Below are 230686 nucleotides of genomic sequence, written 5' to 3'. Positions count from 1 at the left end.
GATCCCTGCGGTTACCTGGAGGGGCGGGTCGCCCCGGGGCTCAAAGCCGCCCTGGCCGGCCGCGGCGGCCTGCGGGCGCGGATCCTCACCACGGGGTGGATCTGCACCGGCGACCCGGTGGTGGCCGCCGGTCCGGAAGACGACCCCGGCCCCCTTCCCGCAGCGTGATCACCTTGATCACCCGAGTCATGCCACACCATAAAGGAGGCGACCGCCCGTGCCCGCAACCGGGCCCGCACCCGGCGAGCTTCCGTTGCCGCACCAGGCCCGCTCCGGCGAGGTTTGGCCCGAAACCCCGGTCAACGCCAGGCCCGAACCCCCGGCCAGCGCCAAGCCGGGCGTTCCGTCCAACGCCAAGCCCTGGGGCGGCCGCTTCACCGCCGCTACCCACCGGGCGGTGGAGGCCTTCACCGCCTCCATCGACGTGGATCGCCGGCTGCTGGAGGTGGACATCCGGGCCAGCCAGGCCCACGCCCGGATGCTGGGGGCCTGCGGTGTCCTGCCGCCGGAAGAAGCCCGGACCCTGGTGGAGGGGCTGGCCGAGGTGCGGCGCCGCCTGGAAGAGGGCACCTTCCGCCTGGACCCCGCCCTGGAGGACGTCCACATGAACGTGGAGCACCTGCTGGGCCGGGTGGTGGGTCCGGTGGCGGGCAAGCTTCACACGGGACGCAGCCGCAACGACCAGGTGGCCACGGACATGCACCTTTACATGAAGGAAGCCCTGGACCGGCTGGAGGCGGCGGTGCGGGAGCTGCAGCAGGCGCTGGTGGAGAAGGCCGAGGCGCACCTGGACGTGATCATGCCCGGCTACACCCACCTGCAGCGGGCCCAGCCGGTGCTCTTCAGCCACCACCTCCTGGCCTATTTCTGGATGCTGGAACGGGACGCGGGCCGGCTGGCCGATGCCCGTCGGCGGGCGGACTGGTGCCCCCTGGGGGCGGCCGCCCTGGCGGGCACGGGCTTTCCCCTCGACCGGGAGCAGGTAGCCCGGGAGCTGGGGTTCGGCCGGATCTACCCCAACAGCATCGACGCCGTCAGCGACCGCGACTACCTGCTGGAGTTCCTGGCGGCGGCCAGCATCCTGATGATGCACCTCTCCCGGCTGTGCGAGGAGTTGGTGCTGTGGTCGTCGGAGGAGTTCGGCTTCATCGAGCTGGACGACGCCTACTGCACGGGCTCCAGCATCATGCCCCAGAAGAAGAACCCCGACGTGGCCGAGCTGATCCGCGGCAAGACCGGCCGGGTCTACGGCGCCCTGGTGGGCCTGCTGACGGTGCTCAAGGGCCTGCCCCTGAGCTACAACCGGGACCTGCAGGAAGACAAGGCCGGCGTCTTCGCTGCCCTGGATACCGTGGAGGCCGCCCTGCCCCTCTGCGCCGGGATGATCCGCACCATGAGGGTGAGGGCAGACCGCATGGCAGCCGCCCTGGAGCGCGACTTCTCCGCCGCCACCGACCTGGCGGACCACCTGGTCGAACGCGGCGTCCCCTTCCGCGAGGCCCACCGCATCGTGGGCGAGCTGGTCCTGCACTGCATCCGGGCCGGCCGCCGGCTGCAGGACCTGACCCTGGACGACCTGCGGGCCCACAGCCCCCTGTTCGGCCCCGAGGCCCCGGGGCGGCTTTCGCCGCGGGCGGTGGTGGAAGCCCGGAAGCTGTACGGCGGCACGGCCCGCCAGGCGGTGGAGCGGCAGCTGGCGGAAGCCCGGGCCATCCTGGCCGCTGCGGCAGAGCAGGCGGCACGGGACGGGTTCACAGGACCGGCGAGTCCAGGACAGGGCCTGGCCGGTGGAGGCGGCGCGGGAGAAGGGGGCCCGGGCGCGGTTGCAGGCGGGGAGGTCTCCCCGGCCCCGTGACGTCGGCCCGATGCCCCTCTATGATGGGGGCACTGGCATTGCGGGGCGCCGGCGGGGCGGCGCGGGCCGCTCCTCCGTGGGGACCGGTCCGGAAGGTCCCACCCGGCGCCGGACCGGGGTGGGCCCATGGAATGGTGGCGGCGTGATCGCCGGCCTCCCCTCCCGTCGGTGGGGGGCGACCCGGCATCGGTGTACGTGGCGTATCGCTTCGGCATGGCCTTCCTTCTCACCACGGCCCACACCGTGGCCGCCCTCTATCGCATCCAGCAGGCCGGTCTGGGGCCCCTGGAACTGGCACTGGTGGGCACCGTCCTGGAGATCACCGTCACCCTCTGCGAGGTGCCCACGGGCGTGGTCGCCGACCTCTACGGGCGCCGAGCCTCGGTCCTCCTGGGCCTGGCCACCATCGGGGCCGGCCTGCTGGTGGAAGGCGCGGTGCCCGCCCTGCCGGCCATCATGCTGGGCCAGGTACTCTGGGGACTGGGCTACACCTTCACGAGCGGCGCCGACGCCGCCTGGATCGCCGACGAGGTGGGGGAGGAACGAGCCCGCTACCTGTACGTGCGCGGTGCCCAGGCCGCCCAGGCGGCCACGCTGCTGGGCATTGGTGCCAGCGTGGCACTGGGCAGCCTGCGGCTGAACCTGCCCCTGCGGGTGGCTGGGGCCGGCATGTGGGTGCTGGCCCTGGTGCTGGCTCTGATGATGTCCGAACGGGGGTACCGGCCCCGGTGGCGACCGGGCGACTCCCTCTGGCAGGGGGTGGGGGGGACCTGGCGGCACGGGTGGCGGGCTGTGCAGGGCCGGCCCGGCCTGCGGCTGCTGCTGGCCATCGGGATCTTCTACGGGCTGGCCAGCGAGGGATTCGACCGTCTCTGGCAACTGCACCTATTGACCCGCTTCCCCCAGCTGGGGGAAGCGGCGGGCGGGGCGGCGGGCCCGGCGGGCACCGGGGCGGTGGTTTGGATCGGCTTGCTGACCGCCGGGGCCATGCTGCTGAGCATGGCTGCTGCGGAGGTCGTCCGCCGGCGGGGGGTGGGCGACCCTGCCAGGGTGGGGCGGATGCTTCTGGCCATCAGCATGCTGCTGGTGCCCAGTGTGGCCGGCTTCGGCCTGGCCGGGTCCCTGGCCGCGGCCACCGGCTTTTACTGGCTCACCGCCCTGCTGCGCGAAACCTACGATCCCCTGCAGGTGGCCTGGGTCAACCAGGGCCTCGATCCCCGGGCCCGGGCCACCGTGCTGTCGATGGTGGAGCAGTTTCACTCCTTCGGCGAGATCATCGGCGGTCCCGTCCTGGGCGGCATCGCGGCAGCCATCGCCGTGGAAGCCGGCCTGGTGGCCAGCGCCGCCTTCCTGTTGCCGGTGGTGGGGATGTACGCGGTGCTGGTGCGGCGGATGGCCGGGGCGGGGTCCCGGCCGGGGGCGGTGGCGGCCCCAGCGGCCCCCCCGGCCGGCACCACCGCGGCCGCTGGAGGGGCCGGAGAGAAGGCGACCGTGCCGCCGGGGACGGCGGATTGGTCTTGAGGCGGGCCGGCGGCGGGATGCCCCTAGGCACCCTCCGGCTCGGGGCCGTAGTCCCAGGCGATGCCGCGTTCTTCCAGAAGGCGGCGCACCTGGTCGACGGGCAGGGCCGGTACCCGGTGGCCGTCGCGTCCCGTGACCGGCCGGGCCGCCACCAGGGCCCGGATCACCGCCTCCTCCGTGACGGCGGCGGCGGCCTCAAAGAAGGGGTTGAGGTAAGCGCCCTCGTCGGGCAGGTAGGGCGGGTAGCCGCGGGCCGTACTGAATGCCAGCACGAAATCGCCGCTGCCGTGCCAGTAGACGGTGCCCGTCCGGGCCAGGCCCGCGGCGGCCCGCCGGGCGATGCGGCCCAGCTGGCGCGAGCTCAAGGGGGCGTCGGTGGCCAGGATCACCACCACCGAGCCCCCCTCGCCGGCCCCAGGCCCGGGTTGCCCGGCGGGCTCCGGCCCCGGGTCGAGCCGGGCAGGGGCCGGCCGGGAAGCCTGGCCGCCCGGCCGGGGCCGGGCGGCCGGTTCGTCGGGGCCGGCCAGCAGCCGGCCCACGGGGACCCCGGCGATGGTGAGATCGCGCCGGCGGCCGAAGTTGGCCAGCACCAGGCCGCCCAGGGTGACCGTCACCTCGCCGGCACCGGGCAAGGCGGCCCGCCACCTCCGGGAGGCGCCGCCGATTCCCCCCTTGAAGCCGTAACAGACCACGCCCGTCCCCGCGCCCACGCTGCCCTCCGCCACCGGGCCGCCGGCGGCCCCCGCCAGCGCCGCCGCCACCTCCGCCGGACCCACATGACGGCCGCGGATGTCGTTCAGCCAGCCGTCATTGCACTCGCCCGCCACCACGTTGACCGTGGGGGCCGTGATGCCGATGTCAGGGTGGGCGGCCAGGATGTGATCCAGCAGGGCGTCGGCGGCCCGCCAGATCGAAAGGGTGCTGGTCAGGAGAATGGGTGTCTCGAGCCGGCCCAGCTCGGTGACCTGGGCCAGGCCCAGGGCCTTGCCGAAGCCGTTGATCACGTGGGCGGCGGCCGTGAACTTGCCGTCGTAGATGGAGCGCAGGTCGCCGGGCGGCAGGATCACGGTGACGCCCGTTCGCACCGGCCCCTGGCCCGCCCGCAAGGGGCCCTCGCCGCGGATCACCGTGGCGTGGCCCACCCGGACGCCGGCCACGTCGGTGATGGCGTTGAACGGGCCGCGCTGCATGGCCCCGGGCGTCATGCGCCTTCCCTCCGGCTCTCGCCCGGCGCGGCCGGGGCGGGGGCTGCCGGCAGGTACCCGCCGTCCACCAGCTCCCGGGCCCGGCGGAAGACGGCATCGAACATGGCTTCCGTCAACCGGCCGGTCTGGGTGTTCTGGCGGCTGGGGTGATAACTGGCCAGCAGCACGGGCAGGGGGAGCGGGGGACGCTCCCCAGGGGTCGCCGGGTCCCCCGGGTCCCCCGAGTCTTCCGCGGTGGGGACCCGGGAAGGCGCCGGCCAGCGGTACTCGCCCCCGTGGCGGAAGCGGGGACGAACCGGCCGGGGCCGGTTCGTCCCGGCCAGGGCACCGGCTCCGGGCGGAACCTCCACAGGCCAGCCCAGGCCCCGATCCCGGACCTGCCGCAGCACGGCATCGAAGGCGATCTGCCCCAGGCACACGATGACCCGGACCCCGGGCCAGAGGACGTCCAGCTCCCGGCGGAGGAAGGCGCTGCAGGCGGCCAGCTCCTCCCGGGAAGGCTTGTTGTCCGGGGGAGCGCAGCGGCAGGCCGCGGTGATATAGGCGCCGTGGAGCCGCAGGCCGTCGTCCCGGTGGGTGGCCGTGGGCTGGCTGGCGAAGCCGGCCCGGTACAGGGCGCGGTAGAGCCAGTCGCCCGAGGAATCGCCGGTGAACATGCGGCCGGTGCGGTTGGCGCCGTGGGCGGCCGGGGCGAGGCCCACCACCAGCAGCCGGGCCTGGGGGTCGCCGAAGCCGGGCACAGGCCGGCCCCAGTAGTCCCAGTCCCGGTAGGCCCGGCGCCGGGTCCGGGCCACCTGGGCCGTGTAGGCCACCAGGCGGGGGCAGCGCCGGCAAGCGACGATGTCCTGGTGGATGCGGGCGATGGCGGCGGCCGCGTCCCCCGCCGCCGCGACGGGATCGCAGGGGGGCACGGCGGCTGCCGCGGGCACCGTCCCGGGTTGCCGCTGGGAACCGTTCATACCGCCATTGTACCAGCCCGCCCGGCGGCCTTGCCCTTTCCCGCGCTCAAGCGCGAGCCCCGCCGCAGGCGAGGGCGACCCGTGACCGCCCGCCCCCGCCCCCGGCCGCCCGCGCTCCCGCAAGGGGCCGACGCAAGGGGCTGACCGGGGACGAGCGCTCGCCGGGGCGCCCGGGGTCCGGCAGGAGTTGGAACCTGTCCGCCGTATTCCATTGCCTAACGGGGGATGCATCGCGGTTCCAGCCACTCGCCAGCACCCATCGTGCCACTTTTCGCCCTTCCACCGGTCTCCGGTCACGGTGGCCGGCGGTGCCAGGCACGGCAGGGGGCCGGTTCGTCCCCGCACCGGCCCGCCCCAAGCCGGGCGGCACGCACCGGCTACCCCGCGAGCCGCACGTGCCGTGGTACGGCACCCATCCCCCAGCTTCGGTCCCGGTTCCCCGTGCCGGTGCCGGGAGCCGGAATGCCATAGCGGGCGCGGGCCCGTGAAAGGAGGTCGGGCGGCGTCATGGCAGCGACCGGCCAGGAAGCGGCCGGCCAGCGGGTGACGGTCACCGTGACGGTCAACGGCCGCACCTACACGCGGGAGGTGGAACCCCGCACCCTCCTGGTCCACTTCCTGCGGGAGGAACTGGGCCTGACCGGCACCCACGTCGGCTGCGACACGTCGAACTGCGGGGCCTGCACGGTCCACCTCAACGGCCAGGCGGTCAAGTCCTGCACCGTGCTGGCGGTGCAGGCCGACGGCGCCGAGGTGGTGACCATCGAAGGCCTGGCTCGGGACGGCCGGCTCCACCCCGTCCAGGAGGGGTTCTGGGAGCAGCACGGCCTGCAGTGCGGCTTCTGCACGCCGGGCATGATCATGGCCGCGGCGCACCTGCTGGAGGTGAACCCCAACCCCACGGAGGAGGAGATCCGCCAGGGGCTCGAGGGCGTCCTCTGCCGCTGCACGGGCTACCAGAACATCGTCCGGGCGGTGCAGTACGCCGCCCGCCGGTTGCAGGAACAGCGCAGTGCGGCCGCCGACTGATCCCGGCCGCCGGCGAGGGGGGTGAAGATGGTGCCGGTTGCAGGCATTGGCGCGCGGCTCAAGCGCAAGGAAGACCCCCGCTTGATCACGGGCTCGGGCACATATACCGACGACATCAAGCTGCCCGGTATGGTCCACGTGGCCGTGGTGCGCAGCCCCCATGCCCATGCCCGGATCCGGGGGATCCATACCGCCGCGGCCCGCTCGGCACCGGGTGTGGTGGCGGTGCTGACGGGCGAGGAGCTGAAGCAGGGCTTGCAGGCGCCCCTGCCCTGTGCGTGGCTGTACGAGGGGCTGAAGAACCCGCCCCACTGGCCCCTGGCCATCGACGTGGTGCGCCACGTGGGCGAGGGGGTGGCCGTGGTGGTGGCGGAGACCCGGGCGGCGGCCCGGGACGCCGCGGCCCTGGTGGAGGTCGACTATGAGCCGCTGCCGGCCGTGGTCGACCCCGAGAGGGCCATGGATCCGGGCGCCCCCCGGGTCCACGCCGAGTTCGACAGCAACGTGGCCTACACCTGGGAGGCGGCCGGCGGCGACGTGGAGGCCGCGTTCCGGGAAGCCGACGTGGTGATCCGCCAGCGGCACCTGCAGCAGCGGCTGGTGCCCATGGCCCTGGAGCCCCGGGCGGTGGTGGCCGACTGCCACCCGGCCACGGGCGAGCTCACCGTCTGGAGCACCACCCAGATCCCGCACCTGCTCAAGATCAACCTCTGCGGGATCCTGGGCGTCCCCGAGCACCAGATGCGGGTGATCGCCCCGGAGGTCGGGGGCGGCTTCGGGGCTAAGCTCAACGTCTACCCGGAGGAGGTCATCGTCCCCTTCCTGGCCCGCCGGCTGCGGCGCCCCGTGAAGTGGGTGGAGGACCGCCGGGAGAACTTCGTCGCCACCATCCACGGGCGGGAGGGCATCATCGACGTGGAGGTGGCCGCCCGGCGCGACGGCGAGATCCTGGGCATGCGGATCAACTGGATCTGCGACCTGGGGGCCTACAACCAGCTGAACACGCCCTACATCCCCATCCTGGGACTCATCGTCTCGCCCGGACCCTACCGCCACAAGCACCACGCCATCAAGATCACCGGAGTCTTCACCAACAAGACGCCCACCGACGCCTACCGGGGCGCCGGCCGGCCCGAGGCCACCCACTTCCTGGAGCGGACCATCGACCGGCTGGCGGACGAACTCGGCCTGGATCCGGCCGAGGTCCGGCGCAAGAACTTCGTGCGCAAGGACGAGTTCCCGTACACCAACCCGGTGGGCATCACCTACGACTCCGGCGACTACCATGCCGCCCTGGACAAGGCGCTGGAGGCCGTAGGGTACGAGGAGCTCAAGCGGGAACAGGCCGAGCGGCGCCGGCGGGGCGACCGGCTGCAGCTGGGCATCGGGATTTCGAGCTACATCGAGGCCTGCGGCCTGGCGCCGTCGGCGGCCCTGGCGGGAACCTTCTACGGGGGCAACCTGTTCGAGTCGGCCCAGGTGCGGGTCCACCACACCGGCAAGGTGACGGTCTACACGGGCTCGTCGGCCCACGGCCAGGGCCACGAGACCGCCTGGTCCCAGATCGTCGCCAGCGAGCTGGGCATCCCGCCGGAAGACGTGGAGGTGCTCCACGGCGACACGGGCCGCGGGCCCATCGGCCTGGGGACCTACGGCAGCCGCTCGGCGGCGGTGGGCGGCATCGCCCTCTACCACGCCCTGCAGAAGGTGAAGAAGAAGGCCGCCCTGATCGCGGCGCACCAGCTGGAGTGCAGCCCCGAGGACCTGGAGTTCGTGGACGGCGAGTTCCGGGTCAAGGGGGCGCCCCAGCGGGCTCTGAAGTTCACCCAGATCGCCGCCGCCGCCAACCTGGCGTCCCACATCAACTTCCCGCCGGGCCTGGAGCCGGGGCTGGAGGAGACGGCCTTCTGGCAGCCGGAGAACTTCACCTTCCCCTTCGGCACCCACGTGTGCGTGGTGGAGGTGGACACCGAGGACGGCCGCACCCGGATCCTGCGGTACGTCTGCGTGGACGACTGCGGCAACGTGATCAACCCGCTGCTGGCCGAGGGCCAGGTCCACGGCGGCATCGCCCAGGGCATCGCCCAGGCGCTGTTCGAGGAGCTGGTCTACGACGAGAACGGCCAGCCCGTCAACGCCTCGCTGATGGAGTACGCCGTGCCGACGGCGGCGGAGCTCCCGTCCTTCGAGTCGCACTTCACCTGCACGCCGTCGCCGGTCAACCCGCTGGGCGTCAAGGGCATCGGGGAGGCGGGCACCATCGCCGCCACGCCGGCGGTGGTCAACGCCATCGTCGACGCCGTCTCGCACCTGGGCGTGCGGCACATCGACATGCCCTGCAAGCCCGAGCGGGTGTGGCGGGCCATCCAGCAGGCCCAGGAAGCGGCGGCGGCCGCGGAAGGGGGGGAGGGGCGGTGATCCCCAGCGCCTTCGCCTATCACCGGCCGGAAAGCCTGGATGAGGTGTTCCGGCTGCTGGCGCAGTACGGCGACGGGGCCAAGCTTTTGGCGGGCGGGCACAGCCTGCTGCCCGCCATGAAGCTGCGCCTGGCCCAGCCCCAGGTCCTGATCGACCTGGGCCGGGTCCGGGAACTGTCCGGGATCTCGGTGGAACCGGACGGCGCCCTGCGCCTGGGGGCCCTGACGACCCACCACCAGGTGACGACGGACGCCACCATCCGCCGGCATGCGCCCTTGCTGTCCGAAGTGGCCGGGGTGATCGGCGACATGCAGGTGCGTTACCGCGGCACCCTGGGCGGCAGCATCGCCCACGCCGACCCTGCGGCCGACTACCCCGCGGCCCTCTTGGCGCTCGAGGCGGAGATCGAAGTGGCCGGGCCCGGCGGGGGGCGGACGATCCCGGCGGGGGAGTTCTTCTTCGGCCCCTTCATCACCGCCTTGCAGCCGGATGAGGTGGTGACGGCCGTCCGCATTCCGGCGGCTGCCGGCGGGGACCGGGGATGGAGCTGGGGGTACCGCTACCTGAAGATGGCCCGCCGGGCTTCCGACTTTGCCCTGGTGGGCGTCGCCGCCGCCGTGGCCCGGGACGGGGAGGGGGCTGCGGCCGCGGTCCGGGTGGCCCTGAACGGGGTGACGGGGGCGGCCTACCGGGCGTCGGCGGTGGAAGAGCACCTCACGGGCCGGGTCCCCACGGCGGAGCTTCTGGCGGAGGCCGCCCAGCGGGCGGTGGAAGGCGTGGACGTGGACGGGGACGCCCTGACCTCCGCCGAGTACCGGGCCCATCTGGCCCGGGTGTACACCCGCCGGGCGCTGGAAGAAGCCTGGCAGCGGGCCGGCGGGGAGGGGGCCATGGCCGCCGACTGAAGATGGGCGGCCGGGCTTGGCACCGGCCCTTCGGGTGCAGGGGGGTACCGGTCGCCGGCGGTGGCCGGTGGTCGGTGCCGTCCGGGGAGGGCGGAAGGCCGCGGGCCGGGGCATCATGCTCCGGCCCGCGGCCTTGCAGGGGGTTGAGGGGCGGCTCCACCGGTGGCCCGCCTGGATGGCCGATGGTGGCTCGCCCGTCAGTCGATCACCTTGACCTCCAGCTTCATCCCGGGCAGCTTGGCCTTGTTCTGGAACAGGTAGTGGGCGACGATCCTGGCGTCCTCGATCACCACATCGGGTGCGGTCATGGACAGCGGGCTGCTGCCGCGCTGCTCGTCGACCGTCTGCTGGTTGAAGGAGATGGAGCCGGCCTCCTGGTAGGTCATGTCCTGCACCAGCCCGCTGATCTCTACCGGCGACGCAGTGATGGAGACCCGCACCGTCTTGCCGCCCACGTTGAGGTCCTTGTACAGGTGCAGGTTGGTGATCACCAGGTGGTCGATCTTGGCCCGGGCCATGGGCACGCCCGCCGCCTTGTCGGTGTCGTTGGTGACGGGCAACATCTGAAAGCCCGTGCCTTCCAGCCGGTCGAACTCCAGCATGACCCCGCCGATTCCCGCCAGCGGGGCCGCCAGGGCGATGCCCTGGGACATCATGACGAACAGCATGGCGCCCAACACGGCCATGGAGATGCCGAAGGTGACCCAGAAACGGCGCCGGGAGAAGGTCCCGGTGGTCACGGCATACGACATGGGTCTTCCCCTCCCTGATGCCACGTACTGATCCGCTCACCCTGCCGTCCAGGCTTCGTCATGCCGGGGCGGGGGGCCGGGCAGGGACGGCTTCCTCTGCCCGGTGCCTCACGGCCCCTTGCGCAGCAGTCCACCCAGCCCCGCCGAGCCCAGAAGACCTCCTAGCAGGGGCAGCAGGCCGCCCTGGCCGTCGCCGGCTGGGGTTCCTGAACCGGTTCCGCTGGTATGGGCGGTCCCGTCCTGACCCGCTGCCTCCGGGCCGGACGAGCCGGTTCCTCCCAGCAGGCTGGTGACCAGGCGATCCAGGTCAGGCCAGTAGCGGCCGCAATCCCGGGCCAGCTGCAGGGTGACCGGACCCAGCTCCTCCGGTTCCACCAGGCGGTGCTCGACCAGGCCGCCCACCAGTTCCGCCGCCGCCAGGGACGGATCGCCGGCCAGGGGCTGGAGGGCACCGGCCGAGAGGTCCAGGGACTGGGCCACACAGGCCAGGGCCGGGGTCAGGTCGGGAAGCTGGGGCTGCACCGGCAGTGAAAGGGCCGGCTTGGAACCCTGCCGGGTCGGGCCCGAACCCGGCGCCCCTGGCGAGCCGGCCTCTGGGGCCGGTTCCTCCCCAAGGCAACCCGCCACGGCCTGGGGATCCAGGTGGCGCAGGGGCTTAAGGGCCGCCGCCAGATCCCCCTGCCGCAGCGCCTCCAGGTCCAGGAGGGACAGCGGATCCCGGTCCAGCGCCTCTTCCAGGCAGTTCACCAGCTCCCGGGTCTCAGGCGGCAGCGGCACGCCGGGCACATCGGGGACGGGAATCCGCGGCCTGGGCAGCGGCAGGTCCGGAAGGGGCGCCGACGGGATCTCGGGTCCGGGCCGTTGGGGCAAGGGCAGGTTCGGCAAAGGTAGCGGCAGGGCGGATCCTGTCCCCGCTTGTTGCCGCTGCCCATCGCGGCGCAGGTCGTCCGGGTTCCGGTACCTGCCGTGCAGCGCCGCCGCCTGCCGCTCCACCCGCTGGATGCGGTCCCGCTGGGCCAGTTCGGCCGGGTCCGTGACGAAGCGCAGGACCGATCCCGGCAGCACGGCGGTGCCGGTGTGCATCCAGGTGGCCCGCATGCCCATGTCGCGCACGCGCAGGGTGACCTGCCCGCCGCTTTCCAGGAGGTCCAGCACGAACCGGATGGGGTCGGCGGACTGGGCAGCCCCCGGGATGGTGCCGATCAGGGACAGGAGGTCGGTGCGCATGGCGGTGCCGGTCACCCGGGCCACCCCCTGGCTGGTGATCTGCAGGTACAGGGGAGAGCCCTGGCTGAGATCCTGGGTTAGCGCCAGGTTGCGGATCTCCGCCGACTCGAACCGCACGATCACCTCGAAGGGCCCGGCGCCGGGTTCCGTCACGGGCATGACGCTGGCCCCCCGCCCGACCATCTCGTCGGCGGTCACGATGAAGTAGCGATCGGGGACGAGAAGGTCTTCCAGGCTGGCGGGCCCGGGGCTGGCGGCACCGGCAGGTCCCGCGGCCACCAGCGCAAGGATCACCAGCAGGAGCGCCAGGGCGGGGAGGGCCGGCTGCCACCGGCGGCGCCACCGGTACCGGGGAACCCGGCGGCCGGGCGCCGTGCCGGGCGAAAGGCCGCCGGCGGTGCCGGCCGTCGGCGACCGGCCGGGAACGCAGGCGGCGCCGGTACCGCCCGGGGCGCCGGGGTTGGGCGGGACGGCGGGCCGGTGGCCCCGGCCGGCGATGCGGGCGTTGTCCACGCTGTCACCCTCCTTTCTCCCGCAGGATGGCCCGCTTCTGGGGGAAAGGACGGGCGACGGGGCGGGCCGCATCCCGGTGGTGCCCTTGCCCCTCGCCGGTCTCGCCTCGAAGGCCTCCGCGGCGGCCCGGCCGGAGGCAGCGGCCGGGCACCGGGGTGCACGGCCGCCGGCCTGAGATGGGTGCAGCCACCCGGCCGGCCGGTTCGACCGACCGGCCGGTCGGGACGGGTGCCCACCGTTGGGTGCCGAGGGTGGTCGCGGTGGCGGTGGGTGGTTGACGCCGTTCCCCCAGAACGGTTCACTAAGCGGATTCGGTCGGGTGACCGGCCTTATGAGGGTCGGGCGGGCGGCGGTGGTGCCGCCGGGCGGTGGCGGGGTGACCGGAGGGGAGGTGGCCGAGGGCGGGCGGGACAGGGTGGGACCGAACGGTCGGCAGGTGGGGGGCCGACGGGGAGTGGGTGGGGTATGAGGCCGGCGGTGGGCGCCGGGTCCGGCGGGCGATGGGCGCCGGTGCCGCCGGCCCCGATGCAGAGGAGACCGAGCGCCGGTTGCCCCTGCTGCCCTTACCGCATGGGGGATGGGGCCAGGCCGGTGTAGGCGGTCACCGCGGCGGCGACCTGGCGGGCGGCGCCCAGGGCCAGGGACAGGCCCTCCAGCCCCAGCCCGGCCAGGACGAAGAGCCCCTCGGCCCCGCCCAGGGGAGCCACGGGGCCGGCAAAGGGCAGGCCGCCGGGACCCCGCAGGTCGATCAGGGTGCGGGTCCGGTCCAGCTCCGCCTCGCCCGGCAGGTCGAAGCGGGTCACCAGATCGTCCACCAGGGCCACCAGCTGGTCGAAGGAGGGGGGCGCCCAGTCGCCTTCCAGGCGGGCAGCGGCCAGGAGGGCGCGGGGCTCGGGCCCCAGGACGAACTGCCAGATGAGGGAGCGCCGGGTGTACACGGCGGGCTCGGCCCGGCTGCCCTCCGGCAGCCGGAAGGGGATCACCACATCTTTCACCCGGACGAACCGGCTGGCGAACCCGCCGGGCAGGCCGTCCATGGCCAGGCTGTCCGGCCGCGGGCCGGGCGCCAGCACCAGGGCGGCGGCCGGGATGGCTTCGCAGGGGCCGCCGGGCCGCTGGACCCGCACCCCCACCACCCGGCCGCCCCGGAGGACCGGTTCCACCACCCGGGCGCGGGTGAGCAGCTGCAGGCCGCTGCGCCGGGCCAAAAGCAGCATGGCGTCGAGGAACAGGAGGTGGTCCAGGAAGGCGGCGCGATCCGGCCGCCCGTTCAGGGCGGCGAAGGTCAGGCGGATGGGGGAGCGGGGGTGGTGGTGCTGGGCCAGGGCGAAATCCCAGGTGGTGCGGGCCCACCCGTCCAGCAGGGGATGACCCGCCACGGCCTTCAGCACCCCCACGGCCGTGCGGGTTTCGCCCAGACCCGGGAACTCGCCGTCGTCGACCAGGAGCACGGGCCCATGGGGCTGCAGGGCGAAGGCCACGGCCGTGCCGGCGATGCCGCCGCCGGCCACCACCACGGGTGCGCGCCCGCCCGCCGGCCGGCGGTTCGTGTCCGGCTCCTGGGGTGATGGGATCGTCGCTTCCTGGGCAGGGGCCGGTGGCGTCCCCGGCGGGGTCCCAAGAGGGTGGAACGGGGCGTCCTGGTCCGGAGTCCTGGGCAAGGGGAAATGCTCCTTTCTCATGCGGAACCGCCCGGGGAGCCGCCGCCCAGGGGGCCTTCCGGGGCCGCCGTCGCTGCCCCAGGGGCCGCCGCACTCCGCCGGGGCGGGCCCGCGGGCACCGCCGGCGCCTGTTCCAGGGAGGCGAGGAACCGCGCCGCCCAGCCGTGCACGTCCAGGGCGGCCACCCGCTCCTTCAAGGCGGCCCGCCGCGCCTCCCAGGTGCGGCGGCCGCGCCCCTCCGCCAGCGACGCCAGAATGCCGTGCAGGGTCTCGGCCAGCCCGTCGACGTCATAGGGATTGACCCGAAGGGCCTCGGGCAATACCGCCGCCGCCCCGGCCAGGTTCGACAGCACCAGTACCCCATTCTCCGTCACCCAGGCGTACTCCTGGGCCACCAGGTTCATGCCGTCCCGCAGGGGCGTGACCAGGGCGACGTCGGCGGCCAGGTAGAAGGCCACCAGCTCCTGGGGCGGGAAGGCCCGGTAGAGGTAGCGGACGGGAAGCCACCCGTCCTGCATGAAGGCCCCGTTGATCCGGCCCACCTGCTCGTCGACCCGCCGCTTCAGCTGGCGGTAGGACTCCAGGCGCGTCCGGCTGGGCACGGCGATCTGGTACAGGGTGGCCTGGCCCCGCCACTGGGGGTGCTGCTCCAGCAGCCGCTCCCAGGCCGCCAGGCGTTCTGGGATGCCCTTGGTGTAATCCAGCCGGTCGACCCCCACGAGGACGAACCGGCCGCCGGCGGCACGGCGAAGGCGGGCGGCCCGCTCCCGGATGCGGGGCTCGGCGGCCCACCGGCGGAACCGGGCGGTGTCGATGCCGATGGGGTGGGCCTCCACCCGCACGGCCCGCCCCTGCCAGAGCACCCGCTGGCCCCGCACCACGGCACCGGGCAGCAGGCGGCAGGTGGCGAGGAAGTTGTCCACGTACTCGGCGGTGTGAAGGCCGACCAGGTCGGCGCCCAGCACGCCGGCCAGCAGCTCCTCCAGCCAGGGCAAGACCTGCCACACCTCGGGCGGCGGCCAGGGGATGTGCCAGAAGAAGCCGATGCGACCCTGGGGCCGGGCGGCGCGCAGCAGGGCGGGGACCAGCATCAGGTGGTAGTCCTGCACCCAGACGGGGATGTGGGGATCGTCCCACAGGGAGAGCACGGCCTCGGCGAAGCGGCGGTTGGTCGACCGGTAGGCGGTGAGAAAGTCGCGGCGGATCTCCACCCGGTCCAGCAGGTAGTGGGCCAGGGGCCACAGGGTGCGGTTGGCCATGCCGTGGTACGAGCCGGCCACTTCCCGCGGCGGCAGGAAGAGCCGGTGCACGGCGAAGCGGGGTGCCGCGGGAGGATAGTGGAGAAGGGGCAGGGAGCCGGCGTCCTTCTCACCCCAGGCGACCCAGGCCCCGCCCCGCCGCTCCAGGACGGGGAGGAGGGCCGTGGCCAGGCCCCCTACGGCCGGGACCCAGCCGTCGCCCTCCCGCCGGAGGGGCTCGCGGTTCGCCACCACCACCAGGGACACCGCCACCACCTCCTCGGGATTCCGGGCCGGCTGCCCTCTGGGGGGTTCAGCTGCCCCGGGACGCGGGCTCGTCCTGGCCAGCGCCCGGTTCTTGCCGGCCAGGGACGCGGGCCGGGGCGGGCCGCCCTCCCCGGCCGCCTCCTCCCGGCCTGGGATCCCGGCCGCCCCGGGCGGTCCCGCCCCATCGTTCGAGCAACTGCCGGGCGTCCCGGTAGCCGATGTCTTCGGTGACGATTCGGGCCAGCTGTTCCCTCGCCCGGCGCAGATCGCCCAGGTCGCGGTAGGCCAGAGCCATCTGGTAGCGGATCGCCTTCAATGCCTCCGGGTCGCGCCGGAAGCGGGTCGCGGTCCTCAGGGTGGCCACCGCCAGGTCAGGGTGGCCGGCTTCCCGGAAGGCCTGGCCCATGATCGCCACCGCCCATAGATAGAGGGCATCGTCCCGGGGGATGTCCTGCAAGAGGGCCACGGCCTGGTGCAGGGCGTCGCCGGCCCCGGCGCCGGGGCCGGCGGCGGCTCCGGCACCGGGGGACGAACCGGCCGGCCCGCTACCCGTGGCCTCGCGGCCCCGGTGCCCTTCCACCAGGATCAGGGCCTTGAGCAGCCGGGCGGCATGAAACCCGGGGTTCAGGGCCAGAGCGCCGTCCAGCTGGGCCAGGGCTTCGGCATGGCGGCCGGTGCGTGCCAGCAGGTACGCCTGCAACAGGTCGACGCCCGGTGCCGACGGCAGCTCGACCCGCAAGGGCCAGGGCCGGAACTCCACCTCCCAGGCGGTGCGGGTGCGCCCGGCCAGCCGTCCCAGGGTGTCGGGGCAGGCGTCGATGCGCAGCAGGGCGCCGGCGGCCTCGGCCTCCTGCCCGGCCTGCCAGAGGATGAGACCCCAGAGCAGCCACAGGTCCGCCTCCTCGGGATGCCGGGACAGCAGGGGTTCCACCAGCCGCCGGCCCTCTTCCCAGCGCCCGGCCTGGCAGGCTGCGGCGGCCTGCTGCCAGGTGCGCACCAGCTGCCCGTCCTTCCAGGACAAGAACAGCGCGGCCGCCAGGGTGCCCACGGCCAGCGGCCAGAGCCACGGTACGCCGGTGGCCACCAGGAGCAGCACCAGGCCGAGGCAGCCCAGGGCGCCGGTGGCCGGCCCGCCGTCCACCCGGCCGTCGGGGAACGACCGCACGGTCGTGGCGGGAGCAGCCTGCGCCGCCTCCCGGTGGCGGCGGCCCCGGCGCCGGGCGGGGGGAGCCAGGGTCTTGCGGTAATAGATCCCGCCGGTGCCGGCGTGGACGTAAGCTCCTCGGGGGCCGACGCCGATGCGGGCGCCCCGGGTGCCCACCGACACCCCCAGACCGGAGCGGGACAGGTTGAGCCGCACTCCAGGGGCCAGGCGGAAGCTCTTGCGCAGGTACCAGCCCATGACCCAGGCCGTGCTCCTTCCTCATGGGAGCCTCACCGGAGGCTGCTCCCGTTACCCTCAGCCCTTCGCCCCGGGATCCGAGGGCTCCTGGTTCTCCGGCCCGGGCCCCGGCGGCCCCCGGGCCGGTGCCTGCGGGCCCGCCTTGCCGCCGCACCAGCTGGCCCGCCGGCCTGCACCGCCGGGTGGAGCCGGGCCCCGGCCGTCCAACCGCCCGCCCGCCGCGTTGGCTGCCGGGGTTCCGTCGCCCGCCGGTCGGGCGTTGCCCGTTTCAGCCGGTGCGGGGCACCTGCCAGCGCCGGGCCAGTCCCTGGGACAGCCGGTCCATCACGATGGCCAGGGCCACGATGGTGAAGCCCGATTCGAACCCCGCGCCGGGGTCGACCCGCTGGATGGCCCGCATCACGGCCTCGCCCACGCCCCCTGCGCCGACCATGCTGGCGATCACCACCATGGCCAGGGCCATCATGGTGGTCTGGTTGATCCCGGCCATGATGCTGGGCAGGGCCAGGGGCAGCCGGACCTGGGCCAGCAGCTGCCAGCGGGTGGCGCCGAAGGCCCGGGCCGCTTCCTGCACGTCGGCGGGTACCTGCCGGATGCCCAGGTCGACCAGCCGCGCCACGGGCGGCAGGGCGTAGACCACCGTGGCCAGCGTCCCGGGGACCGGTCCCAGGGCTTGAAACAGCATCATCACCGGGATCAGGTACACGAAGCTGGGCATGGTCTGCATGGCGTCCAGGACGGGAATCACCAGGGCGTGGACCCGGCACGACTCGGCCATAGCGATGCCCAGGGGCAGGCCGATGGCCACCGCCAGCGCCACGGCCACGATCACCATGGCCAGGGTCTCGATGGCCGCCTCCCAGTAGCCGAAGGCGCCGATGGCCAGCATCAGGGCCGCCAGGGTGAGGGCGGTCAGGGGCCGCCGGGTGATGGCCCAGCCGGCCAGCAGCACCCCGCCGATCCATACCCACCAGGGCACGGCCAGAAGGCCGGCTTCGATGGTGTTCAGCGAGCGGGTGATGGCCACGGAGATGCCGTGGAAGAACCCGCCACCGCGGTCCACCAGCCAGGCCAGGCCGTGCTGGATCCACGGCGCCACGTGGAATTCCAGCGCTTCAGGGAACAAGGTCCGATCCCCTCCGGCCCGGACCCCAGCCGGCCTTTCCTGCCTCCAGGGTGGGCGAGAGCAGGGTGTCCGCCAGGGGTTCCGCCAGCCCGCCCGCGGCCGGTTCGGCTGCCACGGCCCGGAAGGATTCCCCGGCGGCCCACCGCGGCTCGCCGGCGGCCGCGGGAAGGGTATCCGGCACGGCGGCCCGCAGGGGTCCCGCCGCCAGGGCGGCCGCCTCCCGCACGTCCCGGACGAACCGGCGGACGTAGTCGTCGGCAGGAGCCTGGATGATCTCCCGGGGCCTCCCGACCTGGACGATGCGCCCCGCCCGCATGATGGCCAGCCGGTCGCCCAGGCGCAGGGCTTCCTGCAGGTCGTGGGTGATGAAGACGATGGTCTTGTGCAGCTCCTCCTGCAGGCGCAGCAGCTCGTCCTGCAGCTCCCGCCGGATCAGGGGGTCCAGGCCGCTGAACGGTTCGTCCATCAAAAGCAGGTCGGCGTCCCGGGCCAGGGCGCGGGCGATGCCCACCCGCTGGCGCATGCCGCCCGACAGGGCGGCCGGGTAGCGGCCGGCCCACTTCTCCAGGCCCACCCGGGCCAGGGCCTCCCGGGCCCGCTCCACCTGCACCGGGCGGGGCTCGCCCCGCAGGCGCAGGCCGAAGGCCACGTTCTCCAGCACCGTCCGGTGGGGGAGCAGGCCGTAGTGCTGGAAGACCATGGCCACCCGGGTGCGGCGGAAGGCCGTGAGCTGGCGGGCGTACATGGCGGTGACGTCCTCGCCGTCGAAGAGGATGCGGCCCGCCGTGGGCTCGACCAGGCGGAGCAGGCAGCGGACCAGGGTCGACTTCCCGCTGCCGGAGAGACCCATCACCACGAAGATCTCGCCGCGCCGGACGCGAAAGCTGGCTTCCCGCACGGCCACCACCGCGCCCCGCGCCTCCGCCCGGGCCACGGCCTCGGGATCATGGACATCGATGTCCTTGTCCCGGCGGGCGAAGATCTTCCAGAGGTCCTGGACGGCCAGCAGCACGGGGCTCGGGGTGGCGGCTTCATCCCGGCCCGGGCGGCCGCGGCCCCGATGGCCGGTGGTGGCGTCGGGGCGGGCCGGTCCGGGCCCCCGGCCTCCCAACCCGGCATCGGAGCGGGAAGACCCCGGTTCGCGGTTACCGGACCCGCCGCCCGGGCGGGATGGGGCCGGCCCCCGGCCGCCGGGCCCGCCGCCCGCCCGGCCCGTTCCTCCGGTCGGAGATGCCGTCACGTCAGTTCACCTCCTCCAGGGCCTGCTTCACCCGCTGGTGCACCTCCGCGGGCACCCACTGTTCCCAGTCGTGATAGGTCTTGAGGAACCAGTGGGCCGCGCCGGCGGGGTCGCCGCCCTGTTCTTCCATGTAGGCCAGGGCCGCCGCCGTCTGGTCCAGGGTGGTCTCGTACTTCTTGAGGAACTCGACGACGTCCGGCGCCATGTCCTGCAGGCGGCTGTTGGCCGCCACCAGGACCTGGCTGGGCGGGTAGGCACAGGCCTTGCCGGAGTTCCAGCACTCCTCACTGTAGGCCGGTTCTTCCAGCCGGATCAGCTCGTACTTGCCGGTGATCCAGGTGGGCTCCCAGTAGTAGCCCACCCACGGCTTGCCCTGCCGGTAGGCGGTGGTGATGGACGTGTTGAGACCCGCTTCCGAACCGGGGTTGAAGGCGGTGAAGTGGTCGTCCAGGCCGTAGGCCTTGAGCTTCTGGGCGTTGATGTCCGAGCAGACCCAGCCCGTCGGGCAGTTGTAGAACCGGCCCTTGCCGGGCTCGGAGGGATCCTCGAAGAGCTGCCAGTAGCGCTCCAGGTCCTGTACCGAGCGCAGATCCGGCGCCATGGGCTCGATGCCGCGCTCGGGGTCGCCCTTGATGACATACGCGGGCACGTACCAGCCCTGGGGGGACTCGGGGTAGTTCTGGCCCAGGTCCAGCACCTTGCCCGAATCCAGGGCCTTCTGCCAGGCTTCGCGGATGTTGTCCGGCCACATCTCCATGGTGATGTGGACGCTGCCGTCCTGCAGGCCCTGGAGGATCGGGATGGTGTCGCCAAACTTGTAGTCCACGGGGTAGCCGTAGCCGTGCTCGATGATGAAGCCCGCGATGCGGTTGTGCACCTGCACGCTGTCCCAGCTGAAGTCGCCGAAGACCAGGGTGGGTTTGTCGCCGGCAGCGGCACCCCCGCCGTTGCCGTCCCCGGCGGCCGGTGGGGCGTCACCGGTGTTGCCGCTGCCGCGGGCGCCGTTGCCGCACGCTGCAGTGAAGAGAAACAGGACCAGGGTCAACAGGGACAGGGCCCACGTTCGGACCCGCGGGGCGCGCCGGCGGCCGTCCGCCGCCCGCCATGCCGCGGTGTTCACGCAACGACCTCCCTCCGCGGCAGGCCGCGGGGACGCGGGGGAAGGAACACGACGGGTGCTTCCGGGGTGGTGGAACCCCGCCGCAAGGGGGAAAGAGCAGGCAGGATGTGGCGTACATGCCAACGCCCGCGTGCCTACGGGGTTAGCTGGCGGGCTCGGGCCGGGCTGCCCTATCCCGGAGTCGCCGCGGTGGCCCGCGCGGTGGACCCTACCGCCCGCCGCCTGGCGCCGTTCAGCGGGCGCCGTGCCGCTTGGGCAGGGGTTCCAACGCTGGCCGGGCCGCGGCGGCCGGGAATTCGCCCCAAAGACGGTTCCCCCGCGCCCCCGGAGGGGGCTTCGGCCTGCCAGATTGGATTTGTGTTGCCAATATTATAAGAATGCTGCGGTCTTGTGCAAGGTCAAAAATGTCATTCAAAGCGGAGGCGGACAGGCCCGGCGGAGGCAGGGGCACAATCAAACGCGGCGGCGGGGGCGGGAGCAAGCTCGCCGGGGGCGATCTGTTCGGCGCCGCCTGGCAGGAACTGGCTCGGCCGCCCCGAATTGTTCTTGCACCTCTTGTACGTCTTGAGGTGGACGATCCCCGCATCGTCCCCCAGCCCAGCGCGGCCGGGCGGGCGGGTCGGGCCCCATACCGTCCCCGGGAGGGATGTGCATGGAGCGGTGGAGGCGTTACGTGCCCGCGTTGCTGGCAGGGCTCCTGATCCTGGCCCTGGCCGGCAACGTGGCGGCAGGGGTCGCGGCGGATCCCCGTCACGACTTCACGGAGGAGGGCGGGCAGCCGGCGGTTGGCGGCACGGGGTACGCCATCGTGGAGCTGGTCGACCCGCCGGCCGCTTCGTATACGGGCGGCATCGGCAAGCTGAAGGCCACCAAGCCTGCCCCGGGCAAGAAGCTGGACGCCAACAGCCGGGATGTGCAGGCGTATGTGCAATACCTGCGCGACCGGCACGAGCAGATCAAGGCGGCGATGCGGTCGGCCGCCCCCAAGGCCCGGGTGGTGCGGGAGTTCTTCCTGACGGGCAACGCCCTGGTGGTGGAGTTGAACGGCCACAATCCGGGCCAGCTGGCGGGGATCCGGGGCGTCAAGCGGGTGAGCGAGAGCTGGCTCTACCGGCCCGCCATGAACGTCAGCGCCGGGTTGACCGGGGCCGGTGCCCTCTGGACCAAGCTGGGCGACGGCCAGATGGACCAGGGCCGGGCCCGCGCGGGCGAGGGCATCAAGGTGGGGGTCATCGATTCGGGGATCGACCGGACCCACCCCTTCTTCCGGTGCAAGGACTACGACGGCGACGGGGACGTGGACGAGCAGGACATCCCGTCGAAGGTGTACGCCAGCGGCGTCGCGGGCGATCCCTCCCAGGTGCTGGTGAGCGACCACGGCACCCACGTGGCCGGGACCATCGCCGGCTGCGTGACGACCCTGCAGCAGGGGCCGGTTCGGGACACCTTGAGCGGCATCGCACCGGCGGCCCGGCTGTACGACTACAACGTGTTCCCCGGCTTCGGCGCCGGCTGGGTGGCCTACGGGGGCTCGGCCTTCAGCCACGACATCGCCGCCGCCCTGGAAGATGCGGTGCGGGACGGCATGGACGTGGTCAACATGAGCCTGGGCGGCGGGGTCCAGGGGCCCCACGACTACCTGGCCGAGGCGGTCAACGCGGCCGTGGACGCCGGCGTGGTGGTGGTGGTGGCGGCCGGCAACTCGGGGCCGGGCGACATGACGGTGGAATCGCCGGGCAGCGCCGCGCGGGCCATCACCGTGGGGGCGACCACCAACGCCCATTACATCGGCATCCCGGTCAGCGCCGGGGGGCGTGACTTCGGCGCCGCCACGGGCGACTTCTCACCCTTCGGCAGGGTGACCTCGCCCTACGCACTGGCCCGGGACGGCTCGGCACGGCCCGAGGAAGCCTGCTACCCGCTGGTGAACGGGGCGGAGGTGCGGGGCAAGATCGCCCTCGTGAAGCGCGGCAGCTGCACCTTCACCACCAAGGTGCGCAATGCCGAAGCCGCCGGTGCCACGGGGGTGCTGATCATCAACAACGTGGCGGGTGATCCCGTCGCCCCGGGGAGCGACGGGACGGCGCCGGCACCCACCATCCCTGCCGCCATGGTGTCCATGGCCGACGGCCAGTTCCTGATCGACCTGCTGGCTGCCGATCCCCAGGCCACGGTGACCATCGACGGGACGGTGGAGACGGAGATCCGCACCGGCTCTGGCGACATCCTGGCTGGGTTCTCGTCCCGTGGTCCCACGCCCTACACGTACCTGATCAAGCCCGATGTCACGGCGCCGGGGGTCAACATCTACTCGTCGGTCTTCGACGGCCAGTGGGCCATGTTCCAGGGGACCAGCATGGCCACGCCCCATGTGGCGGGTGCGGCCGCCCTGCTGCTCCAGCTGCACCCCGGCTGGTCGCCCGCCGACGTCAAGTCGGCCCTGGTCAACACGGCGGCCCGCGTGGTCAAGGACCCGGTGAAGGCCATGTATGATCCCGGCGTGCTGGCCCGCGGGGGCGGGCGGATCGACCTGACCCGGCATGCCACTCCGCTCACCCTGGACCCGGTCAGCGTGAGCTTCGGCTACTTCAACGGCAACGCACCGGTCAGAGGCCGCCAGGACATCACCCTGCACAACGTCAGCAGCTCCACCCAGACCTGCACGGTCACGGTGGTTCGGGATGCGGCCGACCCGGCCGTCACCGTGTCGGCGGAGCAGGTCACCCTGGCGGCGGGCGCCACCGCGACCCTGACGGTGAGCATGGAGGGTGGCCGCAGCGACCGGCTGCCCAGTGGCGACTATGACGGCGAGCTGGTCCTGGACTGCGGCGGCAAGGTGATGCGGGCACCCTGGTGGCTGCGGGTGAACCGTGAGGCCAAGCCGTAAGGACCGGGACCCCCGCCGGGGCCGTGAAGGCGGCGGACCCGCACTCGGGACGGGGGCGGCACTCCGAGGTCCCCGGGTGGCCGCCGCGAAGGCCTGAGGCTGAGGAGCAAGGAGGCGCCCAATGGGCGCCTCCTTGCTTTCCTGGGTGGCCGGCACGGGGCTTTGCTGGGTGGCCGCCACGGGCCGGCCGGTTCTTCCGTCGTGGGGGGCCGCCAGCACTGGGTTGTGGGGTCCCGGCCGGTTCCTGCCGGGAGAGGTGAGATCAGGGTCCGAGGCCGGGGCCAGGGACGGGCCTTCAGGAATCGCCCTGGGCGCTGGCCGGCTCCCCGCCCTTCCGGCCGGCGGGGCCGGGCCAGTAGACCCAGAAGGTCTCTTCGGTGAAGAGCCGGGCGAAGCGCCGGGCCATCTCCGGGTCCTGTTCCATGCGCTCCTCCCAGCCGTAGGTCTGGGAGCGGTGGGCCCGGAAGGCCGCCTCCTTCTGGGGCCGGACCGCCTCCACCGGGACGGTGACCAGGGGCAGGCCGGGGTCGGCATCGCGCACCGGGCCGCGCACGCACAGCAGGCGCGGCCGTTGGGCCGGGGGGATGCCCATGACGGCCTCCACGGTGGCGGCGCCGGTGGCGTTGTGGTCGGGGTGCCCGCCCAGCTTCGGGTGGAAGGTGATGACGGTGGTCGCGCCCGTTTCCTCGAGAATCCCCCGAATCCGGGCGGCCAGCCGGCTGCGGTCCTGAAACTCCACGGTCTTGTCCCAGACCCCCAGGACCCGGACGTCGCCGACGCCCACGGCGGCCATGGCCTGCCGCAGTTCGCCGATGCGCAGGGGCCCCAGCCCTTCCCGCGTGGCCAGGGGCGGCTGGCCGACCCGGCGGCCCATCTGCCCGGCGGTGACCGAGACCATGGTCACGGGGATGCGCTGCCGCACGGCCAGGGCCATGGTGCCCGCGGCACCGAAGGACTCGTCGTCAGGATGGGCCAGGACCACCACCAGATGCCGGTCCCAGGGGGCCGGGACCGGTGCGGGCACCGGTTCGGCCGGCGGGCCGGCGGCGATGGTGGCACCGCCATCCCTTGCAGACGGTGCCTCCGGTGCGCTCCGGCCCGCAGGGACGGTGCGGCCCGCCGGCACCCCCTCCGGGGCGGTAGGGGAAGCCGGTTCCACCCCCCCTTCACCGGCGGGGACGGCATCCCCGGGGGTGGCCAGGGGGAACGGGCTCCGGCTCAGTTCCAGGACCACCGTCAGCCGTCCCTCGTCGTCGTGCCCCTCCAGGATCAGCCGCCCCGGTTCTTCCTGCCAGTGGGTCAGCCCCTCGGCGTAGACCCACCCGCCGGCCACCCGCAGCCCGGCCCGGAAGGGGCCGGCACCGCGCAGGGCGGCGTCCTCCAACTGGACCTGCACGTTTCGGGCGAAGGCGCCGAATCCGCCCCGGGTGTAGGCCCCGTGGGTCGTCTCCAGGTGCAGGTAGACCGGTGCTCCCACAAAAGCTTGCAAAGCCCGCTGGACGCGGGCCGGTTCGATGGCCTCCATCGCTGCGCCTCCTGGCGTGGTGTGCGCTGGTGTGCGGCCGGCGAGCGTGCACCACCGGCCGGCTTGCGAACCCGTTGCAAACCGCCAAGACATGAATGCAGTCTAATGCAGTTTAACCCTTCGCCAGCAGGCGCGCCTCTCCCTGCGCAGCGGGGCCGGGCACCACGTCCACCGGGGCGCGGCGGCCCACGGCCACCACGGCCGCCACCGCCAGGGCCGCCAGCACCGTGATGCCGCCCACCGGCTCACCCAGGCCCACCCTGGCGGCCAGCAGGGTCAGGAAGGGCTGCAGCAGCTGGAGCTGGCTGGTGCGGGCCACGCCGGCCAGGGCCATGGCCCGGTACCACAGGACGAACCCGGCCAGCTGGGTCACCCCGGTGATGTACATCCACGCCAGCCAGGCGAGGACCGCCTTGTCCCAGGGCACCGGTGCGGGGGAGGGGAGGACCCCGCCGGCGGCTGCAGCCGGACCTGCCGGCGGTCCTGCCGCCGGTCCTGGTACCGGTCCTGCTGGCGGTCCGGCCACCGGCCCTGCGGCGCCGGCGGCGCCGGGGAGGGCGGTCATGACGGCCGTGGCGGCCAGGGTGACGGGCAGGGCCACCCACAACCCCCAGGCGATGGGGAGGAACCCGCCGTGGCGGCGGGCCAGGCGGCCGCCTGCGGCGTGGCCGGCGGCCGCCGCCACGATGGCCGCCAGCATCCAAAGGTCGGCCGGCCGGGGCTTGCCGGCGCCCATGTAGACCGCAAATCCCGTGACCACTCCACTGCCCGCCAGTGCGGCCATCCAGAAGCGGCCCGACGGGCGCTCCCCGGCCCGCCACGTGGCGAAGCCCGAGGTTAGCAGGGGGAGCAGGCCCAGGAGCACGGCGCCGTGGGCGGACGGAAGGCGGGTCAGGGCCAGGGTAGAAAACCATGGAAATACGGTGACGGTGCCGAAGGCCACCAGCAGCACCCCCGGCCAGTCGTCCCGGGGCGGCCACACCGGCCCCCAGGGTTTGCGGCCGCCGGGGCATTGCCGGGCCGTCCCAGGATTCGGGGTGTTCCGGGCCTTCCGCCGGTGGCCGGGACTCCGGCCCGTCAGGATCCCGGCCGCCAGGGCGGCCAGCACCGCGGCGCCCGCGGCCCGGCCGGGTCCCACCAGCCCCGGCGGCAGGACCTCGAGGGCCAGCCGGGTGGCGGGCAGCGTCAGGCTGAAAAGGGCGACGGCCAGAAGGCCGAGGGTTGCTCCGAGCAGGCCCTGGCGCGAGTCCGGCTGCCGGGGCGGGTGGCCGGTCGTGGGGGCGGGAGTCGAGGCCGCGGGCACGGGATCTTCACCCTTCGGGCGGCCGGGGTGCCGGCCGCTACCGCACCATACGCCGGGGCGGCCCGGATGGTGCGGCCACGCTTGCCGGGGCGGCGGGGCCGCCCGAGGCGGGTGCGGCCTGCCTTCCCGGTCCGGGCGGCATGGCGCCCCTTAGCCAAGCGCCCGCAGGTCCCGGACCACGCCGTCCAGGGTCCGGGCAGTGGCGGGGTCGAGCGCCGCCAGGGCCTGCGCCTCCACGTCCATGGCGCTGAGATAGAGCCGGGCCTGCAACGCCTGCCGGGCCCGGCTGCGGGCCGCGCGGGCCAGGGTCAGGGCCCGCCGGTACCGGCCGGCCGCCAGTTCCAGGGAAGCCAGGTCCGTCAGGGCGCTGGCGATCCCGTCGGCCCGCCCCGCCCGCCGGTAGGCCCGCAGGCAGTCGAGCAGCCGCCGGCGGCCTGCCCGGAAGGCCCCTTGCCGGATCTGCACCAGGGCCAGGTCGTGGTGGGCCAGGAGGAGCCGTTCGGGGTCCCGTCCTCGGTACAGGCGGATGGCCCGCTCCAGGTGGTAGGCCGCCAGGTCCAGCCGGCCCAGGGCACAGCAGCAGCAGCCGAGACCGTGATGGCAAGCCGCCACCAGGCTGCGCGGCAGGCCCCGTACCGGTACCGGCACCGGAAGCGCCACCGGCGGCGGGGCGGTCCGTGCAAGAGGGCCGGCCGGTCCGGTCCAGTCCCGCGGCGCGGCGGGCTCCGCGGCACACCCGGCGGGAGCCGCGGTTGCGCCCGCCGGCCCGGTTCCTCCGGCACCGGCCGGCCCCCCGGGCAGGCCCACGGCATAGGCAGCGGCGGCCTCCTCGTACGCCCCCTGGCGGAACAGGGTGCTGCCGAGGGCCACGTGGGCGCGGACCCGGTCGGCCGGGCGGCTGGCCGCCGCCGCGGCCAGCCGGAAGGCCTCCGCGGCCACGGCCAGTTCCTCCCGCTGGAAGGCCAGCTTGCCCCGGGTGTAGTGGAGACGGAAGGCCGTCCCGGGCGGGCAGCGGTCCAGGGGGACGCGGGGCAGCAGCTGGAGGGCGGCAAACAGGTGCTGGCCGGCGTCGTCCGGCCGGTTCCCGGAGGCCAGGGCGTAGGCCAGCTCCACGTGCACCGCCAGAAGGAGTGGCGAGTCGTCCTCGTGCTGGAGCAGTTCGAGGGCCAGGCGATAGGACTCCACGGCCTCGGCGTACCGCCGGCGGCCGGCATACCGGCGGGCCCGCCGGACGTAGTCATGGATCACCCGGCTGCGGGTGAAGGCGTCTTCATCACCCAGGAAGTAGGCCACGGGTTTGCCGAGGCGGCCGGCCAGAAGCTGCAGGGTCGGCAGCGGCGGCACCACCTCGTTGGCCTCGATGCGGCTGATGTACGAGCGGTCGAAGAGTCCGGCGGCCAGCTGTTCCTGGGTCATGCCCAGCTCGCGGCGCCGGGCACGGATACGGTCGCCGATCATGGGCGGCCCTCCCTTCGCGATGCGGCGGCGGCCGGATCGCACCGTGCAGCCCGTGGCGTTCACGCCCGTGAGGGGCCGGCACGCCGTGGACAGGCGGCCCTGCCTCATCATGGACATCGATACTCCCGCTGTGGCGGAGGGTGAGGACATGATCAGGGTTCGGTGGCTGGCGGCGACAACCCTGTTGACATGTCTGACATGGTGGGCGGTGGCCGGAGCCGGCTTGGCGGGCCGGGCGGTCGCTCCAGGTGCCGGGTGGGGCGGCCCGGAGGGACCTGGGGCCGGGCGCGGGCACCGATCCCCCGGTGCGGAACTGCGGGCCGACCTCATGGGGCCCGGCATCCCTGACATGTGGCGGCTGGCCGACCTGATGGGACCCGGGGTTCCGGACATGTGGAGCTAGGTCTGCCCACCCCAAGGCCCCCCTGAGCGGCGGCGGTGCGCTGGCACCGCCGCCGCGGCTTTTAGGCGGGCTCCGGCGCGCATCCTAACGGCAGGCAGGAAAACGGAGGGATGCGCCATGGCCGGTGAAAGGTTGAACGGGCATAGCCGGCCGGGCGGTGCCGGTCGGGCGGGAGCCGAACCCGGCCGCGCGGCGGCCGGCACCCGCGGCACCGGCAAGGCCGAGGGGGAGGAGGAGCCCGCCGGGGTCCCGGACGGCGGTGAGCGCGAAGGGGTGGCATCGGGGGGAGGCGGTGCCGGCGGCGCCGTGTGGAATGCGGTGCAGGCGCCGCTGCATGAGATCGTCGACCTGGCCCGGGACCTGGAACGGCATCTGGAAGGCGCCCACGGGGCGCGGGCCCACCGGTTGCGCCAGCTGGCGGAGGAAGTGGTGGCAAGGCTCCGTCCCGGCGAGGCGTGGGATCCGGCAGGGAGAACAGCGGGCGGGAACCGCCGGCCGGAGAAGGCCCAGAGCCGCGCGGGATCCGGCGTTGCACACAGGGGCTTCGGGGCTGCGGGCCTGCCCGGCGGGACCAGGCCGGTTCGGGGCCGGCGCCGGGCGGGGCCGGCGCGGGGCCGGAGCCGGCGCGGGGCCGGAGCCGGGCGGGGCAGGGGCGGTTCAGGGCCGGGGCGGCTCGGGACTGGTGCGGGCGCCGTTCGGGACCGGGGCCGGGGCGGTTCCCCGCCGGCCCGTTGCCTCAGGTCATCCTGCCTTCTGGCAGCGGCTGCAGTAGCCGTACACCTCGAAGGCGTGCCCGAGCACGCGGAAACCGGGGTCCTGGGACGGCACGGCCTGCAGGGTCGCCGTCGGGCACCACTCCACACAGAAGGAGCGGCCGCAGGCCACGCAGACGAAATGGTGGTGGTGGCGGTCGTCCCCCTGGTACTCGAAGCGGGTGCCGTCCCGCCCCTGCAGGTTGACGGGGCTGATCAAGCCGCAGCGGGTCAGCACGGTCAGGTTGCGGTAGACGGTGTCCACGCTCACCCGGGGGTGGCGGGCGCGAACGGCGTCGGTCACCTCCCGGGCCGTGACGGGACGACCCGCCCGCATCACCGCTTTGAGGATCTCCATCCGCTGGGGCGTCACCTTCAGCCCCCGCTCCCTGAGCCGCTGTACCGCCCGCTGCAGGTTCACGCCGGTTCCCTGCCTTCGCTACCTAAAATGACATGATGGTCAGGCGGCGATCCGGGCCCCTCCCGCCGGGTTTACGGGGCAACACCGGCGGGTATGCCGCCGGGGCTGGACTCTGTCCCGGGGAAGGTGGCCATGGCCGCGTACTGTCCGGAATATTCAGAATAAGCTGATCCTTTCTCCAATCTAACCTGCTACCTTCGTTGTGTCAAAACCGAGGGACAACGGCCTGAGAACATGGGGCCGTGGGCGCGGGTGGGCCACTGCCGGCCGCCACGGCCGGGGGCTCGCCCGCTCGCGGCGCACCGTGCCGTGCCCGGCAGCAGGACCAACCCTTGACAGGCTGCCCGGCGCCCATCTATTACTAGATAGGAATATTCCGATTCAGCTGCGGGGGGCACCCGTAGCGGAAGGCAGGTCCAGGACATGCCGGATACGGAGCGGTCCGCGACACCATGCAAAGGCCTCGGCGGGACGAACCCGGGGGCGGGGGCCGGGCGGGGTGCTTCCGCTCGCGGTGCTGCCGCCCGGACCGGTTCGTCCGCACCGGCGCCGGCCGGCGAGGCGGCCCCGGTGGTGGTGGAACTCGAGGCGATCCATTTCGCCTACGGTACAGAACCTGTGCTGGAGAACGTGTCGCTGGTGGTGCGGCGGGGCGAGTTTCTCGGCCTGGTGGGACCCAACGGTTCGGGGAAGACCACCCTCTTGCGCATCCTGCTGGGCCTTCAGGCGCCCACCCGGGGGCGGGTGCGCCTCTTCGGCGAGGACATCGCCGCCTTTCGCCAGTGGTGGCGGGTGGGCTACGTCCCCCAGCGCCCGGCGGCCCTGGCCGGGGGCTTCCCCGCCACGGTGGAGGAAGTGGTGGCCACCGGGCTAGCGGCGGGTGGCCGTGGCCGGGCCGGCTCCGGCAGGAGCCCCGCCGGACCGCCACCGCCCCGCTCCCCCCGGGAGGCCCTGGCCCTGGTGGGGATGGAGCACCTGGCCCACCGGCCCATCGGCCGGCTGTCCGGCGGGCAGCAGCAGCGGGTCTTCCTGGCCCGGGCCCTGGTCAGCCGCCCGGAGCTTCTGGTGCTGGACGAACCCCTGGAGGGGGTGGATGCGGCCACCCAGGAGCGGTTCTACGGTCTGGTGCGGCGGCTGCGGGAGCAGGAGGGGCTGACGGCCATCATGGTGTCCCATGACATCGGCGTCGTCAGTACCGAGGTCAGCACCCTGGCCTGCCTCAACCGGCGCCTGTTCTTCCACGGGGCGCCGGAAAGGCTGGAACCCGGTGCCATGGCGGAGCTGTACGGCTTCCCGGTGACCACCGTCGACCACCGCCATTAGGCGGTGGCCCAGCGACGGTGGCCCAGGGTCATGGGCCGGCCGGCGCCGCCGGCCGGCGGGCCGCTGGACATCGGCGGCGGCCGGGGCCCAGCGGCCCGGGCCGGCTGCGACGCCCCTAAATGGCGAGCCGGAGCCTCCACGGCGCTCCGGACCCGCGGGTCGGGGCGCTGCCGGCGCTCCGTGCACAACGAGAGGGCAGTGCCGAATCCAGGAGGAGGTGGCCGGGCTGACCGGCCTGGTGGGGATGGTTCAGAGTCTGGCGGCGATGTTTCAGTACGACTTCATGGTCCGCGCCCTGGCGGCCGGGACCCTGGTGGGCCTGCTGGCGCCGGTGGTCGGGCTCTTCCTTGTGCTGCGGCGCCTCTCGCTGATGGGCGATGCCCTGGCCCACGTGGCCCTGGCGGGGCTGGCCGGGGGGCTCTGGCTGGGGGTGTACCCCACCGGCGCGGCCCTGGGCCTGGCGGCCGCGGCCGGCGCGGCCATGGAGGCCTTGCGCGCCCGGTACCGGCGCCACGGCGAGCTGGCCGTGGCCATCACCCTGTCGACGGCGGTCGCCCTGGCGGCCGTGTTCTTCAGCCTGGGAGGGACGGCGGGCCTGGATCTCTTCGCCTACCTGTTCGGCAGCGTGCTGACCGTCGCCCCGGCGGACGTGACGCTGATCGGCGCCCTGACCGTGGTGGTGCTGGCGGTGGTGGCCGCGCTCTACCGGGACCTGCTGGCCGTCACCCTGGACGAGCAACTGGCGCAGGTGGCGGGCCTGCCCGTGGGCGCGCTGAACGCCCTCTTCACCATGATGGCGGCGGCCGGGGTGGCGGCCAGCATGCGGGTGGTGGGCGTGCTGCTGGTCTCGTCCCTAATGGTCCTGCCCGTGGCGGCCAGCCTGCAGGTGGCCCGGAGCTTTCGCGGGGCGCTGGGGCTCGCCGTGGTCTTCGCCCAGGCCGCCGTCTGGGTGGGGCTCAGCACGGCCTACTGGATGAACCTGCCCCCCGGCGCCACGGTGGTGCTGGCGGCGGTGGTGGTGCTGCTGGGCACCCTGGTGGCCAGGCGGGTCTGGCCCGAGCTGGGGCCGGCGTGAAGCGGCAGGTTGCGGTGGAAGGGAGCTGGCCGAAGGGATGAGGGAATGGTTCGACCGGCGAAGGATGGCCAGGCAAGGCCCGGCCCGCCGGCCCCGTCTTCCGGAATGGGAGGAGCCTGCCCGGAGGCGGCGGCCCGCCGGCTCCGGCGGGATCCCGCCTTCCGATCCGGACCGGCCCTCCGGGGCGGCCCGGCGGCCAGGGGAGGTGCCCGCAGCGAGAGGTGCCCGGCGGGGCCGGGGGCAGCGCCTCCTGCTGGCGGCACTTCTCCTGATCCTGGTGGTGGCGGCGGGCTGTGGAAGGCCGCAGGGGCCGGCCGGGTCCCAGGGCGACGGCGGAGAGGCCGGTGCGGCGGGGGACCGGCTGCCGGTGGCGGTGACGTTCTACCCCCTGGAGTTCATGACCCGGTTCATCGGTGGCGACCGGGTGGCGGTCACGCCCCTGATCCCGGCGGGGGCCGACGCCCACCACTGGGAACCGCGGCCGGCCGACGTCCGGGCCGTGGCGGCGGCGCGGGTCTTCATTTACAACGGGGCGGGGCTTGAGCCCTGGGTGCCCCGCCTGCTGGCGGCCGCCGGCCGGTCCGACCTGGTCCGGGTCGAGGCGACGGCGGGGCTTCCCCTGGTGCCTGCCGGAACGGCCACCGCGGTGCTGGACGGCGGCGTTGCCGAACCCGGTGCGGGCGGGGCCGGTGAGGGCGGCCGCGGCGGGGATGCGGGCGGCGAAACCGCCGGCCATGGCGACCATGGTACCCACGAGGAGGGCCGTGCCGCCCCGGGCGACGACCACGGCGACGCCCATGGCCGGCCGGGGGCTGGGGGCGAGCCGTTGCCCGGCGGCGCACCCGACCCCCACGTCTGGCTGGATCCGGCCCTGGCCGCCCAGCAGGCGCAGGCCATCGCCCGGGGCCTGGCCCAGGCCGATCCTCAGCACCGGGCGGAGTACCTGCGGCGGGGCGAGGAACTGGCCGGCCGCCTGAACGATCTGGCCGCCGGTTACCGCCGGCTGGGTACCTGCCCGCGGCGGGAACTGGTGATCACCCACGCCTTCCTGACCTACCCCGCCCATCGCTACGGCTTGGTGCAGGTGCCCCTCTACGGGCTGTCGGCGGAGAGCGAGCCGGGCCCGCGGCAGCTGGCGGCGGTGGCCGCGTTCATCCGGCAGCGGCGGGTGCCTTACATCCTGGTCGAACCCGGCCGCACCGGCGGGGCGGCTGCAACCCTGGCCAGGGAGACCGGGGCCCAGCTGCTGGAGATTCATCCCCTGGAGGCGCTGACGAGCGCCGACCGCCAGGCGGGCCGCGACTTTCTCGACCTGCTGCAGCAAAACCTGGTGAGCCTGCGGCAGGCGCTGGGGTGTGCCGGCAGCTAGCGCCGCGCCGGCCGCCGCCGCGTGCCTGCCGCCAGCGCCGCACCGGCTGCTGCCGCTGCACCGGAGCCAGCGCGGCAACGGCGGTCGGGACCGCACCACCCAGGGGCGGTCCGAAAGCGGGCAGGGCCGGCAGGGAATATCCTTCGGGTCGCGAAGTACCGTCCAACTCGCGGCGCCGCGCCGGTCCCGGCCGTGGCGGGCAGCAGCCCGGCGGCGGGCCCGAAGGTGTTGCAGGGGAGGCGAGGGCATGTTGAAGGGTGCGCTGGGGTATCTGGTGCTCCTGAGCCTTGCCCACCTGGTGACCGACCTGAACCAGGGCGGCATGCCCGCCCTGCTGCCCCAGGTGAAGGAGAGCTACGGCCTCACCTACGCTCAGCTCGGCGTCGTCATGCTGGTGCTCAACATCACCTCCTCGCTCATCCAGCCGGTCTTCGGATACTGGAGCGACAAGCGGCCCCAGGGGTGGCTGGTGGTGGCGGGACCCCTGCTGGCGGCGCTGGGGTTGGGGCTGGTGGGATACGCCCGCAGCTATGAGGGCGTGCTGCTGGCGGCCATCCTGTGCGGTATCGGCATCGCCCTCTTCCACCCCGAGGGGGCGCGGGCGGCCCGGGGCGTGTCGGGAGGCCAGCGCGCCACGGCCATGTCGATCTTTTCCGTGGGCGGCAACCTGGGGTTTGCCCTGGGGCCTGTGGCGGCTGCGATGGTCGTTGGCCTGTGGGGGCCCGAGGGGCTGGGATGGCTGGTCCTGCCGGCCGTGGTGCTGGCTGCGGCCATGGTGGCCGCCCTGCCCGGGATGAAGCGGCTGGAGCAGGAGGCCGCCCTGCACGAGGCGGCCCGGCGGGCGGCAGCCGCGGCGGGACCCGCCGGCAACCGCCATGGGGCGCCCGCCGGAGATCGGCAGGGCCACCCCCAGCCGCCTCAGGACGGACCATCCGTAGCCGGGGAGACCAACTGGCTGGCCGAACTGCTGCTCATCGGGGTGGTCGGCACCCGCTCGTGGCTGCAGTTCGGCGTCCTCACCCTGATGCCGTTCCTGTACCTGGAAAAGGCGGGGCCGGATGGGGTATCCACCGGCGTTCTGCTTTTCGTCTTTCTCGTCGCGGGGGCGGTGGGGACCCTGGTGGGTGGGCCCCTGGCGGACCGCATCGGCACCCGGAGGGTGCTGCTCGGTTCCATGGCCGTGCTGATCCCGCTGCACTGGGGCCTGGTGCACGGGCCGGCGTGGGCCACCCTGCCGCTGCTGGCGGCCACCGGATTCGCCCTGGTGGCCACCTTCAGCATCACCCTGGTGATGAGCCAGGACTTCATGCCGCGCTACGTGGCGGTGGCCTCGGGGCTCAACACCGGCTTCTCCATCGGCCTCGGTGGCATCGGCGCGGCGGCCCTGGGCGCCCTGGCGGACCGGTGGGGCCTAGAGACGACCCTGTCCGCCATGGTGCTGCTGCCGGTCATCGGACTCTTGCTGACCCTCCTGGTGCCGGTGCCCGAGCGGGACCGGCGGCAGCAGTTGGAGGCTGCGGGCCGGCCGCGGCCGGCGGAGACGTAAGGGCCGGCCGGCATCCGGGGCGCGCGAACCGCCGGGAGCCGGCGGAAGCGGCTGGGAGCGGTGTGACCACGAGCGGCCCGGTCGGGACGGTCCGGCGCGGGGCGTCCGGACCGCCTTGCGCCCCTTCCCGGACGGGATTAGACATGATGGTGACGCCTCGCCGTGGCCGGTGCTGCCGGCCACGGCGTCACTCCTCCCACCGCGTGCGCCACACAAGGATGATCGACACGACGAGTGCCAAAATCGCTTCGATAACGCCACGGGAGGCGTGGTAACTCTGACCGCCTGTCCCAAATGGAAACATGTAAACGACGGCTCCGGGTTCGAGCTTTGCAGACACCAAGGCCACGAAGATCAGATGGAAGACAAGGACGAGAATTATGGTCAACGCCCACTTGGGCGACATGATCGCGCCTCCTGTGGTACCCGACGGGGAGGCCATGCGATGATGGCCTCCCCTATGGGTACCTTGAATAGGCTAGCCGCCGTAGTAGTAGAGGATTGTCGATGGATACCTCGTTGTCTTGTAGTACAGTGTCGTGCTTAAGTCATCATAATCCGCGTAGATCGGAACCGTCCACTGCGCCTGGATGTAACGCTGCGATCTCGCCCCGGTACCGTACGCATTCTGAACGATGGCTTGAAAATACATGCCTACATCTGGAAGGTAGCGATCCGTGTACGAATACTGCGCCAGCTTAGTCCATTGATTTGGGTCCTGTTGGCTAAATACGTATACTTCATCAGGCTTTACTGGCTGTGTGCAGCAGAGCGTAAGGCTCCAGGATACAGAGGCAACCATGTAACCAAGTCCGAGCGATATGCTTACGTTACTATCCAACACAGACTTCGGCTTGAAGTAGCCGTTATACCAACCCTTTAGAAGGACGTCGCCCTTGGTGGATCCGTCTCCATAGGCTTTTATTTTGACTTTGACGGGGTCTGCGTATTTGCCAAGGACATACGGAGAATCTTCACTCACATAGAATGCACAATTGGATGCCGTCCACTTTCTCAACACCTCGAGCTTGTGGTTGAAGTCGGAGGCGCCTCGGTAAATGTCAGACGGGCCGTTGGCATAAGCCTGGAACCGGATCCAATACTCCAACCAGCAGCCGGAATTCGGCGGGCCTGTCATATAACGACCCTCGGAGTACGATTGGATGTCGTTGTCCTGTACCGCGGCCATGCCTACGCTGCTAGTCGGGCCGCTGAAGGGCTTGAACAGCTTGGGCTGCCAATAATCGCTGCCAAACTGGCCGCGGTTCAAATGGACCTTAAGCAGGTTAGCCAGTTCCGAGCTCCTGCTCTTACCCGTTAGCTCTGTTTCGAGCAACGTGACTTCACGAGTTCCAGTGCGTTGGAGATATAGGAACAGCATGGGGCCCCTGGCAGTAGTGTTCACCAGCCGTGCGGCAGGATCGGGGTTGTAACGGAGAGCAAGATGTAGAACGGAGAAGTTGCCCGAAAGATCCTGAGCAGTGGCCACCTTGTCGACCGGTTTGCCCAGGCGGGACGCATAGAATTCGCCGCTGAGTTCGAATGGATATGACGTGCCTCCATAGCTGACTGTGCCGGCCACAGTAAAACGGTTGTGGTCAACAGTTAATCGTGAGATGGATACCGTCGAGCGAACTGTTGGGCCTCCCCACATAGTGTCTGGGACATTGAGGTACGTAACGGCCTCCATGATATCGCCTGTAGCACCGGCGGAAGCGGGAGTACCGAGGGTGACCAAGGTTGCTAAGAGGATGAGCGCAATTGACGTGAATCGGCGAAAGCGAACATATCGGTCCACCTACAGCACCTCCTGTGTTTGCTACACCCGACCAGGCGCCTAGCCGTAGTCGGCCATGGACAGACCATACGCTCCAGCGGGGAACCCGGGTGCATGTGGCACACCACTCGCCGACGAAGAGCGCTCGCGAGTAGCTGGAAACCGTAAGGGGCTTCACCTCCCCCCCCTATGGAGGGAAGAGACCGGATGTTGTGACGGCCTTCTACGCCAAAGAAGAAACTCCTTCCTGAAATGGTCCTAAAATGGGTCGACAGGATTCGACAGGAAGTGCGGCTCGTTCCGGCCTCCTTGCGCCAGCTGCCGGCGTCGGTTCACGCGAAGATTCGGGCGGTATGTATCGACCCGAAGGAAGGCTGGCGGTGCGCGGCGGCGCATGTCTTGCCCGGCGTCCGCGCAACGCGAAGAAGGTGGCTCGGGGAATCGATGACGCGTGTGCCCATGGGAGAGCCGGCGCGAGGGCCGGGGCGCCGCCATGGAGGGCGCCCCGGCTGCCCCGATCCCTGCCGGCGCCGGCTCGCGAGGTCAAGGCCGGGGCTTGCGGCGACGCCGGCGCTCGCGAGTGCGACGCCCTCACGCTACGCCTTGGCGACCGGCACGCGCCGCCCGCGCCCCTGGCTCTGCAGCTTCGGGATCTCGACCCGCAGCACGCCGTTCCGGCAGCGGGCCTGCGCCCCCTCGGGGTTGACCCGCTCCGGCAGCGGCACCACCCGGTGGAACCGGCCGAAGCGCCGCTCCATCAGATAGTACCCGTCGCCCTCGTTGCGGGTCTCGCGCCGGGTCTCGGAGCGGATCACCACCCGGTCTTCGTAGACGTCCAGCTGGATGTCCTCCGGCTCGACCCCGGGCATCTCCGCTTCAACGACCACCTTGTCCCCGGTGTCGGTGACGTCGACGGACGGGCGCTGGCCCAAGGCCCAGTCCGCCTCGCCATCCAAAGCGCGCCAGAAGTCCCACGGGCGCCAGAACATCTCACGCCAGCTGCCCAGGCCGCGGCCGGCGGGCGCGGGCCACGACCAGCGGTCCAGGTCGGTGCGCATCCCCACGCGGACCACCTCCTGTCCATCGGTGCAGGCGGGCCGTTCCCGCTAGGAAGTATGTCCGCGGGAGTCCTCGCCAACCGCCGGCCCGCGCACCTCCACCCGCAGGGAACGCAGGCGGTTGATGGCCGCTCCCACCTCGAACAGCCGCGGCAGGGCCAGGTCGCCCGCCGGGGTGGGGAAGGGGGAGACGCGGTCCAGGCCGTGTTCGTCCAGCTCGGCGTACAGGGCCTCCAGAGCCTCCCGCAGGGTGCGCCGGCCGTCCAGGTAGCGGCCTGTCATGTACCGGATCATGGCGCCCACCGCCCGGGTCTGGGAGGGGTCCACCAGCTGCTCGACGGCGCTCAGATCGATCTCCTCGAAGCCGAAGGTGATCTCGTCGGTGCCGTGGGCGCGGATCTTGACCTTGTTGCCCCGGCGCGGATCGAGGCTCGAGGGCAGGGGGACCCGCTCGGGGACGGGCGGGAAGGGGCCGGGGTCTTCCGCGATGCGGCCCGTGGGGAAGCGGGCCGCCACCTCCCGGGCCTCGGCCGTGGCGTCCTGGGCCCGGTAGGCATCCATCCGGATCACCGTGTCGGCCACGTCCAGGTAGTCGCCGGCGCCACCCACCACCAGGATGCTGGAGACGCCCCGGTCGCGGTAGAGCGCCCGCACCCGGTCGATGAAGGGCGTGATGGGTTCGCGGTCCTTGCTGACCAGGGCCTGCATGCGCCGGTCGCGGATCATGAAGTTCGTCGCGCTGGTGTCCTCGTCGATGAGCAGGACCCGGGCGCCCAGCTCCAGGGCCTCCATGATGTTGGCCGCCTGGCTGGTGCTGCCCGAGGCTTCCTCGGTGGAGAAGCGCCGGGTGTCGGCGTCGAAGGGCAGGTTGCGGATGAACGGGCTGATGTCGACCTGCTCGATGCGGCGGCCGTCTTCGGCGCGGATCTTGACCGCGGTCGGGTCCGTCACCACCAGTTCCCGGCCGTCGCCGGGGATGTGGTCGTAGACGCCCCGGGCCAGGGCCCGCAGCAGCGTCGACTTGCCGTGATAGCCCCCGCCCACGATCAGCGTCACGCCCTGGGGGATGCCCAGGCCCCGCACCTTGCCCCGGTGGGGGGTGTCCAGCTCCACGGCCAGGGAATCGGGCGCGGTGAAGGGGATCACCCGCGGCCCGCGCAGGGGGCGGTCGCTGACCCCGCTTTCCCGGGGCAGGATGGAGCCGTCGCCCACGAAGGCGACCAGCCGGCGCTCGGCTAGGGCGGCCCGCAGGGCCGCCTGGTCTTCGGTCACGGCGATGTGGCGCTCCAGGTCCCGCTGGTCGGCGGCTTTCAGCACCAGGGACCCTTCCACCAGCCGGGGGATGTCCACGCAGAGCATCTCCACCGCCTGCCGGCCCAGGATGCGCCGGCCCGCTGCGGGCAGGCCTGCGAAGAAGCGTACCTCCACCCGCCCGGGGAAGACCACGCAGGCGGTGCGGGGCAGGATCTCCTGGCCCGGGCGGTCGACGGTGATGAGGCCGCTCTTGCCGCTGCCGCGGCGGGCAGCGGCCATGCCCGTGGCGCGGTGGAACCGGCGCAGCAGCCAGTCCGCGGTGGCGGTGCGGCGAAGGGCCGTGGTGGCGGCCCAGTCCGGCAGCTGCATGCGCGCCGGCGCCATGATGACGCGAAGCCGCGAGGGGGCGGCGAAAGGGTCGCCCTGTACGTGGTCGATGGCCAGGGTGAAGGCACCGAAGTCGTAGGTTCCGGCGATGTCCTTGTAGACCGGATAGGGCCGGCCGTCGATGCGGGCCAGCAGCTGGCGCAGATCGTCACGGGAGCGGGTTGGGTTCGGGTGCACCGGTGTCAACCTCCGGTCGACGTCGTCGTTCCGTCGGCACGATCATCTCGAGGCTGGGGTTGCCCTCGCCCTGATGATGTTACCCGTTCCAGTGGCCGGGCGGCCAGCCGCATGGCCTGCACTCTGTGCGCCCGCGGCGGGGTGGGTGGGGGCGGCGCTATCGAGATGGCGGGCTGGATCGAGCTCCACGTGGACCTGATTAAGGACGGGATGAACAAATACGGCATACGGCACCCGCTGTTCGAGCCAAGCCCCATCGAGCCCCGGTTCACGCGCTACCTCGTCTTCGAGGGGTATTCGGTGGACGAAGAGGGGGAGCAGTACTATCTCGATCCCCACGTTGCCTATCGCCGAGCGTGCTTAGAAGCGGTCCAGTACTTGAAGGGGTTCGGGTATACCGGCGAAGAGGCCTACACCATCCTGGGTGCCGCGCCGGTTGAAGGACGCATCAGCGCCATCGTCGACATCCCGAACGCTTGCTGCACCTTGTGGCTGCCCACCGACATCTTCGAGTTCGACATCCGGCCCAACGCCCAGGGGCCGGTCCCCCGGGTCCAAGGCGGGCGGCTGGCCCGGGCCCACTGAAGGCGCGGGCCAACTCAAAAAGGTGGTTCAAAGCCCCATCACGCAGGGGTACCGAGGCGGGAACCCGGGCCATCGTCCCCATGGCTCGGGTTCCCGCCCGGCCCTTTTGCCGCCGGTGGTCAAAGGGTTCCGGGATGGGGACGCGAAACCTCCCCGATGGGGCCGTCCCGCGACAGGACGCCCCGTGACGTGGGATGCCCCCGGCCTGCGGCGCTCGACGGCCCTGGCACCCCACGGCAACGCCTGACCGCCGAGGTGACACCATGACAAACGGCACCGATACGGCCAACGGCTTCAGGGTGGACCACCCCCGCGCCCAGGGGGTGGCGAGGGACCGGCAGGAGAGGGAGGCCGGGCGCCGTCCCGTCACCTCCCGGGACCTGCTGGACCTCCGCTTCGCCGGCGACCCGCGCCTGGCGCCCGGCGGGGACCGGGTGGTGTGGGTCGAGCGCTGGATCGACGCCGATCGCAACCAGTACCGGTCGAACCTGTACGCGGCCCCGGCCTCCGGTGACGGCGTGCCGGCACCGCTGACCACCGGTCCGGGCAGCGACCGGGCGCCGCGCTGGTCGCCCGACGGCCGCTGGCTGGCCTTCCTGTCCGACCGGCCCCTGCCGCCCGACGCCCGCCCCCGCCGCCGGGACGAACCGGCCGCGAGCGGCGGGGGGGCGGGCGCGGCGACCCCGGCTGCCCGGCCCGGCCGGGGCGGCGAGGACAAGCCCCGGCCCCAGCTCTACGTGCTGCCATCCGGTGGCGGCGAAGCCCGCCTGCTCACCCTCTTCAAGCAAGGGAGCGGGCCGGCCGTCTGGTCACCCGACGGCCGGTACGTGGCCACCATCGTGCAGGTTCATCCCGAGCGGGGGCTGGAGGCGTCCGGCGATCCTGAACCCGGTGAAGGCGACCCCTACCGGCGGTTCAACCGCGACGTGAAGGTGGTGCGGCGCCTCCGCTACAAGCTGGACGGGGTGGGTTACTTCACCGAGCACCGCCACCATGTGGTGGTCCTGGACCTGGGACCGGATGGCGCCCACCTGGCGGCGCCGGGTGGCTCGGAGCCGCCGGGCGATGGCGGGAACGGAGCCGCCCGCGATGCCGGCACCGGTGGCCCGGGCGGCAAGGGTGCCGCCGCCGCAGCCGCGGTCCCCGGTGCGGAGGCCCACCCCGCGGCCCTGGTCCCCCTGGCCCGCGTCACCGCCGGTGAGTACGACGTGCGGGCCGTGGCCTGGATGCCCTCGGGGCGGGAGCTGGTGGTGGTGACGAACCCGCACCCCGACGCCGACCGCCAGCCTTGGACCGACGTCTACGTGGTGTCCCTGCCGGCGACCGGCCCGGAGGGCGAGGCCGGCGGCGGCTCCCGCGCCGGGGCCGCAGCCGGGGCCGCCACGCGGCTGCCCCTCGACCTCTCCCGCGACCCGCTGCCGGCGGGCGTCCGCAAGCTGACCAGCTCGGATATCGACGTCTACGAAGCCCTGCCGTCCCCCGACGGGCGCTGGATCGCCGTGCGCGGCCAGGACGCCCGCCGCTACCGGGCCTACAGCAACACCCACCTGTATCTGATCGCCGCCGACGGCAGCCAGCGGCGGTGCCTGACCGCCGAGGCCGACCTGACGGTGGGTGACGAGAGCGTCAACGACGTGGTGGGCGAGGCGGGGGCGACCCTGGCCTGGGCTCCCGACGGGTCGGGGCTCTACGCCCTGGTGAGCCGCCGCGGGGAGGTGCAGCTCTACTGGTTCGGCGTCGACGGCACCATCCGGCCCCTGACGGGCGGCCCCCAGGTGCTGCGGGGCATCAGCCTGGACCGGGAGGGGCGGCGCTGCGCCTACCTGCGGCTGACGGCCACCGATCCCGGGGAGATCTGGGTGGCCGATCTCCCTGCCCTGGACGAACCGGCGGCGGCCCCGCCTGCCGCGGCAGCCCGGGACGCGACCTCCGCCGGCCCGGGCGCCTCCGCCGCGGGAGCGGCGGCATGGCAGGGCGCGGCCCGCAACGGGCACCCCGTCCTGACCGGCCGGCGCCTCTCCCGGGCCAACGACGGCTGGCTGGCCCGGATTCAGGTGGTGGAACCCGAGCACTTCACCTTCGAATCCGACGGCAACGTGCTGGACGGTTGGCTGATCCGGCCCGTGGGCTTCGAGCCGGGGAAGAAGTACCCGGCCATCCTCCAGATCCACGGCGGCCCCATGGCGATGTACGGATACGCCTTCTTCCACGAGTTCCAGTTGCTGGCGGCCCGGGGCTACGCCGTGTTCTACACCAACCCGCGGGGCAGCCAGGGTTACGGCCAGGCCTTCTGCGCGGCCATCCGCGGCGACTGGGGCAACCGGGACTACCGGGACCTGATGACCTTCGTCGACGCGGTGCTGGAGCGGTACGACTTCATCGACCGCCAGCGGCTGGGGGTGGCGGGCGGAAGCTACGGGGGCTACATGACCAACTGGATCGTCACCCACACCGACCGCTTCCGGGCGGGGGTCACCATGCGCTGCGTGGCCAACGAGCACAGCTTCTTCGGCACCAGCGACATCGGCTTCTATGACCTCTTCGACCTGGACCTGCCGCCGTGGGAGGACCCGCTGCGGTATCTGGAGATGTCGCCCATCCACCACATCGCCCGGTGCAAGACGCCGCTGCTGGTGATGCATGCGGAGATGGACCTGCGCTGCCCCATCGAGCAGGCGGAGCAGATCTACACGGCCCTCAAGGTCCTGGGGGTGCCCACGGAGTTCGTCCGCTTCCCCGACGAGAGCCACGGCCTGAGCCGGGGCGGCCAGCCGTGGCACCGGGTCTACCGCCTGGACCGGATTGTGGACTGGTTCGACCGCTACCTCAAGCCCGAACCGGCCCCCGCGGCAGGCCGGGCGGAGGAACGGGCCGCCCCCCGTTGAGACGCGGCACGGCCGGGAAGGGGGATGGGCGGGGAGCGGACCGGCGGCCCCGCTGCCTGGCCGGGGCGGGGGCCTGCTCGCTCCGGCCGGGCGGTGGCCTTCTGGTCCTGACCGGCAGGCCGGGCGACCGCTCCGGCCGGGACGCCGGGACGCCGGCAGCGCGAAGGCGGCGGGGAGGAGGCGGGAGGCAGGCATGCTGATCGACTACCACATGCACCTGGAGCGGGGCGGGCTGACCCGCGAGTACCTGCTGCGGTTCGTGGAGACCGCCCGGGCCCGAGGGATCGGCGAGATCGGGATCACGGAACATGCCTACAACTTCGTGGAGGGGGCGCCCCTGCTGGGCCGTCCCTGGTACGTGGAGCGCTACAGCAGCGGCTTCCGCATGGCCGACTACGTGGCCCTGCTCCAGGCCGCCCGGGCCGAGGGCCTGCCCGTCAAGGCGGGCATCGAGATGGACTACATCCCCGGCCGGGAGGAGGAGATCCGGGCCTTCCTGGCGTCCTACCCGCTGGACTTCGTCATCGGTTCGGTCCACTGGATCGACGACTGGGGCTTCGATCTGGACCCCGCCACCTGGCCGGGCCGGGACGTGCGCGAGGCCTACCGGCGGTACTTCGACTTGGCCGAACAGGCCGTCCGCAGCGGGCTCTTCGACGTCTTCGGGCACCCCGATGTGATCAAGGTGTTCGGCTACAAGCTTCCGCCCGCATACCGGGACGAACTGGCGGAGTACCACCGGCGCCTGGCGCGGGCGGCGGCAGAGACGGGCATCTGCCTGGAGATCTCCAGCGCTGGGGTGCGCAAGCCGGTGGGCGAGTTCTACCCCGACCCCGGCCTGCTGGAGGAGGCCCGCCGGCTGGGCGTCCGGGTGACCCTGGCCTCCGATGCCCACGAGCCCGAGCACGTGGGCTGGGCCTACCCGGAACTGGTGCTCTACGCCCGGCGCCACGGTTTTGACACGGTGACGGTCTTCACCGGGCGGGTCGGCCGGCAGGAGCCCCTGGGTTAGGCGGGAGGTGGCGGAGGTGTCCATCCACGGGACCTGGGGCCCGGGGGGCGCCGGGGGGAGCTGGCGGGAGATCGAGCTGCTCCTCTGGGCGGCGGCCCTGCGGGCGGGGCGGCAGCCGGGGGCAGGGGCCCTGCCGGGGTCTTCGCCCTCGCTGGCGGGCCCCGGCGGGGGTCCGGGCGGCGACGGTGGCGGCGGCCGGCTCGACTTTGCCGCGCTCATGGCGGGCCTGCTGGCCGGTTCCACCCCGGACGGGATGCCGGCAGGCACCGGAGCCTTGACCCCTATCCCGCCACTGTTCACGGCGCTGGCGTCCACGCTGTCGGCAGCCACGACGGCGCCGTCCACGCCGGCGGCGCCCGCGCCGGGTGCGTCCGTGCCCGCGGCATCCATCGGCCCGGGCCAGGCGGCCGCCACGGCGGCCCCCACGGACGCGGCCTCCCGCGCGGCAGCGCCCGCGCCCGGCACTGCGGCATCCGGCCTCCCTCCGTCCGGGACCGCCCCTCCGGGGTCCCTCTCCTGGGCAGGCGCTGCGGCCGGCCTGTCCTGGCCCCGGCAGGTGCTGGAGGCGCTGGCGGGGGCGGTGGCCCGCCGCCACGGCCTCGACCCCGCCCTGCTGCGGGCGGTGATCCAAGCCGAGTCGGGGTGGAACCCGGCCGCCCGTTCGCCGGCGGGCGCCGTGGGCCTGATGCAGCTCATGCCCGCCACGGCGCGGGAGCTGGGCGTGACCGACCCCCTCGACCCGGTGCAGAACCTGGAGGCCGGTGCCCGGTACCTGCGCCGCCAGTTCGACCGCTTCGGCGACTGGCGGCTGGCCCTGGCGGCTTACAACGCGGGGCCCGAGGCGGTGGAAGCCCACGGCGGCTTGCCGCCCTTCGCCGAGACCCGGGCCTACGTGGAGAAGGTGCTGCGGCTGTGGGCCACCCAGGCCGCGCGGCGGGAGGAGGCGTGAGGCCGGCGAAAGGCGGCCAAAGGGCACAAGGCAGCCCTGCCGCCGGCCGGAACCGTTGGACACCGGCAGGGTCCGGTGACAGGCCGGTGGCGGCCGGGCCCCGTGGCCAGTGCAAACAAGGCAGGGGAAGTAAGACAGCGGGGGTCGCCGCCGGCGACCCCCGCTGACCTTGCGTCACCCTGGTTGGCCTCTGCCGTCGCCCCCGCCGCCGCCCGCGCCTGCACAGGCTTACTGGATCAGCGCCTGGGCGGGCACCACGGCGCCCTGGTAATGCTCTTCAATGTACTGCTTGACCTCGGGCCCCACCAGGATCTCCGCCAGCGCCTGGATCTCGGGCCGTTTTACGTCCTCCGGCCGCACCGCCAGCACGTTGGCGAAGGGCGAGTCGGCGTCCTCGACGAACAGGGGATCGGGGTTCTTCAGCGCTCCCGCTTCCTTGGCCTCCAGGACGTAGTTCGTGTTGATGGCCGCCAGGTCCACGTCGGCCAGGGTGCGCGGGATCAGCTCGGCCGCCACCTCGCGGATCTGCAGGTTCTTCGGGTTCTCCACGATGTCCCGCACCGTGGCGGTGTAATCCGCGCCGTCCTTGAGCTTGACCAGGCCCGCCGCCTGGAGCAGGAGCAGCGCCCGGCCGCCGTTGGTGGGGTCGTTGGGAATGGCCACCGTGGCGCCGTCCCGCAGCTGGTCGAGGCTGGTGATCTTGTCCGAATAGAGCCCCATGGGCTCGATGTGGACCTTGGCCACCGGCGTGATGTTCGTGCCGTGGTCCTTATTGAACTGGTCCAGGTAGGGGATGTGCTGGAAGTAGTTGGCGTCCAGTTCCCCGTCGACCAGGGCCGGGTTGAGCTTGGTGTAGTCGCTGAACTCCATCACTTCCAGCTTGATGCCCTGCTCCTCCAGGGCAGGGGCCGCCACGTCGCGCAGGATCTCGGCGTGGGGCACCGCCGTGGCCCCCACCTTCAGGGTGACGGTACCGCTCGTGCCGCCCGATCCGGACCCGTTGCCACCGGCCGAGTTGTCGCCCTGCTCACCGGACGAACCGGCCCCGCCGGCACCGCACCCGGCGACCAGGACGGCGATCAGCAGGGTCGCCACCAGCACCGCCGCCCGGCGGGTCCACCGGCGGCCGGAGAAGACCAGGGAGAGGACACCCATGGCATTCGACCTCCTTCTCGATCTATCGCACCAGGGTCCCTTCCCGGACGAACCGGCCCGCCCCCCGCGAGCCATCCCCCAAAAATCGCCTTCCCGGAGCGCCGGGCGCTAGCGGTGGTTCAGCCGCCGGGCCAGGGTCTCCCCGGCCCACTGGACCCCCTGCACCAGGGCGACCAGCAGGACCACGCAGACCAAGAGGACCCCCGCCTCCCAGCGCTGGTAGCCCATGCGGAAGGCCAGGTCGCCCAGCCCGCCCCCGCCCACGGCCCCCGCCACCGCCGAGAACTCGATGAGCCCGACGGTGGCGATGGTGATCCCCAGGACCACGGCGGGCAGGGCCTCGGGCAGCAGCACCTTGCGCACCACCTGCCACGGGCTGGCGCCCATGGCCACGGCGGCATCCACGGTGCCGCGGTCGACCTCCCGCAGGGCCGTCTCCACCACCCGCGCCACCAGCGGGGTGGCGGCGACCGCCATGGGCGGCACGGCCGCCGCCGTCCCCAGGGACGTGCCGACCAGCAGGCGGGTGAAGGGGGCCAGGGCGATCAGCAGGATGATGAAGGGCACCGACCGCCCGGTGTTGACGACGAACGCCAGCACCGCCCGCAGGGGCGGAAAGGCGGCGATGTGCCCCCGGTCCATCACCACCAGCAGGGTGCCAATGGGCACCCCGGCCAGGGTGGCGAAGAGGATCGCCAGGCCCACCATGTACAGGGTCTGGCCCGTGGCCGTCACGATGTCAGGTCCGAACTCGCGCAGGGCGCTGAAAAGCTCTGCCGCCATCCGCCGTCACCTCCCTCCGGCCAGGGGGCGAGCCGCCTGCGGGGCAAGGGGGCCGGCCCCGGGTGCCGGCGCCGCGCCGGCACCGCTCCGCCCGGGTGCGCCGGGCGAGGCCGAGGCAAGGGGCGCCCAGCGGGCGGCTGCAGCCCCCGCGGCCGCCGCCGGGGCCGCCCGCCGGTCCGCCAGGGCCGGATCGGCAACGGCCTGTGGGCCCGCCTCGGGGCCGGGTTCGTCCCCGGTCCCGAGTGCTGGGGCCGGTAGGTCTCCGGCCGGACCGCCGGCACCGGCGGCGGCCAGCAGCCGCCGGGTGGCCGCCGCCTGCGGGTTCCGGAAGACCTGTTCCACGGGTCCGGCTTCCACCACTCGCCCGGCGTCCATCACGGCCACCCGCTGGCAGGCGGCCTCCACCAGCTCCAGCTGGTGGGTGATCAGCAGCACGGTGATGCCCAGTTCCCGGTGAACCCGCTGCAGCAGCTCCAGCACCGCGCGGCTGGTGGCCGCATCCAGCGCGGAGGTGGGTTCATCACACAAGAGGAGTTCCGGTTGCGTCGCCAGGGCCCGGGCGATGGCCACCCGCTGCTTCTGGCCCCCGCTCAGCTGGGAGGGGTAGGCTCCCGCCTTGTCGGCCAGCCCCACCCAGTCCAGCAGCTCCGCCACCCGGCGCCGGATCTGCTCCCGCGGCACCCCGGCGATCTCCAGGGGCAGCGCCACGTTGCCGGCGGCGGTGCGGGACCACAGCAGGTGAAAGTGCTGGAAGACCAGGCCGATCCGCCGCCGTTGCTGCCGCAGGGCCCGGCCGCGCAGCCCGGTCAGCTCGACGCCGCCCAGGCGGATGGAGCCCGCCGTGGGCCGCTCCAGCAGGGTGATGCACTTGACCAGGGTGCTCTTGCCGGCCCCCGAGGCGCCGACGACGCCGAAGAACTCGCCCCGGCCCACCTCCAGGCTGGCGCCGTCCAGGGCCGTGGTCACGCCGCGGCGGCCGCGGTAGACCTTGACCAGGTTGCGGACCTCCAGCATCGCTTCCGTCACTGCGCTCACCCCCGTGGCCCCACCCCGCACCGGGTGAAGGGCAACAAAAAACCATCCTTCCTGAGAGACGCAGAAAGGATGGCCCAAGGGTGCCATCCCTTCTTATCTCTCAGAACGGCGTCCCGGCACCAGGACGCGGTTCTGCGGGAGTTGGCACCACCCGCCGGCGTTGAACCCCGGGGAACCCGCCCGGCCGCCGTGCCGGGCCGGAGCGGGCGGGGCCGCGCCGCCGCGCGGAGGTTGCCGTGGCTTCATCGGGCCCGTCCCTCCGCCACTCTGGATAAGAAGAGATGTTGCGGATTCGGTTGTTGAAGGTCCCGCGCCGAACGTCCTGCGGGTACTGCGGTACAGCGGCCGGCTCAGCCGTACGACGCCGATTATGCGACCCCTGCCCCGGCCTGTCAACAGGTCAGGCCATCTCCGTCCCCGTCCCGGGTTGGGCGCGCCAGGCGGGGGCGTAGAGCTGGTGGGGGTTCAGGCTGCGGCTCCGCCCCACCAGCCGGGCCGCCATCCGGGCCCGGTGGCCGAAGGCCTGGCAGAACCAGCGGAAGTACAGCAGCTCCTCCTTGCTGCCCAGCTCCAGCCCCGGCCACGGCTCCCGGCCCGCCGCCAGCTCCCGGTCGCTGACGGCGGCTCCGGCGAAGCGCTCCAGGGTGGGGCCCACGCCCGTGCCCATGGCGAACTTGGCCTTCTCCCGCTGGACCACCGCCGCGGGGAGGAACCGGCGGGCCGCCTGCCGCAGGATCCACTTCTCGGTCCCGGTGCGGTCGTGGATCTTCCAGCGCGGCGGGATCCGCCAGGCCAGGTCGACCAGGGTCACCGAGAGGAAGGGAACCCGCCCTTCCAGGCCGTGGGCCATGGTCATGCGGTCGACCCGCTGCAGGTTGGTGTTGTGCAGCGCCAGGGTGATCTCCCGCAGCTCGTCCTGCAGCCGCGCCCGGATCTCCGGCCGCTTGAGGTACTGGTAGCCGCCGAAGAGCTCGTCCGCTCCCTCGCCGGAGAGCACCACCTTGACATACCGGCGCGCCAGTCGCGACACCAGGTAGGTGGGCACCGCGCTGCGCACCAGGGCAGGGTCGAAGGACTCCAGGCGCCGGATCACGGTGGGCAGCAGGGCCAGCAGTTCCTGGCGGGTGAAGACGTACTCGTGGTGGAACGTCCCCAGGTGGGCCGCCACCAGCCGGGCCCGCTCCAGGTCCTCGCTGCCCTCCATGCCCACGGCGAAGGAATGGACCGGCTCTCCGGTTTCCGCCCGCGCTTCCGCCACCAGGGCGGCGATCAGGCTGCTGTCCAGGCCGCCGCTGAGGAACACCCCCACGGGGACGTCGGCCACCAGGCGCCGCCGCACCGCCTGCCGCAGCCGGGCGATGAGTTCCTCCACCGCCGCTTCGGGGCTCTCCAGGTCGTACCGTACCGGGGGCAGCTCGTAGTACCGGACGAACCCGTCCCGTTCCGTCCAGTAGTGCCCGGGGGGAAACTCGTCGATGGTCTCCACGTGGGGCAGCAGGGCCCCCATCTCCGAAGCGAAGAGGAGCGCCCCATCCCGGTCCCTGCCCACATAGAGGGGTTTGATCCCCAGGGGGTCGCGGGCCAAAAAGAGCCCGTCGGGGGTGGAGAGGGCGAAGGCGAACATGCCGTAGAGCCGCCGCACCATGGCCGGTCCCTCGTCTTCGTAGAGGTGCACCAGCACCTCGGTGTCGCTGCGGGTACGGAAGCGGTGGCCGCGGCTCTCGAGTTCGGCCTGCAGCTCGCGGTAGTTGTAGATCTCGCCGTTGAATACCACCCGGATCGCGCCGTCTTCGCTGGCCAGGGGCTGGTGCCCGCCCGCCAGGTCGATGATGGACAGCCGGCGGTGGCCCAGGGTGTGCTGCCCGACCCAAAGTCCCTGGTCGTCGGGGCCCCTGTGGGCCATGGCCTCCAGCATGCGGGCCACCGCTTCACCGCGGGGAGCGGTGGCGCCGGCGATGCCGCACATGAAGTCCCGCCTCCTTTCGGGCCAGGCCGCGGCGCCCCCGGCACGGGAGCGCTCCGCAGCCCGGTTGAAAAAAGACCGGGTGCGTTGGCCCGCGGGCAACGTCCACCCGGTTTTGGTTCCACCCGTTCTGCATGTTGACGCTTTTCATCACACCAGAAGCCGGCCGGTGTGTCAACGTTCGGACAGGGCCCTGGCCGCTGCGGGCAGGCCCAGAGAAGGGCGGCAGCACCCTGGCGGCCGCCCCCTGCCTGCTGGTTAACGCCGGTACCGTCGCTGGCAAGGCCGGCACCATGGCGCGGGAAGGATTCCATCAGTGGCAGGAGTTTGATCGCCCCGTTTGCAGGATCGGGGGTGAAATTGCCGAATTTTGACCACTGTTTGGGACAATCCGCAACACATCCTGCCCGGCTGGTGGCACGTTCCGCCGCATCGGCCGTATCGACGGATGGGGCGACCGGTTCGCGGCTGCCGGGAACGGGCCGGCCCGGGCAGCAGTGAATGGGGGGGCATTATGTTCGGGGGTACCTGGTTGCGCGGTGCGCGCCGCGGGATGGTGGCCCTGCTGGCGGGCGCCCTGATGGTGGGGACCGCGGCCTGCGGCGGGGCAGGCGGTGGCGCGGGCAGCGGGAACAGCGGGAGCAGCGACAAGATCGTCATCGGCGTGCAGGGGCCCTTCACCGGCGACTATGCCGCCGAAGGCAAGGGCTTCCGTCAGGCCATCGAGCTGGTCAAGGAACAGGTGAACGCCCAGGGCGGGGTCCTCGGCAAGCAGATCGAAGTGATCTACGAAGACGACAAGGGCCAGCCCAACGAGTCGACCCTGGCGGCCCAGAAGCTGGCCTCCCAGGGCGTGGTGGCCGTGATCGGCTCCTACAACTCGACGGCGACCGAGGCGGCCCAGCAGGTGTACGCCGACGCCGGCATCCTGCACATCACGCCGTCGTCCACGGCCACCCACCTGACGGAAAAGGGCCTGAAGAACTTCTTCCGCATGGCCTTCCTGGACAGCGCCCAGGGCCAGTTCGCCGCCACGCTGCTGGTCGACAAGCTGGGTGCCCGGAAGGTCGCGCTGGTGCACGACAGCTCGACCTACGCGGAGGGCCTGGCCAAGTGGACCCGGAAGTTCCTGGAGGAGAAGGGCGCCCAGGTGGTGTTCTACGACGCCATCAACCCCCAGGAGAGCGACTACTCCGCCCTGCTGAGCAACCTCAAGAGCACCAATCCCGACGCGATCTACTTCACGGGCTACTTCAGCCAGGCGGGGCTCCTGGTCAAGCAGGCGCGCGACCTCGGCATCACCGTGCCCATCGCCGCCGGCAACGCCTCGAACAACGATGAGGTGATCAAGACGGCCGGCGCGGCCGCGGAGGGCTTCATCACCACCACCGAGCCTGCGCCCGCCGACCTGCCATACGAAGAGGCGCGCCAGTTCGTCCAGGACTACAAGGCCAAGTACAACGAGGATCCGGTGAGCATCTGGACGGCCATGGCGGCCGACAGCTTCCGGGTCATCGTCGAGGCCATCAAGCAGACCCAGTCCACCGATCCTGCCAAGCTGGCCGACTACCTGCGCAACGACCTCGAGGCTTTCCCCGGCATCTCCGGCCCCATCACCTTCGACGACAAGGGCGACCGGGAAGGCACCGTGTACGCGGCGTACCAGGTGAAGGACGGCAAGTTCACCCTGTTCGTGCCGCCGCAGCAGTAGGCGGACGCCGGCCGGAGCCGCCGTGCCGCCCGGGCCGCGGCCCGGGCGGCACGGGAAGGCCGAGCCAACGGGCGACCGGCACCAGGGACGGCGGGGAGGGACCGGGCGCGGTATGCCGCCTGCGCGGCACGCGCCCGGATCCTTCCCCGCCAGCGTGCCGGGGGAGGGATGCCAGATGCTGGTCCAGCAGGTAGTCAACGGGCTCACCGTGGGCTCGATCTACGCCCTGGTTGCCCTGGGCTACACCATGGTCTTCGGCGTGCTGAAGATGATCAACTTCGCCCACGGCGACCTGTTTGCCCTGGGGGCGTATCTGGGCCTGACCTTCTTGATCTGGGGGGCCCTCGGCCAGGGCACGGGCGGGCTGGCGGGGGTCCTGCTGGCCGGGCTGCTGGCGGCGCTGAGCGTGGGCCTGGCCGGCGTGCTGGTGGAGCGGGTGGCGTACCGGCCCCTGCGCGGTGCCGGCCGCTTGCCCGCCGTGGTGTCGGCCCTGGGCATGTCCGTGTTCATCCAGAACGGGATCATGCTGATCTGGGGCGCCTTTCCGGTGGCCTTTCCCCACGACATGCTGCCGGAGGCCAGCTGGTCCGTGGGCGGCGTGACCGTCAGCCTGATGCGCCTGGTGATCCTGGGCGGCTCGCTGGTTCTGATGCTGGCCCTTTACCTGTTCGTCCAGTACACCAGGCTGGGCGCGGCCATGCGCGCCATCGCCGTGGACCACGAGACGGCGCGGCTGATGGGGATCGACGTCAACCGCCTGATCCAGCTGGTGTTCTTGCTGGGCGCGGCCCTGGGCGGGCTGGCCGGGGTCATGGTGGGGCTCTACTACGGCCAGCTCAACTTCACCATGGGCTGGCTCTACGGCCTCAAGGCGTTCACCGCCGCCATCCTGGGCGGCATCGGGAACATCCCGGGCGCCATGGTGGGCGGCCTGGTGCTGGGCCTGGCCGAAACCCTGGCCGCCGGCTACGTGGCGGGCGAGTGGAAGGACGCCGTGGCCTTCTTCATCCTGATCCTGATCCTGCTGGTGCGGCCCACGGGCCTGCTGGGCGAGCGGGTGGCCGAGAAGATCTAGGTGCCGGCCCGGCACCAGGCGGCCTCCGGCAGGCCCGCCGGGGGAAGGGGGGAACACCATGGCAACGCAGGCGGCCACGGCCGGCGGGCGTGGCCTGACCCGGTCCCGGGTGGCGGCCGGTCTGGCCCTCGTGCTGGCTCTGGCCTTCCCCGCCCTGGTGGGGTACAACGGCTACTACCTGGAGATCGGCTTCAACTTCTTCCTCTGGGCGGTGCTCGGCCTGTCCTTGAACTTCATTCTCGGTGGAACGGGCCAGTACAACCTGGGCCACGCGGCCTTCTTCGCCGCGGGCGCCTACACCACGGCCATCCTCAACACGCGCCTCGACATCCCGGTGCTGGTCCTGGCGCCGGTGGCGGCGCTGGTGGCGGGCGTGCTGGCGGTGGCCGTGGCCCGGCCCATCATTCACCTGCGGGGCGACTACCTGCTGATCGTCACCGTGGGGTTCGCCGAGATCGTCCGCATCACCCTGCGCAACAACGTGTTCGGCCTCACGGGCGGCAGCAACGGCATCCTGGGCATCGACCGGCCGGTGATCCTGGGCTTCCGCCTGGCCCAGATGAGCCACCTCTATTACCTTAGTCTGGTCCTCCTGCTTCTGACCCTGTTCATCGCCGTGCGGCTCGAAAACAGCCGCATCGGCCGCGCCTGGAGCTACATCCGCGAGGACGAGGTGGCGGCGGCGGCCATGGGCATCGACACGGGGCGCTACAAGGTCCTGGCCTTCGCCGTGGGCGGCGCCCTGGCCGGCCTGGCGGGGAACGTGTACGCCGCCAAGATGACGGTCATCGCGCCGGAGAGCTTCTCCTTCTGGGAGTCGGTGGTGATGTTCGCCATCGTCATCCTGGGCGGTACCGGCTCCATCCCCGGCGTGTTCCTGGGCACCTTCGGCATGGTGGTCTTGCCCCAGCTGTTCCGCGGCCTGGCCGACTACCGCATGCTGGTGTTCGGCGCGGCCATGGTGCTGCTGATGATCTTCCGGCCCGAGGGGCTCTGGCCCAACCGGCGCTGGCGGCTGGCGGTGCGCGGGGGCGACGAACCGGCCGTGGCGGCCGCCGGAGCGGGCCGGCCGGCAGCCGGGCCGGAGGCCGGTACCGGGGCGGCGGCCGGGGGCGGCCCCGGGAGCGGTACGGGCGCGGCGGCGGGCGGCGCCCCCGGGGGGAGGTGACGGCCATGGCCCTGCTGGCGGTGGAAAACCTGACCAAGCGCTTCGGCGGCCTGGTGGCGGTCGATCAGGTCACCTTCGAGGTGCGCCAGGGGGAGATCCTCGCCCTGATCGGTCCCAACGGGGCCGGCAAGACCACGGTGTTCAACCTGATCACCGGCATCTACCGCCCCGACGCGGGTGAGGTGCGGCTGGCCGGTACCCGGGTGACGGGCCGGCCGCCCCACCAGATGGCCGCCATGGGGGTTGCCCGAACCTTCCAGAACCTGCGCCTGTTCCGCAACCTGACGGTGCTGGAGAACGTGATGTCCGGGCCCCACTGCCACGCCCGGGCGGGATTCTGGGCCTCGGTGCTGCGCACGCCGGCCCAGCGGCGGGAGGAAGCACAGATCCGGGCGGAAGCGGAGGCGGCCCTGCGCCGCGTGGGGCTGTGGGATCTGCGGGACGAGCTGGCGCGCAACCTGCCCTATGGCCAGCAAAAGCGGCTGGAGATCGCCCGCGCCCTGGCCACCCGCCCGCGACTGCTGATCCTGGACGAACCGGCCGGCGGCCTCAACGAGCAGGAACGGGCGGAACTGGTGGAGCTGGTGCGCCAGGTGCGGGCGGACGGCATCACGGTGCTCCTGATCGAGCACGACATGAAGCTGGTCATGGGCCTTTCGGACCGCGTGGTGGTGCTGGACAACGGCGTGAAGATCGCCGAGGGGACGCCGGCGGAAGTGCAGGCCAACCCCCAGGTCATCGAGGCCTACCTGGGCCGGGAAGAGGATGAGTTCTGATGGCGATGCTGGAACTGGCGGGAGTCCACGTCTACTACGGGCACGTCCACGCCTTGAAGGGCATCGACCTGGAGGTGGAGGAGGGCGAGATCGTCGCCCTGCTGGGCGCCAACGGCGCCGGCAAGTCGACCACCCTGCGGGCCATCTCCGGGCTGGTGCGGCCGCGGGAAGGCAGCATCCGCTTCCAGGGCCAGGACCTGCTGAGGCTGCCCGCCCACCAGCTGCCGGCCCTGGGAATCGCCCACGCCCCCGAGGGGCGCCGGGTCTTCGGCCCCCTGACCGTCGAGGAAAACCTCACCCTGGGGGCCTACCGCCAGGCCGACCGGGCGGTGGTGGAGGAGACGCGGCGGTGGGTCTTCGACCTGTTCCCGCGCCTCCAGGAGCGCCGGCGCCAGCTGGCGGGGACCATGTCGGGCGGCGAGCAGCAGATGCTGGCCATCGGCCGCGCCCTGATGTCCCGGCCCCGGCTGCTCTTGCTGGACGAACCCAGCCTGGGCCTGGCGCCCCTGGTGGTGCGCCAGATCTTCCACACCATCCGGGAGATCAACCGCCAGGGCGTGACGGTGCTGCTGGTCGAGCAGAACGCCCGGGCCGCGCTGAAGCTGGCCCACCGGGCCTACGTCCTGGAAACGGGCACCGTGGCCGTGGCCGGACCCGCGGGCGAGCTGCTGCGGGATCCCCGCATGCAGGAGGCCTACCTGGGCGGGCGGGCCGGTTCGGCCGGTGCCCGGTAGGCTGGAGCCGGCGTTGGACGATCCGGTCGCAAAGACGGGCCCCGGGGCGGTGGCTGGCCGCCCCGGGGCCCGTGCTGTTCCCGGCCGGCGCCAGGTCCCCACCGCGCTGGGGCAGGAAGAAAGCGGCCGGCCGGGGAAGATTCCTGGGGCAGACTCCTGCCGTGCAACCCGCCGCTCCCCGGCACGGAGGGCGTCCCTGGCTACCGGCTGTCCCGTTCCCAGCCGCCTGGCGGCGGGGTCCCGTTGCCGGGCGAAGGGTACGGCCGGTGGCCGGGTTTGCCGTTTTCCGGGTCGCTGCCGCCGGCGGCTCCGGTTGGGCCGGCCGTCGGGCCGGCCTCGTCCGCCCGGGCGGGGCCGGCGGCCGGGGACGATGCCGGTGCGGCCGGGGAGGGCGGCGGGGCCGCCGCCGCGGGGGCGCCCGCACCTTCCCCCGCAGCGGCGGCCTGGTCGAGGCGGCGGGCGATCCGCTCCAGCTCCCCGGCGATGCGCCGCAGGTCATCGGCCAGCTGGGCCAGGAGCAGGGTACCGCCGGGTCGTGGCCGGCCGGGGGCAGGTCGGGCGCGCCGCACCATCACGCCGGGGTCGCGGGCGGGGTCACCACCGAAGGCCTGGAGAACCTCCCACCGCATGGCCATCTGCTCGGGGGAGGGTGCCACACGGGGACCCGATGCCTGCAGCGCCTGGGCAAACCGGTGGCACCCGTCCAGCACGGTGCCGCCCTCGTCCAGGGCCTGCTGGACGAAGGCGATCAGCAACCGGTCGGCCTCCGGCTCCCAGAAGCGCAGGTGATCGGGGATGCGCAAGGTGCTCATGCCCTTCACCTCGTTTTGCCCGAAGGCAGGTGGTGCGGCCGGGGGCGGGTGCCACGGGCCGCCCGGAAGAAGGGTCGGGGGCGGATTGCCCGGCGCCAGGACCCATCATGGCGGCCCCGGGTGCCGCAAGGGCTCCGGATGCGCCAGCTGTGCTGGAACCGTCCCTGCAGCCCGGTAAAGTGCCAGGAACCATGGATGGAACCTGGAAAAGTACCGGAAAACGTTAGATAGTTCTGACAGTGTTTCGTCGCCGCAAGGTCCCGTTCCTTCCGCCCGGGTGCGAGTCCGGCCGGGAAAAACCTGGCTGAACATCACACCGCGTTCCACGCCGCCCATTATTCCATACGCAGGGGCGGGACGACCTCTGGCGCAAGGTGGTGGCGATCGGTGGCCTACCTTCTGCTGGCCCTCACCCCCCTGCTCTGGGCGGGCAACTGGACCATCGCCAAGGAACTGGTGCGCCGGGTGAACCCGGCGGATCTGGTGATGGCCCGGTGGCTTCTGGCATCCCTGGTCTTGGCGCCCATTGTCTACCTGCGGGAAGGCCGGTTGCCGCGCCCGCAGGGAGTAGACTGGCTGTGGATCGCCCTGTGCGGCCTGACGGGGATGGCGGGCTACAACACCTTGCAGTACGTGGCCCAGCAGCAGACCACCAACATCAACGGCACGTTGATTTACACCGCCTCGCCCGCCCTGACCTTCCTGCTGGCGGTGCCCCTGCTGGGGGAGCGGGTGACGCTCCGGCGGGCGGCCGGCGTGGCGCTCAGCCTGGCCGGGACCGCATGGATCCTGGCCGGCGGTTCCCTGGAGGTGCTGCGCTCCTGGCGGTTCAACCCCGGCGACGTGCTGATGGTGGTGGCTTCGGCAGGCTGGGCGGTGTACACCGTGGTGACCCGCTTCGGTACCCGCCGCCTCTCGCCCCTGGCCCTGACCCTGTACGCATCGGCTGCCGGGACCCTGATGATGGCCGCCACCCGGGGCGCCGCCCTGGCCGCCGGGAGGGGGGCGTGGAGCCTGTCGGCGGGTGACACCTGGGCGGTGCTTTACATCGGGGTGATGTCGTCGGCCGTCGCGTACCTGTTCTGGAACGAGGGGGTGCGGCGAGTCGGCGCCGGGGCCGCGTCGATCTTTGCCAACCTGCTGCCGGTGTACACGGCGGTGCTGTCCACCACGCTGCTGGACGAGCGGCTGACCCTGGCCCACCTGACGGGCGGCCTGGCGGTTCTGGCGGGCGTGTACCTGGTGGCGGCGCCGGCGGGCGGCACGCGGGCGGTATCGAGCCGCGCCCGGCCCCGGGTGGCGCTGCCGTCGGAGCGGCCTTCCGGCCGGCACCTTGAGCGTTGAGATGCGGGCACGGGCCGCCCGGGCCCGTTAGGTCCGCCGGCGGCACACGGCCCGCCGGAAGCTTCACGGCCCCCTCGGATCCCGCGGCGCCAGGCGCATGCGGCGCCTGAAGCGGACGGCGGGGGAGGCCGCCAGGAAGCGGAGGCCGCCAGGCAGCGGAGGTCGCAAGACAGCGGAGGTCGCAAGGCCGGAGCGGTGGGAAATCGCCGAAATCTGTGATGAAGGGTCGAATCAGGCGCGGCCATGGGGCCGCGCCTTTCGTTGATTTTTCGTTGCTTCCTGTCAGGGCGGCGGGGACGAGCTTCCACCGCCCGACAGAACCTGGCACCCTTCACGGAAGGAAGGCCTGGCCGGGGCGGCGAACGGTGGCCGGGCACACGGCGGGAGGTGGCAACGTTGCCGGGCCGGCGATCCCGAACCAACCCCTGGATTACCGTGGCCATCCTGGTGGCGCTGCTGGCAGGTGCCGGCTACGGCTGGTGGCGCACGGAGGGGGACGGTGCGGGACCCTCGGGACCGGGTCCGGCGGTCCCCGGGGGTGGGAACCCTGCTCCAGGAGCCGGCCCGGACCCGGCGGACGAACCGGCCGTGCCGGATCCGGCCCCCGCGCCCGGCGGGGAAGGGGCGGCCGCTGCCAACCCGCTCTGGCCTTTCATCCAGCCCGTCGACCTCACGGCCGGCGCGGGGCTCTTGCCGCGGCCCGTGGCCATGGAGTCCGAGGGGACGGCAGGCATCCTGGCCGTGGACGGCGACGCCCTGTGGTTCGCCGGGGCCGCGGGTGATCCGGTGAGGGTCTTCCAGCTGCCGCCGGGCCACCGCTGGGCCAGCCCCGTGGTGCCGTCGCCCGCCGGCGATGCCGTGGCCTTCCTGACCCGGGCCGAGGCGGGGACACCGTACCTGTGGGTCGTGCACAGTGATCTGACTTCCACGCCGCATCCGGTGCCCCGCGGGCTGGACCGCCCCGGCAGCCTGGCCTGGGCCGGCCCGGGTACGGTGGTCGCGGGGGACCCGCCCTTCCAGCTGGAGATCGAACCGGGCCGCTGGTCCCGCCTCCCGGGGGCCGGCCTGATCTGGGCGGGACCACCGTCGCCCACCGGGCGCTGGTGGGTGTACGGTGCCGCGGCCGAGGAGGGCGGTGCGGGCCCCGATCTTTATCTGGTCGACCACCAGGGCGGAGCCCGTCCCCTGGAGCTGGCCGGGGGCGAGCAGCCGGCGCTTCCGGGCCCCTGGCTGGCCGAGGACCGTTTCCTTGCGGCGCTGGGGGAACCGGTGCAGCCGGGTGAGCCAGGGGAGCGGGCCGGCCCGGCAGGGGCTGGTCCGGGGCCAGGCGGGGGAGCCGGGGCCGGTTCGCCTGCCGGGTCCGCCGCGGGCTCCGGGACGGCACCGGCACCGGGCTCCACTGGCTCGGCGGGGGAACCTGCCGCCGGTCCTGCGGGTGGTCCGGCGGCGGCGCCGGTGGTTCAGCAGCTCGTCGTGGTCGACGCCGGGACGGGCGAGAAGAGCACCTTGTTCGACGCGCCCCCCGGCGAGCGCTGGCAGGTGGTGGCCGCCAGCCCGGGCGGCCGCTGGGTGGTGCTGGCCCCGGTGGCCGGCCAAGGGGGATGGCGCCTGCTGGACACCGTGTCGGGGCGTACCCGGGATCTCCCCTCGGGAGTGGCGGCAGCGGGTGCGGTGTGGGGCGGCGGCACGTGGCTCTTCTACCTGGCTCCGGACCCGGCGGCCGGGGCCGGGGCCCTGCGCCTGGTCGCTCACCAGCTGCCTTCAGAGGAAGCCGAGCCGGAAACCGGCGAGGCGGATGTCCCCCTCCCGGGGTCCTGGCCGACCCTTCGCCCGCAACCCGCCGCCGTCCGCCGGCTCCTGGCGGTGGACCCGGCGGCCGGGGTGGCCTGGGTGGAGCTGGTTCCCGCCGGCGCGGCCGCACCAGCGGCGGCCCGGTGGGTGCTGTTGGAAGGGCGGCTTGAGCCGGTAAGGGGGCGTCATTAGACCGGGGCCACTCCTTGCACACCCCAGGCCTCCTATACAGGCAAAAGAAAGGACATGCTGCCGAACTTGTATAGATATCCAGTGTAGGGTCCAAAGGGGGTGCCGTGCGGTGCGGCGTGTTAGCCTGTACGGGCGGTGGCTGGCAGGGTGGATCGTTCTTGCCATCATGCTCGCCCTGGCCGGGGTTGTGAACGCTAATCGAAAAGTTACCCACGTAGGGCCCTTGTGCTAACCGAAAAACGGACCACCCCGAGACCTGCCCCCTGTATGCTGGGAGGGTGTCCAGACCTTCCAGGGACAGGAGGCCGAAGGAGTGCTCGGGATGGTCGATATTGAGTTTATCCGAAAGCGGCACTTCGTCGATGGATGGTCCATCCGGAAGATCAGCCGGCAGCTCGGGCTGGCCCCAGACGGTTCGCAAAGCCCTGGCGAGTGCGGAACCGCCTCGTTACCGGCTCAAGTCGCCACGTCCCAGCCCCGTGCTCGACCCCTACCGGGACGTCATCCTGACGTGGCTGGAACAAGACGCCACAGCCCCGCGAAAGCAGCGTCACACCGCCCGCCGGATCCACCAACGGCTGGTCGAGGAGTACGGCTTTCAAGGCGGTGAGTCCACGGTCCGGCGGTTTGTCAGCCAGGTCCGCGGTCGGCAGCCCGAACCGTTCCTCCCTCTGACGGCCGCCTGGGGCCAGTCGGCCCAGGTCGACTGGGGCGAAGCGTTGGTGGTGCTTGGGGGCCGCCGGACGGTTGCCCACCTGTTCGTCCTTCGCCTGCGTGCCAGCGGCGTGATCTTCGCCTGGGCGTCGCCGACGGAACGGCTCGAGGCCCTGCTTGAAGGCCACTGCCGGGCCTTTGCCTGGCTCGGTGGCGTCCCCCGCGAGTGCATCTTCGACAACGCCAAGACGGCGGTCACCAAGATCCTCGCCGGCCCGGCCCGCGAAGAACACCCCTCTTTGCCAGCCTCCGTGCGCACTACCTGTTCGACAGCGCCTTCTGCCGCCCCGGCGAGGCCCACGAGAAGGGAGCGGTGGAGAATGGCGTGGGGTATGTGCGGCGCAACGCCCTCGTCCCCGTGCCCGACTTCCCCAACTGGGAGGCGCTGAACGCCCACCTGCTCGCCTGGTGTGAGCGAGAGCGCCAGCGGCGCGGGGAGGCATGGGAACAAGAGCGAGTGGCGCTTCGGCCCCTGCCGGACCGGCCCTTCCGTGCCGCCCGGCCCCACGTCGTCACGGTCAACAAGCTAAGCCTTGTCACCTTCGACCGGAACCGGTGTTCGTGCCTTGCGAGTGGGTGGGCCGCACGCTGACCCTGTGGGCCTATACGGACCGGATTGAGGTCACCGACGGCGAGCGGCTGGTGGCGACCCATCCGCGGGCTTACGGCCGTGGCGAGACGTGCCTGGAACTCGCTCACTACCTTCCGGCCCTGGCCCGCAAGCCGCGGGCCGCAACCCACCTGGCCGTTGTGCCCAAGTTGCCCCCGGTGTATGCCCAGGTCCAGCGCGTCCTGTGCAGCCGACGTCCCGATGGGTACCGTGAGTTCGCCCAGATCCTGCTCCTGCACCGGGAGTTCCCGGCTGAGGTGATCACCGAGGCTTTGGAGCAGGCCGCCTCCCAGGGGCTGCTGGAGCCGCAAGCCGTTCGCCAGCTGATCCTCAACCGTCTGGCCCGTCCGGTCCCCGAGCCGGTGCCCGTTCCGGACCGGTTCGCCGCCCTTCGGGTCCGGGCTTCCGATCCGGCCTGTTATGACGCCCTGCTGGGAGGGAATCGCCGATGAATGCCGCGAAGGCGACCCAGGAAGCGCTCATCGACCTCTATGCCCGGGAGTTACGGCTGCCGGGGCTCCGCAAAGCCTACCGCGAACTGGCCCGGGACGCCGCTCAGAGCGGCCAGGACCACCTGGCCTACCTGGCCGCCTGCCTCACGGCCGAAGTCGAGTCACGGCGCCAGAGCCGCTTGAGCCGCCGGTTGGGGATGGCCCGGTTTCCCGCCCTGAAAACGCTGGAGTCTTTCGACTTCACGGCCCTTCCCGACCTGCCCAAGGCCCGGGTGCTCCAGCTGGCGGACCGGAGCTTCGTCAAGGCTCAAGAGAACGTGGTCTGCCTGGGCCCGACGGGAACGGGGAAGACCCACACGGCCATCGCCCTCGGGGTGGCCGCCATCCATGCCGGCTGGCGGGTGCGATTCACCACGGCCGTCGCCCTGGGGCAGGAGCTGCTGCAGGCCCACAACGAGGCCAGGCTGCCCAAGGCCCTCAAGGGGTGGGATCGCTTCGACCTCGTGATTCTCGATGAACTGGGGTACCTCGGCCTGGGCCCCGCGGGGCCGCTGCTGTTTCAGTTCTGCGCCCACCGCTACGAGCGTGGCAGCCTGCTCATCACGACCAACCTCGAGTTCTCGCGCTGGGTCGAGGTCTTTGGCGACGCCACCCTGACCTCGGCCTTGCTCGACCGGCTCACCCACCGGTCCCATGTGCTGCTGTTCAACGGCGAGTCCTACCGGTTCCGCGAAAGCCAGCAGCGGTTGCGGAAGGAGGGAGTCTCACACTGACGAACCTCTGAATCCGACACCGGGGTGGTCAACAATTAGGTTAGCACGGTGGTCAAGTTTTCGATTAGCACGCACACCGGGGTTCCCACTCGGGCGGCAGGTTTCACGGATGCCGGCTGGGCCGGTGTACCCAAGAGGGGCTGAGAACAGCTAGTGCGTTTCTTATCGTTTCTCGCCCAACGTCATCAAATCTTAGCATCCCCTCCCCTCCTCGGTCGGCTCGTTGTCTAAGAACAGATGTTCTGATACGCTGTCCTTGGATGATTTTGGGGGGCTCCCCCATGCGTGTTTTGCAGGCGTACCGCTTCGCCCTCGACCCCACACCCCGCCAGGAACGGGCGCTGGCCTCCCACGTGGGCGCCCGCCGCTTCGCCTTCAACTGGGGCCTGGCCCTGGTGAAGGAGCGCTTGGAAGCCCGCACCCGGGGCGAGGATGTGGCGGTGCCGTGGACGCTTCCGGCATTGCGGCGGGAGTGGAACCGGCAAAAGCACGTCGTCGCCCCCTGGTGGCGGGAGAACTCGAAGGAAGCCTACTCCTCCGGCCTGGAGGGCTGGCCCGGGCCCTTCAGAACTGGTCGAAGAGCCGCAAGGGTGAACGCAAGGGCCGCCGGGTTGGCTTCCCGCGCTTTCGGAAGAAGGGGCGGGGGCGTGAGTCGGTGCGGTTCACCACCGGCGCGATCCGGGTGGACGACAAGAGCCACGTCGTCCTGCCCCGGATCGGGCGGGTGAAGACCCACGAGCCGACCACGGCCCTGCTCCGGCGCATCGAAGTGGGGGCGGCCCGCATCCTCTCCGCCACGGTCGCCCGGGAAGGCGGGCGGTGGTTCGTCAGCTTCACCTGCGAGGTGGAGCGGCAACCGGGCCGCCCTCGGTTCCCCTGGCGGGTGGTGGGCGTGGACGCGGGGGTGAAGTACCTGGCGGTCCTTTCGACGGGCGAGAAGTGGCCGAACCCCCGGTCCCTTGAAAAAGCCCTCCGAAAGATCGCCCGATCCAACCGCGCCCTGGCCCGGCGCCAGCGGGGAAGCCGACGGTGGCAGGAGGCGCTGTGCCGGCTGCAGCGGGCCTACGCCCGGGCGGCCCACATCCGGCGGGACGCCATCCACAAGCTGACCCACGATCTCGCCACCACCTACGGCGTGGTGGTGGTCGAGAATCTGCATGTGGCGGGCATGCTGAAGAACCGCCGGCTGGCCCGGGCGCTGGCCGATGCGGCCCTGGCGGAGATCCGCCGCCAGCTCGAATACAAATGCTTTTGGCACGGGGCGGTCCTCGTCGAAGCGCCGCTGTTCTATCCCAGCAGCAAGCGTTGCTCGCGGTGCAGCGCGGTGAAGGCGTCGCTACCGCTTTCGCAGCGCATTTTCTGCTGCGAGGAATGCGGGCTCGTGCTCGACCGGGACGAAAACGCGGCCCGAAATCTCGCGGCCCTGGTGGCCGCCGTCGCCGGGAGTGGCCCGGAGACGTTAAACGCCCGTGGACGGGATGGAAGACCTGCCACAAGGCAGGCGATCCCGGAGGAAGCGGGAAGCCGGCTCCCGCTCATTGCCGGGTAAGACCGGCACCGTCGATCCGTGAGGATCGACTGCCTGAAACAGATGACGATGTTTCAGGTAACGGGTGGCAAGATGACGAGGTGCGCCGCGGGTGGATCCAGCGTTTTCTCGCCCACATGACGCTGGAGGAAAAGGTGGGCCAGATGTTCATGATCGACGTCTACGGCCGGACTCCCACCGATCCCGCATATGAAGATGAAAACCTTGCGTCCGGGCGTGGCGTCCGCAACTTTGCCGAAGCGATCGAACGTTATCACGTGGGCGGGTTCATCTACTTCAACTGGAACGGGAACATCGGCGTCCCTCTTGACCCCCAGCAGGTGCAGGACCTGTCCAACGGGTTGCAGGAGATTGCACGGAAACAGCGGATACCCATTCCTCTTCTCATCGCGACCGACCAGGAAGGGGGCATCGTTGCTCGGGTGCGGCAGCCAGCAACCGAGTTCCCCGGCAACATGGCCCTGGGTGCGGCGCGCTCCCCGCAACTGGCTCATCAGGCCGCTCGCATGACCGCTCGGGAACTGCGGGCGCTGGGAATCAATATGAACCTGGCGCCGGTCCTTGACGTCAACGTCAATCCGTCCAACCCGGTCATTGGGGTACGCTCTTTTGGCGAGGATCCCGAACTCGTGGCGGACCTGGGAGTGGCGCAGGTCCTCGGCTACCAGGACGAGGGCGTGATCGCCACGGTGAAGCATTTCCCGGGACACGGGGACACCAATGTCGATTCCCACTATGGTTTGCCGATCATCCACCATGACCGCGCAACCCTCGACCGGGTTGATCTGGCCCCGTTCAAAGCTGCCGTCGCTGCAGGTGTCGATGCGGTGATGACAGCGCACATCGTGGTTCCGGCGCTGGATGACTCGGGATTACCGGCAACCTTGTCGCGTCCGATCCTAACGGGCCTGCTCCGGGAGGAGCTGGGCTTTGACGGTGTGATCATCACCGACGCATTAGGGATGCAGGGCGCCCAGGTGTTGCCGCCCGAGCGAATTCCTGTGGAGGCAATCAAGGCGGGAGCCGACATCTTGCTGATGCCTCCCGACGTGGCCCTGGCCTATGAGGCCGTTCTGGACGCTGTCCGCCGCGGCGAAATCTCCGAACGGCGGATCGATCAGTCGGTTGCCCGCATCCTCGAACTGAAGATGCGGCGGGGGTTATTCGAATGGGAGTTGCCCGGCAGGGATGACCTGACCGTCCTGGGACGGGCTGACCACCGGGCCGTCTCCCAGCGGATCGCCGACGGAAGCATCACCCTGCTGCGGAATACGGGCAATGTCCTGCCCCTGCAGGCTGGTTCCCGTGTTCTCGTGGTGGGGCCCCAGACGGCTGGACCCATGTTCCTGGCCCGGGAGTTGCAGTCCAGGGGGTTGGGGGTCACAACACTGGTTACAGGACTGAACCCCACGGCCGCCGAGAGGGATGAAGCGGTACGCCGGGCGGGCGATGCCGACGTGGTGGTGGTCACCACGTACAACGCCAATTCCTATCCCGGTCAACGCCAACTGGTGGAGCGGCTGGCGGGGACGAACCAGCCGGTTGTGGTGGCCGCTACCCGGAATCCTTATGACGCCGCCGTGTTGCCTCCCACAGCCGGTTATTTGGTGACCTACGGTTACCAGCCCGTTTCCCTGGTGGCACTGGCTCGCGTGCTGGTGGGCGAGGTGAACCCCTCCGGCCTGCTACCGGTGACCATTCCCGGCCTGTTCCCCTATGGGGCAGGACTCAGGTATCCGGCACCTTGAAAGGGGTGTTGATTGTGGCGATCGGTGCGCAACGCTGGCGGTGGCGGGCCGTTACGGCCATACTGGCGGGAGTGACAATCCTGGCCTTGCTCGCCCAGTTGTTCACCGTTCTCGTCCTTGAGCAGCGGCATGTCGCTGCCCGGCGCCGGGTGCGTACGGGCCTTGAAGTCCTGCTTACAGACCGCCTAGACCTGATCCGTGGGAAACGCGTCGGGATCATAACAAATCCTACTGGTGTTCTGCCCGACCTGCGGCATGGGGTGGACGCTCTGGCCACCGCCGAGGGCGTCCACCTGGTGGCCATATTCGGACCCGAGCATGGTTTTCGTGGTTCGGCCCAGGCCGGCGGATCAGAAGGGAGTTACGTTGACGAGCGCACGGGGGTGCCAGTGTACGACCTCTACGGAAAGAACCGCGATGCCATAGCCCAGTTGTTCCAGAACACCGGCGTAGAGGTGGTCCTGTTCGATATACAGGATGTCGGCACCCGCTACTACACGTACATCTGGACCATGGCCGACGCCCTTGAAGCTGCCGCGCTTACCGGAACAGAGTTCATCGTTCTAGACCGACCCAACCCCACGGGTGGAATCCAGGCGGAAGGACCCGTGCTTCACCCCGAATACAGCAGTTTCGTCGGTCGCTACCCCATAGCCCAGCGGCACGGGATGACCGTGGGGGAACTGGCCCTTCTATTCAACGACCGCTTTGTTCCTGATCGCACCGGGGGCCGGCGAGCCCAGCTAACGGTGATTCCCATGCAGGGCTGGTTCCGCGACATGTACTATGAGGAAACCGGCCTGCCCTGGGTGATGCCGTCGCCTAATATGCCGACTGTCGACACCGCCATGGCCTACATCGGAATGGGGCTTATGGAGGGCACGAACCTGTCGGAGGGAAGGGGGACGACCCGCCCATTTGAGCTAATCGGTGCGCCGTACATCGACTGGCGACTCGGTCAGCGTCTCGCTCATGCCAAGCTGCCCGGCGTGCGCTTTCGTGAGGCGTATTTCGCGCCCACGTTCAGCAAATATGCCGGCCGAACCATCGGTGGAATCCAGTTATACGTGACGGACCGGGACCAGTTTGACCCAATTCGCACGGCCATCACCATCATCGTTGAAACGAAACGCCTGTACGGTGACCGCTTTCAGTGGCGATCCGACCTCTGGATCGACCGCTTGACGGGCTCCACCCAGGTCAGGACGGCGGTAGATGCCGGGCAAAGCCCCGATGCCATCGTCGCGGGATGGCAAGACGAGCTGGCAGGGTTCCGCGTCCTGAGGGACCAGTATTTGCTATATGGCCTCCGCGGTAACGGCCGGTACCGGTAGAGTCCGGCGATACAGGGGGGCGGGCAGGGAGCCCGCCTCCCGCCTTGTCAGGGAGCTCCAACTGCCGGGAACACGGGCTACAGCCCGCCGGAGGTATGCGGGATGGCAGGTGATCGAGCAACGGGGAGCAGGAAACAAGACGCCCAAGTGGTATATACATTATGCCCAGTCCTGGCCGGTGGCAACGGCCGGGATGGGGCGAGACATCCCGCGAAGGGGGTGCGTCCGCGTGGCCCAGGAGGAATCCATCGCGCGGAGCATACTGGACGTGGTGGGCCGGGGTAACGTCCGGTCGGCGGAACACTGCATGACGCGCCTGCGCCTGGAATTGGTCGATGCCGGCTCCGTCGACCAGAACCAGCTCAAGAAGATCAGCGGCGTCAAGGGCGTCGTGCGGACCGGCAGCCAGTTGCAGATCATCTTTGGTCCTGGGCTGGCCGAGCGGGTCACCGCAGCGGTTGCCAGCGAGCTGAAGTCCGGGCAGGGCGGCCCGGCGCAGGCTCCGGCGCGAACCCAGAGCACCATCGAGCAGAAGGCAGCATCCCCCGGTGTGCGTGGCTTCCTCAAGAAGATCGCCAACATCTTTCTTCCTCTGCTGCCTGCCATCATCGGTAGCGGCCTCATCATCGGCCTCACCAACTTCTTCGTTCGCATCGGGTGGATCACGGACCAGACCACCGTCGCCGGAGTGCCCCTTCTGGCCGTACTGCAGGTTCTTGGCGGTACGTTTCTTGGCTTCATGCACATTCTGGTCGGGATGAACGCGGCGCGGGAGTACGGAGGCCCCGGGGCCATCGGCGCGCTGGCCGGCATGCTTCTGATCGCTCCCAGCTTGCAGAACATTCCCAACATGGCCCCCGGCCGTGGCGGCATCATCGGGGCTCTGATCGCGGGCGCCTTTCTCGGATGGCTGTACAAGACGGTGAACCGCCGCATGCCGGACACCATCAGCGTCATGGCGACGCCCTTCATCACGGTGCTGGTTGGCGGTGCCGTCATCCTGTTCGTCGTCCAGCCGATCGGCTTCTACGCGTCCAACTGGATTGCTACTGGCGTGAAGGCGCTTCTGGACGTGGGCGGCCCCCTGGTGGGCGCGGTGCTGGCGGGAACCTTCCTGCCTATGGTGATGCTGGGCATCCATCAGGGTACCGTCCCCATTCACGTGGAACTGATCAATTCCCTGGGCAATACGCCGCTGCTGCCGATCCTGGCCATGGCCGGCGCAGGCCAGGTGGGTGCCTCGCTGGCCGTCTATGTGAAAACGCGGGATCGGGAGTTGCGGCAGATCATCCTCAGTGCGCTGCCGGTGGGCATCCTGGGCATCGGCGAGCCGCTGATCTATGGTGTCACGCTGCCGCTGGGCCGGCCGTTCATCGCCGCCTGTCTGGGCGGCGCAGTGGGCGGTGCCTTCATCGCCGTCACCAAGATCGGTGCCCTGGCCCTGGGCGTATCGGGTGTGCTGCTGGCATTCCTGGTGACCAGCCCGGTCCTTTACCTGCTGGGCATCCTGATCTCGTACGCCGCCGGCTTTGCCATCGCGTACGTCATGGGCTTCGACGAGAGCCTGGCCCAGAACAGCCGGACCTTCGCCTTCACCGCGGACTGACCGTGTCAACCGGTGCGCCGGCGGCGATGAGGCGGGCACCGGCCCTGCCGACCTCCCGCAAACCGCCTTTCCGAACTGGCACGAGGCCGGCCGCAGCGGGCGGCCGGCCTCGATGTTCGATCCTGGGGAACAGGCGCTGGTACAGGAACGGAAGGTGCGAGAGCCCAGCGCTCCCGCCGACCAGGTGACCCAGCGGGCTACCCGGGCGGTGGGGGAGGGAGCGCCAGCAGATGCGATGGCTGCGGAAGGGCGGGCCGTGAGCAAGGGCTATTGGGGAAGGGCTACGAAGGGGGCAACAACATGGAGGGGCAGCACCAGCAAAGCGGGGCTCGGAAGCCGGACGTGCCGTCTCCAGCAGGCCGAGTCGACCTGTCCCGGCTGGTTACGGAACAGCCCAACCCGGCCACGGCCAGGCTGGATATCCTGGATGCACGGGAGATCTGCCGGTTGATCAATGAAGAGGATCACAAGGTTGCGCCCGCTGTGGCCCAGCACCTGGACGTGATTGCGGAGGCGGTGGAACGCATCGCGGCGGCGCTGCGCCGCGGGAATCGCCTGTTCTACGTCGGCGCGGGAACCAGTGGCCGCCTGGGCGTGCTCGATGCTGCCGAATGCCCGCCCACCTTCGGCACCGACCCCGAGATGGTTCAGGGCATCATTGCCGGAGGGCCCCAGGCCCTGACGCGAGCGGTGGAAGGGGCTGAAGACGACAGCGAAGCCGGCCGGCAAGACATCAGGGCGCGGGGCGTTCGGGCTGGCGACGTGGTCGTGGCCCTGTCGGCCAGCGGGCGTACGCCCTACTGCCTGGGCGCCTTGCAGGCCGCCCGGGAGGCCGGTGCCTTCACCGTGGCCGTCACCTGCAACCCTGGTTCCGCCATGGGCGGCGTGGCCGACCTGGCCATCGAGGTGGTGGTGGGACCGGAGGTGCTGGCCGGTTCGACCCGAATGAAGGCCGGTACCGCTCAGAAAATGGTGCTCAACATGCTCAGCACGGCGGCCATGGTGCGGCTCGGCAAATGCTATGGCAACCTCATGGTGGACCTGCGGCCGACCAATGAGAAGCTGGTGGAACGCGCACGCCGGATCATCATGCGCGTGCTGGGATGCGATGCCTCGACGGCGGCCGACCTCCTGGCCCGGTCGGGAAACCAGGTCAAGGTGGCCATCGTGATGGGCGCCACGGGTCTGGACGCCGAGGGTGCGCGCCGCCGCCTGGACGAACACGGCGGGTTCGTCCGCAGGGTATTGGACGAAGCAGCGTCTGGGTCGAGCTGAAGGGGGAGGGATCTCCCGTAATGCGGGGACACCGTGGGCGGGCCACCCTCTACATCGAGATCATGGAGTTCCTGCGGCGGCGGATCCGGGAGGGGCACCTCCGCCCCGGCGACCGGATCCCCTCCGAGCGCGAGCTGGCCGAGCAGTTTGGCGCGAGCCGTATGACGGTGCGTCACGCCTTGGACCAGTTGGCGTGGGAAGGGGTGATTCGCCGGGAGCAGGGGCGGGGAAGTTTCGTTGCCGAACCCAAGATTCCCCTGGGGCTGCAGTTCCTGACCAGCTTCTCGGAAGACATGCGCCGGCGGGGGCTTGAACCTTCGTCCCGCCTGCTGTCCGTGGCGGTGGTCGAGGCCGACGATGCCGTGGCCGCCCAGCTGGCGCTGGCGGTGGACCGGCGGGTCACCTCCCTGCGCCGCGTGCGCTATGCCAACGGCGAACCTCTTTCCATCGAGCATGTGCAGGTTCCCTACCGGCTCCTGCCCGACCTGGCCGAGCATGTCCGCGAGCGGTTCCGGGGGCAGCGAGCGACCGCCTTATCCCTGTACGAGCGTTTCGACCGCGTGGGCATTGTCCTGCAACAGGCCCGGCAGACCATCGAAGCCGCCGTGGCCACGGCCGAACAGGCCCGCTGGCTCCAGGTGCGGGAAGGGAGCGCCCTGCTGCTGCTCACGCGGGTGAGTTTTGACACCACGGGCCGTCCGGTCGAACTGGTCCGTTCCTGGTACCGGGGGGATCGCTACCGCTATGAAACGGAGTTGATTCGGCCTCCCGCGGCGGCCGAGGTCCTCCCCGCGGCGGCCGGGGGTGAACCGGAACAGCCTTGACCAGGACCAGCCTGGGTCCAGGTGCAGGAAAGGAAGCGATGGCCAGCATGGACATGACGCATCCTCTCCGGGAAGCAGCGGAAGGGTTTACCCTTCGGAGCCGTCGCATCGTGGTGCCCGGGGGCATCCTCGACGGTTACGTGCGGGTTGCCGGGGGGCGGATTGTAGAGGTGGGCGCGGGTGAGCCACCGGCCGCGGCTGGCGGTATGGTGACCCGCCTGGGGGATGCCTGGCTGCTCCCCGGAATGATCGATCTCCACATCCACGGCCTGGGCGGCTGGGACACCTACGATCTGCGGCCTGAAGCGGCCCGCCACCTGGGGCTCCTGCTGGCGGCGACCGGAACCACGGCGTACTGGCCCACCCTGGCCACGGCGGAATGGGACGCGATGGAGGCGGCCTGCGCCTTCTGGGGCGGGTTCATCCGGGAGGAATGGGCCGGAGGCGGCGAGGGGCCCGGTGGGGGTGGTGCGCCGGGCGAGCCAAGCGGCTGGGCCGGTACGGGGCACGCGGGTGATGGGAGGGGCGCTGGCGCCGGGGGCTCGACGGGCGGGGGCGGCGGTGCGGGCCGGCCGGGTGGCGCGGGCGGTGCGGGCGATCCGGCCGGCTCGACCGGTGCGGCAGGCCCGGGCGGCCCGGCCGGCCACCCGGCCTGGGGCGCGGGGGCGCGGCCCCTGGGCCTTCACCTGGAGGGTCCCTTCCTCAACCCCCGCAAGCCCGGTGCCATGCGCCCCGAGTGGATGGTCCCGCCCGATGCCGGCCGGTTGCAGCTCCTTCTGGACCGGGCCCGGGGAACGGTGCGGCGGGTCACCCTGGCCCCCGAGCTGCCGGGGGCGCTGGACCTGGTCCGGCACCTGCGCCGGCTGGGCGTCGTGGTGGCCGCCGGCCACAGCGAGGCCAGCTATGGGGAGGCGGTGGCGGCCTTTCACGCCGGGGTCACCCTGGGCAACCATATCTTCAACGCCATGCCGCCCCTCCATCACCGGGAGCCGGGCCTGCTGGGGGCGGTGATGGACCTGCCCTTCGACGGCGAGCTCATCGCCGACGGGGTCCACGTGCACCCGGCCGCCATGCGGTTGCTGTGGCGGCTGAAGGGGACCGGCCGGCTGGCGGTGATCAGCGATGCGGTGGCAGCCGCCCTGCTGCCGCCCGGGCGTTACGATCTGCGCGCCTTCGTGGCGGAAGTGCGCCCCGATGGAACCAGCCGGCTGGCCGACGGGACCCTGGCGGGCAGCACGGCCACCATGCTCACCTGCCTGCGGGTGCTGGTCGAACAGGTGGGGGTGCCCTGGCCCGAAGCCGCCCGGATGACGGCCGCGGTGCCGGCGCGCATCGCGGGAGTGGGGGAGCGGAAGGGGGCCATCGTGCCGGGACTGGACGCCGACCTCTTCGCCCTGGACGAGCAATGGCGAGTCGTGGCAACCTGGGTGGAAGGGGTACCCGTCCACACGCCGGAGCGGCCCCTGGTGGTCGCAGACCTCATCAACCGCGCCCTGGCGGTACAGTGAACGGGCTGCCGGGCCGGACGGCACCCGTCCGGTGACCGCCCGGTGCCGGGGGAGCGGTTCGAGCCCCCTGGCCGGCACCGGCAGCCCTGGCGGGCCGGTCCGGGTGGGACGCCTTCTGGAGGGTTGACCATGCCACCCCGCATCCGCATCGCCGAGTCCTACGAAGCCATGAGCGCGGCCGCGGCGGAGGCCGTTGCCCGCAGGCTGGCCGCTCGGCCCAGCCTGCGCATGCTCCTGCCTACAGGGCATACTCCCCTGGGCATGTACCGCCGCCTGGTCGAGATCACCCGCCACGAAGGGCTGCGCTGGGACCGGGCGCAGGTCTTCCTCCTGGACGAGTATCTGGGACTGGGCCCTGAGGATCCCGGCTCCTTCCGCCGTTACATGGCGGAACACCTGCTGCGGCACCTGAACCCGGCCCCGGCCGTGGACAGCCTGAACGGCCGGGCCGCCGATCCCGGGTCGGAGTGCGCCCGGTACGAGCAGGCCCTGGCAGCGGCAGGCCTGGACCTGGTGGTCCTGGGGATCGGGCGCAACGGCCACATCGGCTTCAACGAGCCCGGCTCGCCTTTCACCTCCCGCACCCGGGTGGTGACCCTGACCGCCGATACCCGGCGGGCCAACGCCCCCGATTTCGGGGGTGACCCCGAGGCGGTTCCTCCCCAGGCCCTCACCGTGGGCATCGCCACCATCCTGGAAGGCAAGGAGATCTTCGTCCTGGCCGCCGGGGCTGCCAAGGCCCCGGCGGTGGAACGGGCCATCCAGGGGCCCCTGGATCCCGCCGTACCGGCTTCGGCCCTGCAGCGCCATCCCCGGGTCACCTGGTTCCTCGACCGCGAAGCCGCCGCCGGGCTGGATCCCGAGCTGGTACCTGCCGGGGTGGGAGGCGGCGGGTCCGGGGCATGGCCCGGCAGCGAGGGGCGGAACCGCGGGGGCGCGGGCCGTGACTAGCCCGCCCGGCGGCCCCGGGCGGCGGTACCGGCTGCTGGCCCTTGACCTGGACGGCACGGTCCTGGATCCCCGGGGGCTCATCACGCCGCGTGTCCGCCGGGCAGTGGCCCGCGCCCGGGCGGCGGGCATCCGGGTGGTGCTGGCCACGGGCCGGGTTCTTCCCTCGGCGTGGGTTTATGCGCGGCAGCTGGGGCTCGAGGGGCCGCTGGTGGTAAGCGACGGGGCCGTCCTGGCGACCCTGGGCGATCCCGGAGACGGCGGCACCGCCGGCAGCACGTCCGGCACCGTACCGGCAGAGACCGGAACCGCGGCGGCCGAGGCCGGGGCGGCGGCTGCCGGTGCCGGGCTGCCGCGCCGGGGCCCGTGGACGGTCCTGGACGTACAGCCGTTTCCGCGCGACCTGGCCGAGGCGGTCACCGCCGAGCTGGTGGCGGCGGGCTGCCCGGTGGTGGTCCAGTTTCCCCAGTTCCTGGCCAGCAGCCGGCGCCCGCCGGTGGGAACGCTGATCCGGTCCCTGGCCGTACCCTACCTGCGGCACTACTGGGTGCTGCGCCGGTACGTGGTCGTCCATCCCGGGGCCGAGCTGGCCCGGTTCGTCGCCCGGGCTACTGAGCCGCCCGTCAAGATCTCGGTCTTGGGGCAGCGGGCGGTCCTGCGCCCTCTGGAGGAGCGGATCCTCCAGCGTTACGGTCAGGTCCTGCGGCTGACCCACTCCGGACCCGGCAGCTTCGACCTCTTGCCGCCGGGCACCCACAAGGCCGCCGGGCTGCAGCGGCTGGCGGCCCGCCTTGGCATCGACCGGGAGCAGGTGGTGGCCGTGGGGGACAACGACAACGATTGCGAGATGCTGCGCTGGGCCGGGCTGGGGGTTGCCATGGGCAACGCGGATCCCGCGGTTCGGGAGTGTGCCGGCCGGGTCACCGCGTCCAACGCCGAGGATGGGGTGGCGCGGCTGATCGAAGAGGTGCTGCTGGGCGGCGACCTGGGGGCCTAGCCGCCCGGCCGCAGCGGGCCGCGCTCCGCCGTGCCGGGCCGCGGCCGGCCGCAGCGAGCCGCGCCCGGCCGTGCTGGACCGTACCCGGCCGCCTCCAATCCGGCTGAATGGCTTCCGGCTGGCTGCAGGGGAACCGTTAATCGCCGGCGCAAAAAGGCGTACAATCGCCTTGGTGAGCCCCGGACAGGCCCCCGGCCCCGGGCGGCCGCCGCCGGGCCGGAGCAGGCGGCGGGGGCCATCCACCACCCATCCCACGAAGCCGGAGGCGTATCGCTGTGGCCGAACCCCACTGGAGCCGCCAGCTGATCTTCTCCGTGGCGGGGAACCCCGCCGTGACCCGCTTCGTCACCCGCTACGGCATGCGCCTGGGCGCGTCCCGGTTCGTCGCGGGGGAAGACCTGGATTCCGCCCTGACCGTGGCCCGCCAGCTGAACCAGGAAGGGTTTCCGCTGGCCATCCAGTTCCTCGGCGAGCACGTGACCCGGGCGGAAGCTGCCGCCGAGGCGGTGGAGGAGTACCTGAGGCTGCTGGCCGCGCTGGAAGAACGCGGAATCGACGCCTACATCTCCATCAAGCCCAGCCAGATGGGCCTCGAGGTGGACGAGGAGCTCGCCTATGCCAACTGCCGCCGCATCCTGGAGCAGACGGCGGCGGCGGGCCGGTTCGTCCGCATCGAGATGGAGGACTCCCCCTACACCGAGAAGACCCTCCGGCTGTACCGCCGCCTGCGCGAGACCTTCGGGACCCGGGACGTGGGGATCGTGCTGCAGGCCTACCTCTACCGCTCGGCCAGGGACCTGGAAGAGCTGGCCGATCTGCACCCCAACATCCGCTTCGTCAAAGGGGCGTACAACGAGCCGGCGTCGGTGGCCTATCCCGACAAGGCCGACGTGGACCGCAACTACCGGCAGCTGGTGCAGCGGCACCTGGAGCGGGGCGACTACGCCGCCATCGCCACCCACGACGACGTCCTGATCGAGGACCTGCTGCAGTTCATCGAGCAGCGGGGGATCCCCCGCGACCGGTTCGAGTTCCAGATGCTCTACGGTATCCGGCCCCAGCTGCAGCGGCAGGTGCGGGACCGGGGCTACCGGATGCGGGTCTACATCCCCTACGGGCGGGACTGGTACGGGTACTTCGTCCGCCGCCTGGCCGAGCGGCCGGCCAACGTGGGGTTCGTGCTGCGGAACCTGATCCGCGGGTAGGCGACCCGCTGCGCCTGCCCTGCGCCAGGCTGCTCGCCCGCCGCGGCCCGGCGCCGACCCCGGGAACGCGGTTGGGGATTGATGTTCTCGGACCGCCGGTCCTGCGGTGACCGGGCCTGCGACGGCCCATTCCGCAACCGCCGGGCCTGCAGCCTGCCAAGGCCCGCGGCGGCGGCCCGCGGAAGGCGACCCCGGTCCGGCTCGGGCTCGATCGCCGTGGACCCCGGCCCCGGCCCGACGTCGCGGGCCGGCGACCCTCGCCCGGCGCTCACCGGGCCGCGGCCCGGCGGCCCAGCTCCGCGGCCACGGCATTCCAGCCCGCGTCCCGCACCACCAGGAGGACCGTCAGGTGGTAGAGGAGATCGGCCGCCTCTTCCACCAGGCGGCGGCCGTCCTGGTGCCCGCCGGCCACCACCGTCTCCACGGCTTCCTCGCCGACCTTCTGCAGGATGCGGGGCAGCCCGGCCTCCAGCAGTTGGGTGGTGTAGGATCCCGCCGGCCGCTCCCGGACCCGCTCCCGGATCACGGCTTCCAGGCGCGAGAGCTCGCGGGCGATGGACCCCTCCGGCGCTCCGGCGCGGGCCTCAGCCGGTGCCGCGGCGGCCTGGGCCCCCGCGGTGGGTGCGGGGGCTGTCGGGGCCGCGGGGGACGCTGGGGCCGCCGGGGCTCCTGAGGGAGCCGGGGCTGCCGGAGCCCCCGCGGGAGAAGGGGTTTCGCGGCCGCCAGGGCCACCCGGGGAAACCGCGCCGTCGGCCGGGGCACCCGCCGGAGCAGCAGCCGAGGCGGCGGCCGGGGCGGCCGCCGGGACGGGGGCCGTGCGGTAGAAGCAGCTGCGCTCCCCGGTGTGGCAGGCGGGACCCGCCGGTTCGACCCGGTAGAGGACGGCGTCGCCGTCGCAATCGATGCAGACCTCCCGCACCCGGAGGGTGTGGCCCGACGTCTCGCCCTTGCGCCAGAGGCGCTGCCGGGACCGGCTGAAGAACCAGGCACGGCCCTCGGCCAGGGTGCGGGCCAGGGCCTCGCGGCTGGCATAGGCCAGCATCAGCACGTCGCCCCGCTCCGCATCCTGGACCACCACGGGCACCAGCCCCCGCTCGTCAAAGCCCACGGATTCGAGCAGGGAGTGCCCGGATTCAGGGAGGGGATGACCGGATGGAAGAAGGGGCGCCGGGCCCTCCACCGCACCCCCGCGATCACCGGCCCGCTCTCGGTCTGCCATGCTGCCCACCTGCCGTTTCTCGAGACGCCCGTTGCCGAAGGCGCATGCCGCCCGAGGGCGGGTTGCCTTCGTGCCGCCTCCAGGGTTTTTGGTTGGTCAGGCGACTTGAGGTTGTTCGAGCCGCACCGGCACGCCCCGGGCCGCCAGCAAGGCCTTGACCTCCGCGATGCTCACCTGTTGCCAGTGGAAGATGGACGCCGCCAGGGCGGCATCGGCCCCGCCCCGGACCAGCACCTCCGCAAAGTGTTCGGGCCGCCCGGCGCCGCCCGACGCGATCACCGGCACGGGCACGGCATCCGCCACCGCCCGAGTCAGTTCCAGGTCGAACCCGTCCCGGGTGCCGTCGGCGTCGATGCTGGTCAGCAGGATCTCGCCGGCGCCCAGCCGGGCGGCGCGGCGGGCCCACTCCACCGCGTCCAGGTTCGTGGGGCGGCGGCCGCCGTGGGTGTAGACCAGCCAGCGGGGTGCGGCAGGGGCGCCGGTGCCCGCGTCCGGGTTGGCCGCGTCCGGGCCGGGGGCGGCCGGGTTCCTCCCCGCGTCGATGGCCACCACGATGCACTGGCGGCCGAAACGCTCCGCCGCCTCGGCCACCAGCTCGGGCCGGGCCACCGCGGCACTGTTGATGGCCACCTTGTCGGCGCCCGCCGCCAGGAGGCGGGCGATCTGCTCGCAATCCCGCACCCCGCCGCCCACCGTCAGGGGGATGAAGACCTCCGCCGCGACCCGGCGGACCACTTCCACCAATGTCTCGCGGCCCTGGACGGTAGCGCTGATGTCCAGGAAGACCAGCTCGTCCGCACCCTCCCGATCGTAGCGGCGGGCCAGTTCCACCGGGTCCCCCGCATCCCGGAGGCCCTGGAAGTGGATTCCCTTGACCACCCGCCCGCCGTCCACGTCCAGGCAGGGGATGATGCGCCGGGTCAGCATGGAGTGCCACCTCCCGCGTCCGGTGGCTCGGGGGATGCCTCGCCTGGGTTGCGGCCGGGCCCCTGGTGTGGGGTGTCGCCTGGGCCCCGGCCCGCGGCCCGCCACGGGGTGTCGCCTGGGCCATGGCCCGGGGCCGGGCGGGTGCTCCGCCCCTCGTCCCGGCCCGGGGCCGGGACGGGTTCCCGGCCTGCCTCATGAACCGGGGTCCCGCCGGGAAGAAGGCCGGGGGCCTTGCCCGCTTCCCGCACGGCCGCCAGGGCCGCCGCCAGATCCAGGGTGCCCTCGTACAAGGCGCGCCCGGCGATGACCCCCGCCAGGCCGGCCTGCTGCAGCCGGACCACGTCGTGCACGTCCCGCACGCCGCCCGCGGCGATCACGCGCAAGCCGGCACGCAGGAAGGGCGCGAACACCGCCGGGTCGACCCCGGCCAGGGTACCGTCGCGGCCGGTGTCGGTGACGATGACCTCCGTCACCCCGGCGGCCCTCAGGCGCTCCAGCAGTGCCGCCGGGGGCTCGCCCGCCGCGGTCCAGCCGTCCACCGCCGCCCGCCCCTCCTTGAGGTCCAGGCTGGCCAGCACCCGGCCCGGGTAACGGGTCGCCACCTGGGCCACCACCTCGGGCTGCCGGACCGCCACGGTGCCGAAGATCACCGCGGCGGCGCCGTCTTCCAGATAGGCCGCGGCCGTGGCGGCGTCGCGAATGCCGCCGCCCACCTGTACCGGTACGGGCACCGCCCGCACCAGCTGCCGGATCAGCGCCTGGTGGACCGGCCGCCCCTGCCGGGCCCCGTCCAGGTCGACCACATGGAGCCGCGGCGCCCCGGCGGCCGCGAAGGCCCGGGCGGCGGCCACCGGGTCGTCCCCGTAGACCGTCTCCCGCTGGTAGTCGCCTTGCCACAGGCGGACCAGGCGGCCGCCCCGCAGGTCAAGGGCTGGGATCACAAGCACCGCACATCGCTCCAAAGTTCCGCAGGATGCGCAGGCCGGCCGGCCCGCTCTTCTCCGGATGGAACTGGGTGCCCAGCACCGGGCCGGCCTCCACCGCCGCCACGAAGGGGCCGCCGTAGTCCGCCCGGGTCCACAGGATCCCGGCGGAAGCCGGTGCCGGCGCAGGGGAGGACCCGGCGCCGGAGGATCCTCCGGCCGGGTGCCGGCCTGCCGCCGGGGAGGGCGGGGCGAGACCCGCGGATCCCGGCAGCCCGGATGCCAATGCCACCGCCGCGGGCAGGGGAGAGGAGGCCGGCACGGGCGAGCCTGCCGGCGGCCATGGCACCCGGTACGAGTGGACGAAGTAGGCGAAAAAGGCGTCACCCAGGCCCGCCAGCAGGCGGCTGCCCGGCGGGACGGCGACCCGGTTCCAGCCCATGTGGGGCACCTTGAGGGGGCCTTCGGGTGCCCCGAAGTCACCCGCTGCTCCCCTCAGCCCTTCCGGGGCGCTGGCCATGGCTCCCTCTGCCCTCACCGCTCCCGGGCCTCGGGCCTCCGCTCCGCCCCCGGCGGCCGCCGCTTCCGGCGGCCCCGCTGCAACCCCGGCCACCGCCAGGCGGGTGGGGAAGGGTTCGACCCAGCCGGGCAGCAGGCCGAGCCCGGGCCAGCAGCCGTCCTCCCGGCTCCCCTCAAAGAGAAGCTGCATGCCCAGGCAGATGCCGAGCAGCGGCCGCCCCGCCGCCACCCGCTCCAGCAGCACGGGGATGAGGCCCAGGGCCTCCAGCCGCCGCCGGGCGGGGCCGAAGGCCCCCACGCCCGGCAGGACCACCCCGGCCGCACGGGCCAGTTCGTCCGGGTCCGCGGTGAGGCGGGTGCGGCAGCCGGCCCGCTCCAGGGCCTTGCCCAGGCTGTGGACGTTGCCCGTTCCGTAGTCGACCATGGCCACGTACGGCTGCGCCATGCTGCTGCCTCCTTGCCGGCCGGTGCCGCGGGCGCGTTCCCCGGCATTCCCCCGGCCTGCCAGACCGGTCCACCGCCCAGCCGGACCGGTCCGCCCACCCGCCGGGCGGCACCCGCCCGCCCGTCCTTCCCACCCGCCCGTCCTTCCCACCCGGTCCGGCCGTCCGCCCGGCCGGCGGGTTTCCCGCGGACTGCCTGACCGTCCGGCCCGGGATGCCGGCCCCAGGGTGCCGGCGGGCACCCTGGGGCCGGCTCTACTCCAGCACGCCCTTGGTGGAGAGGGGGCCCCCCGGCCGCGGGGCGAGGGCCTGGGCCAGGGCCCTGCCGGCGGCCTTCCAAATCGCCTCCAGCCCGTGGTGGGCGTTGCGGACCCGCAGCAGGTCGACGTGCAGGGTCAGGCGCGCCTCCACGGCCACCGCCCGCCAGAACTCCTCGGCCAGCTCGGTGTGGAAGGCGCCGAAGCTGCGGGGCGGCACCTCGACCGCCCAGACCAGGTAGGGGCGGCCGCTGGCGTCCACCACCACCCGGGCCAGGGCCTCGTCCATGGGCACGTAGGCCGCACCGAAGCGGGCCACAGCGCCGTAGCCGGCGGCCGCCTGGCGGAGGGCCCGGCCCAGGCAGATGCCCGTGTCTTCCACCGTGTGGTGGCCTTCCACCTCCAGGTCGCCCCGGGCCTGAAGGTCCAGGCCGAAGCCCCCGTGCACGGACCAGGCCGTGAGCAAGTGGTCGAAGAAGGGGATCCCCGTTTCGATCCGGGCGGCCGGGCGCGGGTCCGTCCCGTCCAGGTCGATCCGGCAGCGAATGGCGGTCTCCCGCGTGGACCGCTCCACCAGGGCCCGCCGGCCGCCGGCACCGGCCGGGCTCGCCTCGGCGGCTGCCGCTCCGGCCCCGCCCGGGCCGGCCTCCTCGGCACGGCCTGGCAAGAGACGTTGTGCTTCTGGACGTTCCATCCCTGGACGTTCCATCCCGGTCATGCCGGGCTCCCTCCCCGTTGCGAGAGGCCGGACCCGGCCGGAGCGGCCTGGGGCTGGTGCCCAAGGCCGGCGAGAGCGGCCGCCAGGGCATCCAGCAGGGCCGCGTTCTCTTCCTCCGTGCCCACCGTGACCCGCAGGTAACCGGCCAGGGACGGCTCCCAGGGGAAGGACCGCACGGCGATGCCCCGGGCGGCCAGGGCATCCTGCAGGGCGGCGGCCCGAACGGGGTCGGGGGCCGGGGGGGCGCCGGGGCGACCCAGGCTGGTGCGGGAGCCAGCCTCGGCGCCGGTCCCTGCACCGCTGCCGGCGCCGGCCCGCCCACCGCGACCGGCGGCTTGGTCACCGGCAGCCGTGCCGGCCTGCCCGCCGGCGCCGCGCCCGGAACCGGCCTCGCCTCCGGTTCCGGCCGGTTCTTCCACCCGCACGAGCACGAAGTTTCCCTGGGAGGGCAGCGGCACAAGGCCGGGCAGCCGGGACAGCTGCTCCCTCAAGCGCTCCCGCCGGCGGCGGGTCGCCGCAGCCCGCTTGAGGAAGACGGCCCGGTGCTGGAGGGCCACCCGGGCGGCCACCAGGGACATGGTGTTGAGATTGTAGGGCTGCAGCCAGCGCCCAAGTTCGGCGGCCACCGGCGGGGCGGCCACGGCGTAGCCCACCCGGGCGCCGGCCAGGGCGAAGGCCTTGGAAAGGGTGCGCAGGACCACCAGGTGCTCCGGCGCCCATCCTGCGGGGTGCCCGCTGCAGGCGCCGCGGGCGGTGCCGCTGAAGGCGCCCCTCGAGGCGGTACCGGAGGAGCCCCTCGAGGTGCCGCCGGAGGCGCCGCTGAAGGCGCCATCGAAGGCGCCGCTTAAAGCGGCCGGCGCCGTCCGGCCGAGGCCGTCCAGGATGCTCTGGCCCGCAAACTCGGCGTACGCCTCGTCGACCACCAGCCACAGGTCGGACCGGCGCAGCAGCCCCTCGACCACCTCCGGGGAGCAGGAAAGACCCGTGGGGTTGTTGGGCCGGCACAGGAAGACCAGCTTCTGGCCCGGCAGGGCGTCCAGCACGGGGACCAGGTCGTCCAGCTCCACGGCCCGCTCGGGTGGAACGGGCACCGCCCGGTAGGGCACGCCGGCGGCCGCCGCGGCCGCGGCGTAGTAGCCGAAGGTGGGCGAGGGCGCCACGGCGGCGGTGCAGCGCCGGCCGATGGTGGCCAGCACGGCCTGCACCAGCTCGTCGGAGCCGTTGCCCAGCACCACCGCCTCCTCGGGCACCCCGGCGTAGTCGGCCACCAGGGAGCGGACCGCCTTCCGCAGCAGCCGGGGCGGGTAGCGGTGGGGAGCGCCGTCCTCCAGGGCCCGTGCCAGCTCCCTCACCAGCTCCCGGCGAAGCTCTTCCGGCCACGGCTCCGCTTCATTGGCGTCCAGCTTGATGGGGGCCGGCCTGTCCGCCACGGTGTACCCGGCGGGGACCGCCGGAACGGGCGCCGGGAGGCTCGCCCCCGCCAGCCCGGAGCCGGCCGCGGCCGGAGCACCCTCCGGGGCCGGGCCGCCGTCCGGAGCCGGGCCCCTGCGGGGATCTCCGGCCGGATCGGCTCCCGGGGAGCCCGCCGCGCCGCGGGGGCCGGGGCCTGCGACGGCCGGGCGGCTGCCGCCCGCCGCCCCGGCCTCGCTGCGGCCAGGGGCAGGACCGCCGGCCGACCCAGGCCCGCCGGTGCGGGCCAGGGCGGAACTGCCGGCGCTGCCGGCCGATTGCCTTCCCGCCGGCCCGGGTTCGCCGCCGCCGGCCGGTTCTTCCCGCAGGGCGACACTGGCCGCATGGGCGGGCAGCCCCTCGGCCTCGGCCAGGGTCCGTGCGGCCGGCGCCCACGCCCGCACCCCTTCCCGGGAGCCGGCGAAGAAGGGGATGGTGCGGACGAAGGCTTCCGGACCCAGGGCCGCCTGGAACCGGGCGGCGCCGCCCGTGGGAAGGATGTGGTTGGTCCCGGCGGCGTAGTCGCCGGCCGCCACCGGGGCGTACGGGCCCAGGAACACGGCCCCGGCCGCCCGCACCTGCCCGAGCCACCGCTCCGGATCCCGCACCTGCAGGCTCAGGTGTTCGGGGGCCAGCCGTCCGGCCAGTTCCACCGCTTGCGCCAGGCTGGCGGTCTGCACCAGGAATCCCCGCTCCAGCGCGGCGGCGGCGATGGCCGCCCGGGGGGTCCCGGCCAGCTGCCGGTCCAGCTCCGCCGCCACGGCTTCCAGCAGCGCCCCGTCGGGACTCAGGCAGCCCACGACCGCCAGGGGATCGTGCTCGGCCTGGGCCAGCAGGTCGGCGGCCACCCAGGCGGGGTCCGCCCCGTCGCCGGCCACCACCACGATCTCGCTGGGGCCCGCCAGGGAGTCGATCCCCACCCGGTGGGCCACCGCCGCCTTGGCGGCCGTCACGTAAGCGTTGCCCGGCCCGGCGATCTTGTCGACGGCCGGCACCGTCTCCGTCCCGTAGGCCAGCGCGGCGACGGCCTGGGCGCCGCCGGCCCGGATCACCCGGTCGACCCCCGCCAGGGCGGCGGCCGCCAGCACCACCGGCGGGACCGTCCCGTCGGGGCGGGGCGGCGTGGCCAGCAGGATCTCCCGGACCCCGGCCAGCCGCGCCGGAAGGGCCGCCATGAGGACGGTGGAGGGGTAGGCCGCCCGCCCGCCGGGGACGTAGAGGCCCACCCGGTCCAGAGGCCGCACCACCCGGCCCAGCCGGTTGCCGGCCTCGTCGGTCCAGGCCACGCTCTCCGGGACGAACCGGCGGTGGTAGGCGGCGATGCGGGCGGCGGCCTGTTCCAGGGCCGCCCGCAAGGCGCCGGGAAGGCCGGCCAGCGCCCGGGCCGGCGCCTCGGGCGGGAGCAGCAGCTCCTCGCGGGCGAGGGAGGGGGCGTCCCAGCGGCGGGTGTACTCGAGCAGGGCCTCGTCCCCGCGGCGGCGCACGTCGTCCACGATGGCCCCGGCCGCTTCGCGGACCTCGGGCGCGAAGGGCTGGCGCCGGTCCAGTTCGGCCAGAAGCTGGGCCGGGGTCAACCGGCGCATGGGCTTTCCCTCCCCTCGGCGGCCGGCTGCCGGGCGGGCGCCTCTCGGGCGGCCGCCTCCAGCCCCTCGGCCAGGGGGAGGAGCCGCTCTTCTTGCAGCCGCAGGCTGGCCTCGTTGGCGATCAGGCGGGCGGTGCTGTTGAAGAGCACTTCGTACTCCACCAGCCCATGGGCCCGCAGGGTGCGGCCCGTGGCCACCAGGTCGACGATCACGTCGGCCAGGCCCACCAGGGGCGCCAGTTCCACCGACCCGGCCAGGGGGATGACCTCCACCTCCGCCGGGCCGCCGCCCAGGGCCCGCCGGGCGCAGGCGGGGTACTTGGTCGCCACCCGCAGCCGGCCCGCCTGCAGCCGGCGCCAGGGCCAGAGCCCGGCCCCCGCCGGCGGGCCGGCCACCACCATGCGGCAGGCCCCGGCACCCAGGTCGGCCAGTTCCACCACCCCGGGCGGGTCGAGCCAGCCGCCGCGGGCGTCGCCGGCCTTCTCCTCCAGCACGTCCTTGCCGGTGATGCCCAGGTCCGCGGCACCGAAGGCCACGTAACTCCACACGTCCCCCGGGCGGACCAGCAGGAGCCGCACGCTGCTGGCCTCATCGACCAGCACCAGGGCTTCCGGGTCGTCGCCCGCGGCCAGGGAAGCCGCGGCGGCAATGCCCGTCCGGGCGCAGAGGGCGGCCACCTCCGCCAGCATCCGCCCCTTGGGCAGGGCCAGGGTGAGGGGCCGCTCACCCCCGGCCCGGGAATCTCCAGGTACATAACGCATTCAGGCATCGCTCCTGGGTGCGCACCGTTGCCCTCACGAGGGCGCCCGTCACCGGGCGGCGGGCCGGGCCATGCGCAGGACCCGGCGGCGCCCGTCCAGCCAGAGCAGGCGCAGGCACCCCCGCCGGCGGGCAGCGGCCAGCGCCTCTTCTTCCGAGGAGGCACCGCAAAGGACCACCGCCGACGCCCCCTGCTCCCGCAGGCGGCGCGCCTCCGCCCACAGGCGGCCGGCCTCGTCACCCGCCGGGCCCGCCACCAGATAGTCGATGGCTCCCGCTACGGGCCCTTCTGTCCCCGGGCCGCTTCCCGGGAGCTGTTCCGGCGGGACTGCCCCGGGCACCCGGCCCGCCGGGAGGCCGCCGGCGCCGGGGCCCGGGCCCTCGGGCGGACCGGCCGCCTCGGCCACCGCCTCCAGATCGAAGGCCACCCCCACCGCCGGTCCCCGCCCACCCAGGCGGGCCAGCAGGCCGTCGTACCGCCCTCCGGCGGCGATGCGCCGCCAGCCCGCGAACACCTCGATCACCAGTCCGGTGTAGTACTCGAGGTCCCGCACCAGCCCGGGCTCGAACCGCAGGCGCTGGGCGGCGGCCGGGAAATAGCGGCCGGCCGCCCGGAGAACGGCGGCCAGCTCGGCCGCCGGTGCCGTCCCCAGCTGTTCGAGCCGCTGCAGAGCGTCGGGGAGGGGAAAGCTGCCGGTCAAGAAGCGATAGCTCTCCGTAGCCCTGCCTGCCCCCAGCGCCGCCTCCAGGTGCCGGCGCAGGGCGACCCGGTCCCGGCGCGCCAGGGCCGCGAGGGCGGAAGCGGCGGCGGGTTCGTCCAGGCCGGTGGCCGCCAGGTAGTCCTGCAGCACGCCGGTGTGGCCCACGGCGACCCGGGCGGGGAAGGGGATGCCCTCCGGTCCCGCTGCCTCCAGCGCCGCGGCCGCCCCCGCCGCCGCTTTCAAGGTTGCGGCCGCCTCCACCGTCGCTTCCGTGGTGGGGGTGGCGGAGGCCGTGGCGGCCGTTCCCGGTGCCGCCAGGGCATCCAGGGCCTCCAGCAGAAGGCCCAGGATCTCCACGTCCCCCTCCGGCGCCGGCGAGCCCAGCAGCTCCACACCGGCCTGGGTCACCGCGGTGAAGCGCCCGTCCCGCGGATCCCGCCGGAAGACGGGGTCCAGGTAATAGAGCCGCCAGGGATCGGCCCCGTCCAAGCGCGACGCGGCCCAGCGGGCCACGGCCAGGGTGTGGTCCGGGCGCAAGGCCAGCACCCTGCCCGCGGGATCGACGAAACGGCACAGGGCGGTCTCGGGGAACACCGCCAGCAGCTCGTCCCGGGCCTCCTCCCAGAGGGGGGTGCGGATGCGCCGGTAACCCCAGGCGGCAAAGCGCCCGGCCAGGCGGCGGCGGGTTTCCTCGGCCGGGTCGGCGGCCAGGGCTGCCGGTGCCCCGGCGGCCGCCGGCAGGGTGAGGGGGACGGGTGGCATACCGGGCGACCTCCTTGCTGCGCCTTGCAGCGAGCATCCCGCTTGCTTCAGTTCTTTAGCACTTTAACACGATAAAGAAGCGGAGGCAACCCCAGCCGGTGCCGTTTCGCCACCGCCATGGTGCCGGGGTGGCGCGGAGGAGACGGGTGACGGGAGCGGCGGCGAGTCGCCGGCCCGGGGAGCCGAGGGCGCCGGCCTGGCACGGGCTGGCGGATCCTGGATCATGCTTCCGGCTGCACGGGAAAGGGTTCGGGCCCGCGGTGGGGAATTGCCACTGCAACCGGTCCCGCGGCGCTTGAGCGGGCCCGCGGCCGGCAAGCAGGGAGGCATGCTCCGTGTACGACGCGATCGTAGTGGGCCTGGGCGGCATGGGCGGCGCCATCGCGTACCACCTGGCCCGCCGTGGCCGCCGGGTGCTGGGGCTCGACCGCCTGGCCCCGCCCCATGATGCGGGTTCGTCCCACGGCATGAGCCGGATCATCCGGCAGGCTTACTTTGAAGACCCGGCCTACGTGCCGCTGCTGCTGCGGGCGTACGAGCTGTGGGAGGCGCTGGCGCGGGACGCCGGCGAGACCTTGCTGGTCAAGACCGGCGGCCTCATGATCGGGACCCCCGACTCGGCCATCGTGGCGGGCAGCACCGAGAGCGCCCGGCGCCACGGGCTTTCCTACCGCATGCTCAGCCCGGAGGACGTGGGCCGCTGGTTCCCCGCCTTCCGGCTGGAACCCCACGAGGTGGCGGTGTACGAAGAGGCCGCGGGCGTGCTGTTCCCGGAAAAGGCCGTGGCGGCCCATCTCCGCCTGGCCCGGGCGGCGGGCGCGGAGCTGCGCCTGAACGAGCCGGTGGAATCCTGGGTGGCCGGGCCGTCGTCGGTATCGGTGCGCACCACCGCCGGGCGTTACCAGGCGGAGCGCCTGGTGCTGGCGGCCGGCGCCTGGAACCCGAAGCTGCTGGGCGGGTTCTTCCCCATGGAGGTGGAGCGCCAGGTCAGCCTGTGGTTCCGGCCGGCGGAGCGGCCCGACTGGTTCGAGGAGAACTTCCCCGTCTTCATCTGGGACCGGGGGGACGAGCCGGCCCTCTACGGCCTGCCCGGCCTCAACGGCGAGGGCATCAAGGCCGGCCTGCATCACGGCGGCCAGCGGGGGGATCCCGACCGCCTCCCCCGGGAGGTCACGCCGGAGGACATCGAGCCGGTGCAGCGGCTGCTGGCCCGGCGGCTGCCCCTGCTGGACCCGGAGCCCCGGCGGGCGGCGGTATGCCTCTATACCAACACCCCGGACCTGCACTTTCTGGTGGGTCCCCATCCCGATCATCCCGCGGTCCTGCTGGCGGCGGGGTTTTCAGGGCACGGGTTCAAGTTCTGCCCGGTGATCGGGGAGGCGGTGGCCGACCTGGTGGAAGGCAAGGAGCGGCGCGACCTGGCCCTCTTCGACCCCGGCCGGTTCCGGGCGGGGCAGGGGAGGTCGTAGCCCGTGGGTTTGCGGGGGATGGCCTACGTCCTGGCGGCGGCCGCCCTGTGGGGGACCCTGGGTGTGGTGGCCCGGCTGGCGTATGCCGGGGGCGCCCAGCCCGGCGAGGTGGTGTTCTTTCGGGCCGCCATCGCTTTCGTGCTGGCCCTGGCGGTGGCCCGGCGGCAGGGGGTGGCCCTGGCCGTACCGCGCCGCCGGTGGCTGCTTCTGGGCGCCTACGGGACCATCAGCGTCGGCCTGTTCTACCTGAGCTACTTCTGGGCGGTGCGGATGCTGCCCGTGGCCGTGGCGGCGGTGCTGCTGTACACCGCGCCGGTCTTCGTCGCCCTGCTGGCCCGGCTGTTTTTAGGGGAGACCCTGGGGCTCCGGCGGCTGCTGGCCCTGGCCGTGGCCCTGGCGGGCGTGGTGCTGGTCAGCGCTCCGGACCCGTCGGCCGGGATCCGCTGGGGAGGGGTGGCGGTAGGCCTGCTGTCGGGTCTGACCTATGCCCTCTACAGCATCTTCGGCAAGGTGGCCCTGCGGGACCTGGACCCGGCGGCGGTGGTGGTCTACACCCTGGGCATCGGCTCCCTGGTGCTCCTGGCGGCCTTGCCGCCCGGGCGCCTGCTGGACCTGGCCTGGTCGCCGGCGGTCTGGTGGTGGGTGCTGCTGCTGGGCGTGGGACCCACCTTCCTGGCCTATCGCCTGTACACCGCCGGCCTGCAGTGGGTGCCGGCCTCCACGGCCTCCATCGTGGCCACGGTGGAGCCGGTGGTGGCGGCCCTCTTAGGCTGGCTGGTGCTGGGGGAGAGCCTTTCGGCCGGCCAGGGGGCCGGGGCGGTGCTGGTCCTGCTGGCGGGGTGGCTGGCCCAGGAGGGGCTGAGCCTGCGGGCCGCCGCCCGCGCCACCGGCGGGCCGGAGGGTCATGGTCCCCGGGGCCGGCGCCGGGGCTCCCCTGATGGAAAGGAGGCGGAACGCCCGTGCCCGTCCGCTGGCTGAACGCCGCCGCCGTCGAGCGCTGCCTGCCCATGGCGGAGGCCGTGGATGCCATGGCGGCCGCCTTTGCCGCCGTCAGCGCCGGCCGGGTGGCCATGCCCCTGCGGCTGGCCGTCGAAGCACCCGCCGCCGGAGGCACCACCCTGTTCATGCCGGCCCACGATCCGGAGCTGAACTACACCGTGTTGAAGACCGTCTCCGTCTACCCCGGCAACCCCGCCCGGGGGCTGCCGGCCATCGGCGGCCTGGTGATCCTGCTGGACGGGGCCACGGGGCAGCCCGTGGCGGTGATGGAGGGGGCCACCCTGACGGCCCTGCGCACCGGCGCCGCCAGCGGCGCGGCCACCCGGGCGCTGGCCCGGGAAGACGCGACGGTGCTGGCCGTGCTGGGCGCAGGGGCCCAGGCGCCGTACCAGGTCCTGGCGGTGTGCGCCGTGCGCCCCATCCGCCAGGTACGCATCTACAATCGCACCCGGCAGCGGGCGGAGGCCCTGGCCCGCTGGCTGGAGGGCCGCCTGGGCCCGGGGGTCGAACCGGTGGTGGTGGGCACCCCTGCCGAGGCCGCCCGGGGGGCCCACGTGATCTGCACCGCCACCAGCAGCACCGCTCCCTTGCTGGACGCGGCGGACCTGGCGCCGGGGACCCACATCAACGCCGTGGGCAGCTTCCGCCCGGCCATGCGGGAGCTGGGCCGCGACCTGGTGGCCCGCTGCCGGCCGGTCTTCGTCGACCAGCGCCAGGCCGCCGGGGAGGAGGCGGGGGAGCTGATCGACGCCCTCCAGGCCGGCGTCCTTGAGCCCCAGGATCTGGTCGAACTGGGCGAGGTGCTGGCCGGCACCCACCCCGGCCGGGTTCGTCCGGACCAGGTGACCCTGTTCAAGAGCTGCGGGCTGGCGGCCCAGGACCTGTACGCGGCGGTCCGGGCGTGGCAGCGGGCCCGGGAGCTGGGGGTGGGGCAGGATGTGGAGCTGTAAGGGGGGGCTCGAGGCCGGTCCCAAGTCGGGCCGCCAGGCCGGTCTCAACGCCGGCCGCCGGGCCGCCCCGCGCCAGGGGAGGCCGCCCGGTCCCGGCGGGGGCGCAGGGCCGGTGCACCCGCTGGCACCCCTGCTGGCCCTGGCCGGAGCCGTGCTGGCCATCTCCTTTTCGTCGGTGCTGATTCGCTACTCCCAGGCACCCAGCGCCGTCATCGCCTTCTACCGCATGGCCCTGACCACGCTGCTGCTCTTGCCCTGGGCCTGGCGGGATGCCGGCCGCGTCCGGCGGCTGCCGCCGCGCCTGCTCTGGGCCAGCGTCTTGAGCGGCGTGCTGCTGGCGGGCCATTTCCTCACCTGGATCGCCTCGCTGCGCTACACGTCGGTGACCGCCTCGGTCCTGCTGGTCACCTCCCACCCGCTCTACGTGATGGCGGCCGATGCCTGGCTCCTGCGGGAGCGGGTGCCCGCCCGGCGGCTGCTGGGCGCGCTGCTGGCCCTGACCGGCGTGGCCGTGGTGACCTTCGCCGGCGCGGGGGCGGGTGACCTGGCCGCGGGCGGGACCGCCCTCTACGGGAACTTCCTGGCCGTGGCGGGGTCGTGGTTCTTCGCCGGGTACATCCTCATCGGCCGCCGGGTGCGGCAGGTGCTCCCCGTCATGCCCTACACCACCCTGGTGTACGGCGTGGCCTCGCTGGTGATCGCCGCGGGGCTGGCGCTGACGGGCACCCCCTTCGGCCCGTACCCCTGGCGCGAGATGCTGCTCTTCGTCGCCCTGGCCGTGGTGCCCACCCTGGGAGGGCACACCGTGCTCAACTGGGCGCTGGAGTGGGTGCCGGCCAGCGTGGTGTCGGTGTCGATCCTGGGCGAGCCGGTGGGGGCGTCCCTCTTGGCCTGGCTGCTCCTGGGGGAGGCGCCTTCGGGGGTCGAACTGGCCGGCGGCGCGCTGACCCTGGCGGGCCTGTTCGTCGCCACCCAGACGGCGGGACGGGAAACGGAGCGGCTGAGGGGCGCGGCCGGGGCGGCGGGAACGGCGGGTGCGGGCGGTGCGGCCGGCGGGGGCGGCGCTGCCAGCGCGGCGGCGGTGGAACCCGGCCCCGGCAAGCGGCTCTGAAACGCCCCCGCCGGGCGCTGCAACAACGTGGGGCCGCAGCAGCAACGTAGGGCCGCGGGGGCTCAGCAGGAAGTGCACGCCCTCACGGGGTGCCGCTTCGTTCCCCGCCGCCGGCGTCCGGCGGGGACGAGGTGCCGCGGTCGGGGGCCGTGGCGCCAGGGGGGGGCGCGCTTTCCACCCGCGGGTGGCCGGCGGGCTCTGCACCCCCGCGCTGCCGCTGGGCCAGCCGCTCCAGCACCAGGCGGTAGCCGTCGGCACCGTAATGCAGGAAGCGGTTGATGCGGCTGATGGTGGCCGAGCTCATCCCCGTCTCCCGCTGGATCTGCTCGTAGGTCTGGCCGCGGGCCAGGCGCTGCGCCACCTCGAAGCGCAGGGCGAGGGACTGGATCTCCCCCACGGTACAGAGATCCTCAAAGAAGCGGTAGCATTCCTCCAGATTCTCCAGGGACAGGATGGCCTCGAAGAGTCGATCGACCCGGGGGTGCTGTAGGCGGGACTGGTAGGCCACTGGGGCTCCTCCTGTCCGGTCCGGCCGGCTGCCGGTCAGGCTTCTTTGGGCAGCACCGCATCAGGGTTGCCGGACTGCTGGGGGCCGGCCGTCTCCCCACCGCCCGCGGTGGCCGCGTCCCCCGTCGCGGGCAGGCCGTCGCGAGCCCGCCGCTCCTGGCACCGGGGGCAGATCCCGTAGAACTCGAAGCGCTGTCCCAGGATGACGAACTCCGAGCGCTCCGCCACCCGCTGGCCGATGCCCTCCAGGGCGCCGGCATCGACGTCGAAGATGGCCTTGCAGTCGATGCACTGCACGTTGGCGTGGGCGTGGGGGTTGCCGTCGTAGCGCTGCACATCCCCCGGGAAGCCCAGCTGGCTGGCAAGGCCGAGTTCGACCAGAAGTTCCAGGGTGTTGTACACCGTGGCCGGGCTGATCATGGGGAAGCGCTCCCGGGCCTGCTGGTACAGCTCTTCGGCGCTGGGGTGGTGGGAACGGCGCGCGTTCTCCTGCAGCAGCTCGTAGATGGCCAGGCGCTGGGCCGTCACCCGGTACCCGCGATCTGCCAGAAGTCGCCGGAATTCGTCCATGGCCAGGGCCATCGCGCTCACAACCTTTCGCCGGCCGCTGCGGCCCCGCGGGCCGCTGGATCCCGTCCTGGCATCGAAGGCCGCGAAATTCTGCGATTCCCGATAAAATAGTTGCAACTCTAAATAGATCCTATTTTGATCTTAGGTTGGCGTTCGGAAGGGGGTCAAGAGCCCGTCCTCCCGCTGACTTCCGCCGGCGCCGCCGCGCTGTGCCTCGCCGGCCGCACGGCCAGCATCCGCAGCCCGTTGAGCATGGCCAGCACGGTGCTACCCTCGTGCCCCAGCACGCCCAGGGCCAGCTCCAGGCGCCCCACCAGGGTCAGGCTCACCAGGACCACGATCACGCTCAAGGCAAAGGCCAGGTTCTGCCAGATGGTCCGCGTCGCTCGTCGGGCCAGGTCGAACACGAAGGGCAGCTTCTCGATCTCGTCGCTGACCAGCACCACATCGGCCGTTTCCAGGGCCACGTCGGTGCCCGCGGCGCCCATGGCGATGCCCACCCGGGCCCGCGCCAGGGCCGGGGCGTCGTTGACGCCGTCGCCCACCATGGCCACGGGTCCCAGGGTGCGGGACAGTTCTTCCACCGCCTGGAGCTTGCCTTCCGGCAGAAGGCCCGCCCGGACCTCGGTGATGCCCAGCTGGGCGGCGATGACCCGGGCCACCTCCGGGCGATCGCCGGTCAGCATGACGGGGATGAGCCCGGCCCGGCGCAGGGCGGCTACGGCCTCGCGGGCTCCCGGGCGGGGCGTGTCCTGGACGGCGATGCAGCCCAGCAGGTTCGGGCCCACGCCGGCCAGCAGGACCGTCTTGCCTTCCCGGGCCAGGCGCTCCATGACGGGCTCGGCCGCCGAGGGGTCGGCGCCGTGGCGGCGGGCGAACTCCGGGCTGCCGGCCCAGGCCAGGCCAAGCCCGGAGCGGGCCGCCACCCCGAACCCCGGCTCCGCCTGGGCGTCCTCCGCCTCGGCGGGGGTGATTCCCTCGGCGGCGGCCGCTGCCAGGACCGCCCGGGCCAGGGGGTGCTCGGACAGGCGCTCGGCCGTGGCGGCTGCCTGCAGCACGGCTTCCCGGGTGGCGCCGCCCAGGGGCACCACGTCGGTCACCCGCGGCTCGCCCCGCGTCAGGGTGCCCGTCTTGTCAAAGGCGACGACCCGGACGGAGGCCAGTTCCTCCACGTAGCGGCCGCCCTTGAGCAGGATCCCGCGGCGGGCGGCGTTGGCCACGGCCGACAGGACGGGCGCCGGCGCGCTGATGGCCACGGCGCAGGGCGAGGCCACCACCATCAGGACCAGGGCGCGGTAGATCGTCTGGGCAGGGTCGGCACCCCAGAGCAGGGGCAGCCCTGCGGCCAGGGCGGCGACGGCCACCACCGCCGTGGCGTAGACCTGCTCGATGCGGTCGATCAGGCGCTGGGTGCGGGACCGGTCCTCCTGGGCCGCCTGCACCAGGGCGACGATGCGCGCCAGCATGGTGTCGGTGGCGGGCCGGGTCACCTCCACCTCCAGGCCGCCCAGCTGGTTCATGGTGCCGGCGAACACCTCGTCGCCGGGACCCTTGGCCACCGGCACCGACTCGCCGGTGATGGCCGCCTGGTCCACGGTGGAACGGCCGGCCCGCACCCGGCCGTCGATGGGAATCCGCTCGCCCGGCCGGACGGCGATGACGTCGCCTACCCGCAGGTCTTCCACGGGCACCTCCTCTTCGGTGCCGCCGGGCCGCAAACGGCGGGCCGTTTCCGGCGCCAGGTCCATGAGGGCGCGGATGGCGCGGCGCGTGCGGTCCATGGCGTAAGACTGCAGGGCGTTGCTCAGGGAAAAAAGGAAGAGCAGGGTGGCGCCCTCTTCCCAGGCACCCAGCCCCGCCGCCCCCAGGGCCGCCAGGACCATCAAGAGGTCGACGTCGATCACCCGCTGGCGCAGGGCCGCAAGGCCCGAAAGGGCGGCCGGGGTGCCGCCGGCCAGGTAGCTCGCCACGTAGAAGAACAGGCTGGCGGCCGGGGGCGCCCCCAGCCGTTCGGCCGCCACGCCGGCCAGCAGGCAGGCCAGGGTGGCCGCCGTCAGCACCGCCAGGTGGTGCCGCGCCCAGAAGCCGGGTTCTTCCGGCCGGGAGCGGGGCCGCGGAGCCGCAGCGGGGCCGGACGCCTCCCCGGATCCGGCCGATCCCCCGGGTGTCCCGGCCCGCTCCCGGCCGGCAGGCACCGCCGCCCGAACCGGCCCTGGGAGAGCGGCCGGTGCTTCGGCCCCGGCGGCCCGGGATGCACCGGTCCCGGTGACGCCGGCCGGCCCCGCCGCAGCGGCTCGCCGGCGGGTTGCCTGTTCGTCGTGAACCGCCTCAGGGACTGCCGGGGAACGGGCCACGTCGAAAGCCTCCTTCAAGCCAGCCTCCGCGCTTGTTGCCACACCCGGATAGGTGGTGCCGCGGCCGGTCGTCCCGCCGGCTGCGGGCTGGCGCAGGATTCTTGAAACTGAATTCCAGTCGCATTTGTTGATACTGTGTCCAACTTTGTAATGAGTATAAAATTTGGGTCTGCCGCCGGTCAACGGGTGGGTGTGCTGCCGGTCCGGCCCGGCGAAGGAAAGGGCCACCCTTGGCGCCCGCGCCGGCACCCGTTCCGCGCAGGGGCCACCCGGGAACCCGGGCGGAGGCCCGGGACGGCCGGGATCGGCCGGGACCGGAAACAGGGGCGGGCGCCCGTCCCAGCGGAAGGGGAAGCCGAGCTGCCGGTGGAGGGCCGGGGAAGAAGCCGGGGCCGGCCCAGGGGCCGGCCCCGCTGAAGAACATCATCCGGTGTTCCTGTGGTGCAGCGCGGGTGGCGCCGGCTTGACGATCAACCGGCGGCATCCTTTCACGATGCCGCCCGGGCGCCGGCGCCGCCGGCCGGGTTCGACCGGTTCGGGCGGTGCTGCCGGTACCGCAGCTCGTATGCCACGGCCCCCAGCGCCAGCCCGGCCGCGCTCATCAACCCGCCGGTGACCAGGACCAGGGGTGCCCGCAGCCACGGGTTGGGAACGCTCTCCAGGACCAGCATCATCAAAACCAGGAAGAGTGCCGCCGCCGCGGCCAGCCCGGCGGCCAGCAGCCGGAGGCGGGCCGGGCCCAACCCTTCGACCCGAAGGAAGAACCGGTGAGCCCTGGTGGGCGTCTTCCCTGCCGTCACGGTGTCACCGCCTTTGTTGCCCACCCTGCGGGGAATGCATCGACATTGAAGATACCATGAGGTCCATGCAGGCCGCCAGCTGCCGGGCAGGACGACCGGCCGGCCCTCTAGAAGCTGCTTCGGCCGCGTGCTACGTTGTTGTCATTCCACGATCTTGCAGGGAGAGGGGCGCCGATGAAGGGGCTGGGGACCCTGATCAACGTGGTGACGGTGCTGGCCGGCTCGGGGCTGGGGTTGTGGCTGGGCTCGCGGCTGCCCGCCCGGACCCGGGAGGTGTTGACGGGAGGCCTGGGGGTCGTCACGTTGCTGATCGGCCTGGACATGGCACGGGCGACGGGGAACATCCTGATCGTTCTGGGCTCGGTGCTGGCCGGCGGGCTGGTGGGGACGGCGCTGGACCTGGACGGGCGGCTGGAGGCCATGGGCCGGACGGTGGAACGCGCTCTGCTCCGGGCATCCCGGGGCACCAGGCCGGCCGTGGCGGCCGAACGGGCCGGGCGCCCCGAGCCGGCCCAAGTCCCGCTGGCGGTGGCCGCGGCGGGAACGCCGGCGGGGACGGGCCCGGGGGCCGGAACCGGAGCTGGTGCCGGGCCGCGGCCGGCGGTCGTCCCCGCCGGTTCCGGCCCGGAGGACGGCCGCCCGGAGGCCGGTCACCCGCAGGCGGGACCAGGCCCGTTGCAGGCGGGGGGCGAGGGCGCCATCGCCCGGGGCTTCATTGTCGCCAGCCTGCTCTTCTGCGTTGGACCGATGACCTTCCTGGGTTCGATCCAGGACGGGCTGGCGGGCGACTACCAGCTGCTCGCGGTCAAGGCCACCCTGGACGGCTTTGCTTCCCTGGCCATGGCCCCTGCCCTGGGGCCGGGCGTGGCCCTTTCCGCCCTCACCGTGCTGGGGGTGCAGGGGAGCCTGACCCTGCTGGCCGGGTTCATCAGCCCGTGGATCAGCGAGCCCATGCTCAACGAGCTGACCGCGGCGGGCGGGGCGCTGGTGGTCATGATCGGCCTGGGCCTGCTGGACATCCGGCGGCTGCCCGTGGCCAATTTCCTGCCTGCCCTGGTCTTCGCCCCGCTGCTGGCCCGGCTGGCCGGCCAGGGGTGACCGGGCGGGGCGCGGCGCCGCCTGCGGGGACACCAAACGGGTTGCTGCGGCGTAGGGTGAAAGGAGCACTCCCCCAGCGAGCCTTTGCAGCGTGGAGGAGGTATCGACCCGATGCCTGACGGCAACCCCGATCAAGGCGGCCTGGCCGGCGGTGCCCCCACCCGGGGAGGCAATCCTCCGGCGCCGGAGCCGTCCGGTGAAGGCGGCCTGGCCGGCGGCGCGCCGGCCCGCGGCGGCAACCCCCCGGCGCCTGAAGGGGGCCTGGCGGGAGGCGCCCCGACCCGCGGCGGGAACCCACCCGCCCCCGCGGCCCCGGCGGAAGGGGGCACGCCCCAGGAGCCCGTGCCCCAGCTTGGCCCGGCGCCCGCCGCTCCCGCCGGTGAGACGGCGCCTCCGGCCGGGCCGGGCCCGGAGAAGGCCGCAGCCCAGGGCGGCGCCCCCGAAGGCGTGCCGCCGTGCCCCGGCGGCCAGCCGGTCCAGGTCCAGCCGGGGGACACCCTGTTCCTACTGGCCCAGCGCTACGGCGTTCCGCTTGCGGCCGTGATCCTGGCCAACCCCCAGATCGTCGACCCCGACCGCATCGTGCCCGGGCAGTGGATCTGCATTCCTGCGGCGCCCCCCGGCTGCCCCGGCGGCCGGCTGGTGGTGGTGCAGCCCGGCGACTCCCTGTTCACCATCGGCCAGCGCAACGGGGTGCCCGTGGAGGCCATGATTGCCGCCAACCCCCAGCTGGCGGACCCCAACCAGATCCAGCCCGGCCAGGTGGTCTGCGTACCCCGGGCGCCTGCGGGGTGCACGGGCATCCTGTACGTGGTCCAGCCCGGGGACACCCTGTTCCAGATCGCCCAGCGCTTTGGCGTGGAGCTTCAGGACCTCATCGCCGCCAACCCGCAGATCACCAACCCGGACCGCATCTGGCCCGGCGAGGTGGTGTGCGTCCCGGCAGGGGGATGAACCGGCGGGCGGGGCCGCCCTCCGGCCGCCCCCGCCGCGACCCCGGCATGCGCAGCCTCCGGCGAGCGAGCCCGGCCGGGCGGAACCGGCCGGGCTCGCTGCCTTTCTTCCGTGGCGGCGGCGTTCTTCCGGGCCGGGACGGCAGCTTTCTTCCGGGGCGGCGGCGCCCCCCGGGAGCCGCCGGGGCATACTCCCTCCAGGAAAGGGGACGGCTCGTCCCCGTCCCCAACAATCCCCTCCGGCGCGGCTCCGAGCCGCCGTGCGCGGCTCCGAGCCGCCATGGCCGGAGGGTGGAGGAGCGGAGAGCATGGCGAACCGAGCGGGCGGCAACGGTCAAGACCGGTCGCCCCGCCGCCCCGCGACCCCGCGACCTGCCGGGGGTGAGCGGGCGGCTGCCGAACCGCGGCGGGCGGGGGTGCCGGCGGCGGGCGGGATCGGCGGCCGGGAGGCGGGCGCCGCGCGCGGGGCCGCCGGTGCGGGCGCCGCGGGCGGGGCCGCCGGTGCGGGCGCCGCGGGCGGGGCCGCCGGCGGCGAGGCGGCGGGCCGTGGCGGCGGCGGGGATCAGCCCAGGACCCCGGAGAGTGGCGGGCGTCGCCGCATGGTGCCCCAGCCCCTGCGAGCCCGGCCCATCGGCCTGCGGGCCGCCCGGGCGGGCGGCCGGCCCACCGGGCCCATTCCCCTGCCGGCCTACCAGCTCGAGGGCGCGGGAGCCGATGGGACGCCGGGACCGGGACGGGCGGGTGCCAACCGCACGGGGTCCATGGGAACCTCGGGGCCGGGCGCCGGCGGCGGCACGGGCGGCGGCGTGGCGGGCGAAACCGGCACCGTGACGGGACCGGGTCCCAACCAGAAGGACGACATCCGCCAGTCCTTGTGGGTGCGGCGGCCGGACCTCTTCTACGGCAAGCCCAACCGCGGCAGCCACCGCGCCGCCTTTGCGGAACCCCTGGCACCGGAGCGCGAGCAGCTGCAGGCGCCGTCGGACCCGGCCGCCCTGCGCCGGGAGGGGGTCGAACGCGTCCCCGCGGCCCGCGAGCTTCTGCCCCTGGGCGAGCAGGGGGCGCCTGCGGCGGCGGGCTACCTGCCCGCCCGGCCGTCGGAGGGCCGGGTCGACCGCCAGGTGGCCCGGCAGCTGACCCAACGGCCGTCCCCCAGCTCCCAGGGAAAGCCCGTTGCCCGGACCCGCCCGGCCGGGGTGGCCGCGGGTACCGTGCGCTGGGAAGCGGCGGGTGAACCCGGGGAAGGGATGACCGGTCCCGTCCCGGCGCAGGCCGGGCCTGGAGCGCCGGCCGCCGGGCGCGGGGACCCGGCCGCGGACGTCACGGCCCCGGCCAGGGCGCCGGCAGCCGCCGGCCCCGGCGACGGGGCCGAGCGGGAACCCGCTCCCGGGGACGGGCCTGCGGGCCCCGGCGAGCCTGCCGGTTCCTCCGAGACGGGTCCTGCTGCGATGGTTCAGGAAGTGGGCGGCGCCCCCGTGCCGCTGACGCCCGAGGCGGCCCTGGCCGCGGCCACCGGCCCCAACGCCGCCGGCAGCGTGCGCGAGAACCTGGGGGCCACGTTGCAAGCCTGGGCCGGGCACGAGGTGGCTCCCCGCAGCCAGGTGGCCGGGGGGCAGCCCGCAGGAAACCCCGAGGCGCGCCCGGCGGCCGCAAGCCCCGGCGCGGGCGGGCAGGAGCAAGGTGGAGGCGGGCAGGATCGGGCGGGGGAGGCGCCCCTTGGGGATGCCGCCGGCGGCCACCGGCTGGAGGCGGCGGCGGAACTGCGGCCCCGCCCGCGGTTGACGGCGACCCTGCGGCCCCGCTCCTTTCCCCAGGGCAAAGCCGCGGCGGGCATCTACGGGCGGCCGCCGGGCGACCGGTCCACCGATGCCACGGCCCTGACCCGCGGTGCCATCCGGGCGGCGCGGGAGCGCTGGGAGTCCCGGGACGGCGGCGGGGAGGGCGGGCAGGAAGGCCGGACCCCGTAACGAAGAGGGCAACGATCTGCACTGGCTGGACTCAGGGGGTGCACGCGGGGGGGCCGGGGCGGCCCGGACGCCGGACCGGGACCGGCACCGGTCGCGGGGAGGGTGGGCAACGCCCTTCCCCCGGCGGGCCAGGCCATCCCGCCGGACGGGGGCCGCTGGTGCCGCCGGACGGGCTGCACGGATCGGCAGGACGCGCCCGCGCCCTAGGTGAGGTGAGCAAGGGCGTTGACGTCATCGCCTGTGGACGAACCCGCCGGCCGGCGGATTGCCGCGGCCCTGTGGGGCCTGGCTTGTGGAGAGGCCGTGGGACGGGCCTGGGGTTCCCCCCAGGCCGCGTCCGGGTGGCCCACGACGCCCCCGGCGGGCCCAGCCGGCCTCCGCGTGGGCCCGGCGACCCGCCTGGTGATCGCCCTGGCCCGGGCCGTCGCCGCCGGCGAGGGCCGGGTCGACCCCAGCCCGCCTGTGGAGGTCACCGCCGCCCTGGCCGGTTCTGCGCCCGGTCCCCTGGATCCGGCGCTGTGGGCGGTGGTGGCCGGCCTCATCAACCGGCCTGACGATCTGCAGTGGCTGGTGGAGGACGGGGTTGCCCTGGTCCAGGTGGTGGCCGGTGCCGCGCCGGTCCCGCCGCCGGCTCCCGCAGCCCTGGCGGCGGCCGCCGCCGTCGCTGCAGCCGTGTCGGCGGCGGTGGCGGGGGAGGGGCCGGAGGCGGTGCTGGACCGGGCCACCGAAGCCGCGGCCGCGGCCGTGGCGGTGGCAGGTTCGGCCGCAGGGGGTGAAGAGCCGGCCGCCGCCGTGGCCCATGCCCTGGACACCCTGCGCCTGACCCTGGCGGGGCGGGGGGCGGGCGAGCCACCGGGCCGGCTGGCCGCCATCCTGCGCAGTCGCTGGGAACCTGGCCTTGAACCCAGCCGGGCCGTCCCCTTTGCGCTGGTCCTGGCGGCAGCCTGCGGTGACGCCGGGCGGGCCATCCAGGAGGCGGCCGGCGCCGGGTTGCCCGGTGCCGCTTCACCCGGCGCGGCGCCGGTGGCGCCGGTGTTGGCCGCTCTGGCGGGCAGCGTGGCCGGGGCTCTGGCCCCCGCCAGCGTGCCCGCCGCCTGGACCGGTGCCCTCGACGAGCTTGCCCAGGACATGGAGCGCCTGGTCCCGGAACTGGCCCGCTTGCGGTAGCGTCTTGTTCGGGGAGATCCCCCGCGCCGGATGGGAAGGAGGCGGTGCCGTGTCCGAGCGGATCCTGTTGGTGGATGACGAGGCCGCCCTGGTCAAGGGCCTGCGCCGGAGCCTGGAGCAGGCGGGCTTCGAGGTGGAGGTGGCCACCGACGGGCGCCAGGCCCTGGAGAGGTTCGCGGCGGGCGGCATCGACCTCATCATCCTCGACCTGATGCTGCCCGAGGTCGACGGCCTGACGGTCTGCCGGGAAGTGCGCAAGACGTCCCAGGTCCCCATCATCATGCTGACCGCGCGGGACGAGGACGTGGACCGCATCGTCGGGCTCGAGTTGGGGGCCGACGACTACGTGGTGAAACCTTTCAACCCGCGCGAGCTCATCGCCCGCATCCGGGCGGTCCTGCGAAGGGTGAAGCCGGCCGGCGGAGTGGCGGCCGGCGTGGCCGTGGGGACGCCCGTGGCGCCCGGCCGCGCCGGCGCCCCGGCCGGTGGGCCCGGCAGGACCCCCGGCGGTACGGGGGCGGCGGGGGCAGCCGCCGGGGCAGGGCCGGCCACGGGGCAGGGGACGGCCGGGGCGGCTCCAGGGGCCGCAGCCCCGGGGGAGGGCGAGGGGGAGGTCCTGGTACGGGGACCGTTGCGCATCGACCGGGCCCGCTACCGGGTGACGCTCCAGGGGCGCGCCGTGGAGCTGACCCCCCGGGAATTCGACCTCCTGCTGGTGCTGGCCCAGCGGCCGGGTCGTGTCTACACCCGGGAACAACTGCTGGAACAGGTATGGGGGTACGACTACGCGGGCGACACGCGCACCGTGGACGTGGCGGTGCGCCGGCTGCGGGAGCGCCTGGAACCGGACCCCGCCCACCCCGTCTTCGTCCGTACCAAGTGGGGTGTGGGCTACTATTTTGCTGAGCCGGAGGAGATCGCCCGCCGCCTGGGCGGTGGGGAGGCGGAGCCCGGGACCGGCGTAGGCCGCTAGCGCCGGGTGGGGAGCACCCCCGTCACCGCCGGAGGCCGGCGGGGGCCGTCAAGCGGTGGCCGGGAACGGTACCCGGCCGGGACCGGTCCGAGCGCCGGCGCCATGTCGCGGAAGAGGCGCTGCCCGTGCTCCGGGACGCGGCCCGGCGGTGCTGCGGTGCCACGAGGCCACCGGCTGGCCGGCCGCATCGCCGCCCCCGGCGGGAGCCGCGGCGGGAGCCCCGGCCGTTCCGGCGGGCGCCCGCCGCCCCTCCGTACCACCCTTGCCATCGGGAGACGGGTACCTTGTCCCTGCGCTGGAAGATCATCCTGGCCTTGCTGGCCGTGACCCTGACCAGCCTGGCCGTGACGGTCCAGGTGGCCAGCGACACCACCCGGGGTGTGCTGCTGCGCGACCGGCAGTCCCGGGCCCTGGCTACGGCAGCCTTCTTCGCCGGCAGCCTGGGCGATGCCATCGCCGAAGGCGACCGGGAGCGGCTGGCCAACCAGGTGGCGGCCCTGCGCCTGCAGGACCTGGGCCGGCTGCTGGCCGTGGACGACGCCGGGTTCGTCCTGGCCGACACGGCGGCGGGCACCGATGCCAGCCTGGTGGGCCACCGCCTGGAACACATCGAGATCGTCAGCGCCCTGCAGGGGGTGAGCCGTGCCGGCGTCCGCCGGCTGCCCGACGGCCGGTACGCCATGTACGCCGCGGCGCCGGTGCGCGGGGCGGGCGACCGGGTGGCCGGGGCCGTGGTCCTGTCCACCGACGTGACCGACGTCTTTGCCGCCGTGGACCAGATCCGCCGGCGCATGGTGCAGCTGGGGGCCCTCATCGCCCTGGGGGCCGGAGCGGTGGCCTACCTGTTCGGTGCCTACCTGGCGGCGCCCCTGCGGGAGCTGGCCCGGGCGGCGGGGCGCATCGCCCGCGGCCGGTTCGACGAGCGGGTGCCGGCCCGGGGCGGGGACGAGCTGGCCCAGCTGGCCCGGGCCTTCAACGACATGGCGGCCCACCTGGCCCGCATCGACGAGTCCCGGCGCGACTTCATCGCCAGCGCGTCCCACGAGCTGCGCACGCCCGTGGCCGCCCTGAAGACCCTGACCGATGCCCTGATCCACGACCCCGACGCCACCCTTGAGGACTACCGCGAGTTCCTCCGCGACATCGACGACCAGGTGGAGCGCCTGGCGCGGCTGACCTCCAGCCTGCTCACCCTGGCCCGGCTGGACCGGGAGAAGGAGACCGTCGACCTGCGGCCCGTGCCGCTGGCGGAGCTGGTGACGGTGGTGGCGGGGTGGCTGGAGCCGGAGGCCCGCCGGCTGGGTTGCCGGATCCGCCTGGAAGGCCGGGGCAATCCCCAGGTGCTGGTCGACCGGACCAAGATGGAGCGGGCCATCACCAACCTCCTGGAGAACGCCATGAAATACGGCGGGCCCGGCCTGGTGCGGGTGGTCTTCGGCGAGCAGGCGGGCTTCGCCGCCGCGGCGGCTGGCGCCGCCCTGGCCGCCGAGCTGGCCCGGCCGGACGAACCGGCCTCTCCGGAGCCGCCGGCTCCGGGGGTCGGGGCAGCGGGCGCAGGCGGTGCCGGGGAGGCGCCAGGCCCGGGCACCGGCGCCCCAGGCCACGGGGGCGAAGCGGCCGCGGCAGCACCTGCCGGTGGGGACGGTGCGGCGAGGGCTGCGGGAGGTGGGGCCGTACCCGGGGCTCGAGCGGGGAGTCCCTGGGGCCCGGGGGCCGGTCCCGGCCCGGCGGGTGGAGCGGCTGCCGGGCCGGAGCCTGCCCGGCAGCCGGGCGCGGGGCGGGATGGCGATCCCGGTCCGCTGCCGGAGCCCGCGCAGCCGCCCGCGCCGGGGGCTGCGGGGGAGGGGCCGGCCGTGGCGCCGGCCGGGCCGGGCGGCCCGCCTCCCCAGGCAGCGGCCGCCCGCCCGCCGGATGGGGCCGGCCCGCCCGCGGGCGCCGTTCAGGGCGTCCAGGACGAACCCGCCTATCGCGTGGTGGGCGACGACGATCCCCTCCGGCGGAGCCCGCGGGTCGCCTGGGTGTGGGTGATCGACCGCGGCCCCGGCATTCCTGCCGAGGAGCTTCCCCACCTGTTCGAGCGCTTCTACCGCGTGGACCGGGCACGGGCCCGGGGCGGCGATGCGGGTGGGGCCGGCCTGGGTCTGAGCATCGTGCGGGAGATCCTGCGCCTCCATGACGGCGTGGTGGCCGTGGCCAGCCAGCCCGGGCGGGGCAGCGCCTTCGCCCTGTACTGGCCTGTGGTGGAGTGGCCGCTGGGCGGGACGGCTGCGGGCGCCGGTACGGCGGCGGCCGGCGGGGCCGGGGCGTCGGCCGTGACGGCGCCGGGTGCGGCGCCGGGGGCCAGGGCCGCAGGCTGATCCGGCGCCTGCCTCCTCCCGCCTTCTCCTCGTCCGGGGACGGTCCCGTCCCGCGCCGCTGCGCCAGGGGGGCAAGGGCTGGTCACGGCCGGTACCGTGGTTCGGCGCGGATTCGGTACAATGTAAGCAATTTCGCGGACGAAGGCCGATGCGGCCGGCACGTTTCGAGGCGCGGCCGCGAGGCATGCCATTTCCGGACGACCAGGCGGCGGGCCGGGCGAGGGCCCGTTCGTCCGCCGAATCCGGCCCTTGGGGGTGACCGCCATCAGCCAGCCGGTGAAGAAATACCTGACGTGGCAGGACATCGAGCAGCTGGTCGACCGGCTGCTGCAGCAGATCCGCATCGACGAGTACGATGCCATGCTGGTGATTACCCGCGGCGGCATGGTGCCGGCCTGCCTGATCAGCGAAAAGACGGGCATGCGCAACATCCTGGTCGCGGCCGTGATGTTCTACACCGGGGTGGGGGAGACCCTCGACCGCCCCACCTTCCTGCAGTTCCCGCCCGACCCCTACCTGAAGGGGAAGCGCGTGCTGATCGTGGACGACGTCTGGGACAGCGGCCGCACCGTGGCCGCTGTGCGCCACCGGGTGGAAGAGGCGGGCGGCCATCCCGCCGTGGCCGTCATGCACTTCAAGCCCCAGCGCTCGGTGGTGCCGGGGCGGCCGGACTACTACGCCGAGGAAACCGACGAGTGGATCGTCTATCCGTGGGATCCCGAATCGGAGCGGTAACGACGGGTTTTGCAACTTCTCCGACACCTTGCTGATAAACGTGCGTAACGGCGTTGCGGTACGATGGCTGGTGGAGGGGAGGCCATCGTGTCCAGCCAAGGCGTTTTTTCCCTCAAAGGGCTGCTCTTGTCGTACCGCCCTGCTGCCCGGGGGCCCCACCCGTTGCGGCGGCAGGCGGCCGCGGGGCCCGTCCAATCCGCCCGGCCGGGCCGGCATCGGGCTGCCGCGGTCGCCGTGGCGCTGCTGCTGGTGGCGTCCCTGGGCCTGGCCGCATGCGGCCAGGCGGCCGTCGGCGGTCCCAACGAGCTGGTGATCGCTCCCGACGCAGCCGGGGCGGAAGACGGCCTCCCACCGGCGTCCACCGATCTGGAGGGAGCGCCGGCCATCGTTCCCAACCCCGCTGACGAGCGCGTCACCATCACCCTCTTCTACGGGTCCCGCTCGGGCGTGCTGGATCCCTGGCCCTGGCGGCGGACCGTCGACCGGCCCCAGCGTACCGCCGACCTGGCGCGCATCGCCGTCGAGAACCTGCTGGAGCCCCCAGAGAACTCGCCCTTCGTTTCGGTGCTGCCGCGGGGGACCCGGGTGCTGTCGGTGTCCGTCGATGACAGCCAGCAGACGGCCTACGTCAACTTCTCCGAGGAACTGGTCAAGAACCACCCCGGCGGCAGCTACGGCGAGGGCGTGACCATCCACGCCGTCGTCCAAACGCTGACGGGCATCCCGGGCATCCGCCGGGTGCAGATCCTGGTGGAGGGCAAGCCGGTGGAGACCCTGGCGGGGCACATCGCCATCGACAGGCCTTTGGAGCGGCTGATGATCGTGCCCGGCGACCCCGTGCCGGAAGGGGCGGTGCCGGGTCCTGCCGCGGATGAACCGGCCGGCGGGGAGGCTGCAAGCCAGGCGGCCGGAGCGGCAGCCTCCGCCGGGAGCCAGGGGGCCGGTTCGTCCGGCGCCGCCGGCGGCGGGTGGACGCCCTGGCAGATGGAGATCGACGACGCGGTGATGAACTTCTTCCAGGGCGAGGTCGTCCAGGGGCGGATGCAGTGGCTCACGGACCCTGTGGAGGCGGCCCGGTACCTGGCCACCACCTTCGGGTTCTACGGCTGGGACGAGTACGTGCTGCTCCACCGGACCGACCGGGGCGAGGGTTCCGGCGTGGGCGAGGCGCTGGTCCGGGTGCGCCACGGCGACAGCTATTACACCTTGCACATGATCCAGCCCCGGGAGCAGGGCGAGCGGGGCATCTGGGTGATCCATGACATCCGCTCGCGGGCCGTGCAGACGGGGCGCAAGCCGGTGGATGCCGGCCTGGTGCGGGACTGGCAGGAGGAAGTGGACGGCGGCGCCAACCTCTGGCGCCTCGACCCGGTGGACGCCGTGCGGTACCAGGGTGGCCTTTACGGCTTCGACCCCTACAGCGACGAGTTCACCCTGGTCAACGTGGACCTCGGCCGGGGGCAGGCGGTGGTGCGGGTCAAGCACGACGGCCGGGACTACGAGGTGATCTTGACTCAGCCGGTGCGCCGGGGCGAGAAGGGTGTCTGGTGGATCGACACCATCCGGGCGCTGCCGGCGGACAAGAACCGGTAGGCTGGCACGGCCACGGCCCGGCCGGTGCGGCAGCAGCCGGGCCGGTACGGCCGGGCGAAGGGATCCATGGGAAAAGGGGCGGCGGCACCGGGAGCCCGGGTTCCCGGTGCCGCCGCCCTTTCACGCTGCGCCAGCGCGCTGCGTCAGCTGGAGGTACCCGCGGACTTGCTCTCCTGCTTGCCGCCAAAGTAGCCGACCAGCCAGGTGAGGACCGCCGACGCCAGGATGGCCGCGATCATGTTGGCGCCGTCCAGGGTCCAGCCCCAGTTGCCCGGGATGAAGGCACCCAGGACGCCGCCGATGACACCCGTCACCAGCGAGCCGGGCAGGTTGCCGGGGAACTGGCGGCCACCGATGGCGTAACGGCCTACGGCCCACCCAAGGATCAGACCGGCGACGATGGCGGCCACCCAACCAAGCACACCCATCATCGCAACCGCCCTCCTTTGCGTCCAGGGTTCGAGGCCGGCCGCCGTGCCCTTGCGGGCCGGCGGACCGGCGGGTCGCTTCCGGGAAGACCGGCGAGCCGGCCGCCCGGGCCCGGCCGGGCCGGCCTTCTGCCTTCACCGTATGCAGGATCGTCAGGGAAGGTCAAAGTCGAAGGGTAGCCTTTAGCGGAAGTGGAAGCAAATCGCAAGGCCGGAATATAAGAACTGCGTCATTCATACTTTCCGAAACTTCATAAATCACGCCATTTCTACGCAACTCACATCCCGGACGGGCTGGGCGGGAGAAGCCGCCCGGTTCACCGCGCAGGTGGAGGAGGACTTGGCGGCCCGGCCGGCAGGGAACGACGGGCACGCCGGCGAATGGCGGAAAGGCGAATACGTGTTCCGTGGGCGGCGTACCGCCGGGGCCCCGGCCGGCGTCGGCCCCAGGAACCCGCAGTGATATAGAACCCGCAGCGATATAAGACCGGGCGACGGGGGGATGGCTATGCAGGTGCAGGCGGGCCGTGGCGGCCGGACGCGGACACCGGGCGGTACGCCGTGGGTCGCAACCTTCTCCATCGTGGCGGCGGACCCTGCAGCCGGCATCTGGGGGATCGGAGTCCAGTCCAAGTTCCTCGCCGTCGGGGCGGTGGTGCCCTGGGCCGAAGCGGGCACCGGCGCCATCGCCACCCAGGCCTGGGCCAACGTGAGCTACGGCCCCGACGGCCTGGCGCTGTTGCGCCAGGGCCTCTCGGCGGAAGAGGTGGTGGCCCGCCTGGTGGAGGCCGACCCCGAGCGGGATCACCGCCAGCTGGGGGTGGTCGACGCCCAGGGGCGGGCGGCAGCCTACACGGGCAAGGCCTGCTTCGAGTGGGCCGGGCACCGGGTGGGCGAGGGGTATGCCTGCCAGGGCAACATCCTGGCTGGTCCCGCCGTGGTGGACGAGATGGCCCGGGCCTACGAGGCGGCCCGCGACCGCGGCCTGCCCATGGAGGAGCGCCTGATCGAGGCGCTGCGCGCGGCCCAGGCGGCGGGTGGCGACCGGCGCGGGCAGCAGTCGGCCGCCCTGCTGGTGGTCAAACCCCAGGGTGGCTACGGCGGTTACAACGACCGCTGGCTGGACCTGCGGGTCGACGACCACCCGCGGCCCATCGAGGAGCTGGACCGGCTGATGCGCCTCCACCGGCTCTACTTCGGGACGCCCGACCCGAGCCGGCAGGTGCGCCTGGAGGGTCCCGTGGTGGGGGAGATCCAGCAGCTCCTCCTGGCGACGGGCTACTACCGGGGGCCCCTCACCGGCCGGCTGGACGAGGCGACCCTCAGCGCCCTGCAGGCCTTCCAGCTCAACGAGAACTTCGAGGAGCGGGTGGTGGGCCCGGAGGTCATGGACGGGGATGTGCTGGATTACCTCCGGTCCCTGGCCCGGCGGCAAGCGGGCGACGGCGGGGCGGGGTCGGCGCCCGGGACGGCCCGTTGAAGGGCGGGACCAGCCCCAAGGAAAGTCCCAGCAAAAGAAAGGCCATGGATTCGGGTGGCCATTCCACCATCCGCATCACCCGCCAGCAGGCGGCGGCTTACCTGCTTTTCCGGCTCGGCCTGGCCGGGTCCCGCTCCAGCACGCCCACGGGGCCGGCCGGCGTGAAGGCGGTACTGAAGCGGCTGGGTGCGATCCAGCTGGACCCGGTCAATGTGGTGGACCGCAATCACCACCTGGTGCTCTTCAACCGCATGGGCGAGTACCGGCCGGCGTGGCTGGAAGATCTGTACCAGCGGGGCCGGGTCTTCGAGGCCTGGTGCCATGCCCGGTGCATCCTGCCCGCATCCCTGTATCCGGCCTTCCGGCCGGCCTTCCGGCGATACGGGGAGGCCGAGCTGGAGCCCGCCGTACGGCAGTGGATGGAGCGGATCCTGGCCCTGGTGGAGGCCTCCGGCCCCGTCTCCGCGCGCCAGCTTGAAGCGCCGGAGCGGGTGGTCGGCTACTGGGATCGGGATGTCCCCAGGACCCGGGCCGTGAGCCAGGCCCTCCAGCACCTCTGGGAGGAAGGCCGCCTGGTGGTCCGGTGGCGGCGGGGCAACGAGCGGTGGTATGACCTCCCGGAACGGGTCCTGCCGGACGGCGTCGCCCGCCAGGAGCTGGACGAAGCGGAGGCGGCGGAACAGCGCCTGCGCCACTACGCCCAGGCGATGGTCCTCTTCGACGCCGGCGACCCCTGCTTCGGGTGGCAGCGCTGGCCGGCGGCGCGGCGGCGCCAGGAGGCCGAACGGCGGGTGGCGGCGGGCCAGTGGGTGCAGGTGGCCGTGGAGGGAGTCCGGCGGGTTTACTACGCCTTGGCCGAAGACCGTCCTGTCCTGGAGCGGGCGGCCGATCTGCCGGCGCTGGACGAGGCGCGGTTCCTCCCGCCCCTGGACAACCTGCTGTGGCGGCGGTCCCGGCTGCAGGACCTCTTTGGCTTTGAGTACACCTGGGAGATCTATCTTCCGCCCCACAAGCGGCGTTACGGGCCGTTCCTCAAAACATAGGCATTTATTGCATCCGCCTATGACGCCGGGCGAACAGCGCTCCCGACGATTCGCGCCGGGGGATCGCACCCCGGACCCCAAGCCAGACCATCACACCCCGGGCCGTGCAGGTTGTGAGCTGCCGGTGCCAGGGTGGATCGGGGTTCTCCCCGACCTGGAGTGTCCTCGGAGGACCGCTGATAAAGCCGGTGCGCCCGCTTGCCGCGCACCGACGGGGCGATGCGCCGCCAATCGCTCCAGACGTGCCGCCCTCGATTCCTCGCGGGTAGAGGGCGGGCGGTTCCGGAGCAAAAGCGCTCGCCCAAACGAAGGCCCCGGCGGGCAATCGCCACCGCCGCTGCCGCGTGGGGCGACAGCCCGTACCGGGCCATAAACTTGACCTTGCCAATCACACTGGTGAAGGCCGGGTTGACGCGGATCACTTCCACGCCTTCCCGGGCGGCCCGGGAGAGCAGCAGGGCCATGAACGCGCCGTAGGCAAAGGCGGAGAGCATCCGGGCGTAGCGGGGGCCTTCTTCCCGTAGGCGGGTCTTCTTCTCCCGGAAATCGAGGTGCTCCACCACGATGGGCTTGCCGGCGCTCTTGGCCCATGCCACCAGGTCCGCCACCACCTCGCCCAGGATGGCCTTCACCTGCTCCTGCCGCTTGCCTTGGATCTGAAAGCGGATGTCGCGAGCCGCGATCGGGTTGCCGAAACGGTCCACCTCCGCCACGGCCAGCCGGTCGGGGTTCAGATCCGCGCCAAGGGCGCCAGCCCTCCGCCAGGTGGTGATCGGAGCCGCGGGCCGTTCGGTGGTGGCGAAGACATACCACGCGCCGTTTTGCCGGACGAACCGATAGCTGATGGCTTGCCCGGACGCAAGGGCCGCCAGGATGACATCCTGTCCGTAGGGGAAGCGGATGCCGTGTAGCCAAACATGCCGCCCCAAGCGGCCGGCCAGGGCGTTGGGCACCCGAAGGCGCAAGCTGTCGCCAAAGAGCGAGCAGGTTTGGTTACCGCTCATCTCGTCTTTGGAGCCGATGCAGAAGAAGCTTTGGCTTCGGGCATCGCGCCATGCCTTGCGCCATTCGTCGTGGGAAGCAAAGCCGTTCTCTTCAAGGTGGAACTGCCGGTGAAACAAGCGCCGAGAACCAAAGCAAATCGGCGGCAATCCCGTCCGGGCTTCCGCCGTTTCAAGGCGGGAGCGAAGCATCGCCAGCCGTCGCTTCTTCTGGTGCAGCCGAAACCGAACCCGGCGGCGACGCTCGGCCCGCTCTTCGGGCGGCAGGCCGGCCCCGCGGCCCTTTCCGGACGCCAGGGCCTTGTCTTGCTTTTGCAACTTGGCAATCGCTCGTTCCGTGGCTTGAATCTGGCCGCGCAGATGCACCAGATGGTGCCGATGGGCTTCCTCCGCCGCCTTCACCTTGGCCTTGAGTTCGATGGCCAGCGCATTGAAGTGGCGAGCCGTGATTCCGTAGTGGGCAATGTATTCCCGCTTGCACTCAACAAGGGGACGATTGTGAACATAGATATCGACAAATAACCGGCACAGCAGGCGACCGTACAGTGCGGCGATGGCGTCCAGCGCCGGGTAAACCGCCCGGTCTTGAATCTTCGTCTGAAAGGTCGCCTGCATCGGCCAGATCATCCTCCTTTCCTCATAATACCAAACACCTTTTCCGTTCGTCAGCCGAAAGTGGGGGAAAGTGTCGGGAGTGGGGAACAAGATATGGGAAAGATTCGCCTACGGCGGATAAGAGATGATGATGGAATGGTAAGCAGCTACGAGCCCTACACCATGCCCGTGCTGTACCGGAACGGGCTGGTGGGCCGGATCGACCTGGAGTTCCGCCAGGCTGGCCGCACGCTGGTGCTTCAGCGGCTGGAGCTGGAGCCTGCCCGGCAAGAGCACCGCAGGGAGATCCGGCGGGCGGTGGAGGCGGAGCTCGAGCGCCTGGGCCGGTACCTGGCGGCGGAGTCCATCGAGGTGGCGGCGCGCCGCTGAAGCTGCAGCGGGTCATGCCGCCCGGGCACCAGGTCAAGGTCCGGCGCGCCCATCCCGGGATCCACCATTCCGGCATCGGATCCTTCCCGGGAGCCGCCATCCCGGGGAAAGGAGCCCGGGGCCGGTGGGCGTGAGCGCCAAGGCCCGGTGACCGTCAGCCCTCGCCCGGCGTGAAGACGATCTTCACCGCCCCCGAGGCGCGCCGGTCCAGGGCCGCCTTGAGGGCCTCGCGGTAGCGGGCCAGGGGGAAGCGGTGGGTGACCATCCGCTCCACCGGGAGGTCGGGATGGCGGGCCAGGGCCTCCAGCACCAGGTCGAAGGTGTGGACGGTCCGCCCGCCCACCTGCTCGAGGCCGTAGCCCACGGCGCCCACGATGTCCAGCTCCCGCATCCAGACGAAGGTCCAGTCAAGGCGGGAGATCTCCCCGGCGGCACCCAGCAGGATCACGGTACCGCCCTCCCGGGCCAGCCGCAGGGCGTCATCCAGGGAACGGCGGGTCCCGGCGCAATCGATCACCAGGTCGAACCCGCCCCGGTAGACATCGCGGCCCAGCAGGGGGCGGAAGGCCCGAGCGCCCGCTTCCACGGCGGCGCGCCCCAGGTCCTGGGGCGCCACCACCTGGTCGGCACCCAGCTCCCGGGCCAGCTGGGCCTGCATGCCGTGGCGCGCGGCCACGGTGACGTGCGCCCCGTAACCCAGCAGCCGCAGAGCGGCCACCGCCGAGAGCCCGATGGTGCCGGCGCCGATCACCAGCACCCGGGCGCCCGTCGCCGGCGGCCGGCGCAGGAGGCCGTGGGCGGCGATGGCCAGGGGCTCCACCAGCACGGCCCGCTCGTCCGGGATGGTGTCGGGCACGGGGTGGAGCTGCGTGGCATGGGCCAGCATCCGCTGGGCCCAGCCGCCGGGCAGGTCGCGGCAGTAGCCCACCAGAAACCCGGGGGCCAGGGCCCCGCCGGTGCAGTTCTGGCAGAGGTAGGGGAAACCCCGCTGGCACTGGGCGCAGGGCGGCAGCCCCCGCATGGTGCACGAAATGGACGGGTCGATGACCACCCGGGTGCCGGCAGGCCACGGGACCCGGGCGCCTGCCTCGGCGATGACCCCGACCACCTCATGGCCGAGCACCGCCGGAAAGGAGCTGAAGGGGGAGGCGGAGGGGGAGGTGTGGGCGGCGATGACCCCCATGTCCGAGCCGCAGAGGCCCGACAGGCGTGGTGCGACGACGGCCCAGTCGTCCCCCGGCAGCACCGGGTCGGGCCAGTCGGCATAGGTCACCGGCCCGGCGGGACCGTACACCAGCCAGGGCCAGCGATGGGCCAGCAGCTTGGCCAGGACCACCCGGGGCAGCGAGAGCCGGTAGACCAGGGCTTTCATGCAGCCGCCTCCTCTCCCGACAGGCGCCGGGGCGCCGCTTTACGCGCCACTTCAGGCGCCGCTTCAGCTCATGGGCACCTGGCGCTGGATCCGCCCCTCGATGCGCTCGAAGATGTCGTCCAGCGAGCGGCCGGTGATGGTAAGGCCGTGGTTCTTGAGCCCGATGACCGCCGCGGCCGGGTCGGGCGCCTGGCGCACCAGCTCCGCCACCGCCGTGGCCAGCTCGTAAGTGCCGCACGGGTAGTTGGCCTCCGTGGAGGGCACTCCCTCCATCCAGGCGTGGACGTGGATGATGGCCTGCACCTCGGGGTGCTCCCGGTAGATCATCCAGTGCTCGATGGCGTCGACGGAGACCCGCCGCGGTTCGATGCCCGCCGGCACGCTGAGGATCATCGCCTGGCGCTCGGGATCGTAGCCCTTGACCAGCAGGATGTCGCGGCCCACCACCTCCATCCGCGACTTGTCGATCCCGCTGGCGCTCATCCAGAAGGTGTTGCCCTCGTGGCGGGCGCTCAGGTTGCCGTAGCTCAAGCCCCCGATGCCGTACAGCAGCTTCAGGTGGCGCAGGTCCCGGGGGGAGAGGTACTCCTCCAGCGGGAACGGTGCCGGCAAAAGGTCCAGCGCCGCCAGCCGCCGGCCGGCCCGGGCCAGGGCACGGGTGGTGTCGTTGCCCTCCCAGAGCGCTTCCGGCAGGTCGGGTTCGAACACGTTGTCCAGGACGAACCGGGACTGGGCCAGGGGCCGCAGCCGCTCGTACACCTCTTCGAAGAAGGCGCCCTCGTTGCGGGTTTCGTAAGCCACCTGGTAGTGGCCGAGTTCCGGCGTGATGAAGTGCAGCGTGCGCCGGCCGTCTTCATCGGTGACGTAGATCAGCAGGTTCGACAAGGTGCGGACCAGGTACGGGTAGGCCCGCTGGAGCAGGTTGGCCCCGGGCTCTCCCTCCATCAGGGTCACGACGAAGGTGCCCCGGGACTGGCGCCGGAAGGGCCGCGGATCGGCCGGGTCGGCCACCTGGATGGCCAGGCCCAGGTCGGGGTCGTCGGCGGTGGTGGGCTCATGCCCGTGCAGGTCCAGCACGCCGCGCAGGCCGGCGATCAGGCGCCCCAAGAAGTCGTCCCGCGCCGGGGCCAGCAGGGCGTAACGCATGACCAATCCCCTCCCTCGAGGCTGGCATGGAGCACGGCCGGCGGGCCGCTCCGGCCGGGGCGGGGGGAACCCCCCGGCGGCATGCCGCCCGCGGGCCTGGCGGGGCAGGGGACCGCCGGCCGGTGGCTGCCCGCGCCGCACGCATCCCCCGGCACGGCGGGCCTGGCAGGCCTGGGCGACCCCTGCCACCGGTGGTAGTCTGTCCCGCATCGCTGCATGACATTTTAGGAAGAAAGGGGCGGGTTCCTCCCGGTGGCGGGCCGCGGGCCCGCTCCAGCGGGCCCGCGCCGGCCACGCACCCGCGGGCAGGCCCGCACGCTTCAGGGGGTGCGGAACCCATGAACTGGATCAGCCGGCTACGAAGCGGAAACGGGCTCCCGGTCCCAGAAGGTCCAGCAGCGGCACGTCGTCGGGGTGGACCCAGGCCACCACGTTGACCCGCGGGTCGGCGGGAAGGTCCTGCAGGGTCACCTGCAGCTCGCCCGCATAGCGCAGGTAGCCGGCATTGTCCACCGTCACCGTGCCCCGGGGCCGGGGTTCCGCCGGCCGCGGTTCGATCATCGCCCCCTGGCCCGCGTAGGCCCGGGAGGCTGTCGAGCGCAGCACCGCTTCGGCCGGGTCGACCCGGTTCACGTGGACGACGTCCAGCAGGATGTGCCGCTCGGCGGCCGTCGCCGCGGGGTGGAGGCGCACCCGCAGGGGCACACCGTCGCCCAGCCACACCTCCCGCACCCCCTGCAGTTCCGCCGGGGACGGGCCGGGGTCGCCAAAGAGCACCGTGTGTACGCAACCCAGGGCCCGCAGTTCGGCCGCGGCCCGGTCGGGGGGAAGGCGGCGGTGGCGCTCCAGGGTGGGCAACCCTTCCCGCAGGGGTCCCCGGCGGCCGGCCTGGGAGGGGACGAAGGCGGCCACCCGGATGCCGCGCCGCGCCAGTTCCTCCGACCGGTGACGGAAGAAGTCCAGGCCCAGCCCCGTTTCCGGGCGCGGGTAGAAGTTGTGGCAGGCCGCCAGCCGTTCGGGCCGGGCGCCGGCCGCCAGGATCCGGTCCAGCTCGGCGGGTGTCACGGTGCTGGCGTTGAGCACCACGTCCAGGCCGTAAGGGTTGCGGGTCATGGCGGCGATGGCGGGGGCGTCGTAACCGTAGTCGACCCGCAGGGCGGCCAGGCCGAGGCGGGCCAGGGGCGCCAGGTCGCCGGGGGTGGCGCCCAGGGCCGCCAGGGCGGGGGGTGCCACGTCGGCCCAGAGGCGCAGGCCCAGGCGGCCGGCCAACCCGGCCAGCCGCTCCAGCAAGCCGGCGGTGGCGGCCGGCGATGCCTCGGGCAGGTGCAGGGACGTGAAGACCTCGGTGTAACCGTGCCGGGCCGCCTGTTCCAGCAGGCGGGTGATGGCCGCCTCGCTGCCCTCCGGTCCGTAGCCCGGGTAGATGGCCACGCCCAGGGTGAGGGCGGGAGCCTGTTCGTGGGGAGCCTGTTCGTCCATGGGACAACCTCCCTGGGAGGATCCGGGCCGGCGCGTTGACCCTGGCCCGGGGGATGTCTACACTACAGGCGAACTCCTTCCATAGTTTCCACACCGGGGAGGAACCGCCTTGGACCCTGCTGCCGCTCCCTTGCGCATCGCCGTCGCCCAGGTCAACGTCACGGTGGGCGATCTGGAAGGCAACGCCCGCAAGCTGGCCCGGTTCGCGGCCGATGCCGCTCAAACCGGCGCTGACCTAGTGGTCTTCCCCGAGCTGGCCCTGACGGGTTATCCGCCGGAAGATCTGGTCTTCCGGCCGGCCTTCCTCGACGCCACCCGCCACTGGCTGGGGTGGCTGGCCGGGGAGCTGGCCGCGGGGCCCGTGGCCCTGGTGGGGTTTGTCCACAGGGACCGGGACCTCTACAACGCCGCCGCGGTACTCCAGGGCGGGCAGATCAAGGCGGTGGCCTGCAAGCGGTTCTTGCCCAACTACGGGGTGTTCGACGAGAAGCGCTACTTCGCCCCCGGCCGGCGGGCCCTGGTGCTGCACCTGCGGGGCGTGGCCCTGGGCGTCAGCATCTGTGAAGACCTCTGGTACCCCCACGGGCCCATCCGGGAGCAGGCCCTGGCCGGCGGGGCGGAGATCCTGCTCAACCTGTCCGCCTCCCCGTACCACATGGGCAAGCCCCGGGAGCGGGAGGGGCTGCTGATCACCCGGGCCACCGACTTGGGTGTGGCCATCGTCTACGCCAACCTGGTGGGCGGCCAGGACGAGCTGGTCTTCGACGGCCACAGCCTGGTGGTCGACGCCGGCGGCCAGGTCGCCGCCCGGGGCCGCCCCTTTGCCGAGGACCTGTTCTTCTGGGACTACGACCCGGCGGCCGCCGCCGTGGCCCGCTGGCACGAGCCCCGTTACCGCCACATGCCGGTGACGCCCGAGGAGGCGGCCCAGGTCGAGCATGTCGACCTGGACGAACCGGCCGCCGGAGGCGGCCCGGGTGGGCGGCTCCCGGGCCCGGTGGCTGGGCCGGGGGTTGCGGTGCCCGGGGTGGCGGGGCCCGGGACGGCTCCGGAGGCGTCGCGGCCACCGCTGCCGCCCCGGCAGGTGGAGGTGCTGGAGGGCGAGGCGGAGGTCTACGCCGCCCTGGTGCTGGCCCTGCGGGATTATTTCGAAAAGAACGGCTTTCGCCGGGCGTGGCTTGGCCTCAGCGGCGGCATCGACTCCGCCCTGGTGGCCTGCCTGGCGGCCGATGCCCTGGGCCCCCGGCAGGTGACGGGCGTGCGCATGCCGTCGCCCTTCACCTCCGCCGCCAGCCTGGACGATGCCGAGGCCGTGGCCCGCAACCTGGGCATCGGCCTTGAGACCATCCCCATCGGTGAGATCTTCGGCGCCTTCCGGCAGGCCCTGGCGCCCCTGTTCGGCGACCGGCCCTTCGACGTGGCGGAGGAGAACCTCCAGGCCCGCATCCGCGGTACCCTGCTCATGGCCCTGGCCAACAAGTTCGGCGGGCTCGTGCTGGCCACTGGCAACAAGAGCGAGCTGGCCACGGGCTACGCCACCCTCTACGGCGACATGGCCGGCGGTTTCGCGCCCCTCAAGGACGTGCCCAAGACCCTGGTCTACCGGCTGGCGGCCTACCGGAACGGCTGGCCCGGGGGCCCGGTGATCCCGCGCTCGGTGCTGGAGAAGGCGCCCACCGCCGAGCTGCGCCCGGGCCAGAAGGATGAGGACAGCCTGCCCCCTTACGCGGTGCTCGACCCGATCCTCGAAGCGTATGTGGAGAGAGACTTGCCCGCCGCCGCCCTGGTGGCCCGGGGGCTCCCTGCCGAAGCGGTGCGCCGGACCGTCCACCTGGTGGCCACCAGCGAGTACAAGCGGCGCCAGGCGGCTCCGGGACCGAAGATCACGGCCCGGGCTTTCGGCCGGGACCGCCGCTATCCCATCACCAGCGGTTACCGGGAAGCTGTGCCGGGCGATGGGGGCTCCGCGGGCTAGGGGTTTGCTTCAAAGGGTTCACCATTGCCCTGAGGCCCGCTCGCCGGGCGGCGGTTGCGAAGGATGGTGTGTGGGGAGGTGGAACCGTGACGGGCGAGATGGATCTCTTGGCCATGGCCGCCGCACCCTTCACCCGCTGGCCCATCCTGGGCAATCCTGTCTGGCGCTGGCTCGTGGCCCTGGGCATCGCCGTGGCGGTGCTGCTTTTGCTGTTGCTGGTGCGCGACCGGCTGGCCGGGCGGCTCGCCCACCTGGCCGGCCGGAGCGCCAGTGCCTGGGACGACTTCCTGGTCGAGCTGCTGCAGCGCCGCACCGGGTTCCTCACCCTGCTGGCGGTGGCCGTGTGGGCCGGGTCCCAGGCCCTGCTGATCCCCGAGCCCGTCGCCTTCCGCATCCGCCAGATCACCTCCATCGTGTTGATCCTCCAGGTGGCTCTCTGGGCCAACTACGCCATCGGCTTCTTCCTGACCCGGGCCTTCGAGGCCCGCGGTGACGACGAAGAGGTGGCGGCGGCCCTGGCCGGTGCCCAGCTGCTCTCCCGGGTCGGGCTCTGGACCGTGGTCATCCTGGTGGTGCTGCGGCAGCTGGGCATGGACATCACCGCCCTGGTCGCCGGCTTGGGCATCGCCGGCATCGCGGTGGGCCTGGCCCTGCAGAACGTGCTGGGGGATCTCTTTGCTTCCCTCTCCATCGTGCTTGACAAGCCCTTTGTCGTGGGCGATTTCATCGTGGTCGACAACTTTGCCGGCACCGTCCAGCATGTGGGGATCAAAACCACCCGCGTTCGCGCCCTGACCGGCGAGGAGATCGTCTTCAGCAACGCCGACCTGCTCAAGAGCCGCGTGCGCAACATGAAGCGCATGGCCGAGCGGCGGGTGGAGTTTCGCCTCGGTGTGCCCTACGGGACGCCCGTGGAGAGGCTGGAGCGCATTCCCGCCATGGTGCGGGAGATCATCGAGTCCCAGCCCCACGTGCGCTTCGACCGCGGCCACTTCAAACAATTGGGCGATTCCGCCCTGATCTTCGAGTTCGTGTACTTCGTGACGGACCCCGACTACCTGCTCTACATGGACACCCAGCACGCCATCAACCTGGCCATCTACCGCCGCTTCGGCGAAGAGGGCATCGACTTCGCCTTCCCGACCCAGACGGTCCACGTGGTGGAGGGGGCGGAGAGCATCCCGAGCGAGGTAGCGCGGGCGGCGGGCCCGGCGCCGGTGAGGAACCAGCCCCGGGAGCAGAGTGAGGTGCAGGAGCAGGGCCGGCCGCAGGCTCGGCCGCAGGCGGAGGGTTAGGCTTCAGCCGGTAGTTCGGATCTCAGGTGACTGCAGGGCACGTTCAAGCTGCACAAAGGTCGGTCGCCGGCCGCGCCACCAGAAGGCATGCTCCCTTTTGGGAATGACATGACAAGGTTTGTCATTCGCAGCGGAGTATAATGCCCCCGCACGCTGGGTGCTTGTACTTCTACGCGTGGGGGGAGTCTAAATGGGGCACTTATCTTGGAGGCAGTCGGCCCGTAACCTGTCGCGCTGGTTCGGCCTCGCCATGGCCCTACTCGTCCTGCTGCTCACCAACTTTCACGGCGCCGTTGCAGCTTCACCGGTTACAGCGTTAGGCACCGTGGAAGGGCAAGTCCTAACCCCTTCAGGAGAACCCCTTCCCGGAATCACCGTTGTCCTCAATGCGTGGCGTACAACACAGACGGACGAGAGGGGAATGTTTCGTTTTTTGTTCGTACCGGAAGGGACCCACACAATTGAGGCCATAGAGTTGTACCATGATGAGGAAGGAAGAGAACGGGGAAGGTTTCGGATCTCGAAGGAAATCACGGTTCATTCCGGTAGTACTACGAAAGTTCAAATCCATAGTGTAACTCCTGCGCCTGATGGCTCGCCAACGATGGAGCTGCATTTCCCACGAGAGGGTCAGCACACGGTCTCCTTCGAATCCGAGTCCGGCGTTACAGTGACGGTCGAGATAAATACAACTTGGCCGACTAGGATAGGATCAATTGGACTAGCTCTGCCCAAAGGCGAGTACGAGGTTCATGGTCGTTTAGACTATTCCAGTATTGACTTTGGTGGCTTCCACATCCGGACGGACGAACTTGTAACGCAGACCGTGGTCATTCCGCCATCATACGGATCCACAACGATTTACGTTGTAGATCCGAATGACAACACAACTCTAAGGGATTACTATGGTGTGACTATCATCGATATTTCGGATGGGTCGTATACGTCTTGTCATCTTAGGTCACCGTATGAGGATACATTTTGCATTCCGGTTCGCGAGGGAAGCTACGTTGCAGAATTCAATGTCTTTGTCGATGGTGTCCCGACAACGGTATGGTCGCATGTGGTGGTTGAGGAAAAGCAACAGCCGATTCAGCTGCACGTGCCATCGGCCGAAGGGGTCGGCTACGTCACTGCAGCTCTGACCGACGCTGAGGGACGTCCCGTTTCGTCGAAATTTGATACTGTCATGGAGCGCATTGAGGTGCCCGGCATCGGAAGCATCGAGCGCCCGTTAGGGTGGGTGATCAATGAGTTCGGGAACCTTGCCACCTACGTTGCGGCGGGACATCACCATTGGGTGATTCGTCACGACACATATGAGGAACACGTGGAGTTCGACGTAACACCAGAGCAAGTCGTTGACCTGGGAACCATCGTCGTCGGGCCCGAGCCGGAACCTCCGGCTCCAGAACCGCAACCCGAACCGGTACCGTCTCCTACGCCGGAACCGGCGCCCGTCAGTCCTCCGGTGGTACCCCAGCCGCAGCCCGGTGGACCGCCGGAGTTTGAGATTGCGAAGGACACCCTGAATGAGCAGGGAGATGCGGCGGACGGGGTGATCACCCTTCAGGTGCCGCAGGACCGGCTGGTTGCGATCCGGCCCGAAGTTCGAGATGTGCTTGAGGCTGAAGGGCACGGGTTGCACCTGGTGATGGGGGAGGTGGCCGTAACCCTTGATGCCTCATTCCTTGCGCTGGAGCGCTGGGCTGATGCGGACGGGGCAGCGCGGGTGTTCCTGGACGGTTACCCAGAAGGAGCCGTAAGGTTTCGCCTGGCGGTCGATCCGGTGCAACTACACGACGCGCCAGCGGATCTCGTTCCCGCGGGCCCCGCTTACCGGTTGCGCTGGCAGCTGGTCGGAGCGGATGGTCGCCTGGTCGAGCCGGCCCGCTGGCCGAACTCCCTCTGGGTTTCGTTTGCTCTCAGCGGGACTGAGGATGAAGAACCGGTGGCTGTGTGGCCTCTTGACGTTGCGGGTGACGCGACGGCACAGCCTTCGTGGGCCCGCGGCGATGTCATCCACTTCAGTGCTCAGCGGCCCGGAACCTACATCGCTGCGGTTCGACCCGCGCGGTTTCAAGACACGGCCGGTCATTGGGCCCGTGAAGCCATCGCAACCGCCTATTCGCATGGCATCGTCAGGGGCTTGGACCAGGCAGGCACGCGCTTTGAACCGGGACGTCCCGTGACCCGCCTGGAGTTTGCGGCGATGATCGGACGTACCCTGGGGCTTGAGCCCGATCCCGCCGGGGCCGAGGCCTTTACCGACGTTCGCCATACCTGGGCTGCGGGGCTCGTGGGGGCCGTCCAGAGAGCGGGGGTCACCCAGGGGATCCGCCAGGGTTACTTTGGTGCGGGGGAGACGCTGACACGATTGCAGCTGGCCGTCATGCTAGGGAGAGCGCTGGAGGCCCAAGGAGTCTCGGCTCCGCTGTCCGAACAGGTCCTGGAGAGGTTCCGGGACCGGGAGGAGATTCCCAATTGGGCCGAGCGGCCCCTCGCGACGGCTGTGGCGGCGGGCGTCGCTCGGGGTGACGGCACGGGACGGCTCAATCCTCACTTGCCCGCGACCCGTGCTGAGACGGCCGTCATGTTGATACGGTTTCTGCGAGCATGGCTTGATGCCGTCCCCGCCGGGCTGCCGGCGGCGGGCGGGAACGATCACGGGGGGACAAGTGGTGGAGCCTGACGGGGATGTCGCCGCAGGACACGGGGCACGGCGGACCGTGCGGGGAATCGTATGGAAGATGCTCCCGCCCGGCGGGGGATGGCTGGGGCGACCTCCCGGTGGCTCGCCTGGCCTGACCGGCGGGGGTCCCGGCAGCGATGGGCCGGCAGGCGCCCGCCGGAGTCCCCGCCGGCCGCTGGGGTCCCGGTCACGTTCTGATGGCGCCGCTGTCCTGGTACTGCTGTTGGTCCTCCTCATGAGCCTGCTTCTGGCCGGCTGCAGCCGGGCCCCGGGTCCCGACGCCATCCTGCGCCAGTACCTGGACGCCTGGCAGCGGCAGGACTATGCCGCCATGTACGCCCTGCTGGATGCAGCCAGCCGCGAGGCCATTTCCCAGGACGACTTCGCTGACCGCTACCGCCGGATCGAAGAGGGGATCGAGCGCACGGGTCTCTCGGCGGAGGTTCACGTGCCCGGCGACTTCCGCCCGGAGGGGGATCAGGTGACCCTGTCTTTCACCGCCCGCTGGGAGACGGCCCTGACCGGCGCCTTCGTCCAGGAGTACCAGGCCCAGCTGGTGCGGGAGGAAGAGGGGTGGCGCGTCCGCTGGACGCCGGCCCTGATCTTCCCCGATCTCAAGGAGGGCGACAAGGTGCGGGCCCAGAGCCTGCCGGCCCGGCGAGGCAGCCTGCTGGACCGCAAGGGCCGGCCCCTGGCCCTGGACGAACCGGCCCGCGCCATCGGCCTGGTCCCCGGCAAGATGGCCCCGGATTCCGCCGAACGGCTGGCCAAGGTACTGGGCATTGCCACCGGGGCCGTGGAAAAGCAACTAGGGCAGCCCTGGGTCCGGGACGACCTGTTCGTCCCCATCGTGACCTGGCCGGAATCCCGGGCGGAAGCGGCGGAGGAGGATCTGCTGGCCATCCCCGGCGTCCTCATCAGCTCCAGCCGCGAGACGGCCCGCTGGTACCCCCACGGCGCCCTGGCCGCCCATACCCTGGGCTACACCGGCCCCATCACCGCCGAGGAATTGACGGACGAGCGGCGGCAGGCCGGGTACGGCCGCAACGACCGGATCGGCAAGCAGGGCCTGGAACGGGCGCTGGAGGAAGACCTTCGGGGCCGGCGGGGCGGGCGCATCTGGATCGAGCGGGAGGACGGCAGCGACGGTCCCGAGATCGCCCGCCGCGAGGCCCAGGCCGGACGGGACCTGCAGCTGACCCTGGACCTGGACGTCCAGCGGGCGGTGGAACGGGCCCTGAACGAAACCCTGGGTTCCGCCGGAGCCGGCGCAGGGGGAAGGGGCCGCGGCCAACTGGACGGCCAGGCGGCGGCGGTGGTCCTTGACCCGGCCACGGGGGAGGTGCTGGCCCTGGCCAGCCGCCCCGGGTTCGACCCCAACCGGCTGGCGGACGGCATCACTGCGGAGGAGTGGCAGGCGCTCAGCGACGATCCCCGCTCGCCCCTCTATCACAAGGCCCTGGCCGCCCTGACGCCGGGGTCGACCTTCAAGCCCTTCACCGCGGCCGTGGCCCTGGATGAGGGCGTCATCGCCCCCGACACGGACTTCGGCCCAAGCCCCGAGCAGTGGCAGAAGGACGCCTCGTGGGGTGATTACTACGTCCGCCGCGTGCCCCACCCGCCGGGGCGCGTCGACCTGATCCGCGCCCTGGTGTGGTCCGATAACGTCTACTTCGCCCGGGCCGGCCTTGCCCTGGGAGCGGAGCGCTTCCAGCGGGGCCTGACCCGCTTCGGGCTGGGGGAGGAGGTGCCCTTCGTCCTGGGCGTGGTGCCGGGCCGGGTGGCCGGCGAGGGCGGGATCCAGGGCGAGATCCAGCTGGCCGACAGCGCCTACGGCCAGGGGCAGGTGCAGGTGAGCCCGCTGCAGCTGGCGGCCATGTACACCGCGTTCCTCCATGACGGGGACGTCCTGCGGCCGCGCCTCCTGCTGGACGAACCGGCCTCCGGCCAGCCGGCCGGGACGGCATCCGGCCAGCCTGCGGGCACCGCGGCTGGCCAGCCGGAGGGCACGGGGTCCAGCCCGCCTGCCGGTGCAGCCGCCGGTCCGTCGTCCGCTGCGCCGCCCGGCTCGCGGGAAGGTGAGCTGCCCGGCGGCCCCATCTGGAAGCAAGGGGCGGCCCGCCCGGAGACGGCTCAGGTGATCCGCCAGGCGCTCCGCCAGGTGGTGGCGGACCCCACGGGCACCGCCCACAGCCTGGCGTCCCTCCGGGGCTGGGTGGTTTCGGGCAAGACCGGCACCGCCCAGGTGACCGGCGGGGAGCAGGGAGCCCGCTGGCGCTGGTTCGCCGGATGGGCGAGCCCGGCCGGGTCCGGCGAGCCGCGGCTTCTGATGGTGTTCGCCATTCACCAGCAGGGGGCGGCGGACGAGGGCAGCCCCAACCCCGCCGTGGTGGCGGCCCGGCGCCTCCTGGAAGCGTGGCGCCCCGAGGCCGATTGACCCTCTTGACAAGCGGCGCCCCTGCAGGTTCAGACTCGGTGGTATGGGGCTCGCTTGAGCCCCCAACCGAACGCCGAATCCCCGAACCGGGGAGCGGGGGACCCACCTCTGGGGTGAATCCGGTGCCCGGCCGAAGTTGCGGGCCGGCCGGGACCGGTAGGGCGACTGTGGCCGCCCGAACCCGGCAGCTAACCTCGCAGGCGTGGCTGCAGGAGGCGCATGGGCGGGATGGATCGAAAATCGGCGCCGGCCGCTCCGGCCCGGTCCGGGAGCGGGAATGGCCGCTGGCAGGCGCCGGGTCCCGAGCTGATCCGGCGTTTCAAGCGGATCGTGTTCGGGCGCCCAAGGCGCACCGATGAGGAGCAGGCCGAGCGGCTTCCGGTTCTCACGGGCCTGGCCGTGTTCTTCAGTGACGCTCTCTCATCGGTGGGATACGGTCCCGAGGAGATCCTCTTCGTCCTGGCGGCCGCCGGGACGGCCGGCATGGCCTACGGTCTCTCGGTAGCGGCCGCCATCGTGCTGCTGATCCTCATCGTCTCCGCTTCCTACATTCAGATCATCTATGCCTACCCGGCCGGAGGCGGCGCCTATGCCGTGGCCCGCGAGAACCTGGGCGAGATCGCGGGGCTGGTGGCGGCCGCGGCGCTGCTGGTCGACTACCTGCTTACCGTGGCGGTGTCCGTGGCTGCGGGCGTCGGATCCCTGGCGGCGGGGCTGCCCGCCCTGCGGGGCCACGAGACGGCCCTGGCGGTGGTGGCGGTCCTGGTGATCGCGTGGCTCAACCTCCGGGGTGTCCGCGAGTCGGGCACCGCTGTGGCCATCCCGGTGTACGGGTTCGTCCTGGTCACCGGCGCGCTGGTGGCGGCGGGGCTGGTTCAGCTGGCCCGCGGGGCCTGGCATCCGGGGGTCGACCCGGCCCAGGGCTTCCGATTCGCCCACCTGCCGTGGGCCGGCCCGGGTGTCAGCCTGTTCCTCCTGCTGCGGGCTTTCGCGTCCGGCACGGCGACCCTGACGGGGCTGGAGGCGGTGGCCAACGGCGTCAAGGCCTTCCGCCAGCCCGAGGCCCGCAACGCGGCCCGGACCATGGCCCTGGGCCGCACCCTGCTGGCGGTCCTGTTTGCCGGGCTGATGATCCTGGCCACCGGGCTGCACGTGGCGCCCCGGGAGGGGGAGACCGTCCTCAGTCAGATGGCGCGGGCGGTCTTTGGCGGCGGTGTGATGTATTACGCCGTCGTGGTGGGCACCATGGTGATCCTGCTCCTGGCGGCCAACACCGCCTTCGCCGGCTTTCCCCGGCTGCTGGCCATCCTGGCCCGGGACGGGTACGTGTCGCGGCGCTTTGCCAATCTTGGTGACACGCTGGTGCACAACCTGGGCATTGCCCTGCTGGCCCTGGCGTCGTCCCTGCTGCTGGTCCTGTTCCGCGGCAGCACCCACCGCCTGATCCCGCTCTATGCGGTGGGAGTCTTCACCGCCTTCACCCTGTCCCAGACGGGCATGGTGGTGCACTGGCTGCGGGAGATGCGGGCCCGTCGGGCGGCGCTGGCGGAGGAACGGGCGCGGAAGACGGCGCTTGCGGAGGAACGGGCGCGCCGGGCGGCGCTTACGGAGGAGCGAGCGGGAAAGGCGGCCCCGGCGGAGGAGCGGGCGCGGAAGGCGGCGCTCCCGGAGGAGCAAGCGGGAAAGGCAGCCCTGGCGGAGGAGCCGGCGCGACAGGCGGCCCTTGCCCAGCCGCGGGCCGGCGGGGGCACGGCCGGGGGCCGCAGCGCAGGTCCCGCGGTCCTGCCGCTGCTCTGGCCCCTGGCCATCAACGGCCTGGGGGCCGTGGCCTGCGCCGTGGTCCTGGCCGTGGTGATCGTCACCAAGTTCCTGCTGGGCGGCTGGGTGGCGGTGCTGCTGGTCCCCCTGCTGGTGGGGTACTTCCTTTCGGTACGCAACTACTATCGCCGGTTCCTCGATCGGATCGCGGCCCTGGACATCGAGCACATGCGCATCGACGACCCCGGCCGCATGCTGGTGGTGCTGACGGTGGGGGCCCTGTCGCCGGTGATCCGCCACGCGGCGCGGGTGGCGCGGCGGCTGGGCGGCGACGTGGTTGCCGTCCACGTGGCGGTCGACCCGGCCTATGCCCAGCAGCTGCGGCGGGAATGGCGGCCCGACCGGGCCGGAGGGATTCCGCTGGAGATCCTGGAATCGCCCTACCGCAGCCTGGTAGACCCCCTGCGGGAGTACCTGGACCGGCGCCTGGCCGAGCAACCGGGCCGCGTGATCAACCTCCTGGTGCCGGTGATCGTGACGAACGATCCCTTCGACGCGTACCTGCACAACGGGACGGCGAATCAGATCGTGCGCGAGCTGGTCTACACCGACGGGGTGCTGATCACGCTGATCCCGTTCTACGTTGACATCCTGGGCAACGGCAACGGCCACGGCAACGGGCACGGCAACGGCCATGGCCATGGCCACGGACGCGGACACGGTAACTGACACGGTAACTGACACGGCAACTGACACGGCATTGGCCACCGCGACGGACCCTAGCCTCTGTCAACGGGGCCATGGGACCGTGCACGACGGCGGCCGCGGCGAGCCGCACCGAAACCGCTGCAGCCCGCCGCACCGAAAGAGCGGTACCCGGCGCACCGAAACGGCCGCGGCGCACCGAAACGGCCGCGGCCAGCCGCGCCGCAATGGCCCCCACGATCCCGTTGACACCGCCCCCGCCCGTGCATATACTGGCACCAGATCTTGACGCGGCTGCCACAACGGCGTGGCGGCATTCCGGTGGGCAACGGCGCCCCTGCAGGTTCGACCTGCAGGGGCTTTGTCGTTTCGAGGAGGTGAGGGAACGTGTTTACCATGGGCGCAGCGGAGCGGCTAACGGGACTGACCCAGCGGCAAATCCGGTACTACGAGGCCAAGGGCTTGGTCCGCCTTGCGCGCAGTCCCTCCGGACAACGCCTGCTCACGGCCAGGGACATCCGGCAACTGCGTCGCATCCGGTGGCTCCTGCAACAGGGGCACAACGTTCACACCATGCGGGTCATACTGGCCGCTGACGGCGCAGGGCTGCAGCCGCAGCGGGGCGCCCGGGAAAATGGGGGGCAATGGGTAAACAACAAGGGTCGCAGCACGGCATCGCCACGGACCGTCGTCGGACGCTGATTGTATGCACCGGCCCAAGCCTGGGTCAATCGCTGAGAGGAGGAACCGGCGTGAAGAAGATGTCCCCTGGCGACATCAAGGCCGCCATCCGCGACATGAACATCGGCACCATCAGCCTGCAGTTCACCGACATCCTGGGCACGGTCAAGCACGTGGAGATCCCGGCGGAGCAGATCGACAAGGCGCTGGCGGGCGAGCTGATGTTCGACGGCTCGTCCATCGAGGGGTTCGTCCGGATCGAGGAGTCGGACATGTACCTGCGGCCGGACCCGGCGACCTTCGTCATCCTGCCCTGGAAGACCCGCGAGGGCCGGCGCACCGCGCGCCTGATCTGCGACGTCTACAACCCCGACGGCACGCCCTTCGAGGGCGACCCGCGGTACGTGCTCAAGCGGGTGGTGGCCGAGGCGGCGGAGATGGGGTACGTGATGAACGTCGGCCCCGAGCCGGAGTTCTTCCTGTTCGACCGGGCGGCGGCGGAGCAGGCCCGGCCCGCGACCCTGGACCACGCCGGCTACTTCGACCTGGCCCCGGTGGACAAGGGCGAGGAGGTCCGGGCGGAGATCGTCCTCACCCTGCAGGAGATGGGCTTCGAGATCGAGGCCGCCCACCACGAGGTGGCGCCGTCCCAGCACGAGATCGACTTCAAGTACGCCGACGCCGTGACCACCGCGGACAACATCGCCACCTTCCGCAGCGTGGTGCGTACCATCGCCCTGCAGCACGGCCTGCACGCCACCTTCATGCCCAAGCCCCTCTACGGCGAGAACGGCTCGGGCATGCACCTGCACCAGTCCCTCTTCCGCGGCGACCAGAACGCCTTCTACGACCCCAATACCCCGGACCGGCTGAGCGAAGTCTGCAAGCAGTACATCGCCGGCATCATGGAGCACGCGCGGGCCATCACCGCGGTGACGAACCCGCTGGTCAACTCCTACAAGCGGCTGGTGCCGGGGTATGAGGCGCCGGTGTACGTGGCCTGGTCGTACCGCAACCGCAGTCCCATGATCCGCATCCCGGCCAAGCGCGGGCTCAGCACCCGCATCGAGCTGCGCTCCCCCGATCCCTCCTGCAACCCCTACCTGGCCCTGGCCGTGATCCTCAAGGCGGGCCTGGACGGCATCAAGCGGCGCCTGACCCCGCCCGATCCCGTGGAGGGCAACATCTACCACATGCCCCAGGCCGAGCGGGACGAACTGGGCATCGCCAGCCTGCCCGGGTCGCTGGCCGAAGCCATCCAGGCCCTGGAGCAGGATCCGCTGATCCTGGAGGCGCTGGGCAGCCACGTGGCCTCCCGCTACCTGGAGGCGAAGAAGATCGAATGGGACGTCTACCGCACCCAGATCTCGCCGTGGGAGCTCCAGGAGTATCTGGCGAAGTATTGACCGGTTGACGGGTTCTTGATACCAGCGGCTTCCTCCGCCGGCCACGCCGGGGAGGAGGGCCCTGTCGCCAGCGCCGGCCGGGACCGTGCCCCTGCAGCACGGTCCCGGCCGCATTGGTTCCAGGCCCACCCACGGGAGCGCCTGTGCGCCCGGCCGCACCGGAGCGGACCGGCGCCGGGCGGTGGTCCCTTGGCTGGTGGACGGGGACGTTGCTGGGGTTCCCGCGGTTCCCGGTTCCCTGGATGGGCGGAGGGCGGCGGGCGGGGCCCGGCAGGCCGGGGGGCATCCTCAACGGCCGGCCGGCGCCGTATGATAGCGGGGAGGCGCGGCGTCCCGGCGGAGCGGGACCCCGCGCCGCCGGGACGGAGGCGACGCGGGCGAGAGAGACGCGGGCCCCCGCCCTGGTCGCACCAGGGCGGGCATGGCGCTCCGGCAGGGCGGCCGGTCCCTTTCGGGGGCGAGGTCCCCGGCCGGGGCGCTGGTGGAGCCGGCAGAAGGCGGGAGGCAAGGGATGAACAAGCCGGAAGTCATCGTCTTCGGCTTCGACCCCGCAGGCCCCGGGGGCCGCTTGCCCGGGGCCCTCCTGGATACGGGGTGGCCCATCCTGGTGCAGGTGGGGTGGCCGTCGGAACAGTGGCTTGCCCGCCAGCAAGCCGACCTGTTCGTCATGCGTCCCGCGGGCATCGAGCGCCCCGCCGAGCGCACCCGGACCCTGGGCCGGGTGACGGGCAGGCCCGTGCTGTGGATGGTGGATCCTGGGGACCCGGAGCCCGAGGGATTGTGGCAGCATCTGGCCTCGGAGGATTGGCCGGTCTGGGCGTTGCTCCCCGCCGACGCCCCCAAGTGGCAGCTGGTGGCCGTCTGCCGGGCGCTGATGGGCAGCGCCGGGCGCCTGCAGCAGGCCCGGCAGATGGTGGACGAAGCGATGCGGAAGCTGGAGGACCGGAAGATCATCGAACGGGCCAAGGGCATCCTCATGGACCGGTTCGACCTGGCCGAATCCGAGGCGTACAAGCGGCTGCGCGACACGGCCATGCGCCAGCGCAAGCCCTTGCGCGAGATTGCGCAGAGCATCATCGAGTTCACCGCCCTGGACGAGACCGGGTCCCGCCGCTCCGGACGCGGGCGGCGGTAGGGAGAACGCACCGACCCGCAAGGCCGGTGGCCTTGCGGGCCGGTGCGGGGCCGTGGGGAATGTCCCCTGGATTCAGTCGCCGCCGCCACGGGCGGACGCCGGAGCCGGTGCCATCACGGGTGTGCTCGGCAGGGGCGCCACCTCTTGCGCCGTCGCGGCGGCGGCGACAAACTCGGGATACGCCACGGTGTCGTGCTCGCCCAGGTCGAGGCCGTGCTCTTCTTCCTGGGGCGTCACCCGCAGGCCCATGGTGGCCTTGATCAGGGCGAATGTGACGTAGGAGGCGGCGAAGGTCCACACGGCCACCGCGACCACCCCGATGAACTGGGCGACCAGCAGCTGGCTGCCGCCACCGAAGAGCAGGCCCTGTTCCTCATGGAAGAGGCCGACCGCCAGGGTGCCCCAGACGCCGGCGGCACCATGGACGGGGATGGCGCCGACCGCATCGTCCACGTGCCACCGCTCCAGAAGGGCCGTTCCTGCGAGGACGGCGAGGCCGCCCACGCCGCCGATGACGATCGAGCTGGCAGGGCTCACCCAGGCCGTTCCGGCGGTGATGGCCACCAGCCCGCCCAGGGCGCCGTTGAGGGAGGCCTCCACGTCGGGCTTGCCCTGCTTGAGCCACGCCGCCAGCAAGGCCGCCAGGGCACCGGCCGCCGCCCCCAGGTTGGTGGTCACGGCGATGCGGGCGATGTTGGCATCGGTGGCAGCCAGGGTGCTGCCGGGGTTGAAGCCGAACCAGCCGAACCAGAGGATGAAGACGCCCAGGGCCGCGAGGGTGACGCTGTGACCGCGAATCTTGTGGGGCCGCCCGTCAGGGCCGAAGCGCCCCAACCGGGGACCCAGCAGGATGAGGCCGGCCAGCGCCGCCCACGCACCGACGGAATGCACCACCGTCGAGCCCGCGAAGTCCAGCATGCCGAGTTGGGCGAGCCATCCCCCGCCCCAGATCCAGTGCCCGACCACCGGGTAGATCAGCATGGACATGACCGCGCTGAAGACCAGGTAGGAGGCGAACTTCGTCCGTTCGGCCATGGCGCCCGAGACGATGGTGGCCGAAGTACCGGCAAAGACCGTCTGGAACATGAGGAACGCCAACAGAGGCAGCGACAGGTCAAGGTGGCCGAAGCCCGCCTCCTGGCTGAACCAGCCCGTCGTCCCGACCAGCCCGGCGGCGTCGGCTCCGAACATCAGGGCGAAACCGATGGCCCAGTAAGCCAGCGAGGCGACGGCGAAGTCCATCAGGTTCTTCAGGACGATGTTGGCCGCGTTCTTGGCGCGCGTGAAGCCCGCTTCGACCAGTGCAAAACCCGCCTGCATGAAAAAGACCAGAAAGGCGGCCAACAACGTCCACGCCGTGTTGAGGGCAACCGCCACCGCGTCGGCACTGACGGCCTCGGGCATGACCCTCACTCCCTCCCACGAGCTGTAAGCCGAGCACAGCAGCAGGGACCGCGACAACAAGCAAAGCCCACCCGCAGCGCTGCGGCTGCAGGTGGGCTCCGTTGCCCGTGGCGGACGCCGCTGTCCTGCCCCGGCCCTGCCTGCGCGCCCCCCCGCCTGCGGGGGACGCTGCAGGTCGACCTCACTTCCGAAGATAGGCACCTCCTGCAGGGCCGTCAACGATCCCGCCCTGACCCGCCCCTGACCATCCCCTGACCAGAAGATGACGGTCGGAGAAGCCTGGAGGAGCGCCGCCGGGCGCCACCCCTACGGGCCGGCCGCTGCCGTGCCCGCGCCTGGACCGCCGACGCCTCGGGCGGGCCGGCCGGAGGGACAGGCACGGCCCGGGGAAGCCCGCGTACCATGGCCCAGGCAGGATGGGCACCTGCCCGGCCTCGCCCAGGAAGGGCCCTGCCGGCCAGTCTGCGGTTTGGGGCCGGGCCTGCCGCCTGCCAGAGGAGGTCGAAACCCCATGTGCGGTATCGCGGGCTGGATCGACTGGGAGCGGGATCTCACCCGGGAGGGGGCCGTGCTGAAAGCCATGACCGGCACCCTTGCATGCCGTGGCCCGGACGACGACGGGTACTGGGTCTCCCGCCACGCCGCCATCGGTCACCGGCGCCTGATCGTCATCGACCCGGCCGGCGGCGCACAGCCCATGGTGCGGGAGCGGGGCGGCGGCCCCGTGGTCCTGACGTACAACGGCGAGCTCTACAACACGGCCGAGCTGCGCCAGGAGCTGGCGGCCCTGGGCCACACCTTCACGACCCGCTCTGACACCGAGGTGGTGCTGGCGGCCTACCTGGCCTGGGGCGAGCGGGCGCCGGCCAGGCTCAACGGCATCTTCGCCTTCGCCGTGTGGGATGAGGGCGCCCAGCGGCTCTTCCTGGCCCGGGATCACTTCGGCATCAAGCCGCTGTTCTTCTTCGCGCGGGGCGGGACCCTGGTGTTCGGGTCGGAACTCAAGGCCCTCCTGGCCCATCCGGCGGTGGAACCGGTGGTGGACGCGGAGGGCCTGGCCGAGATCTTCGCCGTCGGCCCCGCCCGGACCCCGGGGCACGGCATCTTCCGCGGGGTGCGGGAGGTCCTGCCCGGCCACTATGTGATCTTCGATCGGCGCGGCCTGCGCCAGGGCCCTTACTGGCAGCTGGAGAGCCGGCCCCACACCGACGGCCTTGTGGAGACGGTGGCGACGGTGCGCGACCTGCTGGCCGACGCCGTCCGCCGCCAGCTGGTCTCCGACGTCCCGCTGGGCACGCTGCTTTCGGGCGGTCTCGATTCCAGCGCCGTCACCGCCCTGGCCGTCCGGGCGTTGGCCGGCGCAGGGCAGGCGGACCCCCTGCGGACCTTCTCCGTCGACTACGAGGGCAACGACCGGTTCTTCCAGCCCAACGACTTCCAGCCCGAGGCCGACGCCCCCTACGTCGAGCTGATGGCCCGCACCCTGGGGACCCGGCACCGGGTGGTGCGGCTGTCGACCGCGGCCCTGGTGGAGGCCTTGCCCGCGGCCATGACGGCCCGCGACCTGCCCGGCATGGCCGACATCGACGCCTCGCTGCTGCTCTTCTGCCAGGAGATCAAGCGCGACGTCACCGTCGCCCTCTCGGGGGAGTGCGCCGACGAGGTGTTCTGCGGGTATCCCTGGTTCTACCGCCAGGACGCGCTAGAGGCCCGGACCTTCCCCTGGTCCTTGAAGGTGGACGCCCGCCTGCAGGTGCTGCACCCGGAGCTGCGGGCCCGGCTCCGCCCCGAGGAGTACCTGGCCGAACGGTACCGGGAGGCCCTGGCGGAGGTGCCGCGGCTGGAGGGGGAAGAACCGGCCGCCGCCCGCGTCCGGGAGATCGCCTACCTGACCCTCACCCGCTGGATGCCGGTGCTGCTCGACCGCAACGACCGGATGAGCATGGCCGTGGGGCTGGAGGTGCGGGTGCCCTTCTGCGATCCCCGGCTGGTGGAGTACGTGTGGAACGTGCCGTGGGAGCTCAAGACCCTGAGCGGCCGGGAGAAGGGCCTGCTGCGCCATGCCCTGGAGGGCATCCTGCCGCCGGAGGTGCTCTGGCGCAAGAAGAGCCCGTACCCCAAGACCTTCAACCCCGCCTACCTGGCGGCCATGCAGGCCTGGATGCGCTCCATCCTGGACGATCCGGCCTCGCCCCTGCGGCCGCTGATCGATGAGGCGGCGGTGCGGCAGCTGGTGGAGGCGGAAGGGGAGTTCGACATCCCCTGGTTCGGCCAGCTGATGCGCCGGCCGCAGATGCTGGCCTACCTGGCCCAGGTGGACCTGTGGCTCCGCAAGTACAAGGTCCGGATCGAGGTCTGAGCGCGGGGCGGTGGCCATGCGGCTGCCACGGCGGTGGTGTGAGGGCGGGTCGGACGGCCGTGGCGGGCAGAGGACTCCTTCTCAGGCGGCCGGACGGGCTACAACGGCCGGGTCGATCCTGGCGGCCGGATCGACCGCAGCGGCGCGGCCGGCAGGAGCGACGGCGTGCGGCCCGGTAGGCAGGGCGAACATGGACCCCGGAGCGCGAAGGGGAAGGACGGCGGGAGAGGCTCAAGGCGCGAGGGATGACGATAGGGCGGCCCGGGATGTCCCGGGTCGCCCTATCGTGGTTCGGGTTCCGGTTCGACTTCCGCTTGGTGCTCCTCTTGGGCTGCGACCTCAGCCCTGGTTCGCGCCCTGCTGGACCAGCTCGACGTCCACCGACACGCGGACCTCGTCACCCACCAGGACGCCGCCCGACTCCAGCAGCATGTTCCACTGCAGGCCGAAGTCCTTGCGGTTGACCTTGGTCTCGGCGTGGAAGGCCACCCGCTGGTTGCCCCACGGGTCCTTGCCGCCGCCTTCGTAGGTCAGGTCCCAGGTGACCTCCTTGGTCACGCCGCGGATGGAGAGGTCGCCTGTGACCTTGTAGCGGTTCTCGCCGGTCTTCTCGATGCGGGTGCTGCGGAACTCGATATGCGGATAGTTGGCCACGTCGAAGAAGTCCGCCGAACGCAGGTGCTCGTCCCGCTGGGGCTCGCGGGTGTCCACGGTGGAGGCGTCGATCCGGACCTCCAGCCGGGCGCCCTGGCTCAGGTCGTCGATGTTCGGCGCGTCGAGGTAGCCCTCGATCTTGCCGAAGTGCCCCTTCACCGTGGAGATCATCATGTGCCGGACGGCGAACTCCACGGTGCTGTGGGAAGCGTCGATGGTCCACCGCGTGGCGGTGGCTGCAGCTTCGGCCACGATCCCGACCTCCTGTCGTCCCTGGGCCGGGTTCGTCCGGAAGGGATAGTAACGAACCGACCGGCCCATAACTTACTTTAGTGAAGCAACTCTATCCTATAGTGTCGCTTCCCAGGTCGTCAATGGGAGTGCTACGATGGAGATGGCCGTGACACCGGTCATCCCTGTTTCCCGGCGCCACCGGGTCCCCCAGGATGATGCCGGTCCCCCGGCAGGTCCCGGGGCAGCCTACTGGCAGGGGCCGGCCCTTGTCGGCGGCCGGTGCCGGGTGGTCCGGTACAGGTGGCCTGGAGGGCGTCCTGCGCCGCGCCCGGGCAAGCCGCCGGCCGGGCGGATCCGGAAGAGGTGCAGCGCGCCCGCCGGGCCAGCGAGGCCATCGTGCGCGAGGCGGCCCAGCGAAAGGAGGTAGCCACCGGCCGTGGATCCCGTCAAAGTGTGCCCGCGCTACGAGCAGGCCGTGCAGATCCTGGGCAAGAAGTGGACGGGCCTGATCCTGCGCATCCTCCTCACCGGGAAGAAGCGCTTCTGCGACTTCAAGGCCAGCCTGCCCGAGATGAGCGACCGCATGCTCTCGGAGCGGCTCAAGGAACTGGAGGAAGCCGGGATCCTCGCCCGTCACGTGCGGGACACGCGGCCCGTGCTGATCGAGTACGAGCTGACCGAGAAGGGGCGGGCCCTGGAGCCGGTGGTGGTTGCCATCCAGGCGTGGGCCGACCGGTGGTGCGACGGGGTGACCGCCGAACCCGCTGCCGGGGAGACGGGCGAGGGGGACGGTGGCGGCGACGGCGGCGGCGGGGACCGGGACGCCGCTCCCGCCGGGCACGGACAGGCCGGTCCGGACGCCGGCGGCGGTGGCGGCTCCGGCTCCCAGTGAAGGCGGCGGCACGACGGGCCACCTGCCCGCCCGGTGCTCCTTGCCAGGCCTGCCGGCCGCCGGTCTGGCCATGGATCCCCACCCGGCAGTGATCTGAGGCGCCGTTCCTGCCTTCGGCAGCGAGCCTTCCCCGGCCACCGCGCGGGACACCCCTGCCCCGCGTGCAACCGGGCGTGAAGCTGCGCGCCGGCCCTGCCAGCCCCCTAGCGCAGACTCCGGCCGATATCCATGCCGGCAGGCCTTTCCCGCCCGCCTGCCGAAGGAAACCCCGCCTGTCAACATCTGCCGCCCGCGACAAGGGGGGAGAGGCCCGTGACCGGTGCCCATGGGCTCCAAGAGATCATCGTCGAAACGCGCTACGGCGCCCTGCGGGGCCAGACCGACGGGACGGTGTGCGTGTGGAAGGGCGTTCCCTTTGCCCGGCCGCCGGTGGGCGAGCTGCGCTTCCGGCCGCCGGAGCCGCCCGAACCCTGGCAGGGCGTGCGCGACGCCACCCGCTTCGGCCCCGCCGCCGTCCAGCCCGACGACCGCCTGATCAGCAACATCACCGGCGGCGGCACCCTGCCCCAGGATGAAGACTGCCTCTACCTCAACATCTGGTCTCCTTCGCCCCAGGGCCGGCGGCCCGTGCTGGTGTGGATCCACGGCGGCGCCTACCTGACGGGGGCCGGGTTCATCCCCTGGTATGACGGCAGTTCCTTCGCCCGGGAAGGCGACGTGGTGGTGGTCACCATCAACTACCGCCTGGGCGCCTTGGGCTTCTTGTACCTGGAAGAGGCGTTCGGCCCCGAATTCGCCGGCTCGGGCAACCTGGGCATCCTGGACCAGGTGGCCGCCCTGCGCTGGGTGAAGGAGAACATCGCCGCCTTCGGCGGGGATCCCGACCGGGTGACCCTCTTCGGCGAGTCGGCGGGGGCGGGCAGCGTGGGGGTGCTGATGGCGGTACCGGCGGCCCGCGGCCTGTTCCACCGGGCCATCCTGCAGAGCGGCTCGGGCGCCCTGGGGGTGCGCAGCCCCGAATCGGCCGCCCGGGTGGCGGCCCGGGTGCTGCAAAATGCCGGGGTCGAACCCGGCCGGCGGGACGCCCTCTACGCCCTGCCCGCCCGCGCCTGGGTGAACGCCCTGGCGGCCCTGGGGCCGGGCCTGCCCGTGGGGCCGGTGATCGACGGCACGGTCCTGCCCGAGCACCCGCTGGCCGCCCTGGCGCGCGGGGCGGCGCGGGACGTGGCCACCCTCACCGGCGTCAACCGGGACGAGTACAACCTGTTCGCCCTGATGGACCCCGTGTGGCTGGGGGATGACGAAGCCGCCCTGCGCCGGCAGGTGGAGGCTGTGGTGGGCGCCGCCGCCGGGCCGCTGGTGGACTTCTACCGGAGCCGCGGGGAGGGGCCCCTGGGGCGGCGGCTGCTGCCCCTCATGAGCTACGCCGTGTTCGTCCGCGGGATGCTGGCCACCGCCGATGCCCAGGCGCGGGCGGGGGCGCCCGTCTGGGCCTACCGGTTCGACTTCGAGACGCCGGTGCTGGGCGGCGTCCTGGGCGCCTGCCACGCCCTGGAGATCCCCTTCGTGTTCAACACCCTGGACCGGGCCGGCGCCGACCGCTTCACCGGCACGGCGCCCGAGCGGCATGCCATCGCCCAGGCCATGCACCGGGCGTGGATCGCCTTCGCCCGGGACGGCAACCCCCAGCACGGGGGCCTGCCTTCCTGGCCGCCCTATGACCTGGAAGACCGGGCGGTCATGGTCTTCGGGCCGGGACCGGAGGCCCACGTGGAGCGCGATCCCTGGCGGGAGGAACGCCAGGTCTGGGCGGAGGTGGCGGGGGCGGCGTCGTGAGCCGGCACCGGCAGCAGGGTGCCATCAAACCGCAGCGGGCCGGGGACGAACCCGGCCCGCTGCCGTGCATCGGGGGGTGTGGCGTGCCCGTGGACAGGCCGCCTCAGTCCAGGCCGGCGGCCACCGCCGGCAGGACCAATGCTGTCTCCTCCAGGATCCGCTCCCGCGAGGCCCTGGGGACCACCCACCAGAAGTGGGGAAGAACCCGGTCCCACTGGGCCAGCAGTTCCCGGGCCCGGGCGCTGCCGGTCCGGCGGGCGTGGAGCACCACCAGGCCGTGCAGGGTTTCCCGGGCCGCCTCCAGGGCGGCGGGGCTGGGCACCTCGGGCAGCCGGAACAGTTCCACCGACGGGGCGTGGTGGCGCGTGGCCAGGGCGCCGTGGGGATCGTAGACGAAGGCGGTGCCGCCCGTCATGCCGGCGCCCAGGTTGCGGCCGGTGGGGCCCAGGATCACCACCGTGCCGCCCGTCATGTACTCGCAGGCGTGATCGCCCGCCCCCTCCACCACGGCCACGGCGCCGCTGTTGCGCACCGCCAGCCGCTCGCCCGCCGCTCCGGCGCAGAAGAGGGCGCCGCCCGTAGCCCCGTAGAGCACGGTGTTGCCCACCAGCACGTTGCGGGCGGGGTCGGCGGGGGTGCCGGGTTCCGGCCGGATGACGATCTCCCCGCCGGCCATGCCTTTACCCACGTAGTCGTTGGCCAGGCCCGTCAGCTCCAGGTGCAGGCCGCTGATGCAGAAGGCGCCAAAGGACTGGCCCGCCACGCCCCGGAAGGACAGGTGCAGCGTGCCGGGCGGCAGCCCCTGGTCGCCGTAGCGGCGGGCGATGGCCCAGGCCACGGTGGCACCCACCGTGCGGTCCGTGTTGCGGATGGTGTAGCTGCGCCGGACCGGGCGCCGCCGCTCGATATAGGGCTCCAGTTCCGCGGCGATGCGGCGGCCCAGGTTGTCGTCCTCCGGCAGGGGGTTGCGCAGCTGGAGCCGCCGCAGCGCGGGAGCCGGTTCGTCCGCCGCCGCGGTCCCCGGGGCACCGGCCGGCCGTGCCGGCGCGGAGCTTCCCGCGGTGGGTGCCGCCCCCACGGCCCCGTTGGCTGCCGCCACCGGCGCTGCCGGCACCAGCAGCCCCGACAGGTCGATGCGCTCTGCCCGGGGCAGGGAGGCCGGCTTTTGCATCAGCAGGTCCGCCCGGCCGATCACCTCGTCCAGGGACCGGTACCCGAGCCCCGCCAAAAGTTCCCGCACCTCCTGGGCCATGTAGAGGAAGTAGTTCATCACGTGCTCGGGGGTGCCCGGGAACCGCTGGCGCAGCCGCTCTGCCTGGGTGGCGATGCCCACCGGGCAGGTGTTGGTGTGGCAGGCCCGGGCCATCACGCAGCCCTCGGCCACCAGGGCGGAGGTGCCGAAGGAGTACTCGTCGGCGCCCAGCAGGGCCGCCACCAGCACGTCCCGGCCGGTCTTCAGGCCCCCGTCGACCCGCACCGTCACCCGGCTGCGCAGGCCCGTGGCCACCAGCATGGCCTGGGTCTCCGCCAGCCCCAGCTCCCAGGGCAGGCCGGCGTGCTTGATGGAGCTCAGGGGCGAGGAACCCGTGCCCCCGCTGTGCCCGCTGATCACCACGATGTCGGCGTAGCCCTTGGCGACCCCGGCGGCGATGATGCCGACCCCCGTCTCGGCCACCAGCTTGACGGAGATCAGGGCCTCCGGGTTGGCCTGCTTGAGGTCGTAGATCAGCTGGGCCAGATCTTCGATGGAATAGATGTCGTGGTGCGGTGGCGGGGAGATCAGGGGCACCCCCGGCACCGTGTGGCGCAGCCGGGCGATGAGCTCCGTCACCTTGTGGCCGGGGATCTGCCCGCCCTCGCCGGGCTTGGAGCCCTGGGCCATCTTGATCTGGATCTCCACCGCTGAGGCCAGGTAGGCGGGGGTGACGCCGAAGCGCCCCGAGGCCACCTGCTTCACCGCGCTGTTGCGCTCCGTGCCGTAGCGGGCCGGGTCCTCGCCGCCCTCGCCGGAGTTGGAGCGGCCGCCCAGGCGGTTCATGGCGATGGCCAGGTTCTCGTGGGCCTCGGGCGAGAGGGCGCCCACCGACATGGCGCCCGTGGAGAACCGGCGCACGATGGCCTCCACCGGCTCCACCTCATCCAGAGGAACCGGCGGCCGGTCCGAGCGGAAATCCAGCAGGTCCCGCAGCTGGCTGGGCGGCCGGTCGTGGACCAGCCGGCTGAAGCGGCGGTAGTGCTCGTAGGAGGCCAGAAAGTCGCCGTCCAGCACCCCCGGCCGGGGCTTGGCCGCCGCCCGCACCGCCTCGTGCAGGGCCCGGACCACCTCCGGGCTGAACTCGTGCAGCTCCCCGTCCTTCTTGAACTTGAAGAACCCGTACCCGTCGGCGGCGGTGGCGGCCAGCTCGTGGCCACCGGCCGCCTCGCCCCGGGCGGCCTCGCCCGGGGCGGCCCCGGCCTGGGCCCCGCCCGCGGCGCGGCCACCGGCGCCTTCCTCGAGCCCGCCTGCGGCGGTGGCCTGGGCCCCGGCGGCCGGATACCCCTGCCGGTGCCAGTAGAGCACGTCCTCCGCCAGCTCCCGCAGCCCGTTGCCGCCCACCGCGCAAGGCGTGCCGGTGAAGCAGCGTTCGACCACCGCCCGGTCCAGGCCGATGGCCTCGAAGATCTGGGCCCCCTGGTAGGCGTCCAGGGTGGAGATGCCCATCTTGGACATGACCTTCTTGAGGCCGGCCTCCACCGCCCGGATGAACCGCAGGGCGCCCTGGTCGCCGCCCATCTCCCGGGCCACGGCCAGCGCCAGGTAGGGGTGAACCGCCGAGGCCCCGTACCCGACCAGGGCGGCGAAGTGGTGGACGTCCCGCGGCTCGCCGCTTTCCACCACCAGGGAAGCCAGGGCCCGCTTGCCCGCCCGCAGCAGGTGATGGTGGACCGCCCCCACGGCCAGCAGGGCGGGAATGGGCGCCTGGTCCGGCCCCACACCCCGGTCCGTCAGGATCAGGATGGACGAACCGGCGTCCACCGCCGCCTCGGCCTGGCGGCAGAGGGCGTCCAGGGCCGGCTCCAGGGCCGCCGGGCCGGTGGCGGGGAAGAGCATGGAAAGCTCGGCCATCCGGAACCCTCCCGCGCCGGGGGCCAGGGAGCCCACCTGCCGCAGCCAGGCCATCTGGGACTCGGTCAGCACGGGCCCGGGCAGCTCGATGACCCGCGCCTGGGCCGGTTCCTCCACTAGGAGGTTGGGGTGGCGGCCCAGCCGCACCGCCAGGGAGAAGACCAGCTCCTCCCGCAGGTGGTCGATGGGCGGGTTGGTCACCTGGGCAAAGCGCTGGCGGAAGTAGTGGTGCAGCGGCCGGTGCACCAGGGAGAGGACGGCATGGGGCGTGTCGTCGCCCATGGAGCCGTCGGGCTCCTTGCCGGTCTCCACCATGGGCCGGACGACCACCGTCAGCTCCTCCCGCGTCCAGCCGAAGGCGGCCAGGGGCGGGAGGGGAGAGGGGGACGGGCCGCCGGGAGCCGCGGCCGCCGCGGGTGCCGGAGCCGGCCCGGCCGCCGGGGCCGCCGCCGGCGCCGTCACGATCTGCTCCGTCCAGCGCCCGTAGGGGCGGCGGGCGGCCACCTCCGCCTTGACCTCCTCATCGCGGAGGAACCGGCCCGTCACCAGGTCGACGGCGATGATCTGGCCGGGCCCCAGCTTGCCGTGTTCGTCCACGTCCGCCGGGTCGGCGTCCAGCACCCCCGCCTCGGAAGCCGCCACCACCAGCCCGCTCTTCAGCACGGTGTAGCGCATGGGCCGCAGCCCGTTACGGTCGAGCCGCGCCCCCACCCAGCGGCCGTCACTGAACACCAGCGCCGCCGGTCCGTCCCACGGCTCGGTCAGGCAGGCGTGGAACCGGTAGAAGTCCCGCAGCACGGGGGACAGGTCGCCCACCTTCTCCCAGGCCTCGGGGACCAGCATCATCAGGGCGTGGCGGGCGTCGCGGCCGGCCAGGACCAGAAGCTCCAGCACGTTGTCCAGCATGGCCGAGTCGGAGCCCGAGGGGTCGATCACCGGCGCCACCGCCTCCGGCGACAGCTCCGGCCAGTCCGGCACCGCCAGCCACGGCTCCCGGGCCGCGATGCCGTTGACGTTGCCCTGGAGGGTGTTGATCTCCCCGTTGTGCCCCAGCAGGCGGAAGGGCTGGGCCCGCTCCCAGGTGGGGGTGGTGTTGGTGCTGTAGCGCTGGTGGAAGATCACGAACCGCGTGGCGAAGTCCGGATCCTGCAGGTCCAGGTAGAACCGGTCCAGGTCGGAAGCCATCAGAAGCCCCTTGTACACCACGGTCCGCGACGACATGGAGGCCACGTACGGCCGCGGGTCGAACCCGGCCATCCGGCGTTCGAAGGCGCGCCGGGCCAGGTACAGGGCACGGTCGAAAGAGAGGCCCGGAGCCACGCCCCGGCCGGGCACGATCACCGCGTGCCAGATGGACGGCTGGCTGGCGGCGGCGATGGGTCCCAGCACCCGGGGGTTCACCGGCACGGCACGCCAGGTCAGGACCTCCAGGCCCTGGTCGCGGCAGCTGGCCTCCATCAGCGACCGGGCTCGTGCCGCCGCCGCGGGGTCCCGGGGGAGGAAGCAGGCGGCCAGGGCGAAGAGGTCGCCGGCCGGAAGGCGCAGGCCTCGCCCGGCCAGCTCCCGGGCCAGCAGGCGGCGGGGGATCTCCGTCATCACGCCCGCCCCGTCGCCGGTGATGCCGTCGGCGGCCACGCCGCCCCGGTGCCGCAGCCGGTGGAGCGCCTCGAGGCCCAGCTTTACCAGGGACGGGTCCGGGCGGCCGGACAGGGTGGCGATGAAACCGACGCCGCAGGCGTCGTGCTCGGGCAGCCTGGGCCGGGCCGGGTGGGGGGTCGGATCGGGCGGTTGCCGGTGCATCGGGATCCCTCCTTTGCCCGCCGGTCCGCCGGAAGGGCAGGCCCGCCGGCCGGGGGACGGTGCATGTTGCAAGTTTTCTTTCATGGATCTTGCGGACGAACCGCGCCATGGCGCGGGGACTCACCAGGGCCCTTTCACCGGTTATACAGTCCATTGTATGAACCCTGTGGCCCGGGTGGGTGCAATCGTTCAGGTTAAATGCCCACGTTATGCCGGGTGTGTCCGCATGTTTTGGAATGAATTGTCCGGCACTGCGGGGCTGGTCCACGAAGCGATTCGCTCGGTGAAGATTGGAAACGAATATTTAGGCATGATTATACGGGGTGCGGGGACCCCGTCAAGGGATCGTTAAGAAAGTTTATGATGTGGAACTTGCAGATGGCGCCTGCACCTGGCGTAAGAGTTGCTCCGTGCCGGCCAGCGGCCGGTGGGGCGGGGTGAACGGTAGCGAGCGGCGGTGAACGGTGACCGGCGGTGAAGGGTTGCCGCGGTGAAGGGTTGCTGGCGGTGAGCGGTGACCGGTGGTGAACGGTTACCGGCGGTGAACCGGGGGTTACAGGATGCGGCCCGCAACCCATCGCGGGCGGCGGCACCACACCAGGGGATCCCGGTACCGCATCCCGGCTCGCGGCCACGCAGGGTGCCCGACGGCGCCCGTGCACGGTGCCCGCCGGTGCCCGTGTAGGGTGCCGGTAGGCAAGGCGGGCCGTTCCGGTACGCACCGTACCGGAACGGCCCGCCGTTCGAACGGCCGCACGGCCGCACGCGCCAACGGCCCAGCGCCAGGGCCCGCCGCGCACGAAGGGCTCGCTGCGATGGGCCCACCGCGAACGGCCCACCGGTGCCCCATGCCTCCGGCTAGTTGCGGATCTGCTGGCCGCCGAAGGCTCCCTTCAGGCCACCCGACGGGTAACCCGCCAGGCTGGTGTTGACGGCTCCCCCGGGTGCACCGTGGGCCATGGTGCCAAGGGCCCCGTCGCCGGCGGCGCCGTCCATGGCCGGCGTCACCTTGAGGGCCTCTTCGGCCCGCCGGATGTCGTCCTCCAGGTGGCGGACCAGCTCAACGGGCGCAGGGGGCACGGTGTAGAGGCCCCGCCGCCGCAGCCACTCGTAGTGCTGTCCCGCCATCTCCAGGTGCTGGCCCGCCATCTGGTACAAGGTCCGGCGCAGGTGCCGGTCGGCCGCCTCGGTGGCGGCGATCATCATCCGCACGGCCATGTGCTTGCAATCCTGCAGGCAGTCCGCCACGGCCAGGGCATCGGGATCGGCCAGGCGGACGCCGGCGGCCTGCGCCGGCCCCTGCTGCGCCGCCTCCGGCATCCAGGCGGACGGGGGCGCGGTGTAGCCCACGACCTGCTGGGGGCCGTGGCCCGGCCGGGCATCGGGGTGCGCCGGGGTCGAACCAGCCGCCGGAACCACCGGAGCCGGGCCAGCCGCCGGGGCCGGCGGGGTCGAACCGGCCGCCGGGCCGCTCCACGGGGCGGGCGCCCAGTCGGGCGCAAACCCCACCCGGGGCGAGTCGAAGCGGATCCCTGCGGTGCCGGTGCCGCCCTCCGGCCCACCCTGGGCCGTCCAGTGACCGCGGAAGCCGGGCCCTGCCTCGGCCACCGGGACTGGACTGCCGGCCACCTGGGCCGCGGCCCCGGGGCCATACCCCACGGGCCGCACGGCGGTGAAGGCCTCGGCTTCGGGGGCGCCGGCGGCCCGAGCCCCACCCGGGCGCAGGCCGGCATCATCCCGCCCGGCGCCGCCCGCCTCCGCGGCCCTGCGCGGGTCCTGCCCGCCGAGGAAGCCGGCTTCCATTCTCCCGCCGCCCGCGGCGCCGCCGTAGCCGCCCACCCCGGGCTCCCGGGCTCCCGCCAGCCCGGCGCGCCAGTACCCCGCCTGGTCCAGGGCCTCGGCCCGGCCTGCCCCCGGCCGATCGAAGGCGGTGACGCTCCCCGGCGCCACGGGTCCCTGCGCCCGGGGCAACGTACCGCCGCGATCCGCCCCTGCCCGGGCCTCCAGGCCCGCCGGTTCCCGCCGCGCCCCGGCCTGCCAGCCCTCGTTGTTGCCGGCTCCCGGTTCCCAGCCCACCAGCTCAGGCCGGTGCCGCAGGGCCTGGTGGGTGGTGCGGGCGCCCTCCCCCTGGGGGCCCAGCTCCGGGCTGCCGCCGCGGATGGGCCGCAGGCCGTCGCCGGCCGGGTCGCCCGCGCGGTAGCGGTGATCGGGGTTCGCCGCGGCGGGCCGGTAGCTGTAGGTGCCCGGACCGGTGGGCGGGTAACCCGGCGCACCGCCGGCCTCCGCCGGATGAACGGGCCGCGGGGCCGCCCCCGGACCGCCGGTCGGACCGCTCACCGGCACGGCACCCGGACCGGCAGAGCCGTAGCGGACGGTCCCCGGGCCCGCCCCGAAGGGAGCCGTACCCGGCCCCGTGCCGAAGCCAACGCCCGCCCCGGGGCTCCCCGGGCCGCCGAAGTCCCCCATGCCGGGGCCGCCCCGGCCGCCGGCACCTCCCGCGTCGCCGCCGAAAGCCCCCGGACCGAAGGCAGCCGTCGCCGGCCCCGTGACCGGCGCCGCGAAGCCGGTTCCACCGTCGCGGGCGGCGCCTTGGGCGGCTCCCAGGCCGTACAGCCCGCCCTCTCCCGCCAGCGCCTGCTTGAGCTGCTGGCACTGCTGGCGGAAGGTCCGCTGGTGGGCCCCCAGCATCTGGACCACGTCGGCGTCGCGGGCCGTGCTGGCGGCGTGGAGCAGCTTGTTGGCCGCCGCATCGCAGGCGACGATCAGGTCCCGCAGTTCCAGGACCTCGTGGACGGTGCGCTGCACCCTTCCCCCTCCTTGGCCGCCGCATCCCGCGGCGGAGCGCGTGATGCCATTCCAGAGGAAGCGTGTTCGCGGCCGCGGGCGGCTAGGATAGCAGTTTCTGGCATCGAGGGGGAGCCGGTTGCCCCCAGGGGAACCGGCTCCCCGCAGGGGAAACCGGCGTCACCCAGGGGGAACCGAACCATTGCCGGGGAAATAATCCCATCATGACACGGGCGAGCCAGGGCGGGTCCTGCCGAAGACGGCCGCTTACGGTGTCGAACCGGCCCCCGGCGGCCAGCGAAGCGGGAGCCAGCGGCCGCCGGCGTCGAGACCAAGGGGGCCCCGGGACCGAATCGGCCCGCGATGCCGAACCGGCCCACGATGCCGAACCGGCCCGCGATGCCGAACCGGTCCACGATGCCGAACCGGCCCATGATGCCGTTGATACCGAACCAGCGGCCTTGCCGGCATCCGGCCGGCCGGGGCCGGGGCCGGGGATCCGCCCGGATCGCGCGGAAGGGGAGAGGGGTCGCGGTGGCTGCCAACCCGGCGTACACGGCGGGCCGCACCGGCAGCCCGGGGGACGAGCCCTGGGCCGGCTGGTGGCGAGTGGTGGTACTGGGAACCGGCTACCTGGGCATCCAGGTGGTCTGGACCCTGTACAACGCGTACCTGCCCAACTTCTACGGGCAGTACCTGGCCAGCAACTTCCTCATCGGCCTGATCATGATCCTGGACAACGTGGCCGCCGCCACGATCCAGCCCTACTTCGGCGCGCTGAGCGACCGGGTGCACACCCGCCTGGGCCGGCGAATGCCTTTCATATTTATAGGCGTTCCCCTGACGGCCCTGGGGCTCGTCCTGATCCCCCGGGAGCAAAGCCTGGCCTTCCTGCTGCTGGCCACGGTGATCATGAACGTGGGCATCAGCGTGTACTCGAGTCCCGCCGTCGCCCTGATGCCCGACGTCACCCCGCCGGACAAGCGGGCCCGGGCCAACGGGATCATCATGCTCATGGGCGGGCTGGGGGCCATCCTGGCCATCTTCGTCCTCTCGCCCAGCTTCGACCGGGGCCGCACCCTGCCCTTCGACCAGGCGGCCCTGGTGGTGCTGGCGTCGCTGGCCCTGGTGGCCCTTCTGGTGCCCGAGCGGCGCCTGGCCCGGTTCGCCGGCAGCCAGGGGGACGAACCGGCCGCCGCGCCGGCGGGGGACGGCGCCCCGGCCCAGCGCGGCCATTTGCTGGTGGCCCTGCGGGCCGTGGCCCGCTCGGACGACCGCCGGGCCTTCTGGCTTCTTCTTGCGGCCCTGGCCTGGGTGGCCGCCGTCAACGGCGCCCAGAACATGTTCACCCGCTACGGCACCGAGGCCCTGGGCCTGAGCCAGGTGCAGGCCACCTTCATGCTGGGCTACTTCGCCGGGCCCTTCATCCTGCTCTCGATCCCCGCCGGCATCCTGGGCGACCGCATCGGCCGGCTGCGGGCCACCCGCCTGGGCAGCGTGGGCATCGTCCTGGCCTTCTTGGCCCTGGCCCTGCAGCCGCCGGGCGCCCTGGTCCCGGTGCTCTTCGCCCTGGCGGGCCTGTGCTGGGCGCTGCTGATGACCAATTCCTATCCGATCCTGATCAACCTGGCGCCGCCCGGCACCCTGGGCACCTACACGGGGCTCTGGAACCTGGCCATCGCCGTGGCGGGGCTCATCTCGCCGCCCCTCTACGGCGCCGTGGTCGACCTTCTGGGCTGGGCGGCTTTCTTTCCCGTGGGGCTGGTGTTCCTGGTGCTGGGGACCTGGTTCATCCTGCGGGTGCGAGCGACGGCCGGGATCGCCTCGTGAAGGGGGTGGCCGCGGGGAGCGGGGGTGGGATACGGCGGTGGGGTACGGGGTGCCGCCGGGTCGGGCGGGTGGCGCCCGAGGGCACCCGGGGTTCGGCTGCAGCATACCGGCCCCGCCGGAGCGATCGGATGCCGTCGCGGGCAGGTGGGTGACGCCCTGGTCCTCCGGGGGTTGTGGTGGCGGGGTGCGGGGTGCCGCGGTGTCCGGATGGCGCCGGGGGATGCGGGCTCCGGGCGCGGCATGCGGGGCGCGCCGCGGCATGGGGGCCCCGCCCACACGCCCCCACCGGCCCCTTGCCGCCGGGCCGCCCGTGTGCAAGGAATTAATAAGGTTTGGACCGTGCGGCCGATTCCGGCACCGCGCATCCGTAACCCTATGGCCAGGGAGGACGATGAGATGCCCGAACGGATTGCCGTCATCGGCCTGGGGTACGTGGGCCTGCCCACGGCGCTGCTCTTCGCCGGCGCCGGGGTCGACGTGCTGGGCGTCGACATCAACCCGGAGCTGGTGGCGGCCCTGAACGCCGGCCAATGCCCTGTGGAAGAACCCGGCCTGCCCGAGCTGCTCAAGGAGGTCCGCGCCACGGGCCGCTTTCGCGTGACCCGGCAGCTGGAGAGCCGGGACGTGTACATCATCACCGTGCCGACGCCACTGGACCGGGAGACGGGCGGTTCCGACCTGACGGCGGTACGCAAGGCCGCCGAGGCGGTGGCCGAGGTGGCGCAGCCGGGCCAGATGGTGATCCTGGAGTCCACGGTGCCGCCGGGGACGCTGGAGCGGCTGGTTCGTCCCATCATCGAGAGCCGGGTGGAAGGGCTGGATTACGTCTTCTCGCCCGAGCGGGTCCTGCCGGGCCGGATCCTGATCGAGCTGCCGGGCAACCCGCGCCTGATCGGGGCGGCCTCGCCGCGGGCCGCCGAGCGCGCCCGGGCCCTCTATGCCACCTTCGTCCGGGGCGAGATCCGCATCACCGACCCCACCACCGCCGAGCTGGTCAAGCTGATGGAAAACACCTACCGGGACGTGAACATCGCCCTGGCCAACGAGTTCGCCCTGGCCGCCGAGCGGGTGGGCGTCAACGTCTGGGAGGCCATCGAGCTGGCCAACCTGCACCCGCGGGTGAACATCCACCGGCCGGGGCCGGGGGTGGGCGGCCACTGCATCGCCGTCGACCCCTGGTTCATCGTGGAACGGGCGCCCCTGGCCACCGCCCTGATCCGCCAGGCTCGCACCACCAACGACCGGATGCCCGTGGTGGTGGCCGAGCGGGTGGAGGAGCTGACGGTGGGCCGGAGGCCGGGTCGCGGTCCCGCAGGGGGCGAAGCCGGCGACGAGTTCCGGGCGGCGGCCGGTGACGGGTTCCGCGCTGCGGCCGGCCACGGGTCCGGCGTTGCGACCGGCGACGGGGCCGGGACCGCTGGGGCTGCCCCGGGCGGGGAAGCGGGGCCGTCACCCGCTGCACCCGCCGCTGCCAACGGTGCCCCCGGCGCCCTGCGCTCGGGAGGGATCCGGCCCGGTGGCGTCAAGGTGGGCCTGCTGGGTCTGGCCTACAAGGGCAACTCCGACGACAGCCGGGAATCGCCGGCCTACGTGCTGGCCCGGATCCTGCGCAGCCGCGGCTTTGACGTGGTGGCCTACGATCCCCTGGTGCGGCGGGGCCCGCTGCCCAGCGCCACCCTGGAGGAGACCGCCCGCGGCGCCCACATCCTGGTGCTGGTCACCGACCACGACCGGTTCCGGGAGATCGACCCGGCGGCCGTGCGGGAACTGGTGGCGCGGCCCGTGCTGCTGGACACCCGCAACCACCTGGATCACCAGCGCTGGCGTGCCGCCGGGTTCGAGGTCCATGTGCTGGGTGACGGCAAGGTGCGGTGGGCCTGGTCCGGGGCGGCTGGCGCCGCCGGCCCTGCGGCCGCCGGCCCTGAGGCCGCCGGCGCTGGGGTCGCCGGTGCCGCCGGCCACCTGGCGGGGACCGGGAGCCCGGGGAGCGGCACGCTGCACCGCGGGTGAGGACCCATGCCCGCCAGCCCGCCTCCCGCACCGGGGCCCGCATCTGGGTCCACGCCTGCACCCGCACCGGCGCTCGCACCGCGGCCTGTACCGGCGTCTGCCGCTACCTCCGTACCGGCGCCCACGCCGGGGTCAGCACCTCCGCCCGCGCCGGCACTGGCACCAGTGCCCATGCCGGGGCGCACGCCGGCTAAAGGGGCGGCGCCCGCCACCGGCGAGGGCGCCGGCGAAGGGGAAGGCCGCCGGTCCCGCCCGGACCCGGCCCGCCCGGACTCAGCCGGCCCCGACCCGGATCGTCGCCCCCGGCCCGCCGGGCGCCCCCTGCGGGTCCTGGTGATCACCAACATGTACCCCAACCCGGACGAACCGGCCTTCGGCCTCTTCGTCCGCGGCCAGGTGGAGGCCCTGCGGGCGGCCGGGGCGGAGGTCGACGTGCTGGCCATGCCCCGCCGCGGCCGGGGCCTGCGGGGCCGGCTGGCCTACGCCGGCTGGTTCCTCCGGGGCCTGGCGCGGCTGCCCCGCCGCTACGACGCCGTCCACACCCATTACGCCGTGCCCAGCGGCGTGGTGGGGATGCTGTTCCGGCGCTGGGCGCGGCGGCCGCTGGTGGTGACGGTCCACGGCTCGGACGTGCTGGTCCTTCCCGAGCGGTACCCGCGGCTGGAGCCGGCGGTCCGGCGGGTGCTGCTGGGGGCCGACCATGTCATCGCCGTCTCCCGCTTCTTGCGCGACCGGGTGGTCCACCACTTCGGCGTGCCGCCCGAGCGGGTGATGGTGCAGAGCGCGGGCATCGACACCCGGGTCTTCCGGCCCGAGGCGCCGGGATGGGAGGCGGTCCGCGCCCGGTACGGCCAGGAGCCCCTGGTGCTGTTCACCGGGAACCTGATTCCCCGCAAGGGCGTCGATCAGCTGGTGCAGGCCTTCGCCCGGGTGCGGGAGCGCAAGGGGGCCGGCCATTTGCTGCTGGTGGGGCCGGCCGTCGACCCGCCCTACCGGGAGCTGCTGGAGGCCCGGATCGCCGCCCTGGGGATCCAGGACCACGTCACCTTCACCGGCGCCCAGCCGCCGGAGCAGGTGGCCGCCGCCATGGCCGCCGCCGACGTGTTCGTCCTGCCGTCCCTGGAGGAGGGGCTCGGCCTGGTGGTGCTGGAGGCCCTGGCCTGCGGGACCCCGGTGGTGGCCAGCCGGGCCGGCGGGATCCCGGAGGTGGTCCAGGACGGCGACTACGGGCTGCTGGTCCCGCCGGGGGACGTGACCGCCCTGGCCGCCGCCATCCGCCGGGTGCTGGACGAACCCCGCTTCCGCGAGCGGGCCCGCCGCTACGGCCCCCAGCTGGCCGCCCGGCACGACCGCTGGCGCCAGGCGGCGGAACTGGTGGTGCTGTACCGGTCCCTGAGCCAGCGGGCCGGCCGATGACCGGTGACCGATTCCGTCCGTTGGGGAGGGTGCCTTCCCTGCGCATCGAGCTGCTTGGGCTGCCCCTGGATGCGCTGACCTTCGACGAGACGGTGCGGCTCATCGTCGACCGCATCGCCCGGGGCGAGCCCACCCTGCAGGTCTCCCTCAACGCCGCCAAGTACGTCCGGGCGGCGGAAGACCCCTTGTTGCGCGGCTTCATCCGCCGCGCCCACGTGGTCAGCCCCGACGGGGCCGGCCCCCTCTGGGCGGCCCGCCGCCTGGGCCTGGAGGTTCCCGAGCGGGTCCCCGGGGTCGACCTGATGCTGGCCCTTTTGCCCGAGGCCGCCCGCCACGGCTGGCCGGTCTTCCTGCTGGGCGCCCGCCCAGAGGTGGTGGAACGGGCCGCCGCCGAGGCGACCCGCCGCTGGCCGGGCCTGCAGGTGGCGGGCACCCACCACGGCTACTTCCGCGCCGATGAGGAGGCGGCGGTGGTGGAGCAGGTCCGCCAGAGCGGGGCACGGCTGCTCTTCGTCGCCCTGGGCAGCCCCCGTCAGGAGCGGTTCCTCGACCGGTGGTTTGCGAAAACGGGCGTGACCTACGCCCAGGGTGTGGGGGGCGGGTTCGACGTGCTGGCCGGTGTCGCCCGCCGGGCCCCGGAGTGGATCCAGCGGGCAGGCCTGGAGGGGGTCTACCGGATGATGCTGGAGCCCCGCAAGCGCTGGCGACGGGTGGTGGTCGACAACGCCCGCTTCATCGCCCTGGTCCTGCGGGCCGCCCGGCGCCGTGGGGGCGGTGGAACCCGGCCGGGGCCGGCCCCGTGAGGGAGCCGGCAAGCTCAGCCTCCCCGGCCGCCCCGCTTCCCTGTCTCCCGGGAGCGGTGACCGTCGACGGGAGCGGTAACCGTCGACCTGATGGTGGCCCACGACCCTTGCCGTTCGGCTGCCGGTACCCTGTCAGGCTCGGGTACCGGGCGCTCCTGGCCACCCGCCGAACGGCCACCCTCGGCTTCATGCTGCCCACCGACCGCTGTTTGCCTGCGAGCCGCGGCGACAAACGCAATTTATCGCCACCCCTCGCCGCCGTTCCCGCCCTTTCGCCACCTTCCAACCCTATTCCATGCCATGTCAGGGCGCCGCTGCCAGAATCCCCCTGGGGACGGGCAGGACATGCCGCTCCGGGGACGAACCAACCTGTCCGTGTGACAAATTTGTCAAATCGATGACACCCCCTGGCCGCGGCGCCACCGCCGTTCGACAACCGGGGGAGAGGGCCGGTGGAGCCGGTGGCGGCGGGACGATCCGGTCTCGCGCCGCCGGCGAGACCTTCCGGCTGACGGGACTGGCGGGTTCGGCCCCTGGCAGGGGCCGGTCCCGGCCTGTGCGGCGGCTTGAAAGTGGAGGTGGAGGGAGATGGTCTCGAGGGAGACGGGGAGAGCAACCCAAACGGACAGAGCATCGCGGGAGGCGGGGCCGTCAGGCGGGCCGTTAGGGAGAGGCGCGGCTTGCGAGCGGTCAGCCGCCGGCGGGAGCCCGGGACGGTCCGGAAGCCGCCGCCGATCCGGCTGGGGACGCTGGCGCCCCGACTGGCGCCCCCTTCGCCGTGCCCTGTCCATCCTGGCCGTGGCGTCGCTCATGGTACTGGTGGCGGGGGCCGGCGCCGGCCTGCGGCCGGCCGAGGCGGCGGGCCCGGTCCCGGCGCGGGCCATCGTCACCGGTACCCTGCTCAACGTGCGGTCGGGGCCCGGCACGGGGTTTGACGTCATCGACCGGCTGCCCGAAGGCACCGTGGTGACTCTGCGGACCAAGCAGGGCGGCTGGTTCGAGGTCCAGGCGCCCAGCGGTACCGTGGGCTGGGTGGCGGGCGATTACATCACCGCCGACCTGACGGGCGTGCGGATCGTGGTCGACCCCGGCCACGGCGGCATCGACGGGGGCGCCTATGCCAATGGCGTGGTGGAGCGGGAGGCGAACCTGGCCATCGCCCTGCCCCTCCGCGACATCCTGGTGGCCCGGGGCGCGGAGGTGCGCATGACCCGGGAGGCGCGGGAGCCCAATCTGCCCCTCTGGAACCGGGACAATCCGTACGATCCTGGCACCCGCACCGGCATGGCCAACAGCTGGCCGGCGGACATGCTGATCAGCGTCCACAACAACGCCAGCGCCAACACCGGCACCCGCGGCCTCATGGCCATCTGGGGCAACGCCCCCGAGTCCCAGACCCTGGCCCAGGCCATCCACGACCGGACCCTCTACTGGACCGCCACCCGCCAGGGTTTCGACCACCGAAGTGCAGGCCAGGGCGTGTATCGGGATACCGCCATCCGCGGCCACACCCTGGCCATCACGAACCGGTCCCTGGTACCGGCCACCATCGTCGAAGTGGCCTTCGTCACCAACAAGGACGATGCGGCCCTGCTGAAGGACGCGAGCTTCCTCCGGGCGGCTGCCAAGGGCATCGCCGACGGCGCGGGCGCGTTCCTCCTGGCCCGGCTGCCCGACGGGCCCGTGGTCCCCGGCCGCCAGCCGGCGGAGGGCGGCAGCGGAAACCCCGCGAACCCGGGCGGCGATCCCTCGGCACCCGGCGACGGAGGAACCCAGCCTCCGGGCGACGGCACCGGCGGAAGCCCTGCCCCGGGCACCGGCGACGGTACCTCCCCGGCCCCCGGCTCACCGGGTGACGGCAGCGGCAGCACCCCGGACACCCCCGGTGGGACGCCCGGTTCCGAGGATCCGGGAGGGGCTCCGGCACCTGCTCCCAACCCGCCGGCACCCCAGGCTCCGCCGGTGGCGGGTCCGCCCTTCCGGGATGTCAGCGGCACCCTGGCCGGCGAGGTGGAGCAGGCCCGCCAGCTGGGGCTGGTGAAGGGCTATGACGGCAACCTGTTCCGGCCCAAGGACCCCGTGTCCCGGGCTGAATTCGCGGCCATGGTGGTCCGGGCCGTGGAGGCGGCCCGGGGCCAGCGGCTGCCGCTGCCCGAGGGCAAGGGCTTCCCGGACGTGTCGCCGCGCCAGGCCCTCTATGAATACGTGCTCAAGGCGGCCGGGCAAGGGTACATCCGGGGAACGCCGGCCGGCACCTTCGAACCCGACCGGCCCATCCGCCGGGAAGAAGCGGCGGCCATCCTGCGGCGGGCCGGGCAGCTGGAGCCCTCGGCCATCCGCTTCCGCGACGTGCCCCGGGACAGTGCCTTTGCGGACGCCATCGGTGCGGTGGGCGCAGCGCAGATCATGGTAGGCTACTCGGAGGAGCACTTCGGATACGGTCAAGCGATCCAGCGGGATCAGGCCGCAGCGACCCTGGTCCGGTTGCATGAGTACCTGCGACGGTGATGGTTCGCCTAGCGGTCACGCCGCATCCATGTCCTTGCGCGGGTGGTGCGGTGATGGGCGGGCCCGGGTTGGAGACGATGTCGCAGGCCAGAGGATGGTACGTCGTGAGGCGTCGCGCAGACCCGCAAGGTTCACGGAGGGGTGGCTTCCGGAACCGGTGGTTCGCCGATCCGATCAACCTGGTGGAAGCGGCGGTGGTCCTGGTGGCCGCCGCCGCTTTGTGGGCGCGTCTCGGCGGGCGGCCGCTGCCGCTAGAGCCGGTCCTGGCCGGTTGGGGCGTCTATGCCCTGCTGCGCCGGTGGCGTCCCCCGGCCGCGGGATCTCCCCAAGAACCCGTACCAGTCCCCTCACCCTGGCTGGGGGCTGCCGCCACGGGGGTTGCGCTGCTAAGCCTCCTGCTGTTGCTGGTGGCCGCTGCGGGACTCGTGGGCGAGGCGGGGGTGGGCGTGTCGTCGGAACCCGGCAACGGGACCGCCTCCACCGGTGCGGCACTCCCCGCCGTCGCCAGCCGGGACCGGCCCGTGGCTGCACCGGTCTTACGCTGGGGGATGGCCTGGCCCCTGGCGGCCGTTTCAGCCCTGGCGCTCTGGCAAATGGCCCGCCGGGACGCGCGGTTGCGGCCTGCCGCCGGGCGTCTGCTCCTTGCCACCTTCTTTCTGGCGGTCGCCGGATTGGTCTCAGGACCACTGGTGGAACAGGGCACCGGAGGGGGATGGCACGACGCCGGCCCAGGGCCATGGTACGATTTTGGTGTCCTTGTTGCCCTGTGGGATTACCAGCTCACCCTGGCCCGCCTTTCCGCCTACGCCTCTGCCCGCTGGCGGCTCGAGCCGGCGGCCGTCCACCGTGCCGGTGCGCAGGTTCCTCCCCGGCCGGCGCGCCGGCCACCGGTGGTTCTTTCCGGCTTCTACGGGGCGGGCAACGCAGGGGATGAGGCGATCCTGGACGCGGTCCTGAGGCAGCTGCGCCAGCGCGGGTATGAAGATATCACGGTCTTCTCCATCCGCCCGGAAGAAACCGCTCGTACCCACGGGGTGAAGAGTGTATACCGGGGTTGGCGAAGGGATCTTCTGGCCAAGGCGCGGGCCCTGGGGCGGGCGGGGGTGTTCATCTCGGGCGGTGGGGGCCTTTTGCAGGATACCTCCCGCACCTTCCTGCTGCGCGGTCCCGTTCCTTATTATTTAATGATCGCCAGCTGGGCCCGCCTGGCGGGCTGCTGGGTGCTGTTCCTGGGCCATGGCGTCGGGCCCCTGCGGGGCCGCTGGGCCCGTTTCCTCACCCGCTGGCTGGCGTCCCAGGCTGATGTCATCACCACCCGGGACGAGGGCTCCCTCCACCTTCTTGAGCAGGTGGGGGTCCGCCGTCCGGTGCGGGAGCTGCTGGCGGACTTCGTGTTCAGCTTGCCCCGGCCCGGGGCGGGCGCGAAGCCCCTCGCCCAAATTTTCGATCCGCCTTTCGATCCCTCCGGACTCGGCCGGGGGGCGGGGCCAGCCAGGCGCCTGATCACCGTGTCGGTGCGCAGCTGGCCCGGCCAGGACCGCTTCTTCCCGGAACTGGCGGCTTTCCTGAGCCACGTGCTGGCCACCCGCCCGGATGTGGAGGTGGTCCTGGTGCCCATGGAAGGCCGGCTCGACCACGAGGCCTCCCAGCGCCTGGCTGACCTGATCGAAGAAGGGCCTGCGGGTGGCCATGGCCCCCGCGTCCGCATCCTGCCGGCCACCCTGACTCCGGCCGAGATTGAGGCGGTTGTCGCCGGCTCGTGGCTGGCCGTGGGCATGCGGCTGCACTTCTTGATCTTCGCCGTCCGGGCGGGCGTCCCCGTCCTGGCCTTGAACTACGATCCCAAGGTGGCGGGCGTGCTGGGCCGGCTGGGGCTGGACCGGTACGTGTATGACCTGGAGACCGTCTCCGCGAAGGACCTTAAGGCCGGCCTGGAGGCGGTCGAGGCCGGCTACGATGCCCTCCGCCGCCGGATCGCCGGAGCCACCCGCCCCCTGGCCGCCCTGGCCTCGGCCCACCTGGACTACGCCGACGCCGCCAGCCGCCGCTGGTCCGGGGAGGCCTGAAACCGTTACCTGAAACATCGTCATCTGTTTCAGGCAGCCGATCCTTGCGGATCGGCGGTGCCGGTCTTACCCAGCGATGCGCCGGTGCCGGCTTCCCGCTTCCTCCGGGATTGCCTGCCTTGCGGCAGGTCTTCCATCCCGTCCACGGGCGTTTTCCGTCTCCGGGCCACTCCCGGCGACGGCGGCCACAAGGGCCGCGAGATTGCGGGCGGCGTTCTCGTCCCGGTCGAGTACGAGCCCGCATTCCTCACAGCGGAAAACGCGCTGCGAAAGCGGCAGCGACGGCTTGACCGCACCGCACCGCGAGCAACGCTTGCTGCTGGGATGGAAGGGCGGCGCTTCGACCAGGACCGCGCCGTGCCAAGGACACTTGTAGCTGAGCTGGCGGCGGATCTCCGCCAGGGCGGCATCGGCCAGCGCCCGGGCGAGCCGCCGGTTCTTCAACATGCCCGCCACGTGCAGTTGTTCGACCACCACTACGCCATAGGTGCTCGCCAGGTGGTGCGTCAGCTTGTGAAGGGCATCCTGGCGGAGGTTCCGGGCTCGCGCATGGATCTGGGCCAGCCGGCGGCGGGCCTTTTGCCACCCCCGGCTGCCCTTTTGGCGGCGGGCCAGGGCGCGGTTGGACCGGGCCAGCTGTTTCAGGTTCTTCTCCAGCGCTCGGGGATTGGGCAAGACCTCCCCGGTGGAGAGCACCGCCAGGTGCTTGACGCCTGCATCGACGCCGACGACCTTCCAGGGGAACCGGGGGCGGCCCGGCTGCCGCTCCACCTCGCAGGTGAAGCTGACGAACCACCGGCCCCCTTCCCGTGACACCGTGGCGGACAGGATGCGGGCCGTTCCCGCTTCGATGCGCCGGAGCAGGGCCGTGGCCGGTTCGTGGGTCTTCACCCGCCCGATCCGGGGCAGGACGACGTGGCTCTTGTCGTCTACCCGGATCGCGCCGGTGGTGAACCGCACCGACTCCCGCCCTCGGCCCTTTTTCCGGAACCGGGGAAACCCCACCCGGCGCCCCTTGCGTTCACCCTTGCGGCTTCTGGACCCGTTCTGAAGGGCCCGAGCCAGCCCGTCCAGCCCGGAGGAATAGGCTTCCTTCGAGTTCTCCCGCCACCAGGGGGCGACGAGGTGCTTTTGCCGGTTCCACTCCCGCCGCAGGGCCGGAAGGGTCCATGGCACCTCCACATCCTCGCCCCGGTCGCGGGCTTCCAGGCGCTCCTTCACCAGGGCCAAACCCCAGTTGAAGGCGAAGCGGCGGGCGCCCACGTGGGAGGCCAGCGCCCGTTCCTGGCGGGGTGTGGGGTCGAGGGCGAAGCGGTACGCCTGCAACACACGCACGGGCAGGCCCCCCAAAATCATCCAAGGACAGCATATCAGAACATATGTTCCGTGTCAAAGAGCGGCCGAGGAGCGGAGGGGAGGGGATGCGAAGATTTGATGACGTTGGGCGAGAAACGATAAGAAGCGCGTTAGCTGTTCTTAACCCCAGGCGCTGCTTCCCGGGTGTCCCTTCCCGAGCCCCCCATCCCATCAGGTCGAGCCCAAGGGCCCGGAACCCCGCCGGGCCCTTGGCGCCCGTTCCACGTCTTGCCGTGGTACGTTCCTTCCATGGAAAATGGACGAGGGCGATTGGAAGAGCTATCGCGAGCTGCGGCAGGAAACTTGCTGATAGGATCCAATTATACCGGTGTCATACGGTTTGAAGCCTCCCAACAAAGTTGCCAAAAATACAGCTTGGGCGTCTTTAGTCGGGTTGGACAATTCTAACGTAGGACAGGAGGAATGGACGAATCGGCGGAGAAAACACCATGCTGTAAGCCGATTCGACACTCTTCGAACCCCACAGATGAGCCTTCCTATAAGGATTGTTCGATTCGGACTGTATGAAAGAAGTACCCAATGATCCCACACAATGCAAATTGGTCAGTTTGAGCAGTTTGGACGTTTATTCAGTTTTGTCGGGTGCATCCATGGAAACGGCCCTTGGGCGCTGGTAAGGCGGCTGGGAATCCCGAAGGGCCAACGGGATGCCCTGGAACCCGGCAAGGGGGGTGACAGGGCCGCCGGCCCGTCGGACGGTGGGATGGGCGGGGCGGCAGGAAGGGGTTGGACCACGCGCCGATCCAGCCGTCAGCGAGCGGCTGGCCCTTCCGGTACCCCAAGGGGTGCCGGATCCCGGTGCGCGGCCCGCAAAGGGTCGCCCCGCGGCCGAGGAGGCCCGTTCCCCAGCGGAACAGGTCGAAGGCCGCTGAGCCAAGGCGCACCGCCGGATGGAGGGGGGGAAGGTGAGTGAGTATCTAACCAGCTCGCAGGCGGCACGCCTCCTCGGCGTATCACGCAGTACCTTTCTGAACTGGCAATCATCCGGCAAGCTGGCGGAGTACGGCGTGCATCCGATCCAGACGCTGGGTGGCCAGTACAGGTACAGGCGCGACGAGATAGAGGAGCTCCTGCGGATGCTGACCGCCGGCGGTCACCCGGAAGGGGTGCCGCGCAGCAACGGCCGCCCGGCTGGCCCGGTTCCGGACGAACCGGATCCCGGGGAGCCGGATCCCGAAGGGGATGACGCGGCGGATTCGCTTTAGCGCCGCGGGGACCACGGAAGGCCGATACATACGGGTCCCGTTGGTCGTCCCGGCGCGATACCCGCGGAAGCCACCGATCCTTTCGGGGCCCGGTGGATGCCGCGGGGGGTGGGTGCAGAGCCCACCAAGTCCCCGTCCATTAGGGACAGAGGAGGAGGTCCGGAGTTGAGTACCGCTTATTTGCAGTACTCGCGCAAGACGGCGGCCATCCTGGTGGTGCTGGCCATGGTGCTGGCGCTGTTCCCGATGGCCGCTTTTGCTAGCCACGGCCAGTTCACGGATGTGAGCGGCACGCTGGCGGACGAGATCCTGGCGGCGCACAATGCCGGTCTCGTCGACGGTTACGAAGACGGCTCCTTCCGGCCCAATGAGAATGTGACCCGGGCTGCCTTCGCCAAGATGGTGGTCCTGGCGCTCGAGAAGGCTTCGGGCCAGGAGCTGCAGGGCGGCAGCGAGCCCTTCAGCGACGTCAACCCCAGCCAGGCCCTGTACAGCTACGTGGTGAAGGCGTACAACGCGAAGCTCATCAACGGCTACGCCGACGGGACCTTCGGCTACAACAAGCCCATCAACCGCCAGGAGGCCGCGGCCATCCTGCAGCGGGCCCTGAAGCTGGCCGATGCTGCTGAGAGCTTCGCCGACGTGCCGGACAACAGTGCCTTCGCCAAGGCCATCGGCGCCGTGGCCGCTGCCGGCATCATGAACGGCTACAACAGCACGACCTTCGGCCCGGCAGACAACATCACCCGTGGCCAGGCGGCCGCGACGGCGTACCGGGCGTATGACTACGCGCAGCCGTTCAAGGTTGCGTCCATCAGCCTGGTCAACGCCCGCCAGCTGAAGATCACCTTCACCAAAGCTGTTGATGCGAAGACCGTCATCGGCTACGACAAGACCCTGGCCGACGATGTCTTCGAGTTCAAGAGCCTTGACGGCCATCCTGTTACCGCCAATGAGGCCGCGGCTGAGCTCAGCGGCGACGGCAAGGTGCTGACCATCACCCCGAAGAGCGGTACCACTCAGGATGGCGATGAGTACTTCCAGGGCCGTTACGCTGTGTCCATCGCCAACACTGTGAAGAGCACCTCCGGCGCGAGCCTGCCGGCTTACTCCGCGGTGCTCGATCTGACCGACACGGTTCGGCCCACGGTGACGGCCGCCGAGGTCAACGTCACCGGCCAGGTGACCCTGACCTTTAGCGAGCCGGTCAAGGGCGCCAAGAACACCGGCGCCTACGCCGTCACCCTGGAGGGGGCGAGCAAGACCATCAGCGGCCTTGATTACGTCCCAGATACCGACTACACGAAGGTGCGGTTTACCATCGACGGCGCGGAGCCGGGGAAGACCTACTCGGTTACCATCAATGGCACCGTGACCGACTACGCGGGTAACCTGATCTCGCCGAATCCGACCGTCAAGAATGTCCAGGTCCCTGAGGACTCCGGCAAGCCTTCCGTTACCAGCATCACGGGCGTCGACCGCGATGAGTTCAAGGTGACGTTCTCCGAGCCGATCAAGGATCTGGCCACGGCTAACGACGCGAAGGATGACTTCGTCGTCAAGGTGGACGGCGCTTCCGTAACCCCGGCGAGCGTAACCTGGAACAGCACCCGCACGGTTGCCACCGTTGACATCGGTATCCCATACTCCAAGGACGAGACTCACCAGGTCGAGATCTCTGGCTTCGAGGATCTCGCAGGCAACAAGGGCGACAAGTACAGCGCCTTCGTCTACTTCAAGGCGGATCTGACGGCTCCGAAGGTCAAGTCGGCCAGCGTGGAGACGATTCAGGGCAAGGCCTACGTGGTCATTCGCTTCGATGAGCCCGTAGCCCTGGCGACCAGCCCGGCAGGGGACTTGACTGGGTCGTACATCGCGGACGGCGTTCTCCATGAGAACGTGACGATTCCCGGCTCCGCGGTGTCGGTCTACGACCCGGACGAGGATAACCAGACCGACGCGCTTCGCATCGACATCGCAGGGGCCGGGATGGCCGCTGGTGACTGGACCATTGAGCTTACTGCTGGTTATGTTGTCGACCTGGCCGACGACGGGCTGACTGGCCAGCCCAACCAGAATGCTGTGACGACGGTCCAGGTTACTATCGGTGCCAGTGGTGACACGACCAAGCCGGCTGTGGCGGCTGACGCGAACGACTTCGACAACGATACCAACACGGCCGAAGACGCAGTCTTTGTCCAGCGGCTCAACAACAATACGGTTGAGGTCATCTTCACCGAGCGGGTGACAGACGCCACTGCGCTGAATGTCAACAACTACACTGTCGAGGGGAACGCCGTGTTTACCAAGGCGGTCTTCCTCGATGCGGCGAAGAAGACCGTTCGGCTGACCCTCAAGGACGGGGCCATCACGGCCAGCGGTCCGATGACGTTCCGGATTGAGAACATCGCGGATCTTGCCGGCAACGTGATGAAGCCCTACGAGAAGGTCTTCAACTTCAAGGAGAACGTCGCGCCCAAGCTGGTGTCGGCGAAGTTGACTGGCATCAATACTGTGGTGCTGACGTTTAGCGAGAACATCGCGAACCTTGACGTTAACGACTTTGCGAACGTCACCGTGGCTGGCGCTACAGGCTCCGTGTCGGGTGTCCAGGTATCCGGCAATACTGCGACAGTGACCTTCACTCCGTCGCTGACGAAGTCCGGCGACACCTTCAAGGCGACGATCAAGGCCGGTGTCTACGCTGACGCGGCCGGTACGCGGCCGCAGAGACGGTTGAGGTCAGCCTGCCTTGAGATGATCGGCCTGGCGGAGCCTAGTTACGTACCGGTGGGTTGGGCCCGGGTTTGAACCCGGGCCCAACTGTCGTGTGGCCCTGATATGGGCGAGCGTTAAGGGGTGAAAGTCCCCGACGAAGAGTGCTGCGTATAACCGCTAACCGAAGGCAAGGGTTGTCCGCGGCGACGAGGGTTGCGAAGGCAGTCGGACGCAACGTCGTGACCAGATCATCAGGAACCGCGAGCGGCGCAGCCTCGTTTGGGCGAGTGCACAGCACACGCCCAAGCCCGAGATACGCGTAAACGCGGCTCTGCAATCGCGGCGGCTGTCCGAGGAACGTAGTTTCAGGAAGGCCGCGATGTTCTTGCAACTGGGTACGGGTCATTACGAGGCGCGGCAGGACCTTCTTGTCGAAGGGTGGAAAGAAAGGGGGAACGGTGCAGGGGAGGCGCACAGCGTGCGCCGGAACGGGTCACGGAGGGTATAGGATGCGTTGTATGCTTACAGGGCCGCACGGCCGGCTGGGCTGCCAGCGGCAACGGCGTTCGGGCGGAAGGCTTGCCTGGCTTGCGTCGGCAGTCTCGGTGTCCCTCATGCTCAGCTTCGGTCCGCTCGCGGGCGCCAGCTCGCATGTTCCCTCCACTTCCGCCAAGGTGTCCCCCAAGGCAGTGGGTAGTCCCGTACTCCAGGCCCATGGATTGGTATGGACGGGGCAGGCCTGGGAACTCACCGCTCCTGAGGGTCGCATGAGGCTGGCCCTGCCTGAGGGGGCGCAGGCCGTACAGTTCGTGGTCCCGCAGGGTGGGCCCGTTCTGCAGGTACCACAGGGGGCCGAGGTTCGGATCGTGGATGTCGTTCCGGGCGGGCTGGTCCATGAGGTGGTCGTTCCGCCCGGGGCGGCGGAGGTCACCCTCGCCTTCGCAGAGGTGCCCGGCGAAACCACCCAGCCTCGGGTGGGGCCCGTCGTGGTGGGGACGGCCGGGGGTGCTGCTACGAAAGTCTCCGCTAAGACCGCCGGTTGGACGCTTCAGGCGAGCGGCGATTCCCAGGTCACGGGCACCAATGGGGACGCGTCGACGAGCACCGGTGGAAGTGATTCCGGGACAAATCCGGGTGGTGGCGGGGACGCGGCGGCCGGTTCGGCGACCACCGCAGAATCGGGTGCCACGGCCGATTCGGGTACCACCCCTGCGGGCGGGTCGGGGGAGGGGACGGGCGCCACGGCCACGGGGACTGACGCATCGGCGTCCGGGGCGTCCGCCACGGCGACATCGACCCAGCCGAACCCCAACACGGACTGGGTGCGGTTCTTCGGCGGGGGGTACGGCCACCGGACCGGGATGTCCCAGCGGGGTGCCCAGGGGCTTGGAAAGCTGGGGGTGCCTTATCGGGACATTCTGGCCCACTACTACCCCGGGGCTGAGCTGGTCAAGCGTAATACGGCCGACGCCAAGCAGCAGGTGCGGGTTGGGCTCTCTTTGGATGAAAACGGTGTCCAGAGCGGTTCGCCCCAGCCACGTCTGCTTTGGGTGGTCGACGTGCCGGATGGTGCGACCCTGGAAGGGGCGAGCACCCAAGCGCTACCGGCCGGCACGTACAACGTGACCTTCGATGCAGCCGTAGGATTCCGCTGGGCATCGCAGGCGACCGGCGGGCCGGTGTTCGAGCTCCGCGGCAAGCCCGCCTCCTCGGGTTCGACCACCGAGCGACTCGAGCTGGTGATTCCCCAGGGCAAGACGGCCCAGCTGCACTACCCGCTGACGAATTGTGACGTAAAGTCCGAACACGCCTTCCGCGGCTGCCGCGATTACGAAGGGCGACTGGAGTTTGAGGCGCCGAAGAAGGTGGGGAGCAGCAATGCGGGCATCATCGTCCGGAACAAGGTGAGCCTCTACGACTACCTGGTCGGGGTGGTGCCCCACGAGTCGCCGGCGTCCTGGTCCGTCGAGGCCCTGAAGGCGCAGGCGGTGGCGGCCCGGACCTATGCCGCCCGGCAGAACTTCGGCCTGACCACGAACCTGGTGGATTCGACGTACGACCAGGTCTTCTATGGGCGGTACAGCGACAAGACCTACCGGCCGAAGATCGAGCAGGTGGTCCAGGCCACCGACGCCCAGGTCTTGATGTACGGCGGGGCGCTGATCTCTGCCAACTTTACCGCGGGCAACGGCGGGTACGTGGCGTCCAACACCGAGGCCTTCGGCGACGGGACGGGAGAGCCTCTGCCCTACCTGCGCGGCCGGGAAGACCGGTTCGTCCTGGCCGACGGCACCGCCATCACGCCGGAGTTCTACCAATATAAAGGGACAAGCTATGAGGACACCTACTTCCGCTGGCGCCGGGACGTGTCCCTCACGGTGATCGAGAAGTTGTGGCCCGAGATCGGTACGCTGCAGCGCATCGAAGTCCCCGAGGGGGCGCGAAACCCCGACAGCATGACGCCGAGGGTTATTCGGATCACCGGCAGTGCGGGCAGCGTGGAGGTCCTGGCCCGGGTCTTCCGGTCGCGGGTGGGCCTGCCTTCGGCCTTCCTCTTGCCGGACAAGCTCTACCCCCGGGAGTTCACCGACGTGGCGGGCGCTCTGAAGGAGGATGTCAACCGCGCCTACCAGGCGGGGCTGGTGGACGGGGACCTGTGGGCCCGGTTCTACCCCGAGGAGAAGCTGACCCGGGGTGCCTTCACCAAGATGATCGTGGAGGCGCTGGAGAGGCTGCGCGGCGGCCCACTGCCCAAGGGTGAAGAGCCGCCGAACTTCTCCGATGTGCAGCCCGGCCAGGCGTTCTATGACTACATCTTGAAGGCCTATACGGCGGGGATCATCAACGGTTACAGCGACGGCAGCTTCGGCTACGACAAGCCGATCAACCGCCAGGAGGCGGCGGCCATCCTGAAGCGGGCGTTTGGCTTGCCCGTGCAGCCCGAATCCTTCAAGGATGTGCCGGATAACGGCGCCTTTGCCGGAGCCATCGGTGCTGTCTCGGCGGCCGGGATCATGAAGGGCATCAGCGACACCAGGTTCGCACCCGGTGAGACCATGACGCGGGCCATGGCGGCGGCGGTGGCGGTGCGGGGGTTCGAGTACTGCTGGGCGGGCAACTGCCAGCCTTGACCGCGCACGCTGGAGATGGGCTTCCGCCCCTTGCCGCCGCGGGTGCGATCACCACGAGGGAGGCCAAACCCGGCCTCCCTCGTGGCATGAACACGGACCCAGGGGACGCTGGGCATGTTGACCTTCGCGCCCAGGCGGCCGGCATGGTACCCTGAGGGCGCAACCGGCATGGCGCACGCCGGCTGCGGTGGGGGGCCACGGTCATGGCGCCCTTGTGAAGCAGGCGGGGCATGGCCGAGTGCCGTCCCGGCCGGGACCGGCACGCGCCGCCGGCACGCCGCCACCGTGAAGCGGCTAGGCCGTCGCCTCCGTGCCGCGCTACCTTAAGTCACTGGTCCCTGGCCCTGCGCCTCCGGCGGGCCAGTTCGCGCCCGTTCGACACGAAGGGTATGGGCGGGAGGTTCGAGGATTGCGGATTGTCCTCGCCACCAGTTACCAGTTTCCCCACCAGGGCGGGCTGTCGACCCATGTGGAGCTGCTCTCCCGGGGCCTGGCTGCCCAGGGGCATGAGGTCCGCATCCTGTCCTTCAACAACTTCCCGCCGCTACACCACGTGGCCACCCGGGGGCCCTCGTGGGTGCTCAACCGCCTGCGCCGCGGCTGGGGCACCACCTGGAGCAGCGCCATGCGTGCCCGGTTCCTCACCCATCTCCTGCGCCGGGAGGCGGGCTGGCTCGACGCCCTGAACGTGGAGGATCCCATGGCGGCCGTTGCGGCCCAGCGGGCCGGTCTGCCTTACGTCTACACCGTGCACGGCTACGCCACGGGCGAGCACCTGGCCGCGCGCCGCATCCGGCCGGGGACGCGCCCCGAAGCGTGGCACCTGGATCTGGAGAGGCGGGCCCTAGCGGGGGCGGCCCACGTGGTCACCGTGGACGAGCGGCTGCGCCGCCACGTGGAGCAGCTGGGCGCAGCCGGCCGGGTGACGGTGATCCCCAACTTCGTCGACGGCAGCTGGCCCGACCAGGCGCCGCCGCCCGCGGAGGCCCGGCGGAGGCTGGGGATTCCGGACGGAGTCTTCGTGGTCCTCTGCCCCCGGCGCCTGACCCCCAAGAACGGGGTGGCCTATGCCGTTCAGGCCATGGCGGCGGTGCGGGACGGGCGGGTGCCCTGGCCGGAGGGCTCGCGCCCGCTGCTGCTGGTGGTGGGCCACGGTCCCCAGTGGGCGGAGCTGCGGGCCGCGGTCCAGGGCGGGCGGCTGGACGACCTCTGCCGGCTGGAAGGCGGCCGGCCCCATGAGGCGATGCCGGCGTACTACGCCGCCGCCGACGCCGTGGTCATCCCCTCGGTGCACGAGGCGGGAGTGGAGGAGGCCACCTCCATCAGCGCCCTGGAGGCCATGGTCTTCGGGCGGCCGGTGGTGGCGTCGGCCGTGGGCGGGCTCAAGGAGATCGTCCGCGATGGGGTGACGGGGAGGCTGGTGCCCGACCGGAACCCCCTGGCCATCGCCCGGGCCCTGGCCCAGCTGGCGGCCGAGCCCGCGCGGGCCCGGGCCCTGGGCGCCGCCGGCCGGGACTACGTGCTGGAGCACCATTCCCACCTGGCGGCGGCGCGCCGGTTCGTCGAGTTGTACCGCCGCTGGCTGGGGTGACTCCGGCGCCCTGACCTTTCCTGAAACTGGAATCCCGGCTGCCGGCCGATCGACAGGGACCGGGCAAGGCCGGGGCGAAATCGATCTTCTTGATTTGTTGCGTTCTTGCCTGACGCCCATCCACCACGGGAAAGGGTGAGCCTATGGCCCGGCACCGGACGGCAACAGCGATGTCCTACGGAAAAGGCGAAGGCCGGCGCGGGCCGGCCGTGGCGGGCGCCCGCCGCGCCCAGCCCCGGGGACCGTCGCACCTGGCGGTCCAGGGCATCCGCCTGCTGATGGCGGTGGCCATCCCCTACCTGGCCTTTCGCTTCGTTCTGGTCGATTTCGTGTGGTCGCCCCTGCGCTGGCTGAGCGACCTCTTCTCCGCGGGTCTTGGCGGCCTGGCCGTCCTGGCCCTGCTGTCGGATCCCGCGTTGCGGCGATCCTTCTGGCCCGCCCGGGGCGGGACGAACCGGCTGGCCTGGGCGCTGGTCGGGGCCGTCGGCCTGGCGGTCCTGGCCGTGGTGGCCTCGTCGGTGGTGAATGGCCGGGGCCTGATGGACCTGGCCACCGGCATCCGCAGCCTGGTCCTATGGTCCACCCTGCTGCTCGGCGCGGCCACCGTGGAGGCTTGGGAAGCCGCCCACGGGCCGTGGACGCGGGGGCCGGAGCGGAGCCGCAGCCGCGGGGCCGCGGCGGGTGCGGGATCGCAGGGCGGGGGCCGGAACCGGAATCGGGCCGCCTCCAGGGCTCAGGCCGGCGCCGCCACCGGATGGAGCGCGGGGGCTGTAGGGGCGCCGCGGCGGGTGGCTGGCGAGCCCACCGCCGAGGGTGTGGCGGCCCTGGCCGGTTCGTCCGGCGCGTGGATGAGCTCCCTCTGGCGCTGGATGATCGGGCTGGCGGTGTTCATGGCGGCCGTCGAGGTGGCCGGGGTGCTGCTGGCGGGCTGGTTCGGGCCGTGGAAGTGGGTGGTCACCCTCACCGGGTCCAACGTGGGGCGGGCCGTCGGCTTGATGAAGAACCCCAACACCCTGGGGTGCTTTCTGGTGCTGGGCTTGATCCTGCACTGGCCGCGCTGGGCCACGGCGGTGGCCGAGCGGCGGCGGGACTGGGGCGCGTGGGGGATCGCCATCCTGCTGATCGTGGGGCTGGCCTTGACCTACTCGCGCCAGGGCTGGCTGGCCCTGGCACTGGCCCTGGTGGCTGCGGGCTGGCTGGCGCGCCGGGTGATCCCCCTCCGGGTCACCGCGGTACTTTTGGCCGTCACCCTGGTGGTGACGGTGATCGCCACGGTGTTGCCGGTCCCCATCTGGAGCGTGCTGGCCCGCGGCGGCGAAGGTGGCGCCGGGGCGACCCGGGGCCTGCAGATCGAGCGCCTGCGGGAGACCTTCGACGAGGAAACGGTGGAGTTGTCCCGGGCGTCGGGACGGCTGGCCATGGTGCGCTATGCCATGGCGATGCTCCGCGATCACCCGGTCTTTGGCGTGGGGCCGGGCCGGGTGGGGGGCGCGGGGGCGCTGCGGCCGGATCCCGAGATCCGCGAACGTTACCAGATGCCCGACTACGCCTATGCGGACAACCAGTACGTGCGCACGGCCATGGAGCTGGGCGGACTGGGTCTGCTGGGTTTGGGCGCCATCATCCTGTCGACGCTGGCCCTGGCCTACCGGGCGGTGGCCTTCGATTGGCTCCTGGGAGCGGCGGGGACGGCGGTGGTCGTGGCGATGGTAAGCTTTGGCTTGGGTCAGAATTCCTGGGAAAATCAGCCCCTGGCCTCGGTATACTGGCTCGTGCTCGGAGCGGCGTGGATGCTGCAGCGCCAGCGGGAGCGGGCCTGAAACGTCCCAGGGCGGCCCGCGAACGGCGGGCCCCAGGGTAGCTCCCGTAGGCCTGGGCTGGATCCCGTTTCGCAGCAGGCCCTGAAGGGACTTCGCCTTCCGAGAGGCCGCAGCCGGTGGGCCGGAGAAGCAGCAGGTCGGAGAGCCGGAGGGAGACGACCGGCGGGGATGTCCTGGATCTGGCGGGTGGGGCGGCGGCTGGCCGGGGTGGCCGAACGGTTGCTGGTGCTCCTGGATGCCCTGGTGCCGAAAAAGCGCCAGGTGCTCTTTTCGGCCAGCAACGGGTGGACCTATTCGGACAACGCCCGGTACCTCTATGAATACATGGCGGCCCGCGGGGGCGAGCGCCTGATCTGGTGGTTCCATGATCGGGACCTGGTCCGGTGGGCGGAGCAGCGGGGCATGGAGGCGGTCTTCGCCCGCAGCCTGCGGGGCCTGTGGACCGCCCTGCGCAGCGGCGTGTGGGTGATGGACCACGGACCGCTGCTCCCAGCCTGGGATCCGCGCCGGCGGATCACCGTCCAGCTCTGGCACGGGGTGGGACCCAAGCGGGAACCCGCCCGCACGGCGCCCGAGCGGGTGGTGCGCAAGCAGCGGGAGTTCTTCGCCCGGTACGACCTGGTCACCACCCCTTCCCGGGAAGTGGCCCCCGAGTGGGGGACCACCATCCCCCTGAAGCCGGGCGCCCTGGTGCTGGACGGCTACCCGCGCCACGATGCCTTGCTGCGCGACACGCGGGAGGCTGCCCGCGCCCGGATCGCCCGGGCGCTGGGCATGGCGGCCGAGGCGCTGCCCGAGCCGGTGGTGCTCTACGCACCCACCTGGCGGGAGCAGGGGATCGAAGCGGAGCCCGACTGGGACCGGCTGGCGCCGCTGCTGGAGCGGGCCGGGGCGCTGGTTCTCCTGCGGACCCACCCGCTTTATTCCCGCTGGCGGCCCGCCCGGGTGGGCGGGCGGCTGCGGCCTTTCCACCGGGATGTGGCGCCCGACATCTACGAGTACCTGGCCGGGGTCGACGTGCTGATCACCGACTACTCGAGCCTCGGCGTTGATCTTCTCGTGCTGCGCCGGCCCATCATCTTCTACGTGCCCGACCTGCACGAGTACGATGAGGCTCGCGGCGTCCACTGGCCCTTTCCCGACGGGTTTCCCGGCGACGTGGCGCGGACCATGGACGAACTGGCCGCCGTCCTGGAGCACGTCCTGCTCCACGGGCGCCTGACGGAGGCGGGGGCCCGCCGCCAGGAGGAGCTTTATGCGCGCTACTTTGCCCAGCCGCCGGGTCAGGCCTGTGCCCGGCTGGCAGGGCGGATCGAGGAGCTGATGAACCGGCGATGGCCACCGAGACGGGCGGGATCCACCCGCCGATGAATGCGCTGATCCTGGCGGCAGGCGTGGGCAGCCGCCTGGGCGAGCTGACCCGGGAGCGACCCAAGGCGCTGTTGCCCCTGGGTGCAGAGGGTGGGGCGGTGGGCAGAGGGGATGGGAACCCGGCCCCGTCCGGACCGGCGGCGAGCTGTGGCGACCGGACCGCCTTGGAACTGGCGGAGGCCGCTGCCGGGACTGCGACGGCTGCCCCGGGGACCGGTGAGGCCGCTTCGGCGACCGCGGCGGCTGCCCCGGGGACCGCGGGGGACCCTCCGGGGACCGGGGCGCCGCCGGAGCCGGCGGCGGCCACAGCCGCCGTGCCACCCCGTCCGGTGACCTTCCTCGACCACTCCCTGGCGTGCCTCGCCGCCCATCCGGTGGAGCGGGTCTACATCGTGGGCGGCCACGCCTTCGGCGCCCTGGAGGCCCACGTGCAGGCTCGGTGGGGGGAGGCGCTGCGGGCAGGCCGGATCGTCCTGCGCCGGTTCCCCGATTACCAGACGGTGAACAATGCGGGCACCGTGTACTTCGCCCGGGAGGCCTTCGAGCAGCCCTGCCTGCTGCTGAACTCGGACATCGTCTACCACCCGGCCATTCTGGCGCGGGCCGTGGCCCAGGTGCTGGCGGAGCCGGATCAGTCCTTCATGGTGGTCGACGGCACCGTCCACCTGGCGGAAGAGGAGATGAAGGTGGCGCTGGACGGGGCCGGGTTCATCCGGGCGGTGAGCAAGCAGCTGCCGCCGGGGGAGTCGGCGGGCGAGTACATCGGCATCCTTTACCTGACGCCGGCCGACGCCGCCCGGGTCCTTGACCTGACCGCCCAGGTGCTGGCGGCCGGTACCACCCACCTTTATTACGAAGACGCGATCCACCGCTGCCTGGGGGCGATCCGGCTGCGGCCGCTGTTTATCGACGGGTTGCCCTGGACGGAGGTCGACACGCCCGAGGACTACCGGCGCGCCCAGGCGGTGTACGCGTCCTTCGCGGAAAGCGGGGAGGGCGGCGCCGGTGCGGCCGGCTCGGCGCATTGAGGTCAGCCGGGTCCTCAAGGTGGTGGAGTCGACCGCCGAGGCGGCGCGGCGGCTGGCCGAGGCCCTGGACCTGCTGGGCGTGACCCGGGCGGTCGTGCTGGCGGGACCCGGACGAACCCGGCTCCTGGCCGAAGCCCTGCTGGCGGACCTGGCCCGGGCCGGATGGGGCCACGGGAGCCGTGCAGCGGGCGAGCCCGCAGGCGGCGACGGCTTTCGGAGGCTGGTGGGGCCCTGGGTGGCCGCCGCCCCGACCCAGGCCGAAAGCGCCCGCCTGGCTGCCGCGGTGCGGGAGGTGGCGGCGGACGGCCTGGTGGCCATCGGGGGCGGCAGTGTGCTGGACACCGGCAAGCACGTGGCGGCCCAGCTGGACCTGCCGCTGGTGGCGGTGCCGACCCAGATCTCCCACGACGGCATCGTCTCGCCGGTGGCGGTGCTGCGGGGCGACGACAACCGCAAGCACAGCCTGGCGGCCGCCATGCCGGCGGCCGTCATCGCGCCGCTGCACTGGATCGGCCAGGCGCCGCGGGCTATGGTCCTGGCGGGCATCGGCGACCTGCTTTCCAACCTGTCCGCCGTGGAGGACTGGCGGCTGGCCGCCGACCGGGGCCGCGATCAGTTCGACGACTTCTCCGCCTTCCTGGCGCGCCACGCCGCCCGCTCGGTGCTGCGGGTGCTGGCCGCGGGGCAGGCCATCGACGACCCCGCCTTCGTCGTCGAGCTCCTGGAGGGCCTGATGCTGAGCGGCCTGGCCATGGCCATCGCGGGGACAAGCCGCCCCTGCAGCGGCAGCGAGCATCTGGTGAGCCACGCCATCGACTACCTGCTGGGCGGCGTGGCGGCCCACGGCTTGCAGGTGGCGGCGGCTACGGCGCCCATGCTGCGGCTTCAGGGGCAGGACGAGCTGGCCCGCGAGGTGGAGGCGGTCTACCGGCGTCTGGGCATCCCGGGCAACCTGGCAGCCCTGGGCCTGGACCAAGAGGCCATCGCCCGGGTCGTGGCCCAGGCGCCGGCCATGCGCCCGGGCCGGTTCACGGTCCTCGACGTGGTGGAACCCGCCGAAGCGGTGCGGTGGTTGCACGGCTAGGGCCCTGTGGAGGGGCCTTGGCATGGGGACGGAGGCTTGACCTTGTCGCGACAGCGGCTGGCCCGTTCCGTGGGCCTGTTCGTCCTGCTGACCACCATCGGCCGCCTGCTGGGGTTCGGCCGGGAGATGGCGCTGGCCGCCGTCTTCGGCGCCAGCGACGTCAGCGACGCCTACACCATCAGCTTCTCGATTCCCGGGGTGCTGTTCGTCGCCTTCGGCACGGCCATCACCACGGTGATGGTGCCCATGCTGGCGGCCCACCGGGGGCGGGGCGACCTGGACCGGTTCCGGCGGCTGGCCTGGACCCTGTTCCACACCCTGCTCCTGCTGCTTCTCATCCTCCTGGCCGTGGCGATGCTGGGGTCGGGGTGGCTGGTGCGGATCTTCGCGCCGGGGTTCACCGGCGAGCAGTTTGAACTGGCCCGGCGGCTCACCCTGATCATGCTGCCCGGCATCGTCTTCATGGGCATGGAGGGGTGGATGGAGGGGGTCCTCAACGCCAGCAAGCGCTTCACCGCGCCCGCCGCCGCCTCCATCCCCATGAACCTGGTGCTGATCGGCGCCACCTGGTTCCTCGGCACCCGCTACGGCATCGAGGCGGTGGCCTGGGGAAGCCTGGCGGGCTTTGCTTCGCAGGTGCTGCTCCAGTGGGGGGCCCTGCGCCGGGCGGGTGTGGGCTACCTGCCCGTCCTGGATCTGGGTGACCCCGAGCTGCGGGTGGCGGGGCGGAGGACCCTGCCCGTGCTGCTGGCCACGGCGACCCGCCAGGCCAGTCAGGTGGTGAACCGGGCCCTGGCCTCGGGCCTTCCCGCCGGCAGCGCCGCGGCCCTGTCCTTCGCGTACCGGGTCTACCAGCTGCCCCTGGGCCTGCTGGCCATCCCCCTGGTGACGGTGCTGTACCCGGAGATGGCCGAGCAGGGCTCCCAGCAGCGCCTCAGGGCCCTTTCGTCCACCATGAACCGCGCCCTGCGCCTCTTGACCTTCGTCATGGCGCCCATCACCGTGGGGACGGTGCTGCTGCGGGAGGACATCACCGCCCTGGTGTACCAGCGGGGCGCCTTCGACCGCATGGACACCCTGATGACGGCCACGGCCCTGTGTTTCTACGGGTTGGGGATGGTGCCCTTCGCCTGGCGCGAGCTTCTGGCGCGGGCCATGTACAGCCTGGGCGATACCCGGACACCCGCCACCAACGGCATGATGTCCATGGGGCTGAGCATCGTCCTCGCCCTGGTGCTGGTACGGTTCCTGGACCACGGCGGCATCGCCCTGGCGACGGCGCTGGCCACCTGGTGGGCGGCCGTGGTCCTGATCCTGCGGCTGCAGCGCCGGTACCGCGACCTGCGGTTCCGCTCCCTGGCCGTCGGGGTGCTGCAGGCGGCAGTGGCCACGGCGGTGATGGGTGGGGCGATCGCCCTGCTGCGGGTGCCGGTGCTGGCTGCTGCCGGCCGGTGGCTGGGGGCAGCGACCCACGGTGCGGCCGGAGCGCCGGGGGCCGCCGGGGCCGCGTTGGCGGTCGTGGCACCAGGGGCATCCGTGGCGCCGGGAGCGGTCGACATCGCCGCCCTAGGGTTTTTGCCACGCCTTGCCGGCACCCTGGTGCTGGTCGCGGTGGGGGCTGCCGTGTATGCTTTGATGCTGGTTCTACTCCGGGTGGAAGAGCGGACCTACGTGCTCGATCTGGTGCGGCGCCGGGGCCGGGGCAGCCACCCGAGCCGCGGCGCCAGCGGCACCGGCAGCGGCGGCCAGGAGGTGGCTCCCGGGGCCGCGGCTGAGGCCGCTCGGTCGGACGACCGCGACTGAGGCTGCTCGGCCGGGCGAACCCAGCCGCCGCGCCGGAACCGAGGGCGAGGCCTGACAAGGAGGCAAGGGTGGGGTGGAGCGGGAGAACGTCTCGGGAGGACAGGGCACGCCGAGGGAGACCGAGGCGGAACGCCGCCGGGCCATGGTCAAGGCCGTCGACAGCTGGTGGACGGTGCTGGTGATCGATCCCCTGGCGGTGCCCATGACCGTATGGATCGCCCGGCATACCCGGCTGACGCCCAACGCCGTGACCGCCATCGCCAACGTCATCGGCCTGGGGGCCGGCCTTGCCTTTCTGGGCGGGATGCTGTGGCTTGGGGCCCTGCTCTACCAGGTGGCCTTCCTTTTCGATTGCATCGACGGCAAGCTGGCGCGCTACAAGCGGATGAGCTCGCCGGTGGGCGCATTCCTCGACTGGATCTTCGACCGGTCCATGGACGTCTACGCCGCGGTGACCCTGGCCGTGGGTGGTTGGCGGCAGGCGGGCGACGACAGCCTGCTCATCGCCGGGCTCATCTGGCTCGGTCTCTTCTGCATTCGTTACCTGATGGTGCAGCGGCGGCACGTGCTGCTGGGCTTTGGCCGGGAGCCGGAGGAATCGGTCCGGCAGTCCGTGGCCCGCGGGGGTTTGGGGCGCCGCTGGCTGGAGTTTTGCCGGCGCCACCGGCTCTACCCCGTGCCGAGCAACATCGAGATCTTCCTGGTGACCTTCACCGTGTTTCCGCTCTTGAACCGGCCTTTGTGGGGGTTTGCGCTGGGGGCGGCCGCCTTTGCCTTCCTCTCGGTGACGGGGCTCCGCACAGTGCTGAAGGAGCTGGGGAGGGTGGCGAGGCAGGAGGCCGCCCATTAGGGCGGAGAACAAGCCACAGAACACACCGGTCAAAGCCATGGCCCGCCGTGCAGGTACGGTTCGGTTGGGCTGGGGCGCGGTGGGGCATCGCACCAGCGCAGGGAGGCGAAGCCATGAACCTGTACGACGTGGTCGTGGTGGGGGCCGGGCTGGCGGGGCTGCAGAGCGCCCGCCTGCTGGCGGGGCGAGGCCTCAAGGTCCTGCTGCTCGACCGCAAGCCCCGGGTGGACCGGTTCGTCCACACCACAGGCATTTTCGTGCGGAAGACGCTGGAGAGCTTTGACCTGCCCGCCGATTGCCTCGGGCCGGTGGTGCGGGACGTGGTGCTGTATTCCCCGGCGGGGCGGGCCCTTCACCTGTCGAGCCCCCATGACGAGTTCCGCGTGGGCCGGCTGCGGCGCCTGTACGCCCGGTGGCTCGACGAGGCGGTGGGGGCCGGCGCCCACTGGGCCGGCGGCACACGGTTTCTGGGCTCCGAACCGGGTCGAACCAGCCGGGTCCACCTGGAGACGGGAGGGCGCCGCTGGGCGGTGGGGGCCCGGTTTCTCATTGGCGCCGACGGCTGCCAGTCGGCGGTGGCCCGGGACCTGGGACTTGACGTGAACCGGGAGTGGATCGTGGGCGCGGAGGAAGTCTACCGGGGCGTGCCGCTGGACGGCCCGCCCGCCTTCCACTGCTACCTCGACCCGCGGCTGGCGCCGGGGTATCTGGCCTGGGTGGTCCACGACGGGGAGGAGGTCCACGTGGGCACGGGGGGCTATCCCGACCGCTTGCACGTCACCACCGCCCTGGCGGCCTTCAAAGAACGCGTGGCTCCCCGTTTGGGCCTCAAGAGGGGCCGGATGGTGGAGCGGCGGGGCGGCCGCATCCCCGTGGGCGGTGTTCTGCGGCGCATCGCCTGCCCGCGGGGGCTTTTAGTGGGCGATGCGGCCGGAGCCGTGTCGCCCCTGACGGCCGGCGGTCTCGATCCGTGCCTGCGGCTGTCCGACCTGGCGGCCCACGTGGTGGCGGCCTACCTGGACCGGGGCGACCCCCGCATTCTGGGGCACTACCACGGCGGCGCCTTCCAGCCCCGCTTCCTCTCCCGGCGCTGGATGCGGCGGGTCCTGGCGACCTTCCGGCATCCCCTGTGGTATGAGCTGGCCTGCGCTGCCTTTCGTCGCACGCCTTTGCGCCGGCTGGCCTGGCAGGTGTTTTTCGGCCGCGGTTCGTTCCCCGATGTGGAGCCGCTGAAGGCGGCGCTGGGGGTGGGGGTGTGAGGCTTGGCGAGGGCGATGGATAGGAGGCTTCCGCTTCGGAACGCGGTGCAGGAGGCGAGGGTGGTGCAGAAGAACCGGCCAGCCATTGTCGCCGTCTCCGCCTACATTACGAATGACAAGGGAGAGGTTCTGCTGGTAAAGAGTCATGCCCGTGCCGGCACCTGGGAGTTGCCGGGCGGGCAGGTCGAGGCGGGGGAGGCGCTCGACCAGGCGATCCAACGCGAGGTACTAGAAGAGACAGGTGTTGCCATCCGCCTCATCGGAATCAGCGGCGTTTATTACAATGAGACCAAGAATGTCATCAATATTGTATTCCGGGCGGAATATGTTAGGGGCAGCCTTTCTCCCCAGCCCGAAGAGATTCAAGCGGCACGGTTTGTGCTGCTCGACGCGTCCAACGTTGATCAGTATCTCACATGGCCGCACTTGAAATCCCGGGTGCTCGATGCGATGAAGGGGGCAACGGTCGTTCCGTACGAAACATGGGCCATGGAACCGAGCCGCCGCGTCGCGCGAGTGGAGCGGTAACCAGCGCCAGACCCCACCACCAGCCCACAGCACCGGCTCCTGGTGCCTGCCCACTGCGTAAGCTTCGGGGCCCTCGCCGTCGGACACCGCCTGCCAGAGTTGTTGGCCAAGGTCTCCACCGGAGCGCGGCACGACGACGTCATCGAGGTCGCGGAGCAGGGAGTGGCCGCCCGAGGACGGTTAGGCGCCTATTGAGGGAAGCGCCTGCCTCAGACACGCTGTTGAATTCCGTCAAGCCCCCACCAGGGATTCGTCCCGCGGGCAGGGCGGGGTTCTTGTTCTGGCAGGAGGTGCCTGTACGGTTCGCTTGAGCGAGCGTCAGCGGTAGGAGCCATTACCATGACGCTACTTGTCATTGCCCGTGGGATAAGGTGTAAATTAACTTATTGAGACTGTCTGGTAGAACAGACTCGAATTAGCACAAGCCAGAAGTGGCGGGGGGCAACCTTGGCCCAAAGAGGAGGGACTCAGCAGGTGGGCCATAATGAGGTACGGCAGCGAGCGTTGCGCCTGTTTAAGTTCTTACTGGAATTCGCCATGGTCCGCTTCCCCTATGCACGACACCTAGACGAACTACAGTGGAAGTTGTTTCTGAACGAACTACCGAACCACCCGTCTTTAAACGTCAACTGGTGGGTGGCTGGCAGCGACGACACGGAGGAAGGGGCCCCGCGTTCAGACGTACTGGTGAGAATCCGCAGGCCGCGGATCACCAGGCCACCTGCGCCACCCCACGTTCTCCAAGACTGGATCAAAGATCCGTACGATGACCCCTTTAAAGAACCGCAGGTCCATACTGAGAAGACCTTTCAGGGGACTGATGGGCGGTCCCTTGTGGTTCGCTTTGAAAGCGATCCTGCGCGCCAAAGGGCTTTGAAGAACTGGATGGCGGAATGGAGGGAATGGGCAAAGAAGGAGCAGCCTGCTAGGCAGGCCATGAAGGTATATGAGCGCTTCCACGAACTCTATGGCGTGCGACAGAGAGAAGGCGAACGATATGAATTGATTCTGGGTGACGGTATCCTCTTTTGGAGATGGGGTACCGGGTCGATCTATTTCCCGCTGATTACCTTGCCCGTTCAACTGGACTTTGATCCAAACGTCCCGGAGTTTGTTGTGCGCGAGACAGGCCAAAATCCCGACTTTTATTCAGCACTTCTGCGTGATACTCCTGTTACAAACCCTGATGTTCCAGCCTCCATACGTGATGATATCGCCCGCGGCCGTGTTGTATGCCATCCGCTGGAGACGTTGGAAACAAGTGCGTTTTTGAAGAGGGTTGCCCGCTCGTTGTCTGCCGATGGTGAGTTTCTTGACCGTCCGGTGGACCCCCGGTCTGTTCAGGGACATGCTCCCCATATCTGGCGCTCGGCCGTGTTATTCTTACGGCCCCGGGCACAAACTTACGCCAGGTCAATTGAACGCATTATCGCTGATCTCCAAAATCGAGAGTCGATCCCGTCAGCACTATCTTATGTCATTGGGTTAGGAGGCGACGAACAACGTAACTCGCGAGCACATGACCAAGTTGAACCACCTAACCCTCTCGAAGTCGATCTCTCGGAAGATATATTGTTTACCAAACCATGGAACCAGGAGCAAGTTCAGATTGCATCCCGTCTTGACCGGTACGGCTGTGTTGTAGTCCAGGGTCCGCCGGGCACGGGAAAGACACACACTATCGCGAACTTGATCGGGCACTTGTTGGCCCAAGGGAAGTCGGTTCTTGTCACGGCCCACACATCCAAAGCGTTGAACGTTGTCCGGAACCACATCCCGGAAGCTCTACGAAGCTTGGTCGTGTCCTTGCTGGACAACGATTTGGCCAGCAGACGAGAGCTTGAGGATGCTGTTTACGCAATCACCGAGAGATTAAATGATTACGCACCTGGCCTATTGCGAGAAGCCGAGACTCTCGATCAACAACGGAAGAAGCTCATCCAAGAGATAAAGAGTCTAAGATTGGAACTGGCCGATGCGGTCGCAGGTGAATACCGGGACATCGTTGTTGGTGGGAACTCCTATACGCCTTCTCAAGCTGCCCGCTTAATAGCCGAGGGGACAGGTCGCCATGATTGGATACCTGGTCCTGTTATTCCCGGCGCCGCGCTGCCACTTCGACAAGATGAACTGATTGAACTGTATTACTCGAACGAGTCTGTATCGCCGAACGACGAGCGCGCGGTGGCCGAAACGTTACCGGATCCGGACGATCTGATAACACCTGAACAGTTTAACGCGGCGCTGGGCGTACTGGAACGCCCCGTTGAAGGACACCGGCCGGAGTGGTGGTCTCGAGAACACCAGGGCGCCGAGAGTGCAGTGTTTGAGGATCTTGCTGCCCACGCGGAGTCCATCGGCAAAAACCTGTGTGAAGCTCAGAACTGGCAAATTGCTCTGGTGGAAGAAGGCCAAATTGGAACTTTTTCTGGGGTCATTGAGGAACTCTTGGAGCAGGTCGACGATATTGAGCGTAAACTCGCAATCAACGCCCGTCTACTCGTTGAGCACCGGCCGGTGTTGCCTTCGGGGTGGACTTTAGAAGAAGCTGAGCACCTGGCAAACGAGATTGCCCGCCTTGCCGAAGCGTCGGGTGGCCGGATTACGTTTGCGCAACGGATAAGGTACCGGCGCTTTATTCAGGCTGCTCGAGTGGCAGCGGGTGTTCCAACGACGGCGGATCATTTTAAAGCGCTGGCGGCGCAATCTCGCCTAATGCGCGATAGGCAGCGTCTACTGCACTCTTGGGAATACTTAATCACGGCAAAAGGCGGTCCTTCACCAGAGTCGCTAGGTACGGAACCTGAACGGACCTTGCGCCACGTCGCCCCGGAGCTGCGCCGCTGGTTGCACTATAACGAAACCATTCAGCGTCTATGGAGTGATCTCCGCGAACGCGGCTTTGTCGGACCGACAACGGCCGACGTTGGTCTTGTAACGGATATGGCGGAACGATGGCGCGCCTTGGGAGAGTTTCTTGCTGGCCCTATCGCGGAAGCCGTGCGAGCCGCCGCAATGGTTGGCCGTCAGAATGAGGCGAGGAAGTTGATTCTTGATGCCCGGGCGCGTCTTGAGGAGCTGGGGGATGGCCAGCTTATAGTCGAGCTCCGGGATTCTTTGAGCCGGCTGGATGGCGCGGCATACAGAAAGGCGTACGATCGACTGTCAGAACTTCACCGGCGTCAGAAGGATATCTACCGGCGTCAGGAACTCCTCAAGCGGCTGGAGGCTGTGGCGCCGGCTTGGGCCGCAGCGATTCGCAAACGAGAAGGTCTTCACGGTCAGACCCAAGTTCCCGGTGATGTTACGAAGGCCTGGTTGTGGCGTCAGCTGTACGAAGAGATCCTGCGCCGGTCGGACCGTTCCGTTGAGGAACTGCAGGCCCGTTTACAAGCGCGGATGCAGCACCTGTATGAGATGACTTCACGGATTGTGGAGAAGCGAACATGGGGATATCGAATTCAACAAACGACTCCTGAGCAGAAACAAGCGCTAGTTGGTTGGCTAAATACGGTACGTCGGATTGGAAAGGGAACTGGTAAATCGGCACCTCGCCTTCGCGCAAGGGCTGCGGAATTGCTGTCGGAAGCCAAAGACGCTGTTCCCGTGTGGGTCATGCCCCTTGCTCGTGTGGCAGAACAAATCAATCCAGCCAAAACCCATTTTGATGTGGTCATTATTGATGAGGCCAGCCAATGTGATGCACTTGCATTAATTGCACTGTACCTAGCAGACCAGGTAGTGGTTGTTGGTGACCATGAACAGGTCAGTCCCGAAGGGGTAGGGATGGATCTTGGAGTGCTCGAACAGCTTCAGCGCGAATACTTGGCAGGAATTCCAAATGACCACCTGTACGATGGTCGCCGCTCCATCTACGACATTGCAAGAGAGTCGTTCGGAGGTGGCGTTCTGCTAACGGAGCACTTCAGATGTGTTCCAGAGATCATTCAATTTAGTAACGTTCTCTCTTATCAGGGAAGGATTAGGCCACTTCGCGAGTCTGCCAACGTGCGGATCAAGCCGCCGGTTGTTCCTCATCGGGTGAATGGAACATCAGATAAGTTGCGTAACGAATCGGAAGCGCGGGCCATTGTGTCCCTCGTATTGGCGATGATGCAGCACCCCGCGTACAAGGGCAAAACCATTGGTGTTATTTCGATGGTGGGTGAGGAACAAGCCCGTTACATAGAACAATTGCTTCGTCGCTTTCGGATTGAGAGGCCGAAAGAATTTGAGGGGTGTAAACTACTATGCGGTACACCTGCTCAGTTTCAGGGCGATGAGAGAGACGTTGTGTTGCTCTCAATGGTTGATAGCCCGCAACCTGGGAAGCAGCTGCCGCTAAGAAGCGACGAGCGATTCAAGCAGCGTTTCAATGTAGCCGCCAGTCGAGCCCGGGATCAGCTCTGGGTCGTTTATTCACTGGATCCGGCTCGTGACTTGAGAGAGGACGATCTGCGCCGACGACTGATTGAATATGCGGTGACTGCGTATTCCAATCCGGCTGCTGTTCTGCGGATGGTCGAAATTGAGGAAGAGAGGGTCGAGTCGCCCTTTGAAAGGGAGGTTTTTGAATGGCTCGTGCGTGCCGGCTATCATGTGCGGTCTCAATATGCCGCGGGATGCTATCGCATTGATCTAGTAGTTGAGGGCGATGGGGGCCGTGTTGCTATTGAGTGTGACGGGGATCGTTACCACACTTTGGAGCAGATTCCCTACGACCTAGCGCGGCAGGCGGTGCTGGAACGCATGGGGTGGAGGTTTATCCGGATTCGCGGTTCGGAGTTTTTCCGTAACAAGACGGGAACGATGGAGCGAGTCATTCGCCAGATTAAAGCCCTCGGGATCGAACCGAGCGTTCGCCAGGCGGACGTCGCCTCAGCGGACGTCACGGCATCGCCATATGCGCTTGTTGATGAGATTCGCCGTATGGCTCAGGAAATCGAACGGGACATGATGGATTCTGAAATGGCTGCGGATTGAGCACCGGTCGTGCGCCAGCCCGCGGTGTTGGATGGAAACACGTGTGGCGTCAAGCGGCTAGCAGCCCGTGTTGGTAATGCCGTTGGCCCTCGAAGTCGCTGGTCTTTGAAAACGTCAGACGGCCGCGCCCAGGCATGGGAGCGGTCGGTACCCCTTGCTCAGGAGGTGGCGATCGCCTCCATCCGGCGGGCAAGCGCGTGGTGGCGCCAGAGCTTCATGAGGTTGAAAGCGGTACAACTGAAGAGCCACTCGAAGCGGGCTTTCGACAGCCCACGGAGAAGCAGCTGCCGGAGTCCCATAGCTTCTTTGAGGTGCCCAATGACCGGCTCCACCGAGCACTGGCGGAGTTTGTAGCGGCGGCGCCCCCGAACGGTTCGCAGTTTGCGGCGCATCCGGTCCCTGGCCGTCATGTGTTTTGGCATCCGCCCCCGGGGTGGCTGGCGTTGGCGCCATTCCGTATGACGGATCTTATCCGGCGGGATGAAGGCTTCGACACCCCGCTCCTCCAGAGCCTGGAGGTTGGCGTCGCTGTAATAACCGGCGTCGGCGGAAAGCTCCCTGGGGTGGCACCCGGTGTTGACCTCGACTTGTTGCAGCTGGCCCAGGAGATGAGGCGCGTCGGCGGCCTGGTTCGTCAGGTCCGCCGCCACGATGACGTGCGTTTCCGCGTCCACGGCCAGTTGGGCGTTGTAACCCTGGATGAAGGCCTTGTCGGCGCTGCGCAGGATCCGCGACTCGGGGTCGGTGAAGTTGATTTGATCCTTGTCGGCCGGGAGGGGGTCGGACGGGGCTTGCTTGCGGCGGGAGCGGCGCCCCTTCTTCGCCGCCTCCGCCTCCCGCGCCGCTTCCTTGGCTTCGGCCTCGGCCCGGGCCCGCTGCTCCAGCCGGGCCTTGGCCGCCTGAATCGCCTTCAGCCGCTTTTCCGCCGTGGCCAGCTCGGGAGGCAGGCGCCAGCCACTGTCGGAGCCGTGTTCGTCATCCTCCGCCCGGTCGTTGGCCTCAACCTCTTCCAAGTAGCGCCGGATCTCCTCCGTCAGGCGCCGTTCCTCCTCCTTCATCCGGCCGTAGCTCATGGCGCTGTGCTTGGAGGCGTAGGCCTTGAGCTTGGTCCCGTCCACCGCCACGTGCCGGAGCTTCACCAGCCCCGCCTCCTGGGCCAGGCGAACCGACTGGACAAACAGCCGGGCCAGGGCTTCATGGTGCCGGCGCCGGAAATTCGACAGCGTCCAGTGGTCGGGCTGCTGATTCGCCGCAAGCACCCGGAAGCCCACGTCTTCGTACAGGGCCCGCTCCAGGCGCCGTGAGGAGCGGATGCCCCGCATGTACGCGTACACCCACACCTTGACCATCATGCGCGGTTCGTAAGGGGGCTGGCCCCGGCGCTCGGTGTAGTCGTTGTAGACCGCTGACAGGTCGAACTGGTCGACCACCTGGCTGATGAAATGGACCGGGTGATCCTCCGGGAGCCACTCGTCCAGCGCAGGAGGCAGGATCATGAGCTGATGGGGTTGGTAGTCCCGAAACTTCTTCCTGTTCATAGTCTTTCTTCTTCGGCATGTCAGCCGAAAAATACTGCCCGATCGCCTGGCTGATGCAGCGTTATTCACACGGGCTGCTAGGCCACGTCTTCATGCCTTCGTGTAATGTACGAGCCGGGGTAGGGGCGAGGTCATATAACGCCTACCCCGCCTTGCCGCCCAGGTACGCCGCCCGGATCGCCTCGCTCTGGCGAAGTTCGTCCGCCGGTCCGGCCAGCACGATGCGGCCCGTCTCCAGCACGTAGGCGCGGTGGGCGATGGACAGGGCCATGTGGGCGTTCTGCTCGACCAGCAGGATCGTGGTACCCTGGCTGTTGATCTCCCGGATCACGTCGAAGATGGTCCGCACCAGCAGGGGTGCCAGGCCCAGGGAGGGCTCGTCCAGCAGCAGGAGGCGGGGCCGGGCCATGAGGGCGCGGCCGATGGCCAGCATCTGCTGCTCGCCGCCGGAGAGGGTCCCGGCGACCTGGTGAAGCCGCTCCTTGAGCCGGGGGAACAGGTCGAAGACCCGCTCCAGGTCCCGGGCCTGCTCGGCCCGGTCCCGGCGCAGGAAGGCGCCCAGTTCCAGGTTCTCCTGGACCGTGAGGTTGGCGAAGATGCGGCGGCCCTCGGGCACGTGGGAGATGCCCAGGCGGACGATGTCTTCGGGCAGTTGCCGCAAGAGGGAGCGGCCCTGGAAGGTGATGTCCCCCCGGCGGGCGGGCGCCAGCCCGGAGATGGCCCGCAGCAGGGTGGTCTTGCCGGCCCCGTTGGCCCCGATCAGCGTCACGATCTCGCCCTCGTTGACGGAGAGGGAGATGCCCTTGAGCGCGTGGATGGGGCCGTAATAGACGTGCAGGTCGCGGACTTCCAGCATCACGATGCCTCCTCCCCCAGGTAGGCCTCGATCACCCGAGGGTTGCGGCGGATCTCCGCCGGGGTCCCGGTGGCGATGAGCACGCCGTGGTCGAGGACGTAGATCCGCTCGCAGATGCCCATCACCACCGACATGTCGTGCTCGATCAGAAGCACCGTCAGGTCGAAGTCCCGCCGCACGGCGGCGATCAGCTCCATGAGCTGGCGGGACTCCTGGGGGTTCATGCCGGCGGCCGGTTCGTCCAGGAGGAGGAGCCGGGGCTTGAGGGCCAGGGCCCGGGCGATCTCCAGGCGCCGCTGCAGGCCGTAGGGCAGGTTGCGGGCCAGCTCGTCCTTGTGGGCCAGGAGGTCCAGGCGGCCGAGCAGCTCCAGGCTCTCCTCGGCCATGCGGCTCTCTTCGGCAAAGAAGCGGGGCAGCCGCAGGATGGAGTCCAGCGGCGTGTGGCGGGTGTTGACCTGGTAGGCCACCCGCACGTTGTCGAAGACCGTCAGGCTGGGGAACAGCCGGATGTTCTGGAAGGTCCGGGCGATGCCCAGCCGGGCCAGAACGTGGGGCTTGAGCCCGTTGATCCGCCGGCCAGCGTAGGTGATGGTCCCTTCGGTGGGCGTGTAGACGCCCGTCAGCAGGTTGAACACGGTGGTCTTGCCCGCCCCGTTGGGGCCGATCAGGCCCACCAGCTCGCCGGGTTCGACCGCTAGATCGAGCCCGTCCACGGCCTTGAGGCCGCCGAAGCGGATTCCTACCTTCTCCATCTGCAGCAGCGGCATCAGCGGGCACCTCCTTGGCCGGGGGTCGAACCGGTCCCGATCCCGGTCCCCAGCCCGACCCCGGCCCCCGCAGCGGCCTCCGCCGCGGTTTCCTCCGTGGCTCCGTCGTCCTCGCTGCGGAACCCGGGGAAGAACCCGGTAATGGACCGGGTCCCCCAAAGCCCCTGGGGCCGGAACAGCATGACCAGGATCAGCACCAGGCTGTAGAGGATCATCCGCACCTCGGGGTACGCCTGCAGGCCGATGGAGACCAGGGTGAGGAAGGTGGCCGCCAGGATCGCGCCGGGCAGGCTGCCGATGCCGCCCAGGACCACGAACACCAGGATCTCGAAGGACTTGAGAAACCCGAAGTTGCTCGGCTGGATGACGTAGAAGTTGTGGGCGTGCAGCCCCCCTGCCAGCCCGGCGAAGAAGGCGCTCAGGGCAAAGGCCATGACCTTGTAGGTCGTGGTGTTGACGCCCATGGCGGCGGCGGCGATCTCGTCTTCCCGCAGGGCCAGGGTGGCCCGGCCGTGGGCGGAGCGGGTGAAGTGCACGGTGACCAGGATGGCGGCCACCACGCTGACGTACAGGGCGGTCCAGCTGGTCAGGTGGGAGACCCGCATGCCCGCGGCGCCCCCCACGTACTCCACGTTGAGCAAGATGATGCGGACGATCTCGGCAAAGCCCAGGGTGACGATGGCCAGATAGTCGCCCCGCAGCCGCAGGGACGGGATGCCGACCACCAGGCCCACCAGCAGGGCGGCCAGGGCCCCCGCCAGCAGGGCCACGGCGAAGGGCATGTCCAGCTTCTGGGTCAGCACCGCCGACGTGTAGGCCCCCACGGCCAGAAAGCCCGCGTGGCCGATGGAGAACTGCCCTGCCAGGCCCAGCACGATGTGCAGGCTGACGGCCGCCAGCACATTGATGCCGATGTTCATCAACACGTTCTCGTAGAACCGGTCCAGGATGCGGGCCGTGAGCAGGAACTGCACCACGGCGTAGATCAGGATCAGGCCGGCCGCCACGGCAGCCGCCCGCCGGGGTTGGGGTTTGACCATGCTGCCCCTCCTTGCCGCTCAGACCTTTTCCGTGGTGTGCCGCCCGAAGAGGCCCTCCGGCCGGAACAGCAGGATGAGGATCAGGATGAGGAACGCGGCGGCGTCACGGAACAGGGAGAGGCCGGCTGCGCTGACCAGGGTTTCGACCATGCCGATGACCAGGCCCCCCACCATGGCCCCCGGGATGGAGCCGATGCCGCCTACCACGGCGGCCACGAAGGCCTTGAGTCCCGGCAGCACCCCCATCAGGGGGTCGATGCGGGTGTAGTAGAGCCCATAGACCACCCCCGCCGCACCACCCAGCGCCGAGCCGATGGCGAAAGTGATGGAGATGGTGCGGTTCACCGGGATGCCCATGAGCCGGGCCGCCTCCAGGTCGAAGCTGACCGCCCGCATCGCCTTGCCGGTGCGGGTCTTCTGCACGATGAACTGGAGGATGGCCATCAGCGCCACGGACACGGCCAGGATCACCAGGGCGTCCAGGTTGATGCCCGCGCCCAGGATCTCCAGCCGCCGGTTGGGGAAGAGGCTGGGATAAGCCTCCGACTGGGCCCCCCGCAGGTAGATCGTAGTGTACTGGATGAACAGGGAGACGCCGATGGCGGTGGTCAGGGCCGCCAGCCGGGGAAAGTTGCGCAGCCGCCGGTAGGCCACCCGCTCGATGGTGACCCCCAGCAGGGCCGAGACCCCCATGGCCAGGAGCAGGGCGGGAATGAAACCGAGCCCCCAGGCGGTGAGGGCGTAGTACCCGGTGAAGGCCCCGATCATGAAGACCTCCCCGTGGGCGAAGTTGATGAGCTTGATGATGCCGTAGACCATGGTGTAGCCCAGGGCGATCAGGGCGTAGATGGTGCCCACGGAAAGGCCGATCAAAAGCTGCTGGAGCCAGATGTCCATGGCTGTGGTATCCCCTTGTGGTGGCCGGTGCCGGTAGGCTGTCCCGCGTGCCAGGGCCAGCCGGCGGCGCGTGCCGGAGCCCTGCGGCGGCGCGGGCCGGAGCCGCCCCGGCGGCCGGCTTCAGGCCTTGGGAGGCCGGCTCTAACGGCGAGCGGTCGCGATCGGAGTTTCGGAGTCGCCGGCGGCGCCTCAGCCAGCGCCAGCCGCGGCAGGAGGGCAGAACCCCCTCCTGCCGCGGGACCGGCTCTGATCGGGCTGTTCTTCAACGCTCGCCGGGTGGTAACTTGGCGGTGTCTTGGTTACGGTCTTGACGCCCCGGGCCCGGGTCGCTGAGCGGGCTTGGCAGCCGGGTGATCCGTGCGGCTCGCGCCGGGCCGCCCGCGCTGACGGCCGGGCTTTACGGGTTCACCTTGGTCCGGAAGACCTGCTGGCCGTCCTTGAACTCGATGACCACGGCGGCCTTGACCGGGTTGTGCTGCTCGTTGATCGAGATGGTGCCCGTGACCAGCTGGACGTCCTTCGACTGCTCCAGGGCGTCCTTGATGGCCACCGGGTCGGACGAACCGGCCCGCTTGATGGCGTCCGCCAGGAGCATCACGGCATCGTAGCCCAGGGCGGCGAAGCCGTCGGGCACCTTGTTGTACTCGGCCTGGAAGGCCTTGATGAACTCCTGGATCTTGGGGTCGGGGTCGCCGGCGGAGTAGTGGTTGGTGAAGAAGGTGTTGTTCAAGTTCTCCGCACCGGCCAGTTCGACCATCTTGGGCGAATCCCAACCGTCGCCGCCCATCATCGGGATGGTGAGACCCGCGTCTTCCCGGGCCTGCTTGACGATCAGGCCGACCTCCTCATAGTAGCCGGGGATGAACAGGAAGTCGGGGTTGGCCGCCTTGATCCGGGTGAGCTGGGCCTTGAAGTCGGTGTCGTCCTTGACGTAGGACTCTTCCGCCACGATCTGGCCGCCGCCGGCGGTGAACGCCTCCTTGAAGGCCGCAGCCAGGCCCTTGGCGTAGTCGCTGGACGAATCGGCGAAGATGGCCGCCCGCTGGGCGCCGAGTTCTTCCAGCGCGAACTTGGCCGCCACCTGGCCCTGGAACGGGTCGATGAAGCACACGCGGAAGATGAATTCGTGGGTCTCACCGGTCTCCGGATCGACGGTCACGAGGGGGCTGGTGGCCGTGGGCGCGATGACGGGGATCTGGTTCTCGTTGGCCAGGTCGACCATGGCCAGGGTGTTGCCCGAGGTGGCGGCGCCGATGATGGCGACCACCTGGTCCTGGGTCATCAGCTTGAGGGCGGCGTTGGTCGACTCCGCGGCGTCGGACTTGTTGTCCGCCTTGACGAACTCGATCTTCCGACCGTCCAGCAGCCCGCCTTCCTCGTTGATCTTGGCGGCCGCCAGCTCCGCACCCTGGGCGAAGGACTGGCCGTAGGAGGCCACATCGCCGGAGAGCTCGGCGTTGATGCCCACCTTGATGACCCCGCCGTCACCGTCCCCGGTGCCGGAGCCGGCGCCCGAGCCGGTGCCGGCGGGCCCACAGGCAGACAGCGACAGGCCGAGAATCAGAAGAAGAGAGGCAAAAACTGATTTGGAACGAAACACGGCCATACCTCCTCTTTCGATACTGGCTGAATGCGCCAGGTAGCTCCTATTCTAACGCCTTGTTTGGGGATGTCCAGGTAGTTTTCTGCCCTTGTGTAGAAGAATTCGTACGGGGTTGGAAAAGAGGGATCGGTTGACAATTGAGATTCGATACCAGATTGGAGCGGGATAGGCGTTGCCCGGGCGGTTGACGCCCCCGCCCCGTGGGGCTGGATCGGGAAGGCCGTGGGGAACGCTCGTTGTGAATACTTGTTTACGAAGGAAGTGCCGGTGTGCCTTGCGAAGCCACAGCCCGTGGACGGATCTACAGGCCGGAGCCCGGCCGAGCCCCCTGGGGAGGTGCCGCCATGTCCGCCGTCCGCACGGTCCGTGCCCCCCGCGGCACGACGCTGTCCTGCCGGGGCTGGCAGCAAGAGGCCGCCCTGCGAATGCTGATGAACAACCTCGACCCCGAGGTGGCGGAAAACCCGGACCAGCTCATCGTCTACGGTGGAACCGGCAAGGCCGCCCGCAACTGGGAGGCCTTCGAGCGGATCGTGGAAACCCTCAAGGTCCTGCGGGACGATGAGACCTTGCTGGTGCAGTCGGGCAAGCCGGTGGCGGTCTTCGAAACCCACGAGAAGGCGCCCCGGGTGCTGATCGCCAACTCGCTGCTGGTGCCCAAGTGGGCCACCTGGGAGCACTTCTGGGAGCTGGAGGGCAAGGGGCTCATCATGTTCGGCCAGATGACCGCCGGCTCGTGGATCTACATCGGCTCCCAGGGCATCATCCAGGGCACCTACGAGACCCTGGCCGCCGTGGCCCGCCAGCACTTCGGCGGCTCCCTGGAGGGCCGGGTCGTCCTGACCGGGGGCCTGGGCGGCATGGGCGGGGCCCAGCCGCTGGCCATCACCATGAACGGCGGCGTGGGGCTGATCATCGAGGTCGACGAGCGGCGCATCCGCCGCCGGGTCGAGATGGGCTACTGCGACCGCTGGACGGCGGACCTGGACGAGGCCCTGGCCTGGGTGGAGGAGGCCCGCCGCAGGAAGGAGCCGCTGTCCGTGGCCCTGCTGGGCAACTGCGCCGAGGTGGAACCGGAGCTGGTCCGCCGCGGGTGGATCCCCGACGTGGTGACCGACCAGACCTCCGCCCACGACCCGCTGGGAGGCTACGTTCCGGCGGGGCTGACCGTGGCCGAGGCGGAGCGGCTGCGTTCGTCCGACCCGGAGGAGTACGTGCGCCGGTCCATGGCCAGCATGGCGGCCCACTGCGAGGCCATGGTGGCGTTCCAGAAGGCGGGGGCCGTGGTCTTCGACTACGGGAACAACCTGCGGGGCCAGGCGAAGGCGGCCGGGTTCGCCGAGGCCTTCAGCTACCCCGGGTTCGTCCCCGCTTACATCCGGCCCCTGTTTGAAGAGGGCAAGGGTCCCTTCCGCTGGGTCGCCCTTTCCGGCGATCCCGAGGACATCTACAAGACCGACCGGGTGATCCTGGAGGAGTTCGGCCGGGAGAACGAGGGCCTGGCGCGGTGGCTGCGGCTGGCAGGGGAGAAGATCCCCTTCCAGGGGCTCCCGGCGCGGATCTGCTGGCTGGGCTACGGCGAGCGGGACCGGGCGGGGCTCCTGTTCAACCACATGGTGAAGAAGGGGGAGCTCAAGGCGCCCATCGTGATCGGCCGCGACCATCTGGACGCGGGGTCCGTCGCCTCGCCCTACCGGGAGACCGAGGGGATGAAGGACGGCTCCGATGCCATCGCCGACTGGCCGATCCTGAACGCCCTGCTGAACACGGCGGCGGGGGCCTCCTGGGTGTCCGTCCACCACGGCGGCGGGGTGGGCATCGGCTACTCCATCCACGCCGGGCAGGTGGTGGTGGCCGACGGCAGCGAGAACGCCGAGTGGCGCCTGGCCCACGTGCTGCGGACGGACCCGGGGATGGGCGTGGTGCGGCACGCCGACGCGGGTTACGAGCGGGCCCAGCACGTGGCCCGGGAGCGGGGCATCAAGATGCCGGCGCTGGGGATCGGCATGGAGAATCGGAACCACGGATGAAGGGAGCGGGCTTGGCGTTCTTGCGGGGCCAGCCGCCGGGCGACAAGCGACGGGCCGTTCATGGTTCACGGTTCGGTTGATCGGACCGTTGATGGCGAACACGTGTTCCGTTAGGATGGCTTTGCCGGCTCATCGTACCTACCAGGAGTGCGCTTGGGCATGCGCCTGGCATGCGACCAGGGCTGCGCCGCGGCATCCGACCAGGCCTGGGTCCCGGCATGCGACCAGGCCTGGGCCCCGGCTGGGCAGCGGCGACCCGTCCGGGTGGTGCGTTCGCTGGTCGAAGCGCCTGCGGTTCTGCTCTTGCCGCCCGGCCGCACCGGGAACGCCTCACAAAGGAACGTTGGCCACAAAGGAGCGATGGTCGTGCGACAACCCCGCGAACCCGTCGATCTCTTGGTCGGCCCGGCGGCCCAGGTGGCCACGCCGGTGGGAACGGGCTGCCCGCCGGCCGGACCCGAGCAGGGTCGCCTGCAGGTGATCCCGGAGGGCGCCGTGGCCGTCCGGGACGGGCGGATCGTGGCCGTGGGGCCTTACGCCGACCTGGCGCGGCGATTCGACCCGGCCGAGGTGCTGGACGCATCGGGCTGCACCGTGTTGCCGGGGTTCGTCGACCCCCACACCCACCTCTGCTTTGCCGGCTGGCGGGCGGAGGAGTTCGAGCGGCGCCTGGCCGGGGCCAGCTACCAAGAGATCCTGGCGGCGGGGGGCGGCATCCTCGACACGGTGCGAAAGACCCGGACCGCGTCGGAGGTCGAGCTCGCCGTCGCCCTGCGCCGGCGGCTCCTCGAGGTGCTTCGGATGGGCACGACGACCGTGGAAGTCAAGAGCGGCTACGGCCTGACCACCGCCGACGAGCTGAAGATGCTGCGGGCCATCCGCCGGGCCGCCGATCCGGCCGACGACCTGGACGGCACCTGGCCCCTGGGGGGCGGGGCAGGCGAGCCTGCTCATGGCCCGCGGCTCCGAACGAACCGGCCCGGCGCCACAGGAAGCGGGGGGCCGGGTAGGGGCAGCGACGTTCACGCCGGCGACGGCGCGGCTGGCGCTGGATTCACTGGTGGCGGAACTGCTGGTCGCGGGGCAGCTGCCGGCACGGCCGGTGCGGCCGCAACCTGGACCGCTGCCGGTCCGGGCCATGCCCGACCGACTACCGGCACCCCCCGGGCACGTGCGGCTGCCGGATCTGCCGCCCCCGTAGCCGCTCCTGCCGCTGGACCCGTGGCCGCCGGACCGGCTGCCGCCCGGGTGCCCGGCACCGGCTGCGCCGGGGGGCTGGTTCTTCCCGAGGTGGTGGCCACCTTCCTGGGGGCCCACGCGGTGCCCCCGGAGTACCGGGGCCGTCCGGACGAGTACGTCGACCGGATCGTGGAGGAGATGCTGCCCGCGGTGGCGCGGGAAGGCCTGGCCGAGTATGCCGACGTCTTCTGCGAGCAGGGCGTGTTCGACCTGGAACAGACCCGGCGGATCGTGGAGGCGGCCCGGCGGCTGGGCTTCCGCATCCGCCTCCACGTGGATGAGCTCACCCCCTTGGGCGGAGCGGGGCTTGCGGCCGAAGTGGGGGCGGTATCGGCGGACCACCTGCTCCACGTGCGGGACGAGGACATCCCCCGGCTGCGGGAGGCGGGCACCATCGCCACCCTGCTGCCGGGTACGGCTTTCTTTTTGCGGGAGCCGTACGCCCCCGCCCGCAAGCTCATCGAGGCGGGCGTTCCCGTCGCCCTGGCCACGGACTACAATCCGGGCAGCCACCCGGCCGGCAGCATGCCTCTGGTGATGGCCATCGCCTGCGTGGGGATGGGGATGACCCCTGCCGAGGCCCTGGTGGCATCGACCCTGGGCGGCGCCTGGGCGGTGGAACGGGCCCGGCGCCTGGGAAGCCTGGAGCCCGGGAAGCAGGCCGACCTGGTGGTGATCGAGGCGTCGTCGTACCAGCACCTGGCCTACCGGCTGGGGACGGTGCCGGTGGTGGCGGTGGTCAAGGCGGGGCGGGTGGTGGGGGTGTAGTGGCAGGGACGGGCCGGATGCCAAGGCGGGGTGGAAGTAGGCCCCTACCCACCGATCAATTCTCGCAGGAGGACGGACTTTTGCCCCATCGCCTCGTGCAGCCGCCGATCGTTGGTCAACAGGTGCACTTCGTCCTCCTGCGTACGGCAGGCGAGATAGGCGTCGGGGAACGGCTCCTCGCCGGAGGCCTGGCGCCCCAGGGCGACCACGATGCACTCCCGTTCCTCGCACTCAAGCTCTCGGGCTTGCACCAGTGCGAGAACGACTTGTGCAGCCTCCTGAGCCTGAAGCCCGAAGACTTCGGAGTACTGCAAGACGTTCAGCGTCTCCTGGATGACCACAGGGGTCAGGACGAACCGGTCCCCGGCGGCAAGCCGGTCTGCAATGAATTGATCAAGGGCAGTGTAAAGAGCACGCAGGTGGGCTTCTGCCTCGGACCCGCGTCGGCGCGCCTTCTCAAGCTGATCTTGGCGGGTGAGGAGATATAGCACGATGTTGGTATCAAGCAACCAAGTCGCCATGACCTATGAGGACGGCTCCTGCGGGCCCGTCGAAGACAACTTCACTCGGGCACGGTCGTGGCCGGCTCCCCGCCGGCCCTCCTCGATGGCCCGGCGCACGACGCCGTCATCCAGCAGCCGCTGCGCGCGGACGAGTTGGCCGACGTCGAGGAGGGTGGTGCGCCTGGGAAGCGCACGAAGACGCACTTCCCGGTCGTCCACGATTTCGAGGAGGACGTGGTCGCCTTTGGCGATGCCCAGCCGATCCCGGACCATCTTCGGCAGGGTAATCTGTCCCTTCGGGAGGACTTTGACGAGGGCCACCCGAGAGCCACCTCCTGGCTTCATGGTACCCTCCTCCTTCTCGAGTTGTCGAGTCCTACGACTCACAGGCAGTAGGAGACTATGCTTAGCGTGTTACCACCATACGCTACGCAGCCCGGCGGTAGCGGGGTGAGGGCAAGCAGAGGAGGGGGGAGCGGCGGTGCAGGTGCCGCAGCAGCCAAGGGCCGGAATGCCCTTCACCGGCATTGCCACCTTTGCCCGGGCGCCCTACGTGCCCCCCGAGGCGCTGCAAGCCGGCCAGGTCGATTTTGCCGTCATCGGAGTCCCCTTCGACGCGGCCGTAGGCTTCCGCCCGGGCCAGCGGCTGGCGCCCCGGGCCATCCGCGATCTTTCCACCCGTTACGCCCTCCCCTGGGGGCCGGACAACCCCGGCTACTGGGACATCCAGGACGACCGCTGGTATCTTGAGGGCTGCCGGTTGGTCGACCTGGGTGACGCCGATCCGCTCTACACCGACCTGGAGCACCTGGACCGCAGCGTCGCCGCCCTGGTGGGGGCTGCCCTGCGGGCCGGCGCCGTGCCGGTGGTGCTGGGGGGTGACCATTCCATCACCTATCCTGTGTTGCGGGCGTACGGCGAGCTGCTGCAGGCTTCGGCCGGTCCGGGGTCGGCGGCGCGGTACGGGGATGAAGGGGGCGGCCTGGGGAGCAGCCAAGGGAACGGCGGGGGACGGCTGCACATCCTCCAGATTGATGCTCACCTGGATTTCTCCGCCGATGTGGCCGGGTTCCTCCGGTCCAACTCGAGCCCCTTCCGCCGGGCGGCCGAACTGCCGTACGTGGGGACCATCACCGTCATCGGCGTCCGCGGCATCCGCACGAGCCCCGAGGCCTACGCGGCCGCCGCCCGGCGGGGCAACCGCATCGTGACCATGGGGGAGTGGCGGGCGGCGTGGGCCCGGCGAGCGGCCATCCCCGCGGGGGTGGGGCCGAGCGGTGGGCCGCACCCGGGTACCGCGGCGGACTCTGGCGCCGGGGCGAGGGTGGGCGGAGCGACAGGCTCTGGCGCCGGGGCCGGCCCGGCCGGAGGGACAGGGTCACACGGCCGGACCAGCCCGGGCGGAGGGGAGCCGGCCGGCAGCCGGCTGGGTCGGCCACCCGCACCAGGCGACGACGCGAACCCGCTGGTGCCCTTCCTGGCGGCCATTCCCCCCGGCGAGCCGCTCTACATCAGCCTGGACATCGACGGCCTGGATCCGGCGGTCGCCCCGGGCACGTCAAGCCCCGAACCGGGCGGCTTGACCTATGAAGAGGTCCGCGAGATCCTGCGCCTAGCGGCGAGCCGCGCCCGGGTGGTGGGCATCGACATCGTGGAGGTCAACCCGTACCTGGACCCTGGGGGCATGACGGCTCTCCTGGCGGCTCGCCTGGCCATCGAAGCCATGGCGTTCAGCCATGGTGCGCTGGCGTCACCGGGGTCCTGGGTTTTCCCCCACGGGTGACCAGGCCGGGGTCGAGCCGCCCGGACGGGATCCCGGACGGGGGTAGGGGGCGTGCGGTGGGAGGCGGTGGGCGGATGGACCAGGACCACGGGGCGTCCGTCGGGTCTGGGCATAGCGGAGGGCAGGCCGTGGCTTCTTCCGGTGACATCCAGCGCCTGGCGACCCTCGTCCGGAGGGCGCGCTACATGGTGGCCTTCACCGGCGCCGGGGCCAGCACCGAATCGGGCCTGCCCGACTTCCGCTCTTCGCAGGGCCTGTGGCGGCGGGTGCCCCAGCACATGGCCAGCCTGGCGTTCATGGAACGCCACTTCGACGAGTTTGTCGCCTTTTACCGCCAGCGGATCGAGGCGCTGAAGGGGGTGCAACCCAGCCGGGTCCACCGGATTCTGGCCCGCTGGGAGGCGGCCGGATGGCTGAAGGCGGTGATCACCCAGAACGTCGACGGCCTCCACCAGCAGGCGGGATCGCGCCGGGTGCTGCCGCTGCACGGTGACCTGCGGACCTGCCGCTGCCAGCGCTGCGGACGAACCCAGCCCTCGGAGGCCTTCCTCAGCCGGCCCTATTGCGATTGCGGGGGCCGCCTGCGGCCGAATGTGGTGCTGTTTGGCGAGTCCCTGCCTGCCGCGGTGTGGCAGCAGTCCCACCAGGAGGCCCTTCGCTGCGACTTGATGCTGGTGGTGGGTTCGTCCCTTGAGGTTTATCCCGCCGCGTCCCTTCCCGAGCTGGTGGTACGCCGGGCGGCCGCCGGCGAGGCTGTGCTGGCCATCGTCAACCGCGACCCGACGCCCCTGGATGAGCAGGCGGGACTCGTCCTCCGCGGAGTGGCCGGGGACATTCTGGAACAGGTCGACCAGGAACTGGCCCGCCTGGGATCGAACGGTGACCCGGTCGAGTGACGCAGACCCCGTGGCGGGGGCCAGTGACGGGGTTGAACCGGAACGGGGCCGAACCGGAAGGGAGGGAAGGGCGTGACGGAAGAAGGGCAGGACGACCGCCGGCACCACGTTCCTCTGCTGGATCCCGCGGGTTTGCTTGACATCCTGGAGAGCAATCGCCGCCTCACCCTGCGGGTGATCCAGGCCTTCCCCGACGACGCCCTCTTCAGTTACAAGCCCGTGGAGGTCCTGCGCCCCTTCGGCGAGATGGTGCAGGAGATCCTCAACATCGAGGACGATTACGTGCGCGGCATCGCCCTGGGCGAGTGGTCTTTCGGCAAGGTGGCGGACAATGCCCGTACCAAGGCCGAACTTCTAGCGGTTTGCGAGCAGGTCCGCGCCCGCACGAGGGAACTGTGGCCCCGGATCACGACCGGGCGCCTGTTGCAGGTCGAACCGGATCCCTTCTTCGGAGGACCGCCGCAGAGCCACTTCGAGCGGCTGGTGTACGCCCTGGAGAACGAGATCCACCACCGCGGGCAGGGGTACGTGTATTTGCGGGAGCTGGGCATTGAGCCGCCGCTGTTTTATGAGCGCTAAAGGCGGACGACCAGCCAGGGTACGTACCAGGATGTGTTTATTACTACGGACGGAGCCGGGTTGCCAACCTGTTGTTACAGGTTGCCTGGCTCCGTCGCTTTTGAGACCTGACCGGTCGGCTCCTACCTGAAGGGCACGAGGCGCGTGATGCCGATCCTGATCCAGCGCCTGGCTCGTTCGGCGGCAGGAAAGACAAGGGGGCACTCGATGTATCATGGCGGTCGACAGTCCTCGACCGCAGAGTAAAAGACTGACATAACGAGACAATTCGTCCAATCCATTTAAAAATATTTTCAGATCAAGCCATCAACTATCAGTATTGGCTGAAGGAGGTTATCGAACCCCGTGGAATAATGTCCCCCGAAATCCACCCAGGGAGGGGGACCAGGCAAGGTGCTCACGTTGCGCACCAGGATGGGGATCATGTCGGTCATCTCCATCCTCGTCGTGGCACTCAATGTGGCCATTCCCATGGCCTTCGCCGAGGAGGTGGCCCCGCCGACCAACCTCCTCGTTCGCGTCGTCGATGCGGACGGGCAAGGGCGACCCGAGGTTCCTGTACGCCTTGGTGAGGGCTGGGTGAATCCAGGAACAACAGCCCAGGCTGTGCAAGAGGCCACTACAAATGACGAAGGGCTGGTCGTCTTTGAGAATATCGCAGGCGACGCGTATTGGGTTGCGGCCACGGATACAAATCTCGGTTTGACAGCTGGGAAAAACGTCTGGTTGGATTTAGATGAAGGCAACGAGGTTGTATTGGTCCTCGATAGCGCCAAGAAGGCTGGTATTGAAGGCGAAATTGACGGTAGCGCGACTTTAACCGTTTCGGATGGATCCTATTGGTGGAGCACAAATGATATCAGTAGTTATTCCATTGAGTTACAAACATTGGCGGAGAATCGTGTTTACGAATATAGGGTCGAATATGGGACAACGATATACACAAGGATTATTGGTCTTCACGACCAGGACATTGTCGCTATGCCGACCGTGTACGCAAAAGAAGGAGTGGCGGGATGTAGCGACATTAACGCCACCGTGGCAATTCCCAGTGGCTTCAAAAGCTCCGGTGTTGTGGTCGAGTTATGGCCCGTCAATACCTCATCCGCATCGCCATGCCATAACCTTGCAGCATCGGGAGACGACGGGATCTTAGATGCTGGAACATGGTCCGGTTCGGTCGACCCATCCAGTCATCGTGTCGTGCTCAACGGCCTGGCTCCGGGCATGTACGCCGCGATAGTTCGAACCCAGGACTCTGAGAGCCCTTGGTGGAGCGACGTCCTGACGGATGGAGTGAATCTGGCGGAAGGGCAGAACGAGGTGAGCCTTGAGGTTCCCCAGCCGGCCACCGTCAAGGGTGTCGCGATGATCGCCGGTCAACCGGCTGTGGAGCGACAGATATATGTCCTGGAAAGGTTCGATCGCTTTGGGATCGGGGTTTCTTATGCACAGACTGACGATAACGGCGCCTTTGAGATGACTGTGCCGCAAGGAAACCTCGAAATTTGCATTCAGGCCGCAGGGTGCCAGTCGCTCACGGTCACAGGGGATCAGGCCGGCCAAGTCGTAGACTTGGGAGAGGTCGATCTCACTGGCGAAGAAGGACGGCAGCCTCTGCCGCCTGGGGATCGCAGCCTGACCGTTGATGTAAAGGACGGTCTCGGGAAGCCGGTCGGCGGCGCCGGGGTCTTGGTGGAATATTGGCTCCCTGACGAAGAGCGGTGGATCGTGGCGGAGGAGGCGACGACTGGTGACCATGGGCGCGCCATTTTCAACGATCTGCCGCAAGGACGTTACTGGATAAGCGTGGATCAAGACGGAGACTGGGCCAATGGCCTTGGGTTCGAACAAGAACTCTGGATCGATGAAGACGAACAAGTGGAAGTTGTAGTGGATGAGAACATTCCTGAAGGCAAAGACGGTGTGCAGGGTGAGATTGGCCTTGGTTTCGCGGAATATTCCGGCAGTATCCTCTTTACCCCTCTTGATGAAAGTGCTGATGGCTTGATTCGTCGATGGTGGTTCGCAGTGGACTACGCCACAGAACCCGCCCTCTATTCTGTCCTCCTTCCGGAAGGAAGGTACGACGTTGAGTTCTTATACTACCGGGATGATCAAGGATGGATACAATCGATTGGCGGCCAGCTGGATGTGGACGGAACCGTTACCTTGCCGGAGCTATACCCATGGGATGACCAATGTCTAACGACTAGCGGTCAGGTGACCGGGGCACAACCCTGGTCGGATCCCCCTGTATCTAACGTGTGGATGGCTGACTGGGTCCGCATGGAGTTCGTGCGGGGCTTGGAGGGCGACGGCGGTCAGGAAACGCCGTGTGATTGGATCGTAGATACCTTGGATGAGCCGTATTGGCAAGCGCCGGTATGGTACCCAGGAGACGTGGGTGAATGGCGACTCAATGGGCTTCCGCGTGGCCGCTACATGGTGTTCACCGATCCCTACAAGCTGCTGGATGATGGGGACTACATCTCCTACACCTACTTTGATTACCTTGACCTGATGGATCCTGTTGAGGGCTTCGATCTGGAGCTAAGGGAGCCGGCCCGGGTCACAGGGCGTGTCGTGCAAGAGGATGGGGCGCCGGTGCAAGGCGCTGGAGTCGAAATATGGCCCGACATTGATGAACCATGGGTGCGGACCCAGACGACATATACGGATGAGGAAGGGCAGTTCACCCTCTACACCATGCCGGGCTCCTTCTACCTCCAGTTGGAGGATGAAACGCCCCTCGGTGAGGTATTCTCCGTTGGCTGGGGCGACGACGTGGACTTGGGCAACCTCACGCGGGCGGTGACCGACACCGAGCCTGAACCGGAACCTGAACCGAGTCCTACGCCCCAACCGGGACCTGGTCCCCAACCGTCGCCGGCCCCGGCCCCGGCCCCGGCACCGGCGCCCGGAACGGGTTCGGACGAGGTTACGCTGCTCGAGCCGGATCGTGTCGCCGAGGTGATTGACACCCCGGGGACCGAAGTTTCCTTCGAGATCCCGGCGGACCAGCCGGTGGTGATCCCCTCGAACGTAGTCGAATTGTTGGCTTCTTCCGGCAAGGAGGCCGTCCGGTTCGACTACGGTGCGGTTGAGGTCAACCTGCCTGTGGCCAATCTGGACCGCGGCCAGCTGGCCGAGCTGAATCCGTACCTCGCCGCTATAGCCGGCAATGCCAATGCCCAGATCCGGTTTACGGTGAAGGAGACCGAACCGGCCCGTCTGCCTGCGGGATTTGCCGCAGCCGGCGGTCTGTACGAGATTAAACTTGAAGTGGCGGTACCCGACAGTGAACCGGTAGCGGTCAGCAAGCTGCCCGAACCGGTGACGATCACCGTTCCGATTACCTGGACGGGCGACCCCGTCGTCGTTGGGCTCTGGTATCAGAAGGACGATGGTTCGCTGGTTCCGGTGCCCTCGTGGCCGTCGGGTGAACAGGGCTTGACCGCTGCGCTCAGGCATTTCAGCCGCTACGTGGTTGCGGCTCGACAGTCGTCCTTTACCGACGTCAAGGGGCACTGGGCCCGTCGGAACATCGAAGCAGCGTATGCCCATGGCATCATCAACGGGTTTGACGCGTCCACCTTCGGGCCCGACCGAGCCGTGAACCGGATCCAATTCGTCGCCATGTTGACAAGGGCTCTGGGTCTTGAGCCAGACGCCCAGGCTGCGCAGCGGTTCAAGGACCTCAGCCCTGCTTGGGAAGGGGTCGCGGGCGCGGCGTACAAGGCGGGCATCGTGCGTGGCGTCTCCGCGTCCCAGTTCGAACCGAATCGCCAGATGAGCCGCCTCGAGCTCGCGGTGATGATCGGGCGAGCCCTGAAGACCCACGGATTCAGCTTGAGTGAGGCGGAAGTTGCCGAGATCCTGTCGCGGTTCAAGGACGGCTCTGCGGTGCCGATGTGGGCCCGCGAGGCAGTGGCCACGGCCGTAAAGGCGGGGGTCGTTCGGGGCGTGCGGCGTGACGAGCTGGTGCTGGATCGCACCGCGACCCGCGCCGAAACAGCCTCCATCGTCGTCCGCTTCCTCGAGGCGTGGCTTCGTGAAGATCAACAATGACGGCGCGAGGGCCGTCGCATCGCAAGGGTGAGGTGAACAAGAGGTGAACAAGTTAACAGGCCAACGATGAGAGGCGGGCCGAGGTCATGCATTGCGGGCGAGGGCTAACCCCTCGCCCGCAACCCGTTTAGGTTGGCCCAGTCTGGCCAAGGTCGCCAGCCACCCGGCGATCGCCATGGAAGGGGGGTCTCCAAGAGCTGGCGCGATGCCATTCGCGATCGTCCCAACACCGGCCATCTCGCTGGCTACATCTTGGTTTCGACAGGAATCCCCCTGCCGGCCGCCGAATATTTGGCGCCAGCGTCTTTCATCTGCTGCTTACATCACGGTAGAACGTCACGGCGGATGGCCGGTAGGGCGCCGGTTCGACCCGGACCCCACCCGCTCGCACCTGGAGGTAGAAGACGTGGACGCACCCGAGCTGGCCCTGTGGCTCCGCACCGCCGCCGAGTACGGCGCCTCGGACCTTCACCTGACGGTGGAATCGCCCCCCGTCGTGCGGGTCAACGGGGAGCTGACGGACCTGCAGGGGCCGCGGCTGCGCCCGGAGGAGATCGAGGCGCTGGTTCGTCCCATCCTGGATGAGGGGCTGCGGCAGCGGCTGGAGCGGGACGGCCAGGTCGACTTCGCCTACAGCCTGCCCGGCGTGGGCCGGTTTCGGGCCAACGTCTACCGGCAGCGGGGGAGCCTGGCCGCGGCCTTCCGCTTAATCCCCATGACCGTCCCCGATCTGGACGAACTCGGCCTTCCGCCGGCCGTGGCCGGCCTCTGCGAGCTGTCCCAGGGGCTGGTGCTGGTCACCGGGCCCACGGGCAGCGGGAAGTCGACCACCCTGGCGGCCATGGTCGACCGGATCAACCGCACCCGCCGGGTCCACATCGTGACGCTGGAAGACCCCATCGAGTACCTGCACCGCCACCGCCTGAGCCTGGTCAACCAGCGGGAGGTGGGGCTCGACGTGCCCACCTTCGCCACCGGGCTGCGGGCGGCGCTGCGGGAAGACCCCGACGTCATCATGGTCGGGGAGATGCGGGACCTGGAGACCATCGCCACCGCCCTGACGGCCGCGGAGACGGGGCACCTGGTGCTGGCCACGCTGCACACCCCCAACGCCCCCCAGGCCGTCGACCGGATCATCGACGTCTTCCCCGCGGAGCAGCAGAACCAGGTGCGGGTCCAGCTGGCCGGGGTGCTGGAAGGGGTGATCGCCCAGCGGCTGGTCCCGGCCGCCGACGGGCGGGGCCGGTTGGTCGTGGCGGAGTTGCTGGTGGGGACCGCGGCGGTGCGGAACCTGATCCGGGAGGGCAAGACGGCCCAGCTGGTGGCGGTGATGGAGACCTCCCGCCAGTACGGCATGGTCACCCTGCGGGAGAGTGCGGGCCAGTTGCTCTCCCGGGGGCTGGTGACCCGGGAGGCGCTGCTGCGGGTGGGGGTGCGGTAGGCCTCCCCACGCCGCCGTCGGGCCGCGGCGGCGCGGGCCAGGCCGTGGCCCGGGGGACGGGTGCCAGGGGCGCCAATCCGGGACGCAGGTGGGCTAGAGGGGGAGGGCAAGCGGTGGGGCCGGCCGTCACGGTCCTGGCCGGGGTCGTCGGCCTGGCGGTGGGCAGCTTCCTCAACACCTTCATCGACCGGTGGCCGCGGGAAGAACCGGTCACCTTTCCGCCTTCCCGCTGCGAGCACTGCGGCCGGCGCCTCCGCCCCCTGGAGATGGTGCCGGTGGCCAGCTGGATCGTGCTGCGGGGCCGGTGCCGGACCTGCGGCGGCGCCATCGGCTGGCAGGCGCCCCTGGTGGAGTCGGTCACGGGATTGCTCTTCGCTGCCGTCGCCGCAGCGGCCGGGACCCCGGCGCAACTGTTGCTGGGCCTTGGGTTTGTCGCGGTGCTGGTCGCCGTCACCGGGGTCGACTTGCGCTGCCAGCTGATCCCCAACGTGGCCTTGCTGGCGGGGCTGGGCTGGGCGGCCCTGGTGGTCCTGGCCCTGGTGGTGCCCGGGCCGTGGGCGGGGTGGCTGGCCGCGCCGGTGGCGCCGGCCTCCCTTGAGGGGCCTGGTCCTGGAGCCTTTGCCGTCCCGAGTGCGGACGAACCGGCTCCTGCCTCCGCGGCCACGCCCTCGGCGCCTTTCATCCGCCCGCCGGCCGTGGCACCGGGATGGGCGCCCTGGGCCCGCGCCCTCGGAGCGGCGGCCGTCGGCGGACTCATCTTCCAAATTTTGCGGTGGGGTTCCCGCGGCGGCCTGGGCTTCGGCGACGTCAAGCTGGCCGCCTGGCTCGGGTTCTACCTGGGGCCGCGGGCCCTGCCGGTGGCCCTGTTCACCGCGGCGATCCTGGGCGGACTGGTGGCGGGCGTTCTCCTGCTCACCGGGTGCCGGGGCCGCCGGGACGTGATCCCTTTCGGCCCCTTCCTGGCGGCCGGGGGGCTGGTGGGCTGGTTCTTTGGGGAGGGGCTGTGGCAGGCGTACCTGGGGCTTGGGACCGGGTAGGCGCCGCCATGGTCACGGGTTGAAGACCCGCCCCGCAGGCAGCAGTGCCAAGCGATGATGTGAGGCACCCCGGGTTGCGAGGGGGGCGCGGCCCGGGCCCGGACGGGACGACCGGCTCGAGACGAACAGGGACCGGCAGGCCCGAGGCGGCCCCGGCACGGGGTAGGCCTTTGACGGTGGGGAGTGGGGGGAGGACCATGGCCCGATGGCTGTTCCGCGGCCAGCTGGGCGACTACCTGGTGGAGCGGGGTTGGATCACCCCGGACCAGCTGCAGGCCGCCCTCGAGGAGCAGCGCCGGACGGGCCGGCGGCTGGGGCAGATCCTGCTCCGCCACGGCTGGATCACCCGGGCCCAGCTCCAGGAAGCGCTGGCCGCCCAGCTGGCGGTGCGGGTGTGGGATCTTCGCCGCAACCCGCCGGACCCGGCGGTGGCCCGCCGCGTGCCGGACTGGGTCGCCCGGCGGTATCAGGTTCTTCCGGTCGACGACGACGGCCGCCGCCTGGTGGTGGCCATGGCCGATCCCACGGACCTGGAGGCCCTGGACCAGGTCCGCCTGGTGACGGGGCGCGACGTGGAGCCGGTCCTGGCCGACGAGGACGAGATCAAGGCGGCGGTGGGGCGGATCTTCGGCCTGCTGGAGGTGGCGGAACGGGCCCTGAGGGCGACGCGGGGTGACGTGGGTGAGCGGCCACCCCGGGGCGAACCGGCCTGGGACGAACCGGCTTCCCCAGCAGGCTGCGAAGGCGAGGGACCCGGGGGTGCCGCCGGCGAGGCTGGCGGCGAGGGGTTCCGTGGCGTGGGGGCCCGAGGCGAGATCGTCGCAGCTCCGTCCGGCACGGCATCCGGTGAGGCGAACCGGTACCGGGACAAACCGGGCGCCGACCCGGCGGCCTGGGCAAGCGGCGGGGTGGCCAGGGAACCAAGCGGGATGGACTCGGATGGTGGGGCGCCGCACGATGCCCGCGGCGCCGCCACCGGACACGGCCTGGGTACGGCCCCGGCGACAGGCGTGCCCGGTCGCGTTGGGTCGGCCGGATCTTCCGGAGTGGCGGGTAGTGGCGCTGCCATGCGCTGGGCTGGCTTTCCGGGTTCTGCGGGAGCCAGCCCACGGGACCGCCGGGGCGATGGGGACCGGACCGGCGGGCCGGGCCAGGGGCCGGTTCGTCCCGAGCAAGTGGTGGCCACGGAAGCCCAGGCGCCCGTGGTCGAGTTCGTGCAGAACCTGCTGGAGCAGGCGGTGCGGCAGAAGGCGTCGGACGTCCACCTCGAGCCGGGCGACGGCACCTTCACCATCCGTTTCCGCATCGACGGCACGTTGCACGTGGCGATGCGCCCGCCGGCAGCGCTGCACGCCGCGGTGACCACGCGGATCAAGGTCCTGGCGGGCATGGACATCGCCGAGCGGCGTCTGCCGCAGGACGGCCGGTTCCGCATCGTGGTCGAGGGGCGCGAGTTCGACTGCCGGTGCTCCACGATGCCAACCGTCCACGGGGAGAAGGTGGTGATCCGCCTGCTGGACCGGGCCATGGGCGGGGCACGCCTGGACGCCCTGGGGCTACCCGATGGGATGGTCGAGCAGCTGCGGGAGCTGGTGCGCCGGCCCTACGGGCTCCTGCTGGTGACAGGACCGACGGGGAGCGGCAAGTCGACCACCCTGGCGGCGCTCTTGCGGGAGATCGACCGCACCCGGCTCAACGTCCTGACCATCGAGGATCCCGTTGAGTACGAGATTCCTGGGGCCAGCCAGAGCCAGGTGAACCCCCGCGCGGGCCTGACCTTCGAGGTGGCCCTGCGCCACTTCCTCCGCCAGGACCCCGACGTGATCATGGTGGGAGAGATCCGCGACCGGGAGACGGCCGACACGGCCGTGCGGGCGGCCCTGACGGGGCACCTGATCCTGAGCACCCTGCACACCAACGACGCCCCGTCCAGCGTGACCCGCCTGGTGGACATGGGCATCGAACCCTTCCTGTTGGGGTCGTCCCTGCTGGCGGTGCTGGCCCAGCGGCTGGTGCGGGTGCTGTGCCCCCACTGCCGGCAGCCCTATGAGCCCGGAGAGGGGGTGCGGGCGGTGTTCGCAGGGGCGGGGGTGGCGTTACCCGAGAGCGGCCTCCTCTACCGGCCCGGCGGCTGTCCGGAGTGCCGGGGTGGGTACGCCGGCCGCCAGGCCGTGGCCGAGCTCATGGTGATGAACCCGGAGCTGCGGGAACTGGTGACGCGCGGGGCGACGGCGGCGGAACTGGGCCGGCGGGCGGCGGCGGCCGGCATGCGCACGCTGCGTCAGGCAGGGCTGGAGCTGGTCCTGGCCGGTGTGACGTCGGTGGAGGAAGTCCTACGGGTCACGGAGACGCCGGGGTGGGAGAAGGCCGTATCCTCGGCAGCGCAAGCCGGTGCGGTGTCCCAAGTCGCCGCGGCGTCCTGGGACGCTGGGATGTCGCCGGCGGGAGCGGCGTCCCAGGCCGCGCAGTCGTCCCGGGCCGTCCCGGGGCGGTTGCCCGGCGAGTGACGGTGCCGTGAATCGGCTGCCGCCGGTGGCGTAAGGGGGAATCTCCCTCACGGAGATGCCGCCTCGGATTTCAGCGGCCATCGGCAGGCGCAGCCCCGTGGACGGGCTGCGCGGGGCCGCCCGTGGGGCGGCTGCTCCGGGGCTCCTCCAGGATGGCTGTATTGGGGCTGGCCGCCCCGCCCGCCAGCGGGGGGCGAACCGCCTGGGATCGAAAGGAGGACTGGTCGGCTATGGGCTTTTACTACGTGGCGCGCCATGGCGCCAGCGGCCGCAAGGTTCAGGGCCGCATCGAGGCCGACTCGGTGTCCCAGGTGCTTGGCCTGCTCCACGCCTCGGGATACATCCCGCTGGTCATCCGCCGCGAGAGCCGCTGGCGGGATGCCGACGTGCGGGATCTGCTGGGGCTGAACCGCACGGGCCTGGCCACCCGCGACCGGGCCGTGTTCTTCCGCCAGCTGGCGACCATGATCCGGGCCGGTCTTCCTCTGAGCGCGTGCATGGAGTCGCTGGTCGAACAGGGCCGGGGACGGCTGCGGCAGGTGGCGGCCGGGATCCTGCGGGACGTTCAGTCCGGGCGGTTGCTCCACGAGGCCATGGCCCATGCCCGCGGGGCCTTCGACGACGTCCACGTTGCCATGGTGCGGGCGGCGGAGCTGTCCGGGCGCCTGGACGAGGTCCTGGCCCGGCTGGCGGCCGACGAGGATCGTCGCCTGAAGGTCGAGGGCAAGGTCCGCTCGGCCCTGGCCTACCCGGCGTTCGTGCTGCTGGTGGCCGCGGCGGTGGTGGCCGTGATGGTGACGTTCATCGTTCCTACCTTCGTGGGCATCTTCCAGCAGTTCAACGTGCCCTTGCCGTGGCCCACCCGCTTTTGGGTCACGGTGATGAACCGGCCCGCCGCGGCATATCTCGCCGTACTGGTTCTGGGGGCCCTGGTCGCCGCGGCCTGGCTGTGGGCCCGCAGTCCCGCCGGCCGGGCGCGGGTCGACGGCTGGATCCTGCGGGCGCCCGTGGTCGGGCCGGTGGCCAGGGCGCTGGTGGTGGCCCGCGTGACCCGCGGGTTGGCCTCCATGGTACGCAGCGGCTTTCCGCTGCTCGAGGCACTTGACGCGGCGGGCCGGCTGGCCGGGAACCAGGTTTTTCGCGTCGCCCTGGAGGAAACGCGAAAGGGGGTGGAACGGGGTGCCAGCCTGTCGGCCGCCCTCCGGGTGTCCGGAATCTTCCCGGCCCTGGTGGTCGACCTGGTGGCCATCGGCGAGCGGAGCGGCGCTTTGGACGAGTTGCTGGACCGGGCCGCCGCGCTGGCCGAGGAGGAGACCGACAACCGACTGGCCGCCCTTACGTCGCTGCTGGAACCGGTGCTGGTGGTCCTCATGGGGGGCGTGGTGGGGTTCATTGCCCTGTCCGTCTTCCTGCCAATGTTCACGCTTATGTCGAGCGTTACGCAAGTGGGCTGGTAAAAAGTTTTCGTTATGGGGTCCCTCCGCCTTCAGGACGGAAGGAACCCGATTCGTCGCGGCGAATCCCCGTTCCGCACATCGGCCCGTTCTGCCGGGCGGCGGGTCCAGTGGGTGCAGATACCCGCCCGTACGGCCGGGGCGACGGGCCCGGGGGAGACCGTTGGGGGAGGGAGGAGCATGAAGGGGATGAGCCGGCCGGGTGCAGGCCGGGATGCCGGTAGCCGGCAGGAGTGCCGGACTCGGCGACAGCGGGGCTTCACGTTGATCGAGCTGGGTGTGGTGTTGGCGGTTCTGGCCATCCTCGTGGCCATAGCGGTGCCCACGTACCTGCGGATGGTCGCTCGAGCCCGGGAAGCCGAGGCTCAACAGGCGTGGAGCATGGTCAGGGCGGAGTTATGGAGTTACTTCCTACAAAACGGCGAGTTCCCTCAGCCATCCGGGACGTGGCCGAGCGGCATCGACCAGCCCACACCGCCCAACTGGGACTTTACGGCCCGAGGGGGCGGAACGCAGATCACCGTTGTCGCACAGCCTACAGATCTGAATAGCGGTGGCGAGACGCTCTGTTGGACGCTGGATCAGGACGGGCAAGTGTCGACGAATCGCGGTGACGCCTGTAATCCCCCTTCATGATTCACCAGCACCCATCGCAGCACGGTGATCGGTAGGGCAGAAAGGGGGCGGTACCCGTGTTTCGTCGATGGCGCGGCTGGCACACGAGTCCGCCCCCCGGATTTCAGGCTTCCCAGCGGGGCATGGCCTTGATCGAGGTCCTGGTCGCCCTGCTTCTCCTCACGGTTGTCGCCACGGCCTTTTTGGCGGCGATGGCGGGATTTCGCCAGGGGTCGGTCCGGTCCGACCTGCTCCAAGGAGCGGTAACCTGCGCCTCCTACGTGGTGGAACGGGTACGCGGCGGGCTCACCCCGATTCCAGACCAGCCGGTGGACGGGAATTGTGACGCCGTAGGATGGCCCAACCTCAGTTACCGCCTCGTGGCAATGCCGGGCGGTGGCGGTGAAGGGTCGGCCGACCCCAACAGCACGTGGCGGGCCATCTCGGTTACCGTTTTCCCGTCGAGCAAGCACGGCATTGCAAGTGCGGCGATCTACGAACTGACCACGTCGGCCTCCGTCACTCTGCATTGAGGTCCGAGCTCCAAGCCGGTCCCGGAGTCTGGACGACGGAACCGCCACCAACCGTGGCGTGGTAGGGGCGATGAGCCGTGGGCGAACCGAGACGGCGTCTCGAGCGCGGTTTTCTCATGGTCGAAGTGGCTGTCGCCATCGCCATCGCCGGTGTGATCGCCACCGGCGTCGTCGCCTTGCTCATCTGGGCGGCTACAGTGGAAACCCGTACCAGCGCCGCCTCGGATTACGTGGCGGCTTCCCATCTGGGAGCCGACACCCTGGCCCGCCTGATACGCCAGGCCGGTGGGGCGGGACAGGCTGCCATTGGCGGAGGCAACGGAAGTTCGCTGGTCCTGTGCGGGGTTCGGGAAACCACCCGCACGTGGCGGGGCCGGGTTCAGGTGGACGGGGCCGGGAGGCTGGTCGTCGTCCCGCTGGCGGCACCGGCGCCGCCGGATTGCCAGGGATCGGACCTCCCAGGCGCCCGGGTGCTGGTTTCCCAGGTGCGGATTGCCACCGTGCAATTTCAGTATCACACTGCCCAGGGAGCGGCACCTGCGTCCGGATGCAATGGAAACGGCCTGCCGCCGTGCGCCGAAGTGGTGGCCGTAGAGTTCACCCTGACCCCGGCGCCGCCCACGGGGCCGCACCAGGGTGTTCTGCGGATCGTGCCGCACCCGGTGTCGCGCCTGGTCACGCTCCGCAACTGATGGCAAGGGTGCCAGCGGGCAGCAGTGGCCGTGGAAAGGGGGAGCGGGGGTGGCGTGGCGCAGAAGGCGAGCGGTGCGCGGTCAGGAGGGTCAGGCCCTCGTGGTGGCAGCCATCGCGCTGGTCGTCCTGAGCCTGATCGCGTCCGTCAACATGGTCCTGTGGGCGAGACAGACCGCCTTTGCCACCCAGCGGGCCCACCGCCAGACGGCTCTTTACGCGGCGGAGGCGGGTATTGCCGAAGGCTTGGATCAGCTGTTGAAGGGTAACCAGGCTTTCTTGTCCGGCCAGCCCGTTACAGGGCAGTTAGGCAGGGGCGCATACCAGGTTACGCTGGCGTCCCGGGAGGTCGGCGGGCAGACAACCTACGTGCTGGAGAGCACGGGGTGGTCGCTGGGCCGACCTGGGGAACGCCGCACCGTTCGCCTCGCGGTCGGTTCGGCCTTCTTTCATCCAACGGTTGCCAGTCGGGACCTGAAGGTCGACAACTGCTTCGACTTCATCATTACGTTCTATTGTGCACCTGTAACGTTTTCCCCCGAAGCCGTTTATGGAAGAGAACTAAACGTCAGCCGGCGACAGCAACTAACGGGGGTTCGTCAGGGGGCGGTTCCCTTGCCCCGGCTGTCGTATGCCGCCGTCGCATCCCGGGTTCCCAATCCAGCGAATCCGATCAAGATGAGCGGTGCAGAGTGCCAAATGTCGGTATCCGGGTGGTACGACATCGGATCCAAACCCAAATGCCGATCCATCCACGTGACCGCTCCGTGGGTAGGGATCACCGGTGACGTCGACGTCAGCACGTTGAACGTCAGTCAGGGATCCGTTCTGGTCGTCGCAGGAAGCGTGAACGTGGACCAGCTTCGGTTCGTCAATGGCGGAAGTGGAACGGGCGACGGCATTGTGGTGGCGGGCAAGGGTATCGAACTGACCAGCGTGGACTTGGTCAACTGGAATTCAAACAGTGCCATGGCGCTTTACGCCCTGGACACGAACACGCCCGATTGCGCCCCGGTTCTACCGGGCTGTACCTACGACCAGCGGAAGCCTGATGCCGCCAACGATCCGTCCAACGACGTGCACATCACCGAATTCAGCCTGGTCGTGCGCGGGCCGACTTCGCGTACAATGTCCGTGTTCGCGGCGCCGTACCGGGTTCCCCCTCGAGATAACCCGACGCCGGACATCCGCCTTGCAATCGGTGGGGTGGTAGGGACGGTTGGGGAGACCTCCATTGAGGGCTCTCTGGTCTCTGCAGGGGACATTGAACTTGAAGGGCTCGGGTTGCTGAAGGCGCCATGGGAGATCACGACGGACCCGAGGTCGCTGCGGCCTCTCTTTCATCTGGGTGGCAACGTTCCCGGGTCCGGAGTGCTGGTGCTACTGGGCTGGACGGAGGAGGCGGGCGGAGGATCGTGACCCGGCTCGATGTAGGACGATCTGCGGGGCTCGGCGTGGATCTCGGGAGCACCGGAGTGCGCTGGGCGCGGTGGTCGCCTGAAGACGGAGTCCAGGGGGTGTCTCCCGGGAGCAAGGGACGAGTGACAGCAAACCTTCCCGGGGACGAGGCGATCCTTCGCATCATGCCGGCGCCTCCCGTACCGCGCCGGGAACTCCCGTTGGCCCTGAAGTGGGAACTTCAGCGGATCCTTCCCTTCTCCGTGGAAGACGCCGTGTTTGACTACGTGATCTTACCGGGTAGAGGCGGAGGGACCGGTGCCGCTGGCGGGTCCGGGGGCCCCTTGGGTCGAGCGGGCCGGCTCGATGTCGCGGAGGGGCGGGACGATCAGGTCGTCGTCGCCGGCGCTCCGGTCGCCGTCATCGACGCCCGCTACCGCCAGCTGGCGCGACGGGGCATCCGGCCCATGGCGCTAGAGCCCGAATGGGTCACGTTGTGGCGTATCACCCGGTTCCTCCAGCTCCTTGCCGATCCTGGGCGTTCGTGTGCCGTCATCGACCTTGGCCACACGTCGACCCGGCTGCTAGTCATCGGACCGGACGGGGCCCCGGTGGCCTTTCACCGCTCCGCCGCGGGCAGCGGAGCTCTGGAAACGGAACTCGCCGCCCAACTGGGCGTTTCCGTCACCCAGCTGCGTCAGCTCCGTGCCACCGAACTTCGCCATGACGTCGCCGCCCTGGTCAGGACGGCGACCGCGACGGAGCTCATCGGTGACGTGACCCGACTCTTCCGCCGGGCGCGGCAGGAAACGGGGAGCACGCCTGCCGACGTGTGGGCGATCGGCGGCGGTGCAGCGTGGCCGGCCCTGGTCGCGGCGCTATCCGATACCGCCGGGACCGTGGTGATGGTGCCCGGTACGGAAGGTGTGGAACGACTCGTATCAAGGTTCGACGTCGATCCCCGCAGCGATGCCCGGTGGGCCAGCCAGACCGCGGTGACGCTGGCTCGATGTGATGCGCCGTCGGTTCTCGCTGCGGGCCTGGCTCTCTGGCACGCCGTACGGTGGGCGGCGTCGCGGGGGCAGGCCTGGCCTGCATCGAGCGGAGCTGCATCGGAAGACTTCGCCGATCCCGACTTGGTGACGGTGGGTATGCAGGAGGTGAGGCCGTGAAGAACGCCGCCCTTGAACCCCGGGCCACCGGGCTCCGGTCGCACCGGGCGGCGCGCCGGGGTCTACCCACCGTTCCGGCCATGAACCTCCTTCGCCCCGCTTTGCCGGCACGCCGGGCGCGGGTCGCAGGGTTCCTGGTGGTCATCCTTCTCTTGGTGGCTCTGACCGACGTTTGTTTGGTGCTGGGATGGCTGGGGATTTCCCTTCAAAATAGCCGGATTCAGGGCCAAATCGACGGCTTGCGGTCGGACGAGGCGCGCTGGCAGGCAGAAGCCGCACGGTACGCAGGGACCACGCAGGACCGGGCTCGCCTGCTTCGGCAGCTCGAAGTCCTCAACGCGCTACCCACGGGATATTCGAACGTCCAAGCAATGGCCGAGCAGCTGGCGGCAGCACTGCCCGAGGGAGCGGCGGTGCAGACTGCCAACCTCGCGGAAGACGGGTTCGTCTTGATCACGGGAACGGCCCAGACGTTTGACGGGGTGGAGCGGTACGTTCGAGCCCTTCAGGCCGGGGGAATGTTCCGTTACGTCCGCGTGGCGACGGCAGGGCGGCCCGAGGCTTTGGCGGGCGATTCCCCCGATGCGGCCGGGGGCGGAGGCCTTATAACCTTCCAGGTTGAAGCGTGGCTTGAGGAGGCGGCCGGCGATGACGGTGGGGTTTGAAGAGCCGGCGCGTCCGCAGCGTTCGTCCTCGGCGCCCCTGTCAGTGGGTTTGCGATCCGGCGTCCTGAATCATCGTTCACCTCTGGTGCGGACGGCTCCCTGGCTCCTGCTCGTCGCGGTGGTCTTCGCCTTGACCTTCTTACCCCTCATGGTGATTCCGGAGATTCAGCGGTGGACTGTGCTGCGAGAGGAGCGCGCCACAGCCCTCCAGGCGGCTCATAACGCCCAGTCCGTTGCGAAGTCCCTCGCACAACTCGCAGGGGAGCTTCCGCAATTGCAGGCCCAGGTACAGGAAAAAGAGCGCGGCCTGGTCACCGTCGAGGAACTGCCAAGCGTTGTGACATGGCTCGCACAGCAGGCAGAGGCCACGGGCGCGTCCCTGACCTCCATGGTGTTTGGACCGTACCAGCCGGTTGAGGCCGCGGCAGCAAGTGGCGGGACCGGGAACGTGTCGGCGTCGGGGGAAGATCCAGCGGCACGGCAAGGGACTGGCGGCGATTCAGGTCAGGCAACGCAAAACCCGGGACCTTCAACCGACACGCTGTACGGCCGAGTGACGGTCGAGGTCACCGCCACCGGCACGTGGAGCCAGCTGGCCCAATTCGCTGGTGCGGTCGTGCGTGACTCTGGCCTGCGGGTTCACGCCTGGTCGATCAGCGCCAAAGCCCAGGGCGGGCCCTACCAGATGAGCCTTCGGGCTGACCTCTACTTGAAGGGGCAGCCGCCTGTGTCCCAGGGCTCGCCCGTGACGGTCGAGGAGCTGGGGCAGGCCAGCACCTTGTCGTCCCGTGGGAACGCGGGCAACGCGGAGGGCGGGGCGAGCCGGTAAGTGACCGCCCTATCGGGCCCGTTTCTTCCAGTTGACCGGGGACACACCCTGCGCACTGCCCGTGCGCGATGGCTCCTGACGCACCAGGTCCGCACGTAGGGCGGGGGAACCGTCTTACGACTTCCCGATTGTGCCCCGAGGGGGGATCGTGGAACTGAGCCCCCGTCCATCGATTAACGCTTTCCACGCCCCGTCGCGTTCGGCCAGAACCAAACCGTCGCGGGCCGCCGGTCCCGCCATGCCCCAGCCCTCCCGTAGCATCGTTTCGACTTCAGCGACCGTGTAAGGGAAGAGTTCCACAGGTACGGGTACGGGCGGGTACGGGATGGACCGATGGCGCTCGTGAAAGGGCAAGTCCGATTGCCTCAACACGATGAGCAAGTCGACGTCGCTGTGGGCGGTTGCATCGCCCCGCGCCATGGAGCCGAAGAGCACGACGGCCTCCACATCCGCCACGCGACGGAGCAGGTCGTCCGCCCATCGCTTGACCTGTTCCAGGACGGCACCACGGTCAATCTTCCAGACCCTGACCTGCACAGTAATCCACCACCTCGCCGGCGAGCTGGATCGCCTCCTCGGCATCCTTGAGAGCATAGTGCTGTCCGGCTGGTCCCGCTGGGTGGGCATCCGGGTAGCGGGTCGGGATATACAGCCGGTCAAGAACTGCGACGCGCTCGATGAAGGAGTCGCCGGGTTTGACCTCATCCGGCAACATGTCGAGCAGGAGACGAACGGAATGTCCCCACGCTACCTGGCCTTTGGCCAGGTGCAGTGCTTTGAGAGCTGCTTCGGCAGCTTGATGGGCCGCAAAGCAAGCCCAGGCATAGTCTCCCACGTCGCAGCTATGCTTGGCATGTCGCAAGTTCAGCCGCGCCTGGGCCAGCCAATCGCGGGCTCTGTTCATCCCGCACTCCCCGCCCCCTTCATGGACGGCCCCCCACCATGAAAGACGTGCCGCAGCGTCTGGCCGGTTATGCTAACATTGTAACCCGGTTCCCGCGGGTATCGTCGGTGAAGGGACCGGTTCTCGGCCACCACCATGACGTTGCCTGTCATTCCAGTCGACGGTACACTTGACCAGGAACGGTTTCCAACGGAGCATCCCTCCAGCCGTACCTCCCGATGCGGGCCGGTAAAGCCGGCGGGATCGACGCATCGCACGACAGCCAGGTGGCGGGATGGCGTGAACCGGAAGGGAGAGGCACGATGCCCGCTTTGCCACGCATCGCCGTCATCCTCGCGGGCGGTGAAGGGCGCCGGCTCTGGCCGGCCAGCACGCCCCAGCGCCCCAAGCAGTTCCTGCGGCTCTTCGGCGGACGAACGCTGCTCGAAGCCACCTGGGAGCGGGCCCGGGCGGTGCCCGGGATCCGGGACGTGTGGGTGGTCACGGGGGCGCCTTACGCCGGCCTGACCCGTCAGGTCCTGCCGGGGCTCGCCGCCGAGCACCTGGTGATCGAGCCGTCGGGGAAGAACACGGCGCCCGCGCTCGCCCTGGTGGCGGGGCATGTCGCGAGCCGTTACGGCGACGCCGCGGTGTTGGTTCTTCCCGCGGACCATTACGTTCCCGACGTCCGTGCCTTCGTCGAGGCGGCGGACCGCGCCCTGGACGCCGCGGCGACGACGGAGGGGCTTGTCACCTTCGGCATCGAGCCCACCCGGCCCGAAACCCAGTACGGCTACATTGAACTCGACCAACGGGCGGTGCGACCCGGCGTTCCCATCGTCACCAGGGCCGCGGGAGTCGCCGGACCGGCTGCCGTGCCCGTTCGCCGGTTCGTCGAGAAACCGGGACCGGAACAGGCGGCTGCCTTCCTGGCCTCGGGCCGCTACCTCTGGAACAGCGGGATGTTCGCGTGGCGCAACACGGTCTTCTGCGCGGAACTCCAGCGGGTGGCGCCGGATCTCGGGCGCCTGGCGGCGAGGGTGGCCGCCGGCGAGCCGCGGTCGGCGTGGGAGGCCGACTGGCAGGCGCTCCCGTCCATCTCCGTCGACTACGCCGTCCTGGAGCGGGCGCGCCGCATCCTCTGCATCCGCGCGGGCTTCGCATGGGACGACCTGGGATCCTGGCTGGCCGTCGACCGCCACGGCATTCGGGACGAACACGGCAACGTGGTGCTGGGCACGGCGCCCGCGGTGGTGCAAGGTTCCTCCGGGGTCACGGTCCTGACCGAGGAACTGCCCGCGGTGGTGATGGGGGTTCGGGATCTGGTCCTGGCGGCCACCCGCGACGGGGTCCTGGTGGCGGGAAAGGACAGCATCGAGGGGCTCCGCCAGGCCCTGGGCATCCTGGAACGGAAGCTGCAGGAACTGGCCCGGGGCGGTGCGGGGATCCAGGCGCCGGCACCGGCGGCCGCCGGCCGGGAGCCGCGGTAGCGCGGTCTACAAGATGTCACCGATGGATGATGAAGCTTCGACTGGAGGACGCAAAACCGGCAAGAGGAACTGCTGCTTGACGCCCGAATTGCAAGCATGTGGGACAGGAAACCAACGGATACGCCGGCCTCGTGGGCCGGCGACACCGTCGCCGGAAGTTGGGGAGGGTTCGTCCCTTGCCACGCACCGTCCGCAAGGCCGTGATCCCGGCGGCCGGCCTGGGCACGCGCTTCCTGCCGGCCACCAAAGCCCAGCCCAAGGAAATGCTGCCCGTGGTCGACAAGCCCATCATCCAGTATGTGGTGGAGGAGGCCGTGGCGGCCGGTATCGACGACATCCTGATCGTCACGGGTCGCGGCAAGCGTGCCATCGAAGACCACTTCGACCGCTCCATCGAGCTGGAGTGGCACCTGGAGCGGGGCAACAAGGACGAGATGCTGGAGTGGGTGCGCTACATCGCCGACCTGGCCGACGTCCACTTCGTCCGGCAGAAGGAGCCGCTGGGACTGGGCCACGCGGTGCTGCAGGCCCGCCGCCACGTGGGCGACGAGCCCTTCGCCGTGCTCCTGGGCGATGAGATCTTCATCGGGGACGAACCGGCCCTGGCGGAGCTGATGGCCCGCTACCGCGAGACGGGCGCCAGCGTGGTGGCCGTGCGGGAGGTGCCGCGGGAGCAGGTGCGGCGCTATGGCGTGGTGGCGGGGGAGCCGGTGGGGGAGGGCCTCTACCGCGTCCGGGACATGGTGGAAAAGCCCGACCCGGCGGAGGCCCCCTCCAATCTGGCCATCGTCGGCCGGTACATCATCGAGCCCGAGATCTTCGACCTGCTGGAGCGGGTGGGCCGCGGCAAGAACGACGAGATCCAGCTGACCGACGCCCTGCGGATGCTGGCCCGGGACCAGGCGGTCTACGCCTACCAGACCCGGTCCCGGCGCTATGACGTGGGGGAGAAGCTGGGCTTCCTGCAGGCCACGGTGGAGTTTGCCCTGATGCGGCCGGAGCTGGCCCCCGACTTCCGCCACTACCTGTTCAACCTGGTGGACGAGCTCAGGACCGGCCGCTGGCCGGGGGCCGAACAGGCCGCGGCCACGCGCCAGGCCCAGCCGGCGCCGCTCAAGCGGCAGCGGTAATGCGGGCAACGGGCGACGCAGTGACCGACTGGGCTAACCGCGTCGTAAAGGCCGGTGAGTGGGGGGCGCACATCGATCGCCAGGCGAATGGGCTCGCCCCGATCCCGCTCGGCGCAGCAGCAAGGCAGGGGGCCGTTCCATGCACCGCATCGAAGTGGTGGGCGCCGTCAACCTCTTGTGGCTGGCCGCCTTTTTGCTGATCCGTTACCTGGCCGAAGAGGGGCCGGCGACCGCTGGTGCAGCCGGCGCCGGTTCGGCGGCCGGCTTCTTTGGCTGGGTCCTGCCCACGGGTCTGGTGCTGTTCCTGGTAGCCTGGGGCGGCTATGCCATCGGCCGGGCGGCGGCCCGCCGGGGGCGGTAGCCGGCCGGCCGCGGCCGGACCCGAACGCCGATAGGGACGTGTCTGCAGGCTGGTCCCGTAGACCGGGTGCGCCGGCCGGCCCGTTGGCCCGGCCCGGAGGCCGCACCCGACGGCCGGACCCGACGGCCGAACCTACGGGCCAGCACCCTGCACCCGCGGGCCTGCGCGCCGGACCCGTGGGCCAGCGCGGTAGAAGGGCGACCCGAGCCAGGACCCAGAACGCCTACCGCAAGAACCGCATCGGCCAACCAGGTCGGTGCACGGGCTCTCGAGCAGGGCTGGCCGCATGGCCCGCAGAGGTTGGAGGGGCCTGCAGGAGGTCGGAGGGGGCTTGGTGGAGAGGATGGGGATGGCGCTGCGTAAACCCGCACGGTTGCGTCCCGGAGACACCGTCGGCGTCGTGTCCCTGTCGGCCCCGGTGGCCGCCGAGTGCCCGCGGCGCTATCAGCGCGGCCTTACGGAACTCGAACGGCGGGGTTTCCGTCCCCGGCCGGCTTGTCACGTCACGGCTCACCACGGCCACACCGCCGGGACGCCCGAACAACGGCTGGGCGATCTGCACGACCTCTGGCGGGATCCCGACGTCAAGGCCATCATCAATACCATTGGAGGCTACAACTCCCACCACCTGCTGGAAGACCTGGACTACGAGTACATCGCCCGCCATCCCAAGCTGTTTATCGGCTACAGTGACATCACGGCCCTGCACGTGGCCTTGCACGCCCGCACCGGGCTGGTGACTATCCTCGGCCCCGCGTTGTTGCCGCAGTTCGGCGAGTACGGCGGGATCCACCCGTACACGTGGGAGCACCTGCGCCAGGTCACCGTGGAGGCCGCGCCACCGGGTGAACTGGTGCCGTCAAGCGAGTGGACACCGGAACACCTGCGCTGGGACGTGGAGGACGACCGGCCCCGGCGCTACGTACCCAATCCGGGACCGCGCACCCTGCGCCCGGGCCGGGCCGAGGGCCCGATCCTGGCCGGCAACGCCGGCACGCTGCTTCTGCTGGCGGGGACGCCCTGGTGGCCTCAGGTCGACGGCGCGATCCTCTGCCTGGAGGACGACGAGGCCGAGCAACCCGCCACCGTCGATCGCATGTTGACGCAGCTCCGCCACATGGGCGTGTTCGCCCGTATCGCCGGCCTGGTGCTGGGGCGCTTCCCTCCCCAGGTGGGCTTTTCCGAGGACGACCCCCTCGATGAGATCGTTCTACGGGCGGTGCGCGGCTACGACTTTCCCGTGGCCGTCGACTTCGACTTTGGCCACACCGACCCCATGTTCACCCTGCCGCTGGGTATCCGGGCCCGGCTGGAGGCAGATCCGAAGCGGCCCCGCCTGTTTCTCCTTGAGGCCGCGGTAGCCTGAAAGGCCGGCCGGGGTGATTAGGGGCCGTCGAACAATCGGGAGCCGGTCAGTGAACAATCGGGGATTCCTCGTTGAACAATCGGGGACCCCTGCATCTTGAGGCATCTTGAGGCTGCGGCGAGGGCCGCGCTCCGTCCCGGCACGGGGCGCCGGGGACATCAGCCGCCGAGCACCCGCCGCGGATCCACGTTGCGGCCCGTGACCACCACCACGATGCGGCGGGGAACGGGCAGGGGGCCCCCGGGCCGCCAGGGGAAGACCCCCCTCAGGGAGGTCAAGGGGTTGCGGCCTGCAGCCGCGTCGGGCCGGCCGGTTCCGGTTGGCGGGGCGGCCTCCAGCAGGGCGGCGATGGCGGTGGCGGCGCCGCCTTCCACCAGGAGGCCGTGTTCTTCCAGCATGAAGGTCATGGCCCGGGCGATGGCTTCTTCCGAGACCAGCACGGCGTCGGTCGCCAGGCGGCCCACCAGGCGGAAGGTCCAGCGGTTGTCTAGGCCGATGCCGCCCACCAGGCTGTCGGCCAGGCTGGGTTCCTCGGGCAGGGTGACGGGGTGGCCGGCCCGGAGGCTGTGGAACATCACCCGCCCCCGTTCCATGGAAACGCCGATGAGCTGCACGGGGCGGGGCGGTCCGAAGTGCCGCAGGGCCAGGCCCACACCGGACAGCAGGCCACCGCCGGAGAGCGGAACGATCACCGCCTCCACCTCGGGCAGATCGTCCAGGATTTCCAGGCCGAGGGTGCCCTGGCCGGCGATGATGTCGGGGTCGTCGAAGGGATGAACCACGACCAGCCCCTGCTCGGTAGCGAGGCGGGCGCAGAGGGCTTCCGCGTCGTCCTGGGTGGGGGCCATGGCCAGTTCGGCCCCTAGCCGGCGGATGGCCTCCAGCTTGACGGGCGGCACGCCCTCCGAGACGCACACCACGGCCCGGAGTCCCAGCCGCCGGGCCACGTAGGCCACGGCCCGCCCGTGGTTACCCGTGGAGAAGGTGACCACACCGGGCGGTGATCCGAGGCTGGGTGCCGATTCGGCGAGCCGGACCAGCTTGTTGGCGGCGCCCCGGAGCTTGAAGGAACCCGTGGGCTGAAGCGTTTCGAGCTTCAGGTACACGCCGGTTCCCAGCCGCTCCGACAGCGCGGGAGAGGGGATCAGGGGCGTCCGGGCGGCGATCCGGGCGACGCGCCCCCTGGCTGCGGCGAGTTCGGCACTCCAGCACCCGGCACTCCAGAATCCATCGTCCGGCAAGGTCTCACATCCCATCCCCTGCAACGCTACAGGCGTAGCGGCACGACGTCAACGGGCCATAACGGGGAGCCGCAATCGCTTGCAGCCACCGCGGTGGTATGCTGGAAGTAGGCACGCCTGTATGGTCTTTCGCCTTCCCTGAATAGAATGCGCCATAAAGGCCCACCATTCCGCATAAGAGTAATCAAACCGGAAGCCAGTGGGTCAGATTGACATCTAGGGGGAGGTAACGGACAATGAGGGCGCGAGGTGAGGGGCTTATGGCAATCCTCCGCGTTGGTGGCCGAGGACAGGTCACCCTGCCGGTCGGAATCCGGGAAGCCCTTGGCATTACCGAAGGGCGAAAGATGGTCTGCTACGTGACTGAGGGCGGCGACATCGTGCTGCACCCGCTTCCAGCACCCCGGTCTATCGAGGAGGTGGCGGGGGCGCTGACGGGCAAGGTGGGCCGGTCCCTGACCGAAGCCCTTGAGCGGGCCGCCGGCGATTACGCCGAAGCCTGGCGCGAGAGCCAGCCCAAGCCGCACGCGGATGCGGTGTGGCGGGAAGCGGCGCCGGCGAGGGACGCATCGTGACGGAGCGGTGGTTGCTGGACACCAACCTGATTATCTACTTGCTCGCGCCAGACCAGGCTCCGGACAACGACGTCCGGGACCGGGTGCGGGCCCTCTTTGAGCGGGCCGCTCGGGGCGCGGTGACCCTGGTGGTAACGCCCATCGTGGTCTTTGAAACGTTGCTTGTGCTTTCAGGCTTCGGCCTGCATCCCCGCGAAGCGGCCGGCCTTGTCGAGCGGGTGCTTGCCTTACCCGGGGTGGAGTGTGAGGACGACGAGCACATTCTCTACGCCCTCAGCCGGTACTCGAAAAAACTTGATTTCGTGGACGGCTATTTGGCCTCCCGGTCGCAGGCCGAGCCTTACCGGGTCGCCTCCAACGACCGCGACCTCAGGCGCCTGGCGGCGCGGCTGGCGGAATGGTGAGGGGGAAGGAGATCGGGCCGTAGCCATCGCGATCCTGCAACGAGGACAAGTGACCCTCGCCAAGGCGATCCGGGAGCGGGTGGACCTTGCGGAAGGCGACGAGGTGCTCGTTGACGTCAACGGCAACGGGGAGATCGTACTGACTCCCTTGGCCGCCGCTGGGCCACATGCGCGTAAATCGGGGTCGTCGCCACCGTCGCGTGGCCGAGCAGGTCCTTGATGACAAGCAGGTCGACGCCCGCCTCAGGCAGCCGCGTCCCAAAGGTGTGGCGGAGCTTGTGGGCGCTGGCCCGCCACAGGGCGCTGCCACGGCCGCGGAGTCTCAAGGAGCTGCGCAGCGTGCTGAAGATCGATCGGCCCGTGGACACGGGGGAGGCCCGGGAAGCGATCCGTACATCCCGTGCTCGGCGGTGGGCCGAAAAGATGGCCTGAACGAGGCGGGCGCACAGGCGCTGGCGCAGGCGGCCGCGCGCCGGGAACCGGCCGGGGACCGGGTGAGGGAATAGCTCGTGGTGAGGGAATAGCTCGTGAGCACGTGGTTGCTCGACGCCAGACCGTGGACAGGGCTGATCGGGGACGTTTTACCGTCATTCGGACCTCCTGCCCTCTCGCCGAGTTCTTTGCCCGGTACCAGGTGGAGGGGCTTAGAACAGCTAACGCGCTTCTTAGTCATTTGTTTCCGGAATAAGGGCCGTGGCCGGGAGTCGGTGCGGTTCACCACGGGTGCGATCCGGGTGGACGACAAGAGCCGCGTCGTGCTGCCCCGGATCGGGTGGGTGAAGACCCACGAGCCGGCCACGGCCCTCCTTCGGCGCATTCAGGCGGGAACGGCCCGCATCCTCGCGGCCACGGTGTCACGGGAGGGGGGGCCGGTGGTTCGTCAGCTTCACCTGCGAGGTGGAGCGGCCGCCAGGCCGCCCTTGGTTCCCCTGGAAGGTCGTCGGCGTCGATGCGGGCGTCAAGCACCTGGCGGTCCTTTCGACAGGTGAGAAGGGGCCGAATCCTCGGCCCCTTGAAAAAGCGCTCCGAAAGATCGCCCGGTCCAGCCGCGCCCTGGCCCGCCGCCAAAAGGGCAGCCGGGGGTGGCAACAGGCCCGCCGCCGGCTGGCCCGGCTCCATGCGCGGGCCCGGGATGTCCGCCAGGATGTGGCGTGGTGGTCGTCGAACAGTTGCACGTGGCGGCCACCTCAAAGGCCATCCCCAATGGCCATCCCCAATGGCCATCCTCAAAGACCGTCTTCGGACCGGCAGGCTGCGCGGCCGCCATCCGTCCCCCTACACCTACCCGTGCCAGACCTCCCGCAGCACCCGCAGCGTATTGCCGCCGATCACCTTCTTGATCTCGTCGTCGGAGTAGTTGTGCTTGACGAGCCAGCGGACGATGTTGGGCCATGCCTCGGCGATGTTCTCCAGGCCCCGCACATAGGGCACATGGGGATGGTCCTCGCCCGACGCCTTGCTGGCGCCGATGGACAGGTGGGCGGCAAAGGCCTTGTGCAGGGCCACGTGGTCGCCGAAGAGCAGATCGGGCCCGAAGGTCACGTGGTCGATGCCCACCAGCTCGACGCAGTACTCGAAGTGCTCCATCACCGACTCGATGCTGTGCTCGGGGTGGTTGCGGGTCAGGGTGGTGTGGGGCGCCGCCTCGATGCCGATCACGCCGCCCCGCTCGGCGCAGGCCTTGATCACCTCGTCGGGCTTGAGGCGCCGGCTGGGCCACAGGGCGCGGGCCCCGGCGTGGGTGATGAAGACCGGCTTCTTGCTGAACCGGATCGTATCCAGGGCCGTCTGGTCGCCCGAGTGGGACACGTCGATGGCGATGCCCAGCTTGTTCATCCGCTCCACGGCCTGCCGGCCGAAGACCGTCAGCCCGCCGTCCCGCGGCTCCCGCAGGCCGCACCCCAGGGCATTGCCCTCGCTGTAGGCGATGCCCATCATCCGGATCCCCAGGCCGTACAGCACATCGAGCCGGTCCAGCTCGTTCTCGATGGGCGTCGCCGCCTCCAGGCTGGGGATCAGGGCGACCCGGCCCTCGGCGTGGGCGCGCAGGATGTCGTCGACCCGCTCCGCCCGGATGACGAAGTCCTGGTGGGCCAGGTCGGCGAAGCGCATGCCGATGTCGTGGATGATGTCGGTCCACTTCCACCCCATCTTGGAGGTGATGGTGGCGGCGCCGTTGAGGAAGTTCTCGCACACGGCATCGAGCCCCGAAGCCGCCAGGCCCTCGTAGCCCGTGAAGATCCGGCCCTCGCGGATGTAGTCGAAGACCTGTCCCACGTCCTCGGGGATCACCATCAGGTGCTCGTGGAGGGAGATCACCACGTTCTCCGCCAGGAGCCGCTGGACCCGCTGCTCCTGGGCGTCGGACACCTCCACCACGTAGGGGGAGACCCGGCCGATCTCCCTGGCCAGCTGGAAGGGCCGGTAGTCGACCCCCGGCTCAAGGAACTGGAAGGAACGGTAGCCGTCGTACTTCTTCCTCTTGGCGGTCGAACCCGCCGCGGCGGCACCCGCCGCGGGTTCGGGCATGCTGTTGCTCACGGGCAACTTCCTTTCTCCAGGCGCTGTCAAGCCTTTCAAGCTCCACGCGTCCGGTCCGCTCGCCGGGCTTGCGCCCGCCGCGGCTGCTCCGCAGCGGGGTGGGACCCGCCGCCCGCCGCAGCCACCCTCCGCCCCCGGAAGCCAGGCTAGCCCTTGAGCCCGGGCACGACCTCCAGCAGGAACTCCCGCACCACCCGGCGGAACTTTTCCGGTTCCTCCACCTGGGGCGAGTGGCCGCTGTGGTCGAACACCACCAGCCGCGCCCTGGGCATGAGCCGGGCGATCTCCTCGGAGGCCTCCAGGGGCGTGATCCAGTCGTGGCGGCCGCAGAGGACCAGGGTGGGCACCTGGATCTCGGGCAGCCGGTTCGTCAGGTCATATTGGGGCTGGTTGCGGGAGAAGGCCCAGTTGTGGGTCTCGTGGCGGAAGCGGATCCGCTCCAGCTTGGCCCGGGCCCGCTCAGGATCGAAGTTGACCTCGTAAAGGGGCATGATCGCCTCGTAGCAGGCGCGGAAGTCCTCGTCATCGTAGACCTGGCCGGCGAAGAGCCGGGCCAGCATGGCGCGGTCCACCCCGGGCAGGTTGCGGGCCAGGGCCGCCTGCACCGCCTTCTCCTGGTAGCGGTTGCTGGCGGCGGTGTCCCGCAGGATCAGCGCGTAGAGGTTCTCCGGGTAGCGCAGGGCGTACTCCAGGGCCAAGTGGCCGCCGTAGGAGCCGCCGGCCAGGACCATCTTGCCCAGGCCCAGGTGCTGCCGGAGCCCTTCGATATCCGCCACCCACTGCTCGTGGCTGTACGGGGGCGCTCCTTCCGACTCGCCGGAACCCCGCTGGTCGAAGCACACCAGCTGGAGCCCCAGCTCCGTGAAGGGCATGAACGCCTCCCGGTCGCCGGCCCGGCTGCCCAGCCCGGGACCACCGTGCAGGGTGAGCAGGGGGATCCCCTCGCCGAACACCTCGTAGACCAGCTCGACCCCGTTGATCCGGGCGCGCATGCCGCCTCACCTCCTTTATTTGACTAAATCAAACAATTTGACTGAGCGATGTGCCTCGGATTCGGCGTGGGGATGCCGGCTCCTCCTGCTGGTCGTCGCCTGAGGCAAAAAATTTTTCGAAATCCTCCGGGCGGCTAGCAGGAACCGGCGAAGGTGAGGCGAATCGGTAGCGACTAATCCGGCGGTTGACTGGACCGCGGTGGTTGAACAGATCAACCGATGCGGTTCAGCCTCACGCAAGCCCTTGCGGCAAGCCCTTATGGAAAGGAGGTCTGGTGCCCATGGCGGGGGAGCAGGGCGCCCGGCCGGTGTCCCGGGCGGCGCAGCGGCCCGGATCCCAGCCGCTACCCCAGCCCGCGCCCCGGCCGGCACCCCAGCCGGTGTCCAAGCCGGCCCGGCCGGCACCCCAGTCACCGGCGGGGCCGGGCCACGGCTACGTGATCCAGGCGGTCATCAAGGCCCTGGACGTGCTCTTCGCCTTCCGGGAACCGCCCCACGAGCACAGCCTGGCCGAGCTGGCCCGGATCACCGGGCTGGGGAAGAACCAGTGCTTCCGCTGCCTCAAGACGCTGGAGGCCTATGGCCTGATCCGGCTGGGGGAGCACGGGCGCTATGTGCTGACTCCCATGCTGCTGAGCCTGGCGGTGCTGGCGGCGGAAGAGCGCTCCCTGATCCGGCTGGCCCAGCCGATCCTGGACCGGCTGGCGGCGGAGACGGGGGAGACGGTGCACCTGATCGCCCTGGTCGACGGCATGGCGGTGGTCATCGACCGGCGGGATGGCCCGGCGGGCCTGCGCCTGGCCACGCCCCTGGGGGCGCGCAGCCCCCTGCACGCGGGAGCCGTGCCCAAGGCCATGCTGGCCTTCCTGCCCGAAGCCGAGCAGGCACGGGTGCTGGACATGCTGCCCTTCCTCCCCCGGTACACGCCCAAGACGGTGGTCGACCCCCAGCAGCTGCGGGCCGAGCTGGCCGAGATCCGGCGGCGCGGCTACGCCATCAGCGACGAGGACATCGAGGCCGGGGCACGGGGCGTGGGGGCGCCCATCTTCGATGCCCGGGGTCGCGTGGTGGCGGGGGTGAGCGCCGGCGGGCCGTCGCTGCGCATTCCTCCCGAGCGGCTTGAGCATCTGGGCGAGCTGGTGCGGCTGGCGGCCCGGGACATCTCCCGGCAGCTGGGCTATGCCGGGGCGGTCAGCGCGGCGGGCCCGGGGTCCAGGAGCTGAGGGGGCCAGGGCGCGCCCAGGTCCCCGGGGGCGGGGGCCGGCGCCCGGCCTTGACACGAGACGATCCAGGGGTATGGGTTCGACGCGACGGGTTCTTCACCACACGACGGGTTCTTCACCAGACGAAAGGGGCATGCATCATGGCGGTTCGATGGGATGAAGCCGGCGGCCGGCCGGCCGGGTCCACCGCGGGGCGTGGATCCGGAGGCGCCGCCGGGCCATACCGGAGCAGGCGGCGTTCCCTGGCCCGGATCGCGGCGGCCCTGCTGGTGGCCGCTGCCACCCTGCTGGCGGCCTGCGGCAGCGGCGGGGGCGGCGGCGCGGGAGGAACCGGCAGCGGCGGCGCCGGGGGCAGCGCGGGCAGCGGAGGCGGCGAAGGTGGCGAGGCCTACGATCCCAACGCCACGGTCACCCTGGTGACCCCGGCGGACCCGACCTTCAACCCGTGGCACCCCAACGCCTATGCGGAATCCAACATCATCAACGAGATGATCTTGCCCGGCCTCACCCGGTGGGACGAGCACATGAAGCCGGTGCCCCACCTGGCCACCGAGTGGAGCGTCTCCGGCGACGGCCTGGTGTGGACCTTCAAGCTGCGGGAAGGCGTGAAGTGGTCCGACGGCCAGCCCTTCACCGCCGACGACGTGGCCTTCACCTTCAACGAGATCGTCCTGAACCCGGACCTGGGCGCCAACCACAGCAGCGAGTACAAGGCGGTGGAGAAGGTGGTGGCGGTCGACCCGCACACCGTCGAGTTCCACCTCAAGGAGCCCTTCGCCTCGCTGCCCTCGTACCTGGCGTACTACGCCGGCATCCTGCCCAAGCACGTCTTCGAGGGCGTCGAGGACCCGTGGAGCCTGAACGAGTTCAACAAGAAGAACCCCGTCGGCACGGGGCCTTTCATGGTGGCCGAGTACGTCTCCGGTTCCCACGTGCGCCTGGTGCCCAACCCGCAGTACTGGGGTGAGAAGCCCAAGGTCAAGGACGTGGTCTTCCGCATCGTCCCGGACGTCAACGCCCAGGTGGCCCAGCTGCTGGCGGGCGAGGTGGACATGCTGTCCATCGACGACCCGACCCTGCTGGACAAGCTCCAGAACAACCCCAACCTGCAGCTGGAGCGGGTGCTGACCAACGTCTACTATTTCGTCGCCCTCAACCAGGACGACCCCCGCTTCCAGGACAAGCGGGTGCGCCAGGCGCTCTCGTACGCCATCGACAAGGAAGCGATGATCGAGAACCTGATCAAGGGCTACGGCCAGGTGGCCACGGGCCCCATCCCGCCCCTGCAGGCCGAGTACTACAACGGCGACGTGGCCCGTTATCCGTACGATCCTGAGAAGGCGAAGGCCCTGCTAGCGGAGGCCGGCTGGAAGCCGGGGCCCGACGGCATCCTGCAGAAGGACGGCAAGCCCTTCCACATCACGATGACCGCGGCCCAGATGCGCCAGCTGGTGCCCGCCACCCTGCTGGTCCAGCAGTGGTGGAAGGACCTGGGCATCCAGGTGGACGTGGACGTCCTCGACTGGAACAGCTACATCGAAAAGGCCATCGTCAACCGGGACTACGAGGCGACTTTGGCCTGGTGGTCCACGCCGGCGGACCCCGACGTCTACCCGTACTATGCCTCGGAGGCGGCGGGCCGGGGGAACAACATCCCCAACTACCGCAACCCCGCCCTGGACGACCTGCTGCGCCGCGGGCGCGCCGCCACCAGCGAGGAGGAGCGCAAGGCCATCTACGCCGAGGCCCAGAAGCTGATGGCCGAGGAACTGCCCTACCTCTACCTGTGGTGGCCCGAGAGCATCGTGGTCTACAACAAGGCGCTGCACGTGCCGCCCGGCAGTTACGCCGTCAAGGGCCTGTACGTGGACGAGTGGTACAAGACCCGCTGAGCCGGGCCCGCATCGCGTCGCCATCCGGAGGAACCGGCCCGCCGGCCGGTTCCTCCGGGGGGGCGTTTCCCGGCCGGTTCCACGCGGCTTTCGCCTTGGCCGGGTCCCAAGCACCCGCCGGGTTCCGCGGGTTCGCCGGGTCCGTCTCCGTCTGGCCCAGGTTCCCAGACGGCATGGAACCCCATCGTGGCCCGCCGCATCCGGGCGGGGGGAGGTGCGATCAGCATGGCATCCCTGCGCTACGCCGGCCGTCGCCTGCTGCAGGGGCTCGTGGTCCTGTGGGTGATCACCGTGGTGACCTTCCTTCTGGTCAACCTGGCCCCTGGCGGGCCCGGCGCCGTCATGCGCATGGAGACCACGGCCGAGCAGCGGGAGGCCCTGATGCGCCAGCTGGGCCTGGACCAGCCCCTGCCGGTCCGCTACGTGCGCTGGCTGGGGGACGCCCTGCAGGGCGACTTCGGCCAGTCCATGAACAGCCGCGAGCCGGTGATGCCCCTGGTGCTGCAGCGCCTGGGCAACACCGCGGTCCTGGCGGCCGCCACCCTGGCGCTCTCCCTCGCCGTGGGGCTGGCGCTGGGCATCGCCGCCGCCCTCCGCCGGGGGTCGTGGATCGACCACGCGGCCACGCTGATTTCCACCCTGGGCGTATCGGTGCCGGACTTCTGGTTCGGCATCCTGCTGATCATGGCCCTGTCGGTGCGGTGGAACCTGCTCCCCAGCGGCAACATGGCCACGGTGGGGGCGGAGTTCTCCCTGGCCGACCGGCTGGCGCACCTCGTCATGCCGTCCTTCGTCCTGATGCTGGTGATCCTTCCCAACATCCTGCGCTTCGTGCGGTCGTCGCTGCTGGAGGTCCTGCACCAGGACTTCATCCGCACGGCGCGGGCCAAGGGCGCGGGGCCGGTCCGGGTGATGGTGGTCCACGCCCTGCGCAACGCGCTGATCCCGGTGCTGACCATGCTGGGTTTGCTGATCCCGGCCCTTCTGGGCGGCTCGGTGATCGCCGAGAGCGTGTTCGCCTGGCCGGGCATGGGCCGGCTGGCGGTGGAGGCGGCCATGGGCCGGGACTACCCGGTGATCATGGCGGTGACGGTGGTGGCTGGCGTGGTGGTGGTGATCACCAACCTGGTGGTCGACCTGGCCTACTCCCTGGTCGATCCGCGCATCCGCCACGCCGCCGGGTAAGGAGGGAAGACGATGACCGTTTCGGTTCCCGAGCCGCGCCCCGCCCCCCGCGTCGCACCGCGGGCCGGCGCCGGTCCCGCCGGGTCGCCGCCACCGGGCGCCGGCGCCACCGGCGGGCTGGCGCCCGGCGAGCCCGGTGCCCGCGCAGCCGCCGAGGCCCTGCAGCCCGACGCCGAGGGGTTCGTCGCCCGGGTCCGCCGCCGCCCCGCCCTGCTGGCCGCCGCCGCCGTGCTCCTTCTGCTCTACATCCTGGTGTGGGCCTTGCCGCCCCTGCTGGGGCTTGACCCCGACGCCACGGATCCTGCGGCCAGCCTGGCGCCGCCCAGCCCCGGCCACTGGCTCGGCACCGATGAGCTGGGCCGCGACATGCTGGCCCGCATACTGGCGGGTGGGCGCATCACCCTGACCGTGGCCGCCTTGGCGGCCGCCATCGCCCTGGGGGTTGGCACCTTGGTGGGCGCCCTGGCCGGGTTCTACCGCGGCTGGGTCGAAACGGTGCTGATGCGCTTGGTCGACGCCATGATGGCGATCCCTTCGTATTTCTTAATCGTCGCCGAGCTGGCGGTGTTCGGCGATTCGCCGGCGGTGGTGGTGGCGGTGATCGGGCTGAACTACTGGATGCCCGTGGCGCGGTTGGTGTACGCCGAGTTCCTCAAGTGGCGGGAGCGGGAGTTCATCGAGGCGGAGGTGGCCCTGGGCGCCTCGCCGGCCCGCATCATCTGGCGGCACCTGTTTCCCCAGGTGGTCCCCTCGCTGCTGGCCCTGCTGTCACTGGCGGTGGGGTGGGCGGTGCTGGCGGAAAGCGGCCTGAGCTACCTGGGCCTGGGCATCCAGCCGCCCGACGCCTCGTGGGGCAACATGCTGAAGAACGCCCAGGTGTACATGTGGACCCAGCCCATGCTAGCCATCTACCCGGGCGCCGCCATCCTGCTCACCGTGCTCTGCTTCAACGTGCTGGGCAACGGCCTGCGCGACGTGCTGGACCCGCGCGATGCGTAGGCGCCGGCAGGGGGCCGGCCCGGCGCGCAAGACGCCGGAAGGTACGGTCCGGCGCCCGGCCGCCCTGGGCGCCGCTGCCCGCCCCGGCGCCGGTTACGGGCCGCGGCCCCGCCGCCGCGGCTCCGGGGCCCTCGTCCGGTCCCGGCCGTCCCGCCCCGGGCGCCGTCCTGCCCGTGGCGGCCGCGATGCGGTCCGGCCCGTTGCGGCCGTGGCGCGCTTCGGGCCGGGCCGCCGCGGGCCGGTCCCGGCCGGCCGGATCGCCAGGCCCCGCACCCCCAGGGCCCGGCACGGGAGGTGAACGACCCTTGGTGGTTCTCGAAGTACGTGGCCTGGAAGTGACCTTTCCCACCCCGGCCGGCCCCGCCCGGGCCGTCGGGGGGATCGACTTCGACCTCTACGCCGGTGAGGTCCTGGGGCTGGTGGGGGAGTCGGGCAGCGGCAAGAGCGTCACCGCCCTGGCCCTCATGGGCCTGCTGCCGCCGGGGGCCCAGGTGCGGGGCGAGGTCCTCCTCAACGGGAAGAACCTGCTCGCCCAGCCCGAGTCCCACTGGCGGCGGGTTCGGGGCCAGGAGATGGCGATGATCTTCCAGGAGCCGATGACCTCCTTGAACCCCGTGATGACCGTGGGCGCCCAGATCGCCGAGGCCCTGATCCTCCACGGGACGCCGGCCGGTGCCGCCCGCCGCCGCGCGGTGGAGCTCCTGGAACGGGCCGGCATCCCCGAGCCGGAGCGCCGGGCCCTCCAGTACCCCCATCAGCTCTCGGGCGGCATGCGGCAGCGGGTGATGATCGCCATGGCCATGGCCTGCCGCCCGCGGGTGCTGATCGCCGACGAGCCAACCACCGCGCTGGACGTCACCGTCCAGGCCCAGATCCTCGACCTGATGAAGGCCCTGCAGGAGGAGACGGGCACCGCCATCCTGCTCATCACCCACGACCTGGGCGTGGTGGCGGAGATGTGCCACCGGGTGGCGGTGATGTACGCCGGCCGGATCGTGGAGAAGGCGACGGTGGCGGATCTCTTCGACCGGCCGGGCCACCCCTACACCGAGGGCCTGCTGCAGTCCCTGCCGCTGGCGGCAGCGCCCAAGACGCCCCTGCGGGCCATGGCGGGGGCGGTGCCCCACCCGGCCCAGCTGCCGCCCGGCTGCGCCTTCGCCCCCCGCTGCCCCTACGCGGTCGAACGCTGCCACCGGGAGGTGCCCGTGCTGGCCGGGGGCGTGGCCTGCCACCGGGCGGGTGAGCTGCGCCTTGAGGGCGTGGTGCCCGAGGGCGCGGCCGCGGGGACAGGAGGAGATTGCCTGTGGGACGGCCTGGCCGCCGGCGAGGGCGCGGACGGCGGGTTTTCCGCTTCCGCCCCGCGGGGACCGGCCGCGACGCCTGATGGAGGTGGTCACCGGTGAACCGAAGGGAAAGGGTCGCCCGCCACGACCCCGCCCGGGTGCCCTCTGAGGCTGCAGCCGCCGCGGCGCCCGGCGAGGCTCCCGCCCGGCTGCCCGCCGGAGCTGCAGCCGCCCCGGCACCAGGCGAGGCCTCCGCCCGGTGGCCTGCGGAAGGGGCGGCGGTGCCCCGAGCGGTCCCGGCGCCCGCCGCGGCCCCGGAGGCCGGGGCACCCCCGGCCGGTGAACCCCTGGTAAGGGCCGTGAACCTGCGCAAGGAGTTCCCCCTGGCCGGGGGCCTGCTGGGCCGGCGGCTCAGCGTCCGCGCCGTCGACGGGGTGAGTTTTTCCATCCACCGCGGCGAGGTCTTCAGCCTGGTGGGCGAGTCGGGCTGCGGCAAGTCGACCACCGGCCGGCTGGTCCTGCGCCTGCAGGAGCCGACGGAGGGGGAGGTCTGGTTCGCGGGGGAGAACCTGGCCCGCCTGCCGGCATCCCGGCTGCGCCGGCTGCGGCGCCGGATGCAGATCGTCTTCCAGGATCCCTTCGCCTCCCTGAACCCCCGGATGACCGTGGGGGAGCTCATCGGCGAGCCCCTGTTGATCCACGGCCTGGGGTCGAAGGCGGACCGCCGCCGGCGGGTGGGCGAGCTGCTGGAGCTGGTGGGCCTCAGCCCCCAGCACGCCACCCGTTACCCGCATCACTTCTCCGGCGGCCAGCGGCAGCGGATCGGCATCGCCCGGGCCCTGGCGCCGGAGCCCGAGTTTCTGGTGTGCGACGAGGCCGTCTCGGCCCTGGACGTGTCGGTGCGGGCTCAGATCCTCAACCTGCTCCTGGAGCTGCAGCAGCGGCTGGGGCTGACCTACCTTTTCATCTCCCACGACCTTGGGGTGGTGCGGCACATCAGCGACCGCGTGGGGGTCATGTACCTGGGCAAGCTGGTGGAGGTGGCGCCCGCCGGGGAGCTCTTCCGCCGGCCCCTGCACCCGTACACCCGGGCCCTGCTGGCCGCCATCCCGCGGCCCCACCCGCTGGCGCCTGCGCGGGAGCGCATCGAGCTCCGGGGCGAGCTGCCCAGCCCGGTGAACCCGCCCCGGGGCTGCCGGTTCCACACCCGCTGCCCGCTGGCCACCGAGCGCTGCCGGGCGGAAGAACCGGCCCTGGTCGAGCAGGCGCCGGGCCACTGGGCGGCCTGCCATTACGTGTAACGGGGCCGGCGGCGGCGACCAAGCGGGGACCGGGCGCCGGCCCGCTGGCGGCCGGGCGTGCCGGTGGAGGGCCCGTGACCCGTACCCCTGGGCACCACCCCGCGTCAGGGCGCGGCGCGCGGGCGTTCAACAGAATCACCGTACTAGGCTGATCCGTCCCAGGAGGCGCCGCCCCGCCCCATAGAGCTCGCCGATCTCGGGCGCCCGCAGCAGCAGCAGCACGGCCAGGTACGCCAGGCAACCGGCGGCCCCGGGCAGGGCGACCAGGGCCAGTTCGACCACGGCCCCTGCCGTCCCCGCCCCCAGGGCGGCCACCGGAACCTCCCACCGCGCCAGCAGCAGCCGGTAGGCCGCCTGCATCACCCCAGCGCTCGCCACCGCCGCCACCGCCACCCGGCCGGCCCGGGCCAGCAGGTCCGCCAGGTCCAGCGCCCGCTGGCGGTGGTGCAGATGTCCCAGCAGAAGCACCAGCCCCGTGGTGAAGGACAGGGTGGTGGCCAGGGCCAGGCCCGTGATCCCCAGCCAGCGGCCCAGCACCACGTCGCCCGCCACGTTGACCGCCATGGCCGCCACCGCCACCAGGGCGGGGGTGCGGCTGTCCCGGCGGGCGTACAGGGCGCGGGTGGCCAGGTCCCGCAGGGCCATGGGCACCAGGCCGAGGCCGTAGGCAGCCAGGGCCAGGGCCGTCAGGGCCGCGTCGCGGGCGTCGAAGCTGCCGCGCCCGTACACGAAGGCCACGATGGGATCCCGCAGGACCAGAAGGGCCACGGTCATGGGCGCCAGGACCACCATCAGCATGCCCATGCCCTGCTGGAGCAGCCGCCGGAAGGCGGCCTCGTTGCCGGTCCCGGGTGCCGCCACGGCGCCCAGGGAAGGGTACAGCGCCTGCACCAGGGCCATGGCCAGCAGGCCGTGGGGGAGGGTGACCACCCGGAACGCATAGTTGAGGGCGGAGATGATCCCCTCGCCCAGGGTCGACCCCACCATCCGGTCGACGAACACGTTGACCTCGGTGACCGCGGCACTGAGGAAGAGGGGGGGCAGGAGCGCGGCGATGGCCCGCAGGCCGGGGTCGTCCAGGCGGACTTCCCACCGCTGGCGGAAGCCGACTCCCCGGGCCTCGGGCAGCTGCACCAGCACCCGCAGCAGGGAGCCCACGGTGAAGCCCACTGCCAGGGCCCAGGGGCCGTACCGGGCGCCGAAAAGGACGGCGGCGGCGATCATCACCAGGTTGAAGGGGATCCCGGTGAAGGCCGGCCCGGTGAACCGCCGGTGGGCGTGCAAAAGCCCGGTCAGCAGGTTCATCCCCGTTACAAATAAGGAAGCGACGAGCAGGATGCGGGTGAGCCCGGCGGCCAGGCGCACCTGGTGGGGGCCGAACCCCGGCGCCATCACCCGCACCACGGGCTCGGCCAGCACGCCCAGAAGCACGAGCCCGGGCACCACCACCAGCAGCACCATGGTGGCCAGCCGGCTGAAGGTCCGCCCGGCCTGGTCCCGCTGCCCGGAGGCGACCAGGCCGGCCAGCACCGGCGTGGCGGCGGTGGCGATGGCGGTGGAAACCAGCCCAAGAATCAGGTTGGGCACGCCCTGGGCCACCAGGAAGGCGTCCAGCTCCGGGCTGGCACCGAAAACCGAGGCATAGACGGCCTCCCGCACGAAGCCCAGCACCCGGCTGGCGGCGGTCAAAAGGGCAATGATGAGGGTCGCCGCCGCCACGCCCTGGGCGGCCAGTCCCCGGCCGCGCCGGCCGGCCTTACCGGCGGCCTGCGTGCCGGTGAAGAGGATGTCGTCGCTGGTGGTGTGACTTCGGGCCACCGGGTGCCCTCCCCGGAATGGGACTTCGCCGGGCGCCGGACCGGCGCCTGCCGCCCCTTGGACCCGGACCGGTCCCGCGGGCCTGTCCGGTACCTGCCTGCTATCATCTGGCAGCCGCGTCAACCGGTCAACTCCTGCCGCTCCCTACCGATAACCGGGACTGATCGGACGAACGGGGGAGTGGCCTGTGGATCTGGGAACCGTCATCGGGCTCATCGCCGGCATCGCGGTGGTCCTCATCGCCAACGTGATGGAAGGCGGCCGTCTGGACCAGTTGCTCAACCCGTCGGCCAGCCTGCTGGTCTTCGGCGGCACCCTGGCTGCCACGCTGGCCAGCGCCGGGCTGCACAACGTCCTGCTGGTCCCCGGGGCCATCGCCTACGCCCTGCGGGCGCCCAAGCTGCAGCCCGGCGCCCTGATCGAGAAGCTGGTCTCCCTGGCCCAACAAGCCCGCCGGGAAGGCCTGCTTTCGCTGGAAGAAGAGCGCAAGAACCTGGACGACCCCTTCTTCGCCAAGGGGCTGCAGTTCGTCATCGACGGGGCCGACCCCGAGATGGTGGAAGAGGTCATGGAAAACGCCCTCCAGGCCGAGCAGCGCCATTACCTGGTGGCGGCGGGGGTCCTGGAGACGGCGGGCGGCTACGCCCCCACCATGGGGATCATCGGCACCGTCCTGGGCCTGATCCACGTCCTGGGAAACCTCGAAGACACTTCGTCCCTGGGCCCCGCCATCGCCGTCGCCTTCATGGCCACCTTCTACGGCATCGCCAGCGCCAACCTGCTCTGGCTGCCGCTGGCCAGCAAGATCAAGGCCAACGTCCAGGCCGAGGCCGAGCTGCGGCGCATGGTGGTGGAAGGCATCCTCTCCATCCAGAACGGGGACAACCCCATGATCGTCCGCGAAAAGCTGGAGGCCTTCCTGGCCGCCGGCGCCGGGGGCAAGGAAGGCAAGGGCGGGACCGGTACCGCCGCCGAAGGGGCCTCCGGGCGGAGCGGCACCCGGGGCGAGGCGGGCGCCCGGATGGCCGGGGTGGGTGACTGATGAGCGGGGGAGTCCGCAGCGGGGGTCTGGCATCCAGCGGGCTGGGGTCGGGC

172 protein-coding genes, 4 pseudogenes and 2 riboswitches (2 of these 178 only partly in view) are annotated in these 230686 nt (G+C 71.2%); of the genes and pseudogenes, 116 read left to right on the top strand and 60 right to left on the bottom strand.

Going from position 1 to position 230686, the window contains the following annotated elements; genetic code table 11:
• The 3 genes from THESUDRAFT_RS08190 to THESUDRAFT_RS08180 form a co-directional block, all read left to right on the top strand.
• Nucleotides 1–168, top strand: the final stretch of a protein-coding gene (locus THESUDRAFT_RS08190) for an MOSC domain-containing protein (RefSeq protein WP_156821772.1). It extends 327 nt beyond the left edge of the window; the window shows 168 of its 495 coding nt (coding positions 328–495); the start codon falls outside the window, past its left edge; the stop codon is at nt 166–168.
• Nucleotides 169–217: 49 nt separating this feature from the next.
• Nucleotides 218–1855 (top strand): argininosuccinate lyase, encoded by a 1638-nt coding sequence (argH, locus tag THESUDRAFT_RS08185; protein ID WP_006904305.1) that lies wholly within the window; start codon nt 218–220, stop codon nt 1853–1855.
• A gap of 126 nt (nt 1856–1981) precedes the next feature.
• Nucleotides 1982–3376, top strand: a complete 1395-nt coding sequence (locus tag THESUDRAFT_RS08180; RefSeq protein ID WP_006904304.1) for an MFS transporter — start codon at nt 1982–1984, stop codon at nt 3374–3376.
• 23 nt (nt 3377–3399) lie between these two features.
• Here THESUDRAFT_RS08180 and THESUDRAFT_RS08175 read toward each other — a convergent pair whose 3' ends face one another.
• Together THESUDRAFT_RS08175 and THESUDRAFT_RS08170 are read right to left on the bottom strand one after the other, a co-directional pair.
• The gene (locus THESUDRAFT_RS08175; RefSeq protein WP_006904303.1) at nt 3400–4581 is read right to left on the bottom strand and encodes a P1 family peptidase; all 1182 of its coding nucleotides are present in this window, start codon (nt 4579–4581) and stop codon (nt 3400–3402) included.
• A complete protein-coding gene (locus THESUDRAFT_RS08170; RefSeq protein ID WP_006904302.1) occupies nt 4578–5540 on the bottom strand; it encodes a uracil-DNA glycosylase in 963 nt (320 codons plus the stop codon). The genes THESUDRAFT_RS08175 and THESUDRAFT_RS08170 overlap by 4 nt, the downstream gene beginning before the upstream one ends.
• Before the next feature lie 507 nt (nt 5541–6047).
• Here THESUDRAFT_RS08170 and THESUDRAFT_RS08165 point away from each other — a divergent pair.
• The 3 genes from THESUDRAFT_RS08165 to THESUDRAFT_RS08155 are packed head-to-tail and all read left to right on the top strand — an operon-like array spanning nt 6048 to nt 9892.
• Nucleotides 6048–6569, top strand: a complete 522-nt coding sequence (locus THESUDRAFT_RS08165; RefSeq protein ID WP_006904301.1) for a (2Fe-2S)-binding protein — start codon at nt 6048–6050, stop codon at nt 6567–6569.
• 27 nt (nt 6570–6596) lie between these two features.
• Nucleotides 6597–8987: a xanthine dehydrogenase family protein molybdopterin-binding subunit gene (locus tag THESUDRAFT_RS08160; RefSeq protein ID WP_006904300.1), complete on the top strand. Its 2391-nt coding sequence runs from the start codon at nt 6597–6599 to the stop codon at nt 8985–8987.
• Complete coding sequence (locus THESUDRAFT_RS08155) at nt 8984–9892, top strand: FAD binding domain-containing protein (RefSeq protein ID WP_006904299.1); 909 nt, start codon at nt 8984–8986, stop codon at nt 9890–9892. The genes THESUDRAFT_RS08160 and THESUDRAFT_RS08155 overlap by 4 nt, the downstream gene beginning before the upstream one ends.
• A 197-nt stretch (nt 9893–10089) precedes the next feature.
• Here THESUDRAFT_RS08155 and THESUDRAFT_RS08150 read toward each other — a convergent pair whose 3' ends face one another.
• From THESUDRAFT_RS08150 to THESUDRAFT_RS08115, 8 genes are all read right to left on the bottom strand, one after another.
• Entirely contained in the window at nt 10090–10644 is a 555-nt protein-coding gene (locus THESUDRAFT_RS08150) for a DUF6230 family protein (protein ID WP_006904298.1), read from the bottom strand.
• Nucleotides 10645–10752: 108 nt separating this feature from the next.
• The gene (locus THESUDRAFT_RS08145; RefSeq protein ID WP_006904297.1) at nt 10753–12384 is read right to left on the bottom strand and encodes a hypothetical protein; all 1632 of its coding nucleotides are present in this window, start codon (nt 12382–12384) and stop codon (nt 10753–10755) included.
• A gap of 563 nt (nt 12385–12947) precedes the next feature.
• Entirely contained in the window at nt 12948–14045 is a 1098-nt protein-coding gene (locus tag THESUDRAFT_RS08140; RefSeq protein ID WP_006904296.1) for an FAD-dependent oxidoreductase, read from the bottom strand.
• Between the two features lie 17 nt (nt 14046–14062).
• A complete protein-coding gene (locus THESUDRAFT_RS08135) occupies nt 14063–15550 on the bottom strand; it encodes an alpha,alpha-trehalose-phosphate synthase (UDP-forming) (protein ID WP_006904295.1) in 1488 nt (495 codons plus the stop codon).
• 46 nt (nt 15551–15596) lie between these two features.
• Nucleotides 15597–16952 (bottom strand): DUF4236 domain-containing protein, encoded by a 1356-nt coding sequence (locus THESUDRAFT_RS08130; protein ID WP_006904294.1) that lies wholly within the window; start codon nt 16950–16952, stop codon nt 15597–15599.
• 268 nt (nt 16953–17220) lie between these two features.
• Entirely contained in the window at nt 17221–18078 is an 858-nt protein-coding gene (locus tag THESUDRAFT_RS08125) for an ABC transporter permease (protein WP_006904293.1), read from the bottom strand.
• Nucleotides 18068–19318, bottom strand: coding sequence for a betaine/proline/choline family ABC transporter ATP-binding protein (locus THESUDRAFT_RS08120; RefSeq protein ID WP_006904291.1), 1251 nt, complete (start codon nt 19316–19318; stop codon nt 18068–18070). The genes THESUDRAFT_RS08125 and THESUDRAFT_RS08120 overlap by 11 nt, the downstream gene beginning before the upstream one ends.
• A 1-nt stretch (nt 19319) precedes the next feature.
• Nucleotides 19320–20438, bottom strand: a complete 1119-nt coding sequence (locus tag THESUDRAFT_RS08115; RefSeq protein WP_006904290.1) for an ABC transporter substrate-binding protein — start codon at nt 20436–20438, stop codon at nt 19320–19322.
• Nucleotides 20439–21090: 652 nt separating this feature from the next.
• On the opposite strand from THESUDRAFT_RS08115, the gene THESUDRAFT_RS08110 reads away from it, so the two are divergent.
• Nucleotides 21091–23325, top strand: coding sequence for a S8 family serine peptidase (locus tag THESUDRAFT_RS08110; protein WP_006904289.1), 2235 nt, complete (start codon nt 21091–21093; stop codon nt 23323–23325).
• Nucleotides 23326–23620: 295 nt separating this feature from the next.
• Here the strand turns inward: THESUDRAFT_RS08110 and bshB2 are convergent, their stop codons facing one another.
• From bshB2 to THESUDRAFT_RS08095, 3 genes are all read right to left on the bottom strand, one after another.
• Nucleotides 23621–24850: a bacillithiol biosynthesis deacetylase BshB2 gene (gene bshB2, locus THESUDRAFT_RS08105; protein WP_006904288.1), complete on the bottom strand. Its 1230-nt coding sequence runs from the start codon at nt 24848–24850 to the stop codon at nt 23621–23623.
• A gap of 112 nt (nt 24851–24962) precedes the next feature.
• Nucleotides 24963–26153, bottom strand: a complete 1191-nt coding sequence (locus THESUDRAFT_RS15065) for an EamA family transporter (protein ID WP_006904286.1) — start codon at nt 26151–26153, stop codon at nt 24963–24965.
• Nucleotides 26154–26303: 150 nt separating this feature from the next.
• Nucleotides 26304–27611, bottom strand: a complete 1308-nt coding sequence (locus tag THESUDRAFT_RS08095) for a helix-turn-helix domain-containing protein (RefSeq protein ID WP_006904285.1) — start codon at nt 27609–27611, stop codon at nt 26304–26306.
• 148 nt (nt 27612–27759) lie between these two features.
• On the opposite strand from THESUDRAFT_RS08095, the gene THESUDRAFT_RS13740 reads away from it, so the two are divergent.
• Nucleotides 27760–28014 carry a hypothetical protein gene (locus THESUDRAFT_RS13740; protein WP_169328715.1) on the top strand — a complete coding sequence of 85 codons (255 nt, stop codon included), beginning with the start codon at nt 27760–27762 and terminating at the stop codon, nt 28012–28014.
• 741 nt (nt 28015–28755) lie between these two features.
• Here THESUDRAFT_RS13740 and THESUDRAFT_RS08080 read toward each other — a convergent pair.
• Nucleotides 28756–29187 (bottom strand): Fur family transcriptional regulator, encoded by a 432-nt coding sequence (locus THESUDRAFT_RS08080; protein WP_006904281.1) that lies wholly within the window; start codon nt 29185–29187, stop codon nt 28756–28758.
• A 573-nt stretch (nt 29188–29760) separates the two neighbouring features.
• Between THESUDRAFT_RS08080 and THESUDRAFT_RS08075 the strand changes: the two genes are divergently transcribed.
• The 4 genes from THESUDRAFT_RS08075 (at nt 29761) to THESUDRAFT_RS08060 (ending at nt 34500) form a co-directional block, all read left to right on the top strand.
• Nucleotides 29761–30510, top strand: a complete 750-nt coding sequence (locus tag THESUDRAFT_RS08075) for a metal ABC transporter ATP-binding protein (protein ID WP_242823291.1) — start codon at nt 29761–29763, stop codon at nt 30508–30510.
• Nucleotides 30511–30727: 217 nt separating this feature from the next.
• The gene (locus THESUDRAFT_RS08070) at nt 30728–31585 is read left to right on the top strand and encodes a metal ABC transporter permease (RefSeq protein WP_006904278.1); all 858 of its coding nucleotides are present in this window, start codon (nt 30728–30730) and stop codon (nt 31583–31585) included.
• 205 nt (nt 31586–31790) lie between these two features.
• Nucleotides 31791–32954 carry a metal ABC transporter solute-binding protein, Zn/Mn family gene (locus THESUDRAFT_RS08065; protein ID WP_242823290.1) on the top strand — a complete coding sequence of 388 codons (1164 nt, stop codon included), beginning with the start codon at nt 31791–31793 and terminating at the stop codon, nt 32952–32954.
• 247 nt (nt 32955–33201) lie between these two features.
• Nucleotides 33202–34500: an MFS transporter gene (locus tag THESUDRAFT_RS08060; protein ID WP_006904276.1), complete on the top strand. Its 1299-nt coding sequence runs from the start codon at nt 33202–33204 to the stop codon at nt 34498–34500.
• Between the two features lie 187 nt (nt 34501–34687).
• On the opposite strand, the gene THESUDRAFT_RS08055 is transcribed toward THESUDRAFT_RS08060, so the two are convergent.
• The 4 genes from THESUDRAFT_RS08055 to THESUDRAFT_RS08045 form a co-directional block, all read right to left on the bottom strand.
• Nucleotides 34688–34906, bottom strand: coding sequence for a hypothetical protein (locus THESUDRAFT_RS08055; protein ID WP_040826407.1), 219 nt, complete (start codon nt 34904–34906; stop codon nt 34688–34690).
• A 72-nt stretch (nt 34907–34978) separates the two neighbouring features.
• A complete protein-coding gene (locus THESUDRAFT_RS13485) occupies nt 34979–36298 on the bottom strand; it encodes a hypothetical protein (RefSeq protein ID WP_156821769.1) in 1320 nt (439 codons plus the stop codon).
• Nucleotides 36299–36873: 575 nt separating this feature from the next.
• Nucleotides 36874–37335, bottom strand: a complete 462-nt coding sequence (locus THESUDRAFT_RS08050) for an Hsp20/alpha crystallin family protein (protein ID WP_242823377.1) — start codon at nt 37333–37335, stop codon at nt 36874–36876.
• Between the two features lie 48 nt (nt 37336–37383).
• Entirely contained in the window at nt 37384–39153 is a 1770-nt protein-coding gene (locus THESUDRAFT_RS08045; RefSeq protein WP_006904272.1) for an ABC-ATPase domain-containing protein, read from the bottom strand.
• Nucleotides 39154–39264: 111 nt separating this feature from the next.
• Here THESUDRAFT_RS08045 and THESUDRAFT_RS08040 point away from each other — a divergent pair, with 111 nt between their 5' ends.
• From THESUDRAFT_RS08040 to THESUDRAFT_RS12400, 4 genes are all read left to right on the top strand, one after another.
• Nucleotides 39265–39738 (top strand): acetamidase/formamidase family protein, encoded by a 474-nt coding sequence (locus THESUDRAFT_RS08040; RefSeq protein ID WP_006904271.1) that lies wholly within the window; start codon nt 39265–39267, stop codon nt 39736–39738.
• 263 nt (nt 39739–40001) lie between these two features.
• Nucleotides 40002–42623: a S9 family peptidase gene (locus THESUDRAFT_RS12405; protein WP_006904270.1), complete on the top strand. Its 2622-nt coding sequence runs from the start codon at nt 40002–40004 to the stop codon at nt 42621–42623.
• 193 nt (nt 42624–42816) lie between these two features.
• Nucleotides 42817–43635 carry a histidinol-phosphatase gene (locus tag THESUDRAFT_RS08030; RefSeq protein ID WP_006904268.1) on the top strand — a complete coding sequence of 273 codons (819 nt, stop codon included), beginning with the start codon at nt 42817–42819 and terminating at the stop codon, nt 43633–43635.
• A 16-nt stretch (nt 43636–43651) separates the two neighbouring features.
• Nucleotides 43652–44584 (top strand): lytic transglycosylase domain-containing protein, encoded by a 933-nt coding sequence (locus THESUDRAFT_RS12400; RefSeq protein WP_006904267.1) that lies wholly within the window; start codon nt 43652–43654, stop codon nt 44582–44584.
• A gap of 228 nt (nt 44585–44812) precedes the next feature.
• Here THESUDRAFT_RS12400 and THESUDRAFT_RS08020 read toward each other — a convergent pair whose 3' ends face one another.
• The 4 genes from THESUDRAFT_RS08020 to asnB (THESUDRAFT_RS08005) all read right to left on the bottom strand — a co-directional run bounded on the left by THESUDRAFT_RS08020 (nt 44813) and on the right by asnB (THESUDRAFT_RS08005) (nt 49523).
• Nucleotides 44813–45739 (bottom strand): MetQ/NlpA family ABC transporter substrate-binding protein, encoded by a 927-nt coding sequence (locus tag THESUDRAFT_RS08020; protein ID WP_006904266.1) that lies wholly within the window; start codon nt 45737–45739, stop codon nt 44813–44815.
• Nucleotides 45740–45847: 108 nt separating this feature from the next.
• Nucleotides 45848–46522 carry a methionine ABC transporter permease gene (locus tag THESUDRAFT_RS08015; protein WP_006904265.1) on the bottom strand — a complete coding sequence of 225 codons (675 nt, stop codon included), beginning with the start codon at nt 46520–46522 and terminating at the stop codon, nt 45848–45850.
• Between the two features lie 6 nt (nt 46523–46528).
• Nucleotides 46529–47557, bottom strand: a complete 1029-nt coding sequence (locus tag THESUDRAFT_RS08010) for a methionine ABC transporter ATP-binding protein (protein ID WP_242823289.1) — start codon at nt 47555–47557, stop codon at nt 46529–46531.
• A gap of 90 nt (nt 47558–47647) precedes the next feature.
• Nucleotides 47648–47835, bottom strand: a riboswitch (SAM riboswitch).
• Between the two features lie 122 nt (nt 47836–47957).
• Nucleotides 47958–49523, bottom strand: a complete 1566-nt coding sequence (gene asnB / locus THESUDRAFT_RS08005; protein WP_006904263.1) for an asparagine synthase B — start codon at nt 49521–49523, stop codon at nt 47958–47960.
• 529 nt (nt 49524–50052) lie between these two features.
• Between asnB (THESUDRAFT_RS08005) and THESUDRAFT_RS08000 the strand changes: the two genes are divergently transcribed.
• The 5 genes from THESUDRAFT_RS08000 to THESUDRAFT_RS07980 all read left to right on the top strand — a co-directional run bounded on the left by THESUDRAFT_RS08000 (nt 50053) and on the right by THESUDRAFT_RS07980 (nt 54984).
• Entirely contained in the window at nt 50053–51231 is a 1179-nt protein-coding gene (locus tag THESUDRAFT_RS08000) for a branched-chain amino acid ABC transporter substrate-binding protein (protein WP_242823288.1), read from the top strand.
• Nucleotides 51232–51406: 175 nt separating this feature from the next.
• Nucleotides 51407–52306: a branched-chain amino acid ABC transporter permease gene (locus THESUDRAFT_RS07995; protein WP_006904261.1), complete on the top strand. Its 900-nt coding sequence runs from the start codon at nt 51407–51409 to the stop codon at nt 52304–52306.
• Between the two features lie 58 nt (nt 52307–52364).
• Entirely contained in the window at nt 52365–53474 is a 1110-nt protein-coding gene (locus THESUDRAFT_RS07990) for a branched-chain amino acid ABC transporter permease (protein WP_006904260.1), read from the top strand.
• Between the two features lie 5 nt (nt 53475–53479).
• Nucleotides 53480–54250: an ABC transporter ATP-binding protein gene (locus tag THESUDRAFT_RS07985; protein WP_006904259.1), complete on the top strand. Its 771-nt coding sequence runs from the start codon at nt 53480–53482 to the stop codon at nt 54248–54250.
• Nucleotides 54250–54984, top strand: coding sequence for an ABC transporter ATP-binding protein (locus THESUDRAFT_RS07980; RefSeq protein WP_006904258.1), 735 nt, complete (start codon nt 54250–54252; stop codon nt 54982–54984). The genes THESUDRAFT_RS07985 and THESUDRAFT_RS07980 overlap by 1 nt, the downstream gene beginning before the upstream one ends.
• 200 nt (nt 54985–55184) lie before the next feature.
• Here the strand turns inward: THESUDRAFT_RS07980 and THESUDRAFT_RS07975 are convergent, their stop codons facing one another.
• The gene (locus THESUDRAFT_RS07975; RefSeq protein WP_006904257.1) at nt 55185–55796 is read right to left on the bottom strand and encodes a hypothetical protein; all 612 of its coding nucleotides are present in this window, start codon (nt 55794–55796) and stop codon (nt 55185–55187) included.
• Between the two features lie 387 nt (nt 55797–56183).
• Here THESUDRAFT_RS07975 and THESUDRAFT_RS07970 point away from each other — a divergent pair, with 387 nt between their 5' ends.
• The 16 genes and pseudogenes from THESUDRAFT_RS07970 to THESUDRAFT_RS07905 all read left to right on the top strand — a co-directional run bounded on the left by THESUDRAFT_RS07970 (nt 56184) and on the right by THESUDRAFT_RS07905 (nt 74666).
• Nucleotides 56184–57140 carry a DMT family transporter gene (locus tag THESUDRAFT_RS07970; protein ID WP_006904256.1) on the top strand — a complete coding sequence of 319 codons (957 nt, stop codon included), beginning with the start codon at nt 56184–56186 and terminating at the stop codon, nt 57138–57140.
• A 396-nt stretch (nt 57141–57536) separates the two neighbouring features.
• Nucleotides 57537–59123: a hypothetical protein gene (locus THESUDRAFT_RS07965; protein WP_006904254.1), complete on the top strand. Its 1587-nt coding sequence runs from the start codon at nt 57537–57539 to the stop codon at nt 59121–59123.
• A gap of 332 nt (nt 59124–59455) precedes the next feature.
• Nucleotides 59456–60226 carry an IS21 family transposase gene (istA, locus tag THESUDRAFT_RS14570; protein WP_242823287.1) on the top strand — a complete coding sequence of 257 codons (771 nt, stop codon included), beginning with the start codon at nt 59456–59458 and terminating at the stop codon, nt 60224–60226.
• Nucleotides 60227–60398: 172 nt separating this feature from the next.
• Nucleotides 60399–60899, top strand: coding sequence for a Mu transposase domain-containing protein (locus THESUDRAFT_RS14565; RefSeq protein WP_242823286.1), 501 nt, complete (start codon nt 60399–60401; stop codon nt 60897–60899).
• Nucleotides 60896–61672 carry an IS21-like element helper ATPase IstB gene (gene istB, locus THESUDRAFT_RS07955; RefSeq protein WP_006904253.1) on the top strand — a complete coding sequence of 259 codons (777 nt, stop codon included), beginning with the start codon at nt 60896–60898 and terminating at the stop codon, nt 61670–61672. Before THESUDRAFT_RS14565 ends, istB begins: the two co-directional genes overlap by 4 nt.
• Before the next feature lie 260 nt (nt 61673–61932).
• Nucleotides 61933–62031 (top strand): annotated as a pseudogene (locus THESUDRAFT_RS14560) (helix-turn-helix domain-containing protein); the annotation flags it as partial.
• Nucleotides 62032–62117: 86 nt separating this feature from the next.
• Nucleotides 62118–63221, top strand: coding sequence for an IS607 family element RNA-guided endonuclease TnpB (gene tnpB, locus THESUDRAFT_RS07950; RefSeq protein WP_006904252.1), 1104 nt, complete (start codon nt 62118–62120; stop codon nt 63219–63221).
• An 80-nt stretch (nt 63222–63301) separates the two neighbouring features.
• The gene (locus THESUDRAFT_RS07945) at nt 63302–64969 is read left to right on the top strand and encodes a glycoside hydrolase family 3 protein (protein WP_207635424.1); all 1668 of its coding nucleotides are present in this window, start codon (nt 63302–63304) and stop codon (nt 64967–64969) included.
• Nucleotides 64970–64983: 14 nt separating this feature from the next.
• Nucleotides 64984–66303 carry an exo-beta-N-acetylmuramidase NamZ family protein gene (locus THESUDRAFT_RS07940; protein WP_207635423.1) on the top strand — a complete coding sequence of 440 codons (1320 nt, stop codon included), beginning with the start codon at nt 64984–64986 and terminating at the stop codon, nt 66301–66303.
• Between the two features lie 229 nt (nt 66304–66532).
• Nucleotides 66533–67909, top strand: coding sequence for a PTS transporter subunit EIIC (locus tag THESUDRAFT_RS07935; protein ID WP_006904249.1), 1377 nt, complete (start codon nt 66533–66535; stop codon nt 67907–67909).
• A gap of 300 nt (nt 67910–68209) precedes the next feature.
• Nucleotides 68210–69184: an N-acetylmuramic acid 6-phosphate etherase gene (murQ, locus tag THESUDRAFT_RS07930; protein WP_006904248.1), complete on the top strand. Its 975-nt coding sequence runs from the start codon at nt 68210–68212 to the stop codon at nt 69182–69184.
• A 20-nt stretch (nt 69185–69204) separates the two neighbouring features.
• Nucleotides 69205–70008 carry a GntR family transcriptional regulator gene (locus THESUDRAFT_RS07925; RefSeq protein ID WP_006904247.1) on the top strand — a complete coding sequence of 268 codons (804 nt, stop codon included), beginning with the start codon at nt 69205–69207 and terminating at the stop codon, nt 70006–70008.
• 38 nt (nt 70009–70046) lie between these two features.
• On the top strand, nt 70047–71516 hold the full coding sequence (nagA, locus tag THESUDRAFT_RS14555; RefSeq protein WP_006904246.1) for an N-acetylglucosamine-6-phosphate deacetylase: 1470 nt from the start codon (nt 70047–70049) through the stop codon (nt 71514–71516).
• A 129-nt stretch (nt 71517–71645) separates the two neighbouring features.
• Nucleotides 71646–72467, top strand: coding sequence for a glucosamine-6-phosphate deaminase (locus tag THESUDRAFT_RS07915; protein ID WP_006904245.1), 822 nt, complete (start codon nt 71646–71648; stop codon nt 72465–72467).
• Nucleotides 72460–73461 (top strand): HAD-IIB family hydrolase, encoded by a 1002-nt coding sequence (locus tag THESUDRAFT_RS13735; protein WP_006904244.1) that lies wholly within the window; start codon nt 72460–72462, stop codon nt 73459–73461. The genes THESUDRAFT_RS07915 and THESUDRAFT_RS13735 overlap by 8 nt, the downstream gene beginning before the upstream one ends.
• Before the next feature lie 275 nt (nt 73462–73736).
• Nucleotides 73737–74666, top strand: a complete 930-nt coding sequence (locus THESUDRAFT_RS07905) for a proline dehydrogenase family protein (RefSeq protein ID WP_006904243.1) — start codon at nt 73737–73739, stop codon at nt 74664–74666.
• A gap of 268 nt (nt 74667–74934) precedes the next feature.
• Here THESUDRAFT_RS07905 and hisI read toward each other — a convergent pair whose 3' ends face one another.
• The 8 genes from hisI to THESUDRAFT_RS07865 all read right to left on the bottom strand — a co-directional run bounded on the left by hisI (nt 74935) and on the right by THESUDRAFT_RS07865 (nt 84926).
• A complete protein-coding gene (gene hisI, locus THESUDRAFT_RS14550; protein ID WP_006904242.1) occupies nt 74935–75885 on the bottom strand; it encodes a phosphoribosyl-AMP cyclohydrolase in 951 nt (316 codons plus the stop codon).
• A 96-nt stretch (nt 75886–75981) separates the two neighbouring features.
• Nucleotides 75982–76812 (bottom strand): imidazole glycerol phosphate synthase subunit HisF, encoded by an 831-nt coding sequence (gene hisF / locus THESUDRAFT_RS07895; RefSeq protein ID WP_006904241.1) that lies wholly within the window; start codon nt 76810–76812, stop codon nt 75982–75984.
• Complete coding sequence (gene hisA / locus THESUDRAFT_RS07890) at nt 76806–77759, bottom strand: 1-(5-phosphoribosyl)-5-[(5-phosphoribosylamino)methylideneamino]imidazole-4-carboxamide isomerase (protein WP_006904240.1); 954 nt, start codon at nt 77757–77759, stop codon at nt 76806–76808. Before hisA ends, hisF begins: the two co-directional genes overlap by 7 nt.
• On the bottom strand, nt 77737–78699 hold the full coding sequence (locus THESUDRAFT_RS07885) for an imidazole glycerol phosphate synthase subunit HisH (RefSeq protein ID WP_006904239.1): 963 nt from the start codon (nt 78697–78699) through the stop codon (nt 77737–77739). Before THESUDRAFT_RS07885 ends, hisA begins: the two co-directional genes overlap by 23 nt.
• Nucleotides 78700–78952: 253 nt before the next feature.
• On the bottom strand, nt 78953–79672 hold the full coding sequence (locus THESUDRAFT_RS07880; protein ID WP_006904238.1) for an imidazoleglycerol-phosphate dehydratase: 720 nt from the start codon (nt 79670–79672) through the stop codon (nt 78953–78955).
• A complete protein-coding gene (gene hisD / locus THESUDRAFT_RS12975; protein WP_006904237.1) occupies nt 79669–82704 on the bottom strand; it encodes a histidinol dehydrogenase in 3036 nt (1011 codons plus the stop codon). The genes THESUDRAFT_RS07880 and hisD overlap by 4 nt, the downstream gene beginning before the upstream one ends.
• Nucleotides 82692–83465, bottom strand: a complete 774-nt coding sequence (hisG, locus tag THESUDRAFT_RS07870) for an ATP phosphoribosyltransferase (RefSeq protein WP_006904236.1) — start codon at nt 83463–83465, stop codon at nt 82692–82694. Before hisG ends, hisD begins: the two co-directional genes overlap by 13 nt.
• A gap of 48 nt (nt 83466–83513) precedes the next feature.
• The gene (locus THESUDRAFT_RS07865; RefSeq protein ID WP_006904235.1) at nt 83514–84926 is read right to left on the bottom strand and encodes an ATP phosphoribosyltransferase regulatory subunit; all 1413 of its coding nucleotides are present in this window, start codon (nt 84924–84926) and stop codon (nt 83514–83516) included.
• 335 nt (nt 84927–85261) lie between these two features.
• Between THESUDRAFT_RS07865 and solA the strand changes: the two genes are divergently transcribed.
• From solA to THESUDRAFT_RS07845, 4 genes are read left to right on the top strand one after another with little or no spacing between them, the layout of a single operon-like run.
• Nucleotides 85262–86395: an N-methyl-L-tryptophan oxidase gene (gene solA, locus THESUDRAFT_RS07860; protein ID WP_006904234.1), complete on the top strand. Its 1134-nt coding sequence runs from the start codon at nt 85262–85264 to the stop codon at nt 86393–86395.
• Nucleotides 86396–86398: 3 nt separating this feature from the next.
• Nucleotides 86399–87373 carry a DMT family transporter gene (locus tag THESUDRAFT_RS07855; protein WP_006904233.1) on the top strand — a complete coding sequence of 325 codons (975 nt, stop codon included), beginning with the start codon at nt 86399–86401 and terminating at the stop codon, nt 87371–87373.
• Nucleotides 87355–88344 carry an ornithine cyclodeaminase family protein gene (locus THESUDRAFT_RS07850; protein WP_006904232.1) on the top strand — a complete coding sequence of 330 codons (990 nt, stop codon included), beginning with the start codon at nt 87355–87357 and terminating at the stop codon, nt 88342–88344. Before THESUDRAFT_RS07855 ends, THESUDRAFT_RS07850 begins: the two co-directional genes overlap by 19 nt.
• Complete coding sequence (locus THESUDRAFT_RS07845; RefSeq protein WP_006904231.1) at nt 88331–89455, top strand: DMT family transporter; 1125 nt, start codon at nt 88331–88333, stop codon at nt 89453–89455. Before THESUDRAFT_RS07850 ends, THESUDRAFT_RS07845 begins: the two co-directional genes overlap by 14 nt.
• 82 nt (nt 89456–89537) lie before the next feature.
• On the opposite strand, the gene THESUDRAFT_RS07840 is transcribed toward THESUDRAFT_RS07845, so the two are convergent.
• The 4 genes from THESUDRAFT_RS07840 to THESUDRAFT_RS07825 form a co-directional block, all read right to left on the bottom strand.
• Complete coding sequence (locus THESUDRAFT_RS07840) at nt 89538–89963, bottom strand: YerC/YecD family TrpR-related protein (RefSeq protein ID WP_006904230.1); 426 nt, start codon at nt 89961–89963, stop codon at nt 89538–89540.
• Nucleotides 89964–89998: 35 nt separating this feature from the next.
• Complete coding sequence (locus tag THESUDRAFT_RS07835) at nt 89999–90544, bottom strand: Fur family transcriptional regulator (RefSeq protein ID WP_006904229.1); 546 nt, start codon at nt 90542–90544, stop codon at nt 89999–90001.
• 152 nt (nt 90545–90696) lie between these two features.
• A complete protein-coding gene (locus tag THESUDRAFT_RS07830) occupies nt 90697–92886 on the bottom strand; it encodes a heavy metal translocating P-type ATPase (RefSeq protein WP_242823285.1) in 2190 nt (729 codons plus the stop codon).
• A 488-nt stretch (nt 92887–93374) separates the two neighbouring features.
• Nucleotides 93375–93686: a hypothetical protein gene (locus THESUDRAFT_RS07825; RefSeq protein WP_006904227.1), complete on the bottom strand. Its 312-nt coding sequence runs from the start codon at nt 93684–93686 to the stop codon at nt 93375–93377.
• 174 nt (nt 93687–93860) lie between these two features.
• Between THESUDRAFT_RS07825 and THESUDRAFT_RS12390 the strand changes: the two genes are divergently transcribed.
• From THESUDRAFT_RS12390 to THESUDRAFT_RS07780, 8 genes are all read left to right on the top strand, one after another.
• Nucleotides 93861–94784, top strand: a complete 924-nt coding sequence (locus tag THESUDRAFT_RS12390) for a DUF554 domain-containing protein (protein WP_006904226.1) — start codon at nt 93861–93863, stop codon at nt 94782–94784.
• A gap of 111 nt (nt 94785–94895) precedes the next feature.
• A complete protein-coding gene (locus THESUDRAFT_RS12385; protein WP_006904225.1) occupies nt 94896–95738 on the top strand; it encodes a LysM peptidoglycan-binding domain-containing protein in 843 nt (280 codons plus the stop codon).
• Nucleotides 95739–96045: 307 nt separating this feature from the next.
• Nucleotides 96046–97704 carry a hypothetical protein gene (locus THESUDRAFT_RS07805; protein WP_006904224.1) on the top strand — a complete coding sequence of 553 codons (1659 nt, stop codon included), beginning with the start codon at nt 96046–96048 and terminating at the stop codon, nt 97702–97704.
• A gap of 225 nt (nt 97705–97929) precedes the next feature.
• Nucleotides 97930–98871: a hypothetical protein gene (locus THESUDRAFT_RS07800; protein ID WP_006904223.1), complete on the top strand. Its 942-nt coding sequence runs from the start codon at nt 97930–97932 to the stop codon at nt 98869–98871.
• Between the two features lie 49 nt (nt 98872–98920).
• The gene (locus THESUDRAFT_RS15060) at nt 98921–99844 is read left to right on the top strand and encodes a response regulator transcription factor (RefSeq protein ID WP_006904222.1); all 924 of its coding nucleotides are present in this window, start codon (nt 98921–98923) and stop codon (nt 99842–99844) included.
• A gap of 284 nt (nt 99845–100128) precedes the next feature.
• Complete coding sequence (locus THESUDRAFT_RS07790) at nt 100129–102201, top strand: ATP-binding protein (protein ID WP_006904221.1); 2073 nt, start codon at nt 100129–100131, stop codon at nt 102199–102201.
• A gap of 255 nt (nt 102202–102456) precedes the next feature.
• Nucleotides 102457–102936: a phosphoribosyltransferase gene (locus THESUDRAFT_RS07785; protein WP_242823376.1), complete on the top strand. Its 480-nt coding sequence runs from the start codon at nt 102457–102459 to the stop codon at nt 102934–102936.
• Nucleotides 102937–103023: 87 nt separating this feature from the next.
• The gene (locus tag THESUDRAFT_RS07780; protein ID WP_006904219.1) at nt 103024–104529 is read left to right on the top strand and encodes a GerMN domain-containing protein; all 1506 of its coding nucleotides are present in this window, start codon (nt 103024–103026) and stop codon (nt 104527–104529) included.
• A 143-nt stretch (nt 104530–104672) separates the two neighbouring features.
• Here THESUDRAFT_RS07780 and THESUDRAFT_RS07775 read toward each other — a convergent pair whose 3' ends face one another.
• Nucleotides 104673–104960, bottom strand: coding sequence for a GlsB/YeaQ/YmgE family stress response membrane protein (locus THESUDRAFT_RS07775; protein ID WP_006904218.1), 288 nt, complete (start codon nt 104958–104960; stop codon nt 104673–104675).
• 499 nt (nt 104961–105459) lie between these two features.
• Between THESUDRAFT_RS07775 and THESUDRAFT_RS15055 the strand changes: the two genes are divergently transcribed.
• Nucleotides 105460–106437, top strand: a complete 978-nt coding sequence (locus THESUDRAFT_RS15055; RefSeq protein WP_278199617.1) for a DUF1028 domain-containing protein — start codon at nt 105460–105462, stop codon at nt 106435–106437.
• Nucleotides 106438–106481: 44 nt separating this feature from the next.
• A complete protein-coding gene (locus THESUDRAFT_RS07765; protein WP_040826397.1) occupies nt 106482–107480 on the top strand; it encodes a DNA glycosylase AlkZ-like family protein in 999 nt (332 codons plus the stop codon).
• A 17-nt stretch (nt 107481–107497) separates the two neighbouring features.
• On the opposite strand, the gene THESUDRAFT_RS07760 is transcribed toward THESUDRAFT_RS07765, so the two are convergent.
• Nucleotides 107498–109108, bottom strand: a complete 1611-nt coding sequence (locus THESUDRAFT_RS07760) for an IS200/IS605 family accessory protein TnpB-related protein (RefSeq protein ID WP_242823284.1) — start codon at nt 109106–109108, stop codon at nt 107498–107500.
• Nucleotides 109109–109231: 123 nt separating this feature from the next.
• Here THESUDRAFT_RS07760 and THESUDRAFT_RS07755 point away from each other — a divergent pair, with 123 nt between their 5' ends.
• Entirely contained in the window at nt 109232–109465 is a 234-nt protein-coding gene (locus tag THESUDRAFT_RS07755; protein ID WP_040826394.1) for a hypothetical protein, read from the top strand.
• A gap of 154 nt (nt 109466–109619) precedes the next feature.
• On the opposite strand, the gene THESUDRAFT_RS07750 is transcribed toward THESUDRAFT_RS07755, so the two are convergent.
• From THESUDRAFT_RS07750 to THESUDRAFT_RS07740, 3 genes are all read right to left on the bottom strand, one after another.
• The gene (locus THESUDRAFT_RS07750; RefSeq protein WP_006904215.1) at nt 109620–110837 is read right to left on the bottom strand and encodes a zinc-dependent alcohol dehydrogenase; all 1218 of its coding nucleotides are present in this window, start codon (nt 110835–110837) and stop codon (nt 109620–109622) included.
• A gap of 63 nt (nt 110838–110900) precedes the next feature.
• Nucleotides 110901–111983: a class II aldolase/adducin family protein gene (locus tag THESUDRAFT_RS07745; protein WP_006904214.1), complete on the bottom strand. Its 1083-nt coding sequence runs from the start codon at nt 111981–111983 to the stop codon at nt 110901–110903.
• A gap of 348 nt (nt 111984–112331) precedes the next feature.
• Complete coding sequence (locus THESUDRAFT_RS07740; RefSeq protein WP_006904213.1) at nt 112332–113462, bottom strand: DUF871 domain-containing protein; 1131 nt, start codon at nt 113460–113462, stop codon at nt 112332–112334.
• A 109-nt stretch (nt 113463–113571) separates the two neighbouring features.
• Here THESUDRAFT_RS07740 and THESUDRAFT_RS07735 point away from each other — a divergent pair, with 109 nt between their 5' ends.
• The 9 genes and pseudogenes from THESUDRAFT_RS07735 to THESUDRAFT_RS07700 all read left to right on the top strand — a co-directional run bounded on the left by THESUDRAFT_RS07735 (nt 113572) and on the right by THESUDRAFT_RS07700 (nt 127546).
• On the top strand, nt 113572–115437 hold the full coding sequence (locus tag THESUDRAFT_RS07735; RefSeq protein ID WP_006904212.1) for an NAD+ synthase: 1866 nt from the start codon (nt 113572–113574) through the stop codon (nt 115435–115437).
• A gap of 86 nt (nt 115438–115523) precedes the next feature.
• Nucleotides 115524–116732 (top strand): mechanosensitive ion channel family protein, encoded by a 1209-nt coding sequence (locus tag THESUDRAFT_RS07730; RefSeq protein ID WP_006904211.1) that lies wholly within the window; start codon nt 115524–115526, stop codon nt 116730–116732.
• 190 nt (nt 116733–116922) lie between these two features.
• Nucleotides 116923–117288 (top strand): annotated as a pseudogene (locus THESUDRAFT_RS15295) (carboxypeptidase-like regulatory domain-containing protein); the annotation flags it as partial.
• Between the two features lie 354 nt (nt 117289–117642).
• Nucleotides 117643–119424, top strand: a complete 1782-nt coding sequence (locus tag THESUDRAFT_RS12965) for an S-layer homology domain-containing protein (protein WP_242823283.1) — start codon at nt 117643–117645, stop codon at nt 119422–119424.
• Between the two features lie 235 nt (nt 119425–119659).
• Nucleotides 119660–121861 (top strand): penicillin-binding transpeptidase domain-containing protein, encoded by a 2202-nt coding sequence (locus THESUDRAFT_RS07720; RefSeq protein WP_156821766.1) that lies wholly within the window; start codon nt 119660–119662, stop codon nt 121859–121861.
• 61 nt (nt 121862–121922) lie between these two features.
• A riboswitch (cyclic di-AMP (ydaO/yuaA leader) is annotated at nt 121923–122079 on the top strand.
• 10 nt (nt 122080–122089) lie between these two features.
• A complete protein-coding gene (locus THESUDRAFT_RS12375) occupies nt 122090–124348 on the top strand; it encodes an amino acid permease (protein WP_006904208.1) in 2259 nt (752 codons plus the stop codon).
• Between the two features lie 372 nt (nt 124349–124720).
• Nucleotides 124721–125026 (top strand): helix-turn-helix domain-containing protein, encoded by a 306-nt coding sequence (locus THESUDRAFT_RS15290; RefSeq protein ID WP_423219087.1) that lies wholly within the window; start codon nt 124721–124723, stop codon nt 125024–125026.
• Nucleotides 125027–125076: 50 nt separating this feature from the next.
• On the top strand, nt 125077–126411 hold the full coding sequence (gene glnA / locus THESUDRAFT_RS07705; protein ID WP_006904206.1) for a type I glutamate--ammonia ligase: 1335 nt from the start codon (nt 125077–125079) through the stop codon (nt 126409–126411).
• A gap of 511 nt (nt 126412–126922) precedes the next feature.
• Nucleotides 126923–127546, top strand: coding sequence for an ANTAR domain-containing response regulator (locus THESUDRAFT_RS07700; protein ID WP_006904205.1), 624 nt, complete (start codon nt 126923–126925; stop codon nt 127544–127546).
• A 72-nt stretch (nt 127547–127618) separates the two neighbouring features.
• On the opposite strand, the gene THESUDRAFT_RS07695 is transcribed toward THESUDRAFT_RS07700, so the two are convergent.
• Complete coding sequence (locus tag THESUDRAFT_RS07695; protein ID WP_006904204.1) at nt 127619–128950, bottom strand: ammonium transporter; 1332 nt, start codon at nt 128948–128950, stop codon at nt 127619–127621.
• Between the two features lie 511 nt (nt 128951–129461).
• Here THESUDRAFT_RS07695 and asnB (THESUDRAFT_RS07690) point away from each other — a divergent pair.
• Nucleotides 129462–131309, top strand: a complete 1848-nt coding sequence (asnB, locus tag THESUDRAFT_RS07690; protein WP_006904203.1) for an asparagine synthase (glutamine-hydrolyzing) — start codon at nt 129462–129464, stop codon at nt 131307–131309.
• Nucleotides 131310–131648: 339 nt separating this feature from the next.
• Here asnB (THESUDRAFT_RS07690) and THESUDRAFT_RS07685 read toward each other — a convergent pair whose 3' ends face one another.
• The gene (locus THESUDRAFT_RS07685) at nt 131649–132215 is read right to left on the bottom strand and encodes a YceI family protein (RefSeq protein ID WP_006904202.1); all 567 of its coding nucleotides are present in this window, start codon (nt 132213–132215) and stop codon (nt 131649–131651) included.
• A gap of 418 nt (nt 132216–132633) precedes the next feature.
• Between THESUDRAFT_RS07685 and THESUDRAFT_RS07675 the strand changes: the two are divergent.
• Nucleotides 132634–132936 (top strand): annotated as a pseudogene (locus THESUDRAFT_RS07675) (winged helix-turn-helix transcriptional regulator); the annotation flags it as partial.
• A 465-nt stretch (nt 132937–133401) separates the two neighbouring features.
• A complete protein-coding gene (locus tag THESUDRAFT_RS07670) occupies nt 133402–134925 on the top strand; it encodes a carboxylesterase/lipase family protein (RefSeq protein ID WP_006904200.1) in 1524 nt (507 codons plus the stop codon).
• Between the two features lie 103 nt (nt 134926–135028).
• Here the strand turns inward: THESUDRAFT_RS07670 and THESUDRAFT_RS07665 are convergent, their stop codons facing one another.
• Entirely contained in the window at nt 135029–139831 is a 4803-nt protein-coding gene (locus THESUDRAFT_RS07665) for a glutamate synthase-related protein (protein ID WP_006904199.1), read from the bottom strand.
• An 858-nt stretch (nt 139832–140689) separates the two neighbouring features.
• Nucleotides 140690–142636: a spore coat protein gene (locus THESUDRAFT_RS07660; protein WP_006904198.1), complete on the bottom strand. Its 1947-nt coding sequence runs from the start codon at nt 142634–142636 to the stop codon at nt 140690–140692.
• Between the two features lie 513 nt (nt 142637–143149).
• Between THESUDRAFT_RS07660 and THESUDRAFT_RS07655 the strand changes: the two genes are divergently transcribed.
• The 6 genes from THESUDRAFT_RS07655 (at nt 143150) to THESUDRAFT_RS12360 (ending at nt 153248) form a co-directional block, all read left to right on the top strand.
• A complete protein-coding gene (locus THESUDRAFT_RS07655; RefSeq protein ID WP_006904197.1) occupies nt 143150–144445 on the top strand; it encodes an MFS transporter in 1296 nt (431 codons plus the stop codon).
• 396 nt (nt 144446–144841) lie between these two features.
• Complete coding sequence (locus THESUDRAFT_RS15050) at nt 144842–146455, top strand: nucleotide sugar dehydrogenase (RefSeq protein WP_006904196.1); 1614 nt, start codon at nt 144842–144844, stop codon at nt 146453–146455.
• Between the two features lie 333 nt (nt 146456–146788).
• Entirely contained in the window at nt 146789–147871 is a 1083-nt protein-coding gene (locus THESUDRAFT_RS07645) for a glycosyltransferase (protein ID WP_278199615.1), read from the top strand.
• A 29-nt stretch (nt 147872–147900) separates the two neighbouring features.
• Nucleotides 147901–148674, top strand: a complete 774-nt coding sequence (locus tag THESUDRAFT_RS07640) for a WecB/TagA/CpsF family glycosyltransferase (RefSeq protein ID WP_242823282.1) — start codon at nt 147901–147903, stop codon at nt 148672–148674.
• Nucleotides 148675–149484: 810 nt separating this feature from the next.
• Entirely contained in the window at nt 149485–151182 is a 1698-nt protein-coding gene (locus THESUDRAFT_RS07635; RefSeq protein WP_242823281.1) for an N-acetylmuramoyl-L-alanine amidase, read from the top strand.
• A 104-nt stretch (nt 151183–151286) separates the two neighbouring features.
• The gene (locus THESUDRAFT_RS12360) at nt 151287–153248 is read left to right on the top strand and encodes a polysaccharide pyruvyl transferase family protein (RefSeq protein ID WP_051009265.1); all 1962 of its coding nucleotides are present in this window, start codon (nt 151287–151289) and stop codon (nt 153246–153248) included.
• Nucleotides 153249–153314: 66 nt separating this feature from the next.
• Here THESUDRAFT_RS12360 and tnpB (THESUDRAFT_RS07625) read toward each other — a convergent pair whose 3' ends face one another.
• On the bottom strand, nt 153315–154583 hold the full coding sequence (gene tnpB / locus THESUDRAFT_RS07625; RefSeq protein WP_156821762.1) for an IS607 family element RNA-guided endonuclease TnpB: 1269 nt from the start codon (nt 154581–154583) through the stop codon (nt 153315–153317).
• 947 nt (nt 154584–155530) lie between these two features.
• Here tnpB (THESUDRAFT_RS07625) and THESUDRAFT_RS07620 point away from each other — a divergent pair.
• From THESUDRAFT_RS07620 to THESUDRAFT_RS13460, 13 genes are all read left to right on the top strand, one after another.
• Complete coding sequence (locus THESUDRAFT_RS07620) at nt 155531–155830, top strand: helix-turn-helix domain-containing protein (RefSeq protein ID WP_006904190.1); 300 nt, start codon at nt 155531–155533, stop codon at nt 155828–155830.
• 165 nt (nt 155831–155995) lie between these two features.
• Nucleotides 155996–158641: an S-layer homology domain-containing protein gene (locus THESUDRAFT_RS07615; protein ID WP_006904189.1), complete on the top strand. Its 2646-nt coding sequence runs from the start codon at nt 155996–155998 to the stop codon at nt 158639–158641.
• Between the two features lie 773 nt (nt 158642–159414).
• A complete protein-coding gene (locus THESUDRAFT_RS07610; RefSeq protein ID WP_156821760.1) occupies nt 159415–161679 on the top strand; it encodes a SpoIID/LytB domain-containing protein in 2265 nt (754 codons plus the stop codon).
• Between the two features lie 409 nt (nt 161680–162088).
• Nucleotides 162089–163270, top strand: a complete 1182-nt coding sequence (locus tag THESUDRAFT_RS07605) for a glycosyltransferase family 4 protein (protein ID WP_006904187.1) — start codon at nt 162089–162091, stop codon at nt 163268–163270.
• 170 nt (nt 163271–163440) lie between these two features.
• A complete protein-coding gene (locus THESUDRAFT_RS07600) occupies nt 163441–165090 on the top strand; it encodes an O-antigen ligase family protein (protein WP_006904186.1) in 1650 nt (549 codons plus the stop codon).
• A gap of 168 nt (nt 165091–165258) precedes the next feature.
• Nucleotides 165259–166461, top strand: a complete 1203-nt coding sequence (locus THESUDRAFT_RS07595; RefSeq protein ID WP_006904185.1) for a CDP-glycerol glycerophosphotransferase family protein — start codon at nt 165259–165261, stop codon at nt 166459–166461.
• Nucleotides 166425–167489: a phosphocholine cytidylyltransferase family protein gene (locus THESUDRAFT_RS13730; protein ID WP_006904184.1), complete on the top strand. Its 1065-nt coding sequence runs from the start codon at nt 166425–166427 to the stop codon at nt 167487–167489. Before THESUDRAFT_RS07595 ends, THESUDRAFT_RS13730 begins: the two co-directional genes overlap by 37 nt.
• Nucleotides 167467–168573 carry an iron-containing alcohol dehydrogenase gene (locus tag THESUDRAFT_RS07585; RefSeq protein WP_006904183.1) on the top strand — a complete coding sequence of 369 codons (1107 nt, stop codon included), beginning with the start codon at nt 167467–167469 and terminating at the stop codon, nt 168571–168573. The genes THESUDRAFT_RS13730 and THESUDRAFT_RS07585 overlap by 23 nt, the downstream gene beginning before the upstream one ends.
• A 42-nt stretch (nt 168574–168615) precedes the next feature.
• Nucleotides 168616–170376, top strand: a complete 1761-nt coding sequence (murJ, locus tag THESUDRAFT_RS07580; RefSeq protein WP_006904182.1) for a murein biosynthesis integral membrane protein MurJ — start codon at nt 168616–168618, stop codon at nt 170374–170376.
• Between the two features lie 73 nt (nt 170377–170449).
• The gene (locus THESUDRAFT_RS12355) at nt 170450–171226 is read left to right on the top strand and encodes a CDP-alcohol phosphatidyltransferase family protein (protein ID WP_006904181.1); all 777 of its coding nucleotides are present in this window, start codon (nt 170450–170452) and stop codon (nt 171224–171226) included.
• Between the two features lie 113 nt (nt 171227–171339).
• Entirely contained in the window at nt 171340–172485 is a 1146-nt protein-coding gene (locus tag THESUDRAFT_RS15045) for an NAD(P)/FAD-dependent oxidoreductase (protein ID WP_006904180.1), read from the top strand.
• 63 nt (nt 172486–172548) lie between these two features.
• Nucleotides 172549–173013 (top strand): NUDIX hydrolase, encoded by a 465-nt coding sequence (locus tag THESUDRAFT_RS07565; protein ID WP_040827273.1) that lies wholly within the window; start codon nt 172549–172551, stop codon nt 173011–173013.
• Nucleotides 173014–173487: 474 nt separating this feature from the next.
• Complete coding sequence (locus THESUDRAFT_RS13460; RefSeq protein WP_006904178.1) at nt 173488–177996, top strand: AAA domain-containing protein; 4509 nt, start codon at nt 173488–173490, stop codon at nt 177994–177996.
• 158 nt (nt 177997–178154) lie between these two features.
• Here THESUDRAFT_RS13460 and THESUDRAFT_RS07550 read toward each other — a convergent pair whose 3' ends face one another.
• The 6 genes from THESUDRAFT_RS07550 to THESUDRAFT_RS07525 form a co-directional block, all read right to left on the bottom strand.
• Nucleotides 178155–179534 carry an IS1182-like element ISTsu3 family transposase gene (locus tag THESUDRAFT_RS07550; protein WP_006904177.1) on the bottom strand — a complete coding sequence of 460 codons (1380 nt, stop codon included), beginning with the start codon at nt 179532–179534 and terminating at the stop codon, nt 178155–178157.
• A 142-nt stretch (nt 179535–179676) separates the two neighbouring features.
• Nucleotides 179677–180390, bottom strand: a complete 714-nt coding sequence (locus THESUDRAFT_RS07545) for an ABC transporter ATP-binding protein (RefSeq protein ID WP_006904176.1) — start codon at nt 180388–180390, stop codon at nt 179677–179679.
• Nucleotides 180390–181157 (bottom strand): ABC transporter ATP-binding protein, encoded by a 768-nt coding sequence (locus tag THESUDRAFT_RS07540; RefSeq protein ID WP_006904175.1) that lies wholly within the window; start codon nt 181155–181157, stop codon nt 180390–180392. The genes THESUDRAFT_RS07545 and THESUDRAFT_RS07540 overlap by 1 nt, the downstream gene beginning before the upstream one ends.
• On the bottom strand, nt 181157–182197 hold the full coding sequence (locus THESUDRAFT_RS07535) for a branched-chain amino acid ABC transporter permease (RefSeq protein WP_006904174.1): 1041 nt from the start codon (nt 182195–182197) through the stop codon (nt 181157–181159). Before THESUDRAFT_RS07535 ends, THESUDRAFT_RS07540 begins: the two co-directional genes overlap by 1 nt.
• 18 nt (nt 182198–182215) lie before the next feature.
• The gene (locus THESUDRAFT_RS07530; RefSeq protein ID WP_006904173.1) at nt 182216–183094 is read right to left on the bottom strand and encodes a branched-chain amino acid ABC transporter permease; all 879 of its coding nucleotides are present in this window, start codon (nt 183092–183094) and stop codon (nt 182216–182218) included.
• 397 nt (nt 183095–183491) lie between these two features.
• Nucleotides 183492–184694 carry an ABC transporter substrate-binding protein gene (locus THESUDRAFT_RS07525; RefSeq protein WP_006904172.1) on the bottom strand — a complete coding sequence of 401 codons (1203 nt, stop codon included), beginning with the start codon at nt 184692–184694 and terminating at the stop codon, nt 183492–183494.
• A gap of 347 nt (nt 184695–185041) precedes the next feature.
• On the opposite strand from THESUDRAFT_RS07525, the gene hutU reads away from it, so the two are divergent.
• Entirely contained in the window at nt 185042–186727 is a 1686-nt protein-coding gene (gene hutU, locus THESUDRAFT_RS07520) for a urocanate hydratase (RefSeq protein WP_006904171.1), read from the top strand.
• Nucleotides 186728–187093: 366 nt separating this feature from the next.
• Nucleotides 187094–188734, top strand: coding sequence for an imidazolonepropionase (locus tag THESUDRAFT_RS13920; RefSeq protein ID WP_051009263.1), 1641 nt, complete (start codon nt 187094–187096; stop codon nt 188732–188734).
• Nucleotides 188735–188778: 44 nt separating this feature from the next.
• Here THESUDRAFT_RS13920 and THESUDRAFT_RS07505 read toward each other — a convergent pair whose 3' ends face one another.
• Together THESUDRAFT_RS07505 and THESUDRAFT_RS07500 are read right to left on the bottom strand one after the other, a co-directional pair.
• Entirely contained in the window at nt 188779–189255 is a 477-nt protein-coding gene (locus THESUDRAFT_RS07505) for a type II toxin-antitoxin system VapC family toxin (protein ID WP_006904169.1), read from the bottom strand.
• 3 nt (nt 189256–189258) lie between these two features.
• A complete protein-coding gene (locus THESUDRAFT_RS07500) occupies nt 189259–189558 on the bottom strand; it encodes an AbrB/MazE/SpoVT family DNA-binding domain-containing protein (RefSeq protein WP_242823280.1) in 300 nt (99 codons plus the stop codon).
• A 160-nt stretch (nt 189559–189718) separates the two neighbouring features.
• Between THESUDRAFT_RS07500 and THESUDRAFT_RS12340 the strand changes: the two genes are divergently transcribed.
• The 15 genes from THESUDRAFT_RS12340 to THESUDRAFT_RS07415 all read left to right on the top strand — a co-directional run bounded on the left by THESUDRAFT_RS12340 (nt 189719) and on the right by THESUDRAFT_RS07415 (nt 208907).
• A complete protein-coding gene (locus THESUDRAFT_RS12340) occupies nt 189719–191020 on the top strand; it encodes an arginase family protein (RefSeq protein ID WP_006904167.1) in 1302 nt (433 codons plus the stop codon).
• 128 nt (nt 191021–191148) lie between these two features.
• The gene (locus THESUDRAFT_RS07490; protein WP_242823279.1) at nt 191149–191916 is read left to right on the top strand and encodes an SIR2 family NAD-dependent protein deacylase; all 768 of its coding nucleotides are present in this window, start codon (nt 191149–191151) and stop codon (nt 191914–191916) included.
• A gap of 72 nt (nt 191917–191988) precedes the next feature.
• Complete coding sequence (locus THESUDRAFT_RS07485) at nt 191989–192495, top strand: DinB family protein (RefSeq protein ID WP_006904165.1); 507 nt, start codon at nt 191989–191991, stop codon at nt 192493–192495.
• Nucleotides 192496–192918: 423 nt separating this feature from the next.
• A complete protein-coding gene (locus THESUDRAFT_RS15040; RefSeq protein ID WP_156821758.1) occupies nt 192919–196566 on the top strand; it encodes an S-layer homology domain-containing protein in 3648 nt (1215 codons plus the stop codon).
• A gap of 406 nt (nt 196567–196972) precedes the next feature.
• On the top strand, nt 196973–198007 hold the full coding sequence (locus THESUDRAFT_RS07465; protein ID WP_006904163.1) for a type IV pilus twitching motility protein PilT: 1035 nt from the start codon (nt 196973–196975) through the stop codon (nt 198005–198007).
• A 113-nt stretch (nt 198008–198120) separates the two neighbouring features.
• Complete coding sequence (locus THESUDRAFT_RS07460) at nt 198121–199044, top strand: prepilin peptidase (RefSeq protein WP_006904162.1); 924 nt, start codon at nt 198121–198123, stop codon at nt 199042–199044.
• A gap of 197 nt (nt 199045–199241) precedes the next feature.
• Nucleotides 199242–201551 (top strand): ATPase, T2SS/T4P/T4SS family, encoded by a 2310-nt coding sequence (locus tag THESUDRAFT_RS07455; RefSeq protein ID WP_006904161.1) that lies wholly within the window; start codon nt 199242–199244, stop codon nt 201549–201551.
• A gap of 230 nt (nt 201552–201781) precedes the next feature.
• The gene (locus tag THESUDRAFT_RS07450) at nt 201782–203008 is read left to right on the top strand and encodes a type II secretion system F family protein (RefSeq protein ID WP_006904160.1); all 1227 of its coding nucleotides are present in this window, start codon (nt 201782–201784) and stop codon (nt 203006–203008) included.
• 177 nt (nt 203009–203185) lie between these two features.
• Nucleotides 203186–203641 carry a type IV pilin protein gene (locus THESUDRAFT_RS07445; RefSeq protein ID WP_006904159.1) on the top strand — a complete coding sequence of 152 codons (456 nt, stop codon included), beginning with the start codon at nt 203186–203188 and terminating at the stop codon, nt 203639–203641.
• A 56-nt stretch (nt 203642–203697) separates the two neighbouring features.
• Nucleotides 203698–204153, top strand: a complete 456-nt coding sequence (locus THESUDRAFT_RS07440; RefSeq protein WP_006904158.1) for a prepilin-type N-terminal cleavage/methylation domain-containing protein — start codon at nt 203698–203700, stop codon at nt 204151–204153.
• A 77-nt stretch (nt 204154–204230) separates the two neighbouring features.
• Nucleotides 204231–204845 carry a type IV pilus modification PilV family protein gene (locus THESUDRAFT_RS07435; protein WP_242823277.1) on the top strand — a complete coding sequence of 205 codons (615 nt, stop codon included), beginning with the start codon at nt 204231–204233 and terminating at the stop codon, nt 204843–204845.
• A 100-nt stretch (nt 204846–204945) separates the two neighbouring features.
• Nucleotides 204946–206262 (top strand): hypothetical protein, encoded by a 1317-nt coding sequence (locus tag THESUDRAFT_RS07430; RefSeq protein ID WP_006904156.1) that lies wholly within the window; start codon nt 204946–204948, stop codon nt 206260–206262.
• 122 nt (nt 206263–206384) lie between these two features.
• Entirely contained in the window at nt 206385–207413 is a 1029-nt protein-coding gene (locus THESUDRAFT_RS07425) for a type IV pilus biogenesis protein PilM (protein WP_242823276.1), read from the top strand.
• Nucleotides 207410–208078, top strand: a complete 669-nt coding sequence (locus THESUDRAFT_RS07420) for a PilN domain-containing protein (protein ID WP_006904154.1) — start codon at nt 207410–207412, stop codon at nt 208076–208078. The genes THESUDRAFT_RS07425 and THESUDRAFT_RS07420 overlap by 4 nt, the downstream gene beginning before the upstream one ends.
• Entirely contained in the window at nt 208062–208907 is an 846-nt protein-coding gene (locus tag THESUDRAFT_RS07415; protein ID WP_006904153.1) for a hypothetical protein, read from the top strand. Before THESUDRAFT_RS07420 ends, THESUDRAFT_RS07415 begins: the two co-directional genes overlap by 17 nt.
• 114 nt (nt 208908–209021) lie before the next feature.
• Here THESUDRAFT_RS07415 and THESUDRAFT_RS07410 read toward each other — a convergent pair whose 3' ends face one another.
• Complete coding sequence (locus tag THESUDRAFT_RS07410; protein ID WP_051009317.1) at nt 209022–209489, bottom strand: nucleotidyltransferase domain-containing protein; 468 nt, start codon at nt 209487–209489, stop codon at nt 209022–209024.
• Nucleotides 209419–209811, bottom strand: coding sequence for a HEPN domain-containing protein (locus tag THESUDRAFT_RS12940; protein WP_006904151.1), 393 nt, complete (start codon nt 209809–209811; stop codon nt 209419–209421). Before THESUDRAFT_RS12940 ends, THESUDRAFT_RS07410 begins: the two co-directional genes overlap by 71 nt.
• Before the next feature lie 302 nt (nt 209812–210113).
• Between THESUDRAFT_RS12940 and THESUDRAFT_RS07405 the strand changes: the two genes are divergently transcribed.
• The 4 genes from THESUDRAFT_RS07405 to THESUDRAFT_RS07390 all read left to right on the top strand — a co-directional run bounded on the left by THESUDRAFT_RS07405 (nt 210114) and on the right by THESUDRAFT_RS07390 (nt 214137).
• Complete coding sequence (locus THESUDRAFT_RS07405) at nt 210114–211280, top strand: mannose-1-phosphate guanylyltransferase (protein WP_006904150.1); 1167 nt, start codon at nt 210114–210116, stop codon at nt 211278–211280.
• 176 nt (nt 211281–211456) lie between these two features.
• Complete coding sequence (gene galU / locus THESUDRAFT_RS07400) at nt 211457–212410, top strand: UTP--glucose-1-phosphate uridylyltransferase GalU (RefSeq protein WP_006904149.1); 954 nt, start codon at nt 211457–211459, stop codon at nt 212408–212410.
• 139 nt (nt 212411–212549) lie between these two features.
• Nucleotides 212550–212771: a hypothetical protein gene (locus THESUDRAFT_RS07395; RefSeq protein WP_006904148.1), complete on the top strand. Its 222-nt coding sequence runs from the start codon at nt 212550–212552 to the stop codon at nt 212769–212771.
• A gap of 349 nt (nt 212772–213120) precedes the next feature.
• Nucleotides 213121–214137: a S66 peptidase family protein gene (locus tag THESUDRAFT_RS07390; RefSeq protein ID WP_156821756.1), complete on the top strand. Its 1017-nt coding sequence runs from the start codon at nt 213121–213123 to the stop codon at nt 214135–214137.
• A gap of 158 nt (nt 214138–214295) precedes the next feature.
• Here the strand turns inward: THESUDRAFT_RS07390 and THESUDRAFT_RS07385 are convergent, their stop codons facing one another.
• Nucleotides 214296–215378, bottom strand: a complete 1083-nt coding sequence (locus THESUDRAFT_RS07385; protein WP_006904146.1) for a pyridoxal-phosphate dependent enzyme — start codon at nt 215376–215378, stop codon at nt 214296–214298.
• A 236-nt stretch (nt 215379–215614) separates the two neighbouring features.
• Between THESUDRAFT_RS07385 and THESUDRAFT_RS07380 the strand changes: the two genes are divergently transcribed.
• From THESUDRAFT_RS07380 to THESUDRAFT_RS15185, 3 genes are read left to right on the top strand one after another with little or no spacing between them, the layout of a single operon-like run.
• Nucleotides 215615–215953 (top strand): AbrB/MazE/SpoVT family DNA-binding domain-containing protein, encoded by a 339-nt coding sequence (locus tag THESUDRAFT_RS07380; protein WP_006904145.1) that lies wholly within the window; start codon nt 215615–215617, stop codon nt 215951–215953.
• Entirely contained in the window at nt 215950–216357 is a 408-nt protein-coding gene (locus tag THESUDRAFT_RS12335) for a PIN domain-containing protein (RefSeq protein WP_006904144.1), read from the top strand. Before THESUDRAFT_RS07380 ends, THESUDRAFT_RS12335 begins: the two co-directional genes overlap by 4 nt.
• On the top strand, nt 216248–216577 hold the full coding sequence (locus tag THESUDRAFT_RS15185; protein WP_341349086.1) for an AbrB/MazE/SpoVT family DNA-binding domain-containing protein: 330 nt from the start codon (nt 216248–216250) through the stop codon (nt 216575–216577). The genes THESUDRAFT_RS12335 and THESUDRAFT_RS15185 overlap by 110 nt, the downstream gene beginning before the upstream one ends.
• On the opposite strand, the gene THESUDRAFT_RS14500 is transcribed toward THESUDRAFT_RS15185, so the two are convergent.
• The gene (locus THESUDRAFT_RS14500) at nt 216474–216725 is read right to left on the bottom strand and encodes a tyrosine-type recombinase/integrase (protein WP_242823274.1); all 252 of its coding nucleotides are present in this window, start codon (nt 216723–216725) and stop codon (nt 216474–216476) included. The two genes, THESUDRAFT_RS15185 and THESUDRAFT_RS14500, sit on opposite strands and share 104 nt — an antisense overlap.
• A 529-nt stretch (nt 216726–217254) precedes the next feature.
• Here THESUDRAFT_RS14500 and THESUDRAFT_RS14495 point away from each other — a divergent pair.
• Nucleotides 217255–217446 (top strand): annotated as a pseudogene (locus THESUDRAFT_RS14495) (transposase); the annotation flags it as partial.
• Between the two features lie 192 nt (nt 217447–217638).
• Here THESUDRAFT_RS14495 and THESUDRAFT_RS07375 read toward each other — a convergent pair.
• Both THESUDRAFT_RS07375 and THESUDRAFT_RS07370 read right to left on the bottom strand, forming a co-directional pair.
• On the bottom strand, nt 217639–218898 hold the full coding sequence (locus THESUDRAFT_RS07375) for a dipeptidase (protein ID WP_242823273.1): 1260 nt from the start codon (nt 218896–218898) through the stop codon (nt 217639–217641).
• Nucleotides 218899–219044: 146 nt separating this feature from the next.
• Complete coding sequence (locus THESUDRAFT_RS07370) at nt 219045–219890, bottom strand: alpha/beta fold hydrolase (protein WP_006904141.1); 846 nt, start codon at nt 219888–219890, stop codon at nt 219045–219047.
• A gap of 281 nt (nt 219891–220171) precedes the next feature.
• On the opposite strand from THESUDRAFT_RS07370, the gene THESUDRAFT_RS07365 reads away from it, so the two are divergent.
• From THESUDRAFT_RS07365 to THESUDRAFT_RS07340, 6 genes are all read left to right on the top strand, one after another.
• A complete protein-coding gene (locus tag THESUDRAFT_RS07365) occupies nt 220172–221113 on the top strand; it encodes an IclR family transcriptional regulator (protein ID WP_006904140.1) in 942 nt (313 codons plus the stop codon).
• A gap of 140 nt (nt 221114–221253) precedes the next feature.
• Complete coding sequence (locus THESUDRAFT_RS07360; protein ID WP_006904139.1) at nt 221254–223005, top strand: ABC transporter substrate-binding protein; 1752 nt, start codon at nt 221254–221256, stop codon at nt 223003–223005.
• 225 nt (nt 223006–223230) lie between these two features.
• Nucleotides 223231–224190 (top strand): ABC transporter permease, encoded by a 960-nt coding sequence (locus THESUDRAFT_RS07355; RefSeq protein ID WP_006904138.1) that lies wholly within the window; start codon nt 223231–223233, stop codon nt 224188–224190.
• A gap of 12 nt (nt 224191–224202) precedes the next feature.
• Nucleotides 224203–225189 (top strand): ABC transporter permease, encoded by a 987-nt coding sequence (locus THESUDRAFT_RS07350; protein WP_006904137.1) that lies wholly within the window; start codon nt 224203–224205, stop codon nt 225187–225189.
• Nucleotides 225190–225494: 305 nt separating this feature from the next.
• Nucleotides 225495–226592: an ABC transporter ATP-binding protein gene (locus THESUDRAFT_RS07345; protein WP_006904136.1), complete on the top strand. Its 1098-nt coding sequence runs from the start codon at nt 225495–225497 to the stop codon at nt 226590–226592.
• Complete coding sequence (locus THESUDRAFT_RS07340; protein WP_006904135.1) at nt 226589–227773, top strand: ABC transporter ATP-binding protein; 1185 nt, start codon at nt 226589–226591, stop codon at nt 227771–227773. Before THESUDRAFT_RS07345 ends, THESUDRAFT_RS07340 begins: the two co-directional genes overlap by 4 nt.
• A 135-nt stretch (nt 227774–227908) precedes the next feature.
• On the opposite strand, the gene murJ (THESUDRAFT_RS07335) is transcribed toward THESUDRAFT_RS07340, so the two are convergent.
• Complete coding sequence (gene murJ, locus THESUDRAFT_RS07335; RefSeq protein ID WP_006904134.1) at nt 227909–229591, bottom strand: murein biosynthesis integral membrane protein MurJ; 1683 nt, start codon at nt 229589–229591, stop codon at nt 227909–227911.
• Between the two features lie 187 nt (nt 229592–229778).
• Between murJ (THESUDRAFT_RS07335) and THESUDRAFT_RS07330 the strand changes: the two genes are divergently transcribed.
• Complete coding sequence (locus THESUDRAFT_RS07330) at nt 229779–230633, top strand: flagellar motor protein (protein WP_006904133.1); 855 nt, start codon at nt 229779–229781, stop codon at nt 230631–230633.
• Nucleotides 230633–230686, top strand: partial view of a flagellar motor protein MotB gene (locus THESUDRAFT_RS07325; protein ID WP_006904132.1) — the beginning only. 1041 nt of this gene lie beyond the right edge of the window; 54 of the gene's 1095 nt are visible here — the first part of the coding sequence; it begins with the start codon at nt 230633–230635; its stop codon lies beyond the right edge, outside the window. Before THESUDRAFT_RS07330 ends, THESUDRAFT_RS07325 begins: the two co-directional genes overlap by 1 nt.

It is taken from the genome of Thermaerobacter subterraneus DSM 13965, from assembly GCF_000183545.2.
In the GTDB taxonomy this organism is placed as follows: domain Bacteria; phylum Bacillota; class Sulfobacillia; order Thermaerobacterales; family Thermaerobacteraceae; genus Thermaerobacter; species Thermaerobacter subterraneus.
Note: the sequence above shows the minus strand (reverse complement) of the source record. Positions and strands in the feature narration are given on the sequence as shown.

What these genes read in the sequence shown, in the direction of transcription:
- THESUDRAFT_RS08180 (WP_006904304.1), top strand. Translation starts at nt 1,982, where the DNA reads ATGGAATGGTGGCGGCGTGATCGCCGGCCTCCCCTCCCGTCGGTGGGG.
- THESUDRAFT_RS08175 (WP_006904303.1), bottom strand. Translation starts at nt 4,581, where the DNA reads ATGACGCCCGGGGCCATGCAGCGCGGCCCGTTCAACGCCATCACCGAC.
- THESUDRAFT_RS08170 (WP_006904302.1), bottom strand. Translation starts at nt 5,540, where the DNA reads ATGAACGGTTCCCAGCGGCAACCCGGGACGGTGCCCGCGGCAGCCGCC.
- THESUDRAFT_RS08165 (WP_006904301.1), top strand. Translation starts at nt 6,048, where the DNA reads ATGGCAGCGACCGGCCAGGAAGCGGCCGGCCAGCGGGTGACGGTCACC.
- THESUDRAFT_RS08160 (WP_006904300.1), top strand. Translation starts at nt 6,597, where the DNA reads ATGGTGCCGGTTGCAGGCATTGGCGCGCGGCTCAAGCGCAAGGAAGAC.
- THESUDRAFT_RS08150 (WP_006904298.1), bottom strand. Translation starts at nt 10,644, where the DNA reads ATGTCGTATGCCGTGACCACCGGGACCTTCTCCCGGCGCCGTTTCTGG.
- THESUDRAFT_RS08130 (WP_006904294.1), bottom strand. Translation starts at nt 16,952, where the DNA reads ATGGGCTGGTACCTGCGCAAGAGCTTCCGCCTGGCCCCTGGAGTGCGG.
- THESUDRAFT_RS08110 (WP_006904289.1), top strand. Translation starts at nt 21,091, where the DNA reads ATGGAGCGGTGGAGGCGTTACGTGCCCGCGTTGCTGGCAGGGCTCCTG.
- bshB2 (WP_006904288.1), bottom strand. Translation starts at nt 24,850, where the DNA reads ATGGAGGCCATCGAACCGGCCCGCGTCCAGCGGGCTTTGCAAGCTTTT.
- THESUDRAFT_RS08095 (WP_006904285.1), bottom strand. Translation starts at nt 27,611, where the DNA reads ATGATCGGCGACCGTATCCGTGCCCGGCGCCGCGAGCTGGGCATGACC.
- THESUDRAFT_RS13740 (WP_169328715.1), top strand. Translation starts at nt 27,760, where the DNA reads ATGATCAGGGTTCGGTGGCTGGCGGCGACAACCCTGTTGACATGTCTG.
- THESUDRAFT_RS08060 (WP_006904276.1), top strand. Translation starts at nt 33,202, where the DNA reads ATGTTGAAGGGTGCGCTGGGGTATCTGGTGCTCCTGAGCCTTGCCCAC.
- THESUDRAFT_RS08055 (WP_040826407.1), bottom strand. Translation starts at nt 34,906, where the DNA reads ATGTCGCCCAAGTGGGCGTTGACCATAATTCTCGTCCTTGTCTTCCAT.
- THESUDRAFT_RS08050 (WP_242823377.1), bottom strand. Translation starts at nt 37,335, where the DNA reads ATGCGCACCGACCTGGACCGCTGGTCGTGGCCCGCGCCCGCCGGCCGC.
- THESUDRAFT_RS08040 (WP_006904271.1), top strand. Translation starts at nt 39,265, where the DNA reads ATGGCCTGCACTCTGTGCGCCCGCGGCGGGGTGGGTGGGGGCGGCGCT.
- THESUDRAFT_RS12405 (WP_006904270.1), top strand. Translation starts at nt 40,002, where the DNA reads ATGACAAACGGCACCGATACGGCCAACGGCTTCAGGGTGGACCACCCC.
- THESUDRAFT_RS08030 (WP_006904268.1), top strand. Translation starts at nt 42,817, where the DNA reads ATGCTGATCGACTACCACATGCACCTGGAGCGGGGCGGGCTGACCCGC.
- THESUDRAFT_RS08020 (WP_006904266.1), bottom strand. Translation starts at nt 45,739, where the DNA reads ATGGGTGTCCTCTCCCTGGTCTTCTCCGGCCGCCGGTGGACCCGCCGG.
- THESUDRAFT_RS08015 (WP_006904265.1), bottom strand. Translation starts at nt 46,522, where the DNA reads ATGGCGGCAGAGCTTTTCAGCGCCCTGCGCGAGTTCGGACCTGACATC.
- asnB (WP_006904263.1), bottom strand. Translation starts at nt 49,523, where the DNA reads ATGTGCGGCATCGCCGGCGCCACCGCTCCCCGCGGTGAAGCGGTGGCC.
- THESUDRAFT_RS07995 (WP_006904261.1), top strand. Translation starts at nt 51,407, where the DNA reads ATGCTGGTCCAGCAGGTAGTCAACGGGCTCACCGTGGGCTCGATCTAC.
- THESUDRAFT_RS07990 (WP_006904260.1), top strand. Translation starts at nt 52,365, where the DNA reads ATGGCAACGCAGGCGGCCACGGCCGGCGGGCGTGGCCTGACCCGGTCC.
- THESUDRAFT_RS07985 (WP_006904259.1), top strand. Translation starts at nt 53,480, where the DNA reads ATGGCCCTGCTGGCGGTGGAAAACCTGACCAAGCGCTTCGGCGGCCTG.
- THESUDRAFT_RS07980 (WP_006904258.1), top strand. Translation starts at nt 54,250, where the DNA reads ATGGCGATGCTGGAACTGGCGGGAGTCCACGTCTACTACGGGCACGTC.
- THESUDRAFT_RS07975 (WP_006904257.1), bottom strand. Translation starts at nt 55,796, where the DNA reads ATGAGCACCTTGCGCATCCCCGATCACCTGCGCTTCTGGGAGCCGGAG.
- istB (WP_006904253.1), top strand. Translation starts at nt 60,896, where the DNA reads ATGAATGCCGCGAAGGCGACCCAGGAAGCGCTCATCGACCTCTATGCC.
- murQ (WP_006904248.1), top strand. Translation starts at nt 68,210, where the DNA reads ATGGAGGGGCAGCACCAGCAAAGCGGGGCTCGGAAGCCGGACGTGCCG.
- THESUDRAFT_RS07925 (WP_006904247.1), top strand. Translation starts at nt 69,205, where the DNA reads ATGCGGGGACACCGTGGGCGGGCCACCCTCTACATCGAGATCATGGAG.
- nagA (WP_006904246.1), top strand. Translation starts at nt 70,047, where the DNA reads ATGGCCAGCATGGACATGACGCATCCTCTCCGGGAAGCAGCGGAAGGG.
- THESUDRAFT_RS07915 (WP_006904245.1), top strand. Translation starts at nt 71,646, where the DNA reads ATGCCACCCCGCATCCGCATCGCCGAGTCCTACGAAGCCATGAGCGCG.
- hisI (WP_006904242.1), bottom strand. Translation starts at nt 75,885, where the DNA reads ATGGCAGACCGAGAGCGGGCCGGTGATCGCGGGGGTGCGGTGGAGGGC.
- hisF (WP_006904241.1), bottom strand. Translation starts at nt 76,812, where the DNA reads ATGCTGACCCGGCGCATCATCCCCTGCCTGGACGTGGACGGCGGGCGG.
- THESUDRAFT_RS07885 (WP_006904239.1), bottom strand. Translation starts at nt 78,699, where the DNA reads ATGGCGCAGCCGTACGTGGCCATGGTCGACTACGGAACGGGCAACGTC.
- THESUDRAFT_RS07880 (WP_006904238.1), bottom strand. Translation starts at nt 79,672, where the DNA reads ATGACCGGGATGGAACGTCCAGGGATGGAACGTCCAGAAGCACAACGT.
- hisD (WP_006904237.1), bottom strand. Translation starts at nt 82,704, where the DNA reads ATGCGCCGGTTGACCCCGGCCCAGCTTCTGGCCGAACTGGACCGGCGC.
- hisG (WP_006904236.1), bottom strand. Translation starts at nt 83,465, where the DNA reads ATGCGTTATGTACCTGGAGATTCCCGGGCCGGGGGTGAGCGGCCCCTC.
- THESUDRAFT_RS07865 (WP_006904235.1), bottom strand. Translation starts at nt 84,926, where the DNA reads ATGCCACCCGTCCCCCTCACCCTGCCGGCGGCCGCCGGGGCACCGGCA.
- THESUDRAFT_RS07845 (WP_006904231.1), top strand. Translation starts at nt 88,331, where the DNA reads ATGTGGAGCTGTAAGGGGGGGCTCGAGGCCGGTCCCAAGTCGGGCCGC.
- THESUDRAFT_RS07835 (WP_006904229.1), bottom strand. Translation starts at nt 90,544, where the DNA reads ATGGCCCTGGCCATGGACGAATTCCGGCGACTTCTGGCAGATCGCGGG.
- THESUDRAFT_RS12390 (WP_006904226.1), top strand. Translation starts at nt 93,861, where the DNA reads ATGAAGGGGCTGGGGACCCTGATCAACGTGGTGACGGTGCTGGCCGGC.
- THESUDRAFT_RS12385 (WP_006904225.1), top strand. Translation starts at nt 94,896, where the DNA reads ATGCCTGACGGCAACCCCGATCAAGGCGGCCTGGCCGGCGGTGCCCCC.
- THESUDRAFT_RS07805 (WP_006904224.1), top strand. Translation starts at nt 96,046, where the DNA reads ATGGCGAACCGAGCGGGCGGCAACGGTCAAGACCGGTCGCCCCGCCGC.
- THESUDRAFT_RS07775 (WP_006904218.1), bottom strand. Translation starts at nt 104,960, where the DNA reads ATGATGGGTGTGCTTGGTTGGGTGGCCGCCATCGTCGCCGGTCTGATC.
- THESUDRAFT_RS15055 (WP_278199617.1), top strand. Translation starts at nt 105,460, where the DNA reads ATGGCTATGCAGGTGCAGGCGGGCCGTGGCGGCCGGACGCGGACACCG.
- THESUDRAFT_RS07765 (WP_040826397.1), top strand. Translation starts at nt 106,482, where the DNA reads ATGGATTCGGGTGGCCATTCCACCATCCGCATCACCCGCCAGCAGGCG.
- THESUDRAFT_RS07760 (WP_242823284.1), bottom strand. Translation starts at nt 109,108, where the DNA reads ATGATCTGGCCGATGCAGGCGACCTTTCAGACGAAGATTCAAGACCGG.
- THESUDRAFT_RS07755 (WP_040826394.1), top strand. Translation starts at nt 109,232, where the DNA reads ATGGTAAGCAGCTACGAGCCCTACACCATGCCCGTGCTGTACCGGAAC.
- THESUDRAFT_RS07750 (WP_006904215.1), bottom strand. Translation starts at nt 110,837, where the DNA reads ATGAAAGCCCTGGTCTACCGGCTCTCGCTGCCCCGGGTGGTCCTGGCC.
- THESUDRAFT_RS07745 (WP_006904214.1), bottom strand. Translation starts at nt 111,983, where the DNA reads ATGCGTTACGCCCTGCTGGCCCCGGCGCGGGACGACTTCTTGGGGCGC.
- THESUDRAFT_RS07740 (WP_006904213.1), bottom strand. Translation starts at nt 113,462, where the DNA reads ATGGACGAACAGGCTCCCCACGAACAGGCTCCCGCCCTCACCCTGGGC.
- THESUDRAFT_RS07720 (WP_156821766.1), top strand. Translation starts at nt 119,660, where the DNA reads ATGAGCCTGCTTCTGGCCGGCTGCAGCCGGGCCCCGGGTCCCGACGCC.
- THESUDRAFT_RS12375 (WP_006904208.1), top strand. Translation starts at nt 122,090, where the DNA reads ATGGATCGAAAATCGGCGCCGGCCGCTCCGGCCCGGTCCGGGAGCGGG.
- THESUDRAFT_RS15290 (WP_423219087.1), top strand. Translation starts at nt 124,721, where the DNA reads ATGGGCGCAGCGGAGCGGCTAACGGGACTGACCCAGCGGCAAATCCGG.
- THESUDRAFT_RS07700 (WP_006904205.1), top strand. Translation starts at nt 126,923, where the DNA reads ATGAACAAGCCGGAAGTCATCGTCTTCGGCTTCGACCCCGCAGGCCCC.
- THESUDRAFT_RS07695 (WP_006904204.1), bottom strand. Translation starts at nt 128,950, where the DNA reads ATGCCCGAGGCCGTCAGTGCCGACGCGGTGGCGGTTGCCCTCAACACG.
- asnB (WP_006904203.1), top strand. Translation starts at nt 129,462, where the DNA reads ATGTGCGGTATCGCGGGCTGGATCGACTGGGAGCGGGATCTCACCCGG.
- THESUDRAFT_RS07665 (WP_006904199.1), bottom strand. Translation starts at nt 139,831, where the DNA reads ATGCACCGGCAACCGCCCGATCCGACCCCCCACCCGGCCCGGCCCAGG.
- THESUDRAFT_RS15050 (WP_006904196.1), top strand. Translation starts at nt 144,842, where the DNA reads ATGCCCGAACGGATTGCCGTCATCGGCCTGGGGTACGTGGGCCTGCCC.
- THESUDRAFT_RS07635 (WP_242823281.1), top strand. Translation starts at nt 149,485, where the DNA reads ATGGTACTGGTGGCGGGGGCCGGCGCCGGCCTGCGGCCGGCCGAGGCG.
- THESUDRAFT_RS07600 (WP_006904186.1), top strand. Translation starts at nt 163,441, where the DNA reads ATGTCCTACGGAAAAGGCGAAGGCCGGCGCGGGCCGGCCGTGGCGGGC.
- THESUDRAFT_RS07595 (WP_006904185.1), top strand. Translation starts at nt 165,259, where the DNA reads ATGTCCTGGATCTGGCGGGTGGGGCGGCGGCTGGCCGGGGTGGCCGAA.
- THESUDRAFT_RS13730 (WP_006904184.1), top strand. Translation starts at nt 166,425, where the DNA reads ATGGCCACCGAGACGGGCGGGATCCACCCGCCGATGAATGCGCTGATC.
- THESUDRAFT_RS15045 (WP_006904180.1), top strand. Translation starts at nt 171,340, where the DNA reads ATGAACCTGTACGACGTGGTCGTGGTGGGGGCCGGGCTGGCGGGGCTG.
- THESUDRAFT_RS07550 (WP_006904177.1), bottom strand. Translation starts at nt 179,534, where the DNA reads ATGAACAGGAAGAAGTTTCGGGACTACCAACCCCATCAGCTCATGATC.
- THESUDRAFT_RS07545 (WP_006904176.1), bottom strand. Translation starts at nt 180,390, where the DNA reads ATGCTGGAAGTCCGCGACCTGCACGTCTATTACGGCCCCATCCACGCG.
- THESUDRAFT_RS07540 (WP_006904175.1), bottom strand. Translation starts at nt 181,157, where the DNA reads ATGCCGCTGCTGCAGATGGAGAAGGTAGGAATCCGCTTCGGCGGCCTC.
- THESUDRAFT_RS07535 (WP_006904174.1), bottom strand. Translation starts at nt 182,197, where the DNA reads ATGGTCAAACCCCAACCCCGGCGGGCGGCTGCCGTGGCGGCCGGCCTG.
- THESUDRAFT_RS07530 (WP_006904173.1), bottom strand. Translation starts at nt 183,094, where the DNA reads ATGGACATCTGGCTCCAGCAGCTTTTGATCGGCCTTTCCGTGGGCACC.
- hutU (WP_006904171.1), top strand. Translation starts at nt 185,042, where the DNA reads ATGTCCGCCGTCCGCACGGTCCGTGCCCCCCGCGGCACGACGCTGTCC.
- THESUDRAFT_RS07505 (WP_006904169.1), bottom strand. Translation starts at nt 189,255, where the DNA reads ATGGCGACTTGGTTGCTTGATACCAACATCGTGCTATATCTCCTCACC.
- THESUDRAFT_RS15040 (WP_156821758.1), top strand. Translation starts at nt 192,919, where the DNA reads ATGTCGGTCATCTCCATCCTCGTCGTGGCACTCAATGTGGCCATTCCC.
- THESUDRAFT_RS07455 (WP_006904161.1), top strand. Translation starts at nt 199,242, where the DNA reads ATGGCCCGATGGCTGTTCCGCGGCCAGCTGGGCGACTACCTGGTGGAG.
- THESUDRAFT_RS07450 (WP_006904160.1), top strand. Translation starts at nt 201,782, where the DNA reads ATGGGCTTTTACTACGTGGCGCGCCATGGCGCCAGCGGCCGCAAGGTT.
- THESUDRAFT_RS07445 (WP_006904159.1), top strand. Translation starts at nt 203,186, where the DNA reads ATGAAGGGGATGAGCCGGCCGGGTGCAGGCCGGGATGCCGGTAGCCGG.
- THESUDRAFT_RS07415 (WP_006904153.1), top strand. Translation starts at nt 208,062, where the DNA reads ATGACGGTGGGGTTTGAAGAGCCGGCGCGTCCGCAGCGTTCGTCCTCG.
- THESUDRAFT_RS07410 (WP_051009317.1), bottom strand. Translation starts at nt 209,489, where the DNA reads ATGCCGAGGAGGCGATCCAGCTCGCCGGCGAGGTGGTGGATTACTGTG.
- THESUDRAFT_RS12940 (WP_006904151.1), bottom strand. Translation starts at nt 209,811, where the DNA reads ATGAACAGAGCCCGCGATTGGCTGGCCCAGGCGCGGCTGAACTTGCGA.
- THESUDRAFT_RS07405 (WP_006904150.1), top strand. Translation starts at nt 210,114, where the DNA reads ATGCCCGCTTTGCCACGCATCGCCGTCATCCTCGCGGGCGGTGAAGGG.
- THESUDRAFT_RS07395 (WP_006904148.1), top strand. Translation starts at nt 212,550, where the DNA reads ATGCACCGCATCGAAGTGGTGGGCGCCGTCAACCTCTTGTGGCTGGCC.
- THESUDRAFT_RS07390 (WP_156821756.1), top strand. Translation starts at nt 213,121, where the DNA reads ATGGCGCTGCGTAAACCCGCACGGTTGCGTCCCGGAGACACCGTCGGC.
- THESUDRAFT_RS07380 (WP_006904145.1), top strand. Translation starts at nt 215,615, where the DNA reads ATGAGGGCGCGAGGTGAGGGGCTTATGGCAATCCTCCGCGTTGGTGGC.
- THESUDRAFT_RS07370 (WP_006904141.1), bottom strand. Translation starts at nt 219,890, where the DNA reads ATGCGCGCCCGGATCAACGGGGTCGAGCTGGTCTACGAGGTGTTCGGC.
- THESUDRAFT_RS07365 (WP_006904140.1), top strand. Translation starts at nt 220,172, where the DNA reads ATGGCGGGGGAGCAGGGCGCCCGGCCGGTGTCCCGGGCGGCGCAGCGG.
- THESUDRAFT_RS07360 (WP_006904139.1), top strand. Translation starts at nt 221,254, where the DNA reads ATGGCGGTTCGATGGGATGAAGCCGGCGGCCGGCCGGCCGGGTCCACC.
- THESUDRAFT_RS07355 (WP_006904138.1), top strand. Translation starts at nt 223,231, where the DNA reads ATGGCATCCCTGCGCTACGCCGGCCGTCGCCTGCTGCAGGGGCTCGTG.
- THESUDRAFT_RS07350 (WP_006904137.1), top strand. Translation starts at nt 224,203, where the DNA reads ATGACCGTTTCGGTTCCCGAGCCGCGCCCCGCCCCCCGCGTCGCACCG.